Source organism: Streptomyces lacaronensis (genome assembly GCF_047337785.1).
Taxonomy (GTDB): domain Bacteria; phylum Actinomycetota; class Actinomycetes; order Streptomycetales; family Streptomycetaceae; genus Streptomyces; species Streptomyces lycopersici.
The window spans coordinates 10134731-10358631 of the sequence record NZ_JBLHDK010000003.1; the positions used below are offsets into that span (position 1 = coordinate 10134731).

A 223901-nucleotide genomic window follows, 5' to 3' on the forward strand; every position below is an offset into this window, starting at 1 on the left:
ATCCATGAGTCATGGGTGCGTGAGTACTCGCCGCCCACGCAGATCAGCCGGATGCCCTCGGCGCTCCTCAGCTCCTCCGTGATCAGGCGGTAGTTGGTCACCACGGTCAGCGGTCCGACCTCGGGCAACAGCCGCGCCAGGGCCAGCGCCGAGGTCGAGTCGTCCAGCATCACCGACATTCCCGGGGCCACGAACCGCAGAGCGGCGCGGGCCAGCGCCCGCTTCTCCTCGGTGTGCGCGTGCAGCCGGAAGTCCGAACTGGACTCGAAGACCATCGAGGGCTGTGCGGAGACGCCACCGTGGTACTTGCGCAGGATGCCGCGGTCCGCCAGCTCGGCGATGTCCCGGTGGACCGTCATCAGGCTGACGCCGGTCAGCTCGACCAGTTCGGACACGGTGGCGTCCCCCTGGGCCAGAACGTGGTCGACGATCACTTGCTGCCGCTGTTGCCGCGCACCGCGCGACGACGGTGGAGTAGTCATGCCCTACATCCTGCCGTGTTTATTTCTCACATATAACCAGTGACAACTCACGTCAGTACTGTTAATTTCGCTGTGACGGACCCCGCCGGGTGCCACCACCTGGCGGACACCGCCGGGCGCACGGACAGCCGCGTGCCCCGCCACCAGACATCATCAGCCGGGAGATCAGGGGTACGCATGGCCGACGCAGTGGTCTTCGACATGGACGGCGTGCTCGTGGAGAGCGAGCATCTGTGGGAGGAGCTGTGGGCCGCCTACGCCGCCGCACGCGGCCGCACCTGGGGCCCGGAGCAGACACGCGACGTCCAGGGGATGAGCGCCCCCGAGTGGGCCGCCTATCTCACCCGGTTCTGCGGGGCGGGTGACGCCGCCGCCAGTACCGAGCAGGCCGTCGTCGACGGCATGGTCCAGGCCCTGGCCGACGGCCGCATCGGCCTGCTGCCCGGAGCCCGTGAAATGATCACCGCAACCGCCGAGCTCGCCCCCGTGGCGCTCGCCTCCTCCGCGCCGCGCCGGGTCATCGACGCCGTCCTCGTCCACCATGGCGTCGACCACCACTTCAAGGCGACCGTCTCCAGCGCCGAGGTGGAGCGCGGAAAGCCGAGCCCGGACGTCTATCTGGCTGCCGCGCACGCCCTCGGCGTGGCCCCGGAGCGCTGTCTGGCGGTGGAGGACTCCAGCAACGGGCTGCGCGCCGCCGCGGCCGCCGGGATGACCGTCGTGGCCATTCCCAATCCGCAGTACCCACCCGCCGAGGACGCCCTGGCCGCCGCCGCTTACCGTTCTTCGGACCACCATGCCGTACGTGACTTCCTGCTCAGCAGGCTCGAGACCCGAGGGGAGTGACCGACATGACCACGGTCCTGGTAGCCGGCGACGACTTCATCGCGCCCGACCTCTTCTCCGCCGCCCTGAGCGAGAGCCTGCCCTCCGCCGGGCTGAGCTTCCGCACGCTGCGCACCCGCTGGCCGAACGAACCCTTCGGGCCGGTCGGGGCCGACGGGCAGGGGAACGGCGGGGTCAAGGAGGCCAGCGGCACCGAGGAGCAGGTGCTGGAGGCGCTCGGTGACGCGAGTGTCGCCCTCACGCAGATGGCGCCGTTCACCGCCCGGGTCATCCGCGAGTCGCCCGGCCTGAAGTTCATCGGCGTGGCCCGCGGCGGCCCGGTCAACGTGGACCTGGCCGCCGCCACCGCCGCCGGGATCCCCGTCACCTTCACACCGGGCCGCAACGCCGCCGCGGCCGCCGAATTCGCCGTCGGGCTGATCCTCGCCGCCATGCGCCGCATCACCCACGCCGACGCGGCCCTCAAGGAGGGCACGTGGCGTGGCGACTACTACGCCTACGAGAACGCGGGCTTGGAGCTCGACGGCGCCACCGTCGGCCTCGTCGGATACGGGGCCATCGGCTCGATCGTGGCCCGCGTGCTGCGCGCCTTCGGCGCACACGTCCTCGTCTCCGACCCGTACGCGGACCCGGAGCGGGCACACGCCGACGGCGTCGAGCTCACCGCCCTGGAAGACCTGCTGCGGCGCAGCTCCGTGGTGAGCCTGCACGCCCGGGTCACCCCCGAGACCCGGCATCTGCTCAACGCCGACAACCTCGCGCTGCTGCCCCAGGGCGCCGTCCTCGTCAACTCGGCCCGCGGTGAGCTGCTCGACTACGCGCCCCTGCCCGGCCTGCTGGAGTCCGGCCGGCTCGGCGCGCTCGCCCTCGACGTCTACGACATCGAGCCGCCCCCGGCCGACTGGCCGCTGCACAAGGCTCCCAACGTCATCACCACGCCCCACCTGGCGGGCGCCACCCGGCGGACCGCGGACCGGGCCGCCCTGATCACCGCCGGTGAGGCCGCCCGCTTCCTGCGCGGCGAACCGCTGCGGCACGTGGCCAATCCGGAGGTGCTGACCGGGAGCCGGCCATGATCGTCGGAGTCGACATCGGCACCTCGGTCACCAAGGCCCAGCTGATCTCCCGCGATGGCCGGACCACCCCCGCGCACGAGGCCCGCAGCACCGTCTACACCCTGCCCGGACACCGCGTCGAGCAGGATCCGGACGACGTCGTGGGCACCGTGGAGACCGTCGTACGGGCGGCGCTCGCCGACGCCGCGCAGCTGGGCGACGAACCGGTCGAGGCCCTCGCCCTCACCGGGCAGGGCGACGGGCTGTGGCTGCGCGACGCCTCGGGCGCCCCGGTCGGCCGCGCGCTGTCCTGGATGGACGGCCGGGCCGCGGACCGGCTCGACCGGTGGACCGCCGACGGCACCCTGCGCGCCCTGCACCGGCGCACCGGCGTCGGCCTCTTCCCCGGCTCAGCGGCGCCGCTGCTGGCGCATCTGGCCGAGCACGAGCCGGAGCGGCTGGAGGCGGCCGAGGTCGCCGGGTACTGCGTGGACGCCGTCGTGCAACGGCTGACCGGCGCCGTGACCGTCGACGTCTCCGACGCCTCGCAGCCGTTCCTCGACGTGGCCACCCGTACGTACGACGAGACCGCGCTGGAGCTGTGCGGGCTGTCCGCGTACCGCCGGCTGCTGCCGGATCCGGCGCCGCCCGGCACCCTGCACCGGCTGCTGCCCGACGCCGCCCGGCGACTTGGCCTGCCCCCGGGGCTGCCGGTCTCCGCCGGCCCGTTCGACATCCCCGCCTGCGCCTTCGGCTCCGGGGTCGCCGAACCGGGCGAGGGCAACCTCATCATCGGCACCACCCTCGCCGCCCAGGTCCTGGACACCGAGCCGCGCCCGGCCCTCGCCGAGGACCCGGCCGGGATGGTGCTGGCCACCCCGTACGAGGGCCGGTTCCTGCGGGTCATGCCCGCCATGATCGGCACGGCGGGCCTTGACTGGCTGCTGAAGCTGCTCGATGTGAAGATCGAGGCGCTGGACGCGCTGCTCGTCCAGTCCCCGCCCGGCGCCGCGGGCGTCACCGCGCTGCCGTTCCTGTCCACCAGCGGCGAGCGCGCGCCCTTCGTCGACCCGCGGGCCCGCGGCCGGTTCGACGGCCTCTCCCCGCTGGCCGGCCGCGCCGACCTGGTACGGGCGCTGTGCGAGGCGGTCGCCTACTCGGCCCGGCACTGCATGGAAACCCTCGGCGTCACCCGCACCGTCACCGCCTGCGGCGGTGGCGCGCGCTCCGGGGAGTGGGCACGGATCTTCGCCGGTGTCCTCGGCGGCGACCTGGAGGTCTGTGACGACGCCGTGGGCATCCGCGGCGCGGCCCATGTCGCCTGGCGCTCCCTGGGCACGCCGGTCGACCCCGGCGCCTGGCGCGCCCGCCTCCGTACCGTCACCGCCGAGCGGGGGCTGATCGACCACTACGCCGAGGGCTACGCCGCCTACCGCCAGGCCCTCGACACCGCACGCGAAGGCTGGAGCACACGATGACCAGGCTCTTCAACGACCCCGCCCGGTTCACCGACGACATGATCACCGGCTTCGCCGCCGCCCATCCCGGGCACGTACGGGCCGTGCCCGGCGGTGTGGTGCGCGCCCGCCCCGCCCGCGCGGGCAAGGTGGCCGTGCTCACCGGCGGCGGCTCCGGCCACTACCCCGCCTTCTGCGGTGTCGTCGGCCCCGGCTTCGCCGACGGCTCGGTCATCGGCGATGTCTTCACCTCCCCGTCGGCCGCCCGCGCCCGCTCGGTCGCCGAGGCCGCGGAGGCGGGCGGCGGTGTCCTCTTCCTCTTCGGCAACTACGCGGGGGACGTGATGAACTTCCGGCTGGCGGCACGGCAGTTGGAGGGCGACGGCGTTCCCGCCCGCTGCTTCGCCGTCACCGACGACATCGCCTCCGCCCCCGCCGACCAGACGGCGCGGCGGCGTGGCATCGCGGGTGGCTTCGTCGTCTTCAAGACCGCGTCGGCGGCGGCCGAGGAAGGCGCCTCGCTGGACGAGGTCGTCCGCGTCGCCGAGCACACCAACGCCCGTACCCGCACGCTCGGAGTGGCCTTCGACGGCTGCACCCTGCCGGGCGCCGACGCGCCCCTGTTCACCGTTCCCGAAGGCCGCTTGGGCCTCGGTCTCGGCATCCACGGCGAACCGGGGGTCAGCGAGGACACCCTGGGCACCGCGGAGGACCTGGCCCACGCCCTGGTGGCGGGGCTGCTCGCGGACCGGCCCGCCGGGGTGGGCGACAACGGGCGGGTCGCGGTCGTACTCAACGGGCTCGGCGCCACGAAGTACGAGGAGCTGTACGTGCTGTGGGGCGCCGTGGCCCGCCAACTGGACGAGGCGGGGCTCACGCCCGTACGCCCCGAAGTCGGCGAACTCGTCACCAGTCTCGACATGGCCGGCTGCTCGCTGACCCTGAGCTGGCTGGACGAGGAGCTGGAGCGGCTGTGGCTCGCCCCGGCCGACACCCCGGCCTTCTGCCGTACGGCACCGCCGGAACCCCCGCTGGACGACGCCGCCGTACGGCCCGCCGCGGCCCCGCGCCGCCCGGAGCGGTCCGCCGCCACGGCGTCCGGCGCGGCGGCCGAGGTCGCCGAGCTGGCCGTCCACGCACTGCGCGCCGCCCGCGACGTACTGCACCGGGACGCGGAGGATCTGGGTCGGCTGGACGCGGTGGCGGGCGACGGCGATCACGGCCGTGGCATGTGCAAGGGCGTCGACGCGGCACTCGCGGCCGCCGAGAAGGCGCACACCGAACGGCTCGCCCCGGCGGCGGTGCTGGCCGCCGCCGGTGATGCCTGGGCGGCGGAGGCCGGGGGCACCTCGGGGGCGCTGTGGGGAGTGGGGCTGCGCGCCATCGGCGCGGCCCTGCCTGCCGACCGGGCGCCGGAGCGCGCGGAGTTGGCGTCCGCCGCCGCGGAAGCGCTCACCGCCGTCACCTCGCTCGGCGGGGCCGAAGTGGGCGACAAAACCCTGGTCGACGCCCTCGCGCCGTTCGCCACCGCCTTCGCTGCGGGGCTGCGGACCGGAGCCGCGGTGTCCGAGGCGTACGCGTCCGCCGTGGCCGAAGCCCGTACGGCCGCGGAGAACACCGCCGGGCTGCGCCCCCGCCTGGGCCGCGCCCGCCCCCTCGCCGACCGCAGCGTGGGCACCCCCGACCCCGGAGCCACCTCACTCGCCGCGGTGCTGACCGCGGTGGCCACTCTCCGCGCGACGACAGAAAGCGATCCCGTATGACCACCGCGCATGCCTTCCGGATCGTCGTCGGCTGCGACGACGCCGGTTACGACTACAAGGAAGTCCTCAAGCAGGATCTGCTGGACGACCCCCGGGTCGCCGAGGTCATCGACGTCGGCGTGGGCAGCGACGAGCACACCGCCTATCCGCATGTCGCGGTGGAGGCGGCCCGCCGCGTGGCCGAAGGCACCGCCGACCGCGCCCTGTTGGTGTGCGGCACCGGCCTCGGCGTGGCCATCAGCGCCAACAAGGTCCCCGGCATCCGCGCGGTCACCGCCCACGACACCTACTCGGTGCGCCGCTCGGTCCTCAGCAACAACGCCCAGGTGCTCTGCTTCGGCCAGCGCGTCATCGGCCTGGAACTCGCCCGCGCGCTCACCGACGACTGGCTCGCGCAGAGCTTCGACGAGACCTCCCCGTCGGCGGAGAAGGTCGCCGCCATCCGGAGCTACGAGGGCTGATCGGGGGCGGGGGCGGGCCGGCGGCGGACGGCGCGGCCGGACCGCCGCGGCCTGCCCGTTCCGCGCTCGGCGCCGAAGCCGATCGTCGCCCAGCCGGTCTCCCGCACACTGGGAGCATGGCAATGGACGTGGCGGCGGCGGCCGACGAGCTTCTGGGGTCCCTCGCGGCGAGGGCCGACGCGGACTTCGCGGTCAGAACGCAGCGCTACTTTCCGCAGAGGATCCGCGCGCTCGGGGTGAGCAACGCCTCCGCCGTGGAGATCGCGAACGAATACTTCCACGAGAGGCCGGACGTTCCCGCGGCGACGAGGCTGGCTCTCGCGGAAGAAGTCCTGTCGCGCGCCTCCCACCACGAAGAGGTCCTGCTGGCATTCGCGGTCCTGCACAAGGTCGCGAGGGTCGGGCTGGGCCCCGAACTGCTCGACCGCTGTGAGCACTGGCTCGGATCGTATGTGTCGAACTGGGCACAGTGCGACGACCTGTGCCTGAAGTTGCTGTACCCGTTCTTCCGCGGCCACCTCGATCAGATCCCGCGGACGCGAGCCTGGGCCCGGTCCCGGTCCAGCTGGGCGAGGCGCGCCGCGAACGTGGCCGTCGTGAAGTTCGTCCGACGCAAGGTGGGGCGGTCGATGTTCGAACTGCCGCTGTCCCACGTCTTCGACAACTGCACCCGGCTGATGCACGACGACGATGTGTATGTGCAGAAGGGCTGTGGGTGGCTGCTCAAGGTCACCGCCGATGTTCATCAGGACGAGGTGGCCGAGTTCCTGCGCACATGGCATACCGAGATGAGCCGCGGCACCTTCCGGTATGCGATCGAAAAGATGGACGAGGAGACGCGAGCTTCCCTGATGGCGCTGCGGACGCCGGGCCACGATGTGCCCGGTGGAGGGGAGAAGTGATCTCGTGGGCCGACTTCCTCGCCGAGGCCGCCGATCTCACGGGTGTCCCCGAGTTCCGCGGAGGAGCGCCATCTGATGCGTCAGCTCATGGAGTGTTCTCGCTCATGCCGACCGTCCGCTGTCCGATCCGGAGGACGGTCAGACAGCGGCGTGACGCCCGGTCATCCAACCGGGTGAGGACGCGCTCGGCGATGGCGTCGAGCAGGGGCTCGCGGACGTCGCGGTCGAGTCTCCGGTAGAGCGACGTCGAGCGAAGGTGATCGGCGAAGCCTTCCCCGTTGAACCACTGAACGGTCGGGTACCAGCGCACGATCGTCGGGCCGAACAGGCCGCCGGGGTCGTCCACGAGCCCCCAGCCCTCATCGGTGCCGCGTACATCGTCCTCGAGCGGCGGATGACCCCAGCCAGGGTTCCCGGGGGAGAACCGCTCATGGAGATCGGCGGTCTCGGCGTACACCTCCGGCTCTCCCGGCCGGCGGACAACGACGTTGCCGAGCAGCGCCATCCACCCCCCGGGGCGGAGCACGTCGTGCGCTCGCCGCCAGCCGATCGACGGGTCGACCCAGTGCCAGGAGGACGCAGCCACGAGGGCGTCGAAGCGCGCGCCGCGGTCGTCCCACTCCTCGAATGTCGATGTCTCGACTTCGACGCCGGGGAAGGCGGCGAGCCGTTGGCGCGCGAGTGCGGCCATTTCCCGGCCCGGCTCGACGGCGGTCACCGAGCATCCGAGCGCTGCCAGCGAGCGCGTCGCCTGCCCGGTACCGCAGCCCACCTCCAGCACCGACGACCTCGCGTCCATGCCGGTGATGGCGACAAGGTCCGCGAACAGCTCGTCGGGGTACCCCGGCCGGACCCGGTCGTAGACCTCCGCCACCTCGTTGAACACCCGGCCGAGGGCACGTTGGTTCGCGCGCTTCTCCGGATCACCAGTCACGAGCGCACAAGCTATGCGGCTGGTCCGTGGAGACGCCACTGGTTAAAACAGCGGTGCCCGCCGGCCGGGTGGCAGTCCCTTGGTCGCGGGCGGGGCGGTGGGTGGTCAGCCGGCCAGGTGCTTGCCGAAGAAGGCGGTGAGTTCGGCCACGGCGAGGGTGACGTATTCGTCCCTGTCGTACAGGTCGATGTGGCTGGCGCCGTCGATGATGACCAGTCGCTTGGGCTCGGCCGCCCTCTCGATCGCTTCCCGGCTGAAGTAGGCGGTCTCCGCCTCCGAACCGGCGATCATCAGCAGGGGGCGGGGCGAGATGAGCCGGATCATCGCGTACGAGTCGTACTGGGCGATCAGGTCGATGCTGCGCAGCACCCACCCCTGGTTCGCGCGGGGGTGGTAGCCGCGCGGGGTGCGGTAGAACTCGTAGGTCTCCCGGAACTGCCGGGTGGCGGTCTCCAGCAGTTCCTCGGCGTTCTCGGGAATCCACGCCTCCAGCCGCGGGGCCGCGCCGTGTGCTTCCGCGGTGCGCAGTGCGCCGGCCTGGTCGAGCATGGCCTGGAGGACCGCCGGGTCCTGGGTGCGGCCCAGTCCCTCGCGGAACACCGACCCGAGGTCCCCGGCGCTGACCGTGGCGACGCTCTTGATGCGGTGGTCGGTCTGCGCGGCGTAGGGAACGTAACCGCCGGACGCGCAGATGCCCAGAGCCCCGATACGGTCCGGGTCGATGTCGTCACGGGTGGTCAGATAGGTCACGGCGGACTTGATGTCCTCGGCTCGCTGGAAGGGGTTCTCCAGACCTCGCGGCTCGCCCTCGCTCTCGCCCTGGTGGGCGGCGTCGAAGACGAGCGCGGCGAACCCGGCGCCGGCCAGGCGCGCGGCGTAGATGCTCGGGCTCTGCTCCTTGACGCCGCCTCCCGGGTGGGAGATGACAACGGCGGGCAACCGGCCGCCGGCGTGGTCGTCGGGGGTGAAGAGAATCCCGGCGATGGCGAGATGGTTGCTGGGGAAGGTGACGCTGGCCTTCATGGTTCTGTGGCTCCTGGGTGGGTGCGGGTGAGTGGGACGGGCCGTCCGCCGGTCACGTCACCGACACTCGCACGCGGTGCGGAGGCCGGTAAGGGGCGTCTTGTGTCCCCGGACAAGGCTGTCCTGGGACAGGCCAGGCCCCCTGTCACGGGCCTCGTTGTTTGTCAGACTTGTGGCTATGAGCAGCAGCGAAGCGCACCACAGCGAACTGGGCGCCTTCCTCAAGGCGCGGCGCAGGGAGCTGAGCCCGGCCCAGGTCGGGCTGCCCGATTCGGCGGGCAGGCGCAGGGTCAAGGGGCTGCGCCGGGAGGAGGTGGCCTTGCTGGCGTCGATCAGCCCCGACTACTACACGCGCCTGGAGCAGGGCCGCCGCCAGGCTTCCGAACCGGTGCTGGACACCCTCGCGCGCGTTCTCCGACTCGACGACGGCGAGCGTGCCTACATGTTCGAACTGTCCGGCCGGGACGCCGCCCGGCCCCGTCGGCGCACCACACAGAAGGTCCACCCCCAGCTGCGGCGGCTGCTGGACGACCTCGCCACCACGCCGGCCGTCGTCCTGGGCCGGTGCACGGACATCCTCGCCTGGAACCCCATGGCCACCGCCCTGTTCACCGACTTCGCGCGCATCCCGGCGGAGAAGCGCAACTTCGTACGGCTGGTCTTCCGCGAACCGGCCATCAGGGCGCTGTACCCGGACTGGGACTGGGTGGCGCGGACCAGCCTGGCGCAGCTGCGCATGGAGGCCGCCCGGGACCCGAAAGATCCACGACTGGCCAAACTGGTGGGCGAGCTGTCACTTCAGGACCCCGACTTCCGGCGGTGGTGGGGCGCCCATCGCGTCGCCGTCCAGGGCACGGGCACGAAAGTCCTGCGCCATCCGGTCGTCGGCGAGCTCACCCTCGACTGGTCCTTCCTCACCTGCGCCGACGACCCCGACCAGCAGCTCATCACCTTGACCGCCGAGCCCGGCACACCCAGCCACGACCGGCTGCGCATCCTCGCCTCATGGGCCGCGCGATCGGCCGACAACCCCGTGGCGGACCACTGACACACGGGTGCTCAGCGGATGGGTTCCGGGTCTGTGCGGTCAGATCACGCGGAAGAGGTCGGCGGCCGCGTGGACGTCGGTGAGATCCTCGATGGAGCGGAGGTTGTCGCACAGGGCCTCCAGGACCGAGCCGGTCTCGGCGGCGCGCGGGGCTCCGATGGCCACGCCGAAGACCCGGAACCCCAATCGGTGTTTGGCGTCGTTCCAGCCGCGCATCCACTCCTCGGTGACACCGCATTCGTCGTCGGTGATCATCACGATGTCGCCGCGCGCGCGGGCGGCGTCGTCGAACTCCTCCTCCAGCAGACCGGCGGCCGCCGTCAGCGGCGCCTGGTAGCTGGTGCCGCCGCCGAGGAAGGTCTCCGCGAAGTCGAGGATCGGGTCGATACCGGCGGGCTGCGGCCCGGCGGCGGGGAAGCGGAAGACCCGGAGCTTGTCGGCGGCCGAGAACAGGATGCCGACGAAGTCGCGCCCCGCGTGGCGGGCCTGGTCCAGCAGGGCCAGGGCGCACGCCTTGGACCACGCCTCCCGGGTGACGCCGCCGGGCCCCGCCGCGTACATGGAGTGGGAAGTGTCCACGCACGCGACGATGGCGCCCTGGCCGGTGGTCCGCTCTCCCCGGGCGTCGTAGAGCATCAGCTCCCCGGCGGCGTAGCGCGCGGCGAACACGGCGCGCAGCTCGGGCAGGCCGAGGCCCGCCAGCTCGGAGGGGATCAGGCGGGAGAGGTCGTTCCCGAGCGTGACGCCGACCAGCTCCCCGGTGGCGTTCTCCATCTTGCGGGCGCGCTCACCGTCGGCCATCTGCCGGAAGCGGCCGATCAGTTCGGCCCACTGGGCGAGGCGGCCGGTGCGCAGCCGCTCGGCGAGCCGGGCGCGCTCGTCGAACGGCATCCGCTCCAGCTCGCCGGGGGCCACACCCCATGCCCGCATCAGCGCGGCCTCCTCCCGTACGGCCTCGGCGGCCCTGCCCGCCGCGTTCCGCGCGGCGGCGCGGATGCCGGGGGCCGCCGCCGCGAGGGCCTGCGCGGCGTGCTGGGCGGCTCGCCGCGCGGCGGCCTCCGCGGCCTCCGCGGCGTCGATCGCCTGGCGTACGGCGTCGGCGGCCGGGGTCGGCACGGTGCCGTCCTCGTCGGCCTCGTCGGTGGCCCGCTGGAGCGAGTCGTCCACGGCGGCCGCCGCGCCGTCGGCGTCCTGCTGGGCCCGGCTCGCCCGCTCGGCCCGCTCCTGGGCCTCCCGGGAGCGCTCCAGCATCCCGCGCACCGTGGCGGCCTGCGCGAGCACGGCCATGGCGGCGGCATACGGGTCGCCGGCCGTCTCCCGGCGCAGCTCGGCGAACTCCGGTGACTCCACCAGCGCGGTGATGACTTGGTGGTTGACCAGCCGGGAGGGGTCCATCTCGGCGCGCTCGCGCAACCGCGGCCCGACCTTGTAGGCGGCCAGGAACACGTCGGTCAGGAGGTCGGTGGCGTGGTCGTGGCGCTCGTTGAGCTCCTCGGCCACCTCGCGCAGCCCGGCCGACTGCTCGTACGTGTCACGCCAGGTGATCCTGTCGAACCGGTCCGCGACCACGGCCGCGGTGTGCCGTACGGGAGGGGTGGCGGACCGGCCCGGCCACGTTCCGGCCCGGCTCGCCAGTTCGTCGAGCGCGGGCTCGTCGCGCTTGCTCACAGCTGGGCCTGCACCATGCTCGCGTCCACGCCGAGCGCCTCGGTGAGCACACGGGCGCGGACGGCGCGCTGGCGCCCGGTGACCCGGTCGATGGCGGCGGTGGAGCGACCGGCGCGTGCCGCGTCCTCGCGCAGCTTCTCCAGCCGTTTCCCCGCCATGGCGAGCTTGTTGTGGGCCTTTTTGATGACCCACTCGCTCAGCGCCTCGCGGGACTGCCCGGCCATGGCGTCGAGCTGGGCCTCCAGCTCGTCGAGGGCGTCGGCCAGGTCGAGCGCCTCCTTGGCGTCGGGGTTGACCAGATGCAGCACCTCGCGCTCGACGGTCGGGCGTTCGGCGGGGGAGTCCCACAGCACATGGGTCAGCACCGACAGATCGGTCTCGGCGACCGCCGGGCGGCCGTCGAGGTACGCGGACGCCTGGAGCAGGCCCACCGCCTGCCGCCAGCGGCGGTCGGAGGCGATGAGCTCCTTGCGGCGCAGGGCGGCCCGCAGTGTGCACACCGCGTCCACGATCCCGTCGGGGACGTCCACGGCCGGGACGGCCTCGGCCACGGCGTGCCGCAACGCGGCCAGCTCGACGGTGGTCCGTGGCGGTGCCGCCGGGCGGCTGACGGCGGAGCGGACCAGCGCGGCGAAGTTCGAGGGGTCCTCGAGGTAGCCGACCTCGATCCGCACCAGCAGCCGGTCGTAGATCGCGGCCGTGTCCTCTCCGCCGGGCAGTTCATTGCTCGCCGTGATGGCCCCGATCAGCGGGCAGCGGATCGGCTCACCGCCGTTCTCGGGGTGGTAGATCCGCTCGTTGAGGTAGCCCAGCGTCTCGTTGAGCGCGGCCGTGGAGCACTTGAAGATCTCGTCGATGAAGGCGATGTGCGCGGTCGTGGCGCGGCCGTCGTAGACCTGGCGGTACTCACCCCGGGCCAGCGCGGCCACGTCGATGGGGCCGAACATCCGCGTGGGCGCGGTGAACTTCGACAGCAGGATCTCCCAGTACGCCGCGCCCTCGACCCTGCCCGTGAGCTCCCGGGCCAGCTCGGACTTGGCCGTCCCGGGCGGGCCGAGTACCAAGGAGTGCTGCCCGGCCAGCAGCGTCACCACCAGCGTCCGCACCACGTCGGCGCGTTCGTAGAAGCGGTCCGACAGCTCGTCGGTGATGGCCCGCAGCCTCTTGGCGGTGTCCTGCGCGTCCGGCGTGTCGTGTGCGTCCATGTCCGACATTCAACTCCCAGCCTGCGACACGCTGTTCAATCCACCCGCCAGCGCGTCGAAGGCGAACGCCAGACGACGTTGATGCGCGGCCCCGACCTCGTCGATGTCATCTCCGGCGAGTCGCCGCTTCACCGTGTCGACGGCGACCGTGCGGTACGCGGCGACGAGCAGGGCCGCGGTCAGCGTGCTGTCGCCGGAGAAGCGAGCGTCGGCGTCGAGTTCCGCCGCGAGTGTCTCCTCCATCTCGGACGCGAAGAGGCGAAGCCGTGCGATCAGGGCGGGAGACGCCATCACGGTGCGCAGGAACGGCTCGACTCCCTCCCCGAGCCCGGACAGCACATGGCGTTCCGCGGCCAGTGCGAGGGCGGCTCGGCGCATGGCTTCGACGGGGTCCAGGTCATCCGCGCGCTCGCGGAGCACGGCCCGCACGGTGTCGAGGGCCTGCGGAAAGCGGTCGAACAGGAGATCCTCTTTGCGGTCGAAGTGCGCGAAGACGGTCACCTTCGACACTCCGGCGGCCGCGGCGACCTCGTTGATGGTCACGTCATCGAACCCGCGCTCCAGGAACAGCTGGGTTGCGACGGAAGCGATGCGAGCCCGGGTCTGCGCTCCGCCACGGTCCCCTCGATTCGGCATGTGACAACGCTAGCCCTTCCCGTTACCTTTACCAAGTAAACTTACCGAGTAAGGATAAAGGGAGCGTGTCCATGCGGCGCAGCGATGTGATCGTCGTCGGAGCCGGGCCCACGGGCCTCTTCCTCGCTGGTGAACTGGCACTCCAGGGTGTACGGGTGAGGGTTCTGGAGCAGCTCCGGGAGCCCGATTCGACGATCAAGGCCGGGTCGATCAACGTCGCCAGTGCGGAAATCCTCGACCGGCGGGGGCTGTTGCCGGCCGCGGAGGACGTACAGCGGCGGTTGCTGGCGTCCGTCGGCGCCTTCGCCGGCCACGGCCGGAAGAACGCCCTCGTGAACCAGCTGGACCGGGATGCGCGGGGCGCGCGCCGCTTCCCGGTCGCCGGGCATTTCGCGGGCATGCTGTTCCGCGATGAGCTGGTCGATCAGGGTGATCCGGTGCTGGCCGCGCACACCGCGGCGTCGGGCGGCGTCCTTGTGCCCCAGCACGATCTCGAGCTGCTGCTCGGGGAGCACTGCGCCCGGCTCGGCGTGGAGGTGCGCAGAGGTGTCGAGGTGCGGGGTGTGCGCGGTGTGGCTGTGCGCGGTGTCGGTGCTACGCGACACGCGGAAGCGGACCTCACCGATGACGCCGATGTCGTGGTGGAGACCAGCGCGGGCGAGATGACGGCGGGGTGGGTCGTCGCGGCCGACGGCGGACGCAGCGCCATCCGCAGGCAACTGGGCATCGGCTTCACCGGCACCGATCCGCAGCTGGTGGGATACCAGGCGGTCGCCGACTTCGACGCCCCCGGCGAGCTCAGCCGCGGCTGGACGTGGACACCCCGCGGCATCTACGCCTATGGCCCGATCCCCGGGCGCGTTCTCGTCGCTCGCTTCGGCCCGCGCCCGCAGGACCGCGACGCCCCCGTCACACTCGACGAACTCCAGGCGGTCATACGCGACGTCACCGGCCTCGACGTGACGCTCAAGGGTCTTCACGGCCGTGCGACCCGCTGGTCCGACAACGCCCGGCAGGCCCAGTCCTACCGCCACGGCCGGGTGCTGCTCGCGGGCGATGCCGCGCATGTGCACGCGCCGTTCAGCGGCCAGGGGCTGAACCTCGGCCTCGGCGACGCGGTCAATCTCGGCTGGAAGCTCGCCGCGACCGTGCGGGGGCACGCCCCGGCCGGACTGCTCGACACCTACGAGAGCGAACGCCACCCGATCGCGGCGTGGGTGCTCGACTGGACGCGGGCGCAGGTCGCCCTGATGCGCGGCGACGAACACACCGCGCGGCTGCGCGAGGTCGTCGGCGGGGAACTGTTCACCGTGCCGGGCGTGATGAACCGCGTGGTCGCGCGGACGTCCGGCATCACACAGCGCTATGACGTGGCTGATGGTGCGGCGGGACCGGTCGGCTCGATCGCCGGGGATGTCGAGCTGTCCTCCGGCGACCGTCTCGCCGACCACGCCCACGACGGCCGCTTCGTCCTCGTGGACCGTTCGCCCGAGGGGCGCTTCGCCGAGGTCGTGGGCCCGCTGGAGCACCGGATCGCGTACGTGGCGGACCCCGCCTCCGCCACGTCGCCACCCAGCCTGCTCGTACGTCCCGACGGTGTCGTCGTCTGGGCCGACTCATCCGACACCGACTCACCCGACACCGCCACGTCCGACACCGCCACACCCGACACCGCAACACCTGACACCGCCACGTCCGACGATGGCGTCCTCAAGGAGCTCGACGCCGCGATTCAGCGGTGGGTCGACACACGCTGAGCATGCCGCATCCGCTCACCGCCCCAGGATCCGGTCGACATCGGCCATCTGCCCGGCCGTGAGCGGCCCCTTCGCGATCGCGCCCGCGTTCTCCTCGGCCTGGGCGACCGTACGGAAGCCGGGGATCGGGATCGTCCGCGGGCTGCGGGCCCAGATCCAGCCGAGGGCGCCCTGCGCGAGGGTACGGCCGTCGCTGGTGAGGATGGACCGCAGGGCGTCGACCCGCCGTAGCCAGGCCGGGTCCGCGCCCGCGTTCGCGATGAACCCCGGCAGCCAGGCGGGCGGCGCGTTGCGGATGTCCCCGCCGTCCAGGGCGCGCCCGGCGGTGTGCTTGCCCGCGAGCAGCCCCATGGCGAGGGGGCTGCGGTTGACGCTGGCGAGGTCCGACTCCGCGCAGAGCGCGAGGAGTTCGGGCGCGTCCTGGAGGATGTTCAGACGGTGCTGGACGGCCGCGCAGTGCGGGCCCTCGGCGAAGACGGCGGCCCGGTCGGGGTCATCGGTGCTCCACGCGTAAGCGCGGATAAGTCCCTCGCGTACCAACTCCTCACAGGTCTGGCGGAGTTGGACGGCCCGTTCGGGGTCGGCGTCGGAGATGTGGAGCTGGTACAGGTCGACATGGTCCGTGTCCAGGCGTCGCAGCGAGGCGGTCAGGGCGCGGCGTACATGCTCCGGCGAGTCGTCCTGGCCCTCGCGGATCCGGGTCCGCTCGTCGAAGACATTGCCCCATTTGGTGGCGACGACGACATCGCCGCGGTGCTTGCCGAGGGCGCGGCCGAGCACGCGTTCGCTGTGGCCGGTGCCGTACGCGTCGGCGGTGTCGAAGAAGGTGACGCCGAGGTCGAGTGCGCGCCGGATCGCGCGGACCGACTCGTCATCGTCGACCTTGCCCCAGCCCAGGGGCTGCCCGTCGGTGGACCGCCACTCACCGCCGATGGCCCAGCAGCCGAAGCCGAGGGGGCTCACGTCGATGCCGCTGCGGCCCAGCGTTCTGTTGTGCGCCTTGGTCTCCATGCCGGTGAACGCTAGGAGTTGAAGCGCACACGAAGGCAAGCCCCCGGTCATGGGCGCCGTCGGCGCCCATGACCGGGGCGATGGGTCAGCCGTAGTAGCTGTCGAAGTTCTTCGAGAACTCGCCGCCGTTGAAGCCGTCCCAGTTGATCGACCAGGCCATCAGCCCGCGGAGGGCGGGCCAGCTGCCGTGGGGCTCATAGCCGCCGCAGTCGCTCTTCTTCGTCAGGCAGTTGAGGGCCTTGGTCACATCCCCCGGCGTGGTGTGACCGTTGCCCGCGTTGGGGCTCGCGGGCAGGCCGATCGCCACCTGGGACGGGTCCAGGGCGGGGAAGACGTTGTTGGTGTCGCCCGCGACGGGGAAGCCGGTGAGCAGCATGTCGGTCATCGCGATGTGGAAGTCGGCGTTGCCCATATTGTGGAACTGGTTGTCGAGCCCCATGATCGGTCCGGAGTTGTAGTCCTGGACGTGCAGCAGGGTCAGATCGTCCCGCAGTGCGTGGATGACCGGCAGATACGCCCCGGAGCGGGGGTCCTGGCCGCCGGAGGCGCCCGAGCCGTAGAACTGGTAGCCCAGCTGTACGAAGAAGGTCTCCGGAGCCATGGTGAGGACGAAGTCGGATCCGTACTTCGCCTTGAGTGACTTCACGGCCGCGATGAGATTGACGATCGCGGGGGTCTTCGGGTTCTTGAAGTCGGTGTCGCCGTCGTCAAGCGAGAGCGAGTGGCCCTCGAAGTCGATGTCGAGGCCGTCCAGTCCGTACTTGTCGATGATCGCCCCGACCGATTCGACGAACTTGTCGCGGGCGGCGGTGGTGGTGAGCTGCACCTGACCGTTCTGCCCGCCGATGGATATCAGCACCTTCTTGCCCGCGGCCTGCTTGGCTTTGATGGCGGCCTTGAACTCCTCCTCCGACTCGACGTTCGGGCATTCGCTCTGGGGGCAGAGGCTGAAGCGGATGTCGCCGGAGGTGGTGGAGGTGGGCTCGCCGAAGGCCAGGTCGATGAGGTCCCAGCTGTCGGGGACATCGGCCATCCGGGTGTATCCGGAGCCGTTGGCGAAGCTCGAGTGCAGATAGCCCACGAGCGCGTGGTCGGGGAGTGCCGCCTTCGTGGTGGCGGAGGTGGTACCGGCGTCGGAGGTGGTACCCGCGTCGGCGGTCGTCGTCGAGACCGTGGCGAGCAGCCCGGCCGCGGCGACGGACGCGCACACGCCGGTCAGGGCCCTCTTGCTCAAGGGGAAACGGAGGCTCATGGGGGCCGCTCCTTGGTGTGGGGGGAAGGCGGAGCTGATGTGAGGGGGGATGGACAGGAGCATGGGGGGTTGCGCGCCCATGAGACAACAGGACTAGACCAGTAGTGTCAATGGTCCGGACCAAATCGGGCGGCGGATCTTCACGTTCAGTGGTGCGTCGCCTCGGCCTTTGCTCCACGGCTGGTCGGCCGTATGCGTTATGAGCGGGCGGTGGCCGCGGCCGGATGCGACGCGGGTGGGATCGGCGGCCGGTCGAACACCTCGGCGAGCAGGTCGAGTTGGGCGTCGATCGCGGCAAGGGCCCCGAGCGGCACGCAACGCGTCGACGCCCCGCCGTCGCCGCATGGGGAGCGCGCGGGGGGCGGGCGGCACGGCCAGGGTCCGCAGCGGGGCGGTGGCGGCGACCAGCGGGTGCTGGACGGGCCCTCGGCCATGAAGCGTGGCCGAGGGCCACCCTCTTGCCCTTCGTCAGGCGGGGGTTTCGGCGGTGGCCGTCAGAACCGCGCGGCCGAGGATATGGCCGCTCATGGTGAAGCCGAGGACGGCCGGGGTGGCGTCGGCCGGGACGCCGATGGACTCGACGTCGAGGGCGTGCACCACGACCAAGTAGCGGTGCGGGCCGTGCCCGGTCGGCGGGGCGGCGCCGATGTAGCGGGCCGCTCGGGCGTCGTTGGGCAGTTGGAAGGCGCCCTCGGGCAGGCCCGAGCCGGTGTCGTCGCCGGCGCCCTCGGGCAGCTCGGTCACGGTGGCGGGGATGTCGGCCACCGCCCAGTGCCAGAACCCGGACCCGGTGGGGGCGTCGGCACGCGATCATGCGCGGGGACCACGCCCCCGGTGACGCCCTCAAACCGCAGGACCTCGCCAAGGAGCAGGGCGTGAGCCTGGCCGTCGTGCGCGAGGCGCTCGTACGGGTGGTCGGCGAGGGCCTCGCCGACCGGCTGCCCAACCGCGGCTTCGCCGTCCCGGCCTTCTCCGACCGCCGCTGGCAGGAGATCGCGGAGGCCCGCCGGACCGTCGAACCGGTCGTGCTGCGCCTGTCCATCGAGCGCGGCGACGTGGACTGGGAGGCTCGGGTACGGGCCGCCCACCACCGTCTGGCGCGCACCCCGCCGTATCTGCCGGAGGAGGGCGAGTACTACAGCGAGGCCTGGTCCGAGGCCCATCGGAGCTTCCACCGCACCCTGCTGGAGGGCTGCGGCAACCCCGTCCTCCTGGAGACCTTCGACCGGATGTGGACCGCGAGCGAACTGGCCCGCCGCTGGTCGGCGCACCGCGACCCGGACCGGGACGGCATCGACGAACACCGCCGCCTGGAGGAGGCGGCGGTGGCCCGCGACGCCGACACCGCGGCCGAGGTACTGGCCCGGCACCTCACCAGACCGCGGCCGCCCTGACCGGCTCCACGCCCGACGACCCCGCGAGGCAAGGCTGATACACCGCGCCACCCCGGCCGGGGACCTCCTCCGCCGCCTGGGACGGGGGAGCGATCGAAGTGGCCGCCACCGCGGTACCGGCCTGTGGGGCGCGGGCGACGTACCCGCGCCCCACAGGCGAACTGGTGAAGCCGGTGGAACTGGTGGAACGTGTTACGGGATCAGGGGTATTCGGTCACGTTCGCCACGTTGCTGTTGGCGTCCGAGGGACCTCCCGTGCCATTGATGACATGGTTGATGGTGCCGGTGCCGCCGAGCGAGACGGTGACCATGTGGTGGAACTTCACATCCGGGCTCTGGGGAACCTCGAAGGCGTGCTCGGCGGTGACGGACTTGTTGGTGTTGAAGAAGCAGTAGCTGCCCAGGCCCCACGCCTCATGGCGCTTGACCGAGTCGGCCACCTTGTAGGCGGCGTATCCCTTGGTGGAGCCGTTCATCCAGGCGTCCTGGTCGGGCGGGTCGTACGGCATCTCGTTCTGGTAGAAGTACGTGCGGCCGCCCTCGCCGTTCCAGGTCGTCTGGTGCTTCTGGTAGTGCTCGACGAACAGGCCGTACATGGTCACGTCGTCGCCGTTGACGACGAGCCCGTTGTCGGCCGTGTTGGAGTCCCAGCCGACGCCGTCGCCGTGGTCGGCGCGCCAGATCCACGTATGGTCGCCGATCACGTTCGAGCTGTTGACCACCAGGCTGGTGGTCGCCTTGCCCACGCCCGCGCCGCCGACCCGGAAGAACACATCGTGCAGCGAGGTGGGGTTGTCGGCGTGGTTCGCGGACGAGTCCTCGGGACCGACCTCCATCAGCGTGTCGGAGTTCTCGGTACCCGCGTCGATGAGCAGGCCCGCGAGCTTGACGCCGTCCACGTCTGCCACGTTCATCGCCGAGACCCCGTTGTCCGGAACCAGCGTGGCCAGCCCGAGGCCCAGGACGACGGTGTCGGGGCGGGTCACCTTCAGCGGTGCGTCGAGGTGGTAGACGCCCGGGGTGATGAGCAGGTGCTTGCCCGCGTCGAGCGCCGCGTTCATCTCCTCGGCCGTGGCATCCGGCTTGGCGATGAAGAAGTCGCTCAGCGGGAGCGATTCGCCCTTCGGCGTCCCCGAGGACCAGGACGTGCCCGTCGAGTCCTTGCGCACCTCCGGCACGAACACCTTGTACGCGCCGTCGTCGTCGACGTACAGGAACGGCTTCTCACGGGTGATGGGCGACTTGTCGACCCGGGTGTACGGCGGGTTGGGGAAGTCCCCGGACGGGGCGTTCCGCGCGCCCACGAACACCATGTTCCAGTTGGAGCCGGTCCAGCTGCCCCATTCGGTGTTCCGGGACAGCCACTGCTGCTGCGATCCGGACTTCACCTGCCCGTCGACCTTGGTGTCGGCCAGCAGACCGCCGCTGGACCAGCCGCCGTCGTCCAGCTGGAGATCGCCCTTCAGATGCATACGGCGGTACGGGGCGGCCTGTGAGACGGCCCAGCGGTCGGCGCCGCCGTCCGGGTTGACGGCGAGGTTCTCGGCGTCGCGCCAGAAGTTCTGTGTCGCGTTGCCGTCGAACCAGTCGGCCTCGGCGTGCACCTGGCCGTTGATGATGGTGTCGTCGGGCGACAGGCCGAGGCCCGCCACCTGTGTGTAGAAGCCGACGTTGGCCTTGACGTCGTACGAGCCGGGCTTGAACAGCAGGGCGTGCCGGGCCTGGCCGAACTGGTTCTTCTCCTGCTCGCCGAAGACCGAGTCGAGCTTGCCCTGGATCTCCTGCGCGGACATCGAGGGGTCGAAGATCTGCACGTTGGGCCCCAGGTCCGGCTCGGCCTCCGCGCCGTGCGCCGACGGTACGGTCAGCGCCGCGGCGACGGCGCCGGCCAGCACGGCGAACGCGGCGGTGGCGCGGGCGACGCGACGGCGTCGGCGGTGCCCGGGCCGGGTGGTATCGCTCGTCCCAGCGGTGTCGGTTGTCCCGGTGGTGTCGTTCGTCATGGCGATGTGCCCCCTCAGCCCTTGTACCGGGCGAATATCCCGGTGAACTGCCAGGGCTCCTGGGTGACTCCGGAGCAGGTGTCGTCGTTCGGGTAGTCGCCGGGGCAGGGGCGGTCGCGGTTGACGGACCAGAAGGAGAGCCGCGACAGGTGGTGCTCGGAGGCATAGCCCAGGATCGACTCGAAGTCGTCCGTGGTGACGGTCTCCTTGACGTCGGTGATGCCGTTCATCGAGGACAGGCCGCTGTGCCGGTAGGCGTCCTCGTCGCTGTAGCCGTAGGCGCCCTTGACGGCGTCCTTCAGGCCATCGGTGGCCTGCTTGGTCAGCTCGGCCATGTTCTGGCCCTCGCCGCCGAAGTCGAACGGCATGATGGTCCAGCTGTCGGCCTCGAAGTCGGATTCGGCGGCCCGGCGGATCATGCCGTCGTCGGGGCCACTCTGATCGCTGGGGAAGGTGACGTAGGTGAGCAGGCCCGGGTTGTCGGCCTTCACCTGCTTCAGGGCGTCGATCGTCTTCTGCTGGACGGCCGGGTCGTTGTAGGCGTCGCCCTCGATGTCGATGTCGATGGCCTTGAGGCCGTAGGCGTCGATGACCTTCTGGTAGGCCCCGGCGAGGGCCTTCGCGTCGGCACAGGACTGCTCCAGCTTGTTGCCGCTCGCGCCACCGAAGGACGGCACCACATCGCCGCCCTTGGCCCGTATGGCCTTCACGGTCTGTTCGTCGGCCCCGCCGGCCAGCGGGCGGCTGCCGTCCCACCGCGGGTCGCAGTTGCCCGCGTCGAGGACGAAGGCGAGGGTGAACCAGCCGACCCCGGTGGCGTCCATCACCTCGCCCGGGTCCGGGGGATTGCCCCATCCGTTGTAGAGGTACGGAGCCACGGCGGCGGGCGCGGCGGATGCCGAGGCGCGGTCGGCGCGGTCCTGGCCGGTGTTGCCGGCCCAGGCGGCCGCGGTCGTGCTCGCCGCGGTGGCCGCGAGGGACGCGGCCACCGCCAGGACGGTCCGGCGGCGGCGGCGCCGCACGCGGTCCCGGGTGGAGAGGTCTTCGCTGTGATTCATGTGGGGGGATGCCTTCCTGACACGCGGACCGGCCCCGGCAGTGGCATGTCCGTCGGACAGGCGCCGCCGCAGCCCGCGACATGCGGTGTCCGGCCGGAAGGTCACGGCCGGACTCTCGGGCCCATATATTTCGGGAGTTGAACGTGTCTCGTCAATAGGTCCGCACCAATGAATGACATGCCTTCAGAGGGCGAACGCGCCGACCGTGTCGTCGGCGTCCGCGGCGGCGAACAGCCCTTCGCGCGGTGACTTGTTGGCATATCTGGTCCATACCAAACCCTTGACAGGCTTTTCCTTCACTTCTTAACTCACGTAATGAACTAAGTACCGCTGAGATCGCTCACGCACCCGGTCGGCGCCGCAACCGCTTGGTTCGCATGCGCCTCATGCCTCTCCGCGCCTGTCATCACCTGTTTCTGGAAGGGAGAGTCATGGACTCCCCGCGCCTACCCCGGCGACTGCTGGTGTCCCTCGTCCCGGTCCTCGCCCTCGTGTCGCTGTCCACCGGACTGGCACAGGGCACCTCGGCCTCCGCGGCGAGCCCCGCCGCGAAGTCCACCGCGAGACCCGCCACGGCGGCCGCCGTCACGTTCTCCGACGAGTTCGACGGGCCCGCCGGCTCCGCCGTCAACGGCGGCAAGTGGCAGATCGAGACGGGGGACAACGTCAACAACCACGAGCGGCAGTACTACACGGCGGGCAACGGCAACGCCGCCCTCGACGGCCAGGGCCACCTGGTCATCACCGCCCGCCGCGAGAACCCGGGCAACTATCAGTGCTGGTACGGACGGTGCGAGTACACCTCCGCCCGGCTGAACACCTCCGGCAAGTTCACCACCGCCTACGGCCGGGTCGAGGCCCGGATGAAGATCCCGCGCGGGCAGGGCATGTGGCCCGCGTTCTGGATGCTGGGCAACGACATCGGGCAGGTCGGCTGGCCCAACTCCGGTGAGATCGACATCATGGAGAACGTGGGCTTCGAGCCCTCCACGGTCCACGGCACCCTCCACGGCCCCGGGTACTCGGGCTCCGGTGGCATCGGCGCCGGGTACTCCCTGCCCGGCGGACAGGCGTTCGCCGACGCGTACCACACCTTCGCCATCGACTGGAGCCCGGACGCGATCAGCTGGTCCGTCGACGGCACCGTGTACCAGCGGCGCACCCCCGCCGACCTCGGCGGCCGCCAGTGGGTGTTCAACAAGCCCTTCTTCGTGATCCTCAACCTCGCGGTCGGCGGCTACTGGCCCGGGGACCCGGACGGCAGCACCTCCTTCCCCCAGCAGCTCCTCGTCGACTACGTCCGGGTCAGCACCGACAGCGGACAGCCGGGCGGCGGTGCCATCACCGGTGTCGGTGGCAAGTGCGTGGACGTGGCGGGTGCCGACAGCGCCAATGGCACGGCGGTGCAGCTCTATGACTGCAATGGAACTGCCGCGCAGCAGTGGACCGTCGGCGGTGATGGCACGATCCGTGCGTTGGGGAAGTGTCTGGATGTGGCGTCGGGTGGTACGGCCGATGGCACTCCGGTTCAGCTGTGGGATTGCAATGGGAGTGCGGCGCAGCAGTGGGCGGTTCCGGCGGCGCGTGACATCGTGAATCCGCAGACCAACAAGTGTCTGGATGCCACGGGCGGGAGTTCGGCGAACGGCACGCGGCTGCAGATATGGACCTGCACCGGCGCCGCCAACCAGAAGTGGACGGTGACCAGATGAACGGCGGACCCCTGTACGGGCCCGGGGCGCGCGGTGTGCTCGGCGCCGCGGCCGCCGCATCCGGGCTGACCGTGGACGGCTGGACCATCATGCCGTTCGATCCGACGCACCAATTTCCTATAGGAACCTGAGAAACGAGATCCGGCGCCCGAGCCACAGGGGTGCCGGATCTCGCGTTTGCCAGGCGTCTTGCAGGGGGTTTTGTCGAGAGGCTTGACGGGGCGGCTCGACTGGCACACCATCACGGCATCAATTTCCTATTTGATTCGTGGGGGTGATGAGGTGCGTCTCCGGACCAGATGTCTTCTGCCGGGAGCTGTAACCGTGGCGTTGCTGGCCACGGGTTCGGCAGCCTGCACACTCAAGAACTCGGGTGAGCCGTCGGGCGGGCAGGCCCCCGCGTCCGCGCGGGCGGGCGGCGGCTCGGCCGTGCTCGCCGACGGGTCGGCCACCAAGGTCGCGCTGGTCCCCGGCGGCGCCCACCCCTACTTCCAGCCCTGGAAGACCGCCGGCGCCAAGGCGAAGAGGACCTACCGGCTCGGGGATGTGAGGTTCGACGAGACGGCGGAGTGGGACCAGCAGAAACAGAACAACCTGCTGTCCACGCTCGCCGCGCGCGGCTACAACGCGTTCGGTGTCTTCGGGGTCTCGCCGACCGACATCAACACCACGTTCGCCGACCTGAAGTCGCAGGGCCTCGCCGTGGCCTCGCTCGGCTCCTGCCCGGCGGGGAAGAAGAACGAGGCCGACTTCTGTCTCTCCACGGACGTCGAACTCGCCGCGTACAAGGCGGCCAAGGCCGCCATCGACGCCATGGGCGGCAAGGGCAGGCTGGTCCATCTGACGGGCAACAACGTGGACGCCAACACCCAGCTGCGGATCAAGGGCGTCGCGCGGGCCGTGAGGGAGTCGGGCGGCAAGGTACGGCTGCTCCAGACCGTCACCGACATCGACAAGGACCTGCAGACCGCTCAGAAGGCGGTGTCCGACCTGCTGACGGCCAAGGGCAAGCAGATCCAGGGCATCGTCTCCACCGCCTACAACCCGGCCGTCGCCGCCGCCGACGCCGTCAAGAGCTCCGGTTCGCGGGCGAAGGTCGTGGCCATCGACGACGACGCCAAGATCCTGGGCTCGATCAGGCAGGGCACGGTCACCGCCACCGTAGTGCAGAACCCGGTGGGGCAGGCCGAGGTCGGGGCGTGGGCCCTCGCACTGCTCCAGACGAAGCAGTGCGCCATGCGCAGTCCCGGGCAGTCCGTCGACTCGGGCTCGTTCGTCGTCACCGAGGAGAACCTCACGACCTACGACCGTGCGCGGAAGGCGAAGACCGCCCAGCTGAAGAGGCGGTTCGCCGACGACGTTTTGGCATGCGGCTGATCCCCGCCGTCGCCGCACCACAGAAAGTGGACATCACCGGATGAGCATCATCACGACCGCCACGGCCAAGCTGGCCGACATCGCCGTGGAGACCGACCGCACCGACGCGGTGCAGTCCTTCGTCAAGCAGGAGACGGTACTCGTCGACCTCACCACGGCCGACGGCAGCGCGGGCACCGGCTACGCGTACACCATCGGCACCGGCGGCACCTCCGTACTGGCGCTGCTGCGGGACCACCTGCTGCCCGCCCTCATCGGGCGGGACGCGCGCAACGTCGAGGCGCTGTGGCAGCGGCTGTTCGCCCTGACCCGCGCGACCACCACCGGAGCCATCACCTCGCTCGCGCTCGCCGCCGTGGACACCGCGCTGTGGGACGTGCGCTGCAAGCGCGCGGGCGAGCCACTGTGGCGGCTGGCCGGCGGCCACCGCCAGGAGGTCCCGGTCTACGACACCGAGGGCGGCTGGCTCCATCTCACCACCGACGACCTGGTGAAGGGGGCGCTGCGGGCCCAGAAGGCCGGGTGGGCCGGTATCAAGATCAAGGTGGGCAAGCCGCATCCCGCCGAGGACGCCGAGCGGCTGCGCGCGGTACGCGAGGCGGTCGGCCCGTCGCTGCACATCATGACGGACGCCAATCAGTCGCAGACGATGTCCTCCGCCCTCCGGCTGGCGGCCGCGCTGGAGCCCTATGACCCGTACTGGCTCGAGGAGCCCCTTCCGGCGGACGACATCAGCGGCCATGCCCGGCTGGCGCGGGCGACCCGGATTCCCGTCGCCGCCGGTGAATCCCTGTACGCGCTCCCGCAGTTCCGCACCTACCTCGAGACGGGCGCCGCCTCCGTCGTGCAGGTCGACGCCGCCCGGGTCGGCGGGATCACACCCTGGCTCAAGGTCGCCCACACCGCCGAGAGCCACAACGTCGTGGTGTGCCCGCACTTCCTGATGGAACTGCATGTCAGCCTCGTGGCCGCGGTGCCCAACGGCAGGTACGTCGAGCACATCCCGCAGCTGCGGGCCGTGACCCGCGGTGAGCTGACCATGTGCGACGGGATGGCCGTTGCGCCCGACGTGCCGGGGATCGGTATCGACTGGGACATGGACGCCATCGACGACCGGAGGGTGGCATGACGGCGCCCGTCATCCCGCCGGACCGTGACACCCGCTCCGCCCGGGCCACACCATCGCGCCCCGCGCACCGGCTGCCGTTCTGGGTGAACCAGCGGCTCGGCCTGCTGGTGCTCGTCGTCGGGCTCAGCGCCGTGTTCGGTGTGGTGCAGCCGACCTTCCTCGACGAGCGGCTCGTGCTGTTCCCGCTGGTGCGGGACATCTCCACACTGACCGTGGTGGCGCTCGCCCAGATGGTCGTCCTGTCGGTGGGGCATATGAACCTGGCCGTCGGACGGATGGCCGCCTTCGGAGCGCTGTTCGCGGGGCTCGGATACGACCGGCTGGGGCTGCCACTGCCGCTCGGCCTGCTGCTGTGCCTGTGCGCCGGAGCCGCCATCGGCGCGCTGACCGGCTGGATCATCACCCGTACCGGGGTGAGCTCCTTCGTCGTGACCCTCGCGATGGACTTCGCGCTGCTGGGACTCGTCTCCCTGCTCTACTCGGCCCTGACCGAGAACGCCGCGTTCACCACCAAGCCGTCGGGGCTCGCGGAACTGCGCTCGTACTCGCTCGCCGACATCTGCGTCGGACCGGTGTGCGGATCCCCGGTGATACCGCAGCTCGCGCAGTTCACCGTCCTGGCCCTGCTCGGCCTCGGTTTCCTGTACGGGGCCACTCGCATCGGCCGGGAGCTGCTGCTCACCGGCGCCAACCCCGCGGCGGCGGAGCTGTCCGGCATCCCCACCGGCCGCCGTGTCATCCTGGCGCACACGCTCTCGGGGCTGCTCGCCGCGCTCGCCGGATTCATGGCCGCCGTCAGCACCGGCACCTTTCGCGCCTCCATCGGGGACGACTTCATGCTGCCCTCGTTCCTCGGCTCGGTGCTCGGCGGCACCCTGCTCACCGGTGGCGTCGTCTCCGTCGTGGGATCGCTGCTGGGCACGGCCCTGGTCGGGGTCATCCGCAAGGGGCTCGATCTGCTCGGGGTGGGGCTGGAAAGCCTGAACATCTACCTCGGATGCGTTCTCCTCCTGGCCCTCTCGGCCGACCGGGTGCGCACCGTGGTGTCCCATCGCAAGGTGGTGCGTTCGACATGATGACGATCCGCGATCGGGGCGCCGCGGCCCTGCGCCGCTTCTCCCGCTCCACGACGATGACCCTGCTGTGCGTGGTGCTCATCGGCTACCTCGCCCTGGGCGTGGCCTCCTCCGGCTCGTTCTTCGAGGGCCCGTCGGTGCGCACCTTCCTGCGCTACCTGGCCACCCCCGTTCTCATCGGGCTGGCCCAGATGGTGGCGCTGTGCGTCGGACAGCTCAATCTCGCGGTGGGGGCGCTCGGTGGCTTCACCGCCTGCTTGATGGGCGTCCTCATGGCGGACCAGGGCGTGCCCGCCCCGGTCGCGGTGGTGGCCGGTGTGCTGACGGCCACGGCCGTCGGCCTGGTGACGGGCCTGTTCATCGTGGTCACGAAGATCAACGGCTTTATCGTCACGCTCGGGACGATGACGATCCTCCAGGGGGCGCAGTACGGGCTGACCGGCACCCGCACCGTCGACGGATACTCCGCCGCCCTGAGGGACTTCGGCCGGGCGGCCCCGCTGAACGTACCGCTGGTGTTCGTCACCGCGCTGGCCGCCGCGGCCCTGCTGGCCGCCTTCCTGTACCGCGCCACCGCCGGCCGCCGGCTGCTCGCGGCAGGTGGCAATCCGCTGGCGGCCAGGCTTTCGGGCATCTCCACCGACCGGCAGATCGTGCTCGCCCACACCCTGTCGGGGCTCCTGATCGGCGTGGCCGCCCTGACCGCCACGGCGTCGCTGCCCGGAGTCAACCGCAGTGTCGGCGGCGACTGGCTGCTGCCCAGCTTCGCGGCTCCCATCATCGGCGGCGTCGCGCTCACCGGTGGCTCGGTCGCGGTGCTCGGCACGGTGCTGGCGGCCTTCGTGATGCGGCTCATCGACGCCGCACGCGCCCAGTTCTCGCTCGATCCGAGCTGGGTGAACTTCCTCATCGGCGTGGTCGTGCTCGGCACGGTGGTGGGCGGCCGCATCCACCAGAGCCACTTGGCCAAGAGGGGTGGTTCGCGCGGGAGCGCACCGCCCGCACCACCGCGAAGCGACGCGCGGCCCGCCGCCGTGTCGCCGCACACGGGAGGCTCCGGATGAGTGACGTCCTTCTCGACTGCCAGGCCATCGTCAAGGTGTTTCCCGGCGTACGGGCCCTGGACGGCGTGGGACTGCGCCTCACCGCCGGGTCCGTCCACGCGCTGCTCGGCGAGAACGGCGCGGGAAAGTCCACCCTCATCAAGGTCCTGACCGGGGTGCACACCCCCGACAGCGGCCGTCTCCTCTGGTGCGGCGACGAAGTCCATCCGCGCTCGCCACTGGAGGCCACCCGCATCGGCATCGGCGTGGTGCACCAGGAGCGCAATCTGATTCCCGGCTTCTCGGTGGCCGAGAACATCACACTGCAGAGCCCTCCTTCGCACCGGGGTCTCATCGACCGCGCCGCCATGACCGACCCCGCTCTGCGCTGCCTCGGAGAGCTGGGCCTGGACCTCGACCCGGACCGGCCGGTCCGTGAACTGTCCGTGGCGCAGCAGCAGTTGGTGGAGATCGCCAAGGCCCTGTACACCGAGAGCCGGGTGCTGCTCCTCGACGAGCCGACCGCCTCCCTCTCCCCGCGCGAGGCGGAGCGCCTCTTCGAGGTCGTGCGGCGGCTGAAGGCCCGGGGCACGTGTGTCGTCTTCGTCAGCCACAAGCTGGAGGAGGTGTTCGCCATCTGTGACACCGTCACCGTGCTGCGTGACGGTGCCTCCGTGCTCGAATCCTCGCCGCTCGCCGAGCACACACCGGACGACGTGGTCGCGCTCATGGTGGGCCGCGCCCACGCGGCGACCGAGATGCGTCCCCGGCAGGTGGACACGTCCGCCCCGCCGGTGCTCTCGTTCGACGGAGTGTCCACCGCCGCCGGCCACCGGGACATCAGCCTGGACGTCCGGCCCGGCGAGATCGTCGGGCTGTACGGGCTGGTGGGCGCGGGGCGCAGCGAACTGGTCAAGGCGATGCTCGGCCTCGACCGCGTCACCGGCGGCGAGATCCGGGTGCACGGCGAGCCGGTGCGCATCACCTCCCCCCGGCAGGCGCTGCACCGCTTCGGCATCGGCTATCTCACCGAGAACCGCAAGGAGGAAGGGGTCTTCCTGGAGCAGCCCATCGTCCGGAACATCACGGTGACGGTGTGGAAGAGGCTGGCGAAGGCGCTCGGCTTCGTCTCCGCGCGCGAGGAGCGGGACGTGGCGAAGGACCTCGTCGAACGTCTCGGCATCCGTGTCGCCGGGCTCGGACGACACGCCGGTGAGCTCTCCGGTGGCAACCAGCAGAAGGTGAGCCTGGCGAAGTGGCTGGCGGCCGACACCCGGCTGCTCATCGTCGACGAGCCGACCGTGGGTGTCGATGTGCGCACCAAGCACGCCTTCCACCAACTCATCTGGGAGCTGGCCCGGGATGGGCTGCCCATTCTGCTGATCAGCAGCGATCTCGCGGAGATGATCACGCTCGCGGACCGGGTGGTGGTGATGGCCGACCACCGGATCCGCGGCGAGGTGGACAACGACCGCGACTACGAGCGGATGAGCGGCCGGATCATCCGCGTCATCCACGACCGCGCGACGTCGGCGGTGCGTCCGCGGGTCAGGACTCCTCGTCCCGGCTGAGCTGGCGCCCGAGGCTGCGGGCGAGGTGCTCCGCCATCGCTTCGGCCGCGCGGTCGGCATTGCGGCGCAATATCGCGTGCACCACGCGCTGGTGCTCCGCGAGGGTCGGGTCGTCGGCGCCGAGTTGGCTGCTCAGCCGGAAGATGTGCAGATGGGAGTGGAGCCGCTGCACCGCGTCCGCGAGCAGCGGCCGCCCGGACGCCTGGGCGATCGCGTCGTGGAGGCGCTGGTCGAGGGCGGCGAAGCCGCGGTAGGCCGCGTAGCGCCCGGCGGCGGTCCCCGGGTGGGTGTGCATCTCCTCCGCGATCCGCTCGATGGCGTCGAGCTGGTCCTCACTGGCGTTGACCGCGGCGAGCGCGGCCGCCCTCGGCTCCAGCAGCTGCCGCATCTCGAAGAGCTCCTCGAGCCCCTGCCGGGTCAGCAGCTCGGTGGTGCGGTACCCCGACAGCGGTCTCTTCACCACCAGGCCGTCCGCCTCCAGTCTGGCCAGCGCCTCCCGGATGGGGGTGGGGGAGACGCTGAGGGCGCGGGACAGGGCCTCGATGCTGACGCGTGCGCCGGGGGTGATCTCATGGTCCATGACCATGGCCTTGATGTTCTCGTAGACGCTGTCCGAGAGCGCCTGGCGGGCGGGCGGCACATCCCGCCCCCGCCCTTCCCGCGGTGCCCCGGTCGCGGAGGTGTCCTGCGGCGGCATCCGGCCTCCTGCTGCTGATCGGGGCGTATCGGGGCAGCAACAGTTTACCCAGGTGAGGGACGCCGTTCAGGGGCGAGCCGAGCCGGGCCCGGCCATCGGGGGCCCCGATCGGCGAGATGGCGTCAGCTGTGCGAGGGCACCGCCTGGGGGTTGGCGCAGTGGGCGAGCGGTCCGCCGCGCGGGATACGGGAGCGGGTGAGCAGTTCCTCCAGGGAGACCAGCCGGGCCACGCCCGCCACCGCGTCGGGGTCGGCGTTGACCGGGCCGCCGCGGCTGACGCGGAACGGTTCGAGGCCGGGGCAGGCCCGCGGGACCCGTTCGGTGAGCGGGGCCATCCGCGTCACACAGATCCGCCGCCCGCGCAGCGCCTCGATGAGCTCCTCTTCGGTGCCGGACGCCTCGTCGGTGAGCAGTCGGGGCAGCACGAAGTGGTCGCCGGCGGCGAGGACGGTGGTGGACACGGTGGCACTCCGAAAGGAAGGGGTCAGTCGGGGGTCAGGGCCGGGGCGTTGAGCCGCAGAAGCGATGCCCGGCCGTCCCGCAGACGCAGTTCGGTCAGGGCGCCGTTCTCCAGCCGGGGGAACACCTGGCGGTAGCGGGCGAGCGGAATGCCGAGCACCTGGCACAGGACCAGGCGGACGAGGGTGGAGTGGGCGACGACCAGGACCCGTCCCCCGGACACCTCCCGCCCGATGTCCGTCAGACAGGCGATCGCGCGGTCGGCGGCCGCCGCCGGGTCCTCGCCACCGGGCAGGTGATGGGCGACCGGATCGGCCAGGAACGCGGCCAGCTCCGCCGGGAACCGCTCCCGCATCTCCGCCCGGGTCAGCCCCTCGCCGCGCCCGAAGTCCACCTCGTACAGCCGCTCGTCGACGCGCGGGGTGAGGCCGAGCGCGGCCGCGGCGGGCTCGGCGGTGAGCCGGGCGCGGGACAGCGGTGAGCTGAGCACCGCGTCCAGCCGCCGGCCCGCGGCCCAGGCGCCGAGCTCGGCGGCCTGCTTGTGCCCGTGTTCGGTCAGTGGCACATCGGTACGGCCGGCGTAGCGGTTCTCCGCGTGCCACACGGTCTCCCCGTGCCGTACGAGGACGAAGTCGGTCACTGGTCGGCCTTTCTATGGGCGTGCGCGGCCACCTCGGACTCCAGCCAGCCCCGGCGGACCAGTTCGTCGACGAAGCCGAGGTAGACGGGGAGCAGCCGTGCGGTGCGGGCGGAATCGGGGTGCAGTTCGACTCCGTCGCGCACCATGGCGGCGGCGGCCCGCTCCAGCGTGACGCCCGAGGCGGTGGCGGCGAGTACCGCCATGCCGACGGCGCTCTCGGCCTGCTCGGGCAGGGTCACGCTCCGGCCGAGGAGGTCGGCGCGCAGCCGCGACCAGTAGCGGTTGCGGGCGCCGCCGCCGGTCAGGCTCAGCGGGCCGGCCACGGGAGCGCCGATGTGATCCAGGTGGTCGAGGCAGAGCCGCTCCACACAGGCCACGCCGAGCAGACAGGCGTGGAACTCCTCGGCCGCGCCGCAGGGTTCGCCCAGGACGAAGGGGCGTGCGTCGGGCGCCCGGAAGGGAAAGCGTTCGCCCCGCTCGCCGACGAGCGGGTAGACGACCGCGGTGGAGCCGGTCGCGGCGGCCGCTTCGGTGCGGGCGTCGAGGTCGGCGCCGGGGAAGCGCCGGGTCAGTACGCCCGCGCCGCTGCTGGAGGCGCCGCCGGGCAGCCAGCTGCCGCCGGGCCCGCGGTGGCAGTAGACCACCCCGGCGGGGTCGTGCACCGGACGGGGGCTGGCGCCCTTGAGGACCAGGGTGGTGCCCAGCACCGAGTTCCAGGCCCCCGGGCCGAGCGCGCCCGCCCCGATCTGGGCGGCGCAGCCGTCGGTCATCCCGGCGACGATGGGGGTGTCGACGGGGATTCCGGTGACCGCGGTGGCCCGCGCGCAGACCGTGCCGATCACGGTGCCCGGCCGTACGACCTCCGGCAGCAGGCCATCGGGGACGCCGAGGGCGGCCAGCTCCTCGGCGGGCCAGCGGTCGGCGAGCAGGTCGTAGCCCGTCTTCAGGGCGTGGCTGGCGTCGCCGGGGGTCTGCCGTCCGGCCAGCCGCCAGGTGATCAGGTCGGCCTGGTGCAGCAGCCGGGACCCCGGTGGGACATCGGTGTGCCGGAGCAGCCACAGGAGTTTGGGCAGGGCCCAGGACGGCTGCATGGTGCGGTAGCCGAGCCGCTCCCAGACCGCCGCGCCGACGGTGTTGACGTGGTCGGCGTGGTCCGCGGCGCGCCCGTCGTCGTACATCAGGGCCGGGGTGAGGGGCGTTCCGGACGGGTCGGCGAGGAGGACGGTCCCGGAGGTGGCGTCCACCGCCACACCCCGCACCCGCCCGTCGTCGATGCCGCTCAGGGCCTCGCGGCAGGCGGCACCGGCGGCGGACCACCACTGCTCGGGGTCCTGTTCGTGGCGTACGCCGTCGCGGTGGCCGGTCAGGGGGCGGGAGGCCGCGGCGAGCAGCTTCCCGGTGCCGTCCACGGCGACCGCGCGCACGCTCTGCGTACCGAGGTCCAGGCCGAGATGGACGGCGTCGGGGGAGAGGGCGTCAGACATCCGAGGTCTCCGGACGGGGGCCGTGGGGGCGCTGAGCGGGGGTGCGGGTGGGCGGTCGGGCCGGCGACGCGTCCGGTCCCCGGGATGGCGACCAGCCAACGGACCGGGCCGCGTCCCGCCAGGCCAGGTGTGCCGCGGACAGCTCGTCGTAGAGCACGGCCCGGTCCGGGTCGGGTGCCCAACTGGCGCCCATACGGATGTACTTGGCGGCGGACTCCTCCAGGCTCCGCTCGGCGCCGGTGAGCACCAGACCGGTGAGGAAGGCGCCCTTCGCGCCCGGCTCGGTGTCGGTGCCGCGCGCCGTCGGGACGCCGGTGGCATCGGCGATGAGCTGACACCAGCGGTCGCTGCCCGCACCTCCGCCACACAGCCGCAGCTCGTGCACCTCGGTTCCGGAGGCTCGCAGGCAGTCCCGTACGACGAGGGACAGCCCCTCGAAGACCGCACGGGCCAGGTCGGCGCGGGTGTGGTCCAGCGACAGGCCCCAGAAGGTGCCGCGGGCCCGCCCGTCGAGGAACGGGGCGCGTTCCCCGGCGGGTGAGAGGTAGGGGAGGAAGCCCAGCCCGGCGGCGCCGGGTGCGGACGCGGAGGCGAGGTCACCGAGCGCGGCGGGGCTCTCGACGGCCAGTGTCCGGCACGCCCAGTCCAGCACTTCGGTGCCCGAGAGGGTGGGAAGGGCACGCAGCAGACGGCCGTGGCGGCCGAAGGCGATGGTGATGCCGCACGGCTCGCCCGAGGTGTCCACGCACCGGCGCACCACCTCGGTGCACAGGGTGGTGCCGAGGATGGCACACGCCTGTCCGGGGTCGACGACCCCGGCGCCGCGTGCGGTGGCGGCGATGTCGTAAGGCGCCATCACGACGGGAAGGCCGGTGGCCAGGCCCAGTTCGGCCGCCGCGTGGTGGGTGAGCTCGGCCACGCACTCGTCGTGTCCGAGGACGCGCGGCAGCAGCCGACGGGCCCACGCCAGGCCGAAAAGGTCCACGATCGCCGGGTCGTACCCGCCCGTGGCGTGGTCGAGGAAGGGGGCCGACGCGTCGGAGGCGTCGATCGCCGTGACGCCGGTGAGCCTCAGGAACAGCCAGCCCGCCGCGGTCAGCGCGGTGTGCGAGCGCTCCAGACGCGCCGGATCGTGCCCGGCGAGCCAGGTGAGCACCGCGTTGGGCATGCCCGCGCAGGTGAGGGAGCCGTTGCGGCGGTACGCCTCCGCCAGGACGCCATCGGCCTGCCAGCGCGCGAGCAGATCACCGGCGCGCCCGTCGGACCAGAGGATCGCCGGACCGGTGGGGCGGCCGTCGCCGTCGACCAGCCAGCAGCCGTCCCCCTGGGCGGTGAACGCGATCAGCCGCACCGCGTCATGCCCGGGCCCCAGTTGGGCCAGGGCGCCGCGCACGGTGGAGGCGACCCCGCGCCACACCGCGTCCATGTCCTGCTCGGCCCATCCGGGGTGAGGTCGCAGCACCTCCGTACCGGTGCGGGAGACCGCCACTTCCCTTCCCTCGGTGTCGAACACGACGGACTTGATGACCGACGTGCCGACGTCGACAGTGAGAACCGTCATGACCGAAATACCTGCCCCTTCACCACGGCCGGAGCAGCGGCGTACCAGTGATCGCCACCGCTTCGGAGGAACCGACGCCGTCGGCGGAATTCCGCGCCGGCAAACCCAGAGAATCGCCGCGGGGAAGTCACGTCAATCGGGGCGCGGGATCATCCCGCGGCCGGACCACGGCACCGTGCGATGTCCTGGACCACCTGCCCCGCACACGGGGGAGGCGACGGTCCGCGGGCGTGTTACCTTCGCGTGAGTTTCACATCAGTTCGTCTCACGTCGGTCCGCGCGGCACCGCGCCGTGGTGGTGCGGAAGGGATGAGGAGCGAGGAGCCGCAGGCCATGACCCGTACGGATGGGCAGGAGGAGCGGCGGCGCCGGCTGCGCGAACTGGTCACGACCAAGGGCTTCGTCCGCACCTCGGAGCTGGCGGCCGAGTTCGCCGTCAGTGTGATGACCATCCACCGCGACCTGGACGCCCTCCAGGCGCAGGGCTGGCTGCGCAAGGTGCGCGGCGGCGCGAGCTGTCTGCCGTCCACGCAGTTCCACGGCAGTGTCGGCGAGCGCATGGCGACGATGACGCGGACCAAACAGCGGCTGGCGCGGGCGGCCGCCGAGGAGCTGGCTCCCGGCCAGATCGTGGTGGTCGACGACTCCACCACCTGCCTGGGCCTGACCCGGCACCTGCCCCACCGCACACCGATCACGGTGATCACCAACTCGCTGCCCGCCATCACGGCTCTGGCCAAGGAGCCAGGGGCGGCGCTGGTGGCGCTCGGCGGCACCTACTTCCCGGCGTACGACGCGTTCATGGGACCCCACACCGCGCAGAGCGTGTCCGCCTTCCGCGCCGATGTGCTGTTCATGTCCACCACCGCCGTCACCGCGGGCCGCTGCTACCACATGTCACCCGAGACGGTGCAGGTCAAGCAGGCGATGATGGCCGCCGCGGCACGCCGCGTACTCCTCGTCGACCATACGAAGTTCGCCAACCAGGGGCTGTACGCCCTGGCTCCGCTCACCGACTTCGACCTGGTCGTGGTGGATGACGCGGCACCGGCCGGGGAGGTGCGCGGGCTGCGCGAGCGCGGCGTCGACGTGCGCGTCGTCCCTCGGTGATGGGTCGGACCACGACAGTGACGGTCAGGTACTTCAGTTTCCGTACGCATCGAGCGCACCATGGAGCGGCCGCCGTAAACACGGCGCCCGTCTTACTCGGTATCTGACGTTCACCACACCCGCCACATCCTCTCGCCCCACCCCACTCGCCGTGGTCGGGGCTTTCCCACAGCAGCCGCAGCGGCATTGCCATGCGCAGTCCATGCCCGCGTTCCGTGCTGCCACAACGGAGCAGGCCGCCCCGGCCGAGGAGGAGGTGGTGACGGTGCCGGTGGCCGCCCCGGGCACCGCCATCGCGGTGGACGAGGAGCCCGAGGCGCGGCGCCCGGCCGAGGTCGGGCGCCGCTCATGGTGGGGCGCGGCGTTCGCCGCCCCGAGTACCGCGAGATCGACCCGTCGGTCAAGGCGCAGAACACCGGCCTCGGCCGGCCAGCCGCCCGGCACCCTGACCCTGACCCTGCCGGTCGTCCGCCCCGAGGTGGCGGTACCGGTCGTGGAACTGTTCCTGCGCCAGGACACCTGACGCTGGATCGGGGCGCGCGCCCTGGCCTCCGGTGAGCTCAGAAGCGGCCGGCGCCCCGGTACAGGTCCAGTTCGCCGTCCAGCTCGACGGCGAGGACCGTCGCGTGTTCGTCCAGGTCCTCGGTGGCGGGCTGGTCGATCCACAGCACGCCGGGGACCTCGTGCAGGCCGCCGATCACCTGGTGGCCCAGCTCGGTGCCGGTGCCGAGGACGCTGACCCGCCGTACCGGGGTGCGCAGGCCGCGCACGCCGATGGGGCCGCGTGGGATGTCGAACACGGTGAGGTAGAGCGTGCGGCGGTCGGCGGAGAGCGTGCTGGGGCCGTAGTGGTGCCCGGCGGGCAGGCCGCGGACCGTGCCGTAGACGGCCTCGGGGTGCCGGGCGATCCACGCGCCCATGCCCTCGAGGCGTTCGACCTGTTCGGCCGGGATGGTGCCGTCCTCCTTGGGGCCCACGGACAGCAGCAGGTTTCCGCCGCCGCCGATGGTCTCCGTGAAGTACCGGATGAGCCGGCCGGTCGACTTGTAGTTGTGGTCGTGGTGGCGGTAGCCCCATGAGTCGTTGAGGGTCAGGCACAACTCCCAGGGACCGGCGGGCGGTTCGATCGGCACACCCTGTTCGGGGGTGGCGTAGTCGCCCTCGCTGAGCATGCGCGCGTTGAGCACACACCGCGGCACCTCGGAGCGGATCAGCCGGGCCAGGTCCTTGATCCGCCACTGCTCCTCGGTGCGCTCCCACTCACCGTCGAACCACAGCAGGTCGGGACGGAACCGGGTGGTCAGCTCCCGCACCTGGGCGTCGCGGTAGGCGAGGTAGCGGGCCCACGCCGCCAGATCCTCCGCTTCCTTCGGCACCTCGGCGTAGGGGTTGTCCTCCTGCTCGGGTGGGCGGCCCGCGTAGCGGGTGGAGGCGTAATCGGGGTGGTTCCAGTCGTTGTGGGCGTAGTAGAGGCCGACCTTGATGCCACGTTCCCGCATCGCCGCCGCGTACGGGCCGACCAGATCGCGTCCGGCGGGGGTGTGCCGCACCACGTCGAGGTCGCCCTCCGCGGTGTCCCACAGGGAGACGCCGTCGTGGTGGCGCGAGGTGAGCACGGCGTACCGGGCACCGGCCCGGGCGAAGAGGTCCGCCCAGTCCTCCGGGGCGTAGTGGCGGGCGGTGAAGCCGTGTCGCTGCGCCATGTACTGGTCGTGGGGGACATCGCCCTCGAAGAACGCCCAGGACTCCTGGACGCCGTCGACGGCGTAGATGCCCCAGTGGATGAAGATGCCGAACTTGGCGTCGGGGAACCAGGGTTGCATGGCCATGGTGCGGTGAACTCCCTTTTCCTGGAGGGGCCTGGAGGGGCCTGGAGGGTTCTAGAGGGCGGAAAGCGTCCAGGACCAGCGGTACGTGCCGGGGCCGACGCGGTGGCGGGCGAGGGTGTCCGGGCCGCACGAGGCGGTGCCGACACCGCGATGGGCGGCGTCGATGTGCACCACGCAGAGGTCGCGCGCGACCAGTTCGTCATGGTGCGCCGCGGCGGCCAGGTCGGCGGCGCGGTGGCGGGTGACGGAGACCTGGCACGGCGCGTCGAGGGCGACGTGCCACCGGGCGTCGAGCGTGAAGTGGCGCACCGCGTGCCGCCCGCCGCTCTCCTGCGGGCGCAGATACGGCGTGAACAGCTCGTCCACGGCGGCCTGGTGGTGGCCGACGGCCCCGCCCGCGCACCGGTCGGGGTAGGTCTCCCAGGGGCCCGGCCCGTACCAGGCGAGGCGGTCGTGCCGGGCGGCCGTCTCGAAGACCGTGCCCACGCGGGGCACATCGGTCAGTCCGCTCGGCAGCTCGGCCCTCTCCTCCACATGGATCCCGTCCGGCACCGGTCGCAGCACCTGCCGGTGGCGCACCGGACCAGCGGTGGTGTCGTACTCCGCGAGGACGGTGACCGCCCCGGCGGCGTCCCGCTCGACGGACACCAATCGACGGCGCGGGGCATCGAGCCCCCAGGCCCGCCACCGCTCGCCGAGCCCGCCCAGCTCGTCGTTGTCCGTGGGCGCCCGCCACAGCGAGAGCACCGGCGGCGCGGACAGCGCCGGATGCGCCAGCAGCCCGTCCTCGCCGACCTCCACCGGCGGCAGGCCGTGGCCGTCGACCGGTGTGGCGGGCGCGGTGGACGCGGCACGCTCCCGCAGCCGTACCCCCGGCGCGCACACCTCACCGCCGGCCGGCGCCCACGCCTCCTCCTTCGCCGTACGGACCCGCAGCGTCAGCCATGCCTCGCCCGGGGCGGACGACAGCCCGGCGAGCAGGTCCGGCGGCAGCTCGACCGGGGCGCTCGCACCCGGCGGGAGGTGCGGCAGCTCCGCCGGGACCGGCGGGTGGTCGGCGCCGTGCCCGTCGACGGACAGCACCCACTCGGCCGCCAGCCACGACAGATCGCGGAAGTGCTGGCGGTTGTGGACGCGCACCCCCTCCTCGTCGCGGGTCAGCCGCACCGGCGCGGCGATCTCCCGGTGCTCGTACATGACGGGCTTGGGCGTGCGGTCCGGGAAGACCACGCCGTCGGCGATGAACGCGCCGTCGTTCGGCGTGTCACCGAAGTCGCCGCCGTACGCCCAGCGCATCCCCGGCCCGGCGACCCCGCCGCCGTACCGGCCCGCGCCCGCGAGCCCCGCCGGGCGGCCGTCGGAGAGCCGCTGGAGGATGCCGTGGTCCCAGAACTCCCAGATGAATCCGCCCTGGAGACCGGGCGTGGCCTCGATGGCCGCCCAGTAGTCGGCGAGGCTGCCGTTGCTGTTGCCCATGGCGTGCGAGTACTCGCAGAGGATGAGCGGCTTGGTCTGCTCACCGGAGCGCGCGTGTGCGGTGATCTCGTCGATGGAGGCGTACATCGGGCAGACGATGTCGGTGACGGTGTCCGGGCGGGCCCAGCCGCGGTGCAGCGCCCCCTCGTACTGCACGGGGCGGCTCGGGTCGTGGCGGCGCACCCAGGCGGCCGCGGCGTCGTGATTGGCGCCGTAGTCGGACTCATTGCCCAGCGACCACACGATGACCGACGGATGGTTCTTGTCGCGCAGCACCATCCGCGAGACGCGATCGGTGAACGCGGCGAGGTAGCGCGGGTCGTCGGCGATCTCGTGGGCGTGGTCGTGCGCCTCGATGTCCGCCTCGTCGACGACGTACAGGCCCAGCTCGTCGCAGAGATCGAGGAAGGCCGGGTCGTTGGGGTAGTGGGAGGTGCGCACGGCGTTGAAGCCGAAGCGCTTCATGGTGGTGAGGTCGGCGCGCATGTCGTCGTACGACACCACGCGCCCGGTCAGCGGGTGGAAGTCGTGGCGGTTGACCCCGCGGATGAACACCCGCTCGCCGTTGACCAGCAGATCCCGGCCGCGCACCGCGATATCGCGGAAGCCGACGCGGTGGTACGAGGTGTCCGCGACCGAACCGTCCGCGCGGTGCAGCCGGATCACACAGTCGTAGAGGTGCGGGGTCTCCGCGGACCAGGTCCGCACCTCCGCCACGGTGGTGTGCAGCCGGGCCTCGCCGAGGAAGTCCGACACCCGCTCCTCGGCGGCGCACCGCGCGGCGTACTCCGCGTCGAACCGCAGCTCGCCGACGCCCTCCAGCGATCCGGTGACATACCACCCGGCGGGGAGGGCGCCGTGCGCCGAGCGGACCAGCGTCTCGGCCCGCAGCCGCCCGTCCGCCGGTGCGGTGATCCGCACGTCGGCCAGGTGCAGCGGGTCGACGGCGTACACATACACCGATCGCGTGATGCCACCGTGCCACCAGTGGTCCTGGTCCTCGATGTGCGAGGCGTCGGACCACTTGACCACCGTGAGCCGTACGGTCGCGCGCTCGCCCGGCCGCACGGCGTCGGTGATGTCGAACTCGCCGGCCAGGTGCGAGTCCTTGCCCATGCCCACGGGGCGGCCGCCGGCCTCGGCCAGCAGCACGCTCTCGAAGGCCCCGACATGGAGCACGATCCGCTTGCCCGCCCACTCCGCGGGGATGTCGACCTCGCGCTCGTAGACGCCCGTCGGGTTCTTCGCCGGGGAGGCCGGGGGGAACTCCGGCCAGGGCATCGTGAAGTTGGTGTAGTGCGGGAGGTCGTCGGTGCCCTGCGTGGTCCAGCAGCCGGGCACCCGGGCGGTTCCCCACCGCTCGGCGAGGGGCTCGTCGGGCGAGGCCAGCAGCTGGAACCGCCAGTCGCCGTCGAGCGCCGTCCGGCCGGTGTCCGTGGCACCGCGGACCACCGCGTGCAGCGGCAGCCGGCGCCAGGACGTGAGCTCGGGCGTCTCCCAGGGGCGGGCGTACGGGGGCGGGTGGTGCATCAGCGGATGGCTCCCTTGGCCAGGTCGGCGATGAAGTGGCGGGCCGCGAAGACGAACATGATCAGCAGCGGGATCAGGGCCAGTAGCGCACCGGCCATGACCATGCCGTAGTCCGTCATGCTGTGCACGCTGTTGAGCTGGGACAGCGCCACCTGGAGGGTGACATGGTCCGGGTTGGTCAGGGCGATCAGCGGCCAGGCGTAGTCGTTCCACTGGCTCATGAAGGTGAAGATGCCGAGGAACGCCAGGCCCGGCCGGACCACGGGCAGCGCCACATGCCAGTACTGGCGCAGGAAGCTGCAGCCGTCGAGCCGCGAGGCGTCCATCAGCTCGTCGTGGATGGCGCCCGTCATGTACTGGCGCATCCAGAAGATGCCGAACGCGTTGGCCGCCGCCGGGACGATCAGCGCGGTGAGCGAGCCGATCCAGCCCAGCTTCGCCATGATGACGAACTGCGGGATGGCGGAGAGCTGCGCGGGCAGCATGAAGATGCCCATCATCAGCCCGAACAGCAGCTTGCGGCCCGGGAAGTCGAACTTGGCGAAGACGAACGCCGCGAGCGAGTCGAAGAAGAGCACGAGCACGGTGACGGTGCCCGCGACGATCAGCGAGTTCAGCATCGACCCGAAGAAGTCGATGTTGTCGAAGAGGTGGCCGACGTTCTCCCGGAAGTGCGAACCGGGCCAGAGCTTCGGCGGATACGAGAAGATCTCGTTGGAGGTCCGGGTGGCCATCACGACGGCCAGATAGAACGGGAAGATGGACAGCAGCACGCCCGCGATCAGCGCGGTGTGCAGCGAGACACCACGGGCCATGGCCCCTTTGGTCCTGCTCATGACGGCCTCCTAGCCCTTTTCCCGGCGGTTGACCAGACGCCAGTTGATGAGGGAGAAGACCACCACGATCATGAAGATCGCCCAGGCGATGGCCGCTCCGTAGCCGAAGTCGTTGTTGTCGAAGGTCTGCTGGAAGAAGTAGAGGACCACCGTCTGTCCGGCGTGTTCGGGCCCGCCCGCGAAGGTCGACAGGCCGTCGTTGCGGCCGAGCAGCACCTGGGACTCGGAGAACGACTGCAGGCCGGTGATCGTGGAGACCACCACCGTGAACAGGATGACCGGGCGCATCATCGGCATGGTGACCGAGAAGAAGGTCCGGATCGGCCCGGCCCCGTCGACCCTCGCCGCCTCGTAGAGCTCGGTCGGGATGGTCTGGAGACCGGCCAGGAAGATGATCGCGTTGTACCCGGTCCACTGCCACGTCATCAGCGCGGCGACGGCGACCTTGATGCCCCAGGGCTCGTTGAGCCAGGCCACCTCGCTGACGCCGACGGTCCTCAGCACGGCGTTCATCAGGCCGAAGCTGGTGGAGAAGATGGAGCCGAAGATGACGGCGACGGCGACGACCGAGGTGACGGACGGCACGAAGTAGGCGAAGCGGTACACCCCCTTGAAGCGCACCGCGGAGTTCAGCATGACGGCGCTGACCAGGGCGATGAACAGCATGGGCAGGGTGCCCATGGCCCAGATCTCCAACGTGTTGAGCACCGCGTCCCAGAACTGGGTGTCGGCGAGCAGATAGCGGAACTGCGAAAGCCCCGCGTACTCCATGTCCCCCAGACCGTCCCAGCGCTGGAAGGCGAGGAAGAGGGAGAAGCCGGCCGGGATCAGGCCGAAGCACAGGAACAGCAGATAGAACGGTGAGATCGCCGCGTACAGCCGCCAGTGGCGGCGGATGCCGCTTTCGCGGCCGGAGGGCACCTTGGCCGCCGTTCCCGCCGGGCTCGGCGCGGTCGCGACCGCCGCGGCCGGTGCGGTTTTCATGTCGGCCATGGCTCAGCTCACCCCCAGGTGGTCCGCGATGCGTCGGCATTCGCTCATGGCGTCCCGCCAGGCTCGCTCGGGGTTCTTGCCGGAGATGTGCACGGAGGTCAGCTCGTCCATGATCGGCTGCTTGAGGGCCACGTCGTAGGGGCTGTTGTAGGCGACCTGGATCCGCTGAGCGGCCCGGGCGAAGATGTCGTTGGTGACCTGACCGCCGAAGAAGGGGTCGGGCTTGCGCATCGCGGCCATCTCGTAGGACGCCGGGGTGGAGGGGAAGAGCGACGCCTCCACGAAGCCACGGGTCTGGTTCTTGGGGCCGAGCAGCCAGGTGATGATCTCGAAGGCCACCTCGGGTCTGCGGCAGTACTTGGTGATCCCGAGGAACGAGCCGCCGTCGTTGGCCGGCCGCTCGGGCATCGCGGCCACCCGCCACTTGCCGGCGGACTTCGTCAGCTGCGACTTGAAGTCACCGGACACCCACGAGGCGCCGAGCTGGCTGGGCAGCCTGCCGTCCTCCAGCGCCGCGGTCTGGTCGACCGTGCCGGACTTGAAGGGGGAGACGAGACCGCGCTTCTTGCACTCCAGCGCCAGATCCCAGGCGCGGACGATGTGCTCCTGGTCGCCGATGAAGTGGCGGTCCTTGTCGACGAAGCGCTTCGCCGACTGGCCGATGCCCATGTTGAGCACCGCCAGCAGGTCATTGACCAGGTACGCGCCCTTGACCCGCTTGACCAGCCGCTCGCCCGCGGCGAAGTAGTCGTCCCAGGTGCTCATGGCCGCGGCCACCTCGGCGGGTTCGGTCGGCAGGCCCGCCTTCCGGAAGACGTCGGGGCGGTAGTAGTGCACACAGGGGCCGGTGTCGATGGGAAAGCCGATCTGACGGCCGTCGTCGGCGGTGCCCTGGGCCCACTTCCAGTCCAGGTACTGGCTCTTGAGCCGGTTCGCGCCGAGCGTGTTGAGGTCGATGAACTGGTCGGCGTTGGACAGCAGCGAGGCGATGTCCTCGCCCTTCAGGCCGGTGATGTCGGGCGCGTAGGCGCGGGCGGTCAGTGTCGTCAGCAGCTTGGAGCGGAAGTATCCGCCGATCTGGGTGGCCTTGAGGTCGACCTGGGTGAAGTGCTTGGCGGCGTCCTCCACCAGCTTGTCGCTCAGTCCACCACCCCAGTACCAGAGTGTCATGTTCCGGCCGGTCGATCCGGCCGGGACCGCACAGCCCGCGGCCGCGCCGCCCAGCACGGCGGCCGAGGTGGTCGCCAGGCCCGCGCGAAGCAGTCCTCTGCGTGAGGGGTGCACTGCTTCACCGCCTTTCGGTGTCTCGTCGTTGAGGTGTCGGGGTGTTGCCGTGGGGGTCCTTGAGAAGGGGATTTCCGTGAAGAGGTGGCGCCGCGTCACCACGGCGTGGCCGTCATGACGGCGCGGCCGGTCACCACGGGGTGGCGGTTGTAACGGCGTGGCCGGTCACAGCGGTGTGGGTGGTGCCTCCGGCGGAGGCGGGCCGACGCCGGCGGGGATCCGGTCGGCGAGGAAGCCGTACGTCCGGCGGAGCTCCTCGGCGCCGGGGTCGGCCACGACCCCGCGCCACCACTCCGCGACGCCGCCCCAGCCGGGCGCCGCCAGTGCTCCGCCGTGGCGGCGGGTGGACAGCCCGGAGGCGAGCACCGCGAAGCGCAGCCGTTCGGCGAGCGGCCACCCGGCCAGGGTGGCGGCGACGAAGCTCGCGCCGAAGACATCGCCCGCGCCCGTCGCGTCCAGCACATCGATGTCGAGCGCGTCGGCGTCGGCGTACTCCCCGGTCTCCTGGTCCACCGCGATCGCCCCGTCCCGGCCGCGGGTGACCACGGCGACCGGCACCAGATCGGTGAGCGCGCGCAGCGCCGCCCGCGGGGTGGCGGTGCGGGTGTACGCCATGGCCTCGGTCTCGTTGGGCAGGAAGGCATGGCACAGGGAGAGCTGATCGAGCAGATCCGTGGACCACCGCTGGGAGGGGTCCCAGCCGACGTCGGCGAAGACCCGGGTGCCGGAGGCGGCGGCCTTGGCGATCCAGTCCTGTGGCTCGGGACCGATGTGCACGAGCGCGGAGCGGGCGGCCGGGGGGTCGCCGATCAGCTCGTCCTGGCCGTACGGGGGTTCCGCGCCGCCGGTGACCAGCGCCCGGTCCGCGCCCAGCGCCAGCGAGACGGTGACGGGCGTGTGCCAGCCGATGGGTGCCGTACGGGACGGCGAGAGGTCGATGCCCTCCTGCCCGGCGAGCACCTCACGGCAGTAGCGGCCGTAGAGGTCGTCGCCGAACACGGCGGCGAGCGAGGTGCGCAGTCCGAAGCGGGCGGCGGTCACCGCGAGGTTCGCGATGCCGCCGGGGCCACTGCCCATGCCCCTGGCCCAGACCTCCTCGCCCGGTACGGGTCCCCGGCCGAGGCCGGTGAAGACCAGGTCGTAGAAGAGCAGTCCGGTGAGCAGGACGTCGGGAGCGGTATCGCCCGGTGACCCGTCGGGGAGCGGCTCGCTCACGAGCGCGTCCTCTCGTCAAGGGTGTGCAAGTTCTGACGTGGATCGTGAGCCACCTGAGCAAACTTTTCAAGACCTAATCAAAAACAAGCATGGAGTTGATTGAAATTGCAGGGTAGTGTGCGCCGCATGCTGGCAGAGCGACGACACCAACTCATCCTGCGGGCGTTGCGCTCCGGTGGCCCCGCATCCGTGACCGACCTCTCCTCAGAGCTGGGAGTGAGCGCCGCCACCGTGCGCCGCGACCTGATCAGACTTGAGGAGGACGGCCTGCTCACCCGGGTCCACGGGGGTGCGGTGGCGGAGGACGGCGATCAGCCCTTCGCCGAGGTCGCCGAGGTCCGGGTCACCGACAAGGACGCCGTGGCGGAGCGCGCCGCATCGATGGTCGAGGACGGCCAGACGGTGCTGCTCGACATCGGCACCACCGCCTATCGCCTGGCCCGGCAGCTGCACGGCCGCCGCCTCACCGTGATCACCAGCAATCTGGTGGTGTACGAGGAGCTGGCGGAGGACACCGGGATAGAGCTGGTGCTGCCCGGGGGCGTGGTGCGCCGTGAGTACCGCTCGCTGGTGGGCTTCCTCACCGAGGACAGCCTGCGCCAATTGCACGCCGACTGGCTTTTCCTGGGCACCAGCGGCGTCCGGCCCGGCGGCCATGTGATGGACACGACCGTGGTCGAGGTCCCGGTGAAGCGGGCCATGATGGCCGCCGCGGAGAAGACGGTGCTGCTCGCGGACGCCGGGAAGTTCCCCGGCCGCGGGATGGCCAAGGTGTGCGGTCCGCAGGACATCGACACCGTGGTGACCAACGCGTCCGCGGATCAGGCCACATGTGCCGTCCTCGCCGAGGCCGGCGTCGAAGTGATCAAGGTCTGACCGCTCCCGGAGCGGACAGCGAGTCGGGACATCTCGGAGGTTCTTCAGTGAGACTGACCATTCTCGGCGGCGGGGGATTCCGGGTGCCGCTGGTGTACGGGGCGCTGCTCGGCGATCGCGGGGAGGGCCGGGTCACCGGCGTGACCCTGTACGACCTGGACGCCGGCCGGCTCTCCGCCATCGCCCGGGTGCTGGCCGAGCAGGCCGCGGACCATCCGGACGCGCCGACCGTGACCGTCACCACCGACCTGGACGAGGCGCTCATGGGCGCCGACTTCGTGTTCTCCGCGATCCGCGTCGGCGGCCTGGAGGGGCGGGCCGCCGATGAGCGGGTGGCGCTGGCCGAGGGTGTGCTGGGGCAGGAGACGGTCGGCGCCGGTGGCATCGCGTACGGGCTGCGCACACTGCCGGTGGTGGACCACATCGCCCGGCGGGTGGCGGCGCTGGCCCCGGACGCCTGGTTCATCAACTTCACCAACCCGGCCGGTCTCGTCACCGAGGCCATGTCCCGCCACCTGGGCGACCGGGTGATCGGCATCTGCGACTCGCCCGTGGGCCTGGGCCGCCGGGTGGCCCGCGCGCTCGGCGCCGAGCGCCCGCGGGACGCGTGGATCGACTACGTAGGGCTCAACCATCTCGGCTGGCTGCGCGGGCTGCACTTCGACGGCCGCGACCAGCTGCCGCGGCTGCTCGCCGACCAGGAGCTGCTGGGCTCCTTCGAAGAGGGCAAGCTCTTCGGCCCGGAGTGGATCCAGTCGCTCGGCGCCGTCCCCAACGAGTATCTGCACTACTACTACTTCAACCGTGAGGCGGTGACGGCGTACCGGGAGGCCCGGCAGACCCGCGGCGCCTTCCTGTGCCGGCAGCAGGCCCGGTTCTACGACGCCCTGCGCGACCCGGCCGCGCCCGCGCTGAGGACGTGGGACGACACCCGGGCCGAGCGCGAGGCCACGTACATGGCGGAGAACCGTGAGGCGGCGGGCGCGGGGGAGCGGGACGAGGAGTCCCTGACCGAGTCCGGCGGCTACGAGAAGGTGGCCCTGGCCCTGATGCGGGCCATCGCCCGCGACGAGCGCACGACGCTGATCCTCAACGTGCGCAACCGCACCACACTGTCCGCCCTGGACGAGGACGCGGTCATCGAGGTCCCCTGCCTGGTCGACGGCAACGGCGCCCATCCCGTGGCCGTCTCCCCGCTCCCCGCGCACGCCACCGGCCTGGTCTGCTCCGTCAAGGCGGTGGAGCGCGAGGCCCTCGCCGCGGCCGCCTCCGGCTCCCGCGCCGCCGCCGTCAAGGCGTTCGCCCTGCACCCCCTCGTCGATTCGGTCGAGGTGGCCCGCCGTCTGGTGGACGCCTACCGCCGGGCACATCCCGGGCTCGCGTACCTCACCTAGCCGCGGCCGACCCCACGCCGTCACCCCAACCCCGAAAAGAGTTCCCCGTGCACGACGAACGCCGCCGCATCGAGGAGCGCGTCGAGCGCGTCCACGACCAGCGCATCAAGCCCGCCGTCTACTCCGCCACCACCCCGCTGACCGTCGAAGCCTGGCAGGCCCCCGGCGAGCCGGTGCCCTTCGCCGAGGCCGAGCGGGCCCCGTACGAGCCGTTCGCGATGGACACGCCGTGGGGTCCGCCGTGGGGCACCACCTGGTTCCGCATGCGCGGACAGGTGCCCGCGGAGTGGGCGGGCAAGCGCGTCGAGACGGTGATCGACCTCGGCTTCGTCGGCGACTGGCCCGGCAACCAGGCCGAGGCCCTGGTCCATCTGCCGGACGGCCAACCCCTCAAGGCCGTCAACCCGCAGAACCAGTACGTGCCGGTGGCCCGCGCGGCCGTCGGCGGCGAGGAGATCCACTACCTGGTGGAGGCCGCCTCCAACCCGGACATCCTGGCCAATGAATTCATCGGCCCCACCCCGCTCGGCGACCGGCTCACCGCGGGCGACAAGCCGCTGTACACGTTCCGGCGCGCCGACCTCGCCATCCTCGACGAGGAGGTCTGGCACCTCTCCCTGGACGTACAGGTCCTGCGCGAGCTGATGCTGGAGCTGGACGCCCACGATCCGCGCCGGCACGAGATCATGACCTGTCTGGACCGGGCCCTGGACGCCCTGGACCTGGACGACATCTCCGGCACCGCCGCCGACGCCCGCGCCGTGCTGAGGACGGCGCTGGACCGTCCCGCGCACGCCAGCGCGCACATCATGTCGGCGGTCGGCCACGCGCACATCGACTCGGCGTGGCTGTGGCCGATCCGCGAGACCAAGCGCAAGACGTCCCGCACCTTCTCCAACGTCACCGCGCTCGCGGAGGAGTACGAGGAGTTCGTCTTCGCCTGCTCACAGGCCCAGCAGTACGCGTGGGTGCGCGACAACTACCCGCAGGTGTGGGCCCGTATCCAGCAGGCCGTCAGATGCGGCCAGTGGGCGCCGGTCGGTGGCATGTGGGTGGAGTCGGACGGCAACCTCCCCGGCGGTGAGGCGATAGCCCGGCAACTGGTCCACGGCAAGCGCTTCTTCATCGAGCACTTCGGCATCGAGACCAAGGGCGTGTGGCTGCCGGATTCCTTCGGGTACAACGCGGCCTACCCGCAGCTGGCGAAGCTCGCCGGGAACGAGTGGTTCCTCACCCAGAAGCTCTCGTGGAACCAGACCAACAAGCTTCCCCACCACTCCTTCTGGTGGGAGGGCATCGACGGCACCCGCGTCTTCACCCACTTCCCGCCGGTGGACACCTACAACGCCGAGTTCTCCGGCAAGGAGATGGCGCACGCGGTGCGCAACTACCAGGACAAGGGCGTGGGCACCCGCTCGCTCGCCCCGTTCGGGCACGGTGACGGCGGTGGCGGCCCCACCCGCGAGATGATGGAGCGCGCCCGACGCCTCGCCGATCTGGAGGGCTCGGCGCGGGTGCGAATCGAGCACCCGGACACCTTCTTCGCCGAGGCGAGCAAGGAGGTCCCCAAGGACCAGGTGTGGTCCGGGGAGTTGTATCTGGAGCTGCACCGCGCCACGTACACCTCGCAGGCCCGCACCAAGCAGGGCAACCGGCGCAGCGAACACCTACTGCGCGAGGCGGAGTTGTGGGCGACGACGGCCGCGCTGCACGCGCCGGGCTACCGCTATCCGCTGCCGGAGCTGGACCGGCTGTGGAAGACGGTGCTGCTGCACCAGTTCCACGACATCCTGCCCGGCTCGTCGATCGCCTGGGTGCACCGGGAGGCCGAGGCCGAGTACGCGCGGGTGGCGGCCGAGGTGCGGGAGCTCACCGAGCGGGCGCTGGACGCCCTCGCCACGACCGGTGACGGGTCGGCCGCCGTGTTCAACACCAGCCCGCGCGACCGTGCCGAGGTCGTCACGGTGCCGCCGGATCTCGCGGCAGAGGGTCAGCGGCTCGCGGACGGTTCGGTGGCCGTGTGGACGCGGGTCCCGGCGAACGGCAGCGCGCCGCTCGTCCCAAAGGGGGCGACCCCGCGGCCGGTCACCGTCGACGGCCGGGTGCTGGACAACGGCCTGGTGCGGGTGGAGCTCGCGGAGGACGGCACCATCGCGTCCGTACGCGACCTGGCGGCCGACCGCGAGGTGCTCGCGCCGGACGCGGCGGGCAACCTGCTCCGCCTCCACAGCGACCTGCCCAACTACTGGGACGCCTGGGACATCGACAAGCACTACCGGAACCGCTACACGGACCTCACCGACGCCGAGTCCATCACGGTGACCGAGGACGGCCCGCTGCTGGGGGCGGTGCGCGTGGAGCGCCACTTCGGCAAGGGCTCGCGGATCGCGCAGACCATCGTGGTGCGGGCGGGCAGCCGCCGTATCGACATCGAGACGGAGATCGACTGGCACGAGGCGGAGAAGATCCTCAAGGCCGCCTTCCCGGTCGATGTACGGGCCGACCACTCCCGCGCCGAGATCCAGTTCGGCCATGTGCAGCGCCCCACCCACACCAACACCAGCTGGGAGGCGGCCCGTTTCGAGGTGTACGGGCACCGCTGGGTGCACATCGGCGAGCCGGGCTACGGGGTCGCGGTGCTCAACGACGCCACCTACGGCCACGATGTCTCGCGCACCACACGGGAGTCGGACGGCGGCACGACCACGACGGTCCGCCTGAGCCTGGTGCGCGCGCCGCGCGTGCCCGACCCGGAGGCCGACCAGGGGAAGCACCGCTTCACCTACGCGCTGCTGCCCGGCGCGACGGTCGAGGACGCCATCGCGGAGGGGTACGCGCTGAACCTGCCGCTGCGCGTCGGCGCCGAGGCCCCGGCGGCCCCCGTGATCACCAGCGACAACCCGGCGGTCACGGTCGAGGCGGTCAAGCTGGCCGACGACGGATCGGGCGATGTGGTGGTGCGGCTCTACGAGTCGCTGGGCGGCCGGGCGCGGGCGGTGCTGCGCACGGGATTCCCGCTCGGCGGGGTCCAGGTCACGGACCTGTTGGAGCGCCCGCCGGCCGAGCGGCCCGCGGAGGTCTCGGCGGTCGGTGAGGACCAACTGGCCGTGGCGCTACGGCCGTTCCAGATCCTCACCGTGCGGCTGACCCCCGCGGCACATGGGTCATGACGTGGTGTCCGGGCCACCGGTCATGACGACCGGGCCGGGAACGGGAGCGCCTCGGCCTCCGTCACCTCGTCCCCGGCCCGTACGCCGTGCAGGAGGTGGGCCAGCACCTCGGCTCCGCGCACCACGCGCGGGCCGGGGCGGTTGAAGTAGGCCGGGCCGTCCAGCACCCAGACCCTTCCGGCCCGTACGGCGGGCAGGTCCGCCCAGCCCGGCAGGCGGGTGAGCAGGTCCGTCTCCCGCAGGGTGCGCTCGGGCGGGAAGCCGCACGGCAGGACCAGCACCACCTCCGGCCGGGCGGCGCGCACCGCCTCCCAGGTCATCGGGCTGGTGTGCGCCCCGGACGCGGCGAGCAGCGGTTCGCCTCCGGCGGTGGCGATCTGGTCGGGGACCCAGTGCCCGGCGGGCCACAGCGGGTCGAGCCATTCGATCGCCACGACCCGGGGCCGGGCCCGGCCCGCCACCGCCTGACGGATCCGTTCGAGGCGGTCGCGCAGATCGGCCCGGCGCCGCTCGGCGCGTTCGCGCACACCGAGCAGCTCGCCCACCGTCACCAGACAGTCCAGTACGTCGTCGAGCGTATGTGGCTCCAGGCTGAGGACGCGGGTATCGGCGTCCAGCAGCCGAACGGCCCGGCTGACCTTCCGGTACGACACGGCGCACACCTCGCACAGGTCCTGGGTGAGCACCACATCGGGGCGCAGGGCCGCCAGCGCCTCGGTGTCGAGGGTGTAGAGCGAGGACCCGGAGTGTGTCGCGCCGCCGACCGCGTCGGAGATCTCCCGGCTGGTGAGGGCGTCCTGGTCGAGACCGGTGGCGGTCACCACGGGGAGGTCCGCCACCGCTTCCGGCGGCCAGTCGCATTCGTGGGTCCGTCCGGCCAGGTGCTCGGCGAGCCCGAGTTCGGCGACGATGTCGGTCGCGGCGGGCAGCAGGGAGACGATGCGCATACCGCGACTGTAGGTGGGTTGTCGGGGACATCGGTGACAGGTGACGCGGTCGGCGGCGCGCCGGTGGTGTTGCCGCCGTCAGATGGCCGCGGCGCGTCGCGGGTCGGTGCGGTGACGTACCTCCTCCGAGGCCCCGGGGTCGTTCGGGCGGTCCAGGGAGCGCCACCACCGCGCCACCTCGGCGCCGGTGGCGAACCACACATCCCGGCGCCGCCGCATGTACGCCAGGAACTCCTCCAGCACCCCGATCCGGCCCGGCTTGCCGATACAGGACGGCTCCAGGGTGATCACACAGCACAGCCCGTAGCTGTGGTACGCGTCGAACTCGGCGCACCAGTCGTCCAGGGTCTGCCCGTATCCGGCGATCCGCACCTGACCGGCGGGGTAGGCCGGTCCGTAGTTGAACATGAAGCGGGGGAAGTCATTGAGCTCCCAGTGGGCCGGAACGTCCACCAGCGGGGTGGCGCCGGGGCCGCCGGCCGGGTGCAGCAGGGTCGGCCGGTCGTCGCCCCGGGCCAGGGAGGTCCAGGTGAAGCCCAGTTCGCCGAGCACCCCGGCGGTGTCGTCGCCGATCTCCGCGGAGGGCGGCCGGAAGCCGGTGGGCCGCCGCCCGGAGATGTCCTCCAGCACCCGCGCGGAACGCTCGATGGCGCGGCGCTGCCCTTCCGCGTCAAGGGTCGCGTAGTCCTCCAGGCCGTCGCCGCGGGAGGCGATCTCATGGCCGCGGGCGGCCACGTCCCGCACCGTCCCGGGGTAGCGCTCGGCCACCGTCGCCGGGATCATCCAGCTGGCGCGGACATCGGCCGCGTCGAGGGCGTCGAGCATCCGGGGAGCACCGCGCTTCGGGCCGTACTCGCCCATGGACAGGGTCTTGGGCCGCTCGTGGCAGGACTCGTCCAGCCGCAGCCAGAACAGCTCCGCGTCGAGGTTGACCGTCACCACGACCGCGCACCGGGCGCCGTCCGGCCAGGGCGGGTTCTCCTCCAGCCGGGGCCGCGCCTGCTCGCTCTTCACCGCGTTCTCCTTCCGTCTCGTCCCTGGCGCTCAGTGGTGGGTCCGCTCAGTGGTGGGTCCGCCACCACTGGGCGATCTGGCTTCCGGTGGCGAACCACACGTCGTCATGGGAGCGGATGTGCTCGATCAGCCGGCGCAGCAGCAGCGCCCGGCTCGGCTTGCCCATGACTTCCGGGTGCATCATCACGACGTAGCAGAGCCCGTAGCGGTAGTAGCCGTCGAACTCCCGCCGCCAGTTGTCCAGGGTGAGTTCGGTGCCGGCGATCCGGTCCTGGCTGCGCGGCTCCGCCGGGACGTCGTTGTAGGCGAACTGGGGGAAGTCGTCCAGCTCCCACTGCGCGGGGATCTCGATGAGGTCGGTGTCGCGCCCGTCGATCCGCCAGCGGTACGGGCGGTCGTCGCCGCGCATGGAGCTGGAGTAGGAGAAGCCGAGATCGCGCAGCAGCTGGGGGCTGTCGGCGCGGAAGTCACCGGAGGGGGTGCGGAACCCCACGGCCGTGGTGCCGGCCACCCGCTGGAAGATCTCCTGGCTGCGCTCGATGAGCGCGCGCTGCTCGGCGATGGACTTGGAGTAGTACAGCTCGTGCATATAGCCGTGATGGCCCAGCTCATGGCCGTGGTCCGCGATGGTCTTCAGCAGGTCGGGCCAGCTCTCGCCGGTCCAGCCGGGGACGAAGAAGGTGGCGGGGACGGGGAAGTCCGCCAGCAGGTCGAGAATCCGGGGGGTGCCCCGGTGCGGGCCGTAGGCGCCGAGCGAGAACAGCCGTGGCGAGCGCCAGATGTCGGGGGCGTGGCCGAGGTTGGCCAGCAGCGCCGGGCCGTCCACGTCGAAGCTCAGCATCACGGCGCAGCGGGCGCCGCCCGGCCACTGGGGGCGGTCGACCGCCCCAGGCCGGGGGCGGTAGCCGGGCGTCGGGGTGGCGGAAGTGGTCATGGAAGGCTCCGTAGTATCTGCTACGAACTTGTCGTGAATGCGACGCGAGGAAAGTAGGATGCGCTACGGACGCACGTCAAGAGAGGGCAACCCATGGAAATGGCGGAGATCCCGGAGGGTGCGCCGCTCCAGCAGCGGGTGGCGGCCGCCTGGCCGCGGCTCGCTCCCGCCGAGCAGAAGGTCGCGGCGTTCCTCAGAGAGCATCCGCAGGAGGTGGGCTTCTCCTCCGCCAGCGAACTCGGCGCGCTCACCGGCACCAGTGACGCCACGGTGGTCCGTACCGCCAAGGCCCTCGGCTACAGCGGCTTCACCGGTCTCAAGCACGCCGTGGCCCGGTCACTCGCCACCTTGATGCGGCCCTCCGCGCGACTGCGCAGCCGCGTCGAGCACATGGCCGGATCCACCGAGGAACTGCTGGACCGGGTCTTCGAGGACGCCGCCGAGGTCATCCACGAGACCCGGCGCAGTCTGCGCGCCGACGCCTTCGCCGCGGCCGTGGAGCGGCTGCTGCCCGCCAAGGAGGTCATGACCTTCGGCGCCGGCCCGTCCGGCATCATCGCCGAGTACCTCGCGCTGAGGCTCAACCGGCTGGGGCTCAAGGCCCGTCACACCGCGGACATGGGCTTCAGGCTGCCGGACGCGCTGGTGCCGCTCTCGGCGGACGACGTCGTGGTGATCTTCGCCCCGGCCCGGCTCTTCAAGGAGATCGAGGTCATCATCGACCACGCCGAGGAGGTGGGCGCCCCGGTCGTCCTGATCACCGACGCCCTCGGCCCGGCGCTCGGCGACCGCGTGGCCGTCACCCTCCTCGCCACCCTCTCCGCCTCCGGGGCCACCCGCGAGACGCTCGGCTCGCTGGCCGTGGTCGATGCCCTGGCCCTGGCCGTGGCCTCCCAGTTGGGCGAGCGCGCGATGGAGACCTCCGAGCTGCTGACCCGCCTCCGGGGCCGCTTCCTGCCGCCCAACAGCCCCCATTACGGCCGCGACGAGTGATGCGTGTGTGTCCTGCCGGGGCCGGCGGCCTGGTACCAGAGAGGCGTCTCACCGGGTGGCCGGTCTTGGCCAGGCATCCGACACGCGGTACCGTCGGTGCGATATCGACGATGGTCTGACGGAAGCCGGTGGGAATCCGGCACGGTCGCGCCACTGTGAACGGACGTATCCGAAGGGGACGTTCCGTGAGTCAGACCCGCAGCCATCGTCTTGTGCACCACCGAGATGGGACGCGAACTCCCTTAGGAGGCCACTGTCATGGCGCAGCATGTCGCGCAGCCGACAGCCACCACTCCCGCCCTCCCCACCACGCTGCCGCTGAAGGCGATAGCTCCCTGGGCCGTCTTCTTCGGCATCCTGATGCTGGTCCTGCTGTACTTCGTCGGCGCCGAGCAGGGCGCCACCGCGGTCGTCTCCGGCTCGGGTGTCCACGAGTGGGTGCATGACGCCCGCCATCTGCTCGGCTTCCCCTGCCACTGACGCGAGGGACGCCGCACCCCCATGAACTCCGCAACAGTGAGAAACCTGCTGGTGCGGGGCATGCTCGCCGGTCTTGGCGCCGGTGTGCTCGCCCTGATCGCCGCTTATTTCCTCGGTGAGCCGAACGTCGACCGCGCGATCGGCTTCGAGGAGGCCCACGCCCCCGCGCATGAGCACGAGGTCGAGATCGTCTCCCGTAGTCTGCAGTCCACCGCGGGCCTGGCCACCGGTGTGCTCATCTACGGGATCGCGTTCGGCGGCATCGCCGCCCTCGCCTACTGCGTCGCCCTCGGCCGCGTCGGCCGCTTCAGCCCGCGGGCCACCGCGCTGCTGCTGTCCGGCTGCGCGCTGCTCGCGGTCTATGTCGTGCCGTTCCTGAAGTACCCGGCCAGCCCGCCCGCCGTCGGCAACGGCGACACCATCGGCAAGCGGACGACGCTGTACTTCCTGATGATGGTGCTCAGCGTGCTCCTGGCGATCGCCGCCACCATCCTCGGCAAGCGGCTCGCCCCGAAGCTGGGCACCTGGTACGCCACCGTCGCCGCGGTGGCCGCCTTCGCTGTCGTCATCGGGCTGGCGTTCGCCTTCCTGCCCGTCATCAACGAGGTCCCGGCGGACTTCCCGGCCACCGTCCTGTGGCGGTTCCGGCTGTCCGCCCTCGCCATGCAGCTGATCCTCTGGGGTGGCTTCGGCCTCCTCTTCGGCGAACTCGCCGAGCGGATGCTGAACCCCAAGCCCGGGAAGGCCGAGGAGAGCCGGGCGATGGCGGCCGCCCCGAACTGACCACACCGAGACGCACGAGGGCCCGCGGAGAAATCCGGGGCCCTCTCGCGTTGTGAGGCCACCCGACGGCCTGAGCTGAGAGCCTGGCGCCCCGGAGGCACCCGTGCGGGGCGGCCCGGAGTCACTTCCGCGGGGGCAGGTGCCGCAGTCCGTTCTCCAGCAGCGCGAACGCGTGCTCCGCGTCGGCCACCGCACCCGGGTAGCGCTCGTCGGCCGGCTCCCCGTACGTCACGCGTGCGGTGTTGTCCTGTGCCAGCGACCACTGGACCGCGACGATTTGGACGGCGGCCAGCCGCGCGGTGAGTTCCGGGGTGTCCGCCGTCTCCCGCAGGGCTTCCGCGAGCGCGCGTTCGGCACCTGCCTTGAACCGCTCCATCCGGGCCACCAGCGAGGGTGTGTCGAGGATCATCCGGGTGAGCTCGAGGATCTGGGGATGGTCGTTGAGCCCGGTGATCGGGTCCCGTTCGCGCAGGCCCTTGAAGAAGTGCTCGCGCAGTGCGGTCAGCGGGGTGGTGCGGGGCGGGCGGGCCCGTACGACGCGGGCACTTTCGGTCTCGTGGTCGGCGAGGCGGTGCACCACGAGGTCCTCCTTCGCCGGGAAGTAGGCGAAGAGCGTGCGCTTGGACACCTCGGCCGCCTCGGCCACCTGGGCCACCGAGACCTGGTTGAAGCCGTGTTCGAGGAAGAGCGTGATCGCCGCCTCGGAGATCGCCGCGTGGGTCCGCTGCTTCTTCCGCTCCCGTAGCCCTGGCTTGCCGTCCACGACGACCACCGTAGCAGAGCAGTTGCCCTCAGGAGATTTCTGCACCTGGTATACATGTAGTCCGAGGCGAGAAATCGAGGAGGGGTGACCGTGCCGACGGAGAAGACGGAGAAGACGGAGATGGCGGGGACGATGGAGATGGCAGAGGGCGCGACCGACGTCGTCATCGCGGGCGCCGGCCCCACCGGGCTGATGCTGGCGTACGAGCTGGCGCTGGCCGGGGCCGAGACCCTGGTGCTGGAGAAGCTGGACCAGCGCATCGAGCAGGTGAAGGGCGGTGCCATCCAGCCCCGTACGGCCGAACTGCTGGAGTCGCGCGGGCTGTTGGAGCCGATGCTGCGGCGGGCCACCCCGCGTGGCCCGGTGGGCGGGAACTTCGCGCTGCTGCCCGTGCCCTTGGACTGCACCCCCTGGCAGACCAGGCACAACGGCGTGATCGGCATCCCTCAGTGGAAGATCGAGGAGGTGCTCGAGGAGCGGGCGATCGCCGCGGGCGCGCGGGTTCTGCGCTCCGCCGCCGTCTCGAAGGTCGAGTCGGACGAGGACGGCGTGGTCGTGACGGCGGACGGCCTGGAGGTGCGGGCGCGCTATCTGGTGGCGTGCGACGGTGGCCACAGCACGGTGCGCAAACTGCTTGAGCTGCCGTTTCCCGGGCGGGCCGGGACCCATCAGGCGGTGCTGACCGACATCCGGCTGACCGCGGTGTCCTCGCTGGTGCCGAAGCGGATGGGGCACATCAGCACCCTGACCCGTCAGGTGGGCGACTACTGGGCCATGCTGGTCCCGGTCGACGGTGACCTCTACCGCTTCACCTTCGGGCGCGCGGACCAGATGGACACCGCCCGCGACGCCCCCGTCACCCACGAGGAGATCGCCACCGCCCTGCGGGAGGTGTACGGCGAGGAGACCACCCTCGGGGCCGTGGACAACTCCTCGCGCTTCAGCGATGCGACACGCCAGTTGGAGCAGTACCGCGTGGGCCGCGTACTGTTCGCGGGCGACGCCGCCCACATCCATGCGCCGCTGGGCGGCCAGGGGCTCAACCTCGGCATACAGGACGCGATCAACCTGGGCTGGAAACTGGCCGCGGTCATCCAGGACCGGGCGCCGAGCGGCCTCCTGGACAGCTACCACACCGAACGGCACCCGGCCGCGGCCCGGGTCCTGCATCACACTTCGGCACAGCGCGTCCTGGCAAACACCGACCCGAGCGAGGACGTGGCCGCCCTGCGCGACATCTTCATCGACCTGCTGCGCCTGCCCGATGCCAACCGCCATCTCGCGGGGTTGATGTCCGGGCTCTCGCTGCGCTACGAACTGCCCGGCGAACATCCCCTCACCGGGCAGCGGGTGCCGGACGCCGACCTGGTCACCGAGGCCGGTGCCACCCGGCTGTCGGCGCTGTTCGGCTCGGGCCACGCCGTTCTGCTCGATCTGGCCGGAGCCGTCCCGGACGGCCTCAGGCTCCCGCCACGCGTCGACCTCGTCCGGGCCACCTGCGCCGACGACCTGGGCGCCGCCGCCCTGCTCATCCGCCCCGACGGCTATGTGTGCTGGGCGGCGGACACCTCGGCCGAGTGTGACGAGACCCTGCTCGCCACGATCGAAGGCGGGCTGACGAAGGTGCACTGAGCCGGGCGCGTCAGGCCCGTGTCAGCAGCGCCCCGGACATCAGGGCGACGGCACCCCCCCGGCACCCAGCAGGCCGTAGGTGCTCAGTCGTCCAGGGGGAGCAGGACGCGGAACGTGGCGCCCTCGTCCGGGGCCGTATGCACCTCCACCCGGCCGTGGTGGGCCGTCACCAGGGAGCTGACGATCGCGAGGCCGAGCCCCGCGCCGCCGCTCTTGGTACGGCCGCGGGCGTCATCCGCGCGATAGAAGCGGTCGAAGGCGCGGGCGGCCTGCTCCTCGGACATCCCCGGACCCTCGTCGTGCAGCTCCAGCACCGCCACACCGTCCTCGGTGCCGACGCCGATGCGGACCGGAGTGCCGGGCGGGGTGTGGGCCACCGCGTTGCCGACGAGGTTGGAGGTCACCTGGCGCAGTCTCGCCTCGTCGCCGAGCACGGGCGCGCCACCCGGCGGCCCGCCGCCGGGGCCGGTGAGGGTGACGGGGCGCCGTGGATCGAGCGCTCTCAGGTCGTGCAGGGCGTCGACGGCCAGGGTGCGCAGATCCATCGGGGTGGGATGGAGCGGGAGGTCCGCGGCGGCGGCGTACTCGTCGAGGCGGGCGAGCAGCAGCAGGTCCTCCACCAGCCGGACCAGCCGTGCCGCCTCCCGCTCGATACGGCCCATCGCGGCGTCGACATCGGCGCGCTCGGGCATGCCGCCCATCCGGTACAGCTCGGTGAACCCCTTGATACCGAAGAGTGGGGTACGCAGCTCATGGCTGGCGTCCGCGATGAAGCGGCGCATCCGCTCGGCGGCGGCCGCCCGCGCCGCGTCGCTCTCCTCGACCCGGTCCAGCATGCCGTTGAGCGCCATCGCCAGCCGGCCGAGTTCGGTACGGGAGGCGGCCAGCTCCGGGACGCGGCTGGACAGGTCGCCGTCCGCGATGGCCGCCGCGGTGGTCTCGATCCGGCGCAGCGGGCGCAGCCCGGCGCGTACGGCGAACCACCCGGCCCCGCCGAGCAGCGCCAGCACCAGGGAGTCGATGAGCAGCATCCGGGTGCCGAGCTGTCTGATCGTCGCGTCGACCTGGGTGAGGGAGGCCGCGAGGACGACACTGTGGACGCCCCCGGCCTGTTTGTGCTGTTCTTCCGGCGCGTTGAGCGGTACGGCGATCACCCGCCATGCCTCACCGCCGTCGGCGGCCGGGGCCTCGAAGACCCGACGGCCGCGCTCGCCGACGGCCGCCGTGTCGAGCGACGGCAGGGCGGGAGCGCTGTGTGCCGCGGGCCGGATGACCTGCCGCACCCGGCCGTCCGGGCCGAGGGAGGCCAGGTAGACATCGCCGGTCAGCTGCTGCTCCACGGTGTCGCGCACCCGCGATGTCCGATCACCCGCCATGTCGGACGGGTGGGTGAGGCGCGCGGTGACGGTGGCGGCGGTGCGGAGCCGGTTGTCCAGCTGATGCACCAGGTCGCGCTGGAGCAGGACGACGGCCAGGGCGTTGCTGCCGATCAGGGCGACAACGAGCAGCGTCAGGGCGATCGCCAGCAGCCGGCCACGCAGCGAGAGTCGGCCGCGCAGCGAGAGTCGGCCGCGCTCGGGGCTCTGGCTCACCGCGGCGGCCTCCGCAGCACATACCCGGTGCCGCGCACCGTATGGATCAGCTTCGGTTCGCCCAGGTCCACCTTGCGCCGCAGATAGCTGATGTAGGAGGCGACGATGCTGTCGTCGCCCCCGAAGTCGTACTGCCAGACCAGCTCCAGGAGTTGGGACTTCGACAGCACCTGCCCGGCGTTCTCCATCAGCACGCGCAGCAGGCCGAACTCGGTCGGGGACAGCCCCACCGGCTGCCCGCCCCGGATCACCTGATGGCTGTCGGGGTCCAGCTCCAGATCGCCGACGACCAGCCGGCCGTCCGACTGACGGCCGCTGACGCGGCGCAGAATGGCCCGGATGCGCAGGACCAGCTCCTCCAGGTTGAACGGCTTGGTGACGTAGTCGTCACCGCCCGCCCTGAGCCCGCTGATCCGGTCCTCGGGCGCATCGCGGGCGGTGAGGAACAGCACCGGGGGATGGCCCGCCGCGGCGAGCGGATGCCGCCCGCGCAGCCGGTGGACGACCTCGAAGCCATCGATGTCGGGCAGCATCACATCCAGCACGATCAGGTCGGGACGCCGCTCCCGCACCGCGGCCAGCGCCTCTTCGCCGGTCGCGACCGCGACCACGGCGAAGCCCGCCAGCCGAAGACTCGCGGAGAGCAACTCGCGCAGCGTCGGCTCGTCCTCCACCACCAGCAGCCGTTCCGATGCCGTCATCCGTCCCGTCCTCGCCCGATCGTCCGCTCTCCGGCTTCCCGGCCCGTTACGCGTCGCGCCGGCGGAAGACGATGAACGCCGCGGTCAGCAGGGCCCCGACACACCCTGCCATGACGGCGAGCCCGGACCAGGGGGCCAGCAGCGCCGGATCGCGGTGGCCGGTGATGATCTGTCCGCCCGCGATCGGCGGCCAGTACTTCGCCACCCGGTCGCCGAACGCCCCGGGCAACGCGGGTGCGAACGCCTGCACGATCAGCATCGCGCCGAACAGGGTCGTCACCGTCGCCGTCGTGCTGCGGATCACCGCGCCGATCGCGAGGCCGAACAGCGCGGCGAGCGTCAGATAGAGCCCGCCGCCCAGAATGCCGCGCAGCGCCTGAGGATCGGAGAGGCCGAGATGCGGGGCGTCCGCACCCGCCAGCGCCGCCTGCCCCACGAGAAAGCCGCTGAGGGACACCACCAGCCCGACCGGCAGCGCCACCGCGATCAGCACCGTGGCTTTGGCGGCCAGCACCCGGGCCCGGTGCGGTACGGCGGTCAGTGTGCTGACGATCGTGCGGGCGCCGTACTCGGAGGTGATCACCAGGCCACCCAGCAGCCCGAGGGCGATCTGCGCCAGCAGGTAGCCGCGCAGACTGGTGGCGAGCGGGTCGAAGGCGGCCCGGTCGGCGGCCGTCATGGTCGCGTAGTCGCCTCCGGCGGATGTGCCGTTGAGCGAGGCGAGACCCGTACAGAACGCCAGGGTGCCGAGGATGACATAGCCGGTGGACCGCATGGTGCGGATCTTGATCCACTCGGCGTGCAGAGAGTGGCGGAACGTCGCCCGGCCCGCCGGTGCCGGGAGTGTTCGGTGCGCCGGTGCGGGGCGTGTCCGGTGTGCTTGTGGCCGGTCCGGCGTCGGCTCGTGGCCCATCGCCGCGCGGGTGTCCGCGGTGCTTCCGCTCATGAGTCCGTCTCCTTCTCCGTGTGGTACTCGAGGGCATCGCGGGTCAGATCCATGAAGGCCCGCTCCAGCGACGGCTGCCGGGGCGTCAGCTCATGCAGCTCCACTCCGCCCGCCGCGGCCAGTGCGCCGATCCCGGCCGCGTCCATCCCGGTCACCACCAGGCCGTCCGCGCCGTCCGTGCGCACCTCCGCCGCCGGTGCCAGCATCCGCCGCAGCGATTCCACCCGCGGGCCGCGCACCAGGACCTCACGGCCGGAGTGCGCGTCGATGAACGCCGCCATGGCGGTGTCCGCGATCAGCCGTCCGCGGCCGATGACGATGAGGTGGTCGGCGGTGAGCTCCATCTCGCTCATCAGGTGGCTGGACATCAGCACCGCGCGCCCCTCGGCGGCCATCCGCCGCATCAGCCCGCGGATCCAGACGATCCCCTCCGGGTCGAGCCCGTTGAGCGGCTCGTCGAAAACGAGTACCGGGGGATCGCCCAGCAGCGCCGCCGCGATGCCGAGCCGCTGCCGCATGCCGAGCGAGTACGTCCCGGCCCTGCGGCGGGCCACGCCCTCAAGGCCCACCTCCGCCAGGACCGCCGCCACTCGGCCACGGGGGATACCGTTGCAGGCCGCGAGGGCCAGCAGGTGGTGGCGGGCCGTCCGGCTGGGCAGCACCGCGCCCGCGTCCAGCAGCGCGCCGACGGCTCTCAACGGCGCCGGTTGCGCGGAGTACGGGCGCCCGCCAACGGTGGCGGTCCCCGAACTGGCGGCGTCCAGGCCCAGGATCAACCGGAGCGTGGTCGACTTGCCCGCGCCGTTGGGACCGAGGAAGCCGGTCACTTCCCCCGGGCGGACGGCGAACGTCAGGTCGTCGACGGCCACCACCTTGCCGTAGCGCTTGGTCAGTCCGCGTACTTCGATCATCATGACTCCAGAACGGAGGTGCGTGCGCCGCGCCGCCGCGTGCGCAGGAGGATGACAACGACCACGGCGGCGGCGAGGAACGCGCTGGTGGCCATGGCGATGTAACTGTGCACACCCAGCGCCGAGTTCACGGTGTCCCCGTCCACGACCGTGTTGGTGGACTTGAGTACGGCAGAACCCACGAACTTCAGGATCACCGCCCCGGTCGCCACCATCACCATGACCATGCTGGACACCACGCCCTGTCGTTCCGGGGGTGCGAGTGTCGCCGCCATGTTGAAGCCGGATGTCACGAGCGTTCCCGCGGTGAGGCTCAGCAGGAAGGAGCAGACGACCGCGAGAGGGAGCACGGAGTCCCCGAGGAACATCCCGACGGTTCCCACCGTCCCGATCGCCACTCCGCCCGCCAGTGCCGCGGCCGGTCCGACGCGGGTGCTGAGCACCCCCGCCAGGGTGCCGCCGAGCACGATGCCGATCGCCGGTATGCCGTACAGCAGGCCCAGCGCTCCCGGGGCGGCGAGTCCGTACCCGAGGCCCTGATCCGCCGAGACCTTGGCGATCAGGCCGAAGAGGGTGAGCATGCTCTGGTACGCGCCGGTTCCGAAGACGACCACGAGCAGCGTGAGCACCAGCGGCCTGCCGAGGTTTCCGATGTCGATCACGGGCTCGGGAATCCGGCTCGCCACCAGGAACCACCGGGCCAGTGCCGCGGCGCCACCGACGAGGAGGGCGAGCGGGCCCACGGTGAACCAGCCGAACTCCGACCCGAGGCTCACATAGCTGAGCACCGCCGCCAGCCCGCCACCGAGGAGGAGGGCCCCGGCGATGTCGACCTTGCCCGGTGTCCTGATCGCGGACTGGGGAACGAGGCGGTGCACCAGGACCGCCGCGATGGCCGCGAAGATCGCCGACGCCACGAACACACTCCGCCAGCCGAACTCCGCGGCCGTCAACTCGAAGAGGGCGGGCATGACGATGCTGAGGAGCGCGGAGCCGGAGGTCACGACGCCCGTGACGACCATCGCCATGTCCGGTGCGCACATGTCACGGATGAGGGCGACCGTGAGGAACACGGCCCCCACGGCCGCTCCCTGGAGCAGACGGCCGAAGATGAACACCCAGAGGTTGGGGGCGACGAGACACACCAGGGCGCCCGCCAGGGCGGTGATCAACGTCGCCACCAGCACCCTGCGCTTGCCGTGGATATCGGCGCTCTTCCCGAGCAGCGGCGCCCACATCGCTCCCGCCAGCAGCGAGCTGGCGTCGATCCACGCCGACTGATCGGTGCCGAAGTGGTCGAGCATCTCGGGAAGGACGAGGAGCGGTGCGGTGACGACGGTGTCCACCATGGTGTTCACCAGAATCAGGATGGCCACCTGGCCGATGAGCCGTCTGTTCCACCTCGTGTGCTGTTCGCTGCCGAGCGGTCCGGTGTTGGTGCTCGTACTGATGCCGGTGCCGGTGCCGGTGCCGGTGCCGGTGCTCGTGCCGGTGCTCGTGCTGGCGCTGCCAATGCTGCCGTTGGACATGAAGCGCTCTTCCTTCTGTCCCTCTGGACCTGATTGCGGTCGCCCGACGTCGTCGTGGCGGGTGGCATCACAGTGATCCGCTGTTCTGGGACAGCTCTGCACGAGTCTGGGTGTGTGATGTGAACCGGGAGTCCGGCCATGGGGAAACCGGCAGGTCGCGCCAGTCGGTCGACCGGTGATTCACAGAAACTCACAGAATCGGTCGACCGGTCAGCCCTGGTCCGGTTCGGGCAGGCCCGGACCGGTGCGGTGCACCTCGGCCGCCGGAAGCCTCCCCTCGCCGGCCCAGCAGGTGCTGACCCCCCGGGCCACCCGTTCACGGCCGATCTGGCGCGCGCCTGGTCGGCCCTCACGTGAATACGCCGCACCCATGAGTGAGCTGATCGGGATCCCCGCCCCGGACGGGGTCGCGCCCGCCGCCCAGTACTCCCATGTCGTCCAGGGCACCGGGAACTTCGTGGCCCTCTCCGGCCAGATCGCCCTGGACGAGGCGGGCAATATCGTCGGCGAGGGCGACCCGGCGGCCCAGGCCCGCCAGGTCTTCGAGAATCTGCGGCGCTGCCTCGCCGCCGCCGGTGCCACCTTCGACGATGTGACCAAGCTGACGTACTTCGTCACGGACATGGCCCATATGCCGGCCATCCGCGAAGCCCGCGCCGCCCGCATACCCGAGGACGACACGCGGATCGCTTACGGGACGTCGTCGGCGATCCGGTGTCGCAGCTGGTCGTAGGCCCAGGCGGCGAGGGTGGTCGGGGTGGTGGTCCGGAGGGTGCGGGGCTGTTCGGGCACGAAGTCTTCGCGCAGTCCGGTCGACATGCCGAGCACGGCCTCGACCAGGCTCTCGGCCATCCCCGCCCGGCGGAGTCGCGCGCGCATGGCGTCGTCGGTGATCCGCTCGACGGCGATCCGGCGGCCGGTGGCGGCGGTGAGGATGTCGCCGACCTGTCGCCAGGTGAGGTCGGCGGGCCCGTGGACGGCCTGTACGCACCGGCCGGACCAGGCGGGCGCCAGCAGACGGGTGACGGCGACCTCGGCGATGTCGCGGGGCGCCACCCACCCCATGGGCTGGTCGAGCGGCAGGATCACCCGGAGGGTACCGGAACGCAGGGCATCGAGCTCGAATTCGAGATTGGTGAAGAAGTAGGCGCAGCGCAGATGGGTGACATCGACACCCGTGCCGTCCAGAGCGATCTCGGTCTGTGCCAGGCCGTCGATCTCACCGGCACCGTGACGCTTCTCCGCGCCGACGCTGCTCTGGAACACCACGCGGCCGATCCGGTTCTCGGTGACGGCGCGCACCACGCCGTCGGTGGCGCGGGCGTATTCGGCGAGGGGATCGCCGTGGCCGCTGGTCGGGTTCACCCAGAACAGGGCGTCCACATCGCGGGTGGCGGCCACCACCGCGTCGGCGTCGTACTGGTCGACCGGCACCGCGTCCACCTCGTCCCGGACCCCGGGCGCCAGCCGCCCGGGGTCGCGCAGCAGGACACGTGGCCGGACCCCGGCGCGGACGAGTGTGGCGACGACGTGGTGGCCGACGTTTCCGGTCGGGGTGGTGACGGCGATCCGCATGGTTGTTTCCTCTCATCGATGGCTCGACCGCACCCTAGGAACCAAGGCGGCCGGAAGCTGTCCTCCTCTCCTGGAAGGCTGAGGGCATGGAGCTCGATCCCACGATCAGGACCTTGGCCATGCTGACGCTGCTGCAGTCAGGTGGCGAGCGGACCGCCACCGAGCTGGCCGAACGGCTCGGCACGAGCGTCCGCACCGTGCGACGCGACGCCCAGCGGCTGCGCCGTCTCGGGTACACCGTCGAGGCCCGCCCGGGGCCGGGCAGCGCCTATCGGCTGAGCCCCGGAGCCAGGATTCCGCCGCTGCTGTTCACCGCCGACGAGATCACCGCGCTGGTGGCCGGGCTGCATCTGATCCGCGCCTTCCTCCCCGAGGAGGCGGTCGCGTCGAGCGCGCTGCTCAAACTGGACCAAGTGCTGCCCCGCCCGCTGCGGCGCCGCGCGGCCGCCACCGACCTGGCCACCGAGGTGCTCCAGCAGCCCGGCGCCGTGGTCTCGGCGGCGACCGTCGGGGTGATCGCCGACGCGGTGGCCGAGGACGGCAGACTCCGCTTCCACTACACCGACCAGCACGGCCGCGCCTCCACCCGGCTGGTCGAGCCGTACCGCCACTTCCTGCGCGCCGGACACTGGTACCTCGTGGCATTCGACGTCGACCGGGACGACTGGCGCACCTTCCGCCTCGACCGGATCACCGACATCTCACGGGTGGCGGGCACCTACCGGCCGCACACGTTCCCCGATGAGTCCATCGAGCACTGGCTGACCACCGACTTCGGCCGTGCCACTCACGGCGTGGCGTGACGTTCCGGGACGTCCGAGCCCCGCTGGAAGGTCCGCCGGTAGGCGGAGGGCGTGGTGCCGAGGGTGTCGCGGAAGCGGACACGGAGGTGCGCCTGGGCCAGGGCCGGCAGCCCGGCCGTGTCCGCGACCGTGAACCGATCGCCTCCCACATCGGCGCGTTCGCCGCCCGGCTCCAGGGCTCGGAGGCGGGGCGGTGACCGGCCGAAGACCGGGATCGCCCATGGGCTACATTCACACCTGTGCCCGAATCACCTCTCCACGCCGCCGCCGACGACGGCACCGTGCCCGGCTTCGGCATCGACGCCATCCATGCGGCCGCGCGGCGCCTGACCGGCCATGTGGTCCGGACGCCGCTGCTCAACTCCCCGATGCTGGACGACCTGGTGGGCGCCCGCGTCCTGGTCAAGGCCGAATGTCTCCAGCTGACCGGCTCGTTCAAGGTGCGCGGGGCGCTCAACGCGCTGCTCACCCTGGACGAGGAGGTCCGCCACGCCGGGATCGTGGCCTACTCGGCGGGTAACCACGGGCAGGGCGTGGCCGCCGCGGCGCGGCTCGCCGGGTGCCCCGCGGTCATCGTCATGCCGAACACGGCCCCCCGTATCAAGGTCGACAACTGCCGCTGGTGGGGCGCCGAGACGGTCCTGTACGACCCGCGGACCGAGGACCGGGAAGAGGCCGCCCGGAAGATCATCGAGGAGCGCGGGATGACGCTGATCCCGCCCTTCGACGACCCTCGCGTCATGGCCGGGCAGGGCACCGTTGGCCTGGAGATCGCCGAGCAGGCGCGCGAGTTGGGCCTGACCCCGGACACGGTCCTGGTGAACTGCAGTGGCGGCGGGCTGGCCGCCGGTGTGATCACCGCGCTCGACCACGCGTTCCCCGGCCTCGCGAACCACATCGTCGAACCCGCGGGCTTCGACAAGATGGCCCGGTCCCTCGCCGCCGGCCGCGTATGCGCCAACCCCCACCCGCCGGGCGGCCTCATGGACGCCATCTCCGGCCCGGTGGCCGGTGCCCGCCCCCTGGCCGTCCTCCGCCACTACGACGTCACCGGCCTGACCGCCACCGACGAGGAGGCCCTGGCCGCCATGGCCACGGCCCACCGCCTCCTCAAGCTCGTGGTCGAGCCGGGCGCCGCCGCGTCCCTGGCGGCCCTGCTGTCCGGGAAGGTGGACGTCCGGGGCAAGGTCGTGGCGCTCGTGGCGTCGGGCGGCAACGTCGATCCGGCGGTCTACCGCGAGGCCCTGGCGGGCTGAGACCGTTCCACCGAGGAGCACTGCGCCGACATCGCCCCGGCGGGGAAGGCGGCGGCCACCGGTGTGGGCCTCACCACGGTGCGCCGCGGACTGCACTCGCTGCTCCCGTCACGGATGAGCCTGCGCTGCGACCTCGCCCGCTCACCGTTCGGATGGCCGCGGTCCGCGGTCTGCTTCGCGTCCGTACCGGCCCAGCACCTGGAGGAGACCAGCCGTGTGCTGTCCGGCTGCTGCACCCGCACGGCCCGCGCCCGTCCGACACGAGCCTCGCCGCGGGCCCCGAAGCCCATACCGCCCAGGCCACGGACCGTTGACGGGCGTGGAGCGGGCCCCGGACACCGATGGCCGTCGATGTCCGGGGCGCGCGGGGACGCCCTGCCTCAGGCGCCGGGGACGAGGGAATCGTCCTCGGGGTGGGCGCCGGGGAGCTGGTGCCGGGCGGCGATCAGGGCGGCGTCGATGTCCCGGGTGCCGGTGACGACGCACAGCGTGTACGAGACGTCGGCGAGCCGCTGCCGCGCCTCGGGGCTGCCGTTCTCGGCGTGCAGCGTGCGGAGGGTCTCGTACTGCTGGACGAGGTCGGTCAGTACGGCGGGGTGGGCCATGAGCATGGCAGGCTCCCTTCTTCTCCTGGGACGGGACGGGACGGGGCGGGGCGTCGCTATGCGTGGACCGGGATCCGGCCGGGCTGGGACTCGGCCTCGACCTGGTTGCGGATCCGGGCGCAGCTGCGGGAGATGAGGCGGGAGACGTGCATCTGGGAGATGCCCAGCTCCTCCGCGATGCCGGCCTGGGTCATATCGCGGAAGAACCGCAGATACAGGATGTGCTGCTCCCGTTCCGGGAGCCGGTTCAGGCACGGCTTGACCGATTCCCGGGCGATGACGGTGTCGTAGCGGGTCTCGGACCGGCCGAGGGTGTCGGCCAGGGAATAGCCGTCGTCCGCGCCGGCGAGTTCGGCGTCCAGGGACAGGGACCGGAAGCTGTCAATGGCTTCCATCCCGGTCAGGACGTCCTCTTCGCTCATGTCGGCGGCCTCGGCGACCTGGGCCACGGTCGGGGAGCGGTCGGTGCCTCCGGCCGCGGCGAGGTCCTGAATGGTGGCGCGGACCCTGTTGCGCAGCTCCTGCACCCGCCGGGGGACATGGAGGTCCCAGGCGCAGTCGCGGAAGTACCGCTTGAGTTCCCCGACGATCGTGGGGATGGCGTAGGGCTGGAAGGCGCCTCCGCGTTGGGGGTCGTAACGGTCGACGGCCTTGACCAGACCCAGGGCGGCGACCTGCTCCAGATCCTCCAGATTCTCCCCGCGGTTGCGGTAGCGGCGGGCGAGGCGGTGGGCCATCGGCAGCCATGCCTCGACCAGCTTCTCGGCCAGGGCCTCCCGCTCGGGTCCCTTGGGCATGGCGGCCAGCCGCTCGAAGTCGGCCGCGGTGTCAGGGGTGTCGTCGTGGCGGCGGCGGGCGCCTGCACACATGGCGCTCATCAAGGTCCTCTTCTCTCCCTGCTTGGTTCGCTGTTCAGCGGAGCGGGAGGCCGGCACGGCACATCTGGGGCTCATAGCGCGCGGCGCGCGCCTCCCGCCAGGTGTGCCTGCCTTCCGAAGCACCTTGGTCACTCACTCTTCTAGCCAGGGCCATGGAACTCAAACCAATGGATTCATGAATTCTGGTTCGTGTTCGACTCTCTCGACGCCGCCGCTGGCACGGCGACGGGGGTGGAGTGACGTGGGCCACGCCGGGTCTACGGTCGCGTCAGTTGCCCATGACGCGACGCCAGATGGTGACGGTGGTCGCGGTCGCGGCGGAGAAGTCCTTCTCGGGGGAGCAGGCGGCGCGGTAGAAGGCCCGTTCCGTCAGCCAGCACAGTGCGTGGGCCAGCGCGGCGGCTCCGTCGGGGCCGCTCTCGTCGGGGATGCCCGCCCGCGTCAGCACCTGGGTCATGGTGCGGGCGAAGGCTTCGACCGTGTCGTTCCAGGCGGCTCCGATCACCGGATGCAGCGCGGAGTAGTCCACGGCCGCCCGCATGACGGTGCCGTGCTCGCGCCAGACCCGCTCCACGCCCTTGACGGCCCGTGCCATCGCCTCGACGGGTGGGGACGTCGCGTCCTGCGCCGTGCTGTCGGCCTCGGCCCGGATGGTGCGCAGGGTGCGCTCGACGAGGGCGGCGAGGACCTCGTGCTTGTTGCCGAAGTAGAAGTAGAGGGAGCCGCGTGAGATCCCGGCGCCTTTGGCGATCGCCTCGACCGTGAGCTCCTCCAGACCGGTGTGCTCGAGCAGCGCCTCGGCGGCGTCCAGGAGGGCCTGCTCGCGCAGGTCTCCCTTTCTCGGGGCGGCACTGCGCCTTCCCACGGTGATCTCCCCTGATCGGCTTTTCCGAGCACTGTACTTCCGCCGGACAAGGACTCAGGACTCGTCCGGCGGCGGGTTCACGCGCTGGTGATCTGCGCTCCGTCGGGGAAGTCCGTCGTCCGCGACAGCTTCTCCCAGCCGCGGATGTCGTCGTCCACCGCCTGCCGGGCCGCCGCGACCAGGCGCAGCGCGTCCGAGCCCAGCACCAGATGGGCGGGGGGCTCCGGGACGTCGAGGATGTGCAGCAGCGCCTCGGCGGCCTTCCGCGGGTCGCCGAGCTGATTGCCACTGGCCGCCATCCGCGCCTCGCGGATCGGCGTGAACAGCGCGTCGTAGTCGGCGATGGTGCGTTCCGCGCGGGTCATCGACCGGCCCGCCCAGTCCGTACGGAACGAGCCGGGCTCGATGGCCGTGACATGGATGCCGAACGCGGCGACCTCCTTACGGATGCTCTCGAGCATGCCCTCCAGCGCGAACTTGCTGCCGCAGTATGCCGACATCCCGGGCACCGCCATCAGGCCGCCCATGGAGGTCACCGCCATCAGGTGGCCCGCGCGGCGCCTGCGCATACGAGGGAGGACGGCCTGAAGTGTCGCCGCGGCCCCGAACACATTGGTCTCGAACTGCGCCCGGACCTCCGACAGCGGTGTCTCCTCGAAGATCCCCTCCAGGCCGTACCCGGCGTTGGCGATGGCCACATCGAGCGGACCGACGGCCGCCTCGACCTCGTCGACCACGGCACGTACGGCCACGTCATCGGTGACATCCAGCCGGCGCGCATGGGCCCGTCCCGGCGCCAGGGCCTCGAATGCCTCCCGGTCGGCTTCCCGGCGCACGGTGCCGACCACCGTGTGCCCCGCGTCGAGCGCTCCCTCGGCGAACGCCCGGCCGAGCCCACTGCTCACACCGGTGATCAGGAAGGTCTTCATCTCCGCTCACATCCCTTGGCCGCGGCAGTCACGCCGCGCATAGGCTCCGGCCTCTCTCCCCTTAAATCTACACCACGTCGATTTTTTTCGTCGTGACGTAGCCCGGGGCTGGCGGACCCTGACGGGAGCGGTCGCGCCGTGGGGGTCCCGAGGTCTGACCTCCACCCGCGCGCATGCGCCCCAAGACGGACGCCGTCGTGCGCCCAGGGCGGATATGGCCGGGTGCGGGTGGATGACAGCCTCCGGGTGTCGGAACAACCCCGCACACAGGAGCCGCCGCCATGTCCACCAGCGCAGCGCCACTCGCCCCTCCTCCCTCGCGACCGCGTTCCGCTGGGGCTCGCCGAGTGGGAGTACGACGCGATGCTCATCCCCGGCTGGGGGTATCTGGCCGTGCCGTTGCTGTCCGCGGCGCAGGAGGTCCTGGCCTTCCCCGGTAGCCGCCGAGCCTGCCCTTGTGGAAGACCAGGGGCTCCCCGGGGCCGGTGGCCATGCGCAGTACCCGGGCGATGACGATGAGGTGGTCGCCGCCGTCGAGCTCCTGCTCCGGTTCGCAGTCGATCCAGGCGACGGCGCCGTTGACGCGCGGGGCGCCGTCGGGGGAGGGGTGCCACGCCACATCGGCGAACTTGTCGCCGCTCTTGCGGGACAGCGACCGGCACACCGCGTCCTGTCCCTCGGCGAGGACGCTGGCGCTGAACCGGCCGCCGCGACGGACCCTGGGCCAGCTGCTGGAGGTGCGGGCGATGCTGAAGGCGACCAGCGGAGGTTCGAGGGAGAGCGATGCGAAGGAGCCGACGATCAGGCCGACGGGCTGCGCCGAGGCGGGTTCCACGCCGGTCACCGCCACCACACCGGTGGGCAGATGGGACATGACGTGCCGGAAGTCCAGCTGGTCGATCCGGAGGCCGGAGGCGGTGGTCGGGGCGGTGGCCATGGTGATGCTCCCTTCGATGTGGTGGAACGGCTGAGATCGCGCGCCGGTGCGCCGGCGGTCGGCCGGCGCACTGACGGTCAGGCCAACGCGCCAACGGCGCCCGGCAGTTGGTCGCCCTCACGCCGCGCGGCGCGGATCCTGGAGGCCGGGTGGTCGGGCAGGGTGCGGCGTCGGCCCGCGCCGTAGAAGCTCTCGCGCAGGGTGGTGGCCCGCTCGTCGTAGGCGTCGCGGGCCAGGCCCTGCCGCCGTAGCTCCGGGAGCGCCAGCTCGATGAAGTCCTCCCAGCCGCCGGGCTTGGTCGCGTAGCTGAGGTTGAATCCGTCGAGGTCCGCCTTGTCCCGCCAGGTGCGCAGCTCGGCGGCGACGGTCCGCGGGGAGCCGACGATGACCGCGCCGGTGCCGCCGATGCCGATGAACTCGGCGATCTGCCGGGCGGTCCAGGTCCGGGTGGGGTCCGCCTTGGAGAACATCTCCACGATCGAGCGGGAGCCGTCCACATCCGCGTACTGGAGCGGCATATCCGGGTCCAGCGTGCTCAGGTCGATGCCGGTCCAGCCCGCGTACCGGGCCAGCGCGCCCTCGTAGCTCACCTGCGCCAGGTGGCGCTCGTACTTCTCCCGCGCCTGTGCGTCGGTGGGCGCGACGATCACGGTGATCAGGGCGAGGATCCGCACGCTCCCGGGGTCGCGGCCCGCCTGCGCGACCGCGGTCCGGATCCGCTCGACACTGTGCCGGGTGAGCTCGGGCGTCATCGTGTTCACGAAGACCGCTTCGGCGTTACGCGCGGCGAAGAGCAGACCGCGCGAGGAGGCACCGGCCTGGAAGAGCATGGGCGTCCGCTGCGGGGACGGCTGGCACAGATGGACGCCGGGGACGTCGAAGTAGGTGCCCTTGTGGCCGATGGGGTGGATGCGCCGCGGATCGAGATAGGCACCGGCCTCCGCGTCGCGGATGACCGCGTCGTCCTGCCAGGAGCTCTCCCACAGCTTGTAGCAGACCTCCAGGTACTCGTCCGCCATGTCGTAGCGCTTGTCGTGCGGGATCTGCGTACCGAGCCCGAGGTTGCGCGCGGCCGATTCGCTGTAGGAGGTGACGATGTTCCAGCCGACCCGGCCGGCCGTCAGATGATCCAGCGTGCTGAACTTGCGGGCCAGCGCGTACGGCTGCTCGTACGTCAGGGACGCGGTGACGCCGAAGCCCAGGTGGCGGGTGACCGAAGCCATCGCCGGGACGATCAGGGCCGGGTCGTTGATCGGGAACTGGGCGGCGTCGCGCATCGCGGCGTCGGGGGACCCGCCGTAGACGTCGTGATATCCGACGGTGTCGGCGAAGAAGATGCCGTCGAAGCAGGCGTCCTCCAGCATCCGAGCCGTGTCGGTCCAGTAGTCCACGTCGGTGTAACGCCGGCCCTCGTCCTCCGGGTCACGCCAGGAACCCGCGGTCAGATGGGCGGGAGCGGCGACGTCGAAGGCGAAGAACTTCAGCGGCTGATTGCTCATGCTGCGCTCCAGGGCGAGAGGCGGGGCCTTCCTGCGGTGAGGGTTCCGCAGAGCACCTGAGGTGGGAGAGGAGGAACGCTTCGACGTTCAGTATGCGAACGTGGCGTCCATATTCAGCATGCTGGAGTCTCGCGAGGGCCGGTGTCAACAGGTGGGCCCGACGCGCCATGTGCCCACGGCGGGGCGGAGTCGATAAATCCCCTACGGGAGCCCGGGAGGGCATGCCGGGGCCGCGGGCCCCGGTGGGACCCCCGGATCGCCCGGGTCATCCGGATCGCCTGGCTCGCCCGGACCTAGGCGGACGGCGGGTCCTGCCAGAACGCCTCGGTCAGGCGGTCGACGATGGACCGCATCTCCTCGAGGGCCTCGGGGATCCGGTCCCGGCCGAACCGGTACCGGGGCCCGTCGAGGGCCAGGATCGCCACCAGGGTCCCGGACGAGTCGCGGATCGGGCGCGCCAGGGACAGCAGCTCTTCCTCGAGTTCGTTGTCGATGACGCCGAAGCCCTGCTCACGGACCTGTTCCAGATCCCTGAGCAGGGTCGCGCGATCGGTGATGGTGCGCGAGGCGTAGGGCTCCAGCCGCTCCGGCAGCAGCGCGAGCACCTGCTCCACGGGCATGTCCGCGAGCAGGACCTTGCCGGTTGAGCTGGCGTGCAGGGGGTAGTGCTCGCCGACCATGTTCCGCGGCACGATGCTGACCACGTGGGAGCCCGCGGCCTCGGCGATCAGCTCGACCCCGCCCCTGAGGTCCGGCACCGACAGGGTCACCGACTCGTTGAACCTGTCGGCCAGCTCCTGAAGCAGGGGCTGGGCGCGGGCGGCGAGGCCCGCGTGGGGGTCCGCGTAGCGGCCGAGCCGGGCCAGCTCCCAGCCCAGGATGTAGTTGTTGTCGACGCGGTCGACGAGCCCGCTCTGCTCCAGGCTGTACAGCAGGCGGAAGGCGGTGGGCCGGGAGATCCCCGCCGCCTTGGCGAGGGTGGTGACGGTGGCTCCGGACCGGGGCTGGGCGGCCAACTCGCGGAGCAGCCGGACGCCTTTGGTCAGGGACTTGTTGGTCATGTCCGCCGGTCCGGACGTGTCGCTCATGGGGCCCTTTCGTCGTGCCGATCGCCGTACGGAGTCGCTCCGCGCGCGACCTTTCCCCCACCGTACCGTCGGCCTGTTCGGGGAGTGAACGCCGTCACCGCGACGAGCCGGGAGTCGCGGCCGCGCGAGGTCTTGACAGTGGGGCGGGGTGTGCGGCCCACTATCGGTAGGCGTTTATATGAACGTCACGTTCAATATGTGGACGCGCCTCGGAGTCGAGCTCTACGAAGGAGGACTCACGTGCCCGGGCAGGCGGACGTCGTCGTCATCGGGGCCGGAGTCGCCGGCCTGATCACCGCTCGCGAACTCGGCCGGAAGGGAGCGCGGGTCGTCGTCCTCGAAGCGCGCGACCGGATCGGCGGCCGGACCTGGACCGATCACCGGCTGGGGCGGGACCTGGAGATGGGCGGCACCTGGGTGCACTGGGTCCAGCCGCACGTCTGGGCGGAGATCACCCGCTACGGCCTGGAGATCACCCGCGGTCCCCGCTCGGAGGAGACCTACTGGCTCGCCGGTGACCAGGTGCGCCGCGGGACCCTGGACGACTTCATGCGCCTCATCGACCCGGGCATGACCCGGCTGCTGGAAGACACCATGAAGTGGATCCCCCGCCCGAACGCACCGCTGACCGTCCCACGGCTGGCCGACGTCGACCAGTTCAACCTCCAGGAGATGCTCGACGACCTCGAGCTGTCCATCGACGAGAGGAACGCCAACGAGGCCGCGTGGGTCGGCCACTTCAACGCCCCGCTCGACCGGTGTGCCTACACCAGCGCCCTGCGCTGGACCGCCGCCACCGCCGGGTCCTGGCACCTCATGCACGAGGCATCCGCGATCTTCCGGCTCACCGGCTCCACCCGGAGCCTGGTGGAGGCCATCGCCGCCGACGCGGAAGCCGACATCCGCCTGTCCGCACCGGTCCGTTCCCTCACCCACGACGCCCGCGGCGCCGAGATCACCTACGGCGACGGACACACCATCACCGCCCGGCGTGTGGTGATCACCGTGCCGCAGAACGTCCTGCACCAGCTCGACATCGCCCCCGCGCTGCCGGACGGCAAGCTCCGCCCCAGCCTGGAGAAGACCGCCTCCCGTGGCGCCAAGGCGTGGATCCGGGTCCGCGGCCCCATCAAGCCCTTCTTCGCCTACTCCTCTCAAGCCCACCCCCTCGCCGTCGTGCGCACCGAGTTCATCGGGGAGGACGACGCCGTGCTGGTCGCCTTCGGCCCGGACGCGACCCGGATCGACGTCAACGATCCGCAGGCCATCGACGCGGCTCTGAAGGTCTGGCGCGACGACCTGGAGGTGGTCGAGGCCGGCGGCCACGACTGGATGGCCGATCCCTACTCCCAGGAGACCTGGCTGATCCAGCAGCCCCACCACCTCACCCGCTACCACCGCGCCCAGCAGGAGAACACCGGAGTCCTGCACTTCGCCAGCAGCGACTACGCGAACATCTGGGCCGGTTTCATCGACGGCGCCATCGAAAGCGGCACCCGAGTGGCCCGCCAGGTCCACCGGGACCTCCAGCGGCCCTCCGGCGGCTGACCGGCACGCCGTGGTCCCCCCCGAGGGTCCCTCATGTGGTGATCTCCCGGTGCATGGTCCGGAGCGCCGTAAAGGCGGCGCACCCGCTCATGCGGGTCCAGTTTCGCGACGAACTCATCGATGGTCTCCAGCAGTTCGGAGTATGGCGTGTCCGTCATACCCGCCTGGATGGCGCGAGGCACGGACATGCAGGTCGTCGAGGTTCCGCAGGATGAGACACCAAAAGGTGTCCATTGACAGCGGCTCCTGTGGTCAGGACGATATGGGATATGCATTCGACGCATCCGGGCGTGCTCTGCCGCTACGTGGACTATCTGCGCACCTCCAGCGCCCTCTGTCGCTGACCGGGCGGTCGCACCGCCCCCGGAGGCCCGGCACCCGTAGCTGACCACCTCCTGTCACCGGACCGGCCCGGAATTCCTCTCTAGGCACCGTGCGTTCCCCGCGCGCGTGCGCGGTGCTCGGGTATCCCGCTGTGCTTGCGACGGTCCGGTGTCCGCCCGCCCCTGCCGCGTACGACTCGCCCGCCCCGAAAGGCAATTGACCCATGCCCGCATCTGCCCCAACGCCCGCGTCGTCGGTCGAGTTCATCGGCATGATCGAGACCCAGGAGGTCTCCGAGACCCGGCCCGCCACCGGCCCGGCGATCGACCCGGAATACACCACTCGCTTCGCCCGTGCCCATGAGGACGCGGGCTTCGACCGGATCCTCATCGGCTACAGCTCCCGTCGCCCCGACGGAACCCAGGTGGCCGCACACGTGGCGGCCCGGACCGAACGGATCGGCCTGCTCATCGCCCACCGCCCCGGTTTCCTCGCCCCCACCCTCGCCGCGCGGGGCTTCGCCACCCTCGACCAGTTCACCGGCGGGCGCGTGGCCGTGCACACCATCACCGGTGGCAACGACGCGGAGCAGCGCAAGGACGGCGACTTCCTGGGCAAGGAGGAGCGCTACGAGCGCACCGACGAGTACCTGGGCATCCTGCGGCGCGCCTGGTCCTCCGCCGAACCGTTCAGCCACGAGGGCCGCCACTACCGGTTGGAGGACTACTCCTCCCAGGTCCTGCCGTACCGGGCCACCGGCATCCCGCTGTACTTCGGCGGCTCCTCCGAGGCCGCCTACCGGGTGGGCGGCAAGCACGCCGACACCTTCGCGCTGTGGGGCGAACCGCTCGCGGAGACCGCCGAGCAGATCGCCTCCGTACGCGCCGCCGCGGCAGCCGCCGGACGTGCCGAGGCGCCCGGGATCAGCGTGTCCTTCCGCCCGATCCTGGCGGCCACCGAGGAGCTGGCCTGGGAACGGGCCCACCGCGTCCTGGACACCATCAGGACCGGGACCGGACGCCCGTTCTTCCACCAGCAGAACGGCGAGCGCGCACCCCAGAACGCCGGATCACAGCGGCTCCTCGCGGCCGCCGCCAAGGCCGACCGCCACGACCGGGCGCTGTGGACCCCCACCGCCACCGCGACCGGCGCGGGCGGCAACACCACCGCCCTCGTCGGCACCCCGGAGACGGTCGCCCAGGCGCTGCTGGACTATGTGGACATCGGCGCCACCACCCTGCTCATCCGTGGCTACGACCCGCTCGACGACGCCATCGACTACGGCCGCCATCTGATCCCCCTCGTACGCCAGGAACTCGCCCACCGCGCCGCCACCGCGCTGTCCGCCTCGTCCGCCACCTCCAGGTGAACCGCTCCGCGACAATGGAACGGCAATGGTGTGCGGCGGAGTACGCCGCGGACGCTGGAGGAATCCTGTGCCGCTGACCTCGAAACCCCTGCGGAAGCTGGGCTTCTTGACCATTGGGTTGTTCGACGAGGCCGACCCCCGCCGTGGCCATGAGTCGACACTCGAGATCATCGAACGGGGCGAACGGCTGGGTTTCGACAGCGCCTGGGTGCGCCACCGCCATCTGCAATACGGCATCTCCTCTCCCATGGCGGTTCTGGCGGCGGTCTCGCAGCGCACCAGCCGCATCGAACTGGGCACGGCCGTCATCCCCATGGGATGGGAGAATCCGCTGCGGCTGGCCGAGGACCTGGCGACGGTCGACATCCTGTCCGGGGGCCGTCTCAACCCGGGGGTCAGCGCCGGTCCGCCGCACCACTACGACCAGGTCAAGGGCGCGCTCCACCCCGACACCGCCGACGCCGAGGACTTCAGCCACGAACGTGTGCGACGGCTGCTGGACTGCGTACGCGGCGAACCGGTCACCGACTTCAGCGGTGTCGAGGGCTTCGAGGTGTTCTCCGACCGCGTCCAGCCGCACGCCCCGGGGCTCGGCCGCCGCATGTGGTACGGCGGCGGCAGCCTGCGGTCGGCGCGGTGGGCCGGTGAGCACGGAATGAACCTGCTCACCAGCAGTGTGGTGAAGGCGGAGGAGTCCGAGGACTTCGCCGAGATCCAGCTCTCGCACATCCGGACCTTCCGCGCCCACCACCCCGACGGCGACCGTGCCCGTGTCTCCCAGGGGCTCGTCGTCATCCCCACCGACACCGCCTCACCGGAACAGCGCGCGAAGTACGAGCGATACGCCCGGCAGCGGCTGCCGCGTACCGCCACGCCCCAGGGGCCGGCGCGCATGATGTTCGCACCCGATCTCGTCGGCACCTCCGAGGACATCGCCGAACGGCTCACCTCGCACGCCGCGTTCCGGGAGGTCGAGGAGGTGGCGTTCGCACTGCCCTTCACCTTCGACCACGAGGACTATGTACAGATCCTCACCGACATCGCCACCAGGCTCGCCCCGGCACTGGGCTGGCAACCGGCCGTCCCGTAGCGCTTCACGAAGGCTTCGCGGGCCTTGTCGGCTTCAACTCGTGCCCGTGCCCGTGTCCGTGCGTGTGCGCGTGGCCGTGGCCGTGCCCGGCTCCCTCGGACGGCGCGGGCAACGGGTCCCCGGCGCGCAGCGGGGCCGCCTCGTATCTGCCCTCGTGGGCGACGATCGGCCGCCGGTCACCGGCGAGTTCGGGGTACCTCTCCTCCAGCTTCTGCCGGGACTCGGCCGTGCGCCGCATGGCGGTGACGTAGTCGCGGTCGCCGCGGTAGGTCCCCTTCCAGGTCTGTGGCATCCGCTCCGGCGGCGGTGGCACGGCGGCGGTGCCGCCGAGGGCGAAGCCGCTGGGGATCTTGCGGGTCGCGGTCCCGCAGTCCGGGCAGTTCGGCAGCGGGGCCGAGAACGACTGGATCACCTCGAAGCGGTGCCCGGTCTCGCAGGCGAGTTCATAGATGGCCATCGGTCCTCCTCACCAGAGCGACAGCGAGCGGTCGAAGATCCCGGCGAGGTCGTCCTCGGTGACCTCGCGCGGGGCGGTGGCCAGCAGCCGTTGCTGCTTCATGGCGCCGTCCACCAGTGCGGGGATGTCGCCCTTGTCGTAGCCGACACCGCCGATACCGTCGGGCATGCCGATGTCGCGCATCAACCGCTGGATCGCGGTGGGCAGATACTCGGCCGCGTCGGCGGGGCGCTCCATCCCCGGGGCGAGGAGCTCCGCGGCCCGCAGATGCCGCTCGGGCTGGGCGCTGAAGGTGAAGCGGAACGCCTCCGGAGCGGTGAGCGAGACGGCCATCCCGTGCGGCACCATCGGCTCGTGTGCGGGGTAGCCCGCCGGGTGGAAGTCCTTCACCCGCCCGGCGATCGGGTAGGCGTTGGCGTGCGGGATGTGCACCCCCGCGTTGCCGAAGCCGAGACCGGCGAAAGTGGCCGCCAGGGCCATCTCGGAGCGCGCCCCGGGGTCCTCCCCGTCGCGGACCGCGGTACGGAAGGACCGCGCGAGCAGGTGCAGCGCCCGCTCCGACCACACGTCGGAGATGGGATTGGCGCCGCAGTACGGCACTCGCTGCTCGGGGTGTTTGCGCGGATAGGTGTCGTACGGGCGGGCCGTGTAGCTCTCCAGCGCGTGGCACAGGATGTCCATGCCGCTGGCGGCGGTCACCCCCGCGGGCAGGGTGAGGGTCAGGTCCGGGTCGATGACCGCGAGCGTGGGCCGCAGCCGGGCGTGGCTGATGCCGGTCTTCACCTTCAGCTCCAGCACGTCGAGCACGCAGATGGTGGTGGACTCCGAGCCGGTGCCGGTGGTGGTGGGGACAGCGATCAGCGGTTTGAGCGGGTTCTCGGGCACCAGCGCCCTGCCCACGGGCGCGTTGACGTAGTCCATCAGCGTGCCGGGGTTGGTGCTCAGCAGGTTGACGGCCTTGGCGGTGTCGATGCTGGAGCCGCCGCCCACCGCGACGAAGGCGTCCCACGGGCCCGACGCCCGCGCGTGGTCGACCGCTTCCCGCAGGCTGACGTCGGTGGGCTCCACATGCGCACCGTCGAAGACATGGGCCTCGATGCCGAACGCGGTCATCCGTTCGGCGATGCGGTGTGGCGCGCCGGTGGCGGCCACCCCGGCGTCGGTGATCACCAGGACCCGGCGGACCCCGTGCCGGGAGAGGTCGAAGCCGATCTCGTCGGATGCTCCCGGCCCGAACTTCAGCGCCGGGGCGCCGTAGGTGAACACGGACTCGGGTCGGGCCGGAACGGTGCTGCTCATACGCGTCCCTCCTGGGGATCGGAGTAGGTCCCGGCGGCGCGGCGAGCCGGGCTCGGAGCGCCGGCCGGGTCCGGACGATCAAGCGTAGAAGCCATCGGGGGCGAGCCGCATCGAGCGCAGCTGCTCGGCGTCGTGGCCGAAGACGACGGTGGCGTCCGACCGCTCGGCGATGCCGCGGATCTTCTCCACCGACGCGTACCAGGCGGTCAGGTCGTTGACGATGGCGGCGGGGGTGGCCGGCGGGCCGTAGGAGTCACCCATGTAGACGGCGTCCGAGGTGAACAGCATCGTCCCGGTCTCCGGCAGGTCCACCTTCATCGACATGGTGCCGGGGGTGTGCCCCGGGGCCTCGATGAGGGTGACACCGGGCAGGATCTCGGTGTCGCCGCTGACGGTGTCGAAGTCACAGGCCGCGTAGTCCGTCTTGAGGTGGGCACCGTTGAAGGCGCCCTCGAAGCCGAAGGCGAACTCCTTCTCCTTCTCGTGGCACACCAGCCGCGCGCCGGTGCCGGTGAACATGCCGATGTTCCCGGCGTGGTCGAAGTGCAGATGGGACAGGACCAGATAGCCGATGTCCTGCGGCTGGACACCGAGCCGGCCGAGCCGCGCGTCGAGATACTCCTCCTCGCTCACCTGGTCGTAGGGGAAGTACTCCTGCAAACCGGTCGGGGCCCAGCGGGTCTCCCAGTCGCGGGGGCAGCTGGTGTCCCACAGCAGTGTCCCCTCGGGGGTCTCCACCAGTACGCAGTGGGTGGTGCAGGAGTACCACTCCGGGGGCCGCTGGTGCTCGGTGCGTGTGCGCATCGTACGGCCCGCCTTGAGCAGCAGCCACGTCAGATCGCAGCTCATCGCTCCGCAGCTCAGGACGTGGACCTTGTTCGCGGTCTTCGCGGTCATGGAGCTTCACCTCCGGTCGGGACGACATCTCTCAAGGGGACTTGGGCTGATCGGGCCGGAGGTCGCACCCGCGGGATTCGCGGACGATCAGCGCGCACACCAGCCCGACGAGTGCCGCGCCCGCCCAGATGGAGGCGATCGGCCAGGAGGCGCCGTCGGCCGCGCTGACCAGGGCGCCCGCCACGAGCGGCACGAACCCCGCCACCACGCCGCCGAGTTGATAGCCGATCGAGGTACCGGTGTAGCGGACCTCCGCGGGGAACAGCTCCGCGTACATCGCCGCCGTGGGCGCGTACATCCCCGCGTGTGCCACGGCGAGCGCGAGCAGCATGGCCAGCCAGGTGAGCCCGGTCTGCCCGGTGGCCAGCAGCCAGAAGAACGGGAAGGCGAGCACGGCCGCGAATCCGGCGGAGCCCAGGAACACGGGGCGCCGGCCCCAGCGGTCCGACAGCGCGCCGAAGCAGGGCACCGCCAGCCCCTCGGCCAACGCCGCGATGAGCATCCCGGTCAGCAGCACACCCCGCGACAGATCGAGATGGGAGGAGCCGTAGGCCAGCACGAAGACCGAGACGATGTAGAAGGGGACACCGGCCGAGATATACATGCCGACGGTGAGGGCGATCGCCTTCCAGTGGTGGCGGAACGCCTCCATGGCCGGCATCTTGCGCGCCTGCCCCGACGCCTTCACCTGGGCGAACGTCTGGGTCTCGGTGATACGCGAGCGGAGGAACAGCCCGACCCCGATCAGCACGACGCTGAGCAGGAAGGGGATGCGCCAGCCCCAGGCGAGGAGGTCGTCATCGGGCAGCGTGGAGACCACCGCGAACACGGTCGACGACAGCACCAGCCCCAGCGGCACCCCCATCTGCGGCAGGCTCCCGTAGAACCCCCGCCGGTCGCGCGGCGAGGACTCCACGACCATCGTCACCGCGCCGCCCCACTCGCCACCGACGGCGAACCCCTGGAGGAAGCGCAGCGTGACCAGCAGGATGGGCGCCCAGAGGCCGATGGTCTGGTAGCCCGGCAGCAGGCCGACGACGACGGTCGCCGCGCCCATCAGGAACAGCGTGAGCATGAGGGCGTGTCGGCGCCCCACGCGGTCCCCGAAGTGACCGAAGATCACTCCGCCGAGCGGGCGGGCGAGGAAGCCGACCGCGAAGGTGCCGAACGCGGCCAGGGTGCCGGCCGTCGGTGAGAAGTCGGGGAAGAACTCCGTGCCGAAGACCAGCGCCGCGGCGAGGCCGTAGACGTAGAAGTCGTACCACTCGATCGTGGTGCCGATCATTCCGGCCAGCGCCGTTCTGCGGATGGCCGCCCGGGATGCCTGGTGATGTCCTTCGGCTCTGGCGTCGGGTGCCGCGTCGGTGACGGGGATATGGCTCATGCGGGTGCGCTGCTCTCGTCTTGGGGAGTCGGGTGAACCCTCCGGCGGGGTCAGAGGCCTGGCACCTGGGGTCAGAGGGTTGGCACCATGCCGCCGTCACAGCGGAGGGCGGTGCCCGTGATGTACGCGGCCTGGGTGCTGCACAGAAACGCGGCGGCGGCGCCGAACTCATCGGGTTCGCCGTAGCGCCCGGCCGGGATCGTGGCCTTGGACGCGGCCTCGATCTCGTCCAGCGGTTGGCCGGTGCGCTGGGCGGCGGCCTCGTCGATCTGCCGGGCCCGTGGGGTGGCGATGCGTCCGGGCAGCAGGGAGTTGACCGTCACGCCCTGTGCGGCCACCTCGGTGGCGAGCGTTTTGAGGTACCCGGCGAGCGCCGCCCGTCCGAGGTTGGACAGCGAGAGGTTCGGTAGGGGCGCCTGCACACTCGTCGAGCTGATGCTCAGGATGCGGCCCCAGCCCTTCTCGACCATGGCCGGCAGGGCGCCCCGCACCAGGATCTCCTGGGGGGTGACCAGCGTGGCGATGGCCTGCGCGACCCCGGCGGTGTCGGTGGCGCGAGCCGGTCCGGGCGCGGGGCCCGGCCCGTTCAGTACGAGGATGTCGAGGTCGCCGACGGCCTCGCGGGCGGCCGTGAGAAGCCGCTCGGCGCCGCCGTCCGCGACCAGGTCACAGCCCACGCCGACCGCGCCCGGCAGCTCGCCCGCCACCTCCTTGGCGCGCTCGGCCGACCGGCCGGTGACCACGACGTTGACCCCTTCTTCCGCCAGGGCTCGGGCGGTCGCCCGGCCGAGGCCGGATGTGGATGCGCAGATGAGAGCGGCTTTGCCTGCCAGACCGAGTCGCATGGCACCTTTCCTTTTCGGCTTGCCCGTCTGAAATCTAAGACGCCGTCTTATATGCAAACCAGATGGTGCCCATGGGGGAGTGATGCGTCAAGGCTTGACGCATGCCGAAGTCGGGAGTCAGACTCCGATTTCTCGGACCGCGTCCAATATCTCGTCACTGTCGAACGGCCATTGACCCCCGTACATCGAGAGGCAGGACCGTGACCGTCACCCAGCCCCCAGTGCCGTCCGCAGCTCCGAAGCGGCCTCGCGTGGCGCGGCAGCGACCCCGGTGGTCCGAGCTCCGCGAGGTTCTGCGAGTACGCCGGCCGACCCTCAACCCGGTCGAGCGACGACTCGGGGCCGCGCTGAGCATCCGCGATCTCCGCAGGGTGGCGGTGCGTACGACTCCGCGCGCGGTGTTCGACTACGTGGACGGCGCGGCCGACGCGGAGCTGACCGCGCGGCGGAACAGGGCGGCCTTCGCGGCGGTCGAACTCGTGCCGGAGTATCTGTCGCCGGTCGACCATCCGGACCTGTCCACGCGGGTGTTCGACCGGCAGATCGCGATGCCGCTGATCTTCGCGCCGACCGGATACACCCGGATGATGCACCACGAGGGCGAGGCGGCGGTCGCGCGCGTGGCCGCCCGCCACGGCCTGCCGTACACGCTGTCCACCGTGGGCACCTCGACCGTCGAGGACGTCGCCGCGGCGGCTCCCGGCGGCGAACACTGGTTCCAGCTCTATCTGACCCGTAACGAGCGCCTCAACGCGGAGCTCCTCGACCGCGCGCTCGCGGCCGGATTCACCACCGTGGTCCTCACCGTGGACACCCCCGTGGCCGGCCGCCGCCCCAAGGACATGCGCAACGGCCTCACGATCCCGCCGTCGCTCACCCTGCGGACGCTGTTCGGCATGGCCCGCTACCCGTCCTGGGTGCTCAACAAGCTGACCACGGCCCCGATCACGTTCGCGTCGCTGCGCAGCATGACCGGCGAGACCAATGTGATCGACGCCGTACGGGTGGCCGACGTGGTCTTCGAACCGACGCTGGACTACGACCATCTGGCGTGGCTGCGCGCCAACTGGCCGCATCGGCTGCTGGTCAAGGGCGTCCTCAGCCCGCGCGACGCACGCCGCGCCGTCGAGACGGGCGCGGACGGTGTGGTCGTTTCCAACCACGGCGGACGGCAGCTCGACCGCACCCCGGCCACCCTCACGGTGCTGCCCGGGATACGCGAGGAGCTCGGCCCCGACGCCACGGTGATCCTCGACAGCGGTGTCACCCACGGCCAGGACATCCTCGCCGCGCGGGCGCTCGGGGCGGACGCCGTCATGATCGGCCGCGCCTACCTGTACGGCCTGATGGCCGGTGGTGAGCGGGGCGTGGAGCGCGCGGTCACGATCCTGCGCGAGGAGTACTCACGCAGCCTCCAGCTGCTCGGGCTGAACGCGAGCGACGCCATCGCGCGGCACCACGTGCGGATGCCGTGAGCGGTCGTATGAGGTGAGCTGCCGTATGCCGTGAGCGGTGCGGGAACGGGAGAGGGCCCGCCGGGGGAGGCGGGCCCTCTGGCCGATCCCGGCTCAGGAGACCCGCTGGGGAACGCTCAGCGGGTTCGCGTCGCGCAGTGCGGGCTGCCGAGTTCACCGAAGAACGGAATGGGCTCCGGACGGCCGCTTGCGACGCGAACGGGAAGTTGCTCGCGGAGAAGACGACGACCGGGCCGAGCGGTTCGAGCACCCGGCGCAGATCGGGCCGCGGGCCCATCGGCCACGCGGGGTCGGCACGGACGATCGTCGCCCCGAGGTATTCGCCCCGCGTCACCGTCTCGGCGAAGAGCCGGAGCTGGAACACCGTGCGGACCATCTCGTTGCGCAGCCGGGTCTCCCCGAGGGATGTCTCCTCGTCCGCGATGGCCACGAGCTTCGGTGCGGCCTCTTCGAGGGCGGACGCGATGGCCTCGAGAAACGGGGCGCGGTCGGCCGGCTCGAGGCGGCTCCACTGCACGGTTGCATGCGTCGGCGCCTCGTTCAACGTGCTTGACGGCCGCCGAGACGGGCTCACATACTCAACCGGTAAGACAGCGTCTGAAGTTTCGTACACGGTGGACAGAGTGAGGCGTGGCTCCATGAAGGCAGCAGTACTGCACCGGCCCGGTGCGCCGTTGACCGTCGAGGACGTCGACCTCGACGCCCCCGGACCGGGCGAGGTCACCCTCCGTGTGCTCGCCGCCGGGGTGTGCCACAGCGATCTGCACTACATGAACGGCGACCTCGACGTCCGCCTGCCCGCGGTGCTCGGACACGAGGGGACGGGCGTCGTGGAGCGGGTGGGGGAGGGGGTGACCCGGGTCCGCCCCGGCGACACCGTCGTCACGTTGTGGCGCCCCCGGTGCGGCGACTGTGAGTTCTGCACCACCGGCCGCCCCGCCCTGTGCGCGCTGGGCCGGGTGCAGACGGCCTCCGGCGGTCTGCTCGACGGGACGTCACGGCTGAATCTGAACGGCGAGAAGCTGCACCACCTCATGGGAGTCTCCTGCTTCGCCGAGCGATGCGTCGTGTCCGAACGGTCGGTCCTCACGATCGATCCGGACGTTCCGCCGGAGATCGCGGCGATCACCGGATGTGCCGTGGTGACCGGGGCCGGCGCCGCGCTGAACGTCATGAAGGACGCCACCGGAGAGGGCGTCGTGGTCATCGGTGCCGGTGGCGTCGGGCTGAGCGCGGTGATGGGGCTGCGCCTCGTCGGCGCCGATCCGATCGTCGCGGTCGACACGGTGGACGCCAAGCTGGAGAAGGCACGTGAGCTGGGCGCCACCCACGCGGTCAACGTCCGCACGCACGGCCTCGTCGAAGAGCTCACCAGGATCTCGCCACGTCCGATGGCCTGGTCGCTGGACGCGGTCGGCAGGCCCGAGACGCTCGCCCGGGCGGTCGAGGTCGTGGGCGTCGGCGGGACCGCCGTCGCCGTCGGCCTCGGCAAGGTGGGCGCCACCGCGGCTGTGCCCGTCAACCCCCTGGTGCAGCAGGAGAAGCGGCTGATCGGCAGTCTCTACGGCTCGGCCAACACGCCGGTCGACATCCCCAAGCTGGTCGAGCTCTTCAAGACCGGCCGACTGCCGCTCGACAAGCTGCTCGGTGAGCGGTACGAGCTGTCGGCGGTCAACGAGGCGTACGCGGCGCTGGCTCAGGGGGCCACCGGCCGTGCGGTGATCGTTCCCGGACCTGAGCTGTGAGTGCGGACCGGCTCATGGACGGAACCGGTGGTAGGGGAGATCGATGAACGAGGAACCGGTCGCGGAACTGGGCCGACGGCTGTGGCACGCGGGCAACGGAGCCGCTGCCGTTGACTCGGCCGCGGTGGACCCGGCCGCGGTGGACCCGGCCCTGGCCGAACTCGCCGCCACGCTGACGATCGGCTCCCGCACGGTGCCGGGGAGCGCGGCCGCCGTCATGGGCGACCCCGCCGAGGCGGTGGCATGGCTCGCCCGGCATCTGCTGAGGGGTGGAAGGCGGCTGGAGGCCGGGGAAATCGTCCTGAGCGGCACCCTGTGTGCCCCGACGGCGATCAGCCCTGGCGATCGCCTGGTGGCCGACCTCGGTGAGCTGGGCCGGATCGCCCTCGACGTCAACTGACCGCCAGGGGCTGGGGCCGGGACGCACGCGGCCCCAGCCCCCGTCCGCGAGGGGCGTCAGCGCATCACACGGTCCGCGGTGAGGACGCGGGGCGTCTCGGCCAGCAGGGCGCGCAGCCGGTCCGCGGACAGCGGGGCGCCCGGGTCCGCGGGGGGCCGGGTCTCGAACGGGGCGCCGGACCTGATCTCCTCGCCCATCTTGGCCATGGCGGCCTTCAGCGCTTCGCTGTCGGCGAAGTAGGGCACCGCATAGGCGGCGGTCTCCGGCTCGAAGCGCCAGCTCTCGGCCAGGGGGCCGACGTCGACGGTGTCGAAGCCCAGCCGGTCGATCAGGGCGGCGGCGCTCGCCCTCGCCTCCGGGTCGTCGCCGGCGATCGGCAGGGCGGTGCGGTCGGGGGCTCCGGTGGAACGGGCGAGCGCCGGTATCTGCCCGTCGCCGATGTTGTTGAACGCCTTGACGAGCTTCGCGCCGGGCAGGTGCCGCTGGACGAGTTCGCTCGTCGTGGTCCTGCCCGAGTCGAGCTCCTCGAAGTCCCCGTCGCGGAACGGGTAGTAGTTGCTCGTGTCGAGCACGACCTTGCCCGCCAGCGCGGCGGCCGGGAGCTTGCGGTAGGCGGCCAGCGGGATGCTCACCACCACCCAGTCGCCCGCCCGGGCCGCCTCCTCCGGCGTCGCGGCCCGGGCGCGCTCCCCGAGCTCGGCGACCGTCTGAGCCAGGGTCTCGGGCCCGCGGGAATTGGACAGGACGACGTCGATGCCCGCCGCGATCGCGAGCCGGGCCAGTTTGGTGCCGATGTTGCCGCTGCCGATGAAGCCAAGCGTTGCCATGAAAGAGGTCTCCTCATCTGACGGACCTGTGGTCCGCGGGCGCTTCTGTCTCAGAGCCGGGCCCGGGTGGGAACGGGCATGCGGAGGCCGGGGCCTCGCGCACCACCGAACCGGAGTAACCGGAGTAACCGGAGTAACCGGAGCAGGTGCTCCTCTTGAAGGTAACACAACCGGAGCGCGTGCTCCGGAAACCCGCCTGTACGCTGAATCCCGTGACCAGCGCCGACCAGTCCACCCCCGAGCGGCCCCCCGCCAAGCGCGCCCGCCGCGCGGACGCCGAGCGCAACCGCGCCGCGATCCTCGAGGCGGCCGGTGCGGTCTTCGCCGAGCAGGGCTGCACCGTCGACGTCCGCGAGATCGCCCGGCGCAGCGGCGTCGGCATGGGCACGCTCTACCGCCACTTCCCGACCAAGGACGATCTGCTCGTCACCGTCCTGGAGCGGGAATTCACCTCCTGGCTCACCGCCGCCCACGAGGCGGCGGCCGCGACCGAGGACCCCTGGGAGGCCCTGACCGGCTTCTTCGAACAGGCCCTCGCCCACCAGGCCCGCAACCGGGCCCTCGTCGAGAGTCATACCGCCAGCGGCGCCCCCGCGCGCGTATGCGCCCGGCACCGCGACGCCTTCATCGACGAACTGCGCACCCGCTGTGCGGACGCCGGACTTCTGCGCGACGGGGTCACCACCGCCGACCTCGTCCTGCTCAGTGCCTCCCTGAGTCAGACCATCCAGGCGACCGGCGACAGCCATCCCGGCCAGTGGCGCCGCCTCCTGCGCATCTCCCTCGACGGCCTCCGCAGCCGCAACACCGAACCGCTGCCCGAGCCGGCGCCCGGCGCGGAGGCCGAGACATAGGCGTCTGATATTTTGGACGCCGTCCGCGGAAATGTCTTCCGCTGAAACGTGTGCTGGGAGGCCATCGTGGCGCGTGTCACCGCTCCGGCCCTTCGCCGGGGCCTGGACATCCTGGAACTGCTCATCGACCAGGATGAGGGGCTACGGGTTCCGGAGATCACCCAACACCTCGGCCTGCCCCGTGCCACCACGCACGAACTCGTCAACACACTGGCCGACCGGGGCTATGTGACGATCTCGAAGGAGACCGGACGCGTCGCGATGGGGCTCAGCGCCCTGCGTCTCGGCGCGGGCTACGAACGCGGGCTCGACCTCGCCACCGTGGGCCGGGAGTGCGCCGGCGAGGTGGCGCGGGCCTGTGGCGAAACGGTCCAGGTCGTCGTACGCGACGGCGGATTCGCCGTGTTCATCGTGCGCATCGACAGCAAGTACTCGGTCCGGCTGGTGTCCCAGGTGGGAAGCCGCCTGCCCGCCTCCTGCACCGCGGGTGGAAAGGCCCTGCTGAGCGCCCTCTCGGCCCGGGAACTCGATGAGCTGTTCCCGAATGACAAGGCGCTGCGGCAGATGACCTCCAACAGCATCTCCACCCGCAAGCGGCTCCTGTCCGAACTCGAAACGGCCCGCGAGCGCGGCTGGACCGAGGAGTACTGCGAGTCCAACGACCACGCGGCCTGCGTCGCCGCACCGGTGCACGACCGCCTGGGCAACTGCGTGGCGGCCATGAGCATCTCGGTGCCCACCCCGCGATGGGGTGACGCGGAAAAGGACCACTACGTCGAGCTGGTACTCAACGGAGCGAAGGCGATGGCACGACGCCTGGGAGCGAGCGTGCCGTCGTAACCACGCACCCGCGCACACGGTCACCGGACGGTCTGGTGGCGGCGGGTGCGGAAGTAGGCGCGGCTGCTGGGGGAGTGGAGGAGGGTTACGCCGGTGGCGGAGATGGCGATGGCGAGGATGGCGCGGACCGCGTAGTCCGGCTGGTAGACCCCGCCCGGGTCGGAGAGTCCGCGCATCGCGTGCGGGAGCAGATAGACGAGGAAGAGCGCGGCCGTCACCGTCGTGGTGACGCGGGCCGCGCGTCCGCCTTTGCGGAGGCGGAGGGCGGCGCCGATGGTGATGAAGAGGAGCAGGTACACGAACTGGGTCAGCTCCGGGTCGTTCACGGCGATGGTGGCACTGATGAATGCGGAGACGACCAGGAGCACGGCGGCCGCGGTGATGTGGCCGGGGCGCCGGCCCGGGGCCGGGTGCGGCCAGTGGTTCTCGTCCGGTGAGCCGGTCATCGTACCCTCCTTGTCCGCGGGTCCGGCGGCCGGGCGGCGGCCGTGCCGGGGTCGTGGCGGGCATCGTCCGTCCGGGGGTCCGGGACCCGTCCCGGCCCGGACGCGGCATTCAACTCGTACGCTTGTGGGGGCCGATGAGCCCCATGCGACGGGGTGTCCTCCCGCCACACGAGCCTGCTTCGGGACGGGTCCCGGAGGAGGGCGCGGACCCTGGTGGGTGTGCGTGTCCGCGCGCGTGCCGAGAATCGCCCGAACCGAGGAGACCGCCGATGCCCCTCTCCGCCAGCCTCGCGCGCGGAGTCGCGCCCAGCACCCCCGGCATGCTGCACGCCCGCACGGTGACCGGCGACCTCAGCGCCCCGCCCCGGCCGGGGCTGACGGTCCGCTTCGGGCGGGGTGAGAAACCGGATGTGGATCTGGGCGTCGGTGTGGACGACCTCCGGGTGAGCCGGCGCCACGGCGAGCTGACGTACCGCCAGGGGCAGTGGTGGCTGCGGAACACCGGGCGGCAGCTCGTCCGGCTGCCGCGCGGCACGATGATGCACCTCAGCACCGAGCCGATCCCGCTCGACACCGGCTACACCCCGCTGTTCGTCAAGGGCTCCGGCTACCGTGAGCACCTGGTCGAGCTGTATGTGGCGGGCCATGACGACCAGGGGCCGGTGTCACGGCGGCGCGCCGAGACGCTTCGGCCGGAGATCTGGCCGCTCGACGACGACGAACGGCTGCTGCTGGCCGTCCTGGGCCAGCGGTATCTGCTGTACGAGGAGGATCCGCGTCCCCTGACGTACGCCACGGCGGCCAAGCAGCTCATGTACCTCCGCCCGGGCGCGGGCTGGAACGAGCGCAAGATCGAGTACCGGGTCGAGGCCGTGCGCCGCCGTCTGCACGGCACCGGCTTCAGGTACCCGGTGATGCACGACAAGTCGCAGGGCCGCCCCGCCGACAACGGTCTGCTGCACAACCTGCTCAAGGGGCTGGTGGAGTCCACCACCCTCGTACCGCCCGATCTGGACCTCATCGAGGACGACGCCCTCTGGCCCGATCCCGCGCCGGAGTAGCCCGCGCCATTCGGCGCTGACTGCCCGTTTCCGGGACCCGTCCCGCGAACGGCGGCGAATCATGCCTGTCGCCGAACGAAGTCGCCGAACGAACAGGAAGGGACACACCCCCATGAGGTGCATGCGCATCGTCGTCCTCGCGGGCAGCACCGTGGCCGCCACGACGGCCGCCCTCGCGCTCCCGGCGCAGGCCGACATTCAAACCCGCCACCAGACCCCGGCCGCGCAGTGCCAGTACCCCGCCGACGTCCTCGATCTGACCAACTGGAAGCTGACCCTGCCCACCGGCGAGGACGAGGACCCGACCGAGATCACACAGCCCGATCTCGCCACCTTCTCCGCCAAGCCCTGGTTCCAGGTCACCGGGGACTGCGACGCGGTCCAGTTCCGGTCCTCCGTCAACGGCGTGACGACGGGCGGCTCCAGCTACCCGCGCGCCGAGCTGCGGGAGATGACCGACGAAGGGGAGGAGGAGGCGAGCTGGTCGACCAGCGAGGGAACCCACACCCTCGTGGTCAAGGAGGCGTTCACCGCGCTCCCCAAGGAGAAGCCGCACCTGGTCGGCGCCCAGATCCACGGCGGGGACGACGATGTCACGGTCTTCCGCCTCGAAGGCAGCAAGCTCTACATCACCGACGGCGACGACGCCCACCACCACCTCGTCACCGACGACTACAAGCTGGGCACCGAGTTCGAGGCCAAGTTCGTGGCGCGGAACGGGAAGATCGACGCTTATTACAACGGGGAGCGTGAGACTACGATCTCCTCCGACGGCGACACCAACTACTTCAAGGCGGGGGCCTACACCCAGGCCAACTGCGACAACTCGGACCCCTGCGACGACGACAACTACGGCGAGGTCCACATATCCAGCCTCAAGGTCACCCACTCCTGACCAGGGGGGACGCGGTGCCGGGTCCCACCCGTCGCGGGGAGGTCCGGCACCGGCGCGACACACAAACGCGCCGCGCCGATGGCATGTGACGGTGGCGCCTGCCCCCGTCGCATGTGCTCCCGCAACACCGCAACCTCCACAAAGGTGAAGATTTCTGGAGTGGCGGGTGAATTCCCTTCTCAACCGGCCAGGTCCCACGCGCCTCCGGCGTGAACCGAGCCCCGCGCCGCCCTCACGAACGCCGCAACCGGTACGTGTCTTTCCGTGTACGCAGTAAGTTCGATCCGCGTGCGGTAACGGCAGACAGCGGTTCTGGTCTCGTAGGAGGGGAGTGTCGTCGTGCGGCGGGGGGAGAAGGTCGGCAAGTACCGGCTCACCAAGGGGCCCGTCGAGGGAGGGAGAGGCGCGGTCTGGTTCGCCGTCGACACGGAGCTGGGCCGGTCCGTCGTCCTCAAGCGGGCCCTGCTCGAGGACAACAGCCAGGCCGACTTCGACGAGCTGTTGGCCGAAGCCCGCGCTCTGGCGAAGTTCAGCCACCCGAACGTGGTCACTCTCTACGACGCCGTCCGCGCGGGCAAGGGCAGGAACGCCACGTTCTGGCTGGTGATGGAGCATGTGACCGGCGGAAGCCTGGACGTCCCGGTGAAAATGGCCCCCGAGCTCGCGGCACATATCGGCGCACAGATCGCGGCCGCGCTGGCGGCCCTGCACGACAAGGGCATCGTGCACTGCGACGTCAAGCCCGGCAATATCGTGATCACCCCCGACAGGGTCGCCAAGCTGACCGACTTCGGCGCCGCGTACCGGGTGGACGGCAGTGAGACGATCACGCCCAACGGGCCGGTCAGCCTCACCCCGTTCTTCGCCGCCCCCGAGGCGTTCCGGGGCGCGCCCGAGCGTGCGTCCGACGTGTTCTCGCTCGGTGCCACGATGTACTGGCTGGTGACCGGGACCCCGCCGATGCGCGGCGCCGGGCGGGCGGTCCGGATGGAGGCCATCAGCCCCCAGGTCGGGCCGCTCGGAGCCATCCTCACCGCGATGCTCCAGCGCGACCCCGGGGCCCGGCCCACGGCCGCCCAGGCGCTCGCCGCCCTCGCGGACATCGCGGGGCCCCCGGACCAGTTCCCGGTCCTCCCGATGGCCCCGTCGACCACGCCGTACACGGACGTCCTGACGCGTAGCGAGGTCCCGGCGGGAGGGGTGCCGCGCCGCACGGCGACGCTGGTCCGGCGGCGCCCTTTTCTCCTGGCCGGCGCCGCCGCCTTCACGGCGCTCGCCATCGCCGTTCCGTTCATCGTGATGAGCCTGGGGGACGAAGACGGGGACAAGGCCACCCCGGCACCGGGCAAAACGGCCGCCGCGGGCTTCATCGGCGACCCCCGCACGGCCGATCCCTGTGCCTTGCTGAGGGCCGGCGTGTTCGATCGGTACGAAGTGGCCGAACTGAAGCGTGATGAGGGCAACTTCAATCGCTGCGACGTCAACCTGAAGGAGCGCGACGAGGAGGTCGTGGATGTCAGGGTGGAGCTCGACGCCGATTCGCTGCCCGAGGCCGTGACGAGGAAGACCAAGGGCAGGGTCACCGTTGTGGAGCACGCTGCCGAGGGCGACGAGTGCGTGCGGGCCATCGCGGTGAACGGTGCTCGCGACAACAGCCTTCGGATCACCGCGGTCGCGAGACGGCCTGCGGAGATCAAGGAGCCGCTGTGCGACACCGCGGATGTCGCCACACGATTCGCGGTCAATGTGCTCAACCGTGGTGAGATTCCCCGGCGTTCCCGGGGCTTCCCGTCCAATTCGCTGGCGCACCAGGACGCGTGCACGCTTCTGGGCGCCAAGACGCTGGAGAAGGTGCCCGGCATCGACGCCCGGGACCCGGACGTCGGATTCGGTCGCTGGGACTGCCAGTGGAAGAGCACCACCAGCGAGTACGAGGTGGACTTGCGCTTCGACCAAGGCGACCTGCCCAGCGACGAGAACACCCGGTCGACCAGGCTCGGCGATCACCAGGCCATTGTTATGCCGGAGGACGAGGGCCCGGGGAGCTGCCGTGTCGAGGTGGTCTACCGTGACTACACGGGCCTCGACCGGGTGAAGGGCACCGAGCGGGTGGTCCTCGTCCTCAAGGGGGCGGGCCGCAAGGGACGGCCCTGCGAACTGGCGACCGACCTTGCCGGGTCGGCCGCCGCCGCGCTGCCACCTGCCTGAACTGCCGCCGTGGGGCCGCCTGCCTGAGCCGCCGGCCCGTGTGAGTCCGCGGCGACGACGAGTCCGTTGTCGCTTTCGAGCCTGTGGAGTTCCGGTCAGTCCGTGGAGTCGGGCCCGGTCCGCTCGGTCGCGAGCAGATGAATGAGCAGCAGCACGATCCCGGAGATCAGGAAGACGCGGGTGGCGGCCTCCAGCCCGTTCCACTGCTTGGACTGCCACATGGCGAACCACTCGCCACCGATGGCGATGAACCCGGCGCCGAACAGCAGCATCAGCATCAACAGCCCCACGGTGCTGGCCTGGCGGGCGCGGCGGACGCTGCCTCCGCGCAGTCCCACGCCCCACATGGCCGTCGCGGCGAGGAGGACCAGGGCGGCGACGCTCTCCCAGACGATGATGGCGACGTAGGCGGTGTCCTGGAGCGCGGTGGACTTGATGGCCCGCCACATCAGGTCGTCGTCCTTGAACGTGGTGTCCATCGCCAGGACATGGCGGACGAATTGCTGATTGGAGTCGAAGTCGGTGATGTTGCCGAGGGCGACAAGCGCGATGTAGAGGGCGATCGTCCCGGTGAGCACCCCCGATACGGCGGAGTAGGTACGAGGGGAACGTATTCTGCCGGTGCGCTCGCTCACGATGACTCTGTCTCCCCGTTGTATTCGGTTGATCGGACCGAGCCGTAGCGTACAACTGTCTGGATCACAGCGGTCATGGACGCCGTAGGTGATGCGCTGTTGTGCCCTCCGGGCGGAGGTCCCGGAGGGCGCGACGTGGTCTTTGCCGGAGCGTCAGCCGGTGAAGGTCAGCGAGGCGAGGACGCTGTGAGGTCGGGGGTGGCGATCTCGCCGGACGGCGGGACCGCCACGCCCCGAACCCCAGCAACGCAAAATCGCAGGGCGGTGACAAGGAAAGCGAGAGAAGTCACCCGTTCGGCTCAGCGGGCCCGGTGGCGGGGAGACGCAGGTCACATCCGTCCATGTCACAGGGGACCGGGCTGCCTCGTCTCGGGGGTGTAGCCACTGACAACCACGGAGGAGCACACCATGGACGCGCGACTGAACTACTCCGCCAGCCCCACCGCGGGCAAGGTCCTCAAGCCCGTCATGGCGGCGGGCAAGGCGGTCAAGGACTCGCCGCTGCCGCCCGCCACGCAGGAGCTGGTGGCGCTGCGCGTGAGCCAGATCAACGGCTGCGCCGTCTGCCTCGACATGCACACCAAGGAGGCCGCCGCGGCCGGTGAGACCGCCGTGCGGCTCAACCTGGTGGCGGCGTGGCGGGAGGCCACTGTCTTCACCGACGCCGAGCGTGCCGCGCTGGAGCTGGCGGAAGAGGGGACCCGGGTCGCGGACGCGGCCGGTGGCGTCGGCGACGAGGTGTGGGCGAACGCCGCCAAGCACTACGACGCGGAGCAGCTCACCGCCCTGGTGATCCTGGTCTCCTTCATGAATATGGCGAACCGGTTGAATGTCATCACCCAGCAGCCGGCGGGCGACTACCGGGTCGGGCAGTTCCATTGATCGGTGCCAGTCCGGCCGGCCGGTCGTTGAGGGGGGGAATCGGCGTGAGCGAGGTCGAGGAGTTCGAGGAGCTGCGGCCACTGCTGTTCTCGATCGCCTACCGGATCCTGGGCAGTGTGAGCGAGGCCGAGGACGCGGTGCAGGACACATGGCTGCGCTTCGACGGCTCGGCCACCCGGCCCACGTCCACCAAGGCATATCTGTCGGCCACGGTGACCCGCGTCTCGATCGACGTGCTGCGCTCCGCGCGGGTGCGACGGGAGGAATACGTGGGCCCGTGGTTCCCCGAGCCGCTGCTCAGCGACCCGTACCAGGATCCGGCCCGGGCGGTGGAGCTGGCCGACTCGGTGTCGATGGCGGCGCTGCTGCTCCTGGAGCGGCTCAGCCCGCTGGAGCGGGCGGTGTTCGTACTGCGGGAGGTGTTCGGCTTCGGATTCGACGAGATCGCCACGGCGGTGGAACGGTCGGAGACGGCATGCCGGCAGCTGCTGGTGCGGGCGCGGCGCCACATGCGGGCCGGACGGCCCCGGTTCGCGGCGGACCGGCAGGAGCGGCAGGAGCTGGCCACCCGGTTCTTCGACGCGCTGAAGGACGGCGACGTGGGCGGGCTGCGGAAGCTGCTGGCCGCCGATGTGCGGCTGGTCGGGGACGGTGGCGGCAAGGCCCCGCAGCTGGCCAGGGCCGTCATGGGCGCGGAGAACGTGGCGCGGTTGCTGGGCGGTGTCTTCCCCTGGCTGCTGCGGATCGATGTGTCGTTGGAGCCGCACGAGGTCAACGGCCAGCCCGGCGCGATCGTCCGCGACCGGGACGGCAAGGTGCTCCACACCCTGGCCCTCGATGTGCTCGACGGGCAGATCCAGACCATCCGCACGGTGGTCAACCCCGACAAGCTCGGCCACCTCGGGCCGGTCGGCGACGCCTGGGCCGTGGACCGAGAGGTGAAGCGGGCCCGTCGGCGGCCGAACTGACCGTGGGACGTGGCGGCTCGACGCTCTTGGTAGTCTCGGGGAGCCAGTCGTGCCACATCCGAGGCCAGGGAATCCGGTGCGAATCCGGAACTGACGCGCAGCGGTGAGGGGGACGGGCGGGGCATGTGACACCACTGGGAGGAGTCCGCGGCGGCCGTGGGGCCGTCGCGAACGAGCACCGGGAAGGGGCCCCGTCCGGACGAGCCCGAGTCCGAAGACCTGCTGGCACCTCCGCGCCCGGTGTGCGGAGGACGTCCGTAGGCCAGGCTCCGCGTACGAGCCCCGACCACCGAGGCTGCCCGTGCTCCGCTCCGCCCGCCGTACCGCGGCGTTCCTGCTCGCCCCCGCTCTTCTGCTCACCGCGTGCGGTGGCTCCGGCCATGACGACGCCGGCGCCGGAAGGCCCGCCGGTGCGGGCTATCCGCGCACGATCGACAACTGCGGCCACAAGGTCACCTTGAAGTCCGCCCCGAAGCGGGCCCTGTCGCTCAACCAGGGCAGCACGGAGATCCTGCTCTCGCTCGGCCTCGCCGACCGCATGGCAGCCACCGCCACCTGGACCGACCCGGTGATGAAGGGCCTGGAGAAGGCCAATGCCACGGTGCCCCGTCTGGCCGACAACGCGCCGTCCTTCGAGAAGTCCCTGGACGCCGAACCCGACTTCGTCACCGCCTCGTTCGTCTCCACCCTCGGCAAGGGCGGCGTGGCCACCCGCGAGCAGTTCGAGAAGCTGGGCGTGCCCACGTATGTCTCGCCGTCCGACTGCGCGGCGGGCAGGGACGCCGACAGCGGTGGCGACGGCTCCCGCGGCAAGCCCCTCACGCTTGATGCGGTGTACGGCGAAATAAGCGACCTTGCCCACGCGTTCGGTGTCGACGAGCGCGGTGAGAGGCTCGTCGCGCGGCTGAAGGAGCGCGTCCGCAGGGCCACGGAGGGAGTGGACGCCTCCGGTGTCTCCCTCATGTACTGGTTCGCCAACTCCCAGTCGCCGTACCTCGCCGGCTGCTGTGGCGCGCCGGGTGCCATCACCCGGGCCGTCGGGGCGGAGAACGCCTTCTCCGACACCCACGACGAGTGGCCGCAGATCAACTGGGAGACCGTGGCCGACCGCGACCCGGACGTCATCGTCCTCGGCGACCTCACGCGCAGGCAGCAGACCGCGGAGACCGCCAGGGCCAAGACGCGCTTCCTCGAGACCAACGCCGCCACCCGCGATCTCACCGCCGTGCGGAAGAAGCGGTACATCCTGCTGAGCGGGCAGGCCATGAACCCGTCCCTCCGTACGGTCGAAGGGGTGGAGCAGGTCGCCGCCGGGCTGCGCGACTTCGGGCTCGCCAAGTGAGTACTCGAAAGGTGAGCACCCGCCGCGCGGGTACCCGCCTCCTGAGCACCCGCCTCCTGAGCACCCGCCTCCTGCTGCTGGTCGCGGGCGGGCCGGCCGCGCTGCTCGCGTCGGTCGCGTTCGCCGTGACCACCGGCCCGGCCGACATCTCCACCGCCGACGTATGGGCGGCGGTCACCGCCCATCTGGGCCTGGGGGAGAGCACCTTGCCGCCGCTTCGGGATGGCATCGTGTGGAACCTGCGCATGCCGCGCACACTGCTCGCCGCGGTGTGCGGGGCGGGTCTGGCCCTCTGCGGGGCCGTGATGCAGTCCCTGCTGCGCAATCCACTGGCCGATCCCTTCGTGCTCGGGGTGTCCTCGGGTGCCTCCACGGGCGCCGTCACCGTGGTCGTGCTCGGCGTGGGCGGCGGGGCCGTGTCCCTGTCGGCGGGCGCGTTCACCGGTGCGTTGCTGTCGTTCGGCCTGGTGCTGGTACTCAGCCACAGCCTCGGCGGCAGCACCGACCGCGTGGTGCTGTCCGGAGTGGCCGCCATGCAGCTGTTCTCCGCGCTGACCTCGTTCATCGTCCTCACCTCCGCGGACGCCGACACCACCCGGGCCGTGCTGTTCTGGCTCCTCGGCTCGCTCACCGGCGCCGGATGGGGCGATGTACTGCTGTGTGCCGGCGTCCTGGCCGCCGTCCTCGTGGTCTGTCTCGGCCACGCCCGCACCCTGGACGCGTTCGCCTTCGGGGAGGAGGCCGCGGCGGCGCTCGGTGTCCGGGTGGCCCGTACCCGGCTCGTCCTGCTGTGCGCGACCGCGCTGCTCACCGCGACCCTGGTCAGCTCCGCCGGGGCCATCGGCTTCGTCGGCCTGGTCCTCCCGCATGCCACCCGCGCCCTCACCGGCTCCGGCCACGCCCGTCTGCTGCCGGTCACCGCACTGGCCGGGGCCGTCTTCCTGGTGTGGGTGGACACCGCCGCCCGCACCGTCATCGACCCCCAGGAGGTCCCGGTGGGCGTGGTGACGTCCCTCATCGGCGTACCGGCCTTCGTCGCCGTGCTCTACCGCGGCCGGAGGAAGACATGACCGACTCCACAGCGGAAACCCCCGGCATGGAGTCCGCCGCCACTCCGGAAGCGGCGTCCGGGCTCCGCGCGGACCGCGTCAGCCGCCGCACCGACGGCCGGCTGATCGTCGACGGCGTCACCCTCACCCTGCGCCCCGGCGAGACGGTGGGCCTGCTCGGCCCCAACGGCTCCGGGAAGTCAACCCTGTTGCGGCTGCTCGCCGGGATCCTCGCGCCCTCCGCCGGAGTGGTCACCCTGGACGGCCGTGCCCTGCCACAAGTCGGCCGCCGTGCCACGGCCCGCCGTATCGCCACCGTCGAACAGCACGCCCACACCCAGACCGAACTGACCGTCCGCGAGGTGGTGGGCCTCGGCCGCATCCCGCACCGGCGCGCCTGGGCGTCGGCCTCCACCGCGGACACCCGGGCCGTCGACGCGGCCCTGGAGCGCAGCGGACTGACCGACCGGGCCGGTCAGTCGTGGCACACCCTCTCCGGTGGCGAGCGTCAGCGCACCCAGATCGCCCGGGCCCTCGCCCAGGAACCGCGTGAGCTGCTGCTCGACGAGCCGACCAACCACCTCGACATCCAGCACCAGCTCGATCTGCTCGACCTCGTCGTCGGCCTGCCGATCGCCACCGTGATCGCCCTCCACGACCTCAACCTCGCCGCGATGTACTGCGACCGCCTGCTGGTCCTCCGCGAGGGACATGTCGTGGCCGAAGGCACTCCCGGCGATGTGCTGACCCCGTCCTTGATCAAGCGGGTCTACGGCGTCCGGGCCGATGTCACCCACGATCCGGGCCACCCGGTCATCCGCTTCCTGCGCCGGACAGCGAAGCCGCCGATGGGCGATGGGCGAGCCGCCCCCGCCGCGTCACCCGGGCGAATCGGCCGGTCCTGGGGCCAGGTGTTGCGCGAGAGAGGCGACACCTGCTAATCATTTAAGACGTGTCGTCGTGGAGGAGGGCGGGCCATGGGTGCGCACCAGGGATCGGTCGTGCTTCGGCAGCCGCATCGCCCTCGGGCCATCGGCTTCCTGGGCCTGGAGACGGTCGGTGAATGGGCCGTGAAGGTGTACGGCATCAGCGCGTGGTCCGATGTGCCGCGCCCCGCGCTGGTGGCCGCGACCGTGGAGGCCGCGGCCTCGGCGCTGCCCGGCCCCGCCCGGTCGGACAGCCGCTATGGCATCGGCTTCGCCATCGCGCATGACGCGGCCGACCGCTGTTTCGCGCTGGTGGACTGGTGGCACGGGGAGAACGAGATCCATCAGCGGCTCTTCTCGGCGCCCCTGGAGCAGCCGGACGCGCTGACACCGCACCCCGGTGAGGCCATCGGCTGCGTCTGGGAGCTGGCCGTCACCGACTTCGAACGCCGGGCATGGCTGCGCCATGTGCTCGCCAACCCCGACGGCCCGAACACGGATGCCTATCTCACCGCTCGCTTCGCAGGAAGGGTCTAGTTCATGGGGATGACACTGGAACGGCTGGCGGGCTTCGGCGAGGCATGGCGGCGGAAGGATCTGGACCTGCTGATGGAGTTCATGACGGACGACTGTGTGTTCCGCGCGTCAGTCGGCCCGGAGCCGGGCCTGACCTTCCGCGGCCGGGCCGAAGTGCGCAAGGGCTTTGAGCTGATGCTCGCCTATGACGCGGGGCTCGAGTCGCGGCCCGGCGGAGTGGCCTTCATCGCCGGGGACCGGGGCGCTTGCCAGTGGTCCTACACCGGTACCGATGCCGATGGCCAGGCCCACGAGGTGCACGGCTGTGACATGTTTGAGTTCGACGGCGATCGGATCCGGGTGAAGGACGCCTACCGGCGCGTTCACGGAGACATCGGTCATGCTGCCACCGACTAGGGCCGAGGACGTCGAGGGCCTCCCGGCGGGCATCGCCCTGCTCCATCACTTCGCCAACACCGAGGACCGCCGGGGATTCGTCGCGCACGGGCGGCGCCTCACGGGGCGCGACGCGCTCGCCACGCCCGTCGATCTGGAGCGCTGGCTGCGGGAGCACGACCTGCTCGTGGGCGACGCCCCCGAGACCAAGGCCCATCAGGGCCACCTGACCAGAGCCCACGAACTGCGCACGGCGCTGCGGGCCGCGCTGCGCCAGGACGCGGACGGTGACGGCCAGGGTGGCGATGCCGCGGTCGGCTACTCCTTCCACGTCACACTGACCGCGGGCCACGGCGCCCACCTGACCATCGCCGCCGACCCCGTGGACACCGCCCTCGCGCACATCGTCATGTCCGCGCTGACCGCCACGGTGAATGGGACCTGGTATCGGCTCAGGATGTGTCCGGCCCCCGACTGCCAGTGGGTCTTCTACGACAACTCCCGCCCGGGCCGGGCCAAATGGTGCTCACCCCAGCTGTGCGGCAACCGCGTGAAGACGCAGGCGTATCGCCGCCGCCAATCGACCTGAATCGCCTCGCGGGCGAAGCCCGCTTGTAGGGTACGTGGCATGCCGGATGCCCCGCCCCGACCCGAGCCGTTCACCCCGCGGACCGACCCCGCCGCCCTCGATGACCTCCGCGCGCGGCTGCGCGCGACCCGCTGGCCGGATGCGCCCGAGGACGCCGGGTGGGCGCTCGGGACCGACCTCGCCTACCTCCGTGAGCTCGTCGCCTACTGGGCGGACGGGTTCGACTGGGCGGCGCAGGAGGCGGCGCTCGCCCGGCTGCCCAGGTTCCGGGTCCGGCTCGGCGGCCTCGGGATCCACTTCGCCCACATCAAGGCCGCCGCCCCGGCCGGGCCCGCCCTGCCGCTGGTGCTCAGCCACGGCTGGCCGGACTCGTTCTGGCGCTATACGAAGGTCATCCCGCACCTCACCGACCCCGGTGCGTACGGCGCCGACCCCGCCGACGCGTTCGACGTGGTCGTGCCCGACGCCCCGGGCTACGGGTACTCCGACCGGCCCACCGGCCCGCCGCCCGACTCCATCGCCGTCGCCGGGCTGTGGGCCGAGCTGATGGACATCCTCGGCTATGAGCGGTTCGGCGCGGCGGGCGGGGACATCGGCAGCCATGTGAGCCGCTACCTCGCGCTCGACCACCCCGACCGGGTGGCGGCCGTGCACCGCATGGACGGCGGCCTGCCCGTCTTCACCGGCGACCCGGCGGATCTCACGCCCGAGGAGCGCGCCTGGTTCGAGGGCGTCACGGGCTGGGGCGCGGCCGAGGGCGCGTACGCCGCCATGCACCGCACCAAGCCGCAGACCGCCGCGGTCGGGCTCACCGACTCACCGGCCGGGCTGGCCGCGTGGATCGTCGAGAAGCTCCGGGGGTGGAGCGACTGCGACGGTGACATCGAGCGGAGCTTCACCAAGGACGAGATCCTCACCAACGTCACGCTCTACTGGCTCACGGGCACGATCGGCTCCTCGATGCGCATGTACCACGCCAACGCCGCCATCCCGCCCGCGCAGCACGCCCGCCGGGTCGAGGTGCCGTCCGGCTTCTCGCTCTTCCGCGGCGATATCGTCCGCCCGCCGCGGGCGTGGCTGGAGCGCACCACGAATCTCGTACGGGTGACCGAGCCCGAGCGCGGCGGGCACTTCGCACCGTTCGAGGAGCCCGAGCTCTACGCGGAGGAGCTGCGCGCCTTCTTCCGTCCCTACCGGGCGGCGGCGACGGGCTGACACCCGGTTCCCGCTCCCACCCCTCAGGGCACGGGGGCCGGAGCACGCGTCGGGGTCCAGCGCAGATGAACGGCCTGGTCGGCGGGGTCGGGCCGGAGCAGTGACAGCCGGGGCCGTACGGCGTCGGTGCGCGCGGCGGGGGGCTTGCGGCCGCCCGCGCCGAACTGCACCGGCCATGCGGCGCCCGTGCCCCGGTACTCCTGCTCGGCCGCCGCGTGCAGGGTCCAGTGCGGGTCGTACAGATGGGTGCGGCCCACGGCGCACAGATCGGCGCGCCCCGCCAGCAGCAGCGAGTTGACGTCGTCGTACGAGGCGATCGCGCCCACCGCGATGACCGCGGCCCCGGTGGCGGCGGCCACCTCGTGGCGGATGCGGTCGGCGAACGGGGTCTGGTAGGAGCGGCCGAAGGCGGGGCGTTCTTCCCTGGTGACCTGGCCTGAGGAGACATCGATGGCGTCCGCGCCGTGGGCGATGAACGCGCGGGCGATCTCCACGGCGTCATGCTCGGTGTTGCCGTCCGGCACCCAGTCGGTGGCGGAGATGCGCACGATCACCGGCCGTTCCGCGGGCCATGCCTCCCGCACGGCGTCGAAGACCTCCAGCGGGAAGCGCAGCCGGTTCTCCAGCGGGCCGCCGTACGCGTCGGTGCGGTGGTTGGCGATCGGGGAGAGGAAAGAGGACAGCAAGTAGCCGTGTGCGCAGTGCAGTTCGAGCAGATCGAACCCCGCCTCCGCGCCCCGGCCGGCGGCGGCCACGAAGTCCGCGGCGATCCGGCCCATATCGGCGCGGGTGAGCTCGCGCGGCACGGCGGAGCCGGCGCCGTACGGCAGCGGGGACGGTCCGACGACCTCCCAGTTGCCTTGCGGCAGCGGGTCGTCCATGCCCTCCCACATCAGCCGGGTCGAGCCCTTGCGGCCCGAGTGGCCGAGCTGGAGTCCGATGCGGGCGGTGCTCCGCTCATGGACGAAGGAGACGATCCGCCGCCAGGAATCGCCCTGCTCGCCGTTCCACAGCCCGGTGCAGCCGGGGGTGATGCGACCCTCGGGCGAGACACACACCATCTCGGTCATCACCAGTCCGGCGCCACCCATGGCCTTGGAGCCGAGGTGGACGAGGTGGAAGTCGCCGGGCACGCCGTCGACGGCGGAGTACATGTCCATCGGGGATACGATCACGCGGTTCTTGAGCTCCAACTCGCCCAGCCGGTAGGGCTGGAACATCGCCGGTGCCACGTCGTCGAGGCCCTGCGCGGCGGCGAAGGCGATGTCGACCCGGTCGGCGAACTCCGGGTCGCGAGTGCGCAGGTTGTCATAGGTGATGCGGCGCGAGCGGGTCAGCAGATTGAAGCAGAACTGGGTCGGTTCCTGGTGGACGTACATCCCGATGTTCTCGAACCACTCGAGCGAGCCCTGCGCCGCCCGCTGGGTGGACTCCACGACCGGGCGCCGCTCGGTCTCGTACGCCGTCAACGCGCCTTCGATATGGGGGTGTTCATGCAGACAGGCGGCGAGGGCGAGTGCGTCCTCCATGGCCAGCTTGGTGCCCGAGCCGATGGAGAAGTGCGCGGTGTGGGCGGCGTCTCCGATGAGCACGAGGTTGCCGTGGTGCCAGCGCTCGTTGCGTACGGTCGTGAAGTTCAGCCACTTGGAGTTGTTGGCGAACACCTGGTGGCCGTCGAGTTCGTCGGCGAAGAGCTCGCGGACGCGGGCGACGGCGTGCTCGTCGGAGGCGCCCGGCGCGAAGTCGGCCCCCTCGGTGGCGTCGAAGCCCGCCCGTCGCCAGACGTCCTCGTGCATCTCGACGATGAAGGTGGATCCGGTGGCGGAGTAGGGGTAGCCGTGGACTTGTACGACGCCCCATTCCGTCTGCTTGACGAAGAACTGGAACGCCTCGAAGACGAGATCCGTGCCGAGCCACATGTACTTGCTGTGCCGACGGTCCAGGGAGGGGCGGAAGACCTCAGCGTGGGCGGCCCGTACGAGGGAGTTGACGCCATCGGCCCCCACCACCAGGTCGTACGACCCGCGCAGCCGCTCGGTGTCCGGGGCGGGGGTGGAGAAGTGCAGGGTGACGCCGAGGTCGTGGCAGCGCTCCTGGAGCAGGCGGAGCAGTTCCTTGCGGCTCATGGCGGCGAAGCCCTGGCCGCCGACGGTGTGGCTCTCGCCCCGGTAGTGGATGTCGATGTCGGTCCAGCGGGCGAAGCGCCTGGCCATGTCCTGGGCGATGGTGGTGTCGGCGTTCTCGATGCCGCCGAGCGTCTCGTCGGAGAAGACGACGCCGAAGCCGAAGGTGTCGTCGGGGGCGTTGCGCTCCCAGACGGTGATGTCGTGGGCGGGGTCGAGCTGTTTCATCAGGGCCGCGAAGTACAGCCCGCCGGGACCGCCGCCGATGATGGCGATTTTCAAGAGGGCTCCTCTCAACTCTCGGCGACGGCCTCGGCGGAGGCCTGCTCGTCTTCGATGATCCTGCGGAGTGCGAAGCGCTGCAGTTTTCCGCTGGTGTTGCGTGGCAGGGCGCCGTGGAAGCGGACCTCGCGCGGGTATTTGTAGGGCGCCAGGACCTGTTTGACGTGGTCCTGGATCTCCTTCGCCTTGGCCGCGTCGCCGGGCACGCCGTCCCGCAGCACCACGAAGGCGCACACGATCGAGCCGCGCTCGGCGTCGGGGCGGGCCACCACGGCGGATTCCACGACGTCCGGGTGGGTGTCGATGGCGGCCTCCACCTCGGGGCCGCCGATGTTGTATCCGGAGGAGACGATCATGCTGTCGCTGCGGGCGTGGTAGTGGAAGTAGCCGTCTTCGTCCCGGTGGAAGATGTCACCGGTGATGTTCCAGCCCTCCAGGACGTAGTCCCGCTGGCGTTCGCCGCCCAGATAGCGGCAGCCGACCGGGCCGATGACCCCGAGTCTGCCCGGCTCTCCGGGGCCGAGTTCCGTGCCGTCGGGGCCGAGTACGGTGGCGCGGTAGCCGGGGACCGCCTTGCCCGTGGCGCCGGGCCGGATGTCGTCTCCGGCGGCGGAGATGAAGATGTGCAGCAGCTCGGTGGCGCCTATGCCGTCGACGATCCTCAGGCCTGTGCGTGTCCGCAGCTCCTGCCGGGTGGCGCTGGGTATGTGCTCGCCCGCGGACACGCCGATGCGCAGCCCGGCCAGCCGCCGCTCGGCGCCCTCGCGCAGGATCGCCCGGTAGGCGGTGGGCGCGGTGGCCAGGGCGGTGACGCCGTGCCGCTCCACCAGCTCCGCGAGCTGCGGCGGAGCGGCGGACTCCGTCAGCAGGGCGCAGGCTCCGGCCCGCAGCGGGAAGACGACCAGCATGCCGAGGCCGAAGGTGAAGGCCAGGGGCGCGGTGCAGGCCACCAGGTCGTCCGGGACCAGGCCCAGGGTGTGGCGGCCGAAGGTGTTGTCGATCGACAGGATGTCCCGGTGGAAATGCATGGTGATCTTGGGCGCGCCGGTGGATCCGGAGGTGGGACCGAGCAGCGCCACATCGTCGGCCGCGGTGTCCACGCTGGTGAACTCACCGGACTTGGCCACGGCCCTGGCCACCAGATCCTCGGGGCCGGTGGAGCCGTGCTCCACCACCGTCAATCCGGGCAGCACGGTGTCCCGGACCGTGCGGACGTCATCGGCGAACCGGTGGTCCACCAGGGCGATCGACGGCAGGGTGCGCTCGGCTACCGGGGCGAGCTCCCGGGTGCGCAGGGCGGCCATCGTGGTCACCACCACGCCACCGGCCTTGAGGACGCCGAGCCAGGCCGCCACGGTCCAGGGGGTGTTGGGCGAGCGCAGCAGGACGCGCCGCCCCGGCACCAGGCCCAGGTCCTCGGTGAGCACCTGGGCCACCTGATTGGCGCGGACGCGCAGTTCGCCGTAGGTCCACACCTCACCGGACGGGGTGCGCAGGGCGGGGCGGCCGGGGCCGAACAGCGCGGTGGGCGTGTCGATGAGCTCGGTGGCCGCGTTGAGCCGGTCCGGGTAGCGCAGTTCCGGCGTGGTGAATTCAAGGGTCGGCCACAGATGTGCGGGCGGCAGCTGATCGCGGGTGAAGGTGTCGAGGTGCGCCGAGGGCGAGAGGGGGAGCGGAAGAGTCACGGAAGAGTCCTTCCGGGAGCCCGCCGGGGAGAGCGGCGGATCAGGTGGGGCGGATCAGGCCCTCCTGGACCACGGTGGCCAGGTGGCGGTGATCGCGCGTGAAGAAGCGCCCCGTGCCCAGGCCCCGGCCCGCGTCGGCGGCGACGGCCTCCTGGACGTAGAGCAGCCAGCCGTCCACCGGCCCCGGGCGGTGGAACCACATCGCGTGGTCGAGGCTCGCGGTGACCAGCCCGGGTCTGGCCCAGGGCAGGTCGAGCACCCGCAGCACGGGTTCGAGGATCGTGTAGTCGCACACATACGCCAGGGCGGCCAGGTCCCGCTGGGCGTCGGTCAGCCCGTCGACCGGGCGGAGGGGGTCGAAGGGCCTGAGCCAGACCGCCTGGTGCGGAAGGCGCTCTCCCTCGACGGTGAGATAGACCGGTCCGGGGACATGCCGCATGTCGAAGCCGCGGCCACCGGACCAGTACGCCTTGGACTCCTCGGTCATGGAGCCGCCGCCCCGCTCGGCGAGGTACTCCGCCGAACTCGGCAGGTCCTCCGGGTCGGGCACGTCCTCGCCGAATTCGGTGTGGAAGTCCGCACCGGCCTCGCCCGCCGCGAACCCGGCCAGGCATACGTACAGCGGCTTGCCGTTCTGGTAGCCGCGCACCTGCCGGGTGCTGTAGCCACGGCCGTCGCGCACCACCTCCACCTCGTAGCGCACCTCGGAGCCGATGTCGGCGGGGCGCAGGAAGTAACTGTGCATCGAGTGGAGCGACTTGCCGTCGGTCACCGAGCGCATGGCCGCCGCCGCGGCCTGGGCCACCAGATCGCCGCCGTACGCCTTGGGCCAGGGGCAGGGCTGGGTGGTGGCGGTGAAGGCGAGGTCGAAGTGTTCGGGCCGGTCGGGCTTCAGGGCGACGGCGGCGGTGAAGACGGCCGAGGTGGGGGGCGTCGGGGTCATCGGCGGTCCAGCCAGTCGCGCAGCTCGGTGTCGGCGATGTCGGGCAGGTTGACCACGATGTTCTCCGGCGTCCGGGTGGTCATCCAGGTCAGCGGCTTGGTGCGGGAGAGGTTGCACTCCACGTGCGGCATATACGGCGGCACGAAGACCCAGTCCCCCTCCTCCATGTCGACGTAGTCCCGGAGCTCCTCGCCGAAGTAGATGCGGGCCCGGCCGGACAGCACATAGCCACCGGTCTCGGCCTCGCCGTGGTGATGGGTCACCGAGCGATAGCCCGGTTCGTTGCTGACCTTGCCGAACCACAGACGGGTGGCGGGGGTGTGCTGGATGCTCACGCCCGAGACACGGACGGCACCGCCCGAGTCGGCGGTGTTCGCGTTCTCGAGGCCGCCACGTGTCACCACGGGGGCGACGATGCCGTTCGGCAGCCGGTACATCGAATTGTCGCCCTCGAGGCGGTACTTGCTCAGATCGGGCTCCATGGGGTCGGCTCCGTTCAGTCGGGGACCAGGATCCGATGTCTCGTGTTTCTCACGGTCGTCATCTAAAGTCAATACACCTGTCCGGCCGTGGGGCAGGACGGAACGCAACCGAGCCGGAGGCACCATGACCCCCGTCCCCGTGAACCCGCCCGAGCTGCCGAAGCCCAGCGGCTACTCGCACGGAACACTCGCCGGAAACACCCTCCACCTGGGAGGACAGACCGCCCTCGACGCGGACATGAAGATCGTTCCGGGGGGCATCGTCGAGCAGTTCCGGCAGGCGTTCGGCAATCTGCTCACCACGCTGCGCGAGGCCGGCGGGCGGCCCGAGGACCTGGTGAGCGTGACCATCTACCTCACCGACATCCCCGACTACCAGGCACACGGCAAGGAGATCGGCAAGGTCTGGCGCGAGCTCGCCGGGCCCGTCTACCCGGCCATGGCGGGCATCGGCTGCACCGCGCTGTGGCAGCCCGAAGCCATGATCGAGATCCTGGGTGTGGCGGTGATACCGGAGGAACGACTGGTGGTGCCGCGCGCGTAGGAGGGAGACCGCGCCCATAGGAGAGGCCGACGCGATCCGCGCATCCCTCCGCGACGCCCCGGCGAGAGCAGGTGATCACCATCGCCGCGCCAGACGTTAGGGTGCCGGGAATGACCGCGCAGACGACACCGGCCACCCCCGTGGCGGGCGAACGGGAGTCCCGCCACGCCCCGCTCATCCTCACCCTCTACGGCCTCTACGCCCGGGGCGAGCACAACTGGCTCTCGGTCGCCTCGCTGATCGGCCTCATGGCGGACCTCGGCGTGGAGAGCCGGGCCGTGCGGTCCTCGGTCTCCCGGATGAAACGCCGTGAGGTGCTGCGCGGCGAGCGCCGCGAGGGCGTCGCCGGGTACTCGCTCGCCGACTCGACCCTGCAGACGCTCGCCGAGGGGGACGTACGCATCTTCCGGCGGGCCAGGGCCTCCCGCGAGGACGGATGGGTGCTCGTGGTGTTCTCCGTGCCCGAGTCCGAGCGCGAGAAGCGGCACGCCCTGCGGACGGCCCTGACCCGGCTGGGCTTCGGCACCGCCGCGTCAGGCGTCTGGATCGCCCCGGGACACCTGGCGGACGAGGCGCGGCGAACCCTGGAACGCCGGGAGCTGTCCGCGTACGTCGACATCTTCACCGGCGACCACGTGGCCTTCGGGGACCCGCGGCAGAAGGTCCGCTCGTGGTGGGACCTGGACGAACTCACCGTCATGTACGCGGACTTCCTGCACCGGTACCGCCCCGTCCTGGACACGGTGACGGACCGCGAGCCGCAGCCACTGGAGGCGTTCCGGACGTACGTACCGATGCTGACCCAGTGGCGGCGCATGCCCTACCGCGACCCGGGGCTTCCCCTGGAGCTGCTTCCGCCGGAGTGGAACGGCGTGGCCGCGGGCGAACTGTTCGACCGGCTCCACACCTTGCTGAGCGCCCCCGCGTCGGCGCATGCAGCCGGGGTCTTCCGCGCGCGCTAGCGCGGGGATTTCATCGGATCTATTCGATGCATGATGTGGACACGTCATCTTCCGAGCGCTAGCTTCTGGGAAAAGTCCAGACCTGCATCATATCCCCCGAGAGGATTGATCGGATGTTAGCGAAACGGGTCTGTAAACGGATCCATCTGCTCTGCGTCACCGGCGCGCTGGTCGGCGGCCTCGCCCTCAGCGGTGGCACCGCGGGGGCCCACCCTGTGCGGGACGCGGGTGTCCAGGCGCTGCCCGCCGGGGTCTACTTCCAGGACGAGGGAACCGTCCAGGGGTGGTCCAACTACCCGCAGAAGCCCCAGAAGCAAGGCATCATCCGCAATGTCACCACCCCCGCCTACAAGGGCGGCAACGCCATCGAGGCCAAGCAGACGTACATCAACGAGGGCGGTGGCTACCACTCCGAGACCGTGCAGGCGTCCACCCAGGCCGTCGGCCAGGACCGCTACTACGGCCAGGCCGTCTATATCGCCCCCAACTGGCGGTTCCACAACCAGAACGTCACCTTCCAGCAGTGGTCGCCCGAGGATCCCGAGGGCCCCTGGGAGCTGATGTTCATCCAGAACGACGAACTGCGCATCGGCGGATCCGGCGGCTTCAGCGCGAACGTCGCCAAGGTGACCGATCTGCGCGGTAAGTGGATCCGGATCGTCACGCGCCTCAAGTTCCACGCGACCGACGGCGCCATCGAGATCTGGGTCAACGGTGTGAAGAAGTACAGCAAGACCGGGGTCACCGTGCTGCCCAAGACGTCGAAAACGGTCCGCTGGTCGTCCGGGATCTACTGCACCGGCTGGCGCGAGAACCCGCCCGCGGGCCCGTCGGAGCTCTCCGTCTTCCACGACCAGGCGCGCATCGCCAACTCCTACGGCCTCGCCGAGCCCGCCAACTGGTGACACGGCGGGTATGGGCTTCCCGCCCGACCGGCGGGAAGCCCATCCTCGGCTACCTGACCGCGGGGAGGACCGTCAGGAGCGCTACCGTCGCCGATCACGACCTGCGGTGTGCTGATGAGCGGGTCGTCGCTCACGTACCGGTACAGCAGGGCGCAGTACTCGCTGTTGAGCGAAAGCGTCGTCTCGCGCCACCTGATGATGTCCCTGGGGTTGGCGCGGAAGTTCAGCTCGGCCCCCGAGGTGCCGACCACGCGGTCCTGACGCGCCGTCATATAGATCAGGCTCTGGTCGACATACGTCGGCGCGTTGTAGTCCTTCGACGCGTCGGGATACTGCTTGGCGATCGAGTACGCGTCGAACGCGATCAGCACGTTGATGATTTCCGACATGCTCCTACTCCCCTTTCACTTTGTACGCCATCGCCCGCGGGTAGTCGTGCCGGTGCAGGCGGACCCGGACCAGCAGTGGTCCGGAGTTGACCGGGTCGGTCGGGTCGGTGAGGCGGGCCAGCAGCTCGTCCAGCTCGGCGGCGTGGGCCACGCTGACCCCGTGCGCCGGGGTCTTCCTGTCCGAGAAGACATCCGCCAGCCGCTCGTAGTGCCACGGGTGGAGGACGTTGTAGAAGTCCGCGCCCTCCGTGTCATCGGCGCCGTGGGAGCCCCGGTCCGCGTAGTAGGACGGGTGCACCAGCATCTGCTCGATGCCGTAGAAGTGCCCGTTGTCCATCACGAACACCACCGACCGCAGCCCGAGCCTGGTGTGGGTGGAGATCTCCTGGCAGGTCTCCTGGAAGGCGCCGTCGCCGACGAACACCACCGGGCGGGCGTGGCCGAGCTCGGGGGCGAGCGCTGCGTCGTGGCCCGCGTCCTTGAGCAGGCGGCCGGCCACCAGGCCGGTGATACCGGCGCCGATGATGAGGATCTTCTTGCGGGGGTGGCGGGTGACCCCGAGGCTGCCCGTGTCGATGAGGGTGTGCAGATAGCCGAGTTTGAGGTCGCTGTTGTCCGGTCCGATGAGGAGGAGTTCGCGGGCCAGCTTAAGACAGGTCTGCCAGCGCGCACGGGTGGCGGAGTTATCGCGCGGAGCGTCGGCTAACTCGGCGGCCATCACGACGACGGGCGCAACGGGGTCAAGTCGGCCATGCTCGCGATAAGGACGGACGTCGAACTCCTGCCCGCTGATGAAGAAAGGCGCGCCGCAGCGATACCTGTGGCCGCTCGCATGCCGTTCAGAAACCCATTCCGACGGGTCCGGCCGCCCATCCGAATTGATTTCAGGCCGTCAGGGACGTGGCGTACGGGAAATGAGATGAGCGGGTTCCCGGTCTCGGGAGCGACGGCCATCGTCGCCGTGGCGATGAGGGCACCCGCGGGCACCAGGGCCGTCATCACGACCGGGGCCAGACAGATCAGTACCGGTGACCGGGTGTCGACCATCAGGAAGAACGGTCCCGCGAAGGCGCCATGAAGAGCGCACCCCGGGACGGTGTTTTGGAACGTGGCCGCCCGGGTGCGGGTTGCTCCCGGGCGGGGGGCTCGTCGTATGCCCTGCGTGGCGGCCCGTCAGGCGGCTCGGTCCGCCAGGGTGTCGCGCAGGGCGGCGAGCCCGTCGGCATAGATGCCGTGGAAGAGCGCGACGGCTTCGTCGTCGCTGACGCCGGTGGGGGTGAACTCTCCGGACCACTCGACGCGCGACGCGCCGGACCGCCCGGGGACCTCGCGCACGCGCAGCGTGGAGAGGTAGTCGGTCACCGGGAACGGCGCCTCCAGGATGGCGTAGCTGTACGAGCGTGCCGCGTCGTCGAAGGCCACGAGCCGCTCGACGATCACGCCGCCTTCCTCGTTGCGCAGTCGGCGGACGCGGCCGCCCTCGGCGGCGACGCTCTCGGAGATGTACGGCAGCCAGTCGGGCAGCGCGTCGAAGCCGCCGATGAGCTGCCACACCCGATCCGGTGGTACGGGCAGGTCGAGGGTGACGGTGGTGGAGGCCATGGAGATGCTCCTGTCGGGGTGGGGGAGGGGAGGGGGATCGTCAGGCGGTGGGCAGGGGCGCGAGGGGGGAGACCAGCCCGGCCTCGCGGAGCTCGGTCCAGAACGCCGCGGGGACGACCTCGTCGAGGGCCGCGACGTCCTCGGCGATACGGCTGGGCCGGGTCGCGCCCGGGATCACGGCGGCGGCCGCCGGGTGGGCCAGGGGGAACCGCAGGGCGGCCGCCTTGACGCTGACGCCGTGCCGCTCGGCGAGTTCCTTGATGCGCGCCACCTTCTCGATGATGTGCGCGGGCGCGTCCTGGTATTCGAAGTGGGTGCCGCCCGCGAGGATGCCGGAGCTGTAGGGACCGCCGACGACGAGGCTGACGCCCTGGTCGGCCGCCGTGGGGAGCAGGCGCTGCAGGGCGCGGTCGTGGTCCAGCAGGGTGTAGCGCCCGGCCAGCAGGAAGGCGTCCGGCTTCGGCTCGTCCAGGTCGAGGGTGAGCTCGATGGGTTCGACGCGGTTGACGCCGAGCCCCCACGCCTTGATCACGCCCTCGTCGCGCAGCTGCTGCAGGACGCGGAAGGCGCCGGTGCGGGCACTCTCGTAGACGGCGAGCCACTCGTCACCGTGGAAGTCCTGGGCCACGTCATGGACCCAGACGATGTCGAGCCGGTCGGTGCGCAGGCGCCGCAGGCTGTCCTCGATGGATCGCTTGGTGGCGTCGGCCGTCCAGTCGTGCACGAGCTTGTTGGGACGGCCGTGCTCGAACAGGCCGCCCTTCTCGCCGAGTTCACGGGTGGCGGGGTCCTCGACCTCGTCGAGGATGACGCGCCCCACCTTGGTGCTGAGCACGTAACTGTCGCGGGGGCGCCCGGCGAGCGCGTCGCCGAGGCGTATCTCCGCCAGGCCCGCGCCGTAGAAGGGGGCGGTGTCGTAGTAGCGGATGCCGTGGTCCCAGGCGGCGTCGACGGTCGCGGCGGCCTCCTCGTCGGAGACGTCGCGGAACATGCTGCCCAGCGGGGCCGTGCCCAGTCCGAGGCGGCCCGGGAGCAGGGACGTGATGGTCATGAAGTGTCCTCGCGGAAAGGGGGGAAGGGGCGGACTCATGGCTCTCGGCCGGTCCGCCGTTCGTTCGCCTTCGACGTTAGGATCGGGACTTCAGACTGTCCAAGACTCTCTTGGATGCACTTGAGTCCTCTGAGGTCTTACATGCTTGACCTGCGACAACTGCGCTACTTCAGTGCCGTGGCCGAGACCGAACACGTCGGCCGCGCCGCCGAGCAACTCCACATCTCCCAGTCTCCTCTCAGCCGGCAGATCGCTCAGCTGGAGAAGAACCTCGGCCTGACCCTGTTCGAGCGCGGCCGGCAGCGCATCCGGCTCACCCGCGACGGTGCGATCTTCCTCAGCGAGGTCCGGGCGCTGCTGCGCCACGCCGACCGGCTGGAGAACCTGGGCCGTCGGCTGGGCAGGGGCGAGGAGGGCGGGCTGTGCATCGGCTACGTGGCCGACGCCATGCACACCGGTGTGCTGCCGGGCGCGCTGCGCCGGCTCCAGGAGGAGAGCCCCGGCATCCATGTCGCGCTGTACAGCATGGCCGCGGCCGAGCAGTTCGAGGGGCTGCGCCAGCGCAGCCTGGACATCGCCCTGGTGCGGGAGCCGCCGGACCGCGACGACCCCGTGCTGCGCGCCGCGCCGCTGCTGGAGGACCCGTTGCTGCTGGTCCTTCCGGCGGGTCACCCGCTGGCCGCTCGCGAGACGATCTCGGCGAAGGATCTGGACGGACAGCCGTGGATCGCGGTCGAGGAGCCGGGCGACCCGGCGTGGCGGGACACGTTCGTCGCCTCGTGCGTGGCCTCGGGCTTCACCCCCGACATCCGGCTCGACGCCGCGGATCCCCTGACGGCACTCGGCCTGGTGGCCTCCGGCCTCGGGCTGGCGCTGGTGCAGAAGAGCATGGTGCGCGGCGCCACGGAGGCCGTGGCCGTGCGCGCGCTGCCCTGGCATGAGGCGTCCGTCCATCTGTGGGCGGCCTGGCACCACGTCGATCTGCGGCCGGTCGTCGCCTCGTTCCGCGAGACGGTGCTGTCGGACGAGCGGGAGATGGGTGCGGCGCCGCCGGCCGGTGGTCTCGCCTCCGGGGTGTGAGGTCAGCCGGGGAGCTCACACCCCGGAATTCGGAGTGACGAGGCGTCAAGGGGCGACGCCTCCAACGAGGCCACGGCCGCGACCAGGGTGGTGAGCCTCGGGTCCCGCGCCGCCAGGTCGAGCGCCTCGCGCAGGGCGCCTTCGTACGTCGGCCGGGCCTGGCCGAGCAGGAGCAGCCCGGCCCCGGTGACATTGGTGTAGATCCCGCGCCGGTCGGTGGGGCACAGGTAGCGGGAGAGGAGTCCGCGGTCCTCGAGCCGGGCGACCAGGCGGGTGGTGGCGCTCTGGCTGAGGGCGACCGCGTCGGCCACCTGTTTCATCTGCAGATGGCCGTTGTCCCCGTCGTGCTGTCGGCTCAGGACGTCCAGGACCGCGTACTCGCGGGCGCTGAGCTCATGGCGGGTGTGGAGAGCCCCCTCCAGATGCGTCTCGATCCTGCTGTGCAGCAGTGACAGGGCGCACCAGCTCTGGGCGAGGGGAGTGGCGACGAGGTCCGGTGTGGTCATGGGCGGTGTGGTCATGGTGCCTCCTGATGCGGGGTGGGGCGGGGCCCGGTCGGGGGTCCGTGGTGGTGACGGTGACGTGATACACAGCACGAGCAATATAGCGCGCTTGCAATTAGTGTGTCTGCAAGTATTGTGGGTGCTCGTAAAGGGCGGTAGCAATCACTTGGAGTGAACTTTCATGCCCATCGCACTGCTGGCCCTCGCCATCGGGGCCTTTGGGATCGGAACCACCGAGTTCGTGATCATGGGGCTGCTGCCCGAGGTCGCCGGGGACTTCGATGTGTCCATCCCCACCGCCGGATTCCTGGTGACCGGCTACGCGCTCGGCGTCATGGTCGGCGCGCCGCTGATGACGGCGCTCGGTACGAAGATCTCCCGCAAGCGCATGCTGATGCTGCTGATGGGGCTGTTCGTGGTGGGCAATCTGCTCTCCGCGCTGGCCCCCGCCTTCGGCGTGATGGCCGTGGGACGAATCGTCGCCTCCTTCGCACACGGCGCGTTCTTCGGCATCGGATCCGTCGTCGCGGCCGACCTGGTCGCGCCCGAGAAGAAGGCCGGAGCCATCTCGATGATGTTCACCGGCCTGACCATCGCCAACGTCGTCGGCGTGCCGCTGGGCACCTCGATCGGCCAGTCGCTGGGGTGGCGGACCACCTTCTTCCTCGTCGCGGCGCTCGGCGTGATCGGCCTGGTGGGCATCGCCAAGCTCGTTCCCGACATCCCCAAGCCGGAGGGTGTGCACCTGATCCATGAGCTGGCGGCCTTCCGCAACGCACAGGTGCTGCTGGCCATGGCGATGACCGTGCTCGGCTTCGGCGGTGTCTTCGCCGCCATCACCTATATCGCGCCGATGATGACCGAGGTCGCGGGCTTCGCGGGCTCCTCCGTCACCTGGCTGCTGGTCCTCTTCGGCCTCGGCATGGTCGGCGGCAATCTCCTCGGCGGCCGGTTCGCCGACCGGGCGCTGATGCCGATGCTGTACGTGTCGCTGGGCGCCCTCGCGCTGGTCCTCGCCGCGTTCACCTTCACCGCCCACAACAAGATCGCGGCCGCCATCACCATCGCTCTGGTCGGCGCCCTGGGCTTCGCCACCGTGCCCCCGCTGCAGAAGCGGGTGCTGGACCACGCGGCGGGTGCCCCCACGCTCGCCTCCGCCGTCAACATCGGCGCCTTCAACCTGGGCAACGCGCTCTCGGCCTGGCTCGGCGGCCTGGTGATCTCGGCCGGACTCGGCTACACCGCGCCCAACTGGGTCGGCGCCATCCTCGCCGGATCCGCCCTGGTCCTCGCCGTCCTCTCGGCCGCCCTGGAGCGCCGCGACACCCGCCGTGGCCACGACGGCGCCACCACCGAACCGGCCCCCGCGTTCACCGGCCGGTACTGAGCCACCCCGTAACCAACACCGAACAGCACCACCACCCTCATCATCAAGGAGACCGACCCGCCATGAGCACCCCCGAGACCGCCGTCGCCCCGCTGACCACGAAGGACGCCGAGGCCCTCGTCCAGGCCGCCCGCGCCGCCGCCGAGGCGGCCGGGGTGGCGGCCGCGATCAGCGTCCTCGACGCCGGTGGCCATCCGCTGGCCTTCCGGCGCGACGACCGGGCCGTACTGATCGCGGGGGAGACCAGCACCCGCAAGGCGTTCACCGCGCTCCAGCTGGACGCCCCCACCGCGGGCCTGGTCGACGCGGTCCAGCCCGGAGGCGCCTTCCACACCCTGCCCACCGCCCTCGACCGCCCGCTGCTCTTCATCGCCGGTGGCGTCCCGGTCCACCGCGACGGCCGGCTGATCGGCGCGCTCGGCGTGGGCGGCGGCGCCCCCGAGCAGGACCACGAGATCGCCACCACGGCGGTCGCGACGCTCGGCTGAGACCCCCGGGCCACAGAGACCCCGAACCGCAGAACCGCACAGCACACCCACGACCCGACGAAGGACACCATGACCTCCGTACCCAACGTCACCCTCCACACCGGCCTCCAGATCCCGCAGCTGGGCTTCGGCGTCTTCCAGGTGGAGGACGAGCGGACCACCGGCGCGGTGCTCTCCGCCATCGAGGCCGGCTACCGCTCCATCGACACCGCGGCCATCTACGGCAACGAGGGCGGTGTCGGCCGTGCCCTGGCCGAGTCCGGCGTCCCCCGCGAGGAGCTGTTCCTCACCACCAAGCTGTGGAACGCCGACCAGGGGTACGACTCCACCCTCGCGGCCTTCGACGCCAGCCTGGCCAAGCTGGGCACCGACTACGTGGACCTCTACCTGATCCACTGGCCCACCCCGGCGCGTGACCTCTACCTGGACACCTGGCGCGCGCTGGAGAAGCTGCTGGCCGACGGCCGCACCCGCGCCATCGGCGTGTCCAACTTCCAGCCCGCCCATCTGGGGCGGCTGCTGGACCACAGCGGTGTGGTCCCGGTCATCAACCAGGTCGAGCTGCACCCCTACCTCCAGCAGGGGGAGCTGCGGGCCTTCCACGCCCAGCACGACATCGCCACCGAGGCGTGGAGCCCGCTGGCCCAGGGCGCCCTGCTCCAGGACCCCGCCCTCACCGCGATAGCGCGGCGGCACGGCAAGACGCCGGCCCAGGTGGTCCTGCGCTGGCACCTCCAGTTGGGGAACGTCGTGATCCCCAAGTCCGTGACCCCCGCCCGCATCCGGGAGAACATCGACGTCTTCGGCTTCACCCTCACCCCTGAGGACATGGAGGCGATCGGCGCTCTCGACCGCGGTCAGCGCACCGGGCCGGACCCCGACACCCTCAACTGACCCGGCCGCCGGGCCACTGGACCACCGCGCCCGACCGCCCCCACTCCACCGCGCCGCCGCGGCCGTGCTCATCGGCCGGCCGGGGCGGCGCGGCCCACCACCGCCGAGGACGGCCACCTTCACTCTGGACGGGGTCGGCAAGGTCTAACCGGGTGTCGTCGCCGTCTCCGATGTCACCCTGAGCGGCCACCCGGGCGAGGTGCTCGCCATCTACGACTCCGTCGCGCCGAGGCCACCTTCGCCACCCGGTCGGCCGCGGCCCGCCGGGACGAGGAGCTCGTCTACGAGGGCGTCCTCCGCGGCGACGAGCCCCCCGCCATCGTGGGCAAGATCGAGCGCAGCAGCCGCCAGGCGCTGGCCCGGACCGCCAAGCAGGTCAGCCTCGAAGTGGGGCCAGCTGCTGCTGATCTGACCACCGGGGCCGGTCATCTGGAGACGATGTGCAGGATCGCCGTGCCGTCCTTCCCGGCGGCCATCAGGATCACCACGGCGCCGGGCTGGGCGGCCGGCCGCGTGGTGCTCACCCTTCCGCACGAGTTGCTGCTGCCGTGGTCGCGCAGCACGGTGACGCACCCCTGGCCCGGTCCGCTCGCCCCGCCCTGGGAGCGGTTGTTGCCCGACTTCACCGTGTACGTGACCTTGTTCGGGCCGATCTCGTTCACGGTCAGCGTCGCCGGACCGGCCGGGCCCTTGAAGCTGACCGTCACTCGCCCGGACACCGCGATCCCGCAGTCGCCGTCCGCGCAGGCGCCGACGTCGCGCCCGTCCGCCGCCGACACCGACGGTTTCGCCGAGGCGCCGAGATCGCCGGAGGGGCTGCCCGAGGGCTGTGCGGAACGCGACGCCGACGGGTTCCCACTGTGCGAGGGCACCCCGTCGGTCGTGTCCGACCCGCCGCAACCGGCCACGGTCAGAGCGGTCAGCACCGCCAGCACCGCCGCCGTACGACCTGATCCCGGCTGTTGCGCTCGCGCCCCGCGCGTCCCACGTACCGATGTCATGGTGGTCATCATGACCCGTCCGCCCGGCGTGCCCGGGTGCGACATTCCGTCGCGGGACCGGTCAGGGGGCGAGTTGGCGGCTGATGATGAGCCGCTGGATCTGGTTGGTGCCCTCGAAGATCTGCATGATCTTCGCTTCGCGCATATAGCGCTCCACGGGGAAGTCGCGGGTGTAGCCGTAGCCGCCGAAGACCTGGACGGCGTCCGTGGTCACCTTCATCGCGGCGTCGGTCGCCGTCAGCTTGGCCACGCTGGCCTGACGGGTGTACGGGCGTCCGTGGTCGCGGCGGCGGGCCGCGTCCAGATAGGTGGCGCGCGCGGAGTCGACCGCGGCGGCCATGTCGGCCAGCAGGAAGCCGAGCCCCTGATGGTCGATGATCCTGCGGCCGAAGGCGGTGCGTTCATGGGCGTAGGCGACCGCCGCGTCCAGGGCGGCCTGGGCGAGCCCGGTGGCGCAGGCGGCGACGCCCAGCCGGCCGGAGTCCAGGGCGCTGAACGCGATGGGGAGCCCCTGGCCCTCGCCACCGATGAGCCGGTCGGTGGCGAGGAGGGCGCCGTCCCAGAAGGCGGAAGTGGTGGGGATGGCGTGCAGGCCCATCTTCTCCTCGGGCCGGCCGAAGCTGAGGCCTTCGGTGTGGCCGGGCGCGAAGAAGCAGGAGATGCCGTCGCTGCCGGGGCCGGTACGGGCGAACAGGGCGTAGAAATCCGCCTTGCCGCCATGGGTGATCCACGCCTTGGCGCCGTTGATCCGGTAGCCGTCGGGGGCCTTCTCGGCACGGCAGGTCAGGGCCGCCGCGTCGGACCCGGCCTGGGGCTCGGACAGGCTGTACCCACCGATGAGCCGGCCGCCGAGGATGTCCTCGGCCCAGCGTTCACGCTGTTCGGTGGTGCCGAAGGTGAGCAGGGGAAAGGCGGCGAGGGTGTGGACGCTGGTGGCGATGGCGACGGCGGCCCAGCGTGCGGCCAGTTCCTCCAGCACCTGGAGGTAGACCTCGTAGGGCTGGCCGCCCCCGCCGAACTCCTCCGGGTAGGGCAGGCCCAGCAGCCCGGCGTCGCCCAGCAGGCGGAACAGGCCCTCGGGGTAGGTCTCGGTGCGTTCGTGCTCGTCGACGCGGAGGGCGAGCTCCTTGTCGGCGATCTCGCGGGCGAGGTCGAGCAGATCCTCGGCCTCACGGGTGGGAAGCAGACGGTCGACGGGCATGAGGGGCGCTCCTGTGGTGCGGTGCGGGCTTAAGGGCCGGGGTCAGACGGAGACGGCCGCGGGGGCGTCGGCGGTGGCGGTCAGCTCGTCCAGAGCCGCGCGGGCGGTGGTGCGGAACTCCTCGACCCGGGCCAGCTTGAGGTCCTCGTAGCCGCGGACGGCCTCGACGAGCCGCACCAGTTCCTCCACGGTGGCGGCGTTGCCGGGCGTCAGACGGGCCAGGGCGTCGCGGACCAGGCGCGGGTACTCCTCGATCAGCGCCCGCTCCTGGCGGCGGACCTCGGCGTATCCGAAGAGGTCCAGCCGGGTGCCCCGCAGCCGCCGCAGGGCGCGGAGGAGCGAGAAGAGGGCGGGCGCCGTGCGGCGGAGCCGGATCTTGCGCTTCATGCCCAGCGCGCGCAGCGCCGGAGGGTGCAGCAGGACGGACACGTCGGCATCGGCACCGAACTCGTCCGCGACCCTGGCCCGTTCCACGGTGTCCAGATGGAGCCGGGCCACCTCGTACTCGTCCTTGTAGGCCATGAGCTTGTGCAGCCCCTCGGCGTAGGCGACGGCGATGCGCTCGCCCGCCTCGTCACCGGCCCGCCGCCGGGCCGTCGCGGCGACCTGCTCCACCTCGGTGGCGTACCGCTCGGCGTAGGCCCGGTCCTGATAGGCGATCAGGTCGGCGGCGCGCAGGGCGACGGTGTCCTGGAGCGTTCCGGGCCCGGCGGCGGTGGCCGCGACGGTGTGCGCCTCTGGTGTGATCTCCAGGACCGGCCGTTCCGGTGCGGTCAGGGAACGCCGTACGGCGTCGGGGTCGAGGGCGGCGGCGCGCCCCCAGCGGAAGGCCGCGAGGTTCTTCTCCACGGCGGTGCCCAGGCGGATCGCGCCCTCGATGGCGTCTTCGGTCAGCGGGACGCAGCCGTGCTGGAAGGCGGCTCCGACGAGGAGCATGTTGGTCGGCATGTGATCGCCGAACAGGGCCTCGGCCATGCTCTGCGCGTCGAGGTAGAGGTTGTCCCCGGGGCGGGTGGCCGACTCGACGCGCTCCAGGGCGTCGTCCGGGGAGCCGGGCACGACGACCCGGTTGGTCACCATGGCCGCGGTGGGGACGATGGCGGAGTTGACGACGGCGATGGTGTGGCCGGGGCGGGCGACGCGCAGATTGGCGTCGGCGGCCGCACCGAGCAGATCGAAGCCGATGAGCACATCGGCGCTCGCGCGGGAGGCCCGCACGGCACCGGTGACCGGGGTGGCCGAGATTCGTACGTCGCTGACGACGGGCCCGCCCTTCTGGGCCAGCCCCGTCTGCTCGAGTCCGGCCGCGTAGCGGCCATCGAGGTGGGCGGCCCGCTGGAGCATCTGTGAGACGGTCACGACACCGGTGCCGCCGATGCCGGGCATCCGCAGCAGTGCGCTGTCCCCGGCCACCGCCGGGGTGGGCGCGGTCAGGGCCACGGGTGGCTGGGGGACGGCGCGGGGCCGCTTGCCCTTCGCCTGCCCGGTCGTCTTCGCCTTCGGCTCGACGAGGAGGAAGGAGGGGCAGTCGCCCTTCAGGCAGCTGAAGTCGGAGTTGCAGGACGCCTGGTGGATCCGGGTCTTACGGCCGAAGGCGGTGTCCACGGGCTGCACCGACAGACATGTGGAGACATCCCCGCAGTCGCCGCAGCCCTCGCAGACCCGCTCGTTGATGACGACCTTCTCGGCGGGGGTGGGCAGCTGACCGCGCTTGCGCAGCCGGCGTTCCTCCGCGGCGCAGCGGTCGTCATGGATGAGCACGGTCACGCCGTCGGTGGCGGCCAGCTGCTTCTCGGCCTCGGGCAGATCGTCGCGGTGGCGCACCGTGGCGATCGGGTCGAGGCGTACGCCGCGGTAGTCGGCCGGTGCCGCCGTGGTCACCACGACCTTCCGTACGCCCTCCAGGGCGAGCCAGCGGGTCAGCGCGGGGACGTCCAGCCGCCCCTCGGGCCGCTGGCCGCCGGTCATCGCGACGGCGTCGTTGTAGAGGAGCTTGTACGTCATGGTCACGCCCGCGGCCACCGCCGCGCGGATGGCGAGGGAGCCGGAGTGGTGGAAGGTGCCGTCACCGAGGTTCTGCACGAAGTGCCGGTCGTCGGTGAACGGGGCCAGGCCGATCCACTGGGCGCCTTCGCCGCCCATCTGGGTCAGCCCGATCTGGTGACCGCGGCCCGCGCCATCGATGGCGATCATGGCGTGGCAGCCGATGCCCGCGCCGACGAGGGTGTCATCGGCGGTGCGGGTGGAGATGTTGTGCGGGCAGCCGGAGCAGAAGTAGGGCGTGCGCGCCGACACGGTGGGCAGTGCGATCCGGGGCGCGGGCGGCGGTGCCAGCGAGGCCAGCCGGGCGGTCGCGGTCCGCGGCAGCCGGTCCTGGCCGATGCGCTGGGCCAGGGCCCTGGCCACGTCCTCGGCCCCGAGGGTGCCCCGGGCGGTGAGCAGCGGCCGGCCGTCCTCGCCGCGGCGGCCGACCACCACGGGCGCGTCGGCGCCGCCGTACAGGGCGGCCTTGAGGTGCCCTTCGAGGAAGGGCACCTTGTCCTCGACGACCAGGACCTGGTCCAGATCGCCGGTCATGGCCACCAGGTCGTCGTCGCAGAGGGGGAACGGCATCGCCAGCCGGATCAGCCGGACCCCGAGGGCCTCCATGTCCGCCTCGCCGATGCCGAGGTCGGCCAGGGCGCGCCGCACCACGGCGTAGGCGGTGCCGGAGGCCACCACGCCCAAGGTGGCGTGCGGGGCGCTGAAGGTGACGCGGTTCAGCCCGGCCTCGCGGGCGTAGGCGCGCGCCAGGTCCAGCCGGCGGGTGAGCATGTCGTGCTCGGCGTCCAGGGACGCGGGGCCCACGAGGGTGGGCGGCGCGCCGCGCGGGGCGGCGGGCGGGGCGGGGATGTCGGGCCGGAGCGCGTCCAGGTCGACGACCGCCGAGGCGTCCGCGATATCCGCGACGATCTTCAGCCCGGCCCAGAGGCCGGTGGCCCGGGACAGGGCCACGGCGTGCAGTCCGAATGCGAGGATCTCGGATACGGAGCCGGGCGCGAGCAGGGGCATGGCCAGGCTCTGGCACATCGGCTCGCAGGAGCTGGGCACGGTCGAGGACTTGGCTCCGGGGTCGTCGCCGATCCAGGCCACCGCGCCGCCCAGCGCCGCCGTACCGGCCACCGTCCCGTGCCGCATCGCGTCGGCCGCGCGGTCGAGACCGGGGTTCTTGCCGTACCAGAACCCGGTCACCGCCTCGTGGCGGCGCCCGGGCACCTGCCCCAGCAGCTGTGTCCCGGCCACGGCGGTGGCGGCCAGCTCCTCGTTGAGGCCCGGCCGGAACACCACACCGGCGGGGTCCAGGAAGCGGCGTGCCCGGTCCAGCTCCAGATCGACCCCGCCCAGCGGTGAGCCCGGATAGCCGGAGACGAACGCGCGGGTGTCCAGACCGCGCGCCTCGTCCAGCCGGCGCTGTTCGAGGGTGAGCCGGACCAGGGCCTGGATGCCGGAGATCAGCACACGGCCGCCGCGGGCCGTGTAGGGGTCATCGAGCGAAACCGCGGCGGGGTCGGTGCTCACGTGAGCCTCCTCGGCGTGACTGGGGTCCGGCCCAAGGACAGCAACACCCTCGGGAGGAGCACAAGTAACTTGCGGCCGATCCAGGAGAAGACGCAAACTTTCGAGAAAATTCGCGAGCTTGAATAAAATTGTTTGCGCGCGTCAGTGCGGGTTGCGCGGGTGCGCGCGGCGCCGAGTGGAGGGCCGATGCCCGAGTTCGACGAGGTGGACCGGCAGTTGCTGCGCATGCTGCGCGAGGACGGGCGGCGCACCTTCTCCGAGATGGCACCCGAGGTGGGATTGTCGGTGGCCGCGGTCAAGCGCCGGGTGGACCGGCTCAAGGACACCGGGGTGATCAAGGGCTTCACGGTGCAGATCGACCACACCAAGCTCGGCTGGGGCATCGAGGCGTTCGTGGAGCTGTCCTACACCGGTACGACACCGGTCGGGGAGATCGTCCGCACCTGCTACACGGTCCCCGAGGTGCAGGCCGTCTTCACCATCGCCGGTGACCCCGACGCCCTGGTGCACGTCCGGGTGCGGGACATCGAGCATCTGCAGCAGGTCATCGACGGTCTGCGGCGCGTCGGCCTGGTCACCGGCACCAAGACGCTGATGGTGCTGGGCTCGTGGACACGCCACGCCTGACCCGGGGGCGCGCGCCGCTCAGACCGGGTGCGTCACGGTGAACCGCTCCACGGCGTCCCACAGTTCGCGCTCGCGCCGCGGGTCGTAGGACTCCTCCGACGACCGCGCCACCCGGGCGCGGTCGACGTAGGAGCCGGTCGGGGCCGGGGTCGTGCCCAGCACGACATCGGCGAGGTAGCGGCCCGCCGCGCCGCGGCCGGTGGCGAACGGCGTGAGGGCCATCACCGGCAGGACGCGCCGCATGGCGAAGCGGGAGAGCGGTCCGGCGTTGCGGGCGAGACCGGTGCCGGGGACGAAACCGGGGTTGTACGCGATGGCGTCGATCCCGGCCGGAAGCCTCCGCGCGTACTCGTGCACGAGGTAGATGGCGGCCAGCTTGCTCGTCGAGTACGCGGTGCGCCCGCCCGCCGTGCCGGACGGCTTCGGGAAGGCCCCCGGGCGGGCCAGGACATCGGGGGAGTGCCAGGCGGGGCCGGGCACCATGCCCATGTTGTGCTCGAAGTCCCCGAAGTGGGTGTCGCTGACCGTGATCACGATCCGGGCGGGCACGGCGAAGTGGTCCTGGAGCACCCGGACGAAGACGTGGTTGGCCAGTACGTTGATGGCGAAGGTGGCCTCGAACCCGTCGGGGGACTCGGTCAGCGCGTTGGTGTACTGCATGCCCGCGTTGCCCACGAAGCCGCGCAGCGGGGGCAGCTCACCGCGCTCCAGCCGGTCATGGATCTCGGTGGCGGCGGCGCGGACGCTCTGGAGCGAGCCGAGGTCCGCCGGGACGTACGAGACCGTACGCCCGCCCGTGGCGAGCTCTTCGGCGAGCCGGGCGCCGGAGGACGCGCGGGCCACGACGAGGAGATGCGCGTCGGGCGACCGGCGCACGATGTGCTCCGCGGCGACCCGCCCGATCCCGCGGCTCGCGCCCGTCATCACGATGGTGTGGTTCGTAGCGGGCATGGAAGGCTCCTTCACTGGTCGGCCGATGGCGCCCGGTCCGGGGCGGCGGCTCCACGTTCGCCGCCCCGGGCCACGCCGGCCAGTGCCGTCCCCGTCACTAGGACTGGCAGTACCCAGGCTCATCCGGCGCCGCGCGGCGAGAATGAACCCATGGCTTCCTCCCGCTCCGACTTCGCCGCGCTCCTGCGCGCCTGGCGCGACCGCCTCGCCCCGGCCGACGCCGGATTCGCCCCGAAGGCGAGCCGCCGCGCGCCGGGGCTGCGCCGCGAGGAACTCGCCGAACTGGCCGGGCTCTCCGTCGACTACATCCTGCGGCTGGAGCAGGGGCGCGCGAAGCACCCCTCGGACCAGGTCGTCGGCGCCCTCGCCCGCGCCCTCCAGCTGTCCCGCGCCGAACGCGACCAGCTGTACCGGAGCGCCGGGCTGCTGCCACCGCGGGACGGGACGGTCAGTGCCCATGTGCCCCCGGGCGTCCAACGGCTCGCGGCGCGCCTGGGCGACGTCCCGATCGGGGTGTTCACCGCCGACTGGACCCTGGTGTGGTGGAACGCCATGTGGAGCGCCCTGCACGGCGACCCCACCGTCCTCCCGGCCGACGAACGCAACCTCGCCCGCGCCCTGTTCGGCACCGGTGCCGCCCGCGACTCGGTGCTCCGGGTCCGGCCCGAGCGCGGACCCGACAGCTTCGAGACCTCGATCGTGGCCGACCTCAAGGACGCCGTCTCCCGCTACCCCGCCGACACCCGGCTCGCCCGCCTGGTGCGGGAACTACGGGCGGAGTCCGAGGTCTTCGCCCACCACTGGGCCACCCGGGCGACCGCCGCCCAGCACACCTCCGACCGCAAGACGATCCGGCATCCGGAGATCGGCGACATCCTGCTCGACTGCGATGTGCTCATCGTCGCCGGCGCGGATCTGCGCATGGTCACCTACACGGCGGCGACCGGAAGCAGCGACGCGGGCAAGCTGGACCTGCTGCGCGTCACAGGTCCCACACGGCCGTACCGCGCCCGTGACCGGTCCTGTTAAGGCCGCATGGGGTCGGCGTGGAGGCCCGGAGCGTCGGCATGGGAGCCGGGCAGGATCCGCGGTTCGATGTCCCGCTCGGCCGTCGTGTCGAGCGGGACGTGCAGCAGCGAGCAGGAGACGACCACATCGACCCGGTGCGCCAGGCCCAGCAGGGTGTCGAGCGTGGCCAGGGACTTCTCCAGGTCGTTGACCCGGACGTCGCGGCCGTTGAGGCAGCCCCAGCACTGGCAGAAACCCCTCACCAGCACCAACCGCACCACCACCCGCCACGACGCAGCCGCCGTGGCGATCGGCAGGCGCGCCCTGGGACACCCGATCCGGCGACGGACGGCACCGCCCCCACACGACCAGAGCGATCGTGTGGGGCATCGGACCGTCCAGGCCCGACCGGGCGCCCCGAGGCGTGAGGAACCCCGCCCGCGCGTCCCCGGACCACGGACACGATCCATGCGCGCCGGACGCGGAGCGAACGCGGGAGACCAGGGGGTACCTCCCAGCGGTAGCTGGGGGAGTGCTACTGGCCGTCGCTTCCCAGGCCCTTCTCACCGGGCCCAGTGCGTATGACGGCGGTTGTTCCCGCTCACCGCTGCGGGGCAGTCCCGGATTCCCACCGGGTTCCCTCTTGCGACGCCTCCCGCCTGGCGGACGGGGCGAACCAGCTGCGCCGGCCGGCCTAGGGCATGGGAAACCCCCGGCCGCGTCGGCCGGGGGTTCCGCTCCTCATGGCCTCGCGGAGCGGGGGGTCAGCACGCTCCGGAGTCCGACTCGCCCACCAGGTTGACCGGGACGGTGACAAAGGAGAACTGGTTGCTGGCGCATACGCCGGGGAAGGTCGTGCTGGTGGTGTTGTTGACGGTGGTGTCGGGGCCGTCCTCCGCGACGGCACCGGTCGCGCCGACGGCGAGGGACGCGGCGGTGAGAGCGAGCGTGGACAGAGCGGTCCGCATACGCATGGGAACTCCTTGCTGGGGATGAGCGGCCGGAAATGACCGGCTTCGCATGCATGGTGCCCCTTTGCCGGGCCGATCGCGGCCCAACGTCCCCCCAATGGGGTAACAGCCATCCGGTGTTGCTGTTCGCGGAAGCGGACCGGTGCGGTGCCCACGCGGCGGGCGATGGCGGCCACCGGCAGTTCGGTACCGACGAGGAGTTCATGGACGGCGGCCGCCGTCTCGACCTCCAGGAATCGGCGTACGCGGCGGAACGGGTGGTGCCACCCGCCGGGTTGTAGTGGTAGAGCTTGGCCGGGTCGGTGGCCTCGCGCGGCTCCCAGGTCCGCCCGGACCTCCATCCGCTTCGACCGCAATATGCGCTCGGTGGCGCGGGCGGATGCGGTGGCACGGGCGTACGCGGTGCCACCGCCCGCGCCGATGGCCGTTCCGATTCCGGCCAGTGTGGTGGTGACCACGACCGCTCTGCGGCCGGGCCGCCACTCCTCCGGCCGCCCCTCCTCCGTTTGGGGCAACGCGCCGCTCCTCCCTCGCCGGGGAAACGGGATCAGCCCACCCCGCCGTCGAGCAGCCAGTTGTAGCGCAGCCGCAGTGCCCGCTCCGTGCTGGCCGCCACGGTGACGAGTCCGACCACGGTGTTGCTCCATGCCGATAGCTGGATGGGCGAGGTGAAGGTCCCGACGTACTGGGCGACGCCCTCCGGATTCCGGGTGATCTGTTCGGCGAGCTGAAGGATCAGCAGAACCACACCGACGACCAGCACGATCACCGAGAGGAAACCGATACAGCGGCTCAGCGCGGGGTGCGACCGGTCGAAGCGCGCGCGGCGCCCCTCGGCGGAGGCGGGGTCCGGGATGAGCCGGAACTCGGCTCCCTCGGTGGTGACGTAGTGGCAGCGCTTGAGCCCGAAGCCGCTCGCCCTCACTTCGACGGTGCCGCCCCGGACGGGGAAGACGGCAGGGACTCTGGACTCGGCGTGATGCCTGCCATCGAGGTACAGGTGGGCCTTGACATAGCCGTCCGAGGTGTTCTGATGCTTGATGTCGACGGTGTAGACCGTCTGCCGGCCGTCGTCGTTCATCAGCCGGAGATGGAACAGCGCGCGGGTAAGCATCTGCCACCAGCGGAAACGCTTCAGCGCTCGCCCGTCCCCGGGCTTGACCCGCTGCACGGCCCGACGATGCCGCCACTCCTTGAACATGCCTCTGCTCCTGTTGCTTGCTCGGCCTCGCCGCGCAGGCGGTGTTCGACTGTCCCGGCACGGACACGAGTCTGTCCGTGCGGCCCGGCAGGCACATCAGCCCGGCGGCTCGCAGCGCCTTCGACCGAAGGCGGGGCGGTGAATGCGACCCTGGTCGAGGGCGCCTCGGCCCCGGTCTGCTGACCCTGTGGCAGATACCAGGGGAGTTGGCGATTATCCCTCGCATATGCGCGATCTTCGGCCTATCGGCATGGCATGTGCGTTTGCCTGGGATGGGTGTTCGGGTAACGCTCCTCCAGGAGGTGGTAGGCCGTGAGTGACTCCCTCGCAGCTGCCAGTACGGCCGCCGGTCCGATGGCGGAAGTCGCCCTCACCGGCGATCTGACCCGCCCCGCCCGGCTGACGGTGTCCGAGCTGCTCTCCTGGCCCCAGCACCGGGCGCGGGTGAGCTTCGACTGCGCCACCAGCGGCGTCCAGCACCACCGCTTCACCGGGCCGTTCCTGCATGACGTCCTGGTCGCCGCCGGTCCCGGCTTCGACCCCGCCCGGCGCAAGGACCGGCTGCGCTTCCTGATCGCCGTACGCGGTGCGGACGGCCACCGCGCGCTGCTGTCCTGGGCCGAGATCGACCCGGACTTCGGCCGTGCCCCCGTGCTGCTCGCGGTCACCATCGACGACACCCCGCTCGACCGCGCGGGCCCCCAGCTCGTCCTGCCCCAGGACCGCTGCGGCGCCCGGTACATCAGCGGTATCGAGGCGATCCGGGTGGACGGCGGATACACCGTCTGGACGTGATGGCCCCTGGCGGAGCCCGGTGGCGGCCGGGGCCCGGTGTCAGACCAGCGGGCGGTACGCGGTGAGCGTGACGGAGAGCGTCACATCGCAGGGCTCGGGCAGCCGCGCGATGCGCTCCTCCAGCCGCTCGCTCTGCTGATGCCAGGCGTTGGGACCCATCCCGACCAGCTGCGGCAGTGCCTTGTGGTCCAGTGTCATGGTGCTCCGCGACCGCTCGCGGGCCACCTCGGTGAAGTGCGCCGAGAGCCGGTCCGCCAGGCGCTCGTCCTTCTGCTCGCCGACCCGCAGCAGCCCCAGCGCCGCCACCAGTTCCCGTAGATGATCCGGCCGGGGTGTGACCACCAGCAGTACACCCTCAGGACGCAGAATCCGCCGCAGCTCGGCCGGATTACGCGGTGCGAAGACATTGAGGACCACCGACGCGGCCCCGTCGGCGAGCGGCAGCCCGTCCCAGGCGTCGGCCACCACCGCGCTGATCCGGGGATGGGCCCGCGCGGCCCGGCGGGCGGCGAACTTGGAGATGTCGAGCAGGATTCCCTCGGAGTCCGGGAACTCCGACATCACCCGGGCCAGGTGATAGCCCGTGCCGCCGCCGATGTCCACGACACAGCCGAGGTCCCCGCCCGTGGCCTCCGGTGCCGTCTCGCGCGCCAGCGCGGCCAGTGCCCCGGCGATCGGTGCGTAGTGGCCGGCGGCCAGGAAGTCGGCGCGGGCCGCCACCATGGCGGCGGTGTCCGCGCTGAACTTGGCGGCGCCACGCAGCAGATTGACGTACCCCTGCTTCGCCACGTCGAAGCTGTGCCCCCGCGAGCACCGCAGCGTGCCGTCGGTCATCGTCATGGCGCCGGAACAGTACGGACAGTGAAGGTACCGAACCGCCTCTTTCCGCATCGTGTCCCCCGTTACCGCCGTTGTCCTGACAGGACTCCAGCCTATGCGGAGGGCCCGGGTGTGCCGCACTCCCATCCCCTGCCCCGGGCGGCAGGCGGGCTCGTTCCTTGAAATGGCACGAGCGGCCAGGATGGCGGTGGCAGCCTGAATTCGGCGCCCGAGCCCCTGGCCCACGACCGCTGGGCCCTGCTGCGGACAACCGACGGGAGCGTGCAGAGGCCGTGACACCGAAACCGACAGACACCGAACGCGACGAGCGGATGGGCGCCCCAGGCGCGGGCGCTGACCGGGAGGGGGCCACTGTGGGCGAGCCGCTGAGGATAGGGCTGGTCGGGGCGGGCAAGATCAGCCGGGCCTATCTGGACACGCTGCCACGCCTGCCGGGACTGCGTCTGACCGCCGTGACCGACCTCAACCGGGCCCGCGCGGAGGCCGCGGCCAAAACTGCCGAGGCAGCGGCCAAAACCGCCGAGGCCGCCGCCAAGAGCACGGAGGCCGCCGCCAAGAGCACCGGGGGCGTGGCCGTCGCCGCGTCGGTCGGCGAGCTGATGGCACGTGAGGACGTCGACGCCGTACTCAACCTGACCATCCCGGCGGCGCACGCCGAGGTGGCGCTGGCCGCGCTCGCCGCGGGCCGGCATGTGTACGGCGAGAAGCCGCTGTCCGGCACCCGCGAGGAGGCCGACGCCATCCTGGGCGCGGCTGAGGCGGCCGGGCTGCGGGTCGGCTGCGCGCCGGACACCGTGCTCGGCCCCGGCACCCAGACCGCGCGCAGGGCCGTGGACGACGGGCTCATCGGCACACCGGTCGCGGCCACCGCCTTCATGACCACCGCCGGGCACGAGGCGTGGCATCCGGACCCGGAGTTCTACTACCGGCCCGGCGGCGGGCCGCTGCTGGACATGGGCCCGTACTATCTGTCCGCCCTGGTGCACCTGCTGGGCCCGGTGGCCCGGGTCACCGGAGCGGCCTCCCGGCCGCGCGCCCAGCGGAGCATCGGCAGCGGTCCGCGCGCGGGCGAGCGCTTCGCGGTCGAGGTGGACACCCATGTCACGGGGGTCCTGGAGCATCGAGGCGGCGCGCTCACCACGCTGCTGATGAGCTTCGACGTGCACGCGGCCCGGCTGCCGCGCATCGAAGTGCACGGCAGTGAGGGCTCGCTGTCGGTGCCGGACCCCAACACCTTCGACGGCCCCGTGGAGCTCTGGCGCGGTGGCGCCTGGCAGCCGCTGGCGCCGTCGGCCGGATACGCGGGCTCCGCCCGGGGGTACGGCCTGGCCGACCTGGCACGGGCACTCGGCGCGGGCCGTCCGCACCGGGCGTCCGCCGAGCTCGCCCGGCATGTCCTGGACGTCATGCTCACCCTGCTCGACGCCGCCCGGGAACGGACCTCGCTGCCGGTCGGCAGCACATGCTCCCGTCCCGAACCCGTGCCTTTCGCCAACGAGCTTTTCATGTTGGCGGACCATGACCAGGGGGTGTCCGACAGATCTTGACGCCTGCGGCGGGCTGCTCCCCGGACCACGTCGGGGAAGTCCGGCCGGCTGTGCGCCGTCGCCCTGCCCACGAGGCGGTGAACGGACGACCGGGCACAGGATTTTGTCAACGGGCTTTGCAAAGTGGGGCCGACTCGGTACGGTCCCCTTACGCTCAACGGACGCGGCCCATCCCCTCACCGAGGGCCGTATCCGTGCGGCGCCCCCAGGCGCGACGGCGCGCGCTGTGCCCAACCCCCATTGAGAATCACACTTCTCCCCGGAGGTTCCCCGTGCACAGGAAACGTCCCGACCTGCCCACCCCCGGTCCCGCCCCGCGCCGCTCCGTGATGAAGGCCGCGGCCGGCGCCGTCCTGATCACCGCGGCGAACGCGCCCGCGTGGGCCGCGCCCGTCCGCAGGCGGCCGAAGGCGGGCCGGGTGCTGGTGTTCTCCAAGACGGCGGGCTTCCGTCACGACTCCATCCCCGACGGCATCGCCGCCATCCGGCAACTGGGCACCCAGGCCGGGTTCGCCGTCGACGCCACCGAGGACGCCACCGCCTTCACCCCCGGCAACCTCGCCCGCTACGCCGCCGTGGTCTTCCTGTCCACGACCGGCGACGTCCTCAGCGGTGGTCAGCAGACGGCCTTCGAGGGCTATATCGCGGCGGGCGGCGGCTACGCCGGGGTGCACGCCGCCGCCGACACCGAGTACGACTGGCCGTTCTACGGCGGGCTGTGCGGCGCGTGGTTCCAGTCCCACCCGGCGATCCAGCAGGCCACGGTGAGGGTCGAGGACCACGCCCACCCGGCGACGGCCCACCTCGGAAACACCTGGGTGCGCACCGACGAGTGGTACAACTACCGCACCAACCCCCGCGGTACGGCCACCGTGCACGTACTCGCCGCGCTGGACGAGTCCTCGTACAGCGGCGGCACCATGAACGGCGATCACCCCATCAGCTGGTACCAGGCGTACAAGGGCGGCCGGGCCTTCTACACCGGCCTCGGCCACACCAAGGAGTCCTACGCCGAGCCCGCCTTCCGGCAGCACCTCCTCGGTGGCATCACCTACGCCATGGGCGTGGCCAAGTGACCCCTGACGTCCCGCGCAGGCGGTTCATGGCCCTCGCCGCCACGACCACCACGGGCCTCGCCGCCACCGGCCTGCCCGCCGGGTCCGCCCACGCCGCGCAGCACGGCGGCCACCAGGCGGCGGACCGGCCGCTGGCGCTGTGGTACCGCGCGCCCGCGGCCGACTGGCTGAGCGCCCTGCCGCTGGGCAACGGGCGGCTCGGCGCGATGGTGTTCGGGGGCACCGAGACCGAGCGGCTTCAGCTCAACGCGGACACCCTCTGGGCGGGCGGGCCGCACGAATACGACAACCACAAGGGGCTGGCCGCCCTGCCCCGCATCCGGCAGCTCGTCTTCGACGGCAAGTGGCCCGAGGCCGAGACGCTGATCAACTCCGACTTCCTCGGTGTGCCCGGTGGCCAGGCCCAGTACCAGACCGTCGGCAACCTGCTCCTGAAGCTGCCGACGGGCGGCACGGTGTCCGGCTACCGGCGGGAGCTGGACCTGGACTCGGCGGTCGCCACCACCACCTACACCCGCGACGGTGTGACGTACACCCGCGAGGCGTTCGCCAGCGCTCCCGACCACGTCCTCGTCGTCCGGCTGTCCGCGTCCAGGAAAAGCGCCCTGTCCTTCGGCGCCACGTTCGACAGCCCGCTGCACACCTCCCTGTCCTCACCCGACCCGCTCACCGCCGCGCTCGACGGGACCGGCGACGCCACGGGCGGTGTGGACGGCGCGGTGGGATTCCGCGCGCTGGTGCGGGTGCTCGCCGAGGGCGGCACCACCACCAGCGCCGGCGGGACCGTCACCGTCCGGGGCGCCGACGCGGCCACCGTCCTGGTGGCCATCGGCACCACCTATGTGAACTGGGAGAACGCCCATGGCGACGCGGCGGGCCGGGCGGCGGGGGACCTCAACCCGGCGGCGAACCGCCCGTATGGCCAGCTGCGCGGTCGCCATGTCGAGGACCACCGCGCGCTGTTCCGCCGTACCGCGCTGGACGTGGGCACCAGCGACGCGGCGGCCCTGCCCACCGACGAGCGCGTCGCCCGCTTCGCCTCCGGCGGCGATCCGCAACTGGTCGAGCTGCACTTCCAGTACGGCCGCTATCTGCTCATCGCCGCGTCCCGCCCCGGCACCCAGCCGGCCAACCTCCAGGGCATCTGGAACGACCTGACGAGCCCGCCCTGGGGCTCGAAGTACACCATCAACATCAATACGGAGATGAACTACTGGCCGGCCGCCCCCGCCAACCTCCTGGAGTGCTGGGAGCCGGTCTTCGCGCTGCTCGACGAGCTTGCGGTGGCCGGGCAGTCGACAGCGCGCACCCAGTACGGCGCGAATGGCTGGGTCACCCACCACAACACCGACGCCTGGCGCGGCACGGCGCCCGTGGACGGCGCCTTCTGGGGCATGTGGCCGATGGGCGGCGCCTGGCTGTCCATGGCCATCTGGGAGCACTATCGCTACACCCGCGACACGGTGAAGCTGCGGACGCGCTACCCCGTCCTCAAGGGCGCCGCCCAGTTCTTCCTCGACGCGCTGGTCACCGACCCGACCACGGGCGCGCTGGTCACCTGCCCCTCCGTCTCCCCGGAGAACGCCCACCACGCCGGGGGCGGCGGCTCGCTGTGCGCCGGGCCCACGATGGACATGCAGCTGCTGCGCGACCTGTTCGGCGCGGTGGCCTCGGCCGCCGACCTCCTCGGCGTCGACGCCGCCTTCCGGGACCAGGTGCTCGCCGCGCGCGGACGGCTCGCCCCCATGAAGGTCGGCGCGCGGGGCCAGCTCCAGGAGTGGCAACAGGACTGGGACGCGGGCGCCCCCGAGCAGCAGCACCGCCATGTCTCCCATCTGTACGGGCTGCATCCGAGCAACCAGATCGGCCGGACGCGCACCCCGGACCTCTTCGCCGCCGCGCGCACCACCCTCGTACAGCGCGGTGACGCGGGGACCGGGTGGTCGCTCGCCTGGAAGATCAACTTCTGGGCGCGGCTCCAGGAGGGGGACCGCTCCTACAAGCTGCTCACCGATCTGCTCACCCCCGAGCGCACCGCCCCCAACCTCTTCGACCTGCATCCGCCGTTCCAGATCGACGGCAACTTCGGCGCCTGCGCCGGAGTGACCGAATGGCTGCTCCAGAGCCAGCACGACGAACTGCACCTGCTGCCCGCCCTCCCGCCGAACCTGCCGGACGGCAGTGTGCGGGGCCTGCTGGCGCGGGGCGGTTTCGAGGTGGACGTCAGCTGGCGGGGCGGAGCGCTGAGCGAGGCGCGGCTGAGGGCACGGGCCGGAGGTCCGACGCGGCTGCGTACGGCGAAGGCCGTGCGGGTGACCTCCGGGGACGCGCCCGTCACCACCACCCGGCCGGAGCCGGAGGTCACGGCCTTCACCGCCGACGCGGGCGCCACCTATGTGGTCCGTCCCGCCTGAGCGTGGGCTCAGCTGCCGGTGGCCGGCAACGGCCACCTGCGCCACGTGCTCGGCGGCCTTGGTCCGCAGGAACGCCGCCGGCACCATGTCCGGGTACGGCCCCCCGCGCCCGCCCGCGTCGGCGGGGCACAGGGTGAGCGGCACCAGGTCGCGCCAGCCGAGCGCGTCGAGGATGGCGTCCTGGGTGACACGGGCGAAGCCGGTGGTGAGCACGTCGCAGACGGGGCGGGCCCCGGCGGTGGCCGCCGTGGGCCCGGTTCCGCCCGGTGCCGCTACCGGGCCCCCGAGGTGCCTGACTCCAGCAGCCGGCCGCCGTCCCAGACCACGCCGACCTGGCGGTAGTACGCGGCGATCGGCTCACGGACCTCCAGCCGGGCCAGCTCCTCGGTGGGGGAGTCGAACAGCTCCAGCTCGGCGTCGCCGACCCACGGCTGACCGCCCTCGAAGGATGCGGCGCCGGTCTCGATCAGCTCGTCGAGGGCGAGGCCCCCGCCGTTCTCGATCGACGGCAGCCGGCGGTGGTGGGCCATCGGGTGGCCGTTGACGAAGCCGCCGGTCCCGGAGGGCTCGCGCAGGGTCACCACGGCCTGGGCGAGGCGCCGGTCGGCCGCTGCGAGCGTCGCGCCGAACCGGGCCCCGGTCTCGACGCGCGGGGCGGGCCCATACGGGTGGGGGCGGGTCTGGTGGATGGAGCCGAGCTTCTTCGGATAGCCCTGCTGCACCCCGCGGGCGATCGCGAAGTCCTTGTCGACCCAGATGTAGACACAGCGGGAGTACGTCCGGCCCCGGTACGTGCAGCGGACGACCGCGAAGGTCTCCTTGTACTGGGAGAGCACCGGATCCAGCAGCTCCCGTCCGCCGGCCGCGCAGGACTGCCAGTCGGCCCAGATCAGCGCGACCGCCCCCGGATCCTCCTCGGCGGGCTCCAGCGGCTCGGGCAGGAGTTCGCGCACCCGCGCGGGGTCGGTGCGGTACTCGATGGTGAGCAGATCGCCGGAGTAGTGCCACGGCGGGGCGGGGATGAGGGACGCGGCGCCGGTGGCGGTTCTGGGCGGGAAGTAGCCTCGGACGCTGGTCATGCCGTCACGCTCCTGATGTGGAGGGCCGCTGGGCCGCGGGTGGGCTGAGGGGCATGGGGCGGCCGTCACGCACGCGCGAGCCGTTCCAGACGCTCGTGGAGATGGTCGACATAGCCCTCGGACTCCGGCTTCATCAGCACACTCCGCAGGACGCGGGCCCCGTCGGCGTCCCGGACGAGCTTCGGATGGAGGGCCGTGAGCCGATCGGCGCCGACGCGGAGCGTGCTCACGAAGACGGGGTCGCTGTCCGCCATCCCCGCCTGGAGGACGCGGTTGCTGGCCGCGTCGATCTGCGACAGCGTCGCGGCCTCGGTCACCGGGAAGTAGCTGACGATGTCCAGTTCCGGGGCCTGGTACAGCTCCAGGTGCTCCGAGCCCTCGATCAGTTCGGCCCAGCGCAGCGCCGCCCGCCGGCCCGCCGCGAGCGACTGCCCCAGCCCCTCCCGCGTGGGCGGTATCAGCTGGAACGTGAGCCACAGGGCGGCGGCCGCCGCGCCGGCGCGGGAGCACTCCAGACTGATCTCCCCGAGGTGCAGCTCCTCCGAGGTGAAGTACGTGTACGGCGAGTCGTGCAGATAGAACCGGCCCACCGAGGGATCCCGGAACAGGACGGCGCCGCAGCCGTACGGCTGGAGGCCGTGCTTGTGCGGGTCCACGACGATGGAATCCGCCTCGGCGATGGCCCGCCACGGCTCCTCGGGCAGGCCCTCCGGGCCCGGCGCCCCGGCCAGCAGGGTGAAGAAGCCACCGTAGGCGGCGTCGACGTGGACGCGTACGCCGTAGCGCTCGCGCAGCGCCAACGCCTCGTGGATCGGTTCGACGGCTCCGAGCCCGGTGGTGCCCGCGGTGAACACCACAGTGCCGACGCGGCCGGTCCGCAGGACCCGCTCCAGCGCGTCGAGATCGATCCGGCCGAGGTCGTCCACCGGGACCGGATGGCCCTCCACCCCCAGCACACCGCACATCCGGCCGTGGGTGTAGTGGGCCTCGGTGCTGTAGGCGACGCCCTTGCCGGGGTGCAGTTCGCGGGCCACGAAGAGCGCCTCGAGGTTGGCGATGGTGCCGCTGGTGGTCAGGTGGCCGAGGTGGGTGTCGTAGCCGAACATCGTGGCGAGCTGCTGGACGGCCTCCCGCTCCATCTCGGCGGTGGCCGGGCCGCCGTCCAGAGCGTGGTTGTTGGGATTGATCAGCATCGCCGTGAGGTAGCCCACGACCGCCGCCGGATGCGGTGGCTTGAGCATCTGGCCCGCGTAACGGGGGTGGAAGAAGGGGTAGTTGTCCTTGAGCCGCTCGGTGAAGACCTCGAACGCGGCGGCGAACCGGGCGTCGTCGACCGCCGGCGCCGGATGGGCCTGATAGGGGCCGAAGCTCTTCACCCAGTCGGCGTTCGACGCCACGGCCGTGGCGAGCCAGGCTTTCAGATCCATGTGGGTCCACTCCTTGGTCGGGCCGGAGGTTTTGTTCGGGGCTGGTGGTGCGGTAAGGGCCGGTGGTGCGGTCAGGGCCGGTTGGGCGGCCGGACGCCGCGGAACTCCCAGTCTCCGCCCAGGGCGGTGGACAGGACTTCCTCCGACTCGGTGGGCTGCGCTCCGACATCGCCGCGGATCGGGGTCGGGCCGGTGACGATGTGGTTGGTGAGCCGCCCGAGGCCCTCCACCTCCACATCCACGACGTCGCCGGGCTGTACGGGGCGGGAGTTGGCCGGGGTCCCGGAGAGCAGCACATCCCCGGGGTGGAGGGTGATGGTTCGGGCGATGTCGGCGACGAGATAGTGCATGTCCCACTCCATCTCGTCGGTGGACCCGTCCTGCGCCGGTCGGCCGTTGACATAGGTGCGCAGGTATTTGCCGCGGAAGTCCCAGTCGGTGACCAGCCCCGGCCCCAGCGGGCACAGCGTGTCGGACCCCTTCACACGGAGCATCGAACCGGCGTCGGTGTCCCGGAAGTCATGCAGCCCGTAGTCGTTGGCGATCGTGTATCCGGCGATGTGCTCCGCCGCCTGCTGGGGGGCGATGTTCCGCGTGGTCTTCCCGATGACGATGGCCACCTCGCCCTCGTAGTTGAGCCACTTGCACCCCTCGGGGCGGACGACGGCGCCCCGGTGGGAGTTGAGGGCGGAGGTCGGCTTGTGGAAGTAGGTGGGGGCGGCGGGGAGCCGGACCTGGAACTCGGCGACGCGGCTGCGGTGGTTGAGGTGGACGGCGATCACCTTGGAGGGGACCACGGGAGGCAGGTGGTGTGCCTCGTGGATCGCGACGCGGCGGCCGTCGCCGGTGAGGAGTTCGTCGCCCTCGCGGACGGTCTCCACGACGGCGCCGTCGAGGAGGATGCGGCGGTACTCGGGCATGTCGGCTCTCCTCATGCGGGGTTGTGCGGGGTGGTGGCGGGCGTGGCCGAGCCGGTGCCGGTCCAGCCGTCGGCCGGGCGGTCGAACCAGAGATGGGCCTGGCCGGTGCCGACGGAGTTCTCGTACGCGCCGTACTGGCGGGCCGGGGCCACGCACCCCCGCTCGCCGAGGGCACCGGCCATCATCAGATAGTGGAAGAACTTCGCCTCGGGCTGGTGGGTCCGGAATTCGTCCATGGTGTCGAGGACCTTGTCGTGGCGCCCCTCCTTGAGCCAGGCGATGCGCTCCTCGTCGGCCGCCCTCGCCCGCGGGGTGAAGACATGGCGCGGGTCGCTGGCCTCGTGGTCCCGGATCTCGCGCAGCGGCCAGAAGGTGTGCGAGAGGGCGCCGGAGGCGATCAGGAGCACACGGCGGCCGGGCGTGGCGGCGATGCCGTCGGCGAGCGCCCGGCCCAGCCGGAAGTGGTCCTCCATGTCGCCGGTCTGGCACACCCCGATGGTCATCCACCGCTTGCCGGGCAGCCCCTCGCCCAGGAACTTCCAGAGGTTGACGGTGGCGTAGTGGATCGGCAGGAAGGGGTCGTCGATGGGGGTGATGAAGGTGCCGTGTGCCTCGGCGAACCGGGCGACGGCATGGGCGAGTTCGGGATCGCCGGGGAAGTCGTACGGCATCCGGCACATGCCCCGTGGCAGTTCGTCGGAGGTGAACAACCCCGCACGCCGCGAGTGGGCCGTCACGACGAACTCGACCGTGGTGGCCCAGTGGGAGTCCAGGACGACGACGGTGTCGTAGCCATCACCCCCGAAGACATCCCCGCGGAGCTGCCGGAGGCCGGTGACCAGGGTGATCTCCTTGCCCTCGTTGAGCTCGCGCCGGGTTTCCTCGGGGAGCACGATGGTGGGGACATGGGCGAGCAGACCCGCCCCGACGATCTCACCCATGGTCGCTGAATCCCTCCGGGGCGGTCACGCGGTTCTTCAGATCGCAGTAGAAGTCGAAGCTCCAGGTGCCGCCCTCGCGGCCGACGCCGGAGAGCCGGGAGCCGCCGAAGGGCGCCCGCAGATCGCGTACGAAGAAGCAGTTGACCCAGACCGTGCCCGCCACCAGCTGGGCGGTGACGCGTTCGGCACGCCGGTGGTCGCCGGTGGCCACGGTGGCGGCCAGCCCGTAGCGGGTGTCGTTGGCGAGGCGGATCGCCTCCGCCTCGCCCGCGAAGGTCTGTAGCGTCAGCACCGGGCCGAAGACCTCCTCCTGCGCGATCTCCGAGTCCTGGGCGACGTCGGTGAGGAGGGTGGGCCGGTAATACAGACCGCCGAGCCGGGCGTGGGAGCCGCCGCCGAAGACCACGCGGGCACCGGCCGCGATCGCCCGCCGTACGAAACCGTCGACCCTCTCGATCTGGCGGGGGTGGATGGTGGGTCCGATGTCGGTGGCCTCCTCACGCGGATCACCCTGCGTCAGCCGGGCGGCCTTCCGCAGGAAGCGGTCGGTGAACTCGTCCGCGATGGACTCCTCGACGAGAAGGCGGGTGGCGGCCAGACACACCTGCCCGGCGTTGTCGAACTGCTCCACGGCCAGCTCGACGGCCAGCTCCAGATCCGCGTCCGCGAAGACCAACAGCGGGGACTTGCCGCCGAGTTCGAGGCTGAGCGGGGTCAGGTTCCGAGCGGCCGAGGCGGCGACGCGCCGGGCGGTCGGCACCGAGCCGGTGAAACTGATCCGGCGGACGTCCGGGTGGGAGGCGAGGTCGTCGCCGATCTCGGAGCCATAGCCCTGGACCACATTGAGGACACCGGGCGGCAGCCCCGCCTCGGCGGCGATGTCCGCGAGCAGCGAGGCGGTCAGCGGGGACCACTCCGCGGGCTTGAGGATCACCGTGTTCCCGGCGGCCAGGGCCGGGCCGACCTTCCAGGTGGCCAGCATCAGCGGGGCGTTCCACGGCGTGATCAGCACACAGGGGCCTGCGGGGTCCCAGCTGATGTGATTGGTGTGGCCGGGGTCGCCGTCGCCGCCGGTGTGCGTCGTGAAGTCCTCGTGGCCCAGGGTGAGCAGCCAGTCCGCGAAGAAGCGGAAGTTGCGGGCGGCGCGCGGTATGACACCCCGGCGGTGCGAGCGCAGAAGCGCGCCGTTGTCGGTGGTCTCGACGATCGCCAGCTCCTCGAGACGCTCCTCAATGCCGTCGGCGATGGCGTGGAGGACGCGGGCGCGCTCGGCCGGGGGAGTGGCGGCCCAGCCGGGGAAGGCGGCCTTGGCGGCGGCCACGGCGGCCTCGGCCTCGTCGGCGCCGCCGCGGGCGATCCGGGCGAGGGTGCTGCCGTCGATCGGCGAGACATCGGGGAAGGTGTCAGCGGACGCCACGCGTCTGCCGCCGATCCAGTGCCGGGTGTCGACGGCGACACCGGCGATCCGTGCCTCGCTCGCAGCTGTGTCCGGCCGCTGGGACATGTCCCGGTCCTCCATTTTGTTTGACCCCAAACAAGCTAAGGGTGCTCCGGGGTCGGGTCAAGGTCGCCCCGGTGGCCGGTCCCCGGGTGGCCGCGCCGGGGAGGTGTCCGGGGTACGGTCACTGGCGCGAGCGGCGGCCCGAACGTCGCGGCGCGAGATCCCGTCCGTCGAGCAGCTGCCGGCGGCGCTCCTCGCCGTGCTCCTCCAGCTGCGCGACGATCGCGCGCAGCCCGTTGGCGAGCCGCAGGCACTCCTCGGCGCTCAGCGGCGTGGCGACGAACGCCTCTTCGGCGTTGAACGCGGGGAAGAGGCGCTCCATGAGCTCCTCGCCCTCGGGGGTGAGCGAGAGCAGCACGCGTCGCCCGTCCTCCGGGTGGGACGCGCGGGCCACGAGGTGACGCGACTCCAGGGTGCGCGCGATCCCGGTCAGCGTCCCCTTGGAGATGCCCGCCTCTTCCGCGACCGACCAGGTCTCGGCCTCGCCCCAGATCCACAGCACCCACAGCACCACGAAGCCGGTCCAGGTCAGATCGTGCGGGCGCAGCGCGGAGTTCTCCAGGTGCTGTCGGACGGCCGCGGCGGCGCGGTGGATATTGGCGACGGCGGCCATCTGTTCACGCTGCAACTCGAAGCCGCCCAGTCGTTCCTGGACGGCCTGTTCGGTCTCGGCGATGGATCGGCGGCGCCCGGGCACGGTGGATCCTCCTCGGCTTCGGGCGGCCTGGGCCGCCGGGGTGATTCGGTCGCGCTCAAATGTAGCCCCGGGCGCGCCGGGTGCCGGGCGACGGCGGTGCCCGGGGAGGGGTGACGGCCGCGCCCGGGGTCGGGTGGCGGCCGCGATCGGGCCGGGGCGGCCGCGTCCGGGCCGTATCGCGGGGGCCCTTGTGGACGGCCCGGCCGCCTCGTATTCTGTGCCCTCTCGTTTGGCATCAAATAATTTCGGCACCCTCGGGGCCAGAACAGAGCACGGGGCCAGAACGGAGCACTCCGTCCGGCCCACTTCCAGGGAGCGACCATTGAGCGCCGAGACACCCGACCGGGTCCACCGGAGGACCGAGGCGCTCGCGGCCGAGGGCATCGACGTCGTACGCGTCGCCTATCCCGACATGATGGGCTCCGACCGCGGCCGGGACATCCTGCTGCACCATCTGCCCCACGCGGTCGGCCACGGCCTCGCCTTCAGCCGGGCCGTGTACCACACCGCGGCGCTGGGCGATCACTCGTACATCCCCGGCGGCCTCGAAGCCGGTATGCCGGACTTCCTCGTCCGCCCCGACCTGACCACGCTCGTCGCCCTGCCGTGGGAGCCGGGCGTGGCCTGGTGCGTCGGCGACGTCCGGGACCCGGCCACCGGACTGCCCGTGCCCGAATCGCCACGGGACCTGCTGCGCCAGGTCATCGGCCGGCTGCTCGACGCGGATCTGACCGCGGTCGTGGGCCCGGAGCTGGAGTACGTCCTGCTCGACCCGGACCCGGACTCGCCCGTCGGCTGGCGGCGCCACGCCCCCGCCCCCGGCCATGTCTATACGACCGGCCGCAAGGGCGACCCGGACGGGCACCTCCTGCGCACCCTCCGGGCGTTGCACGCGCTCGGGCTCGACGTCAGCGGCGGCAACCGGGAGTTCGACAGCGGTCAGTTCGAGATCAACCTCAGCCACTCGGAGGCGCTGGACGCCGCCGACCGGGCCTTTCGCTTCAAGGCGGCGGTCAAGGAACTCGCCCATGCGGAGGGCAGGTTGGCCACGTTCATGGCCAAGCCGTTCAATGACGGAGGCGGCTCGGGGTTCCATGTCCATCTGTCCCTCGTGGACGCGGACGGGCGCAACGTCTTCGACGCGCCCCGGGAGCCGTACGGGCTGTCCGCCTCGGCGCGCCACGCCCTGGCGGGAGTGCTCGCCCACGCCCCCGCGCTCTCCGCGCTGCTCAACCCCACCGTCAACTCGTACAAGCGCTTCGGCCCGGACACCACGGCCCCCTGGCTGGTCAACTGGGGCCTGGACAACCGCAACGCCCTGGTGCGCGTCCCGCCCGAGCGCGGTGGCGCCGCCCGCCTGGAGGCGCGCCTCGGCGACGCCACCGCCAACCCCTACCTCGCCATCGCCGGTCTGCTGGCCGCTGCCCACCTGGGCATCGCCGCCGCCGAGGAGCCCCCGGCGCCGATGACCGGCGAGGGCCGGGACAGGGGCACCGCCACCCTGCTGCCGACCGACCTCGGCCGGGCCCTCGACGCCCTGGAAGGCGACGACCAGCTCACCGATGCGCTCGGCAAGCCCTTCGTCGACGCCTTCCTCACCTTCAAGCGGGATGAGCTCGCCAGGTTCCAGCGGTACGTCACCGACTGGGAGTTCCGCGAGTACGCGCGGCTCATCTGAGGCGGGCCCTCCCCGAGGTGCCGGAGGTCTCAGACGAGATGCCGGGCGAAGAACCTCAGCGTGCTGTCCAGCTCGAAGGCCGGGATCTCCGCGTGTGCGCCGGGGCTGGCGTGCAGTGTCTTCTCGGCCGAGGCCAGGGCGTCGAACAGCGCCAGGCTCTGGTCGCGCGGCACCCGCTCATCGTCCCACTGCACCAGGAACTCCACCGGGACGGTGATCCGGGCGGCTGCCTCGGCCGAGGCCGAGGCCCCGCCCAGGCCCAGCACCGCCGCACGGACCCGGGGTTCGGCGGCGACGAACGGAACGCCGAGGCCGCAGCCCAGCGAGATCCCCCAGTAGCCCACCGGACCGGTGCCGACGTGATCGAGTTGCCGCACCGCGTCCAGGACCGCCTGCCATTCCGGGACGGTCCGGCGGGCCACGAGCGCCTGGAACTCGGCGATGAGTGGGGCCAGTTCCGCTCCGGCCTCCACACGTGCCTGGTTCTCGGTGGCGATCCGGCTGTACTCCTCGTGCGGTGGCCGGTCGCCGTGTCCGGGCACATCGACCGCCACCGCCGCGAAACCGCACTCGGCCACGAAGCGGTGTGCACGGGCCAGGATGTCCGGGGCCTTCTTGTGCTGACCGCCGCCGTGCCCCAGCAGAATCAGGGGGCGGGCACTGGTGGCGCCCTCCGGCGTCCAGAGCACGCCGGGAATCTCACCGAGGGTGAAGAGCTGTTCGCGGACGCCGTCGGACGACGTCTCAGAGATGAAGCGCATTGCGTCACAAGCCTTTCGGGATGCCTTCCACGGGCACTCCCCAGGCCATGCGGGAGAAGGAGGCCCGACCTGTCACAGCGTTGATCGGTCTCACCTCCTCGGTTCGCGGCAGCGCACGGCGGCCCTGAAAGTACCACGACGGTGAGTGGCGCAACGGCGCCCCGCGCCCCGCGGTCAACGGTCCCGGACGGGGGGCTGGTTCCGCTGGTTCGGGGCGGACAGGGCCGGGATCTCGGGGTGGTCGCGCAGGGCCGCCACGACCGCGTTCACCGCGGCGCGCTGCGTCGTGCCGCGCCGCACCGCGATGGTGATGTTGCGGTGCACCGGTGTGCTGAGCTCGCGGGTGGCGACGGCGTGGTCCGGGGTGATGGCGAGCGCGGGCAGCAGGGTGATCGACCGGCCCGACTCGACGTGTCGCAGCAGCATCAGATAGTTGCTGAACCGGCAGGCCACCCGGGGTTCGAACCCCGACTCGCGGCACAGCCGTACGGTCAGATCCGCCATGTACGACCGCGGGCGGTCACACGCCCAGGTCTCCTCCGCGCACGCCGCGAGGTTCACCGTCGTACGGCTGGTGAGCGGGTGGTCACGCGGCAGCACCAGCACGATCGGGTCGGTTCCGAGCGGGATGATCTCGAGGTCCGCGCCCCAGGAGAGGCCGACGTAGTCGGTGGTGGTGACGATGACGTCCGCCTCGCCCGAGCGGAGGGCCGGTCCGCCCTCGTGCGGCTCCAGCTCGATCAGTTCGAGGTGCAGCCGCGGGTGGGTGGTGGCCAGGCGGGTCGCCGCCGGGACCGCGAAGGTGTAGATCGCGCTCTGGAACGCCCCGAGCCGTACGGTGCCGATGGGCTCGTCGTTCAGGGCGTGCAGTTCGGCCTCGGCCTCCGCCATCTGGTCCAGGATCTCCCGGCCCCGGCGGGCCAGCAGCAGTCCGGCGGGGGTCAGCCGCACCCTCCGGCCGGTCCGCTCGATCAGCCGGCACCGGGTCTCGGTCTCCAGGACCGCAAGTTGCTGGGACACCGTCGACGCGCTCAGGTGCAGCGTCTCGGCGACCGCGCGCACGGTGCCCAGGGTTTCCAGCAGGCTGAGCAGCCGTAGCCGACCCGAGTTGAGCATGGGCGCGATTCTACGGGCGCGCTGTCCGGTTCTCACGAACAGAGCGGTCGGATCTGTGCGATGGACGCGCGCAGTGGCGCATCCCTAACGTCGTTCGTATGGATCCCGAGACAGCCGGTGGCGCCGTGGAGCGCCACCTCATCCGCTATTCCGGCCGAGCCGCGTTCACCCCCGAGGTCATCGCCCGCGCCGCGGGCACCTCGGTGTTCACCGAGAGCGGCCGCGAGCTGCTCGACTTCACCTCCGGCCAGATGAGTGCGATCCTCGGCCACTCCCATCCGGAGATCGTCGCCACGGTGCGTGAGCAGGTCGCCCACCTCGATCATCTGCACAGCGGCATGCTCAGCCGTCCGGTCATCGACCTCACCCGGCGGCTCGCCGAGACCCTGCCCGACCCCCTCGAGAAGGCGTTGCTCCTCACCACCGGGGCGGAGGCGAACGAGGCCGCGGTGCGGATGGCGAAACTCGTCACCGGCCGCCATGAGATCGTCTCGTTCGCCCGGTCGTGGCACGGCATGACCCAGGCCGCCGCGAACGCCACCTACAGCGCCGGGCGCAAGGGCTACGGACCCGCCGCGCCGGGCAACTTCGCGCTCCCGGTACCGGACCGCTTCCACCCCGACATCGTCGACGCCGAGGGCGTGCTCGACTGGCGCCGCCAGCTCGACCTGGGCTTCGACCTCATCGACGCCCAGTCGGTCGGCAGTCTCGCCGCCTGCCTGGTCGAGCCGATCCTCAGCTCCGGGGGCGTCATCGAACTCCCGCCGGGCTATCTCGCCGCCCTGGCCCAGAAGTGCCGGGAGCGGGACATGCTGCTGATCCTCGACGAGGCCCAGACCGGGCTGTGCCGCACCGGCGACTGGTACGCCTTCCAGCACGAGGGCGTCATCCCGGACATCCTCACGCTGTCCAAGACGCTCGGCGCCGGGCTCCCGCTGGCCGCCGTGCTGACCAGCCCGGAGATCGAGCAACAGGCGTACGACCGGGGGTTCCTGTTCTTCACCACCCATGCCAGCGACCCGCTGCCGGCCGCCGTCGGCAACACCGTCCTCGACGTTCTGGTCCGTGACCACCTCGACAAGCGGGCGCGCGAACTCGGCACGGCACTGCGCGGTCAGCTCCATGAGCTCGCCACCCGCCACGATGTCGTCGGGGACGTCCGCGGCCGCGGGCTGCTGCTGGGGATGGAGCTGGTCGGCGACCAGGTGCTGGGCGCCGGTGGCGCCGACCGGCTCGGCGCGGCCGTCACCCGGCGCTGCTTCGAGCTCGGGCTGCACATGAACATCGTCCAGTTGCCCGGCATGGGCGGCACCTTCCGGATCGCGCCCCCGCTGACCGCGAGCGACGACGAGATCGCCCGCGGTGTCGCCATCCTCGACCAGGCGCTCACCGACGCCGTACGCGGCCTCTGACGCCATGCGGTGAGCCCGCCTGACGCCATCTCATGAGTCTGTTCATGAGTCCACATGACATCTGTCATGCGGACTCATGACATGCCGCACTCCTCCCGGCCCCGCCGTGCCGGAAGTCTGGAAGGCATGGACACCGTTATCGAAACCGCCGACTTGCGGCGGCACTACAGGGGATTCGAGGCCGTGCGCGGCGTCGATCTCACGGTCGCCCGTGGCGAGCTCTTCGCGCTCCTGGGGACCAACGGGGCCGGTAAGACCTCCACCCTCGAGGTCCTGGAGGGGCAGGCCACCCCCACCTCCGGGACCGTTCGGGTGCTCGGCGGCGACCCGTACCGCGACCGCGCCGCCGTCCGTCCCCGTATCGGGGTGATGCTCCAGGAGGGCGGCTTCCCGACCGAGCTCACGGTCACCGAGACCGCGCGCATGTGGGCGGGGTGCACCAGCGGCGCCCGCCCCGTGGCCGAGGCCCTGGAGCTGACCCGGCTGACCCAGCGGCGGGCGGTGCGGGTCAAGCAGCTCTCCGGTGGCGAGCGCCGCCGCCTCGATCTCGCCCTGGCCCTGCTGGGACGGCCGGAGGTGCTGTTCCTGGACGAGCCGACGACCGGCCTGGACGCGCAGTCCCGCCACGAGACCTGGGAGCTGATCCGGGAGCTCAAGGAGCAGGGCACGACGGTGCTGCTCACCACCCACTACCTGGAGGAGGCGGAGCAGCTGGCCGACCGGCTGGCGATCATGCACGCGGGGCGGATCGCCACCTCGGGGCGGGTCGCCGACGTGGTCGCCGAGCGGCCCTCGCGGATGAGCTTCGAACTGCCCCAGGACTACTTCATCGGCGATCTGCCACCGCTGGCACCGCTGGGGGTGACCAGGCAGGAGAACGCCGGGCGGACGATCCGGCTCGAGACCGCCGATCTCCAGCGCACGGCGACGGGGCTGCTGCTGTGGGCCCGGGACAAGGACGTGGCGCTGCACGGGTTCGACGCCCGGTCGGCCACGCTGGAGGAGGCGTTCATGGAGATCGCGAAGGGCCTGGAGAGCGAGGGGGCACGATGACGACGTCAGCAGCCCGTACGGGACGCACGCACGCGGCCACGCCCACCCGGGTCACCGCCATGGACCGGCTGGCCGCCCTCGGCCGCGCCGAGCTGACGCTGCTGCTGCGCAGCAAGGCGTCCCTGGTCACCGCCGTGATCCTGCCGAGCATCATGGCCTTCGCGATGCGCGGCGTGGTCAAGGAGCTGGACCTGGGCGGCACCGGCCTGTCGGTGGCCACCGTCATGCTGCCCGCCGCGCTGGCGATGGCGCTGTTCTTCTCCGTCTACACGAACCTGGTCGGCGTGTATGTGCTGCGCCGCGAGACCCTCGTACTGAAGCGGCTGCGCACCGGTGAGGTGCGCGACTGGGAGATCCTCGTCGGCAACGCCCTCCCGGCGTTCCTGCTGACGATCGTGCAGTCCGTGCTGCTGGCGATCGGTATGACGGTGTTCCTGGACGCGGACGCGCCGGCCGCCCCGCATCTGGCGGTGTTCGGCCTGCTCGTCGGCGTGGCGATGCTGGTGGCCGCGGGCGCGCTGACGGCCGCGTTCACCCGGACCGCGGAGAGCGCACAGCTGACGTTCCTGCCGTTCTTGCTGGTGACCATGGCCGCCTCCGGGGTCTACGCGCCGCGCGAGGTGATGCCGGACACGATGGCCGACATCGCCGCCTGGCTGCCGTTCTCGCCGGTGATGGACCTGCTGAGGGGCGGCTGGACGGGCGATCTGGACGGTGTGGACCAGCTCCGGGCGGCGCTCCTCGCGCTGGCCTGGACGGGCCTGGCAGTGTTCGGTGTACGCCGGTGGTTCCGCTGGGGACCGCGAGGTTGAGGACGGCGGAGCCGAAGGTGATGGAGACGATGAGCATGAGCGTGGATGACTGGGTGGAGCGGCTCGGGGGCCCGGACGGCCCCGAGCGCTACCGCCGCTACACCCTCGCCAGCGTCGTCTTCCTCGCCGCCACCGAGGCGGCGCTGTGGGCGTTCTGGATCGCGACGACGGAGGCCGGCACGCTCGGGTCGGCCCTGGTGGCGGGCGTGGGCACGGCGCACGTCGCCGTCCAGGGGCTGCTCTCCCGCGCCGCGCTGCTCCACTACCTCGGCGCCGGACCGCGCCCGGTCTGGCTGGTCGCGCTGTACGCCGCCGTCACCGTGGCCATGGCCGCCCTGGGGTGTGCGCTGCTGGCCGCCGGACGCATCCATGACGGGAACCTGGCGTCGTATCTGGTCTGGCTGCTGATGTACTACGCCGGCCCGCCGATGCTGGCGCTGCCGCGCCGCACCGGGGCGATGCTGGTGGGAGCGGTGCCGGTGGCGGCGCTCGGCGCGGCGGCGGCCGGCGGGCTGTCGGGCGAGCCGCTGGCCCTCGTGATCGGCGCCACTTTGCTCATGGTTCCGTTCATGGCCACCGCGCTGCGGGTCTCGGGGTGGAGCGTGCGGCTGATCGAGGAGCTGGCCAGGGCGCGGGCCGCGCAGGCCCGCCTCGCCGTGGCGGAGGAGCGGCTGCGCTTCGGCCGCGATCTGCACGATGTGCTGGGCCGCAACCTCGCGGTGGTGGCGCTGAAGAGCGAGCTCGCGGTGGAGCTGGCCCGGCGGGGACGGGAGGAGGCGGTGGCCCAGATGGAGGAGGTGCAGCGGATCGCGCAGGAGTCACAGCGGGAGATCCGCGCGGTGGTGCGCGGCTACCGCACCGCCGATCTGCACACCGAACTCGCCGGGGCCCGGTCCGTGCTCGAAGCGGCAGGAATCGACTGCCGGATCGAGAACGGCCCGGCGGCGCGGCTGCCCGCGCAGACGCAGACGGCGCTCGGCTGGGTGGTCCGCGAGGGAACGACGAACGTGCTCCGCCACGCACAGAGCGCGTCCCGCTGCGAGGTGTCGGTGCGCGCCACGGTCGCGGGCTCGGTGGCACTGCTGATGGAGAACGACGGGGCGGACACGGACCCCCGACCGGGCACCGGCAGCGGTCTGCCGGGGCTGCGGGAGCGCCTGGCCGAGGTGGACGGCACCCTGGCCACCGAACGGCGCCCGGAGGGGATCTTCCGCCTGACCGCGAGGATTCCGTGGGAGGCGGGCGAGTGATCAGGGTTCTGCTGGCGGACGACGAACACCTCATCCGGGGCGCGCTCGCCTCCCTCCTCGCGCTGGAGGACGACATCACCGTGGTGGCGGAGGCCGGAACGGGCGACGAGGCGCTGGCCATGGCCCGGGCACACCGCCCCGACGTGGCCGTGCTGGACATGCGGATGCCCGGACGTGACGGGGTGTCGGTGGCGGCGCGGCTGCGCGACGAGGTGCCGGAGTGCGCCTCGATGATCGTCACCAGCCACGCCGGGGCCGGGGCGCTGAAGCAGGCGCTGGCGGCGGGCGTGCGTGGCTTCGTGCCGAAGACGGTGTCCGCGCGCCGACTGGCCGAGATCATCCGTACGGTGCACACGGACGGCCGCTACGTGGACCACGAACTGGCGGCGGACGCGATCGCCGCGGGCGAGTCGCCCCTCACTCCCCGCGAGGCGGAGATGCTGTCGCTGGCCGAGGACGGGGCACCGGTGGCGGAGATCGCGTCCCGCGCCGCGCTGTCCCCCGGGACGGTGCGCAACTACCTGTCCGCCGCCGCGGCCAAACTCGGCGCGGAGAACCGCCACGTGGCGGCGCGGATCGCCCGCGAACGGGGATGGCTGTAGGGGGTTTCTGCCCCCGCCGGACGGTCATCGGCGGTCGGTCAGCGCGGGCGCCGGCGTCGGCGGCGGCCGACGAGGAGGGCGCCACCGCCCAGGAGCAGCGCCGCCGCGCCCGCGGTCACCCATGCGGCGGCCGTGTCGGCGGGCCGGGACTCCGCCCGGGCGCGGGAGCCGGAGGGATGGGCGGCGGGCGAAGGCCGGGCCGAACCGGTGGCCGTGGCGGCCTTGATGATGAGGTCGGTGACCGCCTGGGGGTGGGCGATCATGGCCACGTGGGAGGAGTTGATCTCCACGGTGTGCGAGTGGGCGCGCTTGGCCTCGAAGCGCTCCTGCCGGGGGTTGATGGTCTTGTCCTGCCGGGCGACGAGGAACCAGGACGGGATCTGCCGCCACGCCGCCACCTTGGCCTTCTCCGAGAACGTGGCCGTTGTGGCGGGCCGTTGCGTCACCGCCAGCAGCCTCGCCGTACTGGCCGGCAGGTCGGCGGCGAAGACCGGGTGGAGCCTGTCCCGCTTCAGGTACAGGTCCGTGCCGCGCACACCGCCACCGGCCCGGTAGGGCACCGCCTTGGTGGCGGTGGCGAGTTCGCTGGGGAACCGGGCGGCCAGCGACTGCCCGCTCTCCCCCTTGTCGGGCATCAGGGCGGACACGTACACCAGCGACTTCACCCGGGAGTTCCCCGCCGCGGCCGTGCTGATGACCGCGCCGCCGTAGGAGTGGCCCACCAGCACGATCGGGCCCTTGACGCCGTCCAGGACGGAGGCGATGTAGGCGGAGTCGGTGGCGAGGCCGCGCAGCGGGTTGGCGGGGGCGAAGACGGGGTAACCGCGGCGCTCCAGCCGTTCGATGACACCGTTCCAGCTGGAGCCGTCCGCGAACGCGCCGTGGATCAGGACCACCGTGGGTTGACGACGGGCGTTGTCGTCCTCCGCGGTGGCCGGGGCCGCCACGGCCGCGCACACCGCCACGGCGCACCCCGCCGCCGCGACACGTGCCCGGAGCCGTCCGTGTGCCCGGGTCCGTCCGCCTACGGAGCCGAGAGCCGGAGACGCCGCCATGGTGTCCTCGTTTCCCTTGAGGGTTGTGACCCCTCAACGTTCGCCGGACCCGTGGCGCGCGGCCGTGCGGCAGGGTCCGACCGGGTGAAGTAGGTGATCGACCAGGGTCATACCGCGCTGACAACGATTCCCACGACCTGCCCGCGCCGTCCTTGTACTGCCTTTGCCTCGAGTTCGCCGGGCATTGGCCTGAGCTTGTTTGCATGCGGGGATGGACCACATCACCTTCTTGGTGGCGGTCGTCATCGTCACGGCGCTCGCCTTCGACTTCACCAACGGATTCCATGACACGGCCAACGCGATGGCGACCTCCATCGCCACCGGCGCGCTCACCCCCAGAACCGCGGTTCTGGTGAGCGGGATCCTCAATATCGTCGGTGCCTTCCTGTCCACCGAGGTCGCCAAGACCATCTCCGGCGGCATCGTCGACGACTCCCTGGTCACCCCAGGCATGATCTTCGCGGGGCTGGTCGGGGCGATCCTCTGGAACCTGCTGACCTGGCTGGTCGGGCTGCCGTCGAGCTCGTCGCACGCCCTGTTCGGCGGGTTGATCGGGGCGGTGTGGGTCGGTGCGGGCTCTCACGGCGTGCACTTCGACAAGGTTGTCGAGAAGGTGCTGATACCGGCGGTGGCCTCGCCGGTCGTGGCCGGTATCGCCGCGCTGCTGGCCACCTACCTCGCGTACCGGCTCACCGACCGGGCCCGTAAGAAGTCCGTGACCAAGGGATTCCGGGCCGGTCAGATCGCCTCGGCCTCGCTCGTCTCGCTCGCCCACGGCACCAACGACGCGCAGAAGACCATGGGGGTCATCACGCTGACCCTGATCTCGACGGGTGCCCTCGGCCACGACGCCGGTCCGCCGCTGTGGGTGATCGCCTCCGCGGGCCTCGCCATCGGCCTCGGCACCTACCTGGGCGGCTGGCGGATCATCCGCACCATGGGCAAGGGCCTGACCGAGATCCAGTCCCCGCAGGGCTTCGCCGCCGAGACCGCCTCCACGACCGTCATCCTCACCTCCGCCCACCTCGGCTTCGCCCTGTCCACCACCCAGGTGGCCTCCGGCAGCATCCTCGGCGCGGGTCTCGGCCGGCGGCTGGCGGAGGTGCGCTGGGGCGTCGCGGGCCGCATGGTGATCGCCTGGATGGTCACCCTGCCCGCCGCCGCGCTGGTCGGCGGCGTCTCCGCGAGCGTGGTCACGAACGGCGGAAACCTCGGCGCGGCGGTCGTCGCGCTGATCGGCGCTGCCCTTGCCGCCGGCATCGTGCTCCTCTCCCGCCGCAACCCCGTGGACGCGAAGAACGTCAACGACGCCCACGAGGTCACCATCCGCAACGAGCCGCCGGCCAAGGTCGGCACGGCCGCATAAGTCCTCGATTTCCGGAGAGTCAAAACGATGCATCTCGACTGGACCGCACTCGGCCAGGTCACCGCGGTGAGCATCGGCGTCACCATTGCCGTGGTCACCGTCTTCGCCCTCGGCGTCCTGGGCGTCGCCCGCGTGGAGGCGGCCCGTGAGGAGAACGGCACCGGCTCGGCCCTGGGCCTCACCCAGGCCGGACTGTGCTTCGTGGCGTGCGCGGCGGTGGTGGCCTACGGGATCTACCTGATCGTGCCGCAGTTCCACTGAGAACGGAAAGGCAGGACCGCATGACAACGCCGCCCTTGCTGTCCGAGTTGGCCGACCTGACGGTCGACTACAGCGACCACGACGACCCCGTGCTCATCCGGCCGGACGGAAGCCCGGTCGACACCTGGCGGGAGAACTATCCCTACGCGCACCGCATGGAGCGCAAGGAGTACGAGTGGCACAAGCGGCTCCAGCAGATAGAGCTGCTGAAGCTGCAGAGCTGGATCAAGGAAACGGGACGCCGACTCGTCATCGTCTTCGAGGGCCGGGACGCGGCCGGCAAGGGTGGCACCATCAAGCGCTTCACCGAGCACCTCAACCCGCGTGGCGCGCGGGTCGTGGCGCTGGAGAAGCCGACCGAGCGCGAACGTGGCCAGTGGTACTTCCAGCGCTATGTGGAGCATCTGCCGACCGCGGGGGAGATCGTGCTCTTCGACCGGTCCTGGTACAACCGGGCCGGTGTCGAGCGGGTCATGGGCTTCTGCTCCAGGGACGAGTACCGGCGCTTCATGCGCCAGGCGCCGCTCTTCGAGCGGATGCTCGTGGACGACGGTGTGGACCTGGTGAAGTTCTGGTTCTCGGTGTCCCAGAGCGAGCAGCGCACCCGCTTCACGATCCGCCAGGTGGACCCCGTACGGCAGTGGAAGCTCAGCCCGATGGACCTCGCCTCGCTGGCCCGCTGGGACGACTACACCGCCGCCAAGGTCGCGATGTTCCGCGAGACGGACACGGAGTACGCGCCCTGGACGGTGGTCAAGAGCAACGACAAGAAGCGGGCGCGCGTGGAGGCCATGCGCAGTGTGCTCGCCCGTTTCGACTACTCCGACAAGGACGAGGAGATCGTCGGCACCCCGGACCCGCGCATCGTGGGCGCGGCGGCGGGCCTGCTGGAGGAGGGCGAGGACGACACGAACGACGCTGCCGACGACACCACGAGCGAAACCAACGACGGCGACGGGCGCTGACGAGCACACCGGAGCCGGACGCCGGGGCCGCGCCGGGTTGTCCGGTCAAGCCGGTACGCGCTGTCCACGGCGATCACCACCCTCGACCATCAGCGGGCGACGGCCCGCGGTGGTGGGGCACCTGCCGTATCAGCTGGACGTCAATCTGCGCTCGGCGACTCTGCTCGCCGCGCAAGGTGTACGCCTGACCAGGCGCCGGGAAGGGGCGGGCAGGGGAACAGCCCCGACATGCTGCCGGAGCTGACCGCCCGGCGCCCGTCGCCGGGCCCCTCCACCCGGGCGACGGGCCCGCCGTTCACCCTCGGCGGCGCCGGACGTACAGCCGACGGCCCTCCGGGCCGGTCCACTCCAGCCGGACGACACCGGGCACGGCGGCGTCGGCGATGCGCGACGGGTCGGACCAGTAGCCGAAGTTCGGATTGCGGAAGAACGTGGCCCACAGACCGCCGCCGTGGTCCACGAAGACGTTGTTGTGGCCGGCGCCGACCCCCGCGGTCCACCGCTTGGAGTACGGCCCCTCGAACCGGTCCGAGACGGCGATGACGGCGTCGTAGTGGTACTGCACACGGCCCGGACCGGGCGGGTCGTAGGCGTAGCGGGTGCCGCCGTCGGGATTGGCCGACGTTCGGTTCCACGCGGCCTGGAGGAGGTAGTACGAGCCCTCGTACGTGAACACGTACGCACCCTCGAGATACGGCTCGGGGGAATAGGGCCGCTGCCGGAACGTCGGGAGGTCGCTCGTCGGGACGATGTCCTCCATGTCGTCCCGGAACCTCGCGTACAGGTTGTTGTGCAGCACGAGCCACGCGTCGTCGCCCTCGGTGAAGAGGCTGCCGTCGATGTGGTGGTAGGCGCCGGGCTCGATGAAATCCGGCCCCCCGATGAACGGGTCGCCGAAGGGCTTGTCGACGTTGCCCTCGACGAGCCGGTACGGGCCCTCGATCCCGCCCTCGCTCACCAGCAGGAACGAACCGACCTTCCGGGAGTGGTCGCCCATGCACGCGACGATGTACCAGGTGCCGCGGAAACGGTGCAGCTCCGGGGCCCAGACCTCGCCACGCTTGCCGAACCGCTCGTCGTACCAGTACTCCTGCCACGGGGCGACGACGGTGCGTCCGGGCCGGTTCTCCCCGGCGAATTCGGGCGACCACACCTTGCCCCGCTCGGCGCCGGGCCGGATGCCGGTCGTGTCGACCAGCTTCCAGGGGCCGCGCAGGGACGGGGCCACCCACACGAAGATGCCGTCGTTCCACGGGCCCGCGGTGGTGAGCCCGGGCACGCGGGTGGTGCCCGTGGCCACGTAGACCGGACGGCCGTCCACGACGAAGCAGTTGACGTAGGTGTCCCGCATCCAGACCAGGCCGCGCTCCCGGTCGCGGGGGCGTGGCTCGAGCGGGAGGATGAAGGAGTTGTCCTCGCGCGGCCACAGGTCCGGGCGGGTGTCCGCGAGGCCGTAGGGGTTGAGTTCGGGCCAGTTCGACGGGTATCGCCGCGGCGCGGCGGCCTCCGGGGGCGATGCCTGGGCGGTGGCCGCGGGCAGTCCCGCCGCCATGCCCAGGGAACCCGCGACTCCGGCCAACAATGTGCGTCTGTGGATGGGCAACCTGTTCTCGGAGCTGGTTGGCATGGGCACAGCATGCGGACGCCCGCCGATTTTCGTCAAGAGCCAGGAAAAAAGATGACGCCGGCGTGAACCGGGTACCCGGTGCGGGGCGCCCGGAGGGTCCGGACGCTCCGCCCGGAAAGGCGGTGGCACATGAATCTGCCCCGTGCCCGTGCGCACGGCACCGTGACCCAGCGGCTCATCAGTGATCATCTGTTGTCCGGCCGGATGGAGCCGGGGGAGGAGATCGCGCTGCGGGTGGACCAGACGCTGACGCAGGACGCCACCGGCACGCTGGTGATGCAGGAGCTGGAAGCGCTGGCCCTGGACCGGGTCCGTACCGAGGCCAGCGTCCAGTACGTCGACCACAACATCCTCCAGGCCGACGAGCGCAACGCCGAGGACCACCTCTTCCTGCGCTCGGCCGCCCGCCGCTTCGGCCTGTGGTTCTCCAAACCCGGCAACGGCGTCTCGCACCCGACCCATATGCACCACTTCGGCGCCCCCGGCAAAACCCTGGCCGGTTCCGACTCACACACCTGCGCGGCCGGTTCCCTGGGCATGCTGGCGATCGGCACCGGCGGCCTGGAAGTGGCGCTCGCCATGGCCGGACGGCCACTCCACCTCACCATGCCGAAGATCTGGGGCATCCGGCTGACCGGGGAACCGCCCCCGTGGGTCAGCGCCAAGGACGTGATCCTGGAGCTGCTGCGCCGTCACGGGGTGCAGGGAGGCGTCCATCGTGTCCTGGAGTACCACGGGCCCGGCCTGGCCTCCCTCACCGCGATGGACCGCCACGTCATCGCCAACATGGGGGCGGAACTCGGCGCCACCACCACCGTCTTCCCCTCGGACGGGGCGGTGCGCGGCTTCCTCGACGGGGTGGGGCGCGGCGATGACTTCGTCGAGATCACCGCGGACGAGGACGCGTCCTACGACATCGACGAGGAGATCGACCTGTCGTCACTGGAGCCGCTCATCGCGCGGCCCACCTCTCCGGGAAACGTCGTGCCGGTCAGGGAGGCCGCCGGGGAGCCCATCGCCCAGGCCGTCATCGGCTCCTCCGCCAACCCCGGATTCCGCGACTTCGCCGTCCCGGCCGCCATGGTGGCCGGGCGCCAGGTCCCGGCCGGGGTGAGCTTCGACATCAACCCGACATCCCGCGAGATCCTCCAGGACCTGACGCGCTGCGGTGCGACATTCGACCTGATCGCCGCCGGTGCCCGTATCCATCAGTCGGGCTGTCTGGGCTGCATCGGCATGGGGCAGGCCCCGGCCACGGGAAGCAACTCCCTGCGCACCTTCCCGCGCAACTTCCCCGGTCGCTCCGGCACCGCGGACGACGCGGTGTGGCTGTGTTCACCGGAGACCGCCACGGCCTCCGCGCTGACCGGCGCCATCGCGGATCCGCGCGACTGGGCCGAGCGCGTCTCGGCGGCGGCCCCTCCCACACCGGAGGCGCCCGAGCCGCCGTCGAACAACGACGCCATGCTGGAACCACCGCTGCCACCGGACGAGGCCGCGCGCGTCCAGCTGGTACGCGGCCCCAACATCTCCGCGCTGCCGGAGCTGGATCCGCTGCCGGACAGCATTCACGGCCCCGTACTCCTCAAGGCCGGTGACGACGTCTCGACCGACGAGATCTCCCCGGCCGGGGCGGACGCCCTGCCCTATCGCTCCAACATCCCCAAGCTGGCGGGATTCACCCTCATCCGGCTGGACCCCGACTACCCGCGGCGCGCCGAGGCGGTCCGGGAGGACACCGGGCATCTCATCGTCGCCGGTGCGAACTACGGGCAGGGCTCGTCCCGCGAACACGCCGCCATCGCCCCGCGCTACCTCGGCCTGCGAGCCGTCATCGCCAAGTCCTACGCCCGCATCCACTGGCAGAACCTGGTCAACTTCGGTGTGCTGCCGCTCGAATTCGATGACCCCGCGGACTACGACCGCATCGGCCCCGACGACCGGCTGCATGTGTCCGGTCTGCGCGAGGCCCTCGCCCCGGGCGGCGAACCGACCCTCCGTGTCCGCAACGCGACCCGGGACGAGGAGTACACCGTCCGCCACCGCCTCTCGCCCCGGCAGCGGGAAGCGGTGCTCGCGGGCGGTATCATTCCGGCTCTCGCACACTGAGGTGAGTGCTATGACGCTGACGCTCGAGGCCACCCGGTGGTCCGGGGACGTGGTGGTTGTGGCCGACGCCCCCGAGCGGTCGTCGGTGAGCGTGACGATCGGGGCGGACTCCTGGGACGTCCGCGAGGGGACCGGCGGGCTGAGGCCACTCACCGACGGCGACCTCGGCGTCCTTCACGCAGTCCACCTGGGGCATCAAGCCGTACACCGCGTTCCTGGGCGCGCTGAAGCCGGCCGACGAGGTCCGGGTGGAGTTCATATGTCCCGGCGTGGCGGGCCGTTGAGGGTCCGCCACGCCGGGGGTGCCGCTAGCTGTCGCTGTTGCCCTCGGTCCGGGACGCGTCCAGGCAACTCTCCGCGCCCTTGCACCGCTGGAGCGCGGTGAGGGTGCGGTGCAGGGCGGCCCGTTGCTCGGCCGAGAGGGATGCCGCCCGGTTGTTCAGCTGCTCCGGGTCGGAGTCCAGATCGTAGAACTCGCGCTCCCCATCGGTGTATTCGACATAGAGGGAGTCATCGGTCCGCATCGCCGCGTAGGTCGGCGGATCGCCCGCGTTCGCGGGCGCCGCGTCGGGATCGCCCTTCTTGGACGCCGCGCGATGGTGCTCGACCAGGACGGTCTCGCGCCACTCCTTCTCCGTGCGTCCGTGCATCAGGTCGCCCAGGCTGCGCCCGTCCACGGTCGACGGCGGGTCCACGCCCGCGAGGTCCAGGAAGGTCGGGTTGAGGTCGACGTTCTCCGCGAGCTGCGACACCTTCTCACCGGCCGGAACATCGGGTCCGGTGACCATCAGCGGTACGTTGATATCGGTGTCGTAGGCGGTCTGCTTTCCGGTGCGGAGTCGGTGTTCGCCCATGTGGAAGCCGTTGTCCGACCCGAACACGATATAGGTGTTGTCCGCCAGGCCCTTGTCCTCGAGTGTCTTCTCCAGCTGACCGATCATGTCGTCGACCGCCTGGACCGAGCGCACTCGCTTGGCGAAATTCCGGTCGATCCTCTTCTTCTCCTTCGACGTCAGCGGTGACAACGATCGCTGCCATTCCGGCGCGTTAAGGGTCGCCTTGTCATAGGCATCGGTCTGCGGAGCCTTGAGCCCCGGGAACTTGCCCTTGTCGCGCGGCGCGGGTACGTAGGGGCCGTGCGGTGCGAACGTGGCCACCTCCAGCATGAACGGCTTCTTCTCTTCCGCCGAGGAGCCGATGAACGAGGTGGCCTTCCTGGACAGGACGTCCGTCAGATAGTCCTGGGGGGCCTTCCCATAGGGCACGACCTTGCCGTTCTCGTTCAGCTCGTAGTTGTACTCATTGTAGCCCTCCCCGGCGACGTCCCACTCGTCCCAGCCGGAGGGCACATAGGGCTTGTCGGTGCCGTTCTTGTCGCCCGGTTGGTATCCATTGAGGTACTTGCCCATGAACCCGGTGCGATAGCCGGCGCGTTGCAGCGCGGGCCCGAAGGTCTTCTTTTCGTTACCGTTCTTCAGAAACGCGCGATAGCCGCCGTCATCACCGCTGTTGGTGAAGACGCCGGTGTTGTGCGGGTATTGACCGGCGAGGATGGATGTACGCGATGGGCAGCACAGCGAGTCGGTGGCGAAGAAGTTACTGAAGGTCGTCCCCTTCTTCTGCATCTCCTGTACGTGCGGCATGTACTTCACGAGATTCCATGCCAGGTCGTCGGTGAGGACGTACACGATGTTGGGCTTCTTGCCGGAAGGCGAGGCGTCGGCGTCAGAGGTGGCACCTTCGGCCGTGTTCACCCCTCTGTCGCACGAGGCCGACATCGCGATGGCCAGGGCCGCACACAGGGCGGCGAGGACACGTGGACGGCGACTGCCGAACATGGCGCAACCTCCTACGAGTTGTGCGTCTTCGTCGCAGGGAACCGTAGGAGGCGGCTTTGTGTGATTCTTGTGAGTCGCCTACGGCATGGCGGCGTGCTGTTTGACGAGTTCGTAGGAGCGCAGGCGCGCGGTCAGCGCGTAGACCGGCGTGACCAGCATCAGCTCCTCCGCGCCGGTCGCCTTCGCCACCTCCGTCAGACGGCCGAGGACCGTCTCGGGAGTGCCGTACGCCTGATGGGCGCCGAACGCCGCGACCCCCGCCCGCTCCTCCGCGGTGAACGGATGCGCCGACGCCTCTTCGGGCGAGGGGAACGGGACCTCGCTGTGGCCCTTGAGGAGCCCGGCCTTGACGACGTTCATCGGGCCCGCCAGCCACGCGGCCTCGTCCTCGGTCTCGGCGCAGATGGTTTCCACGCACACCAGCACACGGGGGCTCCCGCACCACGGGGAAGGGGAGAAGTGCGCACGGTAGTGGTCGAGCGCGGCGAGGGTGTTGTCGGGGCGGATGTGATGGGCGAACGCCATGGGCAGGCCGAGCCGCGCGGCGAGCGCCGCACCGGCGTTGCTGGAGGCCAGCAGCCACGGCTCCGGGAGCGTGCCGAGCGCGACCTCCTCGACCAGGAACCGCAGCGTCGCCGCCACATCGTCCAGGTACTCGTCATCCGTCGTCGGACCGGCGCCGCGCCGCAGCGCCCGGGCCGTGGCCTCGTCGAAGGTGCCGGGGCCGCGGCCGATGCCCAGGTCGATCCGGTCGGGGTGCAGCGCGGCGAGGGTGCCGAACTGCTCCGCCAGCATGAGGGGGGCGTGGTTGGGCGCCAGTACACCTCCTGAGCCCAGGCGGATGGCCGAGGTCGACGCGGCCGCGTGGGCGGTCAGGACCACGGGTGGGAAGGCGCCGATGGCGGGGGAGTGGTGGTGCTCGGCGTACCAGAGTCGGCGGTAGCCGAGGGCGTCGAGACGCTGGGCGAAGGCGGTGGTGTCACGTAGCGTGTCCACGGCTCGCGTACCAGCTTGGACCATGGCGACTTCCAGCGCGGAGAGCGGCACATCGATCATGCTGTGAGCATACGGAGTGCCGGTGGGGTGCGGCAGCACTTCCCTGATCCCGGGTGTTCGGAACCCCGGTGCTCAGGGTATGCGTTGACGGTTTGGCCCACGAAAGAGGAGCGAGACCGCATGGCTGCCACGCTGGACGAGATCACACGCGCTTGGCTTCGGGAACCCCGGTTCTGGCAGGTGGCCACGCTGAACCCGGACGGTTCGCCGCAGTTGACGCCGATGTGGGCCGATCTGGAGGACGGCCTGGTGGTGATCAACACCTCGGCGGGCCGGGTCAAGGAGGAGAATCTGCGGCGTGATCCCCGCGTGTCGCTGTGCTGTATGGACACCGAGGACCCGTATCACCGGGTGGAGATCCGGGGCAGCGCCGTCCGCTTCGTCGAGGGCGATCCGGCCGTACGGGTGATGGACCGTCTCGCGCAGAAGTACCTGGGCACGGAGACGTTCCCCTGGCTGGCCCCCGGCGAGGTGCGGGTGGCGGTCTACATCGAGCCGCACCATGTCCACCGCGTGGTCGGCGTGGAGAAGTTCCGGCCGGGGGTGCTGCCGGAGGCGTGAGGGCGCGGTTCGTACACGGGGGAGGAGCTCGGGGTGGACGAGGAACGACGCCATGGCGACGACGGCGGCGGTGGCGGTGGCCACGTCCCCGAACCGCTGGCCGACGCCGTCCAGGGCGTGCTGCGCTGGGCCACGGACGACATACCGCGGTTCACGAAGCTCCTGATGTGGCTCTACCGGGCCGTGGACCACCCCACGAACTCCCCCGAGGCGGCCGACGCGGAAGTGGCGGCCCTGGGCCTGGACCGGCCGGGCCTCGCCCCGCTGCGCGAGCTGCTGACCGGGCTCGGGTCGGGCGAGGGCGACCCCCGGGGGCTGGCCCAGGACGTCCGGCGCGGCGCGGACGTGGCCCGGCGGGCTCTGCGGGAGCTGCCGGCGCACGCGCCCGAACGGCCCCGCGTCGCCAGGCTGCACGCCGCCCTGCTGGTGTGGGCCAACCTCCTGGTGCCCGGCACGATGGACTTCGACGAGCTGGACGAGGCCATGGCGGAGCCGGGGCCGGATCCCGCCGACCGTCCCAGCGGTCGGGGGTATGTCGGTGTGGAGAAGCGGCTGGCCACGCTGGTCGATGCCGTACGGGTGTCCCAGACCGGCGATCTGGCACACCTGGAGACCAGCGCCGCCCGGCTCCGGGAGATGATCGACACATTGTCCGGGGATGGCGAGAGGGTCGCGACCGCCCGCCGCTCCCTGGCCGCCGGCCTGGCCGGGCGGCTCCATGAGGTGGCGGTGCTCGGCGGCAGCCTCCGGGCCGCCGACGCCACGCTGACCATGGCCAGGGAGTTGCGCGCCCAATACGAGGACGAGGGCTCGACGCCGTCCCTGTCCACGCTGACCCCGGTGGTGTTCGCCGCCCAGCACGAGCTGGCTCTGGCCCGCCGCAGCGGGGACCCCACCGTGCTGCCGCGCCTGGTCGAGGAGTTGACCGGGCTGTACGCGATACTGCCGCCCGACCAGGAGAACCGCTTCGCCCTCGCCGGCGTCCTGGCCGAGGTCCATCAGGAGCAGGCCGCCTGTACCCAGGACCCGGAGGAACGCCGCGCCGCGGCCAGGTATTTCAGGGAGGTGGTGGAGACCGACCCGCGGGGGCTCGCCCCCATGCTCGCACCGTACTTCCCGGCCGTGCGCGCCGCCGCTCTGATCCAGCTGATCATGATCGAGCCCAGCCGGGACGCTGCCGATGAGGCCATCGCCGAGGTCCACCGGATCGTCGAGGGACCGCAGCCCTCGCCCCGCCAGGAACTCCGGTCGCGGTACCAGCTCGGCCGGGCCCTGCTGCACACGGCCCGCCACCTCGACGACCCGGATCTGCTCGACCTGTGCATCACCGAGCTGTCCCGGGTCCGTGAGCTGATCGCCCGGGGCGATGGCCCGCCGCACACCGCCGACGCCCTGACACAGCTGTCCGAGGCCCACTGGCTGCGCCGCGACCGCGGCGGCCCGCGCGCCACCGAGGACCGCGAGGCCGCCCTGGCCGCCCGGGGCGAGGCGCTGGTCAGGGTGTCCGCCGACGTTCTGCTCCAACTCGGCTCCGAGGACGGCCTGTCCGTGGCCCGCTTCGGGTCGGCACAGGCGCTGTGGCTGGCCTACTGGACCACCGTGTGCGGCCGCCCGGCCGACGCGGTGAACGCGCTGGAACTGGGCCGGGCCCTGGTGCTGCGGGCCGCCGCCGCGTCCCGGGGCATTCCCGAACTCCTCGAAGCCCGGGGACACCCGGACCTGGCCCGGCAGTGGCGCGCCGAGATCGCCACGGACATGACCCAGTCCGACGCCACGGCCGCGCCGCCGGGCCGGGCCACCGGGCAGCGGATCCCGGGCACCCTGCGACGCAGGGCACTCGAGGCGCTGGGCGCGGGCACCGGCGCGGACGCCTGGCGGCTGCTCGGCCCCCCGGACCTGCCGGCGCTGAGGGCCGGTCTCACCGCCTCCGGCACCGACGCGCTCGTCTATCTCGTCCCCGGGCAGCGCCCCGGCCTGCCCGGCTTCGCCCTGGTCGTCCGCCCCGACACCGACACCGACAGCGCGCAGCCCGCCGTCCTGAAGCTGCCGCTGCTGACCCCTGGCAGCCCGCCACTGGAGCGCTACCTCGACGTCACCGCCCGGCGTTCCGGCCCAGCCGGCGCCACGGCCGGACCGGGCGGTCAGACGGAGTGGGACGGGCAGTGGGAAGCGGCGTTGCGCGAGCTGTGCGACTGGGCCTGGCCCGCCGCGATGGGCCCCGTCCTGGCCGCCGTGGGCCCGCTCCACCAGCCGCCCAGGATCGTGCTGGTGCCGTGCGGGCCACTCGGCGCGGTCGCCTGGCACGCGGCCCGCACCCCGTACGGGGCCAACGGGCGCGAGCACCGGTACGCCTGCGAGGAAGCGGTGCTCAGCTACGCCCCTTCCGGCGCCGAATTCCTGCGGGCCGCGCCCCGGGACCGGCTGCCCACCACCGCCGGGCAGGTCCTGGTCGCCGACCCCGAACTCAGCCTCGTATGGGCCGAGATCGAGGCGGAGGCGCTGCACACGGCCTGCTACCCGGACGGCCTCCGCTACGGCGAGTTCCCCACCGCCGAGGTCAGCGACGCGCCGGGAACGCCCGAGGACATCCTCGCCGCCCTGCCCGGTGGCGGCTCACCGGTGGCCGTTCTGCACATCTGCTGCCACGCCCTGGCCGGTCCGGACCCCACGCGCTCGGCACTCTGGCTCGCCGCCCCGCCGACCGGTCCCGAGGAGGCCGGACGCCTGACCGTGGCCCGCATCCTGGACGGCGCCGCCACCGAACAGCCGGGCGGGGCGGGCCCGTTGGTGGTGCTCAGCGCCTGCGAGACGGATCTGAGCACCCGCGACCACGACGAGGCCCTGACCCTGTCCACCGCCCTGGTCGCCCGTGGCGCGGCCGATGTCATCGGCTCCCGCTGGGCCGTGAACGACGCGCCGACGGCCCTGATGATGGCCGTCTTCCACGACTTCGCCACCGCACACGGCCTCGCCCCGGTGGACGCCCTGCGCGCCGCTCAGCTCTGGATGCTCAACCCGCGCCGCGAGCCCCCGCCCACCCTCCGCGGTGAACTCCGCGGCGAGGCCACCCGCACCGATCTCGACCAGATCCACTTCTGGGCCGCCTTCACCCACCAGGGCAACCCGGCGTCGCGGAACACACACTGATCCCGGCTCCGCGCCCTGCGCCCCGCCCCCTCCGGCCGGAGAACGCAGGGCTATCCGAGGACGAGCGGGAGCTTCGCGGCCAGGTCGTCCAGGTCGGCCCGCTCCTCGGCGGTCGGGGCCCGTCGCCCGGTGCCGACCAGCAGCGTGTCCTTGTCGGACCACGACGCGGGGAACGCCGCCCCGGCGATCCTCTCCAGCATCTCGCGCGCCCCGGCGAGGGTCTCGGCGGGAGGGTCCGCCGCGCCCGGGAGGTGGGCGATCAGGTCGAGATGGTGCAGGGTCCACTCCATGACGTACGCGGAGAGGTAGTCGCCCGCGGTGAGCACCACATCGCGGGTGCTGACCCGGAGGGCCGGGTCGGCGAGCCCGGCCGCGCGCCCGGCGGCGGAGCCCACGTCGTCGAGGTGGAACTTCAGCAGCCCCGGGTCCTCGTACGCGGCGGCCAGCCGGACGATCAGCGCGTCGAGCGGGTCGTCGCCGGTCGGTGGCGTGTCGGCCACCTCCCAGTAGGTCACCGCGTCGCGCGTCGGTTGCGCGTCGGTGGGGGTCACCAGGGTGATCAGGACGTCCTGAGCGTCGATGACCAGGTGGCACACCAGGTCCCGGACGAGCCAGCCGGCACAGCCGGAGGGCCGTGCGAAGTCCTCGTCCGGGAGCTCGGCGACCGCCGTGCGCAATGCCGTCCACGAGCGTGAGAAGAGATCCACGGCCGCAAGCTAGCAGCGCGCGGCCCGCCGGGCGACCGGTTTCCTCCCCGCCCCGCGAACGCCCACTCAACCCGGGCCCGGGAGTGGGGGATTGGTGGGGCCGGTGTCGTCAGTCCCGGCTCGTCATGTGTCGTAGTGGCGGACGTCGTCGAGGTATTCGCGCGCCCGCTCCTGGACCAGCGGGGGCAGTTCACCGGCGGCCAGGTCCGCGAAGGTGGTCTTCTCCAGCACCTGCCGCAGACTCGCCCGCACCGCGCGCCACACATCCGGGAGCACCGCCGCCGCTCCGGGGTACTCCAGACCGCTGAGGCCCACGTCCCGTACGTTGGCCAGCGGGCCGTCGATGGCGCGGATCGCGTCGGCGAGGGTGATCTCCTTCGCCGGGCGCGCCAGCAGATATCCGCCTTCCGGGCCCCGCACACTGCGCACCAGATGGGCCAGGCGCAGCTCGCGCAGGATGCCGAAGAGGAAACGCAGGGGAATGTCCTGCCGGGTCGCCACCTGCTCGGCGGTCAGGGGTGAGCCCTCCGCGGCCGCCAGTTCGGCCATCGCCCGGACGGCATAGTCCGACTTGGCTGTGATCCGCACCAGGGCAAGTTATCACGCACGTCCGTTTCATGGGGCCGGGCCCCATTCCACCGGCTTGGGCATCCACCCTGGTGGCGCCAAGGGTGCTTCGTTGTTCCGCCATGAGTTCACCAAGTTCATTGAATTGGTGAACTTAGATGGCTACGGTACCGGTTGCGTGAGCGGGGCATCGGTTCTGCTCCGCCGCCGGTTCCGGGGAAGCAGGAGGTATCACATGGCATCGCCAGAGCCGTGTAGCACGTCAGGGCCGGGTACGAGGGCCGTCGCCGTCGTGGGGGCGGGGGCCGCCGGCGCGCTGGTGGCCATCCAGCTCTGCGAGACGGCGGCACGCCGCCGTGTCCCGTTCCAACTCCTGCTGATCGACCCCGCCCCGGAGGCCGGTCGCGGCATCGCCTACTCCACCCTCGACCCGCGCCACCGGCTCAATGTCCCGGCGGGCAAAATGAGCTGCTACCCAGACGATCCCGGCCACTTCGTACGGTGGCTGTGCCACCACGGTGAACCGGGCGTGCGGAGCGGCGACTTCGCGGAGCGCTACCGCTACGGCGCCTATCTCGCCGACACCCTCGGCCGGGCCATCATGGCCGCCCAGGGCGTCGTCACCGTCCGCCGACTGCGCACCCGGGCCACCGGCTGCCACTGGACCACCGTCCCCGGCGGCGGGGACCCGCGGGCCCGGCTGGAGCTGGCCGACGGCCGTACCGTCGAGGCGCACCGCGTGGTGCTGGCCACCGGGCCGTCCCGCGCCACCCCCGACTGGGCCCCCGGGGACCTGCGTGGCAATGACCGCTTCATCGCCGACCCCTGGGCGCCGGGCGCCCTGGACGCCGCCCTCCAGGACGGGCAGAAGGAGGATGTACTCCTCGTCGGCACCGGGCTGACCTCGGTGGACATCGCCATGACGCTCGACCGTCCCGGCCGCACGGTGCACAGTGTGTCCCGTGGCGGAAGGCTGCCGCAGGCGCATGCGGTGGACCCGCTGCCCGCCGCCACGTGTGCGACCCCACTGCACGGTCTTTCCCTGGCCGCGCTGCGGGCCGCGGTGCGTCAGCACATCGGCCGCGTCATGCGCAGCCACGGCGACTGGCGGCCCGCGGTGGACGGGCTGCGCCCGGTCACGGCCGAGATCTGGGCGTCGATGTCCACCGCGGAACGGGCCGAGTTCGTGGAGCAGGACGGCTCGTTGTGGAACACCCACCGCCACCGCATGCCCCCGGCCACCGCCGAGGCGGTCGGGCGCATGCGCCGCACCCGGCGGATGCGGACGTACCAGGGGCGGCTCGCCTCCGCCTCGGCCCGGCCCGACGGCTCCCTGACGGTGTCCCTCACCACCGCCGATGGCCCCCGCACGCTGCCCGTGGGCTGGGTGGTGGACTGTACGGGGCCGGGCCTGCGGCTCTCCGACACGGCCGACCCGCTGTGGCGGAGCCTGCTCGAGCAGGGCGCCGCGATGCCCGGCCCGCTGAGCATGGGCGTCGCCACCGACCACGGACGGCTGCGTGGCGCGGACGGCGGCACCGCACGCCCCCTGTGGACCCTCGGCGCGCCCCGCCGTGGCGAGTTGTGGGAGACCACCGCCATCCCGGAGATCCGGGCACAGGCCGCCACCATCGCCGAGGCCGTCCTCGACCCGTGGACGGCCCCCGCACCCCCCGCCACCGGCGGCCCCGGCCGGCGCCGGACACGTCGGCCCACGGACACCTCGGGCTTCCCCCTCAGCACCCACGCGGGCGCCGCCACCGCCTACCGCCTCGGCGTGGACCGGCTGCTGAAGGTCCGGGCCGGGGCCGCGCAGGCGCTCCGCCGCTCGGTGGCGCTCGACCCCGGCTTCGCCCTCGGCCACGCCGCGCTCGCGCTCATCGGCCATGAGTGCGGGGCCGACGTGGATGTCTCCCGCGCCCTGGCCGACGCCCGGCGCGCGGTGCGCGAGCGCGCCGAGGACTACGAACGCTCCCTCGTGGACGTCGTCTCCCGCCGCGTCCTGCACGCACCCGCGGACGGTGACGCCGCCCTCCTGCGCCACCTGGAGGAGTACCCGGGCGACGCGCTGGCGCTCGCCGTCGCCGTTCCCACCATCGCCTTCTCCGGTCTGCGCGATCTCGACGGCACCACCGCGCTCCGCGTGGTCGAGCACACCGCCCCGGCGCACGGGGGAAGCTGGTTCCACACCTCCCTGCTCGCCTTCATGCGTCAGGAGCAGGGGCGTTACGACGAGGCCGGAGTCCTGGCCGAGCGTGCCCTGGCCGCCGAACCCGCCTCCGGCCACGCCATGCACGCCCTCGCCCATGTGCACTACGAGTCCGGCGACCACCGGGCGGGCCGTGAGCGACTTCAGCGATGGCTGGCCCACCGGGGCCGCGGCGGAACACACCGCGCCCACTTCTCCTGGCACGCCGCCCTGCACGAACTCGCCCTCGAGGACACCGCGGCGGTCCGCCGCCGGTGGGCGGAGCAGCTGTCGCCGGGGAAGGTGTACGGGGTCCGCGCCCTGGTCGACTCCGGCTCCCTGCTGTGGCGCGCCCGGCTGGCGGGTGCGTGGCAGGGCCCGTTCCCGATCGGCGACGTCCTGGACACGGCGCCCGCCGACGTCCTGGAGCGTCCGGCCACCGCGTTCGTCGCCCTGCACTCCGCCGTCGCCCTCACCGCCGCGGACGACCTGCCGGGACTGCGGCGGCTGCGGGTCCACGCCCTGCGCGCCGACGAGGTGCAGCGACGTGTCATCGCCCCGCTGTGCGCGGCGTTCGAGGACATCCTGGAAGAGCGCTGGACGGACGCGGCACGCGGATTGGAGCGCCTCCTGCCACGGCTCCCCGGCGTGGGCGGCAGCGCCGCGCAGCGCGAGATCGTGGAGGAGGCCCTGCTGTACGCGCTCGTGTCCGCGGGCCGGTGCGAGGCGGCCCGGGATCGCCTGGAGGAGCGGCTGGACCGCCGTTCCTCTCCCCACGACCGGCGACGGCTGGCGGCTCTCTCGGTCTGACTGCCCGTTGTACCGACTGTCGCGCGCCCCGGCCCGGATTCCCGGGCCGGGGCGGTGACATGTGCGGGGATGACAGTGGACCAGACCACTTCCGTCCCATCTCTTGACCGTGAACCAACAGACGGTATGGTCTAGACCTAGTGCGGCGCTGATTCACGGCCGCCCCTTGCGGCCTGTGAAGCGCTCCGTGCAGCCACCCCCCACATCCCCCCACATCCCCACCTTCGGCAAGGACTTCCCGTCTGGCGTGGGGCCTCGCCGTGAAGGAGTTGGCATGAACATGAAACGAAAGTTAGCGGTTGTCGTCGGCGCGGGGATAGCCCCCCTGATCGCTCTGAGCCTCCCCGCGAGCGAGGCGAGCGCGCACGGTTACATCTCCACCCCGCCGAGCCGCCAGGCCCAGTGTGCGGCCGGGACCGTGTCCTGCGGCGACATCAAGTACGAGCCGCAGAGCGTCGAAGGCCCCAAGGGGCTGACGAGCTGCAGCGGTGGCAATGCGAAGTTCGCCGAACTCGACGACGACAGCAAGGGCTGGGCGGTCACGCCCATCCCGTCCAAGGCCGACTTCACCTGGAAACTGACCGCGCGTCACGCGACCAACACCTGGCAGTACTTCGTCGGTGGCCAGAAGGTCGCGGAGGTCGACGACGGCGGGGCGCAGCCGGGCGAGACCGTCACCCACCAGGTGGACTTCGGCGGTCTGAAGGGCAAGCAGAAGGTGCTCGCGGTCTGGAACATCGCGGACACCGCCAACGCCTTCTACGCCTGCATCGATGTGAACATCGGCGGCTGAACGCAGGCGGTTTGAACATCGGCGGTTGAACCGAAGGCCGGTCGCCTCTGGGGCGGCCGGCCTTCGGCGTCCACCGTGTGCACGAGGCGCGAGGCGCCGGCTATCGGGGGCCGTACGTCAGCCTGCGCAGCAGCTTTTCGGCGGGCCCCGGAAGCGAACGGCGCTGGAGGAGGCAGGCCACGGCCACCGTGGCGAGCCAGACCAGGACGGCGCTCAGGAACGCGGTGAGCGTCGGGCTGCCGGTCCGCTCTCCGAGCGCGAGCGCGAAGGGGGAGAGCAGTACCACCCACGCGAGGGACTGGAACAGATAGCCGCTCAGCGACCGTTGGCCGAGCGCCGCCAGGGCCTCCACGGGGAGCTTGCGCCGCGACGCGGAGCGAGCCTTCGACAGGCGCAGGGCGAGGAGCCCGAAGAGCGCCACATATCCCGGGCCGCCGAACTGGCCGCTCACTTCGTACAGGCTCAGGAACGCGTCCGCGGTGGCGTCGTCGACATGCACGAATCCGCCGCTGACCAGGCCGATCGGCACCCCGCCCGCGAAGGCCGTACCGAGTGCGACCACGGCGGTGCGGACCAGCAGCCGCCGGTGGCGGGCCGGATCCTCCAGGATGCCGCGCCGCGCGGCCCACGCCCCCAGCCAGACGATCACGATGAATGGCAGCACGGTCAGCGTGTGGATCGGCCACTCGCCGAGCCGGTCGGCCACGGATGTGAGGTAGTCGGGGGCCGAGAGTGAGTCGACATCGTCCGTCGGTACGGCGGCGGACCCCGGGCCGCTGTGCGTGGCGCGGTACACGGCCACGGCCGCCAGGGCGGCGGCGTACACCACCGTGCATCCCCACAGCCACAGCACGACGCGGTGCACACGCTCGCCGCGGCGCAGGAGCAGCAGGGTGAAGACGATGCCGACGATGCCGTAAGCCCCGAGGAAATCACCGAAGTTGAGCAGTGCGGCATGGACGAGGCCGAAGGCGACGAGCCATGCGTTGCGCTTCAGCAACACCGAGCGGGCCGCGCCGGGCCCGGACCCCTCCGCGTCCTGTCTGCGGGCGAGCTGCACCAGTCCGTAGCCGAACATCACGGCGAACATCGGATAGGCGCGGGCGTGCACGAAGACGAACATGACGAGGTTGAACGGGCGTTCCCAGCCGTGTGGCGACGCCTCGGCGCCCGGCTGGTTACCGAAGGCGGCCACCGCGGCGTTCGCGAGCGCGATGAACAGCAGCATGGTGCCCCGCGCCAGATCGGGGGCCAGGGCCCGTTCGGTCCGGCGGACAGGGCCCCGTGCGGGGCCCGGGGCATGGGACTGCGTTATGGCTGTCACCTGGATCTCTCTCCGTCCTGACATGAGGGCCCAAGGGGCAAGGGGCATGGGCGAGCCCTCGGCACCCGGGCTTAGTATAAGCAATAATCTATATGGGAGATACTAAGTAGCGGTAGGCCATGATGTACCTGGTGAGCAACCGAGGTACGAGAAGGAGAAGCGCCATGTCGGCCGAGCAGGAGGAGGCGCCCGCCGAGCTGGCCCGGCTGTGGAGGCTCCCGGTCCCGGCCTCGGGCCTCGGCCGGCCCGCCGCGCTCGACACCGAGCGCGTGGTGCGGACGGGGGTGGAACTGGCGGACCGCGACGGGCTGGCGGGCGCGACTCTGCCGAAGATCGCGAAGGAGCTGGGCGTCTCGCCGATGTCCCTCTACCGCCACGTGGGATCCAAGGACGAGCTCCTCGTCCTCATGCGGGACCTGGCGCTCGGCTCTCCGCCCGAGGTCGAGACCGCGCCGGACCGGTGGCGCGAGGGGCTACGGCAGTGGACCGTCGCCCAGCGGCTGGTCCACCACGACCGCCCCTGGCTCCCCCGCCTCCCCATCGCGGGGCCGCCGATGGGGCCGCATGAGATCGCCTGGCTGGAAGCGGGCCTGAGCGCGCTGAGCGGCACGGAGCTGGACTGGGCCGCGAAGGTCGGCAGTCTGACCCTGCTCAGCGGCTATGTGCGCCACGCCTCCCTGCTGTCCCAGGAACACGCGCAGGGCAGGAGCGAAACGGGACTGAGTCAGGAGGAGACCGAGCGGGCCTACGGCAGGACCCTGGCGCGGCTCATCACCCCGGACCGCTTTCCGCAGGTGGCGCTGCTGTTCTCGTCGGGCCTGTTCGAGGCGGCTCCCGACGGGGCGTACGACGATCCGGCGACCGACCATGACTTCGTCTTCGGCCTCGAACGCGTCCTCGACGGGATCGCCGTGGCCGTCGACCGCGCACGGACGGGGACGGGCTAGAAGGGGACGGGGCAGGGGGCGATGACGTCACGCGAGGGCACGGAGAGGGTCAAGTCGGTGTCGGGGCGGTGGTGGCACGCCCCGGCACCCGTCCTCTCCGGGCGATGATCGCGGTCACGGTCTTGCCCCCGGGCTCCTCACGGACGGCCGTGGCCGTGGCCAGGCCGCTGATCATCGGCCAGCCGAATCCGCCGCCCTCGCCGCGCACATCCGGAGAGCGCCGGTGCGGCGGTACGCGGCTGGCATCGCCGACGGCGATGGTGATGGCGTCAGGGTCGGCCGACACGCGCAGCGAGCAGAACCGGCCGCCCGAATGCCGTACGGCATTGGTGACCAGCTCCGAGACGACCAGCATCACCGCGTCGGCGGCGCCCTGATCGGGCGCCGGACGCAGGGCTTCCAGAAAGCTGCTGGTGAGATGTCGTGCGTGCGCGGCGGCTTCGGGGCGGCATTCCAGGGTCTCCCGCACCGCGGACGGCGTGGTGGCCGTCCGCTGGGCCGTGGCGGTGTGCATGACGCTCACCTCGTTTCATCGGGTGTGTATCGCGCGGCTGACGGTTTCCACGCGCTTACCCGATGCGCCGCTCCCGAAAAGCGGCGTCCTCAGGATCCCTTTCCGTAGGTGCGCGGTGCGGAGGTGGAGGGCGGCAGATCGCCGTTGAAGCGGGTGTCGACATAGTCGGCGAACGAGAAGCGGCGCGGGGTGAGCTTCAGCTTCGCGAAGGTGTCCGCGATCTCCTGCTCCGAGGCGACGGCGGGCTTGTCGACGGCGACGTACACCCTGGTGCCGTTGGTCCGCTTCACCGAGTCCAGCGCCACCTGGTACGGCAGCCCGGTCTCCTTGCCCCACACCTTGGCCCACTCCTCGGGGTGCTGGTAGACCCAGTCCTGGGCCCGGCGCAGCCGCCCGAGATAGTCCTTGATGACCTTGACCTTCTTCTTGTCCTCGAGGGAGGAGGGGTTGGCCACCTGGAAGTTGAGGCCGTTGACCACCCCCTGGCCCGTGGTGAGGACCCGCGCGTCCGACTGGCGCAGCGCCTGGGAGGTGTACGGGTCCCAGACGGCCCAGGCGTCCACCTTGCCGCGGCTGAAGGCGGCCAGGGCATCGGCGGGCTGGAGGAAGCTGACCTTGACGTCCTTGATCGAGAGCCCGGCCTTGGCGAGCGAGGCGACCAGTTGGTAATGGGCCGAGCTGCCCTGTGCGACCGCCACCGACTTGCCCTTGAGGCCGGCCGTCTTCTTCACCGGCGACCCCTTCTTGACCAGGATCGCCTCCCCGCCGGACGTGCCGTGCTTGGCGGCCACGACCTTGATATGGGACTTGGCGGCCGCGGCGAAGACCGGTGGGGTGTTGCCGACCCCGCCGATGTCCACGGCCTTGGCGCTCACGGCCTCCAGGATCGGCGGGCCGGAGGTGAACGTCGACCACTTGATCTTGTAGGGGAGGTTCTTGAGCTGCCCGGCGGCGCGCAGTACCGCCTCGTCGTTGCCCTTCTGGTCACCGACGTTGAGGGTCACATCGCCCTTGCCGTCGGTATTGCCGGAGGAGCCGGAGTCGTTCTGCGCGTGCGAGCTGACGCAGGCGGACAGCAGCAGGGCGAGGGGGAGGGACAGGGCGGGGACGATACGCCGTCGCATGTCAGCAGGGTCCGTTCGGGAGGTACGGGAAGTTCTGGCGAGTTCGGGACGCACCTGGCGGTTGGGGAGGAACCAGGCGGCCTGGTGGTTCGTAGGGACCGGGCGGCCGTCAGGCGACCTTGTGGACGGCGGCCGGTTCGGGCGCCTTCACACCCAGCCGGTCCAGGAGCTCGGTGCGCAGCTCGGCGAGGAGCGGATCGCTGATGTCGCGCGGCCGGTCCCGGTCCACCCGGACCTGATGCGCGATCACGCCCCCGTCCATCACCAGGACGCGGTCGGCGAGCAGCAGCGCCTCCTCCACGTCATGCGTGACCAGCAGCACCGCACAGCCACGCCGCTGCCACAGCTCGGCCACCAGTTGCTGGGCGGTGATCCGGGTGAGCGCGTCCAGCGCGCCGAACGGCTCGTCCAGCAGCAGCAGATCGGGCTCGCGCACCAGCGCACGGGCGAGCGAGGCGCGCTGGGCCTCGCCGCCGGAGAGGGTCTTGGGCCAGGCGTCGATGCGATGGCCGAGCCCGACCTCCTTCAGCGCCCGCTCGGCCACGGCCCGCCCGGGGCGGCCGGGCAGCCCGAGCAGCACATTGCGCCAGACCCGCTTCCAGGGCATCAGCCGGGGCGCCTGGAAGGCGACGGCCTTGCGGCGCGGCACCAGCACCTCGCCCCCGATCTCCCGGTCCAGCCCGGCGAGCACCCGCAGCAGCGTGGACTTGCCGCAGCCACTGCGGCCGAGCAGGGCCACGAACTCGCCTGCCGGTACGTCCAGTTGGAGGTTGTCGATGACCGCGCGGCCGTCGAACGAGCGGGTCAGCGAGCGCACCCGCACCGCGGCACCGCCGCTCTCGCCCTCCTTCTCCTGCCCCAACTCCCTCTCCTCCAGGGAGTCCTTCTCCAGGGAGCTCACTTGCCGGTGAAGTTCGGTCGCCATTGCAGCAGCAGCCTCTCCAGAGTGCGGACGATGAAATCGGCGAGCAGGCCGAGTGCGGCGTAGACGATCAGGCAGACCACGATCACATCGGTCTGGAAGAACTCCCGTGCGCGGTTGAGCAGAAAGCCGATCCCGTCGTCGGCGTTGATGGTCTCGCCGAAGACCAGCGCCAGCCAGGCGGTGGCGAGGGAGTAGCGCAGCCCGGTCATCGCGCCGGGGAGCGCCCCGGGCAGCACCACATGGCGGATCAGCCCCCAGCGGCCGAGCCCGAGCGAGTTCCCGGCCTCGATGAGCTGGGCGTCCACGCCGCGGATGCCCGCGTAGACGTTCAGATAGAGATGGAAGGTGACGCCCAGCGCGATGAGCGCGATCTTCGGGGCCTCGCCGATGCCCATCCAGATGATGAACAGCGGGATCATGCCGACCCAGGGGATGCTGCGCAGCATCTGCACACTCGCGTCGACGAGATCCTCGCCGAGCCGGGACAGCCCGGAGACCAGCGCCAGCGCGACCCCGATGACACCGCCGAGCGCCAGCCCGATCAGCACCCGCTGTACGGACACCAGCATGGCGTGCGGGAGGGTGCCGTCCTTGAGCAGGTCGGAGGCGGTATCGGCGATGGTGCCGGGGGAGGCCAGGGTGTCGGAGGGCAGCACGCCGGTGGCGCTGGACACCTGCCAGAGCACCAGCAGCAGAAGGGGTCCGGTCGTACGGCGCAGCCATCGCGGCACGGTGCGGCGGCGCGCGGAGAGCGGCACGACCGGTTCGAGAACCGGGGACATGGGAGCTCCACAAAGGGGTACGCCTCGATGCCGGTACAGGCCCGTACACGCCGTACGACACGACGATCAGCACGGTACGGCGGAACGGGACCGAGGCGAGAGGGAGGAGGGGTGAGAGAGGGGGGAGAAGGTCAGCGGAGGCCGGGACACGCGGCGGACGCCACCCGCAGCAGGTCGATATGACCGCGCGTGGTGAGCAGGGCTGACGTAAACATGCCCTCGAAGCTAGCGAGGACGTCCAGAACCGGTCAACGGTGTCTTGCCCCTCGGACCTTTGTTGCGGGAGTTTTACGCGACGGCGTATCAGGATGGTTCCATGAGCACATTCCGTACCCACACCATCAGCGTCACCACCGGATCCACCGAGACCGTCGCCGACCTCACCGCCGACTGCGAGTCGTATCTGCGCGAGGTGGCCAACGGCGGCGACGGCCTGCTCAACGTCTTCGTCCCGCATGCCACGGCCGGGATCGCCATCCTGGAGACGGGCGCCGGCAGCGACACCGATCTGCTCTCCGCCCTCCGCGACCTCCTCCCCGCCGACGACCGCTGGCGCCACCGCCACGGCAGCCCCGGCCACGGACGCGACCACGTCCTGCCCGCCTTCGTACCCCCGCACGCCACCATCCCGGTCATCGGCGGCAGGCTGGCGCTGGGCACCTGGCAGTCGGTCTGCCTGGTCGACACCAACCGGGACAACCCCGACCGCCAGGTGCGGCTGAGCTTCCTGGGCTGACGGACGGGGCCTGGCATGAGCTGACGTGGGCTCAGATGGGCCGATCCGGGCCGACGTGGGCCGGATCTGGTCACTCCCGCAGGCCCGCCAGTGCCACCGCCCGGTGGCGCAGGGCGAACGCGGCGGGGACGACCGACGAGACCACGGCGAGTACCGCGCAGGCGGCCACGGCCGCGCCGATGGGCGTCCAGGGGACGTCGATCGTGGTCCGTACCGACAGCAGGGCCAGGGCGCTCCACATGCCCACCAGGTTGAGCCCGGTGACCAGGACACCCAGGGCCGCGCCGACCGTGACCACCGTCAGCGCCTCGGCGCCCACCAGCCGCAGCACCTGCCAGGTGGTGGCTCCGGCCAGGCGCAGCACGGCCAGGTCGCGGACGCGGTCGGCGGTCGCCATCACCAGGGTGTTGGCCACGGAGATGCCCGTGTAGAGGAGGGCGATGCCGAGGACCAGCAGGAAGCCGAGCCGGGTCGTGCGGTTGGTCTCGGGGTAACTCGCCTTCACCCATTGGTCCTTGGTGAGGACGTGGCCGCCGGTGGTGCGCACCGCCGCACGCAGCCCGGTGGCCACGGCGTCCGCGTCGGCGCCTGGGGCGAGGGCGATGTCGACCCGGTCCACGGTCGAGCCCGGGGCGTTGCGCGGGGTGATGTAGACACCGTTGTCGCCGGTGCCGGTGGCCATCACCGCCGCGATCCGCAGCGACCTCTCCGTGCCGTCGCCGAGCCACACCCGCACCCGTTCGCCCACGGTGTGCCGTTCCCACTCGCCATTGACGATGATCGAGTCGTCGTCGAGATCGCCCGCCTTCCCGGCCTCGATCGGCAGTCGGGACGTGGCGGCGAGCGGGCCCGGGTCGGCGGCGCGGGCGTCGGACTCGTGGAGCGACACACCGTCCTCCAGGACGTACACGGCGCTCGACGAGGTCGCGGACACCTCGACACCGGGCACATCGCGCAGCCCGCGCAGCGCCGCCGTATCGAAGCCCGCGTCCCCGGCCGGGGTGATGACGAAGTCGGCGGCCGTCCGCTGACGGGTCTCGGCGGCCCGTGCCCGGTTCAGCGTCGCGGTGGCGCCCAGGAGCGAACCGGCGAGGGCGACCGTGACCAGTACGGGCGCCGCGATCGCGGCCGTGCGGCGCACACCGGCGGCGGCGTTCTCCCGCACCAGCATGCCGCCGGCGCCGGGCAACCGGGCCGGGAGCCAGGCGATCAGCCGGGTCAGCGGGCGCACCGCCACCGGCGCGAGCAGCGCGACCGCGCTGATCAGCAGCATCGGCCGGCTCACATAGGTCTTCCGGTGCAGCAGGTCGCCGGGGTCCGTGAGCAGGGCCAGACACAGCGTCACGGCGGCGGTCACCAGCAGGGCCAGGCCGGACAGCCATCGGCCCCAGGTCATCGTCCCGCCCGTCGTGGTGTCCGCGGACGCCTCGCGCAGCGCTTGGGTGGGGGCGGTGCGGCCCGCTCGCCAGGACGCGGCCGCCGCACCGCACAGCGCGACGAGCAGCCCCGTCCAGAAGGCCAGGTGGTACGGCCAGCTGTCGTCGCCGATGGTGAACCAGCGCGGCGCGAGGCCACCGTCGACCACCAGGTCGGCCAGTCGTGGCGCACCGTACGCGCCGAGCAGACAGCCGGTGGCCGAGGCGAGCACACCGACCACGAGCGCTTCGGCGAAGACCATCCGGCGGATCTGGCCCGGGGTCGCCCCCGCCACGCGCAGCAGCCCGAACTCCCGGCGCCGCTGGGCGACCGTGAACGCGAAGGTGGAGGCCACCACGAACACCGACACGAAGGCGGCGACGCCCCCGGCCGTGCCGAACATCGCGTTCATCGCCGTGAGGGCCTCGCGGTCCCGGTCCGGGTCGGGGTCGGCCTGGCGGCGTCCTTGCCCGGTGAGGACCCGGACGCCGTCGCCGCCACTGTCGCGCACCGCTTCGCGCACAGCGGCCGGATCGGCGTCCACGACGAGCTGGACGCTCACCGGTGACAGCCGGGCGGCGCGTGCGTCGGTGTAGAAGACGGCGTTCTCGAAGCCGCGCCCCGCGACGGTTCCGACGACCCGCACGGTGCCGCGGTCGGTCCGTACGCGCTTCCCCGGCGTCGCCCAGTCCCCGCTGACCACGACCTCGTCGGCCGCGCGGGGCGGGCGTCCCGCGTCGATCCGGTACGGGGCGAAGGCGGCGGTGGACCAGGGGTGCCCCACCAGGTCGTCCGGTCCGCCCCGCGCCCGTACGGCGAACGACCGGTCCGCGACGACGCCGCCCAGCCTCCGCAGCTTCGCGACGGTCCCGGCGGGCACGGCGCGCGGATGTGCGAGCCGGCGGACCTGGACACCGGCCGAGGAGTCCACCCGCAGGGTGTCGGCTCCCCTGACCACGACCGGCGCGGCGGCGAACCGCTCCGGTCCACGGTCGGGCGCGTTCAGGGACGAGGCGAGCGCGAGGCCCATCACCGCGGTCAGCGCGACGCCCAGCGCGAGGGCGATGAAGCTGCCGGCGAAGCCGGCCCAGCGGGTGCGCAGGGTGCGCAGGGCGACGCTCAGCACGGCACGGCCTCCAACGTGGCCATGTGCGCGGCGATGGTGTCGGCCCCGGCCCCGGCCAACTCGCCGCTCACCCGTCCGTCGACGAGGAAGAGCACACGGTCGGCGCAGGAGGCGGCCACCGGGTCATGCGTGACCATGACGATCGTCTGGCCCCCGCCGTCGACCATGCCACGCAGCAACGTCAGCACCTCCCGCCCGGTCCGCGAGTCGAGGGCACCGGTCGGTTCGTCGCCGAAGAGCACATCGGGCCGGGTGATCAGGGCGCGGGCCAGGGCGACACGCTGCTGCTGGCCACCGGACAGCTCCGCCGGCCGGTGCCGCGCCCGCTCGCCGAGCCCGACCTGCTGGAGCACCTCACGCACCCGGGCCTTGGTGGGGCGGCGGCCGGCGAGGCGCAGGGGCAGCGTCACGTTCTGCTCCGCGGTCAGGGACGGCAGCAGGTTGAACGCCTGGAACACGAACCCGACGCGCTCGCGGCGCAGCAGGGTCAGCCTGGTCTCGCTCAGCTTCGTCAGCTCGGTCCCGGCCACGGTGACCGAACCCGACGTGGGGCGGTCCAGCCCCGCGGCGCACTGAAGCAGCGTCGACTTGCCGGATCCTGAGGGGCCCATGACGGCGGTGAACGATCCCCTGGGGAACGACAGCGAGACGTCGTCGAGCGCCGTCACCGCGCCATCGCCGGAACCATGGCGTCTGCTGACGGAACGCAACTGGATCACGTCGTTGTTCATCTGTCCCCACTCCGCCGGGTTGTCGTCCTCGATGACCTCACGAAACCGCGCGGGGGCACCGCGCCGCAGTACGGCAGGGGCGAGACCTGGGGTAGGGCCAGGCATACCCCCGAAGGACTCCCTGGCCCGATGGCACCGGCGGGGCGGGGCCTTCTACGGTGACCTCCATGCACTCGCGGAACGTGTGGCACGCCATGTCCGGACCGGGCTTCCTGCTGTCGTCGTGGCCGTGGCGCTCCGCCGGATATCTGCTCAGCGGAGCCGTGACCGGTGCCGTCGTGCTCGTGGTGATCGCGGCCACGGCGGCCGCCGGAGCCGTTCTCGCCCTCGTGCTGGTGGGGATCCCGCTGCTCGTCCTCGCGGCCCTCGCCGGAATCCCGGTGGCCTGGGTGGAGCGCCACCGGATGTGCCTGATCGACGCGGACCCCGCCGTCGACCCGCACCGGGCGCCCGACGCCCATGGCCTGTGGGCGTGGCTGACCACGCGCATGAGGGAGCAGGCGACGTGGCGGGAGCTGGGCCACGCCCTGCTGTTCGCGGTGCTGCTGTGGCCGGTCGACGCGCTCGTCGTCGCCGTTGCCCTGCTCTGCCCGCTGTCCATGGTCGCGACCCCGCTGTTGATGGCCACGGCCGGCGGCGGTCAGGAGACGAAGGTGCTCAAGCAGTGGACCGTCACCACCTGGCCGGTGGCCTTCGGTATCGCCGTCCTCGGTGTGGTGCTCCTGCTGCTGGGCGCCTACGCCCTGGGGGTGGTGGCGGGCGCCCGGGCCGGACTGACGCGTCTGCTGCTCGCTCCGCGCGAGGCCGAACTCGGCACGAGGGTCGTCGAGTTGACCCGTTCCCGCCTCAGGCTGGTGGACGCCTTCGAGGCGGAACGGCGGCGCATCGAGCGCGATCTGCACGACGGGGCGCAGCAGCGGCTGGTGGGACTGACGATGACGCTCGGTCTGGCCCGCCTGGAAGCACCTCCCGGACCGGTCGCCGATCAGCTCGCGAAGGCCCATGAGGAGGCGGACCAGGTGCTCGCGGAGCTGCGCGAACTCATCCGCGGCATCCACCCCAAGGTGCTCTCGGACCACGGCCTCCCCGCGGCCGTCGCCGACGCCGCGGACCGCTCCGCGATCCCCGTGGACGTGGATCTGGCCCTGTCCGGACGGCTGCCCCAAGCAGTCGAGGCCGCCGCGTACTTCGTCGTCCGCGAGGCCCTCACCAACGTCGCCAGGCACAGCGGGGCGAGCCGCGCGGAGGTGAGTGGGACACACCGGGACGGACGGCTGTTCCTCGAGGTGCGCGACAACGGCCGGGGCGGTGCGGACGCCGGTGCCGGAACCGGCCTGACCGGACTCGCGGACCGGGTCGCGGCGCTGGGTGGCAGAATCTCCCTGTCCAGTCCGCCGGGCGGACCGACCCTGTTGCGTGTGGAGATTCCTTGCGTACGGACCGACCGCTCCGCCTAGTACTGGCCGAGGACAGCGTGCTGCTGCGGGAAGGGCTCATCGGCCTGCTCGGCCGCTGCGGCCACGACGTCGTCGCGGCCGTCGGCGACGCTCCCGCGCTGCTCGCCGCGGTCGAGGAGCACGCTCCCGACATCGTCCTGACGGATGTGCGCATGCCCCCGGGGTTCCAGGACGAGGGCCTGCGCGCGGCCGTGCGGCTGCGCGAGAAGCGGCCCACACTGCCCGTCCTGGTCCTCAGCCAGTACGTACAGCGGACCTACGCCTCGGAACTGCTGGACTCCGGTGACGGCACGGGCGTCGGCTATCTGCTGAAGGACCGGGTCGGTCAGGTGGCGGACTTCGTGGCCGCCCTGTGCGAGGTCGCGGACGGTGGCACCGTCGTCGACCCCGAGGTGGTACGCCAGCTGCTGCGCCGACGCCGCGACCCGCTGGAGCGGCTCACCGCGCGGGAGCGGGAGGTGCTGGGGCTGATCGCGGAGGGCAAGTCGAACGGCGCCATCGCCCGTGCACTGGTCGTGTCCGAGGCGGCCGTGGGCAAGCACATCGGCAGCATCCTCACCAAGCTGGACCTCCCTCCGGCGGAGGAGACACATCGCAGAGTGCTGGCGGTCCTCGCCTATCTGCGGGCGTGACGCGGCGGATCCGGGCGGGTCGGCCCGGCTATCGCCGGTCCGTGAGGTTCTCCATCACCTCGTAGACCTGATCCGGGGTGCCTGCTCACCCCGGTGGAGGTGGTCCGCGCCGTGCTGCCGGAGTGGACCGAGCGCGGCGACGGCGCCTTCCTGCTGACACATGGCTATTCGGCGGCGCGGCCGATACCCCATCTCAGCGGCGTGGGCCCGGTGATGGCCGCCGCCCGCAACTACCTGTACTCGCTCAATGGTGAACTCGCCGACACCGGCGTCTACGCGGGCACCCTCGCCATCGGGGCCATGATCGAGCGCAGCGAGATGGCCGAGTCGGCCACCCTGGCCGCGGCCGACGCCGAAGCGCTCGTGAACTTCCCGGCTACGCCCAGCAGCCGTTGACCGTGGCGGCCAGGCCGTCGAGGGTGTCCTTGGTGGCGGCCGGGTCGGCGGAGGACTGGTTCTCGATGAAGGAGAACACCTTCCACCGGCCGTCCTCCGCCTTCGTCAGGCCGCTGAGCGCGATGGCGCCGGTCAGCGTGCCCGTCTTGGCCTTGACCTGGCCGACGGCGCACTGGGAGTCCGCGGTGTCGAAGCGGCCCCACTCGGGGCCCAGGGTGCTGCCCGCCTCGCCCGCCACCGGCAGGCCCTCGTCGACGGAGCGCAGCAGGCCGCGGTAGCGCGGGTCGGTGAGCAGGTCGAGGATGTCCGCCACGGTACGCGCCGGGACGCGGTCCGCGCGGGAGAGCCCACTGCCGTCGTGGATCTCGAAGTTGGTCATCGAGACCCCGTAGTGGCGGCTGAGGACGTCCCGCACCACGGCCGTGCCGTCCTCGTAGGTGGCGGGCCTGCCGGCGCCGAGCGCGGTCATGCGCAGCACCGTCTCGGCGATGTCGTTGTCGCTCTTCTTGAGCATCTTCTTGATTGTCTCGGCCAGGGTGGGGGAGAGGTGCTGCCCCACCGGGACGTCCGTCGCCGAGGCCGTGCCGCGGGTGACCTCGCCGTCGACGGTGACGCCCTGGTCGGCGAGTTGCTGGGCGAAGACCTTGCCCGCGTCGATGGAGGTGTCGGCGGACAGCTTGCCGTCCACCACCAGGGAGCGCACCGGCGACACCTGGTCGTCGTAGTAGGAGTCGTTCCAGCCGGTGGCGAGGGTCGGCTCGGGGAAGAGGCTGTCGTCGACGCGGACCTTGACCGAGTCCAGGCCCCCGAGCTTCACCCCGGCGGCGGCCGTCTTGGCGAGCTCGGTGAGATCGGCGGTGGTCAGCATGCGGTCGCCGCCGCCGATGAGGGTGAGCGTGCCGTCGCCGTAGACCACCTTGGTGGTGAACCGGTGCTCGGGGCCGAGCACGGTCAGCGCCGCCGTGGCGGTGGCCAGCTTGGCGTTGGACGCTGGCATCAGCGCGGTGTCGGCGTCATGCCCCCAGACGACCTTGTCGGACGCGGAGTCCAGCACGATGCCGCTGAAGGTGTCGCCGAGACTCGGGTTCTGCGCACGGGTGTTGAGGTTCTCCGCGATCCGCTGCTCGGCGGGGTCCAGCCCGTCGGCGGCCACGGACTGGGCCGTCGTGGTGGCCTTGGTGCTCTTGTCGGCGGCGAGCGCGGACGGAGCGGACAGCAGCGCGCCCGTGACCGGGACGGCCGCGACGATGAACGCGCGGCGCACGGCGAGGCTCATGGGCTTGGCTTTGCGATGACGCCCGGTGGACGAGGTCGCGCTGGACATGGGGGCTCCGGGGCGCGTGGAGGGACATGGGGGGTGAAACGAAGGGCTCACTTTAGCCGTAGCTGATCACCTTCGTCCCGTCGATCCGTGGACATGTGGTGAAGCCGATGCGGAGATACGTCACTGCACCGACTCCTCCGGCTATTTACGAGATGTTGCGACCACCGTTGAGAACGATCGCCCCGCCGTCCGTATCCATCGGCGTCGGGCTGTGCCGTCCACTCCGGGACGGGTGGGGGAAGCGCGCTCCGACGTGGCCGAGGGCAAGGCGTCCCCGGCGTATGAAGACTGCCGATGAGGGGCGAAGGATGAGGAACAAGAAGAGACACAAGCGATCCAGGGTCATCGGGCTGACCGTGGTCGGAGTGACCGCACTGGCCGTGGGTGGCGGGGCTCTCCTGATGACCGACAACGATGCTTCCGCCGCCCGACAGCCGGCCGGGCAGCAGGCGTCGGCGCGGACGGCGATGACCGTCAAGTGCCCGGATGCCGCGACCCGGCTGGCGAGTGTGCCGCAGCGGGCGCGGCCCACCGTGGACAAGGAACTGGCGACGATGGACAGCCAGGTGGCCGACGCCTACAAGCAGTTGGCCGCGCGCGGCCCCGGCGCCGACCGGGACTGGGTGCGCACCCGGGTGCTGGAGCCGCTGACCGCACAGCGGCGTGGCGCGCTGAACCGCATCGGGAACGAGATCGACCGGGTGGCGAGCCGCCCGTCCGGCCTGGACACGATGGCGTCCTGCACTGTGCGGGAAGCGCCCGCCCCCGCCGCCCCCGCCGCCGCGTCGGCGGGCGCCACCCCCGCCGCGGGAACGGCCGCCCCCGCCGCTCCGGCCGCGGGCGGCCAGGCGCAGTCCGGCCCGGTCCGGGCGGACTTCGTGGACATCCGCAAGGTGAAGCCGAACGTCAAGAACCCCCGCAACCGGGGCAACGCCTCCCGCGGCACCTTCTCATCGCGCTGCGGACGCAATGAGAACAAGCACTTCAACTCGGACAACGTGATCGTCGCCCCCGGTGTGTCCAACGGCGCCCACCACATGCACGACTACGTCGGCAACCGCGACACCGACGCCTTCTCCACCAACGACGGCCTCGCCGCCGCCGGGACCACCTGCACAAACGGCGACCGCTCCACCCACTACTGGCCGGTCCTGCGGCTCCAGGACGGGACGAAGGAGGTCGACGCCGACGCGCCCGGCGGCGGCACCGAGGGCAACATCGGGAAGATCCTGCGGCCGGCCACCGCGTCGATCACCTTCCGCGGCAGCGCGGTGTCCAAGGTCGTGGCGATGCCCAAGTTCCTGCGCATCATCACCGGCGACGCCAAGGCCTTCACCAACGGCACGGCCAACGCCAACGCCTCCTGGAGCTGCACCGGCTTCGAGAACCGGCAGCTGAAGGACAAGTACCCGCTCTGCCCGAAGGGCAGCAAGGTGGTCCGTACGTTCAAGTTCCAGAGCTGCTGGGACGGTAAGAACGCCGACAGCGCCAACCACCGCACCCATGTGGCGTTCGCGGACGCCAAGGGTGCGTGTGCCAAGGGGTTCAAGGCCATTCCGCAGCTGATCCAGCGGATCACCTACAAGGTCGCACCAGGCTCGCTCTTCGCGGTCGACAGCTTCCCCGAGCAGCTGCACAAGCCGGTGACCGACCACGGCGACTTCATCAACGTGATGTCCGACTCGCTGATGAAGAAGGCCGTGAAGTGCGTCAACACCGGGCGTAAGTGCGGCTGACGGCCGCTGCCCGCAAGGCCCGGTGCCCCGGCCGGACTTCAGATCCGGCCGGGGCACCGCCCACCTGTGGTTCAGTCCTGGGGCGTGCCCTTGGGCAGCTGCCGCCATGTCACCTCGGTGTTGGCCCGGAAGGCCCAGTCGAGCATCTTCTTCGCGTCCGGGTAGCGCTTGGGCGCGTTGAGGATCACTCCCACGACGGTGCGTCCGTCACGCTTGGCGGCGAAGACCAGACACCTGCCGGGCGCGGTGCCGGTGCCCGTCTTGATGCCGATCGCGCCGCTGTAGGAGCCCAGCAGCCGGTTGGTGTTGTTCCAGTAGTACGTCCTGGTCCTGCCGTTGGCGGCCGGGACCTTCTGGATTGTGTCGATGGACTTGACGACCGTGCCGAGGGTGGCGTTGCGCAGCGCGTGCCTGGCCAGCTTGGCCATGTCGCGCGGCGTGGTGTAGTTCTGTCCGCCCTCCGAGATGCCGTCGAAGGTGTCGTAGTGGGTCCGGGTCATCCCCAGCGCGGACGCCTTCTTGTTCATCTGCGCGATGAACGACTTGGTGCGCTTGGCGGTGGTGTCACCCGTGCCGAACGTGTCGGCGAGCGCCATGGCCGCGTCGCAGCCGGACGGCAGCAGCAGGCCGTACACCAGCTGCTTGACGGTGAGCTTGTCCCCCTTCCGCAGGTCCGCCTTGCTGCCACCGACGCGCGCGGTGTAGTCGATGTACGACTGCTTGACGGAGACCTTCTTGTTGAGATTCAGCCCCCGGCTGTCGAGCACCACCATCGCCGTCATCAGCTTCGTGGTGCTCGCCATCGGCCGCTTGGTGTCGGCGGCCTTGGCCCACAGCTGCTTGTTGGTGCCGTTGTCCAGCAGATACGCGCCCTTGGCGCTGACCCCCGACGGCCCGCGCGCGGCCTCGGTGGCCTGCGCGGAACTCGCCGGCACGGCGACCGCCAAGGCCGCCGCCGAGGCGATGACCGCCGTCCCCCAGCGGCGGATCGCCCTACCCCCACGTCTTTCCATACGCCCTCCGTCTCTCCTATGACATGCCGGTGAATGTCCGGGCATGCGCGCATCGTCTCACTGGAGAGATGGTGACCGCGGTCCGGGGTGCCGACCACAACCAGTCGCGGGGCCGTCAACTGCCGCTGGTGACCCACTCATAGGCCCGCCGGGCGTCGAACTCCGGCTGCCCGCCCCGGAAGAGCAGCCCCGCGGAGGCGAACAGCTCCCCATCCGGAGACGGCCCGCCCGCGTACGGAACCGCGACACACCGCATCCCGGCCCGCCGCGCCGCCTCCACCCCGGGACCGGCGTCCTCGATCACCACACACTGCCCCGGATCGACGGCCAGCAGCCGCGCCGCGGCCAGGAACACATCCGGCTCCGGCTTGCCACGGCCCACGTCCTCCGCGGACACATAGACGGGCAGCAGCGCGTCCAGCCCGGTGGCCTTGAGCGCGGTCTCGATCGCGGAACGGGACGAGCCGGAGGCCACGACCAGCGGATGCCCGGCGCCCCTCAGCCGCTCCACGAAGGCCCGCATCTCGGGAAAGATCTCGGTCGTGGCCGCCAGCTCCAGATAGTGCCGGTTCTTGACGGCGAGCAACTCCTCCACCGGCGCCTCGATGCCGTACCGCTCGCGCAGCGTCTCCAGCGTCTCGCGGGTCCCGATCCCGATGAACTGCGTGTGCTCCTCCCAACTGAAGCCGGCGACCCCATACCGTTCGAGGGTCCGCCTCCCCGCCTCGTAGTAGAGGGGCTCGCTGTCCACCAGCGTGCCGTCCAGGTCGAAGATCACGGCGGGCATGGTGCTCATGGGGACAGCATGCCAAGAGTTCGCTCGTGCCATCGCCGGAACCCCGCGTACGCCGTGCTCGGCGAGGGTTGGCATGACGGCGTGTTGGTCTAGACCGCTCTGTTAGCGTCGGCCCCGATCGGATACCGAACCGGAGTCGGCGGAAGGGTAGTGCGGTGGGTGTGACAGGGAGTGGGTGGCGGGCGTATATCGGGTCGTTCACCTCGGCGGGTGGTGCCGGGGTCACTGTCGCTGATGTCGATGACGAGACGGGGGCGCTGCGGATCCGGAACTCTACGGATGTGGTCGTCAACCCGTCCTATCTGGCGGTCGCGCCCGGTGGGCGGGTGCTGTACGCGGTGAGTGAGACCGATGACGGGGCGGCCGCCGCTCTGGACGTCGGGCAGGATCCGCCCTCGTTGGCCGGGGAGGCTGTGCCGGTGCTCGGTGCGGCGCCTACGCATCTGGCGCTTGCCGGGGGGCAGCTGCTGACGGCCAACTACGGGTCCGGCAGTGTCACCGCGCTGCCGGTGCTGGAGGACGGTCGGCTCGGGGAGTCGGTGGCGGTGCTGCGGCACGAGGGCAGTGGGCCGCATCCGGAGCGGCAGCGGGGGCCGCATGCTCATGCCGTGGTGGCCGATCCGTCGGGCGGCTGGCTGCTCGCCGTGGACCTGGGGATCGACGCGGTGCGGGTGTACGCGCTGCCCGGACCGCGTCCGCATCGTGAGGTCCGGCTGCGCGCGGGGAGCGGCCCGCGCCATCTGGCGTTCCATCCGCGGGGCGATCGCGTGTACGTCGTCAACGAGCTCGACCCGACGATCACCGCCTGCCGTTGGGACACGGCGTCCGGCGTTCTGGAACCGCTCGGTGAGACCCGTCTGGTGCCCGAGGGCACGGACGTCGAGACCTACCCCGCCGAGGTCGTGGTCTCCGGCGACGGCCGCTTCGTATGGGCCGCGAACCGCGGTCACGACAGCATCGCGACGCTCGCCCTCGACGCGTCGGGCGACCGCATGGAGCTGGTCACCACCACGCCCTGCGGCGGCCACTGGCCGCGCGATCTGACGCTCGGCCCGTCGGGACGACGGCTCTATGTGTCCAATGAACGCTCGGGCGATGTCACCTGGTTCGACATCGATCCGTCGAGCGGGGTGCCGCGGCGTGGGGGTTCGGTTCCGGCCCCGGCGGCGTCCTGTGTGGTCTTCGGGTGACATTCGCCGGGTTCAGGTGAGTGAGGGCGGTGACCTTGGTGGTCACCGCCCCACTTCGTCGTCCGTTGTTCCGTCGCCCGCCGCGTCAGCGCATCGCCGGGGACGCCTGCTGGAGCCTGATGCCCAGCGCCGCCGCGTACTTCGACAGCGCCAGCTTGCCCACGGCCGGGTAGTCGCCCAGCGCCTCGGCCGCCGAGCAGCCCGCCTCCTCGGCCGCCGCCGAGATCAGCTCGATGGAGACCTCCGGGCCGATGAGGTACGGCGCGAGGGCGAGCCGCGCGGAGCCCGCCGAGCGCAGCTGCTCGGCGACGCGGAGGACGGCCCCGTCCTCGTCCAGCGCGGCGGCCATCACCGGCACCGCGAGGCGCGCGGAGAGCAGCATGCCGGTGATGCCGCCGGCCTGGGCCGCCTCCTCGCCGCCCACCGTGGCGAGGATGATGCCGTCCGCCGCGGTCGCGACCGTGAAGAGCCGGGCGCGGTCGGCGCGGGCCAGGCCCGCCTCCGACAGGCGTACGTGCAGCGCCTCGGCGAGCAGCGGATGCGGGCCGAGGACGTCGGTGAGTTCGGCCGCCGAGCCGCTGCTCATGACGGCCTGGCGTATCCGGCGCAGCTGGCCGCTGTCCGGGCCCGCGAGCAGCGGGACCACGACGGCCGCCGGGCCGTCCGTGGGGACCGTGGGGACGGGCGGGACCTCGTCGACGACCTCGCCCGCGGCCTCGGCCGCGGCGATCGCCTCCGCCGCCTCGTCGGCGAGCGCCTTGGCGGCCTCGGCCGCCTGCCGCAGACGCTCGGGGTTCTCCTGGGCGGCGCGCGTGAGCACGGCCTCGAGCTGCGGGAACTCCTCGCCGTCGCCGTCCAGGAAACCGACCTGGGCGTCGAGCCCCGGCATCTCGGAGCGGGCGATGCTCAGGAGCTCCTCGGCCAGGCGCCGGGCACCGTCATTCGGCGCACCGGGGACGGCCAGCACCAGCGGAGGCGCGCCGAGAGGTACGGCGGCGGGCTCCGGTCGGCGGTGCCGTCCGGGCTGGCGGGGACGCGGCATTCGTACAGGCAGGCCGGACGCGGGCCCTGTGGGGGAGCTCATGGCGCCGCATGTTAGTCGCTCAATGGGCTCGGCTGTTCGGGAGGGGGTGACTGGGGGCATATGTCCCACTCTGTCGACTGGTGTTGTGTGTTGATGTGCGCTCAGCGGCCATACTTGGTCGAAGAATCAGTCATGTGTCCGGAATAGTCGGCCATGGTGTTCGATATGGGTCGCCGGGTATTGGGCACCCGTAAGGGACGCCCGTGCCGGGCGTCCCGCTCCGTGCCCGCGTCGTTTTCCGTACCGGGCGTGGGCTTAGGGCCTGTCTGGAGTTGTGATCTGGGCTCGCGGGGCGTGGCACGCACGCTCGCGGCGTTGCCGAAATGCCCTAGTAGCTCCGCTACGAGGGCCTTCCGGCGCCTTGCGATCGCACGCACCACGCCCCGCTCCCTTATCCAGATCACAACTCCAGACAGGCCCTAGACGACGCTGAGCAGCGCCGGGTCCCGCGGCAGCCGCAGCTCGTCCGCCGCCAGCGCCGCCGCGACGCACAGCGCCCCGTCCAGCGGATCCCCGGCCGCCTCGGTGACCCGGACCCCGGGCAGCCGCGCCGTCAGTTCCTCGCGCACGGGCGTCAGCAGCGGCGCGCCCATGCGGAACAGCCCGCCGGTGAGCGCCACCTCGCTCGGCTCCAGCCGGGGGCAGACCGCCTCGGCGGCCTCGGCGACATGGCGGGCGGCGGTCCGCAGGATCGCCTCCGCGACCGGGTCCTCGGCGGCGCACCGGGCCACCTCGGGGGCGAAGGAGGCCAGGACGGCGGGGCGGTCGGGGCGCGGATACAGCTTCCCCGGCAGTCCGGTCGCGGGGCCGAACACGGCTTCCAGACGGGTCAGCAGCGGCTTGGAACCGCCGTCGCGCCCGTCGTACGCGCGCATCGCCGCCTCCAGGCCCGCCCGGCCGATCCACGCCCCGCCGCCACAGTCGCCCAGCAGATGGCCCCATCCGTCGGCCCGCCGCCAGCCGGTGGCGGCCCCCGCCCCCAGCGCGATCAGCCCGGTCCCCGCCGCGACCACCGCACCGGGGCGCTGGCCCAGCGCCCCGGCGTACGCGGTCACCGCGTCGGCCGCCAGGGCGAGTCGCCGTACGCCCAGGGTGCCGGCGAGGGCGTCCGGGAGTCTGGCGCGCAGGTCGTCGCCGAGTGTGGCCATGCCCGCCGCGCCGACGCAGACCGCGCCGAGGCGCCGGGCCCCGGCGTCGCGCAGCAGTTCCCGGGCGGCGGGCAGGACCCGAGCCAGCAGGTCCTCCGCATCGATGCCCCGGTCGCCGACGACGACGGGCGTGGGCGAGGACCACGTCAGCGGCGGCGAGGACCACCTCAGCGGGGTTGATGACATGGGCGGCGGGGACCCGGTCGGTGGGTTCTCCGCGGCGGAGCCGCCGTAGGCGTCCGCGCGGGCCACCCCCACCCGTACGCCCGAGCCGCCCGAATCGATCCCGAGCACATGCGTCGCCGCGGCGTCGGGCACCGTGTCGGCCACCGGCTCAGCCGAATCCGCGCGAGTCCTGCTTGAGCGCCGTGTCCACGGTGAGGGCCGTGGCGATCACTAGGCTCAGCAGCGGATCGGGCAGCTGGCGGTGGATCTGGAGGACGTAGTTGTCCGCCGTCGTGAACATCGTCTTCGCCAGGCCCTCCCAGGTCTTGGTGATCCGGGCGACCTCGCTGTCCGTGTGGTCGACGATGGCGAAGTTCCAGGCCCGCCAGTTCTCCGCCTTGATGGCGCCGACCTGCTGGCCGTTGACGTGAATGCCGAAGTTGATCTTGCCGAAGACGTTCTGCTGGACGATCTCACCGACCGGCTGTCCGTCCGGACGGGTCACCAGCACCTTGGACTTCACGAACTTCGCGGGCCGGGTGAGCACCAGATGCGGCTGCCCGTTGGCGTCGCGGATCTCCAGCCGGTGCGTCATGAACTGGTCGAGGCTCGAGACGAACCGCGCGACCTTCTTCAGCGTGCTCTGGCCGACCTGGACCACCGAACCGATGGTGCGCCCGTGCTGGTCGAAGACGCTGTACTCATTGGTGAGCTCGATCAGCTTGGCCTTCTGGTTCACCACCAGCACCGGTTCGGTGAACAGCGTGCCGCCGCCGCCCGCCGAGGGTCCCACATGCGCCTGCTGCTGCACCTGGTGCTGGACCTTGCCGGGGTTGTGGTTGGGCGGGGCGGCCTGCTGTGGCGGGGGCTGTCCGGGCTGGCCCGCGTGCGTATGGGCGGTCCACTGGGCACCGTCCCACCAGCGCAGCTGGTTCGGCGTGCCCTGGGGGTCGGCGTACCAGCCCGGAGGGGTGTTCGTAGGTGATGTCATGGCGGGCAGACTACCCCTCGCCCACCTGGAACGATGAGGTCAGGGAAGGCGCCAGTCCACGGGCTGCGCGCCCTGCTGCGCCAGCAGCTCATTGGCGCGGCTGAAGGGGCGGGAGCCGAAGAACCCGCGGTCGGCGGACATGGGGGAGGGGTGCGCGGACTCGACCGCCGGAAGGCTGCCAAGCAGCGGCCGTACGTTACGGGCGTCGCGGCCCCACAGGATGGCCACCAGGGGGCGGCCGCGCCCGGCCAGCGCCCGGATGGCCTGCTCGGTGACCTCCTCCCAGCCCTTGCCGCGGTGGGCGGCGGGGCGGCGCGGGGCCGTGGTGAGCGCCTTGTTGAGCAGCAGCACGCCCTGCTGGGTCCAGGGCGTCAGATCGCCGTTGGACGGACGCGGCAGCCCGAGGTCGGTGTGCAGCTCGCGGTAGATGTTCTCCAGGCTGCCGGGCAGCGGCCGCACCTCGGGCGCCACCGAGAAGCTGAGCCCCACCGCGTGTCCGGGCGTGGGATACGGGTCCTGACCCACGATCAGCACCTTCACCTCGTCGAAGGGCTGCTGGAAGGCGCGCAGCACATTCGGCCCGGCGGGCAGATAGGTGCGGCCTGCCGCGATCTCGGACCGCAGGAAGTCGCCCATCGCCGCGATGCGTTCCTCGACGGGCTCAAGTGCCTTGGCCCAGCCCGCTTCCACAATCTCATTCAAGGGTCGTGCTGCCACACCGCGTCACTCTAGTGGCTCAGCGGATGGCCGCGTGCCACCTCACGATCACTCTCAGCCGATCACGGCGATCGCCCTCAGCCGACCACCGCGGCGCGGACACACAGCACATCGGGGAGGTGGTGGGCGATCTGCCGCCAGCTCTCGCCCTCGTCGGCGCTCGCGTACACCTCGCCGTTGCGATTGCCGAAGTAGACCCCGGCCGGATCGGCGTCATCGGTGCGCAGGGCGTCTCTCAGCACCACCCCGTAGTGCGGCTCGCCCGGCAGCCCGGCGCACCGCTCCTCCCAGCTGGCGCCCGCGTCCTCGGTGCGGAAGACCCGGCAGCGGTAGCCCGGGGGGTAGCGGTCCGAGCCGTCGGCGGCCGGGAAGACGTACGCGACGCCGCTCCGGCGCGGATGGACGGCGACGGCGAAGCCGAAGTCCGCCGGGAGGCCCTCGCTGATCTCGGCCCAGTGTGCCCCGCCGTCGTCGCTGCGGTACACCCCGCCGTGGTTCTGCAGATAGAGCCGGTCGGGGTCGACCGGATCCCGGGCGATCTTGTGGACGCACTGCCCGAACTCGGGATACTGATCCGGCAGGAATTCCGCCTTGAGTCCGCTGTTGGACGGTGCCCAGCTCTCCCCGCCGTCCGCCGAGCGGTACACCCCGCCGGAGGACACGGCGACCATGAGCGCCCGCGGGTCCCTCGGATCGGTGATGACCGTGTGCACGGCCTGTCCGCCGAAGCCCTCGCCCCACTCCGGCCGCTGCGGGTGGTCCCACAGGCTGCGGACGAACGCGAAGGTCTCCCCGCCGTCCTCGGAGCGGAACAGCGCGCCCGGCTGGGTGCCCGCGTAGACCACCTCCGGTTCGTCGGGCCCGGCCGGCTCCAGCTGCCACACCCGCTCCAGCGAGGTGCCGGTGCCCTCGGGGAACTTCACGGCGGGCCTGGCGGGCTCGTGCCAGCTCGCCCCGAGGTCGTCGGAGCGGAAGACCGAGGGGCCCCAGTGCGAGCTGTCCGCACCGGCCAGCAGCCGGGGGCGGTCGCCCCGGGTGTCGATGCCGACGGAGTACACCGCCTGCATGGGGAAGTGGGGGCCGGTGAAATCCCAGCCCCCGCTGCCGCCGGGGCGGCCGAGGAAGAGACCCTTGCGGGTGCCGACGGCGAGCAGGACATCGTTCATGACGGCTCACTCCTTGGAGTGCGGGACGGGACGGCGGAACGGATGGATGTGTCCGTCATCACAGAGTCTGCACCCACCCACTGACAACGGCCCGGAAGCAGCCGCGTCACCCGAGGCCACCCGCGCCACAGAAGGTCATGCGCGTCATACGAGAGGCTTCGTAATTTGACGATCGTCGTACTACGATGTTTACCGTACTAGGCGGCGGTCCGGCCGGACCCCACGAGGAGAAAACGGAGACGTTCATGAGTGCCCTCTTCGACCCCTTCACCCTGCGGTCGCTGACCATCCCCAACCGCCTCTGGATGTCGCCCATGTGCCAGTACAGCGCGGACCCGGACAAGGGCGCCGGGGTCCCGCACGACTGGCACTTCGTCCACTACGGCGCCCGCGCCACCGGCGGCACCGGACTGATCCTGGTCGAGGCGACGGCCGTGTCCCCCGAGGGCCGCATCAGCCCCGGAGACCTCGGCATCTGGAACGACACCCAGGTCGAGGCGTTCGTCAAGATCGTCCGCTTCCTCAAGGGGCAGGGCACCGTCCCGGGCATCCAGCTCGCCCATGCCGGCCGTAAGGCGTCCACCGACGCTCCCTGGCGGGGCGGCGCACCGCTCGGCGCCGACCAGTGGGGCTGGCAGCCGCTGGCGCCGAGCCCGGTCCCGTTCGACGAGGGCCATCCGGTGCCGGACGAGCTGTCCGAGGAGCGGATCGGCGAGATCACCCGCCAGTTCGCGGACGCCGCGCGGCGCGCGCTCGCGGCCGGTTTCGAGGTGGCCGAGATCCACGGCGCCCACGGCTACCTCATCGGCGAGTTCCTCTCCCCGCACAGCAACCACCGCACCGACGGCTACGGCGGCTCCTTCGAGAACCGCGTCCGCTTCGCTCTGGAGGTCGTCGACGCGGTCCGCGCGGTCTGGCCGGAGGAACTGCCGCTGTTCTTCCGCGTCTCGGCCACCGACTGGCTGAAGGAGAACGGCTGGACCCCGGAGGACACCGTCCGGCTCGCCGCCCTGCTGAAGGACCACGGCGTGGACCTCCTCGACGTCTCCAGCGGCGGCAACGCCGCCGGTGTGCGCATTCCGGTGGAACCGGGCTATCAGGTGCCGTTCGCCGCGCGGGTGCGCTGGGAGACCGGGCTGCCGGTGGCCGCGGTCGGGCTGATCACCGAGGCGGAGCAGGCCGAGAAGATCGTCACCAACGGTGAGGCGGACGCCGTCCTGCTGGGCCGCGAACTGCTCCGTGACCCCTACTTCGCCCGCCGTGCGGCGGCCGAACTGGGCGGTCAGGTGCACAACCCGGACCAGTACCACCGCGCGGTCCGGTAGACCGCGAACGTCGCCGTCGTCCCGTCCGGGGCCCCGAGTAGTTCGGAGCTGAAGTAGTACGGCGATCGTCAAACTACACTGGAGGTCTCGGAACGAGGCGATGAGGAGCAGCCGTGCAGACGCAGACCACGCCGACCGCGCCCCGGTCCCGGGCGTCGTCCCAGCCCCAGGCGCCCGGGCGCTCGCTGGAGCATCCACGGCGCGAGGCGATCCGCCTCGAGGATGTGCTGCACGCGCTCTCCGACCCCATGCGGATGCGGGTGGTGCGGACGCTCGAAGAGGAGAACTGTGAGCTGTCCTGTTCGGTCTTCGACCTGCCGGTCAGCAAGTCCACCACCACCCACCACTTCCGGGTGCTGCGCGAATGCGGTGTGATCCACCAGATCTACCGGGGCACCGCCAAGATGAGCGCGCTGCGCCGCGACGACCTAGACGCGCTGTTCCCCGGACTGCTCGACAGCGTCCTCGCCGCCGCGGCCCTCCAGGAGGGGCGCCTCGGCGGCGACCGGGGCTGAAGTCCGCCCGCCCGGCAGGTGGTTGAAGAGCAGATTCAGCGCGATCGCGGTGACGCACCCGGCGCTGATCCCGCTGTCCATCACCGTCTGGAACCAGTCCGGGAACTCCTTGTAGATCCCCGGCACGCCGACCGGCAGCAGCCCCACGGCGACCGACACCGCCACCACCGTCAGGTTGTGGTTGTCCCGGAAGTCCACCCCGGCCAGCGTGCGCAGCCCGCTCGCCGCGACCGTACCGAACATCACCAGACCCGCCCCGCCCAGCACCGGCGCCGGGATCGCCGCCACCACCGCGCCCAGCTTCGGGCCCAGCCCGAGCAGCACCAGCAGCCCGCCCGCGGCCGCGACCACCCAGCGGCTGCGCACCCGGGTCATCCCCACCAGGCCGACGTTCTGCGCGAAGGCGGTGTACGGGAAGGTGTTGAAGACCCCGCCGAGCACGGTCGCGGCGCCGTCCGCGCGCAGTCCGTCCGCCAGCCGCCGCCCGTCGACCGGACGCTCGGTCAGCTCGCCCACCGCGATGAAGTCACCCGTGGTCTCCGTCATCGTGACCAGCGCCACGACCAGCATGGACACCACGGCCGGGGTCTCGAACGTCGGGGTGCCGAAGTGGAACGGGGTGGAGACGCCGACCCAGTCGGCGTCGCCCACCCCGGAGAAGTCGGTGAAGCCCAGGGGTATCGCGGCCGCCGTTCCCGCCACGATCCCCACCAGCACCGCCACCCGGCCGAGGAATCCCGGCGCGAAGCGCTGCACGGCCAGGACGAGGACCAGCACCCCGGCGGCCAGGCCCAGGTTCTTCGGCGTGCCGAAGTCCGGCGCGCCCTGGCCGCCCGCCGCCCAGTTGCCCGCGACCGGCAGCAGCGAAAGGCCGATGACCAGTATCACCGTGCCGGTCACCAGCGGCGGGAAGAACCGCAGCAGCCGCCCGAAGACCGGCGCCAGTACGATCATCGCCACCCCGGCCACGATCACCGAGCCGTAGATCGCGCGCAGCCCGCCGCCCTCCGTGCCGATCAGCACCATGGGGGTGACCGCCGCGAAGGTGCAGCCCTGCATGATCGGCAGCCGGACGCCGAACCGCCACAGCCCCACGCACTGGAGGACCGTGGCGATACCGCACAGCAGCAGGTCGGCGTTGATGAGATACGCCAGGTCGGCGGCGGACAGCTTCATCGCCCCGCCGACGATCAGCGGCACGGCCACCGCACCCGCGTACATGGCCAGCACATGCTGGAGTCCGAAGGCGGCGAGCCGGCCGGGTGGCGGCACCTCGTCCACGGGATGGCGTACGGACGTCATGGCGGCTCCTCGCGCGGCGCAGGGGTGGGCGGCGGAATCAGGGTGAGGCGACCGTAGAAGGTTTAAACAATCTGTTGATTTCAGGGGTGTTGCCGCCCTGTGTCAACCCTTTGGGCCGCCTGGAGACCCGCGAGCCGCCGGTCCGACCGCATGGAGCCCGGGGCCGCCGCCGGGCCCCGGCAGCGGTTCACCCGGCCCGGTTCACTCCTGCCCGCGCGCCGCGCCCAGCAGCCCCGTCCAGTCCGGGATCTTCACCTTCGTACGCCCCAGCGCCTCGCCGAGCGCCGCCTCGGCCGCCTCGATCCGCAGCCAGCCGGTCCACTCCACCGGCTCCGTCCCGGCCTCGCGCAGCGCCCGCAGCGGATCCGCCACCACCGGGCGGGCGGCGAGCGCGTCCGCGTCGGCCAGCAGCGAGGCCACGGTCTCCTTGGCGCACGGGCGGTTGGTGCCGATCACGCCGGTCGGCCCGCGCTTGATCCAGCCCGCCACGTACTCCCCGGGCGAGGGCACGCCGCCGCGCAGCACCCGCCCCGCCGCGTTGGGGACCGTGCCGCGCTCCTCGTCGAACGGCAGCCCCGGCAGTGGCACCCCCCGGTATCCCACCGACCGCAGCACCAGCGGGGCCTCGATGTCCTCGAACACCCCGGTGCCCGCCACCCCGCCGCGCCCGTCCGGCGCGGTCCGCTCGAAGCGCACCGCCCGCACCGCCCCCTCGCCCAGCAGCGCCACCGGCTTGAGGAAGAACCGCAGATGGATCCGGCGCGGGCGGCCCGTGGGCGCGCGCCGCGCCCAGTCGCGCAGCACCTCGACATTGCGCCGGTTGATCCCCGGCAGCCCCGACGGGTCCGCGTACGCCGGGTCCAGCGCCAGCTCCTCCGGGCGCACCAGCACATCGGCGCCGGTCAGCGCGCCCAGCTCGCGCAGCTCCTTGGTGGTGAACTTCGCCTGCGACGGCCCGCGCCTGCCGACCATATGGATGTCCGAGACCCGGCTCTCGGACAGCGCCCCGAGGGCGGCGTGCGGCACATCGGTGGGCCTCAGCTCCTCCGCGCCACGGGCCAGAACGCGCGCCACGTCCACCGCCACATTGCCCACCCCGATGACGACGGCGGAGCCCGCCCCGAGCGCGAAGGAGTCGACGGTCGCGTCCGGATGGGCGCTGTACCAGGAGACGAACTCGGTCGCGGAGAAGCTGCCCGGCAGCTCCTCGCCCGGAACGCCGAGCCGCCGGTCGGTGGCCGCGCCCACGCAGTAGACCACCGCGTGGTAGAGCCCCAGCAGCCGCTCGGGCACCAGCGGGGGCGGGCCCACCTGCACATTGCCGAGGAAGCTGACCCGGGGGTGCTCCAGGACCGTGCGCAGCGTGTTCTGCAGCGACTTGATCTTCTCGTGGTCGGGCGCGACACCGTAGCGCACCAGCCCGTACGGACAGGGCAGCCGGTCCAGCACATGCACCGACACCTCGGGGACGGCCTGCTGCTGGACGAGCGCTTGGGCGGCGTACACCCCGCTCGGCCCGGAACCGATGACCGCGACGCGAAGCACGAGGAGCTCCTTCCGCAGGATGTCTCCAGCATCCCACCCGACGGGGCGCCCTGTCCGGCACTACGCGCCGAGGGACCGGCGCGGGTGACACCGCCCGGCCGCCGGTCCACGGGCCCGCGACCGCGCCGCGAGTCCGGCTCCGAACCGGTCCAGCGGTCCGCCAGGGCTCCGTGCGTCGCCCGCTACGACATCTGCCGCATCCGCCGGATCTCGCTGCTCTGCTGCGCGATCACGTCGTTCGCCATCTCCTCCACCCGGACGTTGTTGCCCTGGGCCAGCACATCCGTGGCCATGGAGACCGCGCCCCGGTGATGGGTGATCATCAGCTTGAGGAAGAGCGCGTCGAAGTCGGCTCCCTCGGCGGCGCGCAGCCGCGCGAGCTGGGCCCCGGTGGCCATCCCCGGCATCTTGGCGCCATGGCCCTCGTGGCCGTCCCCGTCGCCGCCCTTCGGCCCGCCGCCGGCTGTCTTCTGCCAGGCGCGCATCGCCTCGATCTCCGGCTTCTGCCCGGACGCGATGCGCTCCGCGAGCCGCTTGACCTGTCCCGACTTGGCGCGGTCGGCGGCGAGTCCGGTCATCACCAGGGCCTGCCGGTGGTGCTCGATCATCATGCGCACGTAGGAGCGGTCGGCCGTGTTGGGGGAGTCGTCGTCGCCCGCCTTCGCCGCCTCCTCGGCGGACAGCTTCTTCGCCGCCTCGCCGGGCTTGCCCGGCGCGATCACCGCGGGCTTTCCGTCCTTGCCCTTCCCCGCGTCGGCCCCACCGCCGCTCTCCGCGTCACAGCCGGTCAGGACGAGTGCCAGGGCGGCCGCCGCCGCGGCGGCCGCGAGGGATGCGGAGTGGAGCGTCGTACGGCGGTTCAACACCGTGGCCTCCTGGGGCGCTTGGGATCCGCAGACCGTCTTAGCACGTCAGCGGGCTCCCGATCCGGGCGCGTTGGGAAAATCTCTTTACGAATATGTTGCCACCTGTTGTGGTGTACATGGATAGAGCGATACTTCCTCCGGTCCGTCAACCGTTCAACTCCGAACGGAGACGGCGACAAAGGGAGGACGCAGTGAAGCCGTGGGAAAGACCTCCGCAGCGGCGCAGATACCTCGGCGCGGCCGCGGCCGCCTTCGGACTGGTGGCCACCTTGCTGGCCGCGGGCCCGGCGGCCGCGACGCCCGACCCCGGTGACGCTCCCCACAAGGAGCGGGTGACGCGGAGCCAGCAGTCGGAAGCCAAGGCTGCCATCGAGAACGGCGACATCCCCGGCGTGGACCAGATCGTCCACAGCGACAATGTCAGCCACCTCACCAACATCCCCAAGCAGGACCTCAAGGGCGTCAACTCCGACCTGGCCTTCCAGGGCAAGTACGCCTTCGCGGGCAACTACGACGGCTTCGTCATCTACGACATCAGCCGGCCGAAGAGCCCGAAGATCGTGAGCCAGGTGCTCTGCCCGGGCTCGCAGAACGATGTGTCGGTCTCAGGAGACCTGCTCTTCCTCTCCACCGACTCCTCGCGCAGCGACAACTCCTGCAACAGCACCACCCAGCCCGCGACCGAGAAGTCCTCGTGGGAGGGCATGAAGGTCTTCGACATCAGCGACAAGCGGAACCCGGAGTACGTCGCCGCCGTCGAGACCTCCTGCGGTTCGCACACCCACACCCTGGTGCCCGAGCGCAAGGACGTGTACATCTACGTCTCCTCGTACTCGCCCAGCGCCACCTTCCCGGACTGCCAGCCTCCGCACGACGGCATCTCCGTCATCAAGGTGCCCCGCGAGGCGCCCGAGAAGGCCGCGGTCATCGACTTCCCCGTGCTCTTCCCGGACGGCGGAAACCCCGGTGCGCCCACCAACCCCGGCGCCTCCCAGACCACCGGCTGCCATGACCTCACCACGTTCCCCGAGCTGAAGCTGGCGGCGGGCGCGTGCATGGGCGACGGCGTCCTGCTCGACATCGCCGATCCCGCGAAGCCGCGGGTCATCGACCGGGTCGAGGACAACGTGAACTTCGCCTTCTGGCACTCGGCCACCTTCAACGAGCGCGGCACCAAGGTCGTGTTCACCGATGAGCTGGGCGGCGGTGGGGCCGCCACCTGCAACACCGAGGTGGGCCAGGACCGCGGTGCCGACGGCATCTACGACATCGTCGGCAAGGGCGACAAGCGCAAGCTGGTCTTCCGGAGCTACTTCAAGATCCCGCGCCACCAGGCCGACACCGAGAACTGCGTCGCCCACAACGGCTCGCTGATCCCGGCCAAGGGCCGCGACATCATGGTCCAGGCGTGGTACCAGGGCGGCGTGTCCGTATGGGACTTCACCGACTCCGACCGGCCGAAGGAGATCGGCTACTTCGAGCGCGGGCCGCTCTCCAGCGACACGCTCGTCACCGGCGGCTCCTGGTCCGCGTACTACTACAACGGCTACATCTACTCCAATGACATCCAGAAGGGCTTCGACGTCCTGAAGATCCACGACCGGCGCACCGACAGCGCCGATTCGGTCCGGCTGCGCGAGCTCAACGCGCAGACGCAGCCCGACTACCGCTGAGCGCCGGCTCCCTAGCCCAGAGCGCTCATCCGGCTCCCGCCGGGCGGCTCATCGCCCGGCGGGAGCCCCAGCTCCCAGTCCAGTCCGTAGCGCTGGAACAGCTCCGCCCGCAGCCGCTCGGGCGCCATCGGCGCGCCCGGCAGCAGCACCGCGACCACGGCGCCCATCAGCAGGGCGCGCAGCAGCCGGTAGTCGGTCTCGGGGTCCTCGGAGCCGTAGCGCGTGACGGTGTCCCGCAGCAGGGCGGCCAGCCGCTGCTGCTCGGGGCACTGGATGAAGCCCTCGGCCGTGAGGATCCCCGCCATATGCGTCCGCATCAGCCGGGGCCGGTCCCGGGCCAGGCCCAGGATCGCGTCGATGGCCCGCGCCAGCAGCTCCCGCCCGGCCTCCTCGCCCTCCGGCCGCGGCTCCCGCTCGAGCCCCCGCGCCAGCTCCATGTGCATCAGCCGGTGCACGGCCGTCTGCAACAGCTGCCGCTTGCCCGGGAAGTAGTACGACACCAGACCGCGGGCCGCCCCGGCCCGGTCGGCGATATCGGCGAGGGTGGTCGCCTCGTAACCGTGCTCGCCGATCAGCTCGACCGCCGCCTCCAGCAGACGGGCCTGGGATCGGCGCCGCAACTCCTCATTGACCGACGGGCTTCGGGGGACCATGCTATAACTCCTGTGTTGGCTGGCTGTCAGCCAATATACTCAGGGGACGTGTGGTTGTCCGCCGTTCCCATGAGGGCGGCCGCATGTCTCCGCCGGTTCGGGCGACACGGGGGGATCGCCCGAACCGGTGGGTTCGCCCCGTTGGGGCGCCTGTGGAATCTCTTGCGGGGCCCGGTGCGGTCACAGTTGACGCCCCGTCACCGTCGATGTGGCCAGGGGTCGGGACTTCCGGCATCGTATGCGGTGGGTCCGGCCTCGTTCAGCCGCCCGGGGCATCCGCTTCGCAGAAAGCAGAGGTGCCTGCTACGCCATCAGACGCTGCTCCAGGTGGCAGGGGCGCTCGCCGTGCTCGGCCCCCGGGCTGATGCCCAACGCGGTGGACGAACTGCTCCGGTACATCACGATCGCGCCGCCTCGGAGTGCACCAGTGCGCTTCGCCCGTGTGCCCGTCGCCCGGTGACCGGTGACCGGTGACCGATGACCACGGACCGGAGGCCGGTGACCCTCTGCCCGGCCGTCGCCATCGCGGTAGAGGATTAGAGGATCAGCAAGCGCTCCACACCCGATCGCGGCCCCGGCGAGACGCTTCTCGGAGGGGCCGCGCAAGCGAGGGGAAGGCAGTCTTGACCACGTCGACTTCCGGTCCGGCCGCCAGTTCCGCGTCTGCCTCCCGGCAGGTCACCGTCGAGCTGGCCGAACGCTCGTACACCGTCCACATCGGACACGGTGTGCGGCGGCTGCTCCCGCAAGTGGTGGCCGCCCTGGGCGCGCGCAAGGCGGTGGTGGTCACCGCGCGGCCCCCCGAGCGGACCCCCGACCCGGGTGTGCCCTCGCTCGTCGTACAGGCGCGCGACGGGGAGGAGGTCAAGGATCTGGCCGCCGTGACGGACCTGTGCCGCCGGTTCGTCGGATTCGGGCTGACCCGCTCGGATGTGGTGGTGTCCTGCGGCGGCGGCACCACGACCGACACGGTGGGCCTGGCCGCCGCCCTCTACCACCGGGGCACACCGGTCGTCCATGTGCCGACCTCGCTGCTGGCCCAGGTGGACGCGAGCGTCGGCGGGAAGACCGCGGTCAATCTGCCCGAGGGCAAGAACCTCGTTGGCGCCTACTGGCAGCCCGCGGCCGTGCTCTGCGACCTCGACCACCTGGACACCCTGCCCGAACGGGAGTGGCGCAACGGCCTCGGTGAGATCGCCCGCTGCCACTTCATCGGCGCGCCCGATCTCGACCGGCTGCCGCTGCTCGACCAGATCGCGGCCAGTGTGACGCTCAAGGCGGGCGTCGTCGCCGCGGACGAACGCGACACAGGCCTGCGCCATCTCCTCAACTACGGCCACACCCTGGGGCATGCGCTGGAACGTGCCACCGGGTTCGCACTGCGGCACGGGGAGGGCGTGGCCATCGGCACGGTGTTCGCCGGGCGGCTCGCCGGCGCGCTGGGGCGCATCGGCCCGGAGCGGGTCGCCGAGCACCGTGAGGTGGTCGCCCGCTACGGTCTGCCGACCGGGCTGCCCCCGCATGTCGCCGTCTCCGAGTTGGTGGAGCTGATGCGGCTGGACAAGAAGGCTACCGATGGGCTGACGTTCGTCCTGGACGGTCCCGAGGGGCCCGGACTGGTGCGCGGGATCTCCGAGGAGACGGTCAGCGCCACCCTCGCGGAGATGCCCCGCGAGCCGGAGGGGTGATGTGGCGCGAGCCGGAGGCGCGATGCGCCCCAGCGCGCCGGAGTCGCCATACCGCTGATCTCCAACACCTCCTCCATCCCGATCGAGGAAGTGGCCGGTTTCATCACCGATCCGGCACGGCTGGTCGGCACCCACTTCATGAACCCGCCCTATCTGATCCCCACGGTGGAGGTGATCCGCGGCCCCCGCACCGGGGACGGGGCGATGACCGCCGTGACGGATCTGCCGCGGGCGCTGGAGCGCAAGCCGGTCGTCGTCGGCGACGGGCCTGTGTTCGTCACCAGCCGGGTGCTGCACCCGCCGCATACTCGCCGATCACCAGTTGGTGGCGCGGCGCCTCACCGAGCTGTATGCCGCGGAGCGGCACGCCACCCGGGCCCGCGAGCACGCCAGCGCCTCCTGGGACACCCGCTCGCCCGGCATGGCGGTGGACGCGGTGCACGCGAAATACGTGGCCTCGCGCGAGGCGGCCGAGGGCGCGGCCCGCGCCGTACAGCTCCTGGCGTCCGCCGAGCCTCCGACGGCCATGTGGTGGCCCGGGGGCCCAAGTCGGAAGCGGTGCGCGCCACCGCGGACCGGCTGGACTTCGCCCACCGCGGCCAGCGCGGTCAAGCGTCGTCGGCGCCGGACCACGCGGCGGGCAGGACTTCGTCGACGGGCCGCGCCGCACATAGCGGGCCCGCGTCGCACAGAGCGGCCGCGCGTCGCGCCGGATGCCGCCGAGGAGGTCGTGGCCCGGCGCGCGAGGGGACTCTACAAGCCTGTAGATTCTGTTTTCTCCCCACAATGGAGGTATTACTGAGAAGGAGATGCAGATGACGCTGTGGGACCGCCTCAGGGACTCGGTCCAGACGATGCAGGCTCAGCTCACGGCGAAGAAGCACGAGTTGCAGAGCGGGGCGTTCCGGGACGCGAGCATGGCCATGTGCGCCTTGGTGGCGGCGGCGGACGGCACGATCGATCCGTCCGAGCGGCAGCGTGTGGCCCAGCTCATCGCCACCAACGACGTGCTCCAGAACTTCCCCCCGGATGATCTGCACCGCCGCTTCGAGGACCACCTCGACGAACTCACCACGGACTTCGCCCTTGGCACGGCGAGCGCCATGCGGGAGATCGGCAAGGCGAAGCGGAGGCCGGCCGAGGCGCGGGCCGTCATCCAGATCGGCATCGTCATCGGCTGCGCCGACGGCTACTTCGACGAGAGCGAACGGGACGTCGTCCGTGAGGCGTGCTCGGCCCTGGACATCCCCCCGACCGAGTTCGACCTCCACCGCCCCCTCCGCGTCCCCCGCCCTTACCGGGCCCCGGACGAGCCCCCACGGGCGGTCGGCGACCGGGTGTCCGGGCGGGCGGACCCTGGTACGGGACGGGGGATACGCCCCGGGGCCGCCGTACCCGGCGACGACCTCCAGGTCTTCCTCAAGGCGCTGACCAGCGGAACCCGTCAGAAGCTCTTCGCGCACTTCGCCGATGGGGAGGAGCTGACCGTCGGCGAGGCCGCCGAGCGCGCCGGACTCGGCCCGTCGACCACCTCCGAGCACCTCGCGGTCCTACGACGCGGCGGCCTGCTCCAGTCGACCCGCAGCGGCAAGCTGGTCCGTTACCGCGCGGACAGGGAGGGCATCGCGGAACTGCTCGGGCAGCTCCATTCCTACCTCCTCGCCCCCTCCGAACCGCAGGACACCCCTCCCGCCCATGGCTAGTGCCGTGACCGCACGGGTTCGCCGGACCAGGCCATCACCGCGGCTCCGGCGCGCGGCACGGCAGTAGAGTGCGACGGTGACCACTCCGCCGGAAAACCCGCCGTCACTCGTCAGCGAGGACGACCGCGACACGGCCGTACGACGCTTACAGGACGCGTACGCCGAAGGGCACATCTCGCACGAGGAGATGGACCAGCGCCTCCACACGGTGCTCACCGCCACGACCCACGACGAGCTGGCGTCGGCCCTGGCCTCGCTCCCGGCGGAGCCCCCGGACACCACGTCCACGATCGCCGCCCACAGCGGACGGATCCGGCGGCGCGGCCCATGGCGGGTACCGCGAACCCTCAAGGTCGAGTCGGCGTTCGGCAGGGTGCACCTGGACCTGTCCCGGGCGGTCATCGAGCATCCGGTCATCGACATCGAGCTGCAGCTGGGCACCGGCAGAGCCAGGATCACGGTGCCGCGCGACGCGATCGTCGACGTCGAGGGCCTGCGCACCGGCTGGAAGGATCTGCGCTACAAGCCCCGGCCGCAACGTTCCCTCCCCGGCGGCCCGGGTGGCCCCGGTGACCCCGGCGGCCCCGGCGGCCCGAAGATCCGGATCTCCGGGGCCGTGGGGTTCGGGCGCTTGAAGATCCGCCACGCGCGGCGTTGACGCGGTCCCATCCGGCGCCGGAACCACCCGCCCGGCACTCCTCGGGTCCTCCGACTCGACGCCGACGCACGGATCGGCTCCAGGTGAGCGCGGCGGTCGCCGGTCACCGCATCCCCCTGGTCGTGGTCGGCATGCTGCAGAGCCTCCCGTGTGAGGCCATCAGGGAAACGCGGGCCTCATGGGTCAGCCGATACGCGCACGGCCCGGGTCACCGTCGTCCCCGTCCGCGACGGGATCCTGGCGCTCAGCCGACGTGCACATGCGGCCGACGGGCCCTGTCGGGCTCGGCCTCGCGGAGCACTTCCCTGGTGACCGGTGCGACCTCACCCTGGCCGAACAGGAAGAACCGCAGGAACTGGGCGAAGGGGCTGCCCTCGGTCCACTCGAAGTAGATGTGCGGCCGCTGCCCGGTCGCGTCCCGTATGTGGAGCAGCAGGGCGGCCAGCGAGTTGGGAATGCTGGAGCCGTCGAGGGTGAGCACCCGGTACCGGCCGTGCAGCACCTCGCCGCGCACCCGTACCGCCGTTTCGAAGTCGGACGGATCACGCACGCTGACCTCGACGAAAATGAGGTCCTCGTCGTCGGGGACGTCATTGTCGGTCCGGATCTGGTGGATCTTTTCGCGGTATTCGGCCGGATCGCGGTTGTCCGGCTCGTTGGCGATGAACCGTATGCGGCGGGTGGAGGTGTCCCTGATGAAGCGCTGGGCCATGTCGTCCAGCTCCATGTCCGTCACGCGCAGTTCGAAGGCGCGGGCGAGCCGGGAGAGCAGTGACACCAGGATGATGCCCGCGATGAAGCACGCGCCGATCTTCACGCCGTCGGGGCGTTCGACGACGTTGACGGCGGTGGTGTAGACGAAGACCACGGAGATCGCCCCGAAGCCGATGGTCCAGCCCCGCTGCCGGGCGCGGCGGGCGGCGATGGTGACCGCGACGGCGGCGGAGGTCATCAGGACCAGCACCCCGGTGGCGTAGGCACCGCCCTGGGCGTCCACGTCGGCGTCGAAGAGCCAGGTGACCAGGAAGCCGATCAGGGTGAAGACCAGCACCATGGGACGCACCGCGCGGGCCCAGTGCGGGGCCATGCCGTAGCGGGGCAGATAGCGCGGCATCAGGTTGAGCAGCCCGGCCATGGCCGAGGCGCCCGCGAACCACAGGATGCCGATGGTCGCGGCATCGTAGACGCTGCCGAAGACGGACCCCAGATAGTGGTGGGCGAGATATGCGAGGGCTCGTCCATTGGCCTCGCCGCCTGCCTTGAACTCGTCCTGCGGGATGAGCACGGTGGTGATGAAGCTCGTGGTGATCAGGAAGACGCTCATGATCACGGCCGCGGTGGTGAGCAGCTTCCTGGTGTCCCGGATCCGCCCGGTGGGACGCTCCTCGGTGTCGCCGGGGCCGCCGTCCACATGGGGCATGACGGCCACACCGGTCTCGAACCCGGACAGGCCCAGTGCGAGTTTGGGGAAGACCACCAGCGCCAGGCCGACCATGATCAGCGGGTTGCTGTGTTCGGCGGTCAGCGCCCGCGACCAGTCGGTGACCACGTGGGAGGCGGTGGCCACATGCCACAGTCCGACGATGACGACGACCGCGTTCAGTGCCAGGTAGCCGCCCACGAGCACCACCGCCACACCGATGGCCTCCATGAAGCCCTTGAGGAAGACGGCGCCGAGCAGGGCGATCAGCCCCAGCGTGATGGCCACCTCGTGGCCGTGCAGAACGCTGGTGAAGTGCGGGTTCTCCACCAGGTGGGTGGAGGCGTCGGCGGCCGAGAGGGTGATGGTGATCAGGAAGTCGGTGGCCGCGAAACCCAGCAACGCCAGCACGAAGAGCTTGCCCTGCCAGAAGGACAGCAGCCGCTCCAGCATCGCGATCGACCCCTCGCCATGCGGGCTCTCCTTGGCCACCCGCCGGTACACCGGCAACGCCCCGGCCAGGGTCACGGCCACCAGTACGACGGTGGCGATGGGGGACAGCAGCCCGGCGGCGAGGGCGGCGATGCCGGGCTGGTAGCCGAGCGTGGAGAAGTAGTCCACGCCGGTGAGGCACATCACCCGCCACCACCGCTGCCCCTTGTGCCCTTCCGGGGGCTGGGCGTGTGGCCCCGGCTGCTGTTTGGCCATGTCGGACAGGCCCTCCAGCAGCCAGCTCCGCAGCCGACCTCCCTTACGGGCCTCCTCCGGGTGGGGCTCCACGTCGGTGGAGGTGGCCATCGCGTACTCCTGGGTCACATAGCGCTTACCGGTCATGCCGTCCACGGACGAACGGTGAAATCAGGGTAAGCGGGACCTTCACGGGGCCTTCGCGGGGCCCCACAGGTCGTGCGATCCCTGCTCACGGGCGCACTCCAGGCCCTGTGCGGTGGAGTTGACCCCTGGTGACCGGCCTGAGAGACCTGCGCAATGAGCGGCTCGTACGGCCACGAAAGGCTGGACTGGACCGAGCACAGGACAAGGCTGACGGGCCCTACGCGTGGACCCGGGCGCTCCGCCAGGCCGCGTCGCGCAGCAGGCGCAGGCCGTTGAGGCCGACGATGACGGTGGAGCCCTCGTGCCCGGCGACGCCGAGCGGAAGCGGCAGGGTGCCGGCCAGGTCCCAGACGACCAGGCCGGTGATGAACACCCCGGCGATCACCAGGTTCTGCACGACCAGGCGGCGGGCGCGGCGGGAGAGGGAGACGGCGGTGGGGATGGTGGCCAGCTCGTCCCGGACGACGACGGCGTCGGCGGTCTCCAGGGCGAGGTCGGAGCCCGCTCGTCCCATGGCGACGGCCGTATGGGCGGCGGCCAGGGCGGGCGCGTCATTCACGCCGTCACCGACGACCAGCACCTTGCGGCCCGCGCCCGCCAGCTCCTTGACCGCGGTGACCTTGTCCTGGGGCAGCAGCCCGGCGCGGACATCGGTGATTCCGACCTCGGTTCCCAGCAGGCGGGCGGCGCGAGGGTTGTCCCCGGTGAGCAGCACCGGTGCGGTGCCCGTCAGCCTGGTGAGCGCGGCGACGGTGGCGGTGGCGTCCTCGCGCAGGCGGTCGGCGATGCCGAGCACGCCGACGGCCGAGCCGTCGACCTCCACCAGGACGGCGGTACGGCCGGCCGCTTCCAGCCGGGTCGCCAACGCGGCAGCGGATTGGTCGGGGTGCGGCTCCCGCAGGCGGTCGGGGCTGCCCACGGTGACGGTGTGTCCCCCGACCGTGGCGGTCACGCCGGTACCCGGGGCCGAGGTGAAGTCCTGGACCGCCGGAAGCTCCAGTCCATGCTTCCGGGCGGCATCGACGACGGCCCGGGCCAGCGGGTGCTCGCTGGGGTGCTCGGCCGCCGCCGCCAGGGTCAGCAGGGCCTCCTCGGTCAGGCCCGAGTGGTTGAGCGGGCACACGTCGGTGACTCGGGGGGTCCCCTCGGTCAGGGTGCCCGTCTTGTCGAGGGCCACGGCGTCGACCTGGCCGAGCCGCTCCATGACCACGGCGGACTTGATGAGCACACCGTGGCGCCCGGCGTTGGCGATGGCGGACAGCAGGGGCGGCATGGTCGCCAGCACCACGGCGCAAGGGGAGGCGACGATCATGAAGGTCATCGCCCGCAGCAGGGTCGGCTGGAGTGCCGCGCCGAAGAGCAGCGGCACCGCGAACAGCGCCAGGGTGGCGGCCACCATGCCCAGCGAATAGCGCTGTTCCACCTTCTCGATGAACAGCTGGGTGGGGGCCTTCGTCTCCGAGGCCTCCGCCACCATCCGCACGATCCGTGCGATCACCGAGTCCGACGGATCGCGCTCGACCCGTATGGTCAGCGCGCCCGTGCCGTTGAGCGTGCCGGCGAACACCTCGTCACCGGCCGCCTTGGCCACCGGCAGCGGTTCCCCGGTGATCGTGGCCTGGTCGACCTCGCTCGCCCCCTCCCGTACCCGGCCGTCCGCGCCGACCCGCTCCCCGGGACGTACGAGGATCACATCGCCCACCGTCAGCTGTTCGGTGGGCACCGTCTCCTCGGCGCCGTCCCCGGACAGCCGGGTGGCCGTGGCCGGGGCGAGGTCGAGCAGACCGCGCACCGAGTCCGCGGTCCGCGCGGTGGCGATGGCCTCCAGCGCCCCTGAGGTGGCGAAGATGACGATCAGCAGCGCCCCGTCCAGCACCTGCCCGAGCGCGGCCGCGCCGAGCGCGGCGACCACCATCAGCAGGTCGACGTCCAGGGTCCTGTCCCTGAGGGCCCGCAATCCGGCCCATCCCGGCTCCCAGCCGCCGGTGATGTAGGTGAGCGCGTAGAGCGGCCCCCAGGCCCATGCCGGTGCGCCGAGCAGCTGGAGCGGCAGCGCGATCAGGAACAGCGCCAGGGCGGCTACCGCCCAGCGGGCCTCCGTCAGGGCGAAGATCCGCGTCCGGCGCCCGGGCGCCACCGGATCACGGACCACCCCGGGCGGCGGGACCGGGCGGGTGAGGGTCGACGACATGGCAGGCGGCGTCCTTCAGGGGAGGGGGCGATGGGCTCGACCCCTCCACGTTACAGGACTGAATGAACAGCTCTTCATGTGTTCCTGAACGGGTCGGTAGGCTGGACGCATGGGCCATGGAGTCGCACCCGCCGCTGACAACGCCGTACCGCGCGCCCGCCTGGACGCCGGCAGCGCCCCGAGGGTCGCCGCGACACTGCAGGCGCTGGCGACGCCATCCCGTTTGCTGATCCTGGCCCGGCTGCGGGAGGGGCCCTTGCCGGCCACCGAACTGGCCGCCGCGGTCGGGATGGAGCAGTCGGCGTGCTCCCACCAGCTGAGGCTGCTACGCAACCTCGGCCTGGTCGTGGGCAACCGCGAGGGCCGCTCGGTGGTGTACTCGCTGTACGACAACCATGTCGCCGAACTGCTGGACCAGGCCCTCTACCACGTTGAACACCTGCGGCTGGGGCTGAGCGACGCGTCGGCCGAGTCGGCCGGGGACGTGGACGAGGTGTCAGCAGCCCTCTGATTCGCGGGTCAGCGCGCCCGGCCGCGTGGCTTCAGGGGTACGGGCGGGAGTTCCGGGGCGGGCAACGGGGCGCCGTCGTAGCCGTGGACCTCGCCGAAGCGGGAGCCGGACGTCCAGTCCTCGCGGGCCCGGGAGATCTCGTCGTGGGAGCGCCCGATGAAGTTCCACCACATCACGATCTTCTCCTCGAAGGGCTCCCCGCCCAGCAGCATGAGCGCGCTGTCCACGTCCGCCCGCAGCGGCAGTTCGGTGCGTCCGCAGCCGAGGTAGAGAAGGGAGCCGGGGGCGAGGCGTACCCCGTCGACCTCGGACTCGCCGGACATGGTGAGGGCCGCGTACTCGAAGTCGGGCCGCACCGGCAGCCGGGCGTCGGTGCCGGCCGCGAGGGCGATGTCCGCGCCCATCAGCGGGGTGAACGTGGTGCCGGGCGAGGCCGCGCCGTCCAGTTCGCCGAGGACGACCGACGCCCGCAGCCCGCCGCCGCCGGTCACCCGGGGCAGCTCGGCGTGGTGCTCCCACTTGGGGCGATATGGCGGTCGCCGTCGGGCAGCGCGACCCATAGCTGTGCGCCGTGCAGCAGCCGGGCGTGCTCGCGCGGGGACTCCTCGGAGTGTGAGATGGCCCGGCCCGAGGTCATCAGCCCCAACTCGCCGGGGCGAACCGTCTGCAGACTGCCGACGCTGTCGCGGTGCAACACCTCGCCGTCGTGCAGCCAGCTGACCGTCTGGAGCCCCATGTGCGGATGCGGCGGGACCTGCATGCCCGGCTCCTGGGCGATGTCGTCCGGGCCGTAGTGGTCGATGAAGCACCAGGCGCCGACCATGCGCCGCCCGAGGTTCGGCAGGAGCCGGCGCACCATGGTGGATTCGCCCAGCGGGACCTGCTTGGCGGCCAGCAGCACGCGGACCGGCTGGGCGGTGACGTCCTGGCGGCCGCCGCACACGGTCGGCGCGGGCCTCAGATCGAGATTGCTCATGACCGCACTCTCCCATCGCCCCGGGCGGCTCAGGGGGAGCCGGGGGGATGTTTAGGGGGCGGTCGGATCGCCGCCGGAAGAAGAATCTATCCGGTGACCGCACCGACCCTGAAGGAGATCGTCTGTCGTCCACACCGCACACCGAGCCCGTGGCGACCGTCCTGGACGGACTGCTGGAGGCCGAGCGCGAAGACGACGAGCACGCGTTGGCCGAGACCGGTGTGACCGACCCCAAGTCGGCCTGGGCCGAGCCGGACGCCAGAGCGTGGTTTCGGGGTTCATGACCGCACTCTCCCCTCGGGGGACGCCTCGCGCTCGCTCGTACGGCTCCGGACGTATCCGTACGAGCCGATCGCCCCGTACACCAGCGCCGCGCCCAGCAGCCAGCCGGCCAGGACGTCGCTGGGCCAGTGGACGCCCAGATAGAGGCGGGTGACGCCGACGCCCAGCACGGATACGGCCGCTACGGCGGCCATGAGCCGCAGCCACTTCGCCGGTGCCCCGTGCAGCGTCAGCAGCCACAGCAGCAGTCCGAAGGCGACGGTCGCGGTCAGGGCGTGACCGGAGGGGAAGGCCGCGTAGTGCGCCGAGTCCACCGGGTTCGACCACCGGGGGCGCTCCCGGCCGAGCGCGGCCTTCACCGCCTGTTGCAGCACCGTGCCCAGCGCCGCCGTGACGGCCACCCAGAGCGCGAGCAGCCACTCCCGGCGCCACAGCAGCCACCCCACGGCCACGGCCAGCAGCGCACGCATCGTCCAGGGGTCCCAGAACCAGTCCGTGAGCACTCTGTTGGCCCGGGTGAGGCCGTGGTGCCGCACGGCGGAGTGGTGCAGGGCGACGACGATGTCCCGGTCGACGGTCCACAGCGGTCCCCAATGGGCGGCCACCAGAGCGAGCAGCACCAGGAAGAGCGCGGTGAACACGGCCGCGGCGCGGGCGGCTCGGCTGTGGAGGTTTGCCGGCTGCATGGGTCGATGATCGCCGACGGGCGGGCCTCGGAGCCAGGAGGCCCGAGACCTCCCCGGGGGTCAGAAGCCGCCGTTGTACTGAAAACGTCGAGAACGTTGTACTGAGAACGCCGAGAACGTCTACCCCAGCACCCGCAGCGCCGGGACGAGCGTGACCAGCAGCGGGACGGCCGGGACGAGCGCCGCGGTGGCCGTAAGGCGCCAGCGGCGCGCCACGGGGAGGCGGGAGGCCGGGGCCAGCAGTCGGTCCACCCGCCGCGGCACCTGGGCGAGCGCGCTGGGGCAGGGGCCGAACACCCCGCGGTCCTCGTTGAGTTCGACCAGCGCGAGCGCGGTGGTCGTCCGCCCGAAGCGCCGTGACGCGGAGTCGTCGGCGGCCAGCTCGACCAGCCGGTGCACCTCGTCGCGGAACGCCGCGAACATGGTCACCTGCGGAAAGCCGCTGGCCAGCGCGCCCGAGCAGTGCAGCAGCCAGTGGTGGCGGGCGCGGGCGTGGCCCTGCTCGTGGGCGATGACGGCGTCCAGCCGACGGCCCTTGAGGCGGCGCAGCGCCGATGTGGTGATGACGAGCTGGGGCGTGGTACCCGGCAGCCACCAGGCGTCCGGCTTGTCGCTCTCCAGGACCACCAGACGCTCCTCGCTGGGCTCCTCACCGGGCAAGGCGGGGGAGCGGACGAGGAGTTCGGCGCGGTGCTGCCTGCGCCAGGCGCGGGCGCGGCCGATCTCGCGGGTGAGCATCACCGCGCTCCAGACGGCCCCGAAGGCGAGCACGAGGGCGACGGGCGCGGCCAACGGCCCGTAGCCGGACAGCGCGTACGCCTCCACCACGCCCTTGGGCGCGGGGGCGAAGACATTGCCGCGCACGGCATCCCAGGCGGCCGCCCCGGTGAGCGCCATGGTCAGCGCGCAGCACAACAGCACCCCGACGACCACGCACTGCCACACCCAGAGGGCGAGCACAGGTTCGCGGTCGATCCAGTCGGAGCGGGACAACAGGCGCGGCGCCATTGCCGCCGCCAGTGCGCCGAGGCCCATCAGCGCGAACGGGACCATCATGGCCGTCAGCCTATGATCGCGACGTGCGGGCCGGGTACGGTCACGGCGGGGAAGTGACGCATACCACGGTGCGGCTACGGATGCGGCTACAGATCGGGCCACGGCCCGGCCCGCCGCCCGTTCACAGGGTCAGAAGCATCGCGAACATCCCTATCCCCATCGACAGCCTGCACGCATGCCGCAGCTCGGGCCGCCGCGACCGCCCGGCGCCGGGCGGTCCCGCCCCCGCGCCGTCCACCGCGCCGTCCCCCGTCCCGTCCACGGCCCCGTCCGTCATCGGTACGAGCCGCAGCCCGGACCGTACGACGTAGACCGCGAAGTACCCGAGCAGCACCCCGGTCAGCAGCGGCACCCCGCCCGCCATCCGGCCCGGGGCCATCCCGCCGGTGTGGTGATGGCCGCCCGTGGCGCCCACCATCATCGCGAGCGCCATATAGACCATCGCCAGCGCTCCGACGGCGTGATGCAGACGGTGCCCCGGGAGCCCCACGCCGCGCGGGACCGGCAGCAGCTCCCTCACGGCGGCCACGGCGAAGACCGCCGCGAACGCGGGCGGACCCCAGGGCCGGGGATCCAGCACGGTGGACGGCACCGCCATCACGGCCATCCCCAACCCCATCAGCGCCTCGGCGCCCGCGACCCGCCGCCTCGGCCCGGGCGGCTCACCGGGCATCTGCAGCAGACAGTAACCACCCGTGGCCGCGCACAGCGCGACCAGCAGCCAGCCGATGAGCGGAGGTCCGTGCACGGCCACACCTCCCGAACGGGGACGTAATACCAGGAGACATCCCCTTCCGGGGAACCACCCACGGGAGCGCATGGGCGCAGTGGGGGAGCGCGAGGAGCGGTATGGCACGGTGAGAGGTGCGGCCCGTGGATGACGCAGGCCCCAGCCGCACCACGGGACGTGAACAGCTGTCCAAAGAGGAGGAGAGCCCGTGTCGAATCCACCGCTTCCCGAGGCCGCGGTCGCCATGCTCGAGAAGCCCAATCCGGCCGTGATCGCGACGATCCGGTCCGACGGTCAGCCGGTGTCCACGGCCACCTGGTACCTCTGGGACGACGGCCGGGTCCTGGTCAACATGGATGAGGGCCGCAAGCGACTCGACCACATCCGCAATGACCCCAGGGTCACGCTCACCGTGATCGACGAGGCGAACTGGTACAACCACATCACCCTCATCGGCCGGGTCGTCGAGCTCCAGGACGACAAGGACCTGGCCGGAATCGACCGGCTGGCCCAGCAGTACCTGGGCAAGGACTATCCGCGGCGGGACCGCGGCCGGATCAGCGCCTGGATCGAGATCGACCGCTGGCACGGCTGGGGCGAGCACAAGGAGAACAGCCAGCCCGGCTGAGTCCTCTCGGTGTCGCCCGCCCCGCCACCGCGAGCCGTGGCGGGGCCGACGGCACGGCATGAGGAGAAGGCATCAGGGGCGGTAGCGCAGCGGATGGTCCTCGGGGACCTCCACGACCGCGATCCGCACGCCGTCCGGATCGGCGATCCACATCTCCACCAGCCCCCACGGCTCCTTCTTCGGCGGCCGCAGCACCTCGACCCCCTGCGCGGTGAGCTCCTTGTGCGCCGCCGCCGCGTCCGACACCTGGAGCCACAGCTGGAGGCCCGGGGCGGGCGGGGTGTCCGAGCGGCCGGAGACCTCCAGGAAGCCCCCGCCGAGGAAGTAGACCGTGCCGCGCTCGGGGCCCGTTCCGAACTCCCGGTAGACCGCCAGGCCCAGGGCCTCGCCGTAGAACGCCCGGGAGCGCTCGGGATCCGTCGGCCGCAGCAGGACACGGCTGCTCAGTACGTGAACCATGCCCGCGACCCTACGCAACCTGACCCCTTCGGGGCAGGTTAAGGTCTATTCGCCGCCACCGGCCGCCACACCGGCCACCGGTTGCCACACCGGCCACCGGCCGCCCGGCCGTCACCGAAGGGAACCCCGCCGACGCCATGGACACCGCGGACGCCACCGTACGAGCCACCGACCCGCTCACCTTCCGCACCGCCACCGAGGCCGATGTGGAGGGGCTGGTGGCCCTGATCGAGTCGGCCTACCGCGGGGACGCCAGCCGCGCCGGATGGACCACGGAGGCGGACATCCTGGACGGGCAGCGCACCGACCCGGAGGACGTCGCGGGCGTGGTCGGGGCCGAGAACGGCCGGATGGTGATCGTCGAGCGGAACGGTGAGCTGATCGCCTGCTGTCAGCTCGAGCACCGTGGTGACCACGCCTACTTCGGCATGTTCGCGGTCCGGCCCGCGCTCCAGGGCGGGGGCCTGGGCAAGGTGATCATCGCCGAGGCCGAGCGGTTCGCGCGGGCGGAGTGGGGCGCCAAGGAGATGCATATGACGGTGATCTCCGCCCGCGAGGAGCTGATCGCCTGGTACGAGCGGCGCGGCTACGCCCGTACCGGCCGGATGACCCCGTTCCCGTACGGCGATGAGCGCTTCGGCGTGCCGCGCCGCGCCGGCCTCGAGTTCGAGCTGCTGATCAAGCCCCTCGGCTGAACCCTCTCCGAGGGCCCCCGAGGGGTCTCGCGCCGCTTACGCCCGTACGGTGAATGTGCGGGTGAATGTCGCCCGCGAGGGCGTCATGCCGTGAAGCGTGCCGCCCGCCGGATCTCCGGGAAGTCGGTCGTGGCGCCGTCCAGGCGGAGGCCGCGCGCCAGCTTCAGATGGTCGGGGGTGTTCACGGTCCAGCCGATGACCTTGAGGTCGTCGGCGTGTGCCTTCTCCACCAGCTCCAGCGTCAGCCTGCGGATGTTGAGCACCAGCATCCCGGCGCCGACGGCGTGCGCCCGGTCGATCACATCGAGGCCGTAGCGGCTGGCCACCAGGGCGGTGCGGGCGGTCGGGAGCAGGGTGCGGATCTCGGCGAGCGCCTCGTCGTGGAAGGACAGGATGTCCACCCGGTCCAGCAGATCGCGTCGGGTCAGCACCTCGGCCAGGGCCCGGGCGGCCGCCGTGTCCTTGATCTCGGCCTGGAGCGGCGCCTCCAGGGCGTCCACGACCTCCTCGAAGACCGGGATCCGCTCACCCTCCCCGGCGTCCAGCCCACGCAGCTCCGCGAGGGTGAAGTCGCTGATCGGGCCCTTGCCGTCGGTGGTGCGGTCGACGTCCGCGTCGTGCATCACCACGAGTGCGCCGTCCTTGCTGAGGTGCAGGTCCAGCTCGATGACGTCCATGCCCTCGTGCTCGGCGCGAACGAAGGACCGCAGGGTGTTCTCCGGCTCGACACCCATCACTCCGCGGTGTCCGATGGTGAGAAAAGTCAACGCTGTCTCGCTCTTCTGACGGCCCTCGACGGCCTTCGCCGGGTCGTCCACGTCGGGTCGGGGGAGGCAGTGGGGTGGCTGATTCATCGGCACGCGGCGGACGGGCCGCCCGGACCGGCGCACACCATACCGGCCGCTCATGACCGGACCGTTCAAGCGGGGCCGTGGCATGAGCCGAGCCGATGGGACAGGAAAAACTGCGGTGGTGCGGGTGTGGCGCAGGATGATTTCCCGTACCGTCGCTTGAGCGAGGGAGCGTCCATAGATACGGTGGTCATACGCGAGTTTCTTCGGTTAAGGAGTGGTCATGGCGGAAATCCTTTCGTCTGCGATAGCTGAAGGTGTCGTTCTGCCCGCAGAGCGTGTGGTCGATCATTCGGCTTGGCCAACCCTCAAGAACGCTGTCGAAACGTTTCGCCCGTGGCAGTCCAAGGACGGTTCCATCGACTTCGACGCCGAGGGCGCACCCACTCGGGAGACCGCCGCGGCGACCGTCGACCGGGTGATCGGGGCCATCGAAGAGCTCGCCCCGCTGCTTCCGCACGACGCCGACTACCACCGGGCGGTCGTCGCGGATCTGCGCCGCTGGACCGAGGAGGGATTCGGCGTCCCCGACTTCCTCGACTCGCTGCTCGCCTTCCAGCCCGCCCGCACGCGCGCCGACGGCCTCCAGCACCTCGTGGTCTTCCCCATGTACACGCAGAACGGCAACCCGGACCGCAACCTGGAAGCCGTGGTGCTGCGCATGGTCTGGCCGGAGTGGCTGGCCGAGCTGGAGCGCACCCGCTATGACAACCCGCTCTACTGCGGACTGGCCTTCGAGGACTTCACCTCCGGCTACGACACCAACTCCGCGGTGCTCTTCCCCGAGACCATCGCCGTCCGCGAGGCCCCCGAGCGGTTCAGCTGGGGCGGCATCTTCTGCGACCGTGAGGCGGCCCGGTTCCGCCGGGTCAGCGAGGCCGCCGTCCGGGCCCTGGGCATCCAACTCCCCGACGACATCCGGGACATGCTCGCCGACCAGCGCCGCTGCCAGGAGGCGTTCGCCCTGTGGGACATGGTCCACGACCGCACCCACAGCCATGGCGACCTGCCGTTCGACCCCTTCATGATCAAGCAGCGGCAGCCGTTCTGGATGTACGGGCTGGAGGAGCTGCGCTGCGACCTCACCGCCTTCAAGGAGGCCGTGAAGCTCGACGCCGAGGGCGTCGCCCAGGGCCGTGACGTCCAGTACGCCGTGATCTTCGACCGGATGTTCCGGTTCCCGGTCACCGGCGCGCGGGTCCGCAACTACGACGGGCTCGGCGGCCAGTTGCTCTTCGCCTACCTCCACCAGCACGACGTCGTACGCTGGACGGACAACACCCTGCATATCGACTGGTCCCGCGCCACGCAGGTCACCAACCAGCTGTGCGGCGAGATCGAGAAGCTCTACCGCGACGGCATCGACCGCCCCAAGCTCGTCCACTGGTTCAAGGCGTACGAGCTGGTGTCCACCTATCTCGCCCCGCACCCCGGCTCGGTCTGGGCCAAGGGCCCCGAAGCCCTGGACCTGAGCCAGCCGCCGCGCAAACTCGTCGACGACGTGCTCCCCGACGAGTTTCCGCTGAGCATGTTCTACGAGGCGCTCGGGAAGAAGCTGCGAGACGTGGTCGCCTCCACCAAGGGCATCACGGCCGACAGCGACCTGCCGGTGGCGGCATGAGCACCGCGGCGGCGCACAGCCCCCAGGCGGGGCAGGACGAGGAGGCAGCGAGCATGACCACACCGACGTCGAGCCCCAGCCCGAACGAGCCGGGCGAGCGGCCGCTGGACGGTGCGGTGGTCGCGGTGGCCGGCGCGGCCGGCCCCGCGGGCCGGGCCACGCTGCTCCGCCTCGCCGAGGCGGGCGCCACCGTCGTCGCCTCCGACGCCGACCCGGCCCGGCTGGCCGAGGCCGTGGACGCGGCGCGCTACGCCCACGGCGGCGCCAGCGTCACCGGCGAGACGGTCGACCTGCTCGACCTGGGCGCCGCCCGAGCCTGGGCCGACCGCACCGAGAAGGAGTTCGGCCGGGTCGACGGGCTGATTCACCTGGTCGGCGGCTGGCGCGGCAGCAAGACCTTCGCCGACGCCCCGCTCGCCGACTGGGACACCCTGCACAATCTGCTGATCCGCACCGCCCAGCACACCTCCCTCGCCTTCCACGACGCCCTGCTGCGCAGTGGCAAGGGCCGCTATGTGCTGATCAGCGCGGCGGGCGCGTCCAAGCCCACCGCGGGCAACGCCGCGTACGCCGCCGCCAAGGCCGCCGCCGAGGCCTGGACGCTCGCGCTCGCCGACTCCTTCCGCAAACTGGGGGGCGAGAGCGGTCCGCCGGCGGCCGCTGCCATCCTGGTGGTCAAGGCGCTGGTGCACGACGCCATGCGGGCGGAGCGCCCCAACGCGAAGTTCGCGGGCTTCACGGACGTCAAGGAGCTGGCCGAGGCCATCACCGGACTCTGGGACCGGCCCGCCCAGGAAGTGAACGGAACCCGCCAGTGGCTGACCCCCAAGCAGTGAGGACCGACGCCCGCCGCCACCACGACCCCGAGGTGCGCGGCTTCGCCAGCGACAACTACGCCGGCACCCACCCGGAGATCCTCGCCGCGCTCGCCCTCGCGGACGGAGGCCATCAGGTCTCCTACGGCGAGGACGACTACACCGCGCATCTGCAGTTCGTCATGCGCAGCCACTTCGGCCCGCACGCACAGGCGTTCCCGGTCTTCAACGGCACCGGCTCCAACGTGGTCGCCCTCCAGGCCCTCACCGACCGCTGGGGCGCGGTCATCTGCGCCGAGTCCGCCCATATCAACGTGGACGAGTGCGGGGCGCCCGAGCGCGTCGGCGGGCTGAAGCTGCTCACCGTCCCCACCGAGGACGGCAAGCTCACCCCCGAGCTCATCGACCGCCAGGCGTGGGGCTGGGACGATGAGCACCGGGCGATGCCCCAGGTGGTCTCGATCGCCCAGAACACCGAGCTCGGCACCGTCTACACGGTGGACGAGATCCGCGCCATCTGCGACCACGCCCACGAGCGCGGGATGAAGGTTCACCTCGACGGCGCCCGGATAGCCAACGCGGCCGCGTCCCTGGACGTCCCGATGCGCGCGTTCACCAACGCGGCGGGCGTCGACATCCTGTCGTTCGGCGGCACCAAGAACGGGATGCTCTTCGGCGAGGCCGTCGTCGTCCTCGACCCGGACGCGGTGGGCGCCATGAAGCATCTGCGCAAGCTGTCCATGCAGCTGGCGTCCAAGATGCGGTTCATCTCCGTCCAGCTGGAGGCCCTGCTCGCCCGGGACCTGTGGCTGCGCAACGCCCGCCACGCCAACACCATGGCCCAGCGGCTGGCCGACGGCGTGCGCGCGGTGGACGGGGTGAAGATCCTCCACCCGGTCCAGGCCAACGCGGTCTTCGCCCGGCTCCCGCACGAGGTGAGCGAACGCCTCCAGAAGCGCTACCGCTTCTACTTCTGGGACGAGGCCGCGGGCGATGTGCGCTGGATGTGCTCCTTCGACACCACGGAGGAGGACGTGGACGGCTTCCTCACGGCCCTCAAGGAGGAGATGGGCCGGTAGGCCGTTTCCCGGAACGAGCGCGCGGGGCGGGCCGCACGGCCCGCCCCGCGGTCGTCCGTCCTCAGCAGATCGGCGGAAGTCGGCTGCGGTTCGCAGGCGCCCCGAAGGGGCGCGGGGAACTGCGCGACCGGCCACGACGGCGCCGCAGCCGATCGACGGCAGGTCAGGGCACTTCCAGCGGAGCGCTTAGCGGCCCCGGTCCAGGGCCAGCGCCTCGGCCGGGGTGGGAGCGGTGCCGCCCAGGTGGGCCGGGACCCACCAGGTGTCCTCCGGGCCCTTGGGCCGCACCGGATAGGCCCGCTGTGCCGCCTCCAGCAGCTCCTGCACCCGGCCGCGCAGCCGCTCGGTCAGGGTGTCCGAGGGCTCGGTCGGGTCGGCCTCCATCGGCTCGCCGACCCGCATCGTGATCGGGAAGTGATGGCGGCCCAGCGCCCGCTTCTGGCCCTTGGTCCACAGCCGCTGCGTGCCCCACAGCGCCATGGGCAGCAGCGGGACGCCCGCCTCCTGCGCCAGCCGGGCCGCGCCCGACTTGAAGTTCTTGAGCGTGAAGGACCGCGAGATCGTCGCCTCCGGGAAGACGCCGATGATCTCGCCGGAGCGCAGCGCCCGCAGGGCGTGCTTGTACGCGTCCATGCCCGCCGCGCGGTCCACCGGAATGTGCTTCATCGCGCGCATCAGCGGCCCGGAGACCTTGTGCCGGAAGACCGACTCCTTGGCCATGAACCGCACCAGCCGCTTGGCCGGACGGGCGGTCAGCCCGCAGAAGACGAAGTCGAGATAGCCGATGTGGTTGCTCACCAGAACCGCGCCGCCCGTCTGCGGGACATTCTCGGTGCCCTTGATGTCGAAGCGCAGATCGAGCGCCTTGAACATGGTGCGGGCGATGCCGATCACCGGCGGGTAGACGAGCTCTGCCATTGAGGACCCTTCGTCGATGCCTGGGGAGGGTTCTCCCGGCGGAAGTTACGCGGCCGTAGGTATCCGGCTTCTGGCAGATGGTGCCCGATGTCGTCTCTTTGTGCTACCACGCGATGCGGCCCGGCCGCGAGATCCTCATCACGTCGGCGAGCCGCCGGGGAATCCCCGGGCCGCCCAGGACGCTGCACCAGGGAGGCCCAACCGGGAGGAGACAGGTGCGAGACGGCGACGGAAGCCGGCGGCTGGGCGCCGCCGAGCTCGGCGCGGAGCTGGGGGAGCGGGCGACGCTGGTCCAGTTCTCCAGCGCCTTCTGCCAGCCCTGCCGGGCCACCCGGCGGACGCTGTCCGAGGTGGCCGCCATGGTGGACGGCGTGGCGCACATCGAGATCGACGCCGAGTCGCGGCTGGAGCTCGTCCGGGCGCTGGACATCGCCCGTACCCCCACCGTGCTGGTGCTCGACGCGGCCGGGCGGGTCGTACGGCGGGGCTCCGGGCTGCCGCGCCGGGCCGATGTCATCGCCGCTCTGGGTGATGCCGTGTGAGTCTCCGCGCCCCGGCCCCACTTGACGGTCCGCACCCGGCGTGGTCAGGGTGAACGGCATGCGGCCTGGACCCCTTCTTTACGGACGTGTGCACGTGGACCTGATGCGGACCGCCGGCGCACGGTGTCCGGGCGGGTGAGCGAACGAGGACAAGCGCAGCCCCCCGCCCGTACCTCCGGCAGAAGGACAACTCCATGACGGCAACGCACGACCTCGGCACGTCCCCGCTGACGACGTCCGACCTCTTCCGCTCCGTCTTCCGCCGGCACGCCTCAGGCGTCGCCGTGATCACCGCCCAGGGCACCCGCCCGGTCGGCTTCACCGCCACCTCCCTCGCCTCCGTGGCCGCCGAACCGCCGCTGCTCTCCTTCGGCGTGGGCACCGGCTCCTCGAGCTGGCCGGTGCTCTCCGAGGCCGAGTATGTCGGTGTCCACATTCTGGGCGAGCACCAGCGGGAGCTGGCCGCGACCTTCGCGCGCAGCGGTGCCGACCGCTTCGGACCGGCCACCGGCTGGCGCTCGGGACCGGAGGGCGTGCCGGTGCTCGACGGGGTACTGGCGTGGCTGGTGTGCCGGGTGGCGGCCCGGATACCCGCCGGGGACCACCGGGTGCTGATCGGCGAGGTCACCGCGGGTACGGCGGCCGGGACCGGCCGTCCGCTGCTGTACCACCAGGGGCGCTTCAACGCGCTCCGCGACTGACCTGCCGCGCGCTCCGCGGCCGGTCCGCGCCTCCCTGGTTGGCATGTACGCCTCGCGTTGATCACCGCCGTTGGCAAGGTCACAGTTCAAGCGGGTTGCGTATGGGGAACGAGCTGGGTGTACTGACGAGTAATATTTTGCTGCGGTGCATGGGCCGCCCGGCAGGAAACCGCCCGCGGTACCGCCCGGGTCCCGCCCCCGAAGGCGCCTATGCTGCCAGCAACAAGGCAGCTCGGTAGAGACGATGCAGTAGGAGAGCCGGCGTGAGCTTGAGGATCGTTGTCTGTGTGAAGTACGTGCCCGACGCCACCGGCGACCGGCATTTCGCCGAGGACCTGACCGTCGATCGTGACGACGTGGACGGGCTGCTCTCGGAGCTGGACGAGTACGCGGTCGAGCAGGCCCTGCAGATCGCCGACGAGGCGGATGAGGCGGAGATCACCGTACTGACCGTCGGTCCGGAGGACGCCAAGGACGCGTTGCGCAAGGCGCTGTCGATGGGTGCGGACAAGGCCGTGCATGTCGAGGACGACGATCTGCACGGCACCGATGCGCTGGGTACCTCGCTGGTGCTGGCCAAGGCGGTCGAGAAGACCGGCTTTGACCTGGTGGTGTGTGGGATGGCCTCCACGGACGGCTCGATGGGTGTGCTTCCGGCGATGCTGGCGGAGCGCCTGGGTGTGGCGCAGGTGTCGCTGTTGTCGGAGGTGTCGGTCGAGGACGGCGTCGTGAAGGGGCGCCGGGACGGGGATACCGCGACCGAGCAGCTTCAGGCGTCGCTTCCGGCGGTGGTGTCGGTGACCGACCAGTCGGGTGAGGCGCGTTACCCGTCGTTCAAGGGCATCATGGCGGCGAAGAAGAAGCCGGTGACGTCCTGGGACCTGGAGGACTTGGAGATCGAGTCGGACGAGGTCGGTCTCGAGGGTGCCTGGACGGCCGTGGACGGTGTCACCGAGCGTCCGGCCCGCACGGCGGGCACGATCGTCAAGGACGAGGGCGAGGGTGGCAAGCAGCTCGCCGCCTTTCTCGCGGAGCGCAAATTCGTCTGAAGCCGCCTGGCGGGTCAGAAGTTCGTCTGAGCCGCGCCGCCCCTTACCGTCCAGATCTTTCGCATTTCGCAGGAGAGCGATTCCCATGGCTGAAGTCCTTGTCTACGTCGATCACGTGGACGGTGCCGTCCGCAAGCCCACTCTGGAGCTGCTGACGCTGGCCCGCCGTATCGGCGAGCCCGTCGCGGTCTCCCTCGGTTCCGGTGCCGGGAACACCGCGTCCACTCTCGCCGGGCACGGCGCCGTGCGGGTGCTGACCGCGGATGCGCCCGAGTTCGCCGACTACCTCGTCGTCCCGAAGGTGGACGCGGTCCAGGCGGCGTATGAGGCCGTGTCGCCGTCGGCCGTGCTGTTCCCGTCCTCGGCGGAGGGCAAGGAGATCGCGGCGCGGCTGGCGGTCCGTATCGGTTCGGGCATCATCACCGACGCGGTGGACCTGGAGGCTGGTGAGGAGGGGCCGGTGGCTACGCAGTCGGTGTTCGCTGCCGCGTTCACCACCAAGTCCCGGGTCAGCAGGGGTACTCCGGTGATCACCGTGAAGCCGAACTCGGCCGCGCCGGAGGCGGCTCCGGCCGCGGGCGCGGTCGAGGTGCTCGAGGTGTCCTTCTCGGAGCGGGCGACCGGTACGAAGGTGGTGGCGCGTACGCCGCGTGAGTCGACGGGGCGTCCGGATCTGACGGAGGCCGCGATCGTGGTCTCGGGGGGCCGTGGTGTGGGTGGCGCGGAGAACTTCCCCGTCGTCGAGGCTCTCGCCGACTCCCTCGGCGCGGCCGTCGGTGCCTCGCGTGCGGCGGTGGACGCGGGCTGGTACCCGCACACCAACCAGGTGGGGCAGACCGGTAAGACCGTCTCGCCGCAGCTCTACATCGCGGCGGGTATCTCGGGTGCGATTCAGCACCGGGCGGGTATGCAGACCTCGAAGACCATTGTGGCGGTCAACAAGGACGCCGAGGCTCCGATCTTCGATCTGGTCGACTATGGCGTGGTCGGCGACCTCTTCGAGGTCGTCCCGCAGCTGACCGAGGAGGTCAAGTCCCGCAAGGGCTGACGCCCGCCGGACCTCCACGAGGCCCCGTACGCGATGCGCGTGCGGGGCCTCGCGGCTGCCGGGAGGGTGTTGA

At 71.5% G+C, this 223901-nt stretch carries 204 protein-coding genes, 11 pseudogenes and 3 riboswitches (1 of these 218 cut by a window edge); of the genes and pseudogenes, 105 read left to right on the plus strand and 110 right to left on the minus strand.

Features of this window, described 5'->3' with window-relative positions; translation table 11 throughout:
* A protein-coding gene (locus tag ACMTAK_RS43840; RefSeq protein WP_413811309.1) for a DeoR/GlpR family DNA-binding transcription regulator crosses the window boundary here: on the minus strand, window positions 1-482 show its 5' portion. 307 nt of this gene lie to the left of the window's left edge; only the first 482 of its 789 coding nucleotides appear in the window; it begins with the start codon at window positions 480-482; its stop codon lies beyond the left edge, outside the window.
* A gap of 177 nt (window positions 483-659) precedes the next feature.
* Here ACMTAK_RS43840 and ACMTAK_RS43845 point away from each other — a divergent pair, with 177 nt between their 5' ends.
* The 6 genes from ACMTAK_RS43845 (at window position 660) to ACMTAK_RS43870 (ending at window position 6966) form a co-directional block, all read left to right on the plus strand.
* Complete coding sequence (locus tag ACMTAK_RS43845) at window positions 660-1328, plus strand: HAD family hydrolase (RefSeq protein WP_413811310.1); 669 nt, start codon at window positions 660-662, stop codon at window positions 1326-1328.
* A 5-nt stretch (window positions 1329-1333) separates the two neighbouring features.
* Complete coding sequence (locus tag ACMTAK_RS43850) at window positions 1334-2404, plus strand: 2-hydroxyacid dehydrogenase (protein WP_413811311.1); 1071 nt, start codon at window positions 1334-1336, stop codon at window positions 2402-2404.
* On the plus strand, window positions 2401-3861 hold the full coding sequence (locus tag ACMTAK_RS43855; protein WP_413811312.1) for an FGGY family carbohydrate kinase: 1461 nt from the start codon (window positions 2401-2403) through the stop codon (window positions 3859-3861). The genes ACMTAK_RS43850 and ACMTAK_RS43855 overlap by 4 nt, the downstream gene beginning before the upstream one ends.
* Window positions 3858-5603, plus strand: coding sequence for a dihydroxyacetone kinase family protein (locus ACMTAK_RS43860; RefSeq protein ID WP_413811313.1), 1746 nt, complete (start codon window positions 3858-3860; stop codon window positions 5601-5603). Before ACMTAK_RS43855 ends, ACMTAK_RS43860 begins: the two co-directional genes overlap by 4 nt.
* The gene (locus ACMTAK_RS43865) at window positions 5600-6064 is read left to right on the plus strand and encodes a ribose-5-phosphate isomerase (protein WP_413811314.1); all 465 of its coding nucleotides are present in this window, start codon (window positions 5600-5602) and stop codon (window positions 6062-6064) included. The genes ACMTAK_RS43860 and ACMTAK_RS43865 overlap by 4 nt, the downstream gene beginning before the upstream one ends.
* Before the next feature lie 116 nt (window positions 6065-6180).
* Complete coding sequence (locus tag ACMTAK_RS43870) at window positions 6181-6966, plus strand: DNA alkylation repair protein (RefSeq protein WP_413811315.1); 786 nt, start codon at window positions 6181-6183, stop codon at window positions 6964-6966.
* A gap of 85 nt (window positions 6967-7051) precedes the next feature.
* On the opposite strand, the gene ACMTAK_RS43875 is transcribed toward ACMTAK_RS43870, so the two are convergent.
* Window positions 7052-7900, minus strand: coding sequence for a class I SAM-dependent methyltransferase (locus ACMTAK_RS43875; protein WP_413811316.1), 849 nt, complete (start codon window positions 7898-7900; stop codon window positions 7052-7054).
* Between the two features lie 105 nt (window positions 7901-8005).
* On the minus strand, window positions 8006-8923 hold the full coding sequence (locus ACMTAK_RS43880; RefSeq protein ID WP_413811317.1) for an alpha/beta hydrolase: 918 nt from the start codon (window positions 8921-8923) through the stop codon (window positions 8006-8008).
* Between the two features lie 178 nt (window positions 8924-9101).
* Between ACMTAK_RS43880 and ACMTAK_RS43885 the strand changes: the two genes are divergently transcribed.
* Complete coding sequence (locus ACMTAK_RS43885; protein ID WP_413811318.1) at window positions 9102-9971, plus strand: helix-turn-helix domain-containing protein; 870 nt, start codon at window positions 9102-9104, stop codon at window positions 9969-9971.
* Window positions 9972-10010: 39 nt separating this feature from the next.
* Here ACMTAK_RS43885 and ACMTAK_RS43890 read toward each other — a convergent pair whose 3' ends face one another.
* The 3 genes from ACMTAK_RS43890 to ACMTAK_RS43900 are packed head-to-tail and all read right to left on the minus strand — an operon-like array spanning window position 10011 to window position 13480.
* Window positions 10011-11639 carry a VWA domain-containing protein gene (locus ACMTAK_RS43890; protein WP_413811319.1) on the minus strand — a complete coding sequence of 543 codons (1629 nt, stop codon included), beginning with the start codon at window positions 11637-11639 and terminating at the stop codon, window positions 10011-10013.
* Entirely contained in the window at window positions 11636-12844 is a 1209-nt protein-coding gene (locus ACMTAK_RS43895; protein ID WP_413811320.1) for an AAA family ATPase, read from the minus strand. Before ACMTAK_RS43895 ends, ACMTAK_RS43890 begins: the two co-directional genes overlap by 4 nt.
* 9 nt (window positions 12845-12853) lie before the next feature.
* The gene (locus tag ACMTAK_RS43900; RefSeq protein WP_413811321.1) at window positions 12854-13480 is read right to left on the minus strand and encodes a TetR/AcrR family transcriptional regulator; all 627 of its coding nucleotides are present in this window, start codon (window positions 13478-13480) and stop codon (window positions 12854-12856) included.
* Window positions 13481-13551: 71 nt separating this feature from the next.
* Here ACMTAK_RS43900 and ACMTAK_RS43905 point away from each other — a divergent pair, with 71 nt between their 5' ends.
* Window positions 13552-15237: an FAD-dependent monooxygenase gene (locus tag ACMTAK_RS43905; RefSeq protein ID WP_413811322.1), complete on the plus strand. Its 1686-nt coding sequence runs from the start codon at window positions 13552-13554 to the stop codon at window positions 15235-15237.
* Between the two features lie 15 nt (window positions 15238-15252).
* Here ACMTAK_RS43905 and ACMTAK_RS43910 read toward each other — a convergent pair whose 3' ends face one another.
* From ACMTAK_RS43910 to ACMTAK_RS43920, 3 genes and pseudogenes are all read right to left on the minus strand, one after another.
* Window positions 15253-16248 carry an aldo/keto reductase gene (locus tag ACMTAK_RS43910; RefSeq protein WP_413811323.1) on the minus strand — a complete coding sequence of 332 codons (996 nt, stop codon included), beginning with the start codon at window positions 16246-16248 and terminating at the stop codon, window positions 15253-15255.
* Between the two features lie 85 nt (window positions 16249-16333).
* Window positions 16334-17353 (minus strand): annotated as a pseudogene (locus ACMTAK_RS43915) (chitinase); the annotation flags it as partial.
* Window positions 17354-17968: 615 nt separating this feature from the next.
* Window positions 17969-18301 (minus strand): annotated as a pseudogene (locus ACMTAK_RS43920) (YbhB/YbcL family Raf kinase inhibitor-like protein); the annotation flags it as partial.
* 11 nt (window positions 18302-18312) lie between these two features.
* Here ACMTAK_RS43920 and ACMTAK_RS43925 point away from each other — a divergent pair.
* Window positions 18313-18932, plus strand: a pseudogene (locus ACMTAK_RS43925) (GntR family transcriptional regulator).
* Between the two features lie 162 nt (window positions 18933-19094).
* Here ACMTAK_RS43925 and ACMTAK_RS43930 read toward each other — a convergent pair.
* Together ACMTAK_RS43930 and ACMTAK_RS43935 are read right to left on the minus strand one after the other, a co-directional pair.
* A complete protein-coding gene (locus ACMTAK_RS43930) occupies window positions 19095-20897 on the minus strand; it encodes a coagulation factor 5/8 type domain-containing protein (RefSeq protein ID WP_413811324.1) in 1803 nt (600 codons plus the stop codon).
* A 14-nt stretch (window positions 20898-20911) separates the two neighbouring features.
* Complete coding sequence (locus tag ACMTAK_RS43935) at window positions 20912-21955, minus strand: chitinase (RefSeq protein WP_413811325.1); 1044 nt, start codon at window positions 21953-21955, stop codon at window positions 20912-20914.
* Window positions 21956-22386: 431 nt separating this feature from the next.
* Here ACMTAK_RS43935 and ACMTAK_RS43940 point away from each other — a divergent pair, with 431 nt between their 5' ends.
* From ACMTAK_RS43940 to ACMTAK_RS43970, 7 genes are all read left to right on the plus strand, one after another.
* Window positions 22387-23667, plus strand: coding sequence for a ricin-type beta-trefoil lectin domain protein (locus tag ACMTAK_RS43940; RefSeq protein ID WP_413811326.1), 1281 nt, complete (start codon window positions 22387-22389; stop codon window positions 23665-23667).
* Entirely contained in the window at window positions 23664-23798 is a 135-nt protein-coding gene (locus ACMTAK_RS43945; protein ID WP_413811327.1) for a hypothetical protein, read from the plus strand. The genes ACMTAK_RS43940 and ACMTAK_RS43945 overlap by 4 nt, the downstream gene beginning before the upstream one ends.
* 151 nt (window positions 23799-23949) lie before the next feature.
* Window positions 23950-25044: a substrate-binding domain-containing protein gene (locus ACMTAK_RS43950; RefSeq protein ID WP_413811328.1), complete on the plus strand. Its 1095-nt coding sequence runs from the start codon at window positions 23950-23952 to the stop codon at window positions 25042-25044.
* Window positions 25045-25084: 40 nt separating this feature from the next.
* Window positions 25085-26173 carry a mandelate racemase/muconate lactonizing enzyme family protein gene (locus tag ACMTAK_RS43955; protein WP_413811329.1) on the plus strand — a complete coding sequence of 363 codons (1089 nt, stop codon included), beginning with the start codon at window positions 25085-25087 and terminating at the stop codon, window positions 26171-26173.
* Window positions 26170-27249, plus strand: coding sequence for an ABC transporter permease (locus ACMTAK_RS43960; RefSeq protein ID WP_413811330.1), 1080 nt, complete (start codon window positions 26170-26172; stop codon window positions 27247-27249). The genes ACMTAK_RS43955 and ACMTAK_RS43960 overlap by 4 nt, the downstream gene beginning before the upstream one ends.
* A complete protein-coding gene (locus ACMTAK_RS43965) occupies window positions 27246-28313 on the plus strand; it encodes an ABC transporter permease (RefSeq protein WP_413811331.1) in 1068 nt (355 codons plus the stop codon). The genes ACMTAK_RS43960 and ACMTAK_RS43965 overlap by 4 nt, the downstream gene beginning before the upstream one ends.
* A complete protein-coding gene (locus ACMTAK_RS43970; protein ID WP_413811332.1) occupies window positions 28310-29863 on the plus strand; it encodes a sugar ABC transporter ATP-binding protein in 1554 nt (517 codons plus the stop codon). Before ACMTAK_RS43965 ends, ACMTAK_RS43970 begins: the two co-directional genes overlap by 4 nt.
* Here the strand turns inward: ACMTAK_RS43970 and ACMTAK_RS43975 are convergent.
* The 5 genes and pseudogenes from ACMTAK_RS43975 to ACMTAK_RS43995 form a co-directional block, all read right to left on the minus strand.
* On the minus strand, window positions 29841-30560 hold the full coding sequence (locus ACMTAK_RS43975) for a GntR family transcriptional regulator (protein WP_413811333.1): 720 nt from the start codon (window positions 30558-30560) through the stop codon (window positions 29841-29843). The genes ACMTAK_RS43970 and ACMTAK_RS43975 overlap by 23 nt on opposite strands.
* 224 nt (window positions 30561-30784) lie before the next feature.
* Window positions 30785-31021: pseudogene (locus ACMTAK_RS43980) on the minus strand (hydroxyacid dehydrogenase); the annotation flags it as partial.
* Window positions 31022-31044: 23 nt separating this feature from the next.
* Window positions 31045-31659 carry a histidine phosphatase family protein gene (locus ACMTAK_RS43985; RefSeq protein ID WP_413811334.1) on the minus strand — a complete coding sequence of 205 codons (615 nt, stop codon included), beginning with the start codon at window positions 31657-31659 and terminating at the stop codon, window positions 31045-31047.
* Entirely contained in the window at window positions 31656-33143 is a 1488-nt protein-coding gene (locus tag ACMTAK_RS43990; RefSeq protein WP_413811335.1) for an FGGY-family carbohydrate kinase, read from the minus strand. Before ACMTAK_RS43990 ends, ACMTAK_RS43985 begins: the two co-directional genes overlap by 4 nt.
* Entirely contained in the window at window positions 33136-34704 is a 1569-nt protein-coding gene (locus ACMTAK_RS43995; protein ID WP_413811336.1) for an FGGY family carbohydrate kinase, read from the minus strand. The genes ACMTAK_RS43990 and ACMTAK_RS43995 overlap by 8 nt, the downstream gene beginning before the upstream one ends.
* A 333-nt stretch (window positions 34705-35037) precedes the next feature.
* Between ACMTAK_RS43995 and ACMTAK_RS44000 the strand changes: the two genes are divergently transcribed.
* Both ACMTAK_RS44000 and ACMTAK_RS44005 read left to right on the plus strand, forming a co-directional pair.
* Window positions 35038-35814 carry a DeoR/GlpR family DNA-binding transcription regulator gene (locus ACMTAK_RS44000; protein WP_413811337.1) on the plus strand — a complete coding sequence of 259 codons (777 nt, stop codon included), beginning with the start codon at window positions 35038-35040 and terminating at the stop codon, window positions 35812-35814.
* 202 nt (window positions 35815-36016) lie between these two features.
* The gene (locus ACMTAK_RS44005; RefSeq protein ID WP_413811338.1) at window positions 36017-36337 is read left to right on the plus strand and encodes a hypothetical protein; all 321 of its coding nucleotides are present in this window, start codon (window positions 36017-36019) and stop codon (window positions 36335-36337) included.
* A gap of 37 nt (window positions 36338-36374) precedes the next feature.
* Here ACMTAK_RS44005 and ACMTAK_RS44010 read toward each other — a convergent pair whose 3' ends face one another.
* The 6 genes from ACMTAK_RS44010 to ACMTAK_RS44035 form a co-directional block, all read right to left on the minus strand.
* Window positions 36375-37643 (minus strand): alpha-L-fucosidase, encoded by a 1269-nt coding sequence (locus ACMTAK_RS44010; protein WP_413811339.1) that lies wholly within the window; start codon window positions 37641-37643, stop codon window positions 36375-36377.
* A 51-nt stretch (window positions 37644-37694) separates the two neighbouring features.
* Window positions 37695-40649: a glycoside hydrolase family 2 TIM barrel-domain containing protein gene (locus ACMTAK_RS44015; RefSeq protein ID WP_413811340.1), complete on the minus strand. Its 2955-nt coding sequence runs from the start codon at window positions 40647-40649 to the stop codon at window positions 37695-37697.
* The gene (locus tag ACMTAK_RS44020; protein ID WP_413811341.1) at window positions 40649-41485 is read right to left on the minus strand and encodes a carbohydrate ABC transporter permease; all 837 of its coding nucleotides are present in this window, start codon (window positions 41483-41485) and stop codon (window positions 40649-40651) included. Before ACMTAK_RS44020 ends, ACMTAK_RS44015 begins: the two co-directional genes overlap by 1 nt.
* 9 nt (window positions 41486-41494) lie before the next feature.
* The gene (locus tag ACMTAK_RS44025) at window positions 41495-42478 is read right to left on the minus strand and encodes a carbohydrate ABC transporter permease (RefSeq protein ID WP_413811342.1); all 984 of its coding nucleotides are present in this window, start codon (window positions 42476-42478) and stop codon (window positions 41495-41497) included.
* 3 nt (window positions 42479-42481) lie between these two features.
* Window positions 42482-43762, minus strand: coding sequence for an extracellular solute-binding protein (locus tag ACMTAK_RS44030; RefSeq protein ID WP_413811343.1), 1281 nt, complete (start codon window positions 43760-43762; stop codon window positions 42482-42484).
* 165 nt (window positions 43763-43927) lie between these two features.
* Window positions 43928-44977, minus strand: coding sequence for a PfkB family carbohydrate kinase (locus ACMTAK_RS44035; RefSeq protein WP_413811344.1), 1050 nt, complete (start codon window positions 44975-44977; stop codon window positions 43928-43930).
* Window positions 44978-45103: 126 nt separating this feature from the next.
* Here ACMTAK_RS44035 and ACMTAK_RS44040 point away from each other — a divergent pair, with 126 nt between their 5' ends.
* From ACMTAK_RS44040 to ACMTAK_RS44050, 3 genes are read left to right on the plus strand one after another with little or no spacing between them, the layout of a single operon-like run.
* The gene (locus tag ACMTAK_RS44040) at window positions 45104-45853 is read left to right on the plus strand and encodes a DeoR/GlpR family DNA-binding transcription regulator (RefSeq protein ID WP_413811345.1); all 750 of its coding nucleotides are present in this window, start codon (window positions 45104-45106) and stop codon (window positions 45851-45853) included.
* Between the two features lie 47 nt (window positions 45854-45900).
* Window positions 45901-47247: a 6-phospho-beta-glucosidase gene (locus ACMTAK_RS44045; RefSeq protein WP_413811346.1), complete on the plus strand. Its 1347-nt coding sequence runs from the start codon at window positions 45901-45903 to the stop codon at window positions 47245-47247.
* Between the two features lie 47 nt (window positions 47248-47294).
* Window positions 47295-50417: an alpha-mannosidase gene (locus tag ACMTAK_RS44050; protein WP_413811347.1), complete on the plus strand. Its 3123-nt coding sequence runs from the start codon at window positions 47295-47297 to the stop codon at window positions 50415-50417.
* A 20-nt stretch (window positions 50418-50437) separates the two neighbouring features.
* Here the strand turns inward: ACMTAK_RS44050 and ACMTAK_RS44055 are convergent, their stop codons facing one another.
* The 3 genes from ACMTAK_RS44055 to ACMTAK_RS44065 all read right to left on the minus strand — a co-directional run bounded on the left by ACMTAK_RS44055 (window position 50438) and on the right by ACMTAK_RS44065 (window position 53312).
* Window positions 50438-51364: a cobalamin-binding protein gene (locus ACMTAK_RS44055; RefSeq protein ID WP_413811348.1), complete on the minus strand. Its 927-nt coding sequence runs from the start codon at window positions 51362-51364 to the stop codon at window positions 50438-50440.
* Window positions 51365-51442: 78 nt separating this feature from the next.
* Window positions 51443-52378, minus strand: a complete 936-nt coding sequence (locus tag ACMTAK_RS44060; RefSeq protein WP_413811349.1) for a polysaccharide deacetylase family protein — start codon at window positions 52376-52378, stop codon at window positions 51443-51445.
* 46 nt (window positions 52379-52424) lie between these two features.
* Window positions 52425-53312, minus strand: a complete 888-nt coding sequence (locus tag ACMTAK_RS44065; RefSeq protein WP_413811350.1) for a polysaccharide deacetylase family protein — start codon at window positions 53310-53312, stop codon at window positions 52425-52427.
* Between the two features lie 93 nt (window positions 53313-53405).
* Here ACMTAK_RS44065 and ACMTAK_RS44070 point away from each other — a divergent pair, with 93 nt between their 5' ends.
* The 3 genes from ACMTAK_RS44070 to ACMTAK_RS44080 all read left to right on the plus strand — a co-directional run bounded on the left by ACMTAK_RS44070 (window position 53406) and on the right by ACMTAK_RS44080 (window position 55568).
* Entirely contained in the window at window positions 53406-54305 is a 900-nt protein-coding gene (locus ACMTAK_RS44070; protein ID WP_413811351.1) for a MurR/RpiR family transcriptional regulator, read from the plus strand.
* Between the two features lie 68 nt (window positions 54306-54373).
* A riboswitch (cobalamin riboswitch) is annotated at window positions 54374-54507 on the plus strand.
* A 56-nt stretch (window positions 54508-54563) separates the two neighbouring features.
* The gene (locus ACMTAK_RS44075) at window positions 54564-54785 is read left to right on the plus strand and encodes a CbtB domain-containing protein (protein ID WP_413811352.1); all 222 of its coding nucleotides are present in this window, start codon (window positions 54564-54566) and stop codon (window positions 54783-54785) included.
* Between the two features lie 21 nt (window positions 54786-54806).
* A complete protein-coding gene (locus ACMTAK_RS44080) occupies window positions 54807-55568 on the plus strand; it encodes a CbtA family protein (RefSeq protein WP_413811353.1) in 762 nt (253 codons plus the stop codon).
* Between the two features lie 121 nt (window positions 55569-55689).
* On the opposite strand, the gene ACMTAK_RS44085 is transcribed toward ACMTAK_RS44080, so the two are convergent.
* Window positions 55690-56340 carry a TetR/AcrR family transcriptional regulator gene (locus ACMTAK_RS44085; RefSeq protein ID WP_413813174.1) on the minus strand — a complete coding sequence of 217 codons (651 nt, stop codon included), beginning with the start codon at window positions 56338-56340 and terminating at the stop codon, window positions 55690-55692.
* A gap of 129 nt (window positions 56341-56469) precedes the next feature.
* On the opposite strand from ACMTAK_RS44085, the gene ACMTAK_RS44090 reads away from it, so the two are divergent.
* A complete protein-coding gene (locus ACMTAK_RS44090) occupies window positions 56470-57963 on the plus strand; it encodes an FAD-dependent monooxygenase (RefSeq protein ID WP_413813175.1) in 1494 nt (497 codons plus the stop codon).
* An 83-nt stretch (window positions 57964-58046) separates the two neighbouring features.
* Here ACMTAK_RS44090 and ACMTAK_RS44095 read toward each other — a convergent pair whose 3' ends face one another.
* Genes ACMTAK_RS44095 through ACMTAK_RS44115 form a run of 5 tightly spaced genes read right to left on the minus strand, consistent with a single transcriptional unit; the run spans window position 58047 to window position 63642 of the window.
* Complete coding sequence (locus ACMTAK_RS44095) at window positions 58047-59555, minus strand: ATP-binding protein (protein ID WP_413811354.1); 1509 nt, start codon at window positions 59553-59555, stop codon at window positions 58047-58049.
* Complete coding sequence (locus tag ACMTAK_RS44100) at window positions 59552-60256, minus strand: response regulator transcription factor (RefSeq protein WP_413811355.1); 705 nt, start codon at window positions 60254-60256, stop codon at window positions 59552-59554. Before ACMTAK_RS44100 ends, ACMTAK_RS44095 begins: the two co-directional genes overlap by 4 nt.
* Before the next feature lie 46 nt (window positions 60257-60302).
* Window positions 60303-61202: an ABC transporter permease gene (locus ACMTAK_RS44105; protein ID WP_413811356.1), complete on the minus strand. Its 900-nt coding sequence runs from the start codon at window positions 61200-61202 to the stop codon at window positions 60303-60305.
* On the minus strand, window positions 61199-62113 hold the full coding sequence (locus tag ACMTAK_RS44110; RefSeq protein ID WP_413813176.1) for an ABC transporter ATP-binding protein: 915 nt from the start codon (window positions 62111-62113) through the stop codon (window positions 61199-61201). Before ACMTAK_RS44110 ends, ACMTAK_RS44105 begins: the two co-directional genes overlap by 4 nt.
* Window positions 62113-63642 carry an MFS transporter gene (locus tag ACMTAK_RS44115; protein ID WP_413811357.1) on the minus strand — a complete coding sequence of 510 codons (1530 nt, stop codon included), beginning with the start codon at window positions 63640-63642 and terminating at the stop codon, window positions 62113-62115. Before ACMTAK_RS44115 ends, ACMTAK_RS44110 begins: the two co-directional genes overlap by 1 nt.
* A 370-nt stretch (window positions 63643-64012) precedes the next feature.
* Between ACMTAK_RS44115 and ACMTAK_RS44120 the strand changes: the two genes are divergently transcribed.
* A complete protein-coding gene (locus tag ACMTAK_RS44120) occupies window positions 64013-64375 on the plus strand; it encodes a RidA family protein (RefSeq protein ID WP_413811358.1) in 363 nt (120 codons plus the stop codon).
* On the opposite strand, the gene ACMTAK_RS44125 is transcribed toward ACMTAK_RS44120, so the two are convergent.
* Window positions 64333-65217, minus strand: a complete 885-nt coding sequence (locus ACMTAK_RS44125; protein WP_413811359.1) for an NAD(P)H-binding protein — start codon at window positions 65215-65217, stop codon at window positions 64333-64335. The two genes, ACMTAK_RS44120 and ACMTAK_RS44125, sit on opposite strands and share 43 nt — an antisense overlap.
* 86 nt (window positions 65218-65303) lie before the next feature.
* On the opposite strand from ACMTAK_RS44125, the gene ACMTAK_RS44130 reads away from it, so the two are divergent.
* Complete coding sequence (locus ACMTAK_RS44130; RefSeq protein WP_413811360.1) at window positions 65304-66020, plus strand: helix-turn-helix transcriptional regulator; 717 nt, start codon at window positions 65304-65306, stop codon at window positions 66018-66020.
* Here ACMTAK_RS44130 and ACMTAK_RS44135 read toward each other — a convergent pair.
* Window positions 66005-66169: a hypothetical protein gene (locus tag ACMTAK_RS44135; protein WP_413811361.1), complete on the minus strand. Its 165-nt coding sequence runs from the start codon at window positions 66167-66169 to the stop codon at window positions 66005-66007. The genes ACMTAK_RS44130 and ACMTAK_RS44135 overlap by 16 nt on opposite strands.
* A 90-nt stretch (window positions 66170-66259) precedes the next feature.
* Here ACMTAK_RS44135 and ACMTAK_RS44140 point away from each other — a divergent pair, with 90 nt between their 5' ends.
* Window positions 66260-67276 carry a threonine ammonia-lyase gene (locus tag ACMTAK_RS44140; RefSeq protein WP_413811362.1) on the plus strand — a complete coding sequence of 339 codons (1017 nt, stop codon included), beginning with the start codon at window positions 66260-66262 and terminating at the stop codon, window positions 67274-67276.
* Between the two features lie 380 nt (window positions 67277-67656).
* Here the strand turns inward: ACMTAK_RS44140 and ACMTAK_RS44145 are convergent, their stop codons facing one another.
* The 7 genes from ACMTAK_RS44145 to ACMTAK_RS44175 all read right to left on the minus strand — a co-directional run bounded on the left by ACMTAK_RS44145 (window position 67657) and on the right by ACMTAK_RS44175 (window position 74077).
* Window positions 67657-67887 (minus strand): DUF5133 domain-containing protein, encoded by a 231-nt coding sequence (locus ACMTAK_RS44145; protein ID WP_413811363.1) that lies wholly within the window; start codon window positions 67885-67887, stop codon window positions 67657-67659.
* Between the two features lie 50 nt (window positions 67888-67937).
* Complete coding sequence (locus ACMTAK_RS44150) at window positions 67938-68759, minus strand: SigB/SigF/SigG family RNA polymerase sigma factor (RefSeq protein ID WP_413811364.1); 822 nt, start codon at window positions 68757-68759, stop codon at window positions 67938-67940.
* A gap of 268 nt (window positions 68760-69027) precedes the next feature.
* The gene (locus ACMTAK_RS44155) at window positions 69028-69624 is read right to left on the minus strand and encodes a TetR/AcrR family transcriptional regulator (RefSeq protein ID WP_413811365.1); all 597 of its coding nucleotides are present in this window, start codon (window positions 69622-69624) and stop codon (window positions 69028-69030) included.
* 77 nt (window positions 69625-69701) lie between these two features.
* Window positions 69702-70553, minus strand: coding sequence for an oxidoreductase (locus ACMTAK_RS44160; RefSeq protein ID WP_413811366.1), 852 nt, complete (start codon window positions 70551-70553; stop codon window positions 69702-69704).
* 367 nt (window positions 70554-70920) lie between these two features.
* Entirely contained in the window at window positions 70921-71490 is a 570-nt protein-coding gene (locus tag ACMTAK_RS44165; RefSeq protein WP_413811367.1) for a flavin reductase family protein, read from the minus strand.
* Between the two features lie 77 nt (window positions 71491-71567).
* Window positions 71568-72989: an LLM class flavin-dependent oxidoreductase gene (locus ACMTAK_RS44170; RefSeq protein WP_413811368.1), complete on the minus strand. Its 1422-nt coding sequence runs from the start codon at window positions 72987-72989 to the stop codon at window positions 71568-71570.
* Window positions 72990-73282: 293 nt separating this feature from the next.
* Window positions 73283-74077: an IclR family transcriptional regulator gene (locus ACMTAK_RS44175; protein ID WP_413811369.1), complete on the minus strand. Its 795-nt coding sequence runs from the start codon at window positions 74075-74077 to the stop codon at window positions 73283-73285.
* 240 nt (window positions 74078-74317) lie between these two features.
* Between ACMTAK_RS44175 and ACMTAK_RS44180 the strand changes: the two genes are divergently transcribed.
* The 3 genes from ACMTAK_RS44180 (at window position 74318) to ACMTAK_RS44190 (ending at window position 78408) form a co-directional block, all read left to right on the plus strand.
* Complete coding sequence (locus tag ACMTAK_RS44180; RefSeq protein WP_413811370.1) at window positions 74318-75625, plus strand: flavin monoamine oxidase family protein; 1308 nt, start codon at window positions 74318-74320, stop codon at window positions 75623-75625.
* 547 nt (window positions 75626-76172) lie between these two features.
* The gene (locus tag ACMTAK_RS44185; protein WP_413811371.1) at window positions 76173-77318 is read left to right on the plus strand and encodes an LLM class flavin-dependent oxidoreductase; all 1146 of its coding nucleotides are present in this window, start codon (window positions 76173-76175) and stop codon (window positions 77316-77318) included.
* Window positions 77319-77385: 67 nt separating this feature from the next.
* The gene (locus tag ACMTAK_RS44190; protein ID WP_413811372.1) at window positions 77386-78408 is read left to right on the plus strand and encodes an LLM class flavin-dependent oxidoreductase; all 1023 of its coding nucleotides are present in this window, start codon (window positions 77386-77388) and stop codon (window positions 78406-78408) included.
* Window positions 78409-78412: 4 nt separating this feature from the next.
* On the opposite strand, the gene ACMTAK_RS44195 is transcribed toward ACMTAK_RS44190, so the two are convergent.
* From ACMTAK_RS44195 to ACMTAK_RS44215, 5 genes are all read right to left on the minus strand, one after another.
* Window positions 78413-78865 (minus strand): FmdB family zinc ribbon protein, encoded by a 453-nt coding sequence (locus ACMTAK_RS44195; protein WP_413811373.1) that lies wholly within the window; start codon window positions 78863-78865, stop codon window positions 78413-78415.
* Between the two features lie 9 nt (window positions 78866-78874).
* A complete protein-coding gene (locus tag ACMTAK_RS44200; protein ID WP_413811374.1) occupies window positions 78875-80164 on the minus strand; it encodes a hydroxyacid-oxoacid transhydrogenase in 1290 nt (429 codons plus the stop codon).
* 78 nt (window positions 80165-80242) lie between these two features.
* On the minus strand, window positions 80243-81061 hold the full coding sequence (locus ACMTAK_RS44205) for an N-acyl homoserine lactonase family protein (protein WP_413811375.1): 819 nt from the start codon (window positions 81059-81061) through the stop codon (window positions 80243-80245).
* Between the two features lie 31 nt (window positions 81062-81092).
* Entirely contained in the window at window positions 81093-82445 is a 1353-nt protein-coding gene (locus tag ACMTAK_RS44210) for an MFS transporter (protein WP_413811376.1), read from the minus strand.
* A gap of 71 nt (window positions 82446-82516) precedes the next feature.
* Complete coding sequence (locus ACMTAK_RS44215) at window positions 82517-83290, minus strand: SDR family oxidoreductase (protein ID WP_413811377.1); 774 nt, start codon at window positions 83288-83290, stop codon at window positions 82517-82519.
* 251 nt (window positions 83291-83541) lie between these two features.
* Here ACMTAK_RS44215 and ACMTAK_RS44220 point away from each other — a divergent pair, with 251 nt between their 5' ends.
* Window positions 83542-84765 carry an alpha-hydroxy acid oxidase gene (locus ACMTAK_RS44220; RefSeq protein WP_413811378.1) on the plus strand — a complete coding sequence of 408 codons (1224 nt, stop codon included), beginning with the start codon at window positions 83542-83544 and terminating at the stop codon, window positions 84763-84765.
* On the opposite strand, the gene ACMTAK_RS44225 is transcribed toward ACMTAK_RS44220, so the two are convergent.
* Window positions 84671-85405, minus strand: coding sequence for an aldehyde dehydrogenase family protein (locus ACMTAK_RS44225; RefSeq protein ID WP_413811379.1), 735 nt, complete (start codon window positions 85403-85405; stop codon window positions 84671-84673). The genes ACMTAK_RS44220 and ACMTAK_RS44225 overlap by 95 nt on opposite strands.
* On the opposite strand from ACMTAK_RS44225, the gene ACMTAK_RS44230 reads away from it, so the two are divergent.
* Both ACMTAK_RS44230 and ACMTAK_RS44235 read left to right on the plus strand, forming a co-directional pair.
* Complete coding sequence (locus ACMTAK_RS44230; RefSeq protein WP_413811380.1) at window positions 85404-86510, plus strand: zinc-binding dehydrogenase; 1107 nt, start codon at window positions 85404-85406, stop codon at window positions 86508-86510. The two genes, ACMTAK_RS44225 and ACMTAK_RS44230, sit on opposite strands and share 2 nt — an antisense overlap.
* 43 nt (window positions 86511-86553) lie before the next feature.
* Window positions 86554-86910, plus strand: coding sequence for a fumarylacetoacetate hydrolase family protein (locus tag ACMTAK_RS44235; RefSeq protein ID WP_413811381.1), 357 nt, complete (start codon window positions 86554-86556; stop codon window positions 86908-86910).
* 56 nt (window positions 86911-86966) lie between these two features.
* On the opposite strand, the gene ACMTAK_RS44240 is transcribed toward ACMTAK_RS44235, so the two are convergent.
* A complete protein-coding gene (locus tag ACMTAK_RS44240; RefSeq protein ID WP_413811382.1) occupies window positions 86967-87737 on the minus strand; it encodes an NADPH-dependent F420 reductase in 771 nt (256 codons plus the stop codon).
* 212 nt (window positions 87738-87949) lie between these two features.
* On the opposite strand from ACMTAK_RS44240, the gene ACMTAK_RS44245 reads away from it, so the two are divergent.
* Both ACMTAK_RS44245 and ACMTAK_RS44250 read left to right on the plus strand, forming a co-directional pair.
* Complete coding sequence (locus tag ACMTAK_RS44245) at window positions 87950-88591, plus strand: TetR/AcrR family transcriptional regulator (protein WP_413811383.1); 642 nt, start codon at window positions 87950-87952, stop codon at window positions 88589-88591.
* 66 nt (window positions 88592-88657) lie between these two features.
* A complete protein-coding gene (locus tag ACMTAK_RS44250; RefSeq protein ID WP_413811384.1) occupies window positions 88658-89431 on the plus strand; it encodes an IclR family transcriptional regulator in 774 nt (257 codons plus the stop codon).
* 20 nt (window positions 89432-89451) lie between these two features.
* Here the strand turns inward: ACMTAK_RS44250 and ACMTAK_RS44255 are convergent, their stop codons facing one another.
* Window positions 89452-89877, minus strand: coding sequence for a hypothetical protein (locus tag ACMTAK_RS44255; protein ID WP_413811385.1), 426 nt, complete (start codon window positions 89875-89877; stop codon window positions 89452-89454).
* Between the two features lie 269 nt (window positions 89878-90146).
* On the opposite strand from ACMTAK_RS44255, the gene ACMTAK_RS44260 reads away from it, so the two are divergent.
* The 3 genes from ACMTAK_RS44260 to ACMTAK_RS44270 all read left to right on the plus strand — a co-directional run bounded on the left by ACMTAK_RS44260 (window position 90147) and on the right by ACMTAK_RS44270 (window position 94041).
* The gene (locus ACMTAK_RS44260) at window positions 90147-90938 is read left to right on the plus strand and encodes an FHA domain-containing protein (RefSeq protein WP_413811386.1); all 792 of its coding nucleotides are present in this window, start codon (window positions 90147-90149) and stop codon (window positions 90936-90938) included.
* A 121-nt stretch (window positions 90939-91059) separates the two neighbouring features.
* Entirely contained in the window at window positions 91060-91833 is a 774-nt protein-coding gene (locus ACMTAK_RS44265; RefSeq protein ID WP_413811387.1) for a polysaccharide lyase family 7 protein, read from the plus strand.
* 339 nt (window positions 91834-92172) lie between these two features.
* Window positions 92173-94041: a serine/threonine-protein kinase gene (locus ACMTAK_RS44270; RefSeq protein ID WP_413811388.1), complete on the plus strand. Its 1869-nt coding sequence runs from the start codon at window positions 92173-92175 to the stop codon at window positions 94039-94041.
* A gap of 95 nt (window positions 94042-94136) precedes the next feature.
* Here the strand turns inward: ACMTAK_RS44270 and ACMTAK_RS44275 are convergent, their stop codons facing one another.
* Complete coding sequence (locus tag ACMTAK_RS44275; protein WP_413811389.1) at window positions 94137-94676, minus strand: DUF2165 domain-containing protein; 540 nt, start codon at window positions 94674-94676, stop codon at window positions 94137-94139.
* A 408-nt stretch (window positions 94677-95084) separates the two neighbouring features.
* Between ACMTAK_RS44275 and ACMTAK_RS44280 the strand changes: the two genes are divergently transcribed.
* From ACMTAK_RS44280 to ACMTAK_RS44320, 9 genes are all read left to right on the plus strand, one after another.
* Entirely contained in the window at window positions 95085-95558 is a 474-nt protein-coding gene (locus ACMTAK_RS44280) for a carboxymuconolactone decarboxylase family protein (RefSeq protein WP_413811390.1), read from the plus strand.
* A gap of 44 nt (window positions 95559-95602) precedes the next feature.
* Window positions 95603-96526 carry an RNA polymerase sigma-70 factor gene (locus tag ACMTAK_RS44285; RefSeq protein ID WP_413811391.1) on the plus strand — a complete coding sequence of 308 codons (924 nt, stop codon included), beginning with the start codon at window positions 95603-95605 and terminating at the stop codon, window positions 96524-96526.
* A gap of 27 nt (window positions 96527-96553) precedes the next feature.
* A riboswitch (cobalamin riboswitch) is annotated at window positions 96554-96767 on the plus strand.
* 60 nt (window positions 96768-96827) lie between these two features.
* On the plus strand, window positions 96828-97868 hold the full coding sequence (locus tag ACMTAK_RS44290) for an ABC transporter substrate-binding protein (RefSeq protein ID WP_461773833.1): 1041 nt from the start codon (window positions 96828-96830) through the stop codon (window positions 97866-97868).
* A gap of 56 nt (window positions 97869-97924) precedes the next feature.
* Window positions 97925-98938 carry a FecCD family ABC transporter permease gene (locus ACMTAK_RS44295; RefSeq protein WP_413813178.1) on the plus strand — a complete coding sequence of 338 codons (1014 nt, stop codon included), beginning with the start codon at window positions 97925-97927 and terminating at the stop codon, window positions 98936-98938.
* A gap of 26 nt (window positions 98939-98964) precedes the next feature.
* Complete coding sequence (locus ACMTAK_RS44300; RefSeq protein WP_413813179.1) at window positions 98965-99858, plus strand: ABC transporter ATP-binding protein; 894 nt, start codon at window positions 98965-98967, stop codon at window positions 99856-99858.
* Window positions 99859-99894: 36 nt separating this feature from the next.
* Entirely contained in the window at window positions 99895-100380 is a 486-nt protein-coding gene (locus ACMTAK_RS44305) for a hypothetical protein (RefSeq protein ID WP_413811392.1), read from the plus strand.
* A 3-nt stretch (window positions 100381-100383) separates the two neighbouring features.
* On the plus strand, window positions 100384-100776 hold the full coding sequence (locus tag ACMTAK_RS44310; protein ID WP_413811393.1) for a nuclear transport factor 2 family protein: 393 nt from the start codon (window positions 100384-100386) through the stop codon (window positions 100774-100776).
* On the plus strand, window positions 100760-101344 hold the full coding sequence (locus ACMTAK_RS44315; RefSeq protein ID WP_413811394.1) for a CGNR zinc finger domain-containing protein: 585 nt from the start codon (window positions 100760-100762) through the stop codon (window positions 101342-101344). Before ACMTAK_RS44310 ends, ACMTAK_RS44315 begins: the two co-directional genes overlap by 17 nt.
* Window positions 101345-101383: 39 nt before the next feature.
* Window positions 101384-102559 (plus strand): epoxide hydrolase family protein, encoded by a 1176-nt coding sequence (locus ACMTAK_RS44320; RefSeq protein WP_413811395.1) that lies wholly within the window; start codon window positions 101384-101386, stop codon window positions 102557-102559.
* A 23-nt stretch (window positions 102560-102582) separates the two neighbouring features.
* Here the strand turns inward: ACMTAK_RS44320 and ACMTAK_RS44325 are convergent, their stop codons facing one another.
* From ACMTAK_RS44325 to ACMTAK_RS44340, 4 genes are read right to left on the minus strand one after another with little or no spacing between them, the layout of a single operon-like run.
* Complete coding sequence (locus ACMTAK_RS44325; RefSeq protein ID WP_413811396.1) at window positions 102583-104964, minus strand: bifunctional salicylyl-CoA 5-hydroxylase/oxidoreductase; 2382 nt, start codon at window positions 104962-104964, stop codon at window positions 102583-102585.
* An 11-nt stretch (window positions 104965-104975) separates the two neighbouring features.
* On the minus strand, window positions 104976-106649 hold the full coding sequence (locus tag ACMTAK_RS44330) for an AMP-binding protein (RefSeq protein ID WP_413811397.1): 1674 nt from the start codon (window positions 106647-106649) through the stop codon (window positions 104976-104978).
* Window positions 106650-106689: 40 nt separating this feature from the next.
* Window positions 106690-107592: an acyl-CoA thioesterase gene (locus ACMTAK_RS44335; RefSeq protein ID WP_413811398.1), complete on the minus strand. Its 903-nt coding sequence runs from the start codon at window positions 107590-107592 to the stop codon at window positions 106690-106692.
* Window positions 107589-108074 (minus strand): cupin domain-containing protein, encoded by a 486-nt coding sequence (locus ACMTAK_RS44340; protein ID WP_413811399.1) that lies wholly within the window; start codon window positions 108072-108074, stop codon window positions 107589-107591. The genes ACMTAK_RS44335 and ACMTAK_RS44340 overlap by 4 nt, the downstream gene beginning before the upstream one ends.
* 124 nt (window positions 108075-108198) lie before the next feature.
* Between ACMTAK_RS44340 and ACMTAK_RS44345 the strand changes: the two genes are divergently transcribed.
* From ACMTAK_RS44345 to ACMTAK_RS44355, 3 genes are all read left to right on the plus strand, one after another.
* Window positions 108199-108618: a RidA family protein gene (locus ACMTAK_RS44345; protein ID WP_413811400.1), complete on the plus strand. Its 420-nt coding sequence runs from the start codon at window positions 108199-108201 to the stop codon at window positions 108616-108618.
* Window positions 108619-108728: 110 nt separating this feature from the next.
* Window positions 108729-109580 (plus strand): PaaX family transcriptional regulator, encoded by an 852-nt coding sequence (locus ACMTAK_RS44350; protein WP_413811401.1) that lies wholly within the window; start codon window positions 108729-108731, stop codon window positions 109578-109580.
* A 113-nt stretch (window positions 109581-109693) separates the two neighbouring features.
* A complete protein-coding gene (locus ACMTAK_RS44355; RefSeq protein ID WP_413811402.1) occupies window positions 109694-110485 on the plus strand; it encodes a heparin lyase I family protein in 792 nt (263 codons plus the stop codon).
* On the opposite strand, the gene ACMTAK_RS44360 is transcribed toward ACMTAK_RS44355, so the two are convergent.
* The 4 genes and pseudogenes from ACMTAK_RS44360 to ACMTAK_RS44375 all read right to left on the minus strand — a co-directional run bounded on the left by ACMTAK_RS44360 (window position 110455) and on the right by ACMTAK_RS44375 (window position 113527).
* Complete coding sequence (locus ACMTAK_RS44360) at window positions 110455-110874, minus strand: AidA/PixA family protein (protein WP_413811403.1); 420 nt, start codon at window positions 110872-110874, stop codon at window positions 110455-110457. The genes ACMTAK_RS44355 and ACMTAK_RS44360 overlap by 31 nt on opposite strands.
* Before the next feature lie 4 nt (window positions 110875-110878).
* Window positions 110879-111349, minus strand: a pseudogene (locus tag ACMTAK_RS44365) (thiamine pyrophosphate-dependent enzyme); the annotation flags it as partial.
* Window positions 111350-112047: 698 nt separating this feature from the next.
* Window positions 112048-112476: an SRPBCC family protein gene (locus tag ACMTAK_RS44370; protein ID WP_413811404.1), complete on the minus strand. Its 429-nt coding sequence runs from the start codon at window positions 112474-112476 to the stop codon at window positions 112048-112050.
* A gap of 40 nt (window positions 112477-112516) precedes the next feature.
* A complete protein-coding gene (locus ACMTAK_RS44375; protein ID WP_413811405.1) occupies window positions 112517-113527 on the minus strand; it encodes an aldo/keto reductase in 1011 nt (336 codons plus the stop codon).
* Window positions 113528-113668: 141 nt separating this feature from the next.
* Between ACMTAK_RS44375 and ACMTAK_RS44380 the strand changes: the two genes are divergently transcribed.
* Window positions 113669-114607: a LysR substrate-binding domain-containing protein gene (locus ACMTAK_RS44380; protein ID WP_413811406.1), complete on the plus strand. Its 939-nt coding sequence runs from the start codon at window positions 113669-113671 to the stop codon at window positions 114605-114607.
* Window positions 114608-114609: 2 nt separating this feature from the next.
* Here ACMTAK_RS44380 and ACMTAK_RS44385 read toward each other — a convergent pair whose 3' ends face one another.
* Window positions 114610-115113, minus strand: a complete 504-nt coding sequence (locus tag ACMTAK_RS44385; RefSeq protein ID WP_413813180.1) for a MarR family winged helix-turn-helix transcriptional regulator — start codon at window positions 115111-115113, stop codon at window positions 114610-114612.
* Between the two features lie 178 nt (window positions 115114-115291).
* On the opposite strand from ACMTAK_RS44385, the gene ACMTAK_RS44390 reads away from it, so the two are divergent.
* The 3 genes from ACMTAK_RS44390 (at window position 115292) to ACMTAK_RS44400 (ending at window position 117879) form a co-directional block, all read left to right on the plus strand.
* Window positions 115292-116497, plus strand: coding sequence for an MFS transporter (locus tag ACMTAK_RS44390; protein ID WP_413811407.1), 1206 nt, complete (start codon window positions 115292-115294; stop codon window positions 116495-116497).
* 62 nt (window positions 116498-116559) lie between these two features.
* Window positions 116560-116985: a GlcG/HbpS family heme-binding protein gene (locus tag ACMTAK_RS44395; RefSeq protein ID WP_044578887.1), complete on the plus strand. Its 426-nt coding sequence runs from the start codon at window positions 116560-116562 to the stop codon at window positions 116983-116985.
* 69 nt (window positions 116986-117054) lie between these two features.
* A complete protein-coding gene (locus tag ACMTAK_RS44400; RefSeq protein ID WP_413811408.1) occupies window positions 117055-117879 on the plus strand; it encodes an aldo/keto reductase in 825 nt (274 codons plus the stop codon).
* Between the two features lie 425 nt (window positions 117880-118304).
* Here the strand turns inward: ACMTAK_RS44400 and ACMTAK_RS44405 are convergent, their stop codons facing one another.
* The 3 genes from ACMTAK_RS44405 to ACMTAK_RS44415 form a co-directional block, all read right to left on the minus strand.
* Complete coding sequence (locus ACMTAK_RS44405) at window positions 118305-118880, minus strand: hypothetical protein (protein ID WP_413811409.1); 576 nt, start codon at window positions 118878-118880, stop codon at window positions 118305-118307.
* A 61-nt stretch (window positions 118881-118941) separates the two neighbouring features.
* Window positions 118942-120081, minus strand: coding sequence for an acyl-CoA dehydrogenase family protein (locus tag ACMTAK_RS44410; RefSeq protein ID WP_413811410.1), 1140 nt, complete (start codon window positions 120079-120081; stop codon window positions 118942-118944).
* A 42-nt stretch (window positions 120082-120123) separates the two neighbouring features.
* Complete coding sequence (locus ACMTAK_RS44415; protein WP_413811411.1) at window positions 120124-123639, minus strand: indolepyruvate ferredoxin oxidoreductase family protein; 3516 nt, start codon at window positions 123637-123639, stop codon at window positions 120124-120126.
* 186 nt (window positions 123640-123825) lie between these two features.
* Between ACMTAK_RS44415 and ACMTAK_RS44420 the strand changes: the two genes are divergently transcribed.
* Window positions 123826-124266 (plus strand): Lrp/AsnC family transcriptional regulator, encoded by a 441-nt coding sequence (locus tag ACMTAK_RS44420; protein ID WP_262698844.1) that lies wholly within the window; start codon window positions 123826-123828, stop codon window positions 124264-124266.
* 18 nt (window positions 124267-124284) lie between these two features.
* Here the strand turns inward: ACMTAK_RS44420 and ACMTAK_RS44425 are convergent, their stop codons facing one another.
* Window positions 124285-125217, minus strand: a complete 933-nt coding sequence (locus ACMTAK_RS44425; RefSeq protein WP_413811412.1) for an SDR family NAD(P)-dependent oxidoreductase — start codon at window positions 125215-125217, stop codon at window positions 124285-124287.
* 150 nt (window positions 125218-125367) lie between these two features.
* On the opposite strand from ACMTAK_RS44425, the gene ACMTAK_RS44430 reads away from it, so the two are divergent.
* Complete coding sequence (locus ACMTAK_RS44430; protein WP_413811413.1) at window positions 125368-126246, plus strand: helix-turn-helix transcriptional regulator; 879 nt, start codon at window positions 125368-125370, stop codon at window positions 126244-126246.
* On the opposite strand, the gene ACMTAK_RS44435 is transcribed toward ACMTAK_RS44430, so the two are convergent.
* Complete coding sequence (locus ACMTAK_RS44435) at window positions 126243-126494, minus strand: hypothetical protein (protein WP_413813292.1); 252 nt, start codon at window positions 126492-126494, stop codon at window positions 126243-126245. The genes ACMTAK_RS44430 and ACMTAK_RS44435 overlap by 4 nt on opposite strands.
* Here ACMTAK_RS44435 and ACMTAK_RS44440 point away from each other — a divergent pair.
* Window positions 126466-126729: pseudogene (locus ACMTAK_RS44440) on the plus strand (IS200/IS605 family accessory protein TnpB-related protein); the annotation flags it as partial. The gene ACMTAK_RS44435 and the pseudogene ACMTAK_RS44440 sit on opposite strands and share 29 nt — an antisense overlap.
* Before the next feature lie 15 nt (window positions 126730-126744).
* Window positions 126745-126866: riboswitch (cobalamin riboswitch) on the minus strand.
* Between the two features lie 123 nt (window positions 126867-126989).
* Here ACMTAK_RS44440 and ACMTAK_RS44445 read toward each other — a convergent pair.
* Window positions 126990-127199 carry a hypothetical protein gene (locus ACMTAK_RS44445; RefSeq protein WP_413811414.1) on the minus strand — a complete coding sequence of 70 codons (210 nt, stop codon included), beginning with the start codon at window positions 127197-127199 and terminating at the stop codon, window positions 126990-126992.
* Between the two features lie 113 nt (window positions 127200-127312).
* On the opposite strand from ACMTAK_RS44445, the gene ACMTAK_RS44450 reads away from it, so the two are divergent.
* Entirely contained in the window at window positions 127313-127477 is a 165-nt protein-coding gene (locus ACMTAK_RS44450; RefSeq protein ID WP_413811415.1) for a hypothetical protein, read from the plus strand.
* 266 nt (window positions 127478-127743) lie between these two features.
* On the opposite strand, the gene ACMTAK_RS44455 is transcribed toward ACMTAK_RS44450, so the two are convergent.
* Window positions 127744-128397 carry a hypothetical protein gene (locus ACMTAK_RS44455; RefSeq protein WP_413811416.1) on the minus strand — a complete coding sequence of 218 codons (654 nt, stop codon included), beginning with the start codon at window positions 128395-128397 and terminating at the stop codon, window positions 127744-127746.
* Between the two features lie 312 nt (window positions 128398-128709).
* Between ACMTAK_RS44455 and ACMTAK_RS44460 the strand changes: the two genes are divergently transcribed.
* Window positions 128710-129192, plus strand: coding sequence for a molybdopterin-dependent oxidoreductase (locus tag ACMTAK_RS44460; protein ID WP_413811417.1), 483 nt, complete (start codon window positions 128710-128712; stop codon window positions 129190-129192).
* A 39-nt stretch (window positions 129193-129231) separates the two neighbouring features.
* Here ACMTAK_RS44460 and ACMTAK_RS44465 read toward each other — a convergent pair whose 3' ends face one another.
* Window positions 129232-130083, minus strand: coding sequence for a putative RNA methyltransferase (locus tag ACMTAK_RS44465; RefSeq protein ID WP_413811418.1), 852 nt, complete (start codon window positions 130081-130083; stop codon window positions 129232-129234).
* A 302-nt stretch (window positions 130084-130385) separates the two neighbouring features.
* Between ACMTAK_RS44465 and ACMTAK_RS44470 the strand changes: the two genes are divergently transcribed.
* The 3 genes and pseudogenes from ACMTAK_RS44470 to ACMTAK_RS44480 all read left to right on the plus strand — a co-directional run bounded on the left by ACMTAK_RS44470 (window position 130386) and on the right by ACMTAK_RS44480 (window position 135069).
* The gene (locus ACMTAK_RS44470; protein WP_413811419.1) at window positions 130386-131579 is read left to right on the plus strand and encodes a Gfo/Idh/MocA family protein; all 1194 of its coding nucleotides are present in this window, start codon (window positions 130386-130388) and stop codon (window positions 131577-131579) included.
* Window positions 131580-131908: 329 nt separating this feature from the next.
* Window positions 131909-132652: pseudogene (locus tag ACMTAK_RS44475) on the plus strand (ThuA domain-containing protein); the annotation flags it as partial.
* Window positions 132653-132681: 29 nt separating this feature from the next.
* A complete protein-coding gene (locus ACMTAK_RS44480; protein ID WP_413813181.1) occupies window positions 132682-135069 on the plus strand; it encodes a glycoside hydrolase family 95 protein in 2388 nt (795 codons plus the stop codon).
* A 21-nt stretch (window positions 135070-135090) separates the two neighbouring features.
* Here ACMTAK_RS44480 and ACMTAK_RS44485 read toward each other — a convergent pair.
* The 7 genes and pseudogenes from ACMTAK_RS44485 to ACMTAK_RS44515 all read right to left on the minus strand — a co-directional run.
* Window positions 135091-135282, minus strand: a pseudogene (locus tag ACMTAK_RS44485) (haloacid dehalogenase); the annotation flags it as partial.
* 59 nt (window positions 135283-135341) lie between these two features.
* Window positions 135342-136148, minus strand: a complete 807-nt coding sequence (locus ACMTAK_RS44490; protein WP_413811420.1) for an acetoacetate decarboxylase family protein — start codon at window positions 136146-136148, stop codon at window positions 135342-135344.
* A 65-nt stretch (window positions 136149-136213) separates the two neighbouring features.
* Window positions 136214-137575 carry a pyridoxal phosphate-dependent decarboxylase family protein gene (locus tag ACMTAK_RS44495; RefSeq protein WP_413811421.1) on the minus strand — a complete coding sequence of 454 codons (1362 nt, stop codon included), beginning with the start codon at window positions 137573-137575 and terminating at the stop codon, window positions 136214-136216.
* A gap of 71 nt (window positions 137576-137646) precedes the next feature.
* The gene (locus ACMTAK_RS44500) at window positions 137647-138495 is read right to left on the minus strand and encodes a fumarylacetoacetate hydrolase family protein (RefSeq protein ID WP_413811422.1); all 849 of its coding nucleotides are present in this window, start codon (window positions 138493-138495) and stop codon (window positions 137647-137649) included.
* An 11-nt stretch (window positions 138496-138506) separates the two neighbouring features.
* Complete coding sequence (locus ACMTAK_RS44505; RefSeq protein ID WP_413811423.1) at window positions 138507-139436, minus strand: 3,4-dihydroxyphenylacetate 2,3-dioxygenase; 930 nt, start codon at window positions 139434-139436, stop codon at window positions 138507-138509.
* Complete coding sequence (locus ACMTAK_RS44510) at window positions 139429-140940, minus strand: aldehyde dehydrogenase (RefSeq protein WP_413811424.1); 1512 nt, start codon at window positions 140938-140940, stop codon at window positions 139429-139431. The genes ACMTAK_RS44505 and ACMTAK_RS44510 overlap by 8 nt, the downstream gene beginning before the upstream one ends.
* A gap of 118 nt (window positions 140941-141058) precedes the next feature.
* Window positions 141059-141634 carry a MarR family winged helix-turn-helix transcriptional regulator gene (locus ACMTAK_RS44515; RefSeq protein ID WP_020873377.1) on the minus strand — a complete coding sequence of 192 codons (576 nt, stop codon included), beginning with the start codon at window positions 141632-141634 and terminating at the stop codon, window positions 141059-141061.
* 322 nt (window positions 141635-141956) lie between these two features.
* Between ACMTAK_RS44515 and ACMTAK_RS44520 the strand changes: the two genes are divergently transcribed.
* Window positions 141957-143312: a glutamine synthetase family protein gene (locus ACMTAK_RS44520; RefSeq protein WP_413811425.1), complete on the plus strand. Its 1356-nt coding sequence runs from the start codon at window positions 141957-141959 to the stop codon at window positions 143310-143312.
* Window positions 143313-143341: 29 nt separating this feature from the next.
* Here ACMTAK_RS44520 and ACMTAK_RS44525 read toward each other — a convergent pair whose 3' ends face one another.
* Both ACMTAK_RS44525 and ACMTAK_RS44530 read right to left on the minus strand, forming a co-directional pair.
* Entirely contained in the window at window positions 143342-144073 is a 732-nt protein-coding gene (locus ACMTAK_RS44525) for a dienelactone hydrolase family protein (protein WP_413811426.1), read from the minus strand.
* Window positions 144074-144247: 174 nt separating this feature from the next.
* Window positions 144248-145189, minus strand: a complete 942-nt coding sequence (locus tag ACMTAK_RS44530; RefSeq protein ID WP_413811427.1) for a LysR family transcriptional regulator — start codon at window positions 145187-145189, stop codon at window positions 144248-144250.
* Window positions 145190-145287: 98 nt separating this feature from the next.
* Between ACMTAK_RS44530 and ACMTAK_RS44535 the strand changes: the two genes are divergently transcribed.
* From ACMTAK_RS44535 to ACMTAK_RS44555, 5 genes are all read left to right on the plus strand, one after another.
* Entirely contained in the window at window positions 145288-146601 is a 1314-nt protein-coding gene (locus ACMTAK_RS44535; protein ID WP_413811428.1) for an aspartate aminotransferase family protein, read from the plus strand.
* A gap of 126 nt (window positions 146602-146727) precedes the next feature.
* Window positions 146728-147654, plus strand: coding sequence for an ABC transporter ATP-binding protein (locus ACMTAK_RS44540; RefSeq protein WP_413811429.1), 927 nt, complete (start codon window positions 146728-146730; stop codon window positions 147652-147654).
* On the plus strand, window positions 147651-148466 hold the full coding sequence (locus ACMTAK_RS44545; RefSeq protein ID WP_413811430.1) for an ABC transporter permease: 816 nt from the start codon (window positions 147651-147653) through the stop codon (window positions 148464-148466). Before ACMTAK_RS44540 ends, ACMTAK_RS44545 begins: the two co-directional genes overlap by 4 nt.
* Before the next feature lie 35 nt (window positions 148467-148501).
* On the plus strand, window positions 148502-149716 hold the full coding sequence (locus ACMTAK_RS44550) for a sensor histidine kinase (protein WP_413811431.1): 1215 nt from the start codon (window positions 148502-148504) through the stop codon (window positions 149714-149716).
* Window positions 149713-150318: a response regulator transcription factor gene (locus ACMTAK_RS44555; RefSeq protein ID WP_121824937.1), complete on the plus strand. Its 606-nt coding sequence runs from the start codon at window positions 149713-149715 to the stop codon at window positions 150316-150318. Before ACMTAK_RS44550 ends, ACMTAK_RS44555 begins: the two co-directional genes overlap by 4 nt.
* A 38-nt stretch (window positions 150319-150356) precedes the next feature.
* On the opposite strand, the gene ACMTAK_RS44560 is transcribed toward ACMTAK_RS44555, so the two are convergent.
* Window positions 150357-151373: an alpha/beta fold hydrolase gene (locus tag ACMTAK_RS44560; RefSeq protein ID WP_413811432.1), complete on the minus strand. Its 1017-nt coding sequence runs from the start codon at window positions 151371-151373 to the stop codon at window positions 150357-150359.
* A gap of 211 nt (window positions 151374-151584) precedes the next feature.
* Between ACMTAK_RS44560 and ACMTAK_RS44565 the strand changes: the two genes are divergently transcribed.
* The 3 genes from ACMTAK_RS44565 to ppk2 are packed head-to-tail and all read left to right on the plus strand — an operon-like array spanning window position 151585 to window position 153965.
* Window positions 151585-152739, plus strand: a complete 1155-nt coding sequence (locus ACMTAK_RS44565; protein ID WP_413811433.1) for an inorganic phosphate transporter — start codon at window positions 151585-151587, stop codon at window positions 152737-152739.
* Between the two features lie 27 nt (window positions 152740-152766).
* Window positions 152767-153000, plus strand: coding sequence for a hypothetical protein (locus tag ACMTAK_RS44570; protein WP_413811434.1), 234 nt, complete (start codon window positions 152767-152769; stop codon window positions 152998-153000).
* A 20-nt stretch (window positions 153001-153020) separates the two neighbouring features.
* Window positions 153021-153965 (plus strand): polyphosphate kinase 2, encoded by a 945-nt coding sequence (ppk2, locus tag ACMTAK_RS44575; protein ID WP_413811435.1) that lies wholly within the window; start codon window positions 153021-153023, stop codon window positions 153963-153965.
* A 295-nt stretch (window positions 153966-154260) separates the two neighbouring features.
* Here the strand turns inward: ppk2 and ACMTAK_RS44580 are convergent, their stop codons facing one another.
* On the minus strand, window positions 154261-155592 hold the full coding sequence (locus tag ACMTAK_RS44580) for a family 43 glycosylhydrolase (RefSeq protein ID WP_413811436.1): 1332 nt from the start codon (window positions 155590-155592) through the stop codon (window positions 154261-154263).
* Between the two features lie 129 nt (window positions 155593-155721).
* Here ACMTAK_RS44580 and ACMTAK_RS44585 point away from each other — a divergent pair, with 129 nt between their 5' ends.
* Window positions 155722-157701: an aconitate hydratase gene (locus tag ACMTAK_RS44585; RefSeq protein WP_413811437.1), complete on the plus strand. Its 1980-nt coding sequence runs from the start codon at window positions 155722-155724 to the stop codon at window positions 157699-157701.
* A gap of 308 nt (window positions 157702-158009) precedes the next feature.
* On the opposite strand, the gene ACMTAK_RS44590 is transcribed toward ACMTAK_RS44585, so the two are convergent.
* Both ACMTAK_RS44590 and ACMTAK_RS44595 read right to left on the minus strand, forming a co-directional pair.
* A complete protein-coding gene (locus ACMTAK_RS44590) occupies window positions 158010-159539 on the minus strand; it encodes a sulfatase family protein (RefSeq protein ID WP_413811438.1) in 1530 nt (509 codons plus the stop codon).
* A 78-nt stretch (window positions 159540-159617) separates the two neighbouring features.
* Window positions 159618-160595, minus strand: coding sequence for an MsnO8 family LLM class oxidoreductase (locus ACMTAK_RS44595; RefSeq protein WP_413811439.1), 978 nt, complete (start codon window positions 160593-160595; stop codon window positions 159618-159620).
* Window positions 160596-160715: 120 nt separating this feature from the next.
* Here ACMTAK_RS44595 and ACMTAK_RS44600 point away from each other — a divergent pair, with 120 nt between their 5' ends.
* A complete protein-coding gene (locus tag ACMTAK_RS44600) occupies window positions 160716-161156 on the plus strand; it encodes a PPOX class F420-dependent oxidoreductase (protein ID WP_413811440.1) in 441 nt (146 codons plus the stop codon).
* A gap of 33 nt (window positions 161157-161189) precedes the next feature.
* Window positions 161190-164303 carry a CHAT domain-containing protein gene (locus ACMTAK_RS44605; RefSeq protein ID WP_413811441.1) on the plus strand — a complete coding sequence of 1038 codons (3114 nt, stop codon included), beginning with the start codon at window positions 161190-161192 and terminating at the stop codon, window positions 164301-164303.
* A 50-nt stretch (window positions 164304-164353) separates the two neighbouring features.
* Here ACMTAK_RS44605 and ACMTAK_RS44610 read toward each other — a convergent pair whose 3' ends face one another.
* Window positions 164354-165010 carry a maleylpyruvate isomerase N-terminal domain-containing protein gene (locus tag ACMTAK_RS44610; RefSeq protein ID WP_413811442.1) on the minus strand — a complete coding sequence of 219 codons (657 nt, stop codon included), beginning with the start codon at window positions 165008-165010 and terminating at the stop codon, window positions 164354-164356.
* A 123-nt stretch (window positions 165011-165133) separates the two neighbouring features.
* Window positions 165134-165598, minus strand: coding sequence for an RrF2 family transcriptional regulator (locus ACMTAK_RS44615; RefSeq protein WP_086883838.1), 465 nt, complete (start codon window positions 165596-165598; stop codon window positions 165134-165136).
* A 214-nt stretch (window positions 165599-165812) separates the two neighbouring features.
* On the opposite strand from ACMTAK_RS44615, the gene ACMTAK_RS44620 reads away from it, so the two are divergent.
* Both ACMTAK_RS44620 and ACMTAK_RS44625 read left to right on the plus strand, forming a co-directional pair.
* The gene (locus ACMTAK_RS44620) at window positions 165813-168575 is read left to right on the plus strand and encodes an FAD/NAD(P)-binding protein (RefSeq protein WP_413811443.1); all 2763 of its coding nucleotides are present in this window, start codon (window positions 165813-165815) and stop codon (window positions 168573-168575) included.
* Window positions 168576-168849: 274 nt separating this feature from the next.
* Complete coding sequence (locus tag ACMTAK_RS44625; RefSeq protein ID WP_413811444.1) at window positions 168850-169368, plus strand: lytic polysaccharide monooxygenase auxiliary activity family 9 protein; 519 nt, start codon at window positions 168850-168852, stop codon at window positions 169366-169368.
* Between the two features lie 100 nt (window positions 169369-169468).
* Here the strand turns inward: ACMTAK_RS44625 and ACMTAK_RS44630 are convergent, their stop codons facing one another.
* Window positions 169469-170692, minus strand: coding sequence for a DUF418 domain-containing protein (locus tag ACMTAK_RS44630; RefSeq protein WP_413811445.1), 1224 nt, complete (start codon window positions 170690-170692; stop codon window positions 169469-169471).
* Between the two features lie 164 nt (window positions 170693-170856).
* Here ACMTAK_RS44630 and ACMTAK_RS44635 point away from each other — a divergent pair, with 164 nt between their 5' ends.
* Window positions 170857-171639, plus strand: coding sequence for a TetR/AcrR family transcriptional regulator (locus tag ACMTAK_RS44635; protein ID WP_413811446.1), 783 nt, complete (start codon window positions 170857-170859; stop codon window positions 171637-171639).
* 49 nt (window positions 171640-171688) lie between these two features.
* On the opposite strand, the gene ACMTAK_RS44640 is transcribed toward ACMTAK_RS44635, so the two are convergent.
* The 5 genes from ACMTAK_RS44640 to ACMTAK_RS44660 all read right to left on the minus strand — a co-directional run bounded on the left by ACMTAK_RS44640 (window position 171689) and on the right by ACMTAK_RS44660 (window position 175199).
* Window positions 171689-172153, minus strand: a complete 465-nt coding sequence (locus tag ACMTAK_RS44640) for an ATP-binding protein (protein ID WP_413811447.1) — start codon at window positions 172151-172153, stop codon at window positions 171689-171691.
* An 89-nt stretch (window positions 172154-172242) separates the two neighbouring features.
* Window positions 172243-173277, minus strand: coding sequence for an ABC transporter substrate-binding protein (locus tag ACMTAK_RS44645; protein WP_413811448.1), 1035 nt, complete (start codon window positions 173275-173277; stop codon window positions 172243-172245).
* Window positions 173278-173386: 109 nt separating this feature from the next.
* Window positions 173387-174202 carry an ABC transporter ATP-binding protein gene (locus ACMTAK_RS44650; RefSeq protein WP_413811449.1) on the minus strand — a complete coding sequence of 272 codons (816 nt, stop codon included), beginning with the start codon at window positions 174200-174202 and terminating at the stop codon, window positions 173387-173389.
* The gene (locus tag ACMTAK_RS44655; RefSeq protein WP_413811450.1) at window positions 174175-174984 is read right to left on the minus strand and encodes an ABC transporter permease; all 810 of its coding nucleotides are present in this window, start codon (window positions 174982-174984) and stop codon (window positions 174175-174177) included. The genes ACMTAK_RS44650 and ACMTAK_RS44655 overlap by 28 nt, the downstream gene beginning before the upstream one ends.
* Window positions 174985-175115: 131 nt before the next feature.
* Window positions 175116-175199, minus strand: coding sequence for a putative leader peptide (locus ACMTAK_RS44660; RefSeq protein WP_375792224.1), 84 nt, complete (start codon window positions 175197-175199; stop codon window positions 175116-175118).
* A gap of 101 nt (window positions 175200-175300) precedes the next feature.
* Between ACMTAK_RS44660 and ACMTAK_RS44665 the strand changes: the two genes are divergently transcribed.
* A complete protein-coding gene (locus ACMTAK_RS44665; RefSeq protein WP_413811451.1) occupies window positions 175301-175720 on the plus strand; it encodes a YjbQ family protein in 420 nt (139 codons plus the stop codon).
* Window positions 175721-175790: 70 nt separating this feature from the next.
* Here ACMTAK_RS44665 and ACMTAK_RS44670 read toward each other — a convergent pair whose 3' ends face one another.
* Window positions 175791-178262, minus strand: coding sequence for an FtsX-like permease family protein (locus tag ACMTAK_RS44670; protein WP_413811452.1), 2472 nt, complete (start codon window positions 178260-178262; stop codon window positions 175791-175793).
* Window positions 178256-178993 (minus strand): ABC transporter ATP-binding protein, encoded by a 738-nt coding sequence (locus ACMTAK_RS44675; RefSeq protein ID WP_413813182.1) that lies wholly within the window; start codon window positions 178991-178993, stop codon window positions 178256-178258. Before ACMTAK_RS44675 ends, ACMTAK_RS44670 begins: the two co-directional genes overlap by 7 nt.
* Window positions 178994-179187: 194 nt before the next feature.
* Between ACMTAK_RS44675 and ACMTAK_RS44680 the strand changes: the two genes are divergently transcribed.
* From ACMTAK_RS44680 to ACMTAK_RS44690, 3 genes are all read left to right on the plus strand, one after another.
* The gene (locus tag ACMTAK_RS44680) at window positions 179188-180450 is read left to right on the plus strand and encodes a sensor histidine kinase (RefSeq protein WP_413813183.1); all 1263 of its coding nucleotides are present in this window, start codon (window positions 179188-179190) and stop codon (window positions 180448-180450) included.
* Complete coding sequence (locus ACMTAK_RS44685) at window positions 180423-181082, plus strand: response regulator (RefSeq protein WP_413811453.1); 660 nt, start codon at window positions 180423-180425, stop codon at window positions 181080-181082. The genes ACMTAK_RS44680 and ACMTAK_RS44685 overlap by 28 nt, the downstream gene beginning before the upstream one ends.
* A 93-nt stretch (window positions 181083-181175) precedes the next feature.
* Entirely contained in the window at window positions 181176-181478 is a 303-nt protein-coding gene (locus ACMTAK_RS44690) for an SDR family oxidoreductase (RefSeq protein ID WP_413811454.1), read from the plus strand.
* Here the strand turns inward: ACMTAK_RS44690 and dacB are convergent.
* Complete coding sequence (dacB, locus tag ACMTAK_RS44695; RefSeq protein ID WP_413811455.1) at window positions 181459-182802, minus strand: D-alanyl-D-alanine carboxypeptidase/D-alanyl-D-alanine endopeptidase; 1344 nt, start codon at window positions 182800-182802, stop codon at window positions 181459-181461. The genes ACMTAK_RS44690 and dacB overlap by 20 nt on opposite strands.
* Before the next feature lie 308 nt (window positions 182803-183110).
* On the opposite strand from dacB, the gene ACMTAK_RS44700 reads away from it, so the two are divergent.
* Window positions 183111-184538: a DUF1996 domain-containing protein gene (locus tag ACMTAK_RS44700; RefSeq protein WP_413811456.1), complete on the plus strand. Its 1428-nt coding sequence runs from the start codon at window positions 183111-183113 to the stop codon at window positions 184536-184538.
* 71 nt (window positions 184539-184609) lie between these two features.
* Here the strand turns inward: ACMTAK_RS44700 and ACMTAK_RS44705 are convergent, their stop codons facing one another.
* Window positions 184610-185551 carry a D-alanyl-D-alanine carboxypeptidase family protein gene (locus ACMTAK_RS44705; protein WP_413811457.1) on the minus strand — a complete coding sequence of 314 codons (942 nt, stop codon included), beginning with the start codon at window positions 185549-185551 and terminating at the stop codon, window positions 184610-184612.
* 115 nt (window positions 185552-185666) lie between these two features.
* The gene (locus ACMTAK_RS44710; RefSeq protein ID WP_413811458.1) at window positions 185667-186347 is read right to left on the minus strand and encodes an HAD family hydrolase; all 681 of its coding nucleotides are present in this window, start codon (window positions 186345-186347) and stop codon (window positions 185667-185669) included.
* A 155-nt stretch (window positions 186348-186502) separates the two neighbouring features.
* Between ACMTAK_RS44710 and ACMTAK_RS44715 the strand changes: the two genes are divergently transcribed.
* Window positions 186503-187537, plus strand: coding sequence for a lactonase family protein (locus ACMTAK_RS44715; protein ID WP_413811459.1), 1035 nt, complete (start codon window positions 186503-186505; stop codon window positions 187535-187537).
* A gap of 85 nt (window positions 187538-187622) precedes the next feature.
* Here ACMTAK_RS44715 and ACMTAK_RS44720 read toward each other — a convergent pair whose 3' ends face one another.
* The 5 genes from ACMTAK_RS44720 to ACMTAK_RS44740 form a co-directional block, all read right to left on the minus strand.
* Window positions 187623-188621 (minus strand): sirohydrochlorin chelatase family protein, encoded by a 999-nt coding sequence (locus ACMTAK_RS44720; RefSeq protein ID WP_413811460.1) that lies wholly within the window; start codon window positions 188619-188621, stop codon window positions 187623-187625.
* 419 nt (window positions 188622-189040) lie between these two features.
* Window positions 189041-190099 carry an N-acetylglucosamine kinase gene (locus ACMTAK_RS44725; protein WP_413811461.1) on the minus strand — a complete coding sequence of 353 codons (1059 nt, stop codon included), beginning with the start codon at window positions 190097-190099 and terminating at the stop codon, window positions 189041-189043.
* Window positions 190100-190103: 4 nt separating this feature from the next.
* The gene (locus tag ACMTAK_RS44730) at window positions 190104-190925 is read right to left on the minus strand and encodes a phospholipid scramblase-related protein (protein WP_413811462.1); all 822 of its coding nucleotides are present in this window, start codon (window positions 190923-190925) and stop codon (window positions 190104-190106) included.
* Window positions 190926-190964: 39 nt separating this feature from the next.
* Window positions 190965-191642, minus strand: a complete 678-nt coding sequence (locus ACMTAK_RS44735; RefSeq protein ID WP_262698901.1) for a uracil-DNA glycosylase — start codon at window positions 191640-191642, stop codon at window positions 190965-190967.
* Between the two features lie 77 nt (window positions 191643-191719).
* Window positions 191720-192808: a WD40/YVTN/BNR-like repeat-containing protein gene (locus ACMTAK_RS44740; protein ID WP_413811463.1), complete on the minus strand. Its 1089-nt coding sequence runs from the start codon at window positions 192806-192808 to the stop codon at window positions 191720-191722.
* Window positions 192809-193053: 245 nt separating this feature from the next.
* Here ACMTAK_RS44740 and ACMTAK_RS44745 point away from each other — a divergent pair, with 245 nt between their 5' ends.
* Both ACMTAK_RS44745 and ACMTAK_RS44750 read left to right on the plus strand, forming a co-directional pair.
* Window positions 193054-194133, plus strand: coding sequence for an NADH:flavin oxidoreductase/NADH oxidase (locus ACMTAK_RS44745; RefSeq protein WP_413811464.1), 1080 nt, complete (start codon window positions 193054-193056; stop codon window positions 194131-194133).
* Window positions 194134-194246: 113 nt separating this feature from the next.
* Complete coding sequence (locus ACMTAK_RS44750) at window positions 194247-194648, plus strand: ArsR/SmtB family transcription factor (protein WP_413811465.1); 402 nt, start codon at window positions 194247-194249, stop codon at window positions 194646-194648.
* Here the strand turns inward: ACMTAK_RS44750 and ACMTAK_RS44755 are convergent.
* The 3 genes from ACMTAK_RS44755 to ACMTAK_RS44765 all read right to left on the minus strand — a co-directional run bounded on the left by ACMTAK_RS44755 (window position 194562) and on the right by ACMTAK_RS44765 (window position 198361).
* Window positions 194562-195950, minus strand: a complete 1389-nt coding sequence (locus tag ACMTAK_RS44755; protein ID WP_413811466.1) for a nucleobase:cation symporter-2 family protein — start codon at window positions 195948-195950, stop codon at window positions 194562-194564. The genes ACMTAK_RS44750 and ACMTAK_RS44755 overlap by 87 nt on opposite strands.
* A gap of 201 nt (window positions 195951-196151) precedes the next feature.
* Window positions 196152-197495 carry an FAD-dependent oxidoreductase gene (locus tag ACMTAK_RS44760; RefSeq protein WP_413811467.1) on the minus strand — a complete coding sequence of 448 codons (1344 nt, stop codon included), beginning with the start codon at window positions 197493-197495 and terminating at the stop codon, window positions 196152-196154.
* A 182-nt stretch (window positions 197496-197677) separates the two neighbouring features.
* On the minus strand, window positions 197678-198361 hold the full coding sequence (locus ACMTAK_RS44765) for a DUF305 domain-containing protein (RefSeq protein WP_413811468.1): 684 nt from the start codon (window positions 198359-198361) through the stop codon (window positions 197678-197680).
* A 191-nt stretch (window positions 198362-198552) separates the two neighbouring features.
* Here ACMTAK_RS44765 and ACMTAK_RS44770 point away from each other — a divergent pair, with 191 nt between their 5' ends.
* Complete coding sequence (locus tag ACMTAK_RS44770; protein WP_413811469.1) at window positions 198553-200034, plus strand: LVIVD repeat-containing protein; 1482 nt, start codon at window positions 198553-198555, stop codon at window positions 200032-200034.
* Window positions 200035-200045: 11 nt separating this feature from the next.
* Here ACMTAK_RS44770 and ACMTAK_RS44775 read toward each other — a convergent pair whose 3' ends face one another.
* Window positions 200046-200687: a TetR/AcrR family transcriptional regulator gene (locus tag ACMTAK_RS44775; protein WP_413811470.1), complete on the minus strand. Its 642-nt coding sequence runs from the start codon at window positions 200685-200687 to the stop codon at window positions 200046-200048.
* Between the two features lie 623 nt (window positions 200688-201310).
* Here ACMTAK_RS44775 and ACMTAK_RS44780 point away from each other — a divergent pair.
* The 6 genes and pseudogenes from ACMTAK_RS44780 (at window position 201311) to ACMTAK_RS44805 (ending at window position 204736) form a co-directional block, all read left to right on the plus strand.
* The gene (locus ACMTAK_RS44780; RefSeq protein ID WP_413811471.1) at window positions 201311-202375 is read left to right on the plus strand and encodes a 3-dehydroquinate synthase family protein; all 1065 of its coding nucleotides are present in this window, start codon (window positions 201311-201313) and stop codon (window positions 202373-202375) included.
* Between the two features lie 57 nt (window positions 202376-202432).
* Window positions 202433-202627 (plus strand): annotated as a pseudogene (locus tag ACMTAK_RS44785) (3-hydroxyacyl-CoA dehydrogenase NAD-binding domain-containing protein); the annotation flags it as partial.
* Window positions 202628-202700: 73 nt separating this feature from the next.
* Window positions 202701-203177, plus strand: coding sequence for a hypothetical protein (locus tag ACMTAK_RS44790; protein WP_413811472.1), 477 nt, complete (start codon window positions 202701-202703; stop codon window positions 203175-203177).
* A 13-nt stretch (window positions 203178-203190) separates the two neighbouring features.
* Window positions 203191-203643: pseudogene (locus ACMTAK_RS44795) on the plus strand (tellurite resistance TerB family protein); the annotation flags it as partial.
* A gap of 69 nt (window positions 203644-203712) precedes the next feature.
* Window positions 203713-204078, plus strand: a complete 366-nt coding sequence (locus tag ACMTAK_RS44800) for an ArsR/SmtB family transcription factor (RefSeq protein ID WP_413813184.1) — start codon at window positions 203713-203715, stop codon at window positions 204076-204078.
* 76 nt (window positions 204079-204154) lie between these two features.
* The gene (locus ACMTAK_RS44805) at window positions 204155-204736 is read left to right on the plus strand and encodes a DUF1707 SHOCT-like domain-containing protein (protein WP_413811473.1); all 582 of its coding nucleotides are present in this window, start codon (window positions 204155-204157) and stop codon (window positions 204734-204736) included.
* Between the two features lie 244 nt (window positions 204737-204980).
* Here ACMTAK_RS44805 and ACMTAK_RS44810 read toward each other — a convergent pair whose 3' ends face one another.
* Complete coding sequence (locus ACMTAK_RS44810) at window positions 204981-206954, minus strand: APC family permease (RefSeq protein ID WP_413813185.1); 1974 nt, start codon at window positions 206952-206954, stop codon at window positions 204981-204983.
* A gap of 253 nt (window positions 206955-207207) precedes the next feature.
* Window positions 207208-209181, minus strand: coding sequence for a heavy metal translocating P-type ATPase (locus ACMTAK_RS44815; protein ID WP_413811474.1), 1974 nt, complete (start codon window positions 209179-209181; stop codon window positions 207208-207210).
* Window positions 209182-209290: 109 nt separating this feature from the next.
* Here ACMTAK_RS44815 and ACMTAK_RS44820 point away from each other — a divergent pair, with 109 nt between their 5' ends.
* Window positions 209291-209692 carry an ArsR/SmtB family transcription factor gene (locus ACMTAK_RS44820; protein ID WP_262698931.1) on the plus strand — a complete coding sequence of 134 codons (402 nt, stop codon included), beginning with the start codon at window positions 209291-209293 and terminating at the stop codon, window positions 209690-209692.
* An 8-nt stretch (window positions 209693-209700) separates the two neighbouring features.
* Here ACMTAK_RS44820 and ACMTAK_RS44825 read toward each other — a convergent pair.
* Window positions 209701-210668, minus strand: a pseudogene (locus ACMTAK_RS44825) (pirin family protein).
* A 149-nt stretch (window positions 210669-210817) separates the two neighbouring features.
* Here ACMTAK_RS44825 and ACMTAK_RS44830 point away from each other — a divergent pair.
* Window positions 210818-210952, plus strand: coding sequence for a hypothetical protein (locus tag ACMTAK_RS44830; protein ID WP_413811475.1), 135 nt, complete (start codon window positions 210818-210820; stop codon window positions 210950-210952).
* Here ACMTAK_RS44830 and ACMTAK_RS44835 read toward each other — a convergent pair.
* The 3 genes from ACMTAK_RS44835 to ACMTAK_RS44845 form a co-directional block, all read right to left on the minus strand.
* Entirely contained in the window at window positions 210947-211636 is a 690-nt protein-coding gene (locus ACMTAK_RS44835) for a phosphatase PAP2 family protein (RefSeq protein ID WP_413811476.1), read from the minus strand. The two genes, ACMTAK_RS44830 and ACMTAK_RS44835, sit on opposite strands and share 6 nt — an antisense overlap.
* A gap of 120 nt (window positions 211637-211756) precedes the next feature.
* The gene (locus tag ACMTAK_RS44840; RefSeq protein ID WP_413811477.1) at window positions 211757-212692 is read right to left on the minus strand and encodes a M56 family metallopeptidase; all 936 of its coding nucleotides are present in this window, start codon (window positions 212690-212692) and stop codon (window positions 211757-211759) included.
* Window positions 212693-212813: 121 nt separating this feature from the next.
* Window positions 212814-213440, minus strand: coding sequence for a DUF5134 domain-containing protein (locus tag ACMTAK_RS44845; RefSeq protein ID WP_413811478.1), 627 nt, complete (start codon window positions 213438-213440; stop codon window positions 212814-212816).
* A gap of 190 nt (window positions 213441-213630) precedes the next feature.
* On the opposite strand from ACMTAK_RS44845, the gene ACMTAK_RS44850 reads away from it, so the two are divergent.
* Window positions 213631-214050 (plus strand): PPOX class F420-dependent oxidoreductase, encoded by a 420-nt coding sequence (locus ACMTAK_RS44850; RefSeq protein WP_413811479.1) that lies wholly within the window; start codon window positions 213631-213633, stop codon window positions 214048-214050.
* 72 nt (window positions 214051-214122) lie between these two features.
* On the opposite strand, the gene ACMTAK_RS44855 is transcribed toward ACMTAK_RS44850, so the two are convergent.
* Window positions 214123-214509 (minus strand): VOC family protein, encoded by a 387-nt coding sequence (locus ACMTAK_RS44855; RefSeq protein ID WP_413811480.1) that lies wholly within the window; start codon window positions 214507-214509, stop codon window positions 214123-214125.
* A 137-nt stretch (window positions 214510-214646) separates the two neighbouring features.
* Between ACMTAK_RS44855 and ACMTAK_RS44860 the strand changes: the two genes are divergently transcribed.
* The gene (locus ACMTAK_RS44860) at window positions 214647-215204 is read left to right on the plus strand and encodes a GNAT family N-acetyltransferase (protein ID WP_413811481.1); all 558 of its coding nucleotides are present in this window, start codon (window positions 214647-214649) and stop codon (window positions 215202-215204) included.
* Window positions 215205-215287: 83 nt separating this feature from the next.
* On the opposite strand, the gene ACMTAK_RS44865 is transcribed toward ACMTAK_RS44860, so the two are convergent.
* Window positions 215288-215971, minus strand: a complete 684-nt coding sequence (locus ACMTAK_RS44865; RefSeq protein WP_413813186.1) for a glycerophosphodiester phosphodiesterase — start codon at window positions 215969-215971, stop codon at window positions 215288-215290.
* Window positions 215972-216278: 307 nt separating this feature from the next.
* Here ACMTAK_RS44865 and ACMTAK_RS44870 point away from each other — a divergent pair, with 307 nt between their 5' ends.
* From ACMTAK_RS44870 to ACMTAK_RS44880, 3 genes are read left to right on the plus strand one after another with little or no spacing between them, the layout of a single operon-like run.
* Window positions 216279-217676, plus strand: a complete 1398-nt coding sequence (locus ACMTAK_RS44870) for a DUF6421 family protein (RefSeq protein WP_413811482.1) — start codon at window positions 216279-216281, stop codon at window positions 217674-217676.
* A gap of 53 nt (window positions 217677-217729) precedes the next feature.
* The gene (locus tag ACMTAK_RS44875) at window positions 217730-218512 is read left to right on the plus strand and encodes an SDR family NAD(P)-dependent oxidoreductase (RefSeq protein WP_078957079.1); all 783 of its coding nucleotides are present in this window, start codon (window positions 217730-217732) and stop codon (window positions 218510-218512) included.
* Complete coding sequence (locus tag ACMTAK_RS44880; protein WP_413811483.1) at window positions 218509-219570, plus strand: threonine aldolase family protein; 1062 nt, start codon at window positions 218509-218511, stop codon at window positions 219568-219570. Before ACMTAK_RS44875 ends, ACMTAK_RS44880 begins: the two co-directional genes overlap by 4 nt.
* Window positions 219571-219756: 186 nt before the next feature.
* Here ACMTAK_RS44880 and ACMTAK_RS44885 read toward each other — a convergent pair whose 3' ends face one another.
* Window positions 219757-220488, minus strand: a complete 732-nt coding sequence (locus ACMTAK_RS44885; protein WP_210945995.1) for a lysophospholipid acyltransferase family protein — start codon at window positions 220486-220488, stop codon at window positions 219757-219759.
* Between the two features lie 113 nt (window positions 220489-220601).
* On the opposite strand from ACMTAK_RS44885, the gene ACMTAK_RS44890 reads away from it, so the two are divergent.
* The 5 genes from ACMTAK_RS44890 (at window position 220602) to ACMTAK_RS44910 (ending at window position 223828) form a co-directional block, all read left to right on the plus strand.
* Entirely contained in the window at window positions 220602-221030 is a 429-nt protein-coding gene (locus ACMTAK_RS44890) for a TlpA family protein disulfide reductase (protein WP_413813187.1), read from the plus strand.
* A 58-nt stretch (window positions 221031-221088) separates the two neighbouring features.
* Window positions 221089-221169 (plus strand): putative leader peptide, encoded by an 81-nt coding sequence (locus ACMTAK_RS44895; protein WP_317259516.1) that lies wholly within the window; start codon window positions 221089-221091, stop codon window positions 221167-221169.
* A gap of 55 nt (window positions 221170-221224) precedes the next feature.
* Complete coding sequence (locus ACMTAK_RS44900) at window positions 221225-221731, plus strand: flavin reductase family protein (RefSeq protein WP_413811484.1); 507 nt, start codon at window positions 221225-221227, stop codon at window positions 221729-221731.
* A 263-nt stretch (window positions 221732-221994) separates the two neighbouring features.
* Window positions 221995-222780 carry an electron transfer flavoprotein subunit beta/FixA family protein gene (locus tag ACMTAK_RS44905; RefSeq protein ID WP_413811485.1) on the plus strand — a complete coding sequence of 262 codons (786 nt, stop codon included), beginning with the start codon at window positions 221995-221997 and terminating at the stop codon, window positions 222778-222780.
* A gap of 85 nt (window positions 222781-222865) precedes the next feature.
* Window positions 222866-223828: an electron transfer flavoprotein subunit alpha/FixB family protein gene (locus ACMTAK_RS44910; RefSeq protein WP_413811486.1), complete on the plus strand. Its 963-nt coding sequence runs from the start codon at window positions 222866-222868 to the stop codon at window positions 223826-223828.
* Window positions 223829-223901 lie beyond the last annotated feature (73 nt).

Excerpts from the sequence above, each read along its gene's own strand:
- ACMTAK_RS44545 (WP_413811430.1), top strand. The coding sequence starts at position 147,651 with ATGACGACGTCAGCAGCCCGTACGGGACGCACGCACGCGGCCACGCCC.
- ACMTAK_RS44620 (WP_413811443.1), top strand. The coding sequence starts at position 165,813 with ATGGCATCGCCAGAGCCGTGTAGCACGTCAGGGCCGGGTACGAGGGCC.
- ACMTAK_RS44160 (WP_413811366.1), bottom strand. The coding sequence starts at position 70,553 with ATGAAGACCTTCCTGATCACCGGTGTGAGCAGTGGGCTCGGCCGGGCG.
- ACMTAK_RS44890 (WP_413813187.1), top strand. The coding sequence starts at position 220,602 with ATGCGGCCCGGCCGCGAGATCCTCATCACGTCGGCGAGCCGCCGGGGA.
- ACMTAK_RS44355 (WP_413811402.1), top strand. The coding sequence starts at position 109,694 with ATGTTAGCGAAACGGGTCTGTAAACGGATCCATCTGCTCTGCGTCACC.
- ACMTAK_RS43930 (WP_413811324.1), bottom strand. The coding sequence starts at position 20,897 with ATGACGAACGACACCACCGGGACAACCGACACCGCTGGGACGAGCGAT.
- ACMTAK_RS44585 (WP_413811437.1), top strand. The coding sequence starts at position 155,722 with ATGAATCTGCCCCGTGCCCGTGCGCACGGCACCGTGACCCAGCGGCTC.
- ACMTAK_RS44645 (WP_413811448.1), bottom strand. The coding sequence starts at position 173,277 with ATGCGACGGCGTATCGTCCCCGCCCTGTCCCTCCCCCTCGCCCTGCTG.
- ACMTAK_RS43860 (WP_413811313.1), top strand. The coding sequence starts at position 3,858 with ATGACCAGGCTCTTCAACGACCCCGCCCGGTTCACCGACGACATGATC.
- ACMTAK_RS44840 (WP_413811477.1), bottom strand. The coding sequence starts at position 212,692 with ATGATGGTCCCGTTCGCGCTGATGGGCCTCGGCGCACTGGCGGCGGCA.
- ppk2 (WP_413811435.1), top strand. The coding sequence starts at position 153,021 with ATGACAACGCCGCCCTTGCTGTCCGAGTTGGCCGACCTGACGGTCGAC.
- ACMTAK_RS44775 (WP_413811470.1), bottom strand. The coding sequence starts at position 200,687 with ATGGTCCCCCGAAGCCCGTCGGTCAATGAGGAGTTGCGGCGCCGATCC.
- ACMTAK_RS44065 (WP_413811350.1), bottom strand. The coding sequence starts at position 53,312 with ATGACCACTTCCGCCACCCCGACGCCCGGCTACCGCCCCCGGCCTGGG.
- ACMTAK_RS43905 (WP_413811322.1), top strand. The coding sequence starts at position 13,552 with ATGCGGCGCAGCGATGTGATCGTCGTCGGAGCCGGGCCCACGGGCCTC.
- ACMTAK_RS44075 (WP_413811352.1), top strand. The coding sequence starts at position 54,564 with ATGGCGCAGCATGTCGCGCAGCCGACAGCCACCACTCCCGCCCTCCCC.
- ACMTAK_RS44860 (WP_413811481.1), top strand. The coding sequence starts at position 214,647 with ATGGACACCGCGGACGCCACCGTACGAGCCACCGACCCGCTCACCTTC.
- ACMTAK_RS44210 (WP_413811376.1), bottom strand. The coding sequence starts at position 82,445 with ATGAGCCATATCCCCGTCACCGACGCGGCACCCGACGCCAGAGCCGAA.
- ACMTAK_RS44390 (WP_413811407.1), top strand. The coding sequence starts at position 115,292 with ATGCCCATCGCACTGCTGGCCCTCGCCATCGGGGCCTTTGGGATCGGA.
- ACMTAK_RS43895 (WP_413811320.1), bottom strand. The coding sequence starts at position 12,844 with ATGGACGCACACGACACGCCGGACGCGCAGGACACCGCCAAGAGGCTG.
- ACMTAK_RS43885 (WP_413811318.1), top strand. The coding sequence starts at position 9,102 with ATGAGCAGCAGCGAAGCGCACCACAGCGAACTGGGCGCCTTCCTCAAG.
- ACMTAK_RS44335 (WP_413811398.1), bottom strand. The coding sequence starts at position 107,592 with ATGACCCCGACGCCCCCCACCTCGGCCGTCTTCACCGCCGCCGTCGCC.
- ACMTAK_RS43940 (WP_413811326.1), top strand. The coding sequence starts at position 22,387 with ATGGACTCCCCGCGCCTACCCCGGCGACTGCTGGTGTCCCTCGTCCCG.
- ACMTAK_RS44500 (WP_413811422.1), bottom strand. The coding sequence starts at position 138,495 with ATGCCCGAGTACCGCCGCATCCTCCTCGACGGCGCCGTCGTGGAGACC.
- ACMTAK_RS44130 (WP_413811360.1), top strand. The coding sequence starts at position 65,304 with ATGGAGCTCGATCCCACGATCAGGACCTTGGCCATGCTGACGCTGCTG.
- ACMTAK_RS44255 (WP_413811385.1), bottom strand. The coding sequence starts at position 89,877 with ATGACCGGCTCACCGGACGAGAACCACTGGCCGCACCCGGCCCCGGGC.
- ACMTAK_RS44835 (WP_413811476.1), bottom strand. The coding sequence starts at position 211,636 with ATGCAGCCGGCAAACCTCCACAGCCGAGCCGCCCGCGCCGCGGCCGTG.
- ACMTAK_RS44820 (WP_262698931.1), top strand. The coding sequence starts at position 209,291 with ATGGGCCATGGAGTCGCACCCGCCGCTGACAACGCCGTACCGCGCGCC.
- ACMTAK_RS44370 (WP_413811404.1), bottom strand. The coding sequence starts at position 112,476 with ATGGCCTCCACCACCGTCACCCTCGACCTGCCCGTACCACCGGATCGG.
- ACMTAK_RS44505 (WP_413811423.1), bottom strand. The coding sequence starts at position 139,436 with ATGGGTGAGATCGTCGGGGCGGGTCTGCTCGCCCATGTCCCCACCATC.
- ACMTAK_RS44465 (WP_413811418.1), bottom strand. The coding sequence starts at position 130,083 with ATGCGGAAAGAGGCGGTTCGGTACCTTCACTGTCCGTACTGTTCCGGC.
- ACMTAK_RS43900 (WP_413811321.1), bottom strand. The coding sequence starts at position 13,480 with ATGCCGAATCGAGGGGACCGTGGCGGAGCGCAGACCCGGGCTCGCATC.
- ACMTAK_RS44665 (WP_413811451.1), top strand. The coding sequence starts at position 175,301 with ATGAGCACATTCCGTACCCACACCATCAGCGTCACCACCGGATCCACC.
- ACMTAK_RS44480 (WP_413813181.1), top strand. The coding sequence starts at position 132,682 with ATGGCCCTCGCCGCCACGACCACCACGGGCCTCGCCGCCACCGGCCTG.
- ACMTAK_RS44635 (WP_413811446.1), top strand. The coding sequence starts at position 170,857 with ATGTCGGCCGAGCAGGAGGAGGCGCCCGCCGAGCTGGCCCGGCTGTGG.
- ACMTAK_RS44385 (WP_413813180.1), bottom strand. The coding sequence starts at position 115,113 with ATGACCACACCGGACCTCGTCGCCACTCCCCTCGCCCAGAGCTGGTGC.
- ACMTAK_RS44745 (WP_413811464.1), top strand. The coding sequence starts at position 193,054 with ATGAGTGCCCTCTTCGACCCCTTCACCCTGCGGTCGCTGACCATCCCC.
- ACMTAK_RS44205 (WP_413811375.1), bottom strand. The coding sequence starts at position 81,061 with ATGACCGCGAAGACCGCGAACAAGGTCCACGTCCTGAGCTGCGGAGCG.
- ACMTAK_RS44340 (WP_413811399.1), bottom strand. The coding sequence starts at position 108,074 with ATGGAGCCCGATCTGAGCAAGTACCGCCTCGAGGGCGACAATTCGATG.
- ACMTAK_RS44175 (WP_413811369.1), bottom strand. The coding sequence starts at position 74,077 with ATGAGCGACACGTCCGGACCGGCGGACATGACCAACAAGTCCCTGACC.
- ACMTAK_RS44375 (WP_413811405.1), bottom strand. The coding sequence starts at position 113,527 with ATGACCATCACGTCCCTGCTCCCGGGCCGCCTCGGACTGGGCACGGCC.
- ACMTAK_RS44350 (WP_413811401.1), top strand. The coding sequence starts at position 108,729 with ATGACCGCGCAGACGACACCGGCCACCCCCGTGGCGGGCGAACGGGAG.
- ACMTAK_RS44005 (WP_413811338.1), top strand. The coding sequence starts at position 36,017 with ATGCCCGCGTTCCGTGCTGCCACAACGGAGCAGGCCGCCCCGGCCGAG.
- ACMTAK_RS44815 (WP_413811474.1), bottom strand. The coding sequence starts at position 209,181 with ATGTCGTCGACCCTCACCCGCCCGGTCCCGCCGCCCGGGGTGGTCCGT.
- ACMTAK_RS44115 (WP_413811357.1), bottom strand. The coding sequence starts at position 63,642 with ATGTCCAACGGCAGCATTGGCAGCGCCAGCACGAGCACCGGCACGAGC.
- ACMTAK_RS44380 (WP_413811406.1), top strand. The coding sequence starts at position 113,669 with ATGCTTGACCTGCGACAACTGCGCTACTTCAGTGCCGTGGCCGAGACC.
- ACMTAK_RS44410 (WP_413811410.1), bottom strand. The coding sequence starts at position 120,081 with ATGCCCGTCGACCGTCTGCTTCCCACCCGTGAGGCCGAGGATCTGCTC.
- ACMTAK_RS44600 (WP_413811440.1), top strand. The coding sequence starts at position 160,716 with ATGGCTGCCACGCTGGACGAGATCACACGCGCTTGGCTTCGGGAACCC.
- ACMTAK_RS43850 (WP_413811311.1), top strand. The coding sequence starts at position 1,334 with ATGACCACGGTCCTGGTAGCCGGCGACGACTTCATCGCGCCCGACCTC.
- ACMTAK_RS44000 (WP_413811337.1), top strand. The coding sequence starts at position 35,038 with ATGACCCGTACGGATGGGCAGGAGGAGCGGCGGCGCCGGCTGCGCGAA.
- ACMTAK_RS44100 (WP_413811355.1), bottom strand. The coding sequence starts at position 60,256 with ATGACGGCATCGGAACGGCTGCTGGTGGTGGAGGACGAGCCGACGCTG.
- ACMTAK_RS44855 (WP_413811480.1), bottom strand. The coding sequence starts at position 214,509 with ATGGTTCACGTACTGAGCAGCCGTGTCCTGCTGCGGCCGACGGATCCC.
- ACMTAK_RS44235 (WP_413811381.1), top strand. The coding sequence starts at position 86,554 with ATGAACGAGGAACCGGTCGCGGAACTGGGCCGACGGCTGTGGCACGCG.
- ACMTAK_RS44260 (WP_413811386.1), top strand. The coding sequence starts at position 90,147 with ATGCCCCTCTCCGCCAGCCTCGCGCGCGGAGTCGCGCCCAGCACCCCC.
- ACMTAK_RS44535 (WP_413811428.1), top strand. The coding sequence starts at position 145,288 with ATGGATCCCGAGACAGCCGGTGGCGCCGTGGAGCGCCACCTCATCCGC.
- ACMTAK_RS43945 (WP_413811327.1), top strand. The coding sequence starts at position 23,664 with ATGAACGGCGGACCCCTGTACGGGCCCGGGGCGCGCGGTGTGCTCGGC.
- ACMTAK_RS44200 (WP_413811374.1), bottom strand. The coding sequence starts at position 80,164 with ATGAGCAGCACCGTTCCGGCCCGACCCGAGTCCGTGTTCACCTACGGC.
- ACMTAK_RS43870 (WP_413811315.1), top strand. The coding sequence starts at position 6,181 with ATGGCAATGGACGTGGCGGCGGCGGCCGACGAGCTTCTGGGGTCCCTC.
- ACMTAK_RS43960 (WP_413811330.1), top strand. The coding sequence starts at position 26,170 with ATGACGGCGCCCGTCATCCCGCCGGACCGTGACACCCGCTCCGCCCGG.
- ACMTAK_RS43995 (WP_413811336.1), bottom strand. The coding sequence starts at position 34,704 with ATGACGGTTCTCACTGTCGACGTCGGCACGTCGGTCATCAAGTCCGTC.
- ACMTAK_RS44730 (WP_413811462.1), bottom strand. The coding sequence starts at position 190,925 with ATGACATCACCTACGAACACCCCTCCGGGCTGGTACGCCGACCCCCAG.
- ACMTAK_RS44090 (WP_413813175.1), top strand. The coding sequence starts at position 56,470 with ATGGCAGAGGGCGCGACCGACGTCGTCATCGCGGGCGCCGGCCCCACC.
- ACMTAK_RS44565 (WP_413811433.1), top strand. The coding sequence starts at position 151,585 with ATGGACCACATCACCTTCTTGGTGGCGGTCGTCATCGTCACGGCGCTC.
- ACMTAK_RS44720 (WP_413811460.1), bottom strand. The coding sequence starts at position 188,621 with ATGAGCTCCCCCACAGGGCCCGCGTCCGGCCTGCCTGTACGAATGCCG.
- ACMTAK_RS44675 (WP_413813182.1), bottom strand. The coding sequence starts at position 178,993 with ATGAACAACGACGTGATCCAGTTGCGTTCCGTCAGCAGACGCCATGGT.
- ACMTAK_RS43855 (WP_413811312.1), top strand. The coding sequence starts at position 2,401 with ATGATCGTCGGAGTCGACATCGGCACCTCGGTCACCAAGGCCCAGCTG.
- ACMTAK_RS44525 (WP_413811426.1), bottom strand. The coding sequence starts at position 144,073 with ATGCGCTTCATCTCTGAGACGTCGTCCGACGGCGTCCGCGAACAGCTC.
- ACMTAK_RS44550 (WP_413811431.1), top strand. The coding sequence starts at position 148,502 with ATGAGCGTGGATGACTGGGTGGAGCGGCTCGGGGGCCCGGACGGCCCC.
- ACMTAK_RS44265 (WP_413811387.1), top strand. The coding sequence starts at position 91,060 with ATGCGCATCGTCGTCCTCGCGGGCAGCACCGTGGCCGCCACGACGGCC.
- ACMTAK_RS44360 (WP_413811403.1), bottom strand. The coding sequence starts at position 110,874 with ATGTCGGAAATCATCAACGTGCTGATCGCGTTCGACGCGTACTCGATC.
- ACMTAK_RS44895 (WP_317259516.1), top strand. The coding sequence starts at position 221,089 with ATGCGGCCTGGACCCCTTCTTTACGGACGTGTGCACGTGGACCTGATG.
- ACMTAK_RS44885 (WP_210945995.1), bottom strand. The coding sequence starts at position 220,488 with ATGGCAGAGCTCGTCTACCCGCCGGTGATCGGCATCGCCCGCACCATG.
- ACMTAK_RS44580 (WP_413811436.1), bottom strand. The coding sequence starts at position 155,592 with ATGCCAACCAGCTCCGAGAACAGGTTGCCCATCCACAGACGCACATTG.
- ACMTAK_RS44705 (WP_413811457.1), bottom strand. The coding sequence starts at position 185,551 with ATGGAAAGACGTGGGGGTAGGGCGATCCGCCGCTGGGGGACGGCGGTC.
- ACMTAK_RS44165 (WP_413811367.1), bottom strand. The coding sequence starts at position 71,490 with ATGGCCACCGCCCCGACCACCGCCTCCGGCCTCCGGATCGACCAGCTG.
- ACMTAK_RS44170 (WP_413811368.1), bottom strand. The coding sequence starts at position 72,989 with ATGAGCAATCAGCCGCTGAAGTTCTTCGCCTTCGACGTCGCCGCTCCC.
- ACMTAK_RS44570 (WP_413811434.1), top strand. The coding sequence starts at position 152,767 with ATGCATCTCGACTGGACCGCACTCGGCCAGGTCACCGCGGTGAGCATC.
- ACMTAK_RS44055 (WP_413811348.1), bottom strand. The coding sequence starts at position 51,364 with ATGCGCATCGTCTCCCTGCTGCCCGCCGCGACCGACATCGTCGCCGAA.
- ACMTAK_RS44740 (WP_413811463.1), bottom strand. The coding sequence starts at position 192,808 with ATGAACGATGTCCTGCTCGCCGTCGGCACCCGCAAGGGTCTCTTCCTC.
- ACMTAK_RS44530 (WP_413811427.1), bottom strand. The coding sequence starts at position 145,189 with ATGCTCAACTCGGGTCGGCTACGGCTGCTCAGCCTGCTGGAAACCCTG.
- ACMTAK_RS44875 (WP_078957079.1), top strand. The coding sequence starts at position 217,730 with ATGACCACACCGACGTCGAGCCCCAGCCCGAACGAGCCGGGCGAGCGG.
- ACMTAK_RS44910 (WP_413811486.1), top strand. The coding sequence starts at position 222,866 with ATGGCTGAAGTCCTTGTCTACGTCGATCACGTGGACGGTGCCGTCCGC.
- ACMTAK_RS44320 (WP_413811395.1), top strand. The coding sequence starts at position 101,384 with ATGCCGGATGCCCCGCCCCGACCCGAGCCGTTCACCCCGCGGACCGAC.
- ACMTAK_RS44125 (WP_413811359.1), bottom strand. The coding sequence starts at position 65,217 with ATGCGGATCGCCGTCACCACCCCGACCGGAAACGTCGGCCACCACGTC.
- ACMTAK_RS44280 (WP_413811390.1), top strand. The coding sequence starts at position 95,085 with ATGGACGCGCGACTGAACTACTCCGCCAGCCCCACCGCGGGCAAGGTC.
- ACMTAK_RS44345 (WP_413811400.1), top strand. The coding sequence starts at position 108,199 with ATGACCCCCGTCCCCGTGAACCCGCCCGAGCTGCCGAAGCCCAGCGGC.
- ACMTAK_RS44230 (WP_413811380.1), top strand. The coding sequence starts at position 85,404 with ATGAAGGCAGCAGTACTGCACCGGCCCGGTGCGCCGTTGACCGTCGAG.
- ACMTAK_RS43955 (WP_413811329.1), top strand. The coding sequence starts at position 25,085 with ATGAGCATCATCACGACCGCCACGGCCAAGCTGGCCGACATCGCCGTG.
- ACMTAK_RS44195 (WP_413811373.1), bottom strand. The coding sequence starts at position 78,865 with ATGGCCATCTATGAACTCGCCTGCGAGACCGGGCACCGCTTCGAGGTG.
- ACMTAK_RS43880 (WP_413811317.1), bottom strand. The coding sequence starts at position 8,923 with ATGAAGGCCAGCGTCACCTTCCCCAGCAACCATCTCGCCATCGCCGGG.
- ACMTAK_RS44540 (WP_413811429.1), top strand. The coding sequence starts at position 146,728 with ATGGACACCGTTATCGAAACCGCCGACTTGCGGCGGCACTACAGGGGA.
- ACMTAK_RS44025 (WP_413811342.1), bottom strand. The coding sequence starts at position 42,478 with ATGGCCGACATGAAAACCGCACCGGCCGCGGCGGTCGCGACCGCGCCG.
- ACMTAK_RS44755 (WP_413811466.1), bottom strand. The coding sequence starts at position 195,950 with ATGACGTCCGTACGCCATCCCGTGGACGAGGTGCCGCCACCCGGCCGG.
- ACMTAK_RS44225 (WP_413811379.1), bottom strand. The coding sequence starts at position 85,405 with ATGGAGCCACGCCTCACTCTGTCCACCGTGTACGAAACTTCAGACGCT.
- ACMTAK_RS43935 (WP_413811325.1), bottom strand. The coding sequence starts at position 21,955 with ATGAATCACAGCGAAGACCTCTCCACCCGGGACCGCGTGCGGCGCCGC.
- ACMTAK_RS44420 (WP_262698844.1), top strand. The coding sequence starts at position 123,826 with ATGCCCGAGTTCGACGAGGTGGACCGGCAGTTGCTGCGCATGCTGCGC.
- ACMTAK_RS44870 (WP_413811482.1), top strand. The coding sequence starts at position 216,279 with ATGGCGGAAATCCTTTCGTCTGCGATAGCTGAAGGTGTCGTTCTGCCC.
- ACMTAK_RS44560 (WP_413811432.1), bottom strand. The coding sequence starts at position 151,373 with ATGGCGGCGTCTCCGGCTCTCGGCTCCGTAGGCGGACGGACCCGGGCA.
- ACMTAK_RS44310 (WP_413811393.1), top strand. The coding sequence starts at position 100,384 with ATGGGGATGACACTGGAACGGCTGGCGGGCTTCGGCGAGGCATGGCGG.
- ACMTAK_RS44400 (WP_413811408.1), top strand. The coding sequence starts at position 117,055 with ATGACCTCCGTACCCAACGTCACCCTCCACACCGGCCTCCAGATCCCG.
- ACMTAK_RS44020 (WP_413811341.1), bottom strand. The coding sequence starts at position 41,485 with ATGAGCAGGACCAAAGGGGCCATGGCCCGTGGTGTCTCGCTGCACACC.
- ACMTAK_RS44300 (WP_413813179.1), top strand. The coding sequence starts at position 98,965 with ATGGAGTCCGCCGCCACTCCGGAAGCGGCGTCCGGGCTCCGCGCGGAC.
- dacB (WP_413811455.1), bottom strand. The coding sequence starts at position 182,802 with ATGTCCAGCGCGACCTCGTCCACCGGGCGTCATCGCAAAGCCAAGCCC.
- ACMTAK_RS44590 (WP_413811438.1), bottom strand. The coding sequence starts at position 159,539 with ATGTTCGGCAGTCGCCGTCCACGTGTCCTCGCCGCCCTGTGTGCGGCC.
- ACMTAK_RS44655 (WP_413811450.1), bottom strand. The coding sequence starts at position 174,984 with ATGTCCCCGGTTCTCGAACCGGTCGTGCCGCTCTCCGCGCGCCGCCGC.
- ACMTAK_RS44215 (WP_413811377.1), bottom strand. The coding sequence starts at position 83,290 with ATGCGACTCGGTCTGGCAGGCAAAGCCGCTCTCATCTGCGCATCCACA.
- ACMTAK_RS44240 (WP_413811382.1), bottom strand. The coding sequence starts at position 87,737 with ATGGCAACGCTTGGCTTCATCGGCAGCGGCAACATCGGCACCAAACTG.
- ACMTAK_RS44595 (WP_413811439.1), bottom strand. The coding sequence starts at position 160,595 with ATGATCGATGTGCCGCTCTCCGCGCTGGAAGTCGCCATGGTCCAAGCT.
- ACMTAK_RS44010 (WP_413811339.1), bottom strand. The coding sequence starts at position 37,643 with ATGGCCATGCAACCCTGGTTCCCCGACGCCAAGTTCGGCATCTTCATC.
- ACMTAK_RS43970 (WP_413811332.1), top strand. The coding sequence starts at position 28,310 with ATGAGTGACGTCCTTCTCGACTGCCAGGCCATCGTCAAGGTGTTTCCC.
- ACMTAK_RS44015 (WP_413811340.1), bottom strand. The coding sequence starts at position 40,649 with ATGCACCACCCGCCCCCGTACGCCCGCCCCTGGGAGACGCCCGAGCTC.
- ACMTAK_RS44105 (WP_413811356.1), bottom strand. The coding sequence starts at position 61,202 with ATGAGCGGAAGCACCGCGGACACCCGCGCGGCGATGGGCCACGAGCCG.
- ACMTAK_RS44405 (WP_413811409.1), bottom strand. The coding sequence starts at position 118,880 with ATGACATCGGTACGTGGGACGCGCGGGGCGCGAGCGCAACAGCCGGGA.
- ACMTAK_RS44425 (WP_413811412.1), bottom strand. The coding sequence starts at position 125,217 with ATGCCCGCTACGAACCACACCATCGTGATGACGGGCGCGAGCCGCGGG.
- ACMTAK_RS44640 (WP_413811447.1), bottom strand. The coding sequence starts at position 172,153 with ATGCACACCGCCACGGCCCAGCGGACGGCCACCACGCCGTCCGCGGTG.
- ACMTAK_RS43975 (WP_413811333.1), bottom strand. The coding sequence starts at position 30,560 with ATGCCGCCGCAGGACACCTCCGCGACCGGGGCACCGCGGGAAGGGCGG.
- ACMTAK_RS44455 (WP_413811416.1), bottom strand. The coding sequence starts at position 128,397 with ATGTTCAAGGAGTGGCGGCATCGTCGGGCCGTGCAGCGGGTCAAGCCC.
- ACMTAK_RS44495 (WP_413811421.1), bottom strand. The coding sequence starts at position 137,575 with ATGGATCTGAAAGCCTGGCTCGCCACGGCCGTGGCGTCGAACGCCGAC.
- ACMTAK_RS44305 (WP_413811392.1), top strand. The coding sequence starts at position 99,895 with ATGGGTGCGCACCAGGGATCGGTCGTGCTTCGGCAGCCGCATCGCCCT.
- ACMTAK_RS43845 (WP_413811310.1), top strand. The coding sequence starts at position 660 with ATGGCCGACGCAGTGGTCTTCGACATGGACGGCGTGCTCGTGGAGAGC.
- ACMTAK_RS44445 (WP_413811414.1), bottom strand. The coding sequence starts at position 127,199 with ATGCGTATGCGGACCGCTCTGTCCACGCTCGCTCTCACCGCCGCGTCC.
- ACMTAK_RS44185 (WP_413811371.1), top strand. The coding sequence starts at position 76,173 with ATGCCCGCATCTGCCCCAACGCCCGCGTCGTCGGTCGAGTTCATCGGC.
- ACMTAK_RS44150 (WP_413811364.1), bottom strand. The coding sequence starts at position 68,759 with ATGAGCGCCATGTGTGCAGGCGCCCGCCGCCGCCACGACGACACCCCT.
- ACMTAK_RS44430 (WP_413811413.1), top strand. The coding sequence starts at position 125,368 with ATGGCTTCCTCCCGCTCCGACTTCGCCGCGCTCCTGCGCGCCTGGCGC.
- ACMTAK_RS44810 (WP_413813185.1), bottom strand. The coding sequence starts at position 206,954 with ATGGCCACCTCCACCGACGTGGAGCCCCACCCGGAGGAGGCCCGTAAG.
- ACMTAK_RS44110 (WP_413813176.1), bottom strand. The coding sequence starts at position 62,113 with ATGATCGAAGTACGCGGACTGACCAAGCGCTACGGCAAGGTGGTGGCC.
- ACMTAK_RS44900 (WP_413811484.1), top strand. The coding sequence starts at position 221,225 with ATGACGGCAACGCACGACCTCGGCACGTCCCCGCTGACGACGTCCGAC.
- ACMTAK_RS44395 (WP_044578887.1), top strand. The coding sequence starts at position 116,560 with ATGAGCACCCCCGAGACCGCCGTCGCCCCGCTGACCACGAAGGACGCC.
- ACMTAK_RS44070 (WP_413811351.1), top strand. The coding sequence starts at position 53,406 with ATGGAAATGGCGGAGATCCCGGAGGGTGCGCCGCTCCAGCAGCGGGTG.
- ACMTAK_RS44145 (WP_413811363.1), bottom strand. The coding sequence starts at position 67,887 with ATGCTCATGGCCCACCCCGCCGTACTGACCGACCTCGTCCAGCAGTAC.
- ACMTAK_RS44490 (WP_413811420.1), bottom strand. The coding sequence starts at position 136,148 with ATGACCAGCGTCCGAGGCTACTTCCCGCCCAGAACCGCCACCGGCGCC.
- ACMTAK_RS43910 (WP_413811323.1), bottom strand. The coding sequence starts at position 16,248 with ATGGAGACCAAGGCGCACAACAGAACGCTGGGCCGCAGCGGCATCGAC.
- ACMTAK_RS44315 (WP_413811394.1), top strand. The coding sequence starts at position 100,760 with ATGCTGCCACCGACTAGGGCCGAGGACGTCGAGGGCCTCCCGGCGGGC.
- ACMTAK_RS44660 (WP_375792224.1), bottom strand. The coding sequence starts at position 175,199 with ATGTTTACGTCAGCCCTGCTCACCACGCGCGGTCATATCGACCTGCTG.
- ACMTAK_RS44040 (WP_413811345.1), top strand. The coding sequence starts at position 45,104 with ATGCTGGCAGAGCGACGACACCAACTCATCCTGCGGGCGTTGCGCTCC.
- ACMTAK_RS44710 (WP_413811458.1), bottom strand. The coding sequence starts at position 186,347 with ATGAGCACCATGCCCGCCGTGATCTTCGACCTGGACGGCACGCTGGTG.
- ACMTAK_RS43865 (WP_413811314.1), top strand. The coding sequence starts at position 5,600 with ATGACCACCGCGCATGCCTTCCGGATCGTCGTCGGCTGCGACGACGCC.
- ACMTAK_RS43965 (WP_413811331.1), top strand. The coding sequence starts at position 27,246 with ATGATGACGATCCGCGATCGGGGCGCCGCGGCCCTGCGCCGCTTCTCC.
- ACMTAK_RS44700 (WP_413811456.1), top strand. The coding sequence starts at position 183,111 with ATGAGGAACAAGAAGAGACACAAGCGATCCAGGGTCATCGGGCTGACC.
- ACMTAK_RS43990 (WP_413811335.1), bottom strand. The coding sequence starts at position 33,143 with ATGTCTGACGCCCTCTCCCCCGACGCCGTCCATCTCGGCCTGGACCTC.
- ACMTAK_RS44080 (WP_413811353.1), top strand. The coding sequence starts at position 54,807 with ATGAACTCCGCAACAGTGAGAAACCTGCTGGTGCGGGGCATGCTCGCC.
- ACMTAK_RS44510 (WP_413811424.1), bottom strand. The coding sequence starts at position 140,940 with ATGTCCCAGCGGCCGGACACAGCTGCGAGCGAGGCACGGATCGCCGGT.
- ACMTAK_RS44120 (WP_413811358.1), top strand. The coding sequence starts at position 64,013 with ATGAGTGAGCTGATCGGGATCCCCGCCCCGGACGGGGTCGCGCCCGCC.
- ACMTAK_RS44625 (WP_413811444.1), top strand. The coding sequence starts at position 168,850 with ATGAACATGAAACGAAAGTTAGCGGTTGTCGTCGGCGCGGGGATAGCC.
- ACMTAK_RS44680 (WP_413813183.1), top strand. The coding sequence starts at position 179,188 with ATGTCCGGACCGGGCTTCCTGCTGTCGTCGTGGCCGTGGCGCTCCGCC.
- ACMTAK_RS44650 (WP_413811449.1), bottom strand. The coding sequence starts at position 174,202 with ATGGCGACCGAACTTCACCGGCAAGTGAGCTCCCTGGAGAAGGACTCC.